Below are 228842 nucleotides of genomic sequence, written 5' to 3' on the forward strand. Positions count from 1 at the left end.
TTCGAACGAGAGCGGGTCACGCCCCTCGGAACTGTCGAACACGGTACCGTCGTCCAGCGTGCCTTTGTAATGAAGATGCAGTGTATCGCCCTGTTTAGCTTGGGTCATGGGTCATGTCCTTTCTGGGAGAGTGGGTTTGCCGGCGCTGCCGTGGCGCACCGCGTGCTTGCTCGTCTGCTGCCCAGGCTAACAACTGAGCCAAGAGATGCAAACCCGGCTTGCCTATTCCTGCTATTCCTGCCGGCGAATCTGCGGCCACCCTCCAAATTCGGCGATGCGATCCCTGGTATGTATTTGTACTGTCTGGGGAAGAAGGCCTGTCTTGGGAAGGAGATTCTCCGCAAACGTCAGCATCACTGAAAAATCCAGGCTAGGTCGCTGCGACGCTTGTGTGGATCAGATCCGACCTGTGCCAGTCGACTGTTCACAAGGTTTCCCAGCGGTTCATCTTTGAAGGAAGAAAGACCGACATCCTCGTATCCATGAAGAGCAAGGAAAGTGGTTACGTCTTTGCCATTGCTGGAAAGAGGATAATACATCCGTTCCGACGTGATGTGGCCACGACGTTCGTGCGGCACCGAAAAGAAATCGAAAACAGGTTTTCCGCTATTCATGCATTGAAGGTAGTTTCCACGAATTCTTTGGTAGAATTCCGGCTTTACGGCTTCGCTCAGGAACTGACCCTTGATGTTTTGTCCGGCGGCTTCTCTGTTTCGTGTTCCAATCAGTTTGTACTGGAATCGGTCTTCGCCACCATCAATCACGTGTGCAACCAAGTTGACCAGGGGCAAGAGCGCGGGAAAGTCGGTAGGGTCCATGGCCGCCTTCAGCGGTATGGTGTTCGAGTTATCGTCGTACCCCAGCTTAGTACGAATTTGCAGATATCGAGGATGAAGTTGAACGTCACCAGGTGCCAGCGCCGGTCCGAGGCCGGCAGATAAATCGAACCATGTCATGGCGTAGGATATCACATCTCTAATATGGTTTACATATCAATCGTCAGGCCGGGATAGCCGGTCCGATGGCGCGAGTCCCCGGGCTTGCTGGATGCCCGACGCGGTGGGGACATCGGTGCGGGTTTGGCCCTCAGCAATTGCGGCCCCGGACCTTGGACCTGTTTCCGAGAGACTAGTACGGCAGGTCCGGATGATCGATCCAGTTATACTGCGCCAGGCCGCCGTCAACCGGCAGTATGACGCCTGTGACATAGGGGCTGTGGGTATCGGACAGCAAGGCGCGGGGGGCGAGGCGGGCGACTCGTCCGGCGTGCCGGTGCGGACCATCGGGGGCCTGGCCTCCGAGGCGCGGATGTCCGCCTTAAAGCCTTTGCCTGGAATGGCGCTGGGCTGGATGCCGCCGGGGCCGGGCGCGCGGGCGTGTTCCCGCACGGCCACGACCGGCCCGCCATGCGACTGCAATGACCGCCGCCGCTTATCTGAGAGTGCTATTTACGATGACAATGTACGAACTGCCGGAAACGGAATGCGGCCGCATCAGTCATTGTTGCCGGCGGGTACAAAGAAGACCAAGACTTTGGCGCATCGTCACACCTCCTCCTGCGCCTGCTGCTGCGCCAGAAACGCGGACCGCGCCTGCTTAAGTTTCTGCAGTTGTTCATACATCGGGTCGTTCTGCAGGGCTGCCTGGTTGACGGTGACTTGCGGCGCCGGGGTGGCGTTGAACTCCGACTGCGTCATGGCGGTGGAGGCCATCGCGACTTTGCCCCCCAACTGCCTGGCGATTTCTTCCGCCCGGGCCAGGGCCGCAGCCGGGCCTTGCTGCCCCGCCGACTTTCGGTCCGCAGCCTCGAGTGCCGGGCGAATTTTGCCGCCCATGGCGTTGGAGGATTGCACACCGCCGAAATTGTCGATTGTCGCAACGGTCTTGCCGCCGACCACCACCCTGGCGTAGGGCCGATATCCTGGATGGGACGAAACGCCGGAATAGTCCGCGTGGCGCGCTTTCAGGAAACCCTCCTGGCCGCTCACAAAGTCTCGGAAAGCCTCTTCCGACCCCTCGGCCACGCTGTATCTTTTTAACTTACTGGTATCGATGACCCGCACCCGCGGGTCGCTCAATGAAATACCGGACTGAATATTGGACATGGTACCCCCCATGATTCGTTAGAATTACGACACCATGCTGAATTGCAACTTTGGGGCCAGTCCTGCTCGCCTTATGCCGGTCCTCGACCGGGTTCACTCCAATTCGTCGGGCCGATCGATCCAGTTGTATTGGGCGAGGCCGCCGTCCACCGGCAGGATGACGCCGGTGACGTAGGGGCTGTGCGTATCGGACAGCAGGGTCAGGGTCGAGGCAGCCAAGTCTTCCGGCGTGCCGGTGCGGCCCATGGGGATCTTTTCCTCAAAGGCACGGACGTTGGCCTTGAAGCCGCCGCCCGGAATGGCGCCCGGCGCGACGCCGTTGACGCGGATGCCGTCCGGGCCCAGCGCGCGGGCGAGTTCCCGCACCACCATCATCTGCCCCGCCTTGGACGCGCTGTAATGGGGAAGGTTTCGCGGGGAATAGGAATGCAGCGAGGTCATGTAGACCATCCGGCCCTTGATATTCGCCGCGCGCATGTCTTTCGCGATTTCACGGCCCAGGAAGAAGCCGCTGCGCAAATTGGTGTTCACCATGGCGTCCCATTCGTCCTCGGTGACGGTCAGGACATTCTGGCTTTCCAACCGGCGGGGCGAGGCGCAATGCACGAAGATGGAGAAGGGCCCGTAAACCGCTTTCGCCTCAGCCAGCATGGTTTTCCAACCGTCCAGATCAGCGAGGCTGCCGTGCACGAATTCGGCCGTGCCGCCCGCGGCGCGGATTTCGGCGAGAATCGAATTGGCTTCTTCTTCGCCCCTACCGTTCAGCACCGTGCGCGCGCCGGCCGCCGCCAATGCCTTGCCGACCGCGCGGCCAATCCCTGTTGTCGCCCCGGTCACGAAAGCTATGTCGCCGGAAAAATCGATTCCCGTCATGATGAGTCTCTCCCTAACCCTTTGTTGTTTGCTTGAGGGATTACAGCATCGAAGGGTGGAACAGGGGAAGGGCTGCCCGCGTCAAGGAAGCTTGCACGCTTGGTGGCAAGCGATCAGAGCGGCTTGTCGTCCTCGTCGTCGTTCAGCGCGCGCCAGGCGGCGCCGTCCAGGTCGGAATATTGGCCGGACTTCAGCGACCAGAGAAAAGCTGCCAGACCAAGGGCGCCGAGGAACAAGGCGGTCGGGATCAGGAACAGTAGAACGTTCATAGTGTCGCTACCCCATGTTTGCCGTGGCGGGCGTTGCCCGAGGCACGCCGGGCCCCCCTGCGGGTGAGCCAAGCGCCTATCGAAGAAAATGGGGTCGATGCCGCCTCGTTCAAGCGGAGCGCGTTCAGGATGACGACGATCGACGAGCCGGACATGGCGAGCGCCGCGACAAGCGGCGACGCATAGCCAAGCACGGCGAGTGGAATGGCGATGATGTTGTAGAGCACGGCCAAAGCGAAGTTCTGGCGGATCAGCGCCTGAGCCCTGTGCGCGACGGTGACCGCGCTGGTGACCGCATCGAGCCCTTCATGCAGGAAGACCAGACCTGCCGCCTGTCGGCCGATATCGGCGGCCTTGGACGGCACCATGGAGACATCGGCGGCGGCGAGGGATGGCGTATCGTTCAAACCGTCACCCACCATCAGCACCTTGTGGCCCATCGACTGCAGCGCTTGGACTCGCGCGATCTTATCGGCCGGGCGTAAATCGCCGCGCCAGTCGGTCATGCCGAGTGCTTGGGCGGCCTGCGCCACGGTTTCGCCATTGTCGCCCGAGAGGATTTCGCAGGCGATATCCTGCTGTTCCAGCGCCGAGATTGTTTCAGAGGCATTGGCGCGCATCCGGTCTTCGAACCGGAACAGGTCAAGCACGTCATCCCCGCGGCGCAGTTCGACGCCATTGCCGCCGGCCGCGGAACGGCCCAGGAAATAACGCTCCCCGTCCAGCGTACCTTCAATGCCTTCGCCGGGGATTTCCCGAACATCCGTCAGGCCGACAACCGGGCGGATGTTGTTTTCGCCCGCTGCCTGGGCCAGGGCTTGGGAATAGGGATGGCGGCTGTTGGTGCCGAGCGCGGCGGCGATGCCAAGAACACGGGACCCGTGCTTCCCGGCGTCCTGAAGGCGGGGCATGCCGACGGTCAGCGTGCCGGTCTTGTCAAAAACCACATGGTCGACTTGGGCCAGTTTCTCCAAGGCAGTGCCGTCGCGCAGCATGATTCCTTTGCGGAACAGGCGCGAGGCCGCGACGACCTGAACGATCGGCACCGCGAGGCCCAGCGCGCAGGGGCAGGTGATGATCAGCACCGCGATGGCGGAGAAGAGCGACTGCCGCCAATCGCCGGTTACCCAGATCCAACCGAGGAAGGTGAACAGGGCGGCCAGATGGACGACCGGTGCGTAGACGGCGGCTGCGCGGTCCGCCAATTTGCGATAGGCTGGCGCCCCGCCTTCTGCGGCGTCCAGCATGCGCAGCATTTCCGACAGGAAGGAATCCTTGGCGGCTTTCGCGGCTTCGACGACCAGCGGCCCGGTCAGGTTCAGCATGCCCGCCGACAGGGTCGTGCCTTCCTGCGCGGTGATGGGAACGCTTTCGCCCGTCGCGATGGCGGCATCGATATCGCTTTTGCCTTCCCGAACGGTGGCGTCCACGGGAATACGGTCCCCGGCGGCGATATGAAGGCACATGCCGGCCTCGACCTCATCCAGGGGATGCCAATGCCGGCTACCGTCTTCGCCGATCACGGTTGCCCCGTCGGGCGTGATCCGCGCCAGCCCGGCGACGGCGTCCCGCGCGCGTTCGCGCATCATATGGTCCAGCGTACGGCCAATCAGCAGGAAGAAAAGCAGGGTTACCGAGGCATCGAAATAGGCATGGGCTCCGTGGTTCCAGGTTTCGAAGATGCTCATGCCTGTCGCCAGCAGAATGGCCAGTGAAATAGGCACATCCATGTTCAGGCTGCGTGCCGCCAGGGCCCGCAAGGCCGGGCGAAAGAAGACGCGGCCGGCATAGCCGACGGTCGGGATCGCGATGAGTGCGGAGATCCAATGGAACAGATCACGTGTTGCGGCGTCCGCCCCGGACCAAACGGAAACGGAAAGCAGCATGATATTCCCGGCCGCGAAACCGGCGACGGCTAGGGCGCGGAACAGCGATTTGCGGGTGTCGTCAACGACGATGGCGTCCGGGCTGATCAGGTTCGGCTCATACCCCACCCGGCGCAACGCCGCGAAAACAGGCACGGCGTCTATATCGTCTTCTTTCCAGTGGAAAACGACACGCTTGGTCGACAGATTGACGCGCGGTTCTTCCAATTCCCGCAGGGCGCTTAACGCGCCTTCCACCTTGCGGATGCAACCGCCGCAATGGATGTCCGGCACGGCCAGGACGGTGCGTATCCGACCGTCGTCGAGTTTCTGCGAGGAATGCAGAACCGCGTCTCGCGAGGGAACGTCCGTCGATGCGGCAGCATTGACCGTGGTTCCACCGGCACAGCAGCTCATCAGGTCGCTCCCTTTTCCTGGATCGTGCTGCGATAGCGCACTTTCCATTCCGTTCCATCCTTCGCCAGGGCCCGGATTTCCAGGTTCCATTCGCCGGGCGGTAAATCGTTCGATGCCTGATAGGGACCGCCGACGACCTTGGCGAGTTCGATGACCCGGTCCTGGAATTCGGCCGCGGGGTGCCCGGCATGGATGGTTACGGAGTCCAAAGGCACAAGCCGGCCGTCACGGTCCTTCAATGTGAAGATGATCTGCTGGCCGTTTAACGAGAATTCGTGCTGCCAGCCGAGCGCCTTCTGGGCCTCCGCCCGGTCCAGGTCCTCGTTGAAGTGCTGGCTGGCGACGTAGCTGTTCTTCACGACAAGGCCTGTCCAGGAGTCGGTGGCGTAAAAGGCCAAAGTCAGATTCACGGCGACGATCACGCCAAAGAACAGCACCATCCAAAGCAGGACGTGTCGGCCAGTGACCTCACGCGGCATCATTTCGATTCTCCCGCTTCAAAGACAGCATCATAACTGTCCCGTTCCGATCCGTTAATGTCTTGGACGACGAAGCGGAACGGCGTCTTTTGCTCGGTCAGGGTTTTCGGGTCCATGGAAAGGAAAACTTTAACCGTTTCCAATTGGTCGGGTTCGGCCGGCAGCAGGACTGCGTCTTCCGGATTGTCCTTGATGTCGGGAATGATCAGCCGTGCGCCGGGCAGACCTTCGATGGTCAATTGGATCAGTCGCGGTTCCGGCATCATATTCAGAATCTTGACCGTATAACCGTTGCGGATCGATCCGTCGGACAAGGTCACGAAAAGCGGGTTCCGATCATGCAGGACGTTCAGGTCCAACCGCTCCCGCGTCAGCAGCACGCCCAGCATGGCAAAGCCGATGGCAGCCCATGCGCAGATATAGATCATGGTCCGGACGCGGATGATCGAGCGCCAATTCGTGTGGGTGAGTGTATCGATAAGCTTGCCCGCGGAATTGCGGATACGGTCGGGTTCAATCTCCCCATTGGCGTTGACGGCCTTGGCCATATTGGCGTTGTAGTCGTTCAATGTGGCATAGGAAATCAGACCCTTTTCCAGGCCCAGCTTGCTCATTACGCCGTCGCAGGCATCAATGCACAGCGCGCAGGTGATGCATTCCAACTGTTGGCCGTCGCGAATGTCGATCCCCATCGGGCAGACGGCGACGCAGGCATTGCAGTCGATGCAATCCCCCGTGCTTTTTCCCGCCGCTTCCAATTTCTTCTGGTGACGCGAGCGCGGCTCACCGCGCCAATCGTTATAGGTGACGGTCAGGGAATGCTCGTCCAGCATCGCGCCCTGAATGCGCGGCCAGGGACACATATAGGTGCAGACCTGTTCCCGCATCAGACCGCCCAGCGTGTAGGTGGTAAAGGTCAGCACGGCGACGGTCGCATAGGCAACGCCGGCCGCGTTGCCGGTGAACAGGTCGACCGCCAGTTTGGGGGCGTCGGCAAAATAGAAGATCCAGGCGCCGCCGGTCGACGCGGCGATCAACAGCCAGATCGTGTGTTTCGAGACGCGTTTGACGGCTTTCTCAGCGCTCATCGGGGCCTTGTCCAGGCGGATCCGCTTGTTGCGGTCGCCCTCGATCGCGCGTTCGACGACCAGGAACAAATCGACCCAGACGGTTTGCGGACATGTATAGCCGCACCACGCGCGGCCGACAGAAGAGGTGACCAGGAACAAGCCGATCCCGGCCATGATCAGCAAGCCGGCCACATAGTAGAATTCCTGCGGCCAGATCTCGATGAAAAAGAAATAGAAACGGCGGTGGTAGAGGTCGATCAGAACCGCCTGATCCGGGGCGAACTCACCCCGATCCCAGCGGATCCACGGCGTTAGGTAATAGATGCCGAGGGTGACCACCATGATGACCCATTTAAGGGAGCGGAAACGGCCTTCGGCGCGTTTCGGGTGGATTTTCTTGCGGGCCGCATAGAGCGGCTCCTGACGATCGCGCCGGTTGACGGCTTCGACGTCGAAACTCTCCAAGCTCTTGGGATCAGCACTTTGGGCGTCGGAAACGGATGGACTTTCACTCACGGTTTGGAACCTTTCTTATCAAAAAAAACACCCCATTCCGTACCCAAATTATGTGCCCCCGGCCTTGCGCCCTAAGGCCTTCGGCGGGGGCACGTGATCGTCGAATACGTTCTTTGCGAACGACGCGTCACTTATTGTTTTAGGCGTTTTGTTCTTCGCCTTTGTTATTCGCCGCCACCCAGGGAGTGGACGAAGACAGCGAGCTGTTTGACGGTGACATCGCCCAGACGCTCACCCCATGCCGGCATGACACCGTGTTGGGGGGCGCTGATCTGGGCCGCGATTTCGGCCACCGTGTCACCATACAGCCAGACGGCGTCGGTCAGGTTCGGCGCACCGAGGTCGCGCATTCCCTTGCCGGCTTCGCCATGGCAACTCACACAGTTATCCGCATAAACCGTCGCCCCGGCCTCTGCCAATGCGGCATCGTGTTCCAGGTTGGCGAGTTTGCCGACGAAATTGGCGGCTGCCCGGACGTCGCTGCCGGAAAGGATTTGATCCCGTCCGAAGGCCGGCATTTCCGAGAAACGCGTATCTTCGTCACCGTTATAGCGAATGCCGTGGGTGATGGTCTGATGGATTTCCTCCACCGTACCGCCCCAAAGCCACACGTCGTCGTTCAGGTTCGGATAGCCCGGCGACCCTTGTGCGCCCGACCCATGGCACTGCGAACAATAGACCTTGAAGGCCGACGCGCCGCCCGAAACCGCGAAACGGTGGAGGCTGTCGTTCTTCGCGATGTCTTCCACATTCGTGGCGTCGATCTGTGCTATCAGGCCCGCCCGGCCTTCTTCGGCCGCGGCGACTTCCTGGTGCAGTTCGGCGCGGCTGGAATAGCCGCTAATACCCTGCGTGGCGGAGTTGATGAGCGGAATGGCCGGGTAATAGATGCAGTACCCAATCGCATAGGCAATGCAGGCATAGAACACCCAGAGCCACCAACGCGGCAGCGGATTGTCGAGTTCCCGGATGCCGTCCCACTCGTGACCGGTGGTATCGACGCCGCTCAATTCGTCTTTATGAGGTGCAGTCATCTTACTTGTCTTCCTTCAAAGGGATGTTCGCGGCATCGTCCGCGGCTTTCTTGCCGCCGGGACGAAACGTGTAGGCGATCACGCCCACGAAGAGCACGAAGAGGTACACAAGACCCCAACTGTCTGCTGCGTGTCTTACGGTTTCGTAATCCATAACTACGCCCTCCTTATCGGAAGTTGGCTTCGGCGTCGTAGGCCGTGAAATCGACCAGAGTGCCGAGCATTTGCAGATACGCCACCAGCGCGTCCATTTCGGTCAAACGGCTTGGATCGCCATCGAAATCGCCGAGCTTGAGTTTCGGATAACGGGCCTCCACGCCTTCCCAATCCGCGTCGGGGTCGGCTTGTGCGGCCAAGTCGGCGGCCGCGTTTTCGATCATCTCGTCGGAATACGGGACGCCGAGCGTGGCGTTCGTCGACAAGTGTTTGGCGACCAGACTGCCATCCAGCTCGTTATGCTTCAGGAAGCCGTAGGACGGCATGACCGATTCCGGCACCACCGACTGCGGGTTGATCAGGTGTTGGACGTGCCATTCGTTGGAATAGCGGTCGCCCACCCGCGCCAGATCCGGCCCGGTACGCTTTGAACCCCACTGGAACGGACGGTCGTACATCGACTCCGCCGCCAGCGAATAAGGTCCGTACCGTTCCACTTCGTCCCGGAAGGGGCGGATCATCTGACTGTGGCAGACGTAGCACCCCTCGCGGATATAAATGCGCCGGCCCAGCAACTCCAAGGGAGAGTAGGGACGCATGCCCTTCACCTTCTCGATCGTATTGTCGAGATAGAAAAGCGGGACGATTTCGACGAGACCGCCGATCGAGACGACCAGCAGCGACAAGACGAGAAGAAGCGTCGCGTTGGTCTCGATGACTTTATGCTTGGAAAGGAACGACATGACGCTTCCTCCTATTCCGCGGGAGCTGCGTGGGCGGTGACGAGGGGTGCCTCATCCCGGACGCGGCCACGGATCGTTTGAACCAGATTGTATGCCATCACCAACGCACCGATCAGGTAGAGCAGCCCGCCCAACGTCCGGATGACGAAGTAGGGGTGCATTGCCTGGACCGACTCGGCGAAGGAATAGACGAGGAAGCCTTCAGCGTCGTATTCGCGCCACATCAGACCTTGCGTGATGCCGGAAACCCACATCACGGCGGCGTAGACCACGATGCCCAGGGTCGCCAACCACAGATGCCAGTTGACCAGCCGCAGTGAGTAAAGCTGCTTGCGGCCCCACAGACGCGGCACCAGGAAGTAGATCGCCCCGAAGGTGATCATGCCGACCCAGCCCAACGCACCTGAATGCACGTGGCCGATGGTCCAGTCCGTGTAGTGGCTGAGCGAGTTGACCGCCTTGATCGACATCATCGGACCTTCGAAGGTCGACATGCCGTAGAAGGCGACCGCGATGACCATCATGCGGATGATCGGGTCCGTGCGCAGCTTGTCCCAAGCGCCGGAAAGCGTCATCAGCCCGTTGATCATGCCACCCCAGGAGGGCATCCACAGCATGATCGAGAAGACCATGCCCAGCGTCTGCGCCCAATCCGGCAGCGCCGTGTAGTGCAGGTGATGGGGACCGGCCCAGATGTATAGGAAGATCAGGGCCCAGAAGTGGATGATAGAAAGGCGATAGGAATAAACCGGGCGTTCGGCCTGTTTCGGCATGAAATAATACATCATGCCCAGGAAGCCGGCGGTCAGGAAGAAGCCGACCGCGTTATGGCCGTACCACCATTGCGTCAGGGCGTCCTGCACGCCGGCGAAGGCGGAGTAGCTGACGGATCCCAGGAACGAGACGGGCAGGGACAGGTTATTCACCACATGCAACATCGCGATGGTCACGATGAAGGCCAGGTAGAACCAGTTGGCGACATAGATATGCGGCTCTTTCCGCTTCAAAATCGTGCCCAGGAAGACGATCAGGTAGACGACCCAGACGATGGTCAGCCACAGATCGACATACCATTCCGGTTCCGCATATTCCTTGGACTGGGTGACGCCCAACAGATAACCGGTGGCGGCCAAAACGATGAACAGCTGATAGCCCCAGAACACGAACCAGGCCGCGTCACCGCCGAACAGGCGGGCCCGACAGGTTCGTTGCACGACATAGAAGCTGGTGCATAGCAGGGCATTACCGCCGAACGCGAAAATCACTGCCGAGGTATGCAGCGGGCGGACGCGTCCGAAGTTCAAATAGGGCTCGAAGTTTAGCGCCGGAAACGCCAATTGCGACGCGATCACAACGCCCACCAGGAAGCCGACGATTCCCCAGAATACTGTGGCGACGACGCCGTAGCGTATCGGGCCGTCCATATATCCTACTTCCCCGGTCGAATCGACCGTGCGCGACTGTCCGCGCGACAGAAGAAAGAATGCCGTGAGTACCAGAACCAGCAGCAAAACCCAGGAATGGGCGCGGAAAAGCGCGTCAGCGCCTTGTGCCGCCCCTATCAAGGCGACCACTGCCGCTATCGCCAAAGCGATGACCTGCAATGTTAGTTTCATGTTTTATATCCCCGAGACCTCGTAAAAGGGCGCATTCCGTCACCTCTCGGTGTGTCGGAACGCCGTTTCACTGTTTGACCAACAGTAGTTGGCGGCAAAATCCGCCTATGTAAGGCCGCTTCTTAATGCTTCCCACCCGCGCCGGCTTTGATTTCGATCAAAACAGGACAGGGAACACGCGACTACAGTGACTTACCTTAAATGATTTGATCGAAAACGAATATACCGATGGGCGAAATGTCACACAGCCGCTGGGGCGGAAACGGAATAGGAATGTCTGTCGAAAACGGAAAAATCACGGCGCACGGCTTTCCGATGCAGACCCCGTCCTTGTTGGAGGGGCAGGAGATACTTGCGGTCGTTGAAAGCCATCAGTCGCGGCAGCGGGCGATCTGTCGGGAATTGGAAACGGTGGCCGATTCCTTGCCTATGGATGTCGATCCGTCGCTTTGCATGCGGCTTGCCCGAACGTTGGTCCCTACGCTGCGATCGGCGCATGACTACAAGAAGGAATACCTCTGTGATTTGGCGCGCCGGGTTTTGAACGACCTCAGCAATATCGACGCAATTCTGGAACGGCTTTGCGCCGAGTACTACGAAACGGAATTGCTGGCGGAGGAAGTCGCGGAAGAGTTGTCCCAATGGGGCATTTGCGCGGATCACAAAAGCGCCGAAGCGATGGGCTATATGTTACGTGGATTCTTCGTTAGTCTGACGCGGCACGTGGACTTCGAATGCATCGTCCTGATCGAGCCGATCAAAACTCGCCTGTCTCGTCTCGAAGACGCTGTATATCCGGAACCGTGACGTGGCGGCTCTGCTCCAGTTCAATGATGCCTTCTTTTCGAAGCTTGGTGAACTGGCGGCTGACCGTTTCGATGGTCATGCCCAGGAAATCTGCGATGTCCGCGCGGGTGAGCGGCAGATCGAAGGTGATAGGAAGATTATCTTCCAGGTCCCGTTCAGGGTCGATTTGCGCCGCGATCATATAAAGGAAACTGGCGACCTTTTCGGAGGCCGTCTTTCGGCCCAGCGTCAGCATCCATTGGCGCGCTTCGTCCAACTCTTTCAACGTTTGCCGCAACAGCCGTTGTTCGACGCCGGGCGTTTCCTTCATCATCGCGTCCAGCTTCGAGCGCGGAAACGCGCAGAGTTTGACGGCGGTTGCCGCTTCCGCGGTGATCGAGGATGTTTCCTGGAACGGACGGCCAAGGAAATCCGGTGCGAATTGAAGCCCGACAATCTGTTGGCGACCGTCCGGCATCATTTTGCTCAGCTTCACGACGCCGCCCATGATGTTGGCGAAGGATTCCGCAGCCTCCGTCTCGCCCACAAGTTCGGTCCCGGCCGGAACCGTTTTCTTCGTGGTATGCTGGCTGAGATACTTTAATTCCTTGCCGCTCAACGCGCCGCAAATACCATTATGGCGCGCCTCACAGCTTCGGCACAGCTCAGGAATGTCAGTGTCGTTTGAAGTGTCACTCATGAATATGTCCGTCAAGCTCCTGCCGCACTTATAAGGTCTCGGGCGGCTTATTGCACTGCCTCAATTTAGCGCAGACCGTCGTATCTCACGCCCGGCCTGCAAGGCCAATCCGTTCACATCCCTTTTTCGGACGACAACGGATTGTCGCGACGCAGCTCATCAAGGCTGCCGAAGGGTGCGCATAGACCCCAGGTAGAACTTACCTATGGCCTTGAAAAAGAAAACAGATTAGCTTGACTGCCGAGATGGTGAATAAGCGATCGCAAATATTGGATCGTAGGTGTCTTGTCGGAAGTTGGGGCGGAAGACTTGGAGCGACCAATGACAATTTCGGTTAAGCCCCGTGCATACTTGGTCTCAGCTCTGCTGCTGGCCGTTCCCTTGGTATCCTGCCAGTCCACATCGCCGCGGAAACCGCCGACGGAAACCCAGGCGGTGACGACTGACCCGGCACCGGCAACGCCGGATTCCGCCGATGCCCCTGAAAAAACGCCGAAAACGGTGCAACAGGCTGCTGTGGAAGAAACAGAGCCCCCTGTCGCGCAATCGAACACAACCCAGCCGGTGACCCGGGTGAATCCGGAATCAGAGCTCATTTTCCTGGATTTTGCCGGTTTCGACGAGGATCTGTCCCGCGAGATGGCCGCCGACAAATCGATGATCGCGGTGGATGTTCCCGCAGCCTTCAGCCTGAACGACGTGCCGGAGCGTCTGGATCGATGGTTTTCCAAGGTGAAGGAAAGCGGCGGGGACGTGCAGGCGCGCGAGAAATTGAGTGAGGATGAGCGGCAAACGCGCGGCATCGTTGGTGTTTTGCTGGATATCGCCGTTTCGGCCTTCAAGGCGCACGAAGCAGAAGAAATGTTGCGTCCGGCACAGGACTACAACGTCCTGGTCGAATACAACAAAGATACCGGCAAGGCCGATCGGGTCCTGTTCTATCGGCGATAGGTCGGGTGCAATGAGTACTCCAAGATGGTGGTAAGACTTCCTTCCCTGAATTGGTTCGCGGCAGTTTCGGCAGCCGGGCTTATTCTCGCGGCCGGCGTTATCCTGCCCGCCGTTGCGCAATCGGCGGCCGATCAGCCCGGAACCGGATTGTTGCGGGAAGATCCGGTGCAGTACGAACGGTTTCGATCGGTACCGGCCTATCGCGATTATCTGCCGGACAGAGTCGATCTTTCAGACATGTTTCCGGAAGCCGGCAACCAAGGCACGCAGGGATCCTGCACCGCATGGTCGGTATCATATGGGTTGCGCGGTTTTTACCGGAATGTCGAAACGCAGTCCCGCCCGGCACGCGGTTTAAGCCCCGGCTTTGTCTACAATCAATTGAAGACCGACAGAAGCGACTGTGCGGAGCCGATCCGGATTTCCGATGCACTGAAGTTCCTGGAAAAACGCGGAACCGTGCCGTTCGATCAATTTCCTTATCGCGAGAATGCCTGTTCCGATTTGCCTGATCCGGCGCTGCAATCACTGGCGCAACAGAACCGTATCGATGGTTGGCGGCGGCTTGAGCACGACAGGTTGGACGATATCAAAGGCCAACTGGCCAGCGGCAATCCTGTGGTGATCGGCATGCTGGTCGACGAGTCGTTGGTCGACCTCAAACAAGGTGAGGTCTATGACCAACAAGTCGCCGGCGCGCCGGACTTCGTTCATGCCATGGTCCTGGTCGGGTATGATGAGGAAAAGCGCGCCTTTCGGGCATTCAACAGTTGGGGACGGGAATGGGCCGACCAAGGCCTGGGCTGGCTGAGTTATCGGTCGATTTTCTCCGATCTAGACTCTGCCTTCGTAGCCGAGGTGGCGGATTTTTCCGACGCAAAATTGGCCGCCGCGCGGGAGGTCGTCGCGGCCGCCAATGCCGCGGCAGTCAATGAACCGGCCCAGCAGACCATATCCCCGCCCGCGGTCGAGCCGGCAGCGACCGAACCGACCGTCGGTCAGAACACCAGCGAACCGAACATGGTACAGGGCTTGGCGCAGAAACCGGCCGTGACCAGCGGGCAATGGAAAGCCGACTTGGCGGTTGTTGCCGGCGGTTTCGAATGCGCCAATCTTTCCATGGAAATCAAGGATGGGGCGCTTCGAACCCTGAACGGCTATGTCGCGGTGGAGGAGGACTTGGCGCAACTGGGCCGGGTTCTGGCGAGCCATGCGGAAACACAGCAAGCGGCGCTGAAGGTTCGGGTCCGTCCCTGGCCGCAATGCGAGGCACTGAACACCTTCGCGCGGACCTTCGCGCGCCCCCAGGGATTGGCCATTGAAACGGTTGCCGTCGATCAAACAAAGACGTCGACGTTCAAACAAGACGACTATCTGGGTATCCGTGTCACGACCCCGGATTTTCCCGCCTATTTGTACGTCACCTATCTGCAGTCCGGCGGCGACGCGGTTCACCTGGTCGGGTGGCAGAAGGGTGATAAACAATATCCGGCCGGGACGGACGCCTTTTTCGGTTTGGATGAAAAAGCAGCCCGATTCCGCGTTTCCCCGCCGTTCGGGCGGGAAATGGTGATCGTCGTCGCATCCCGCGAGCCGCTTTTCGATCAAGGATATGATATTGTCGAGGAAGATCGGGCTTATTTGACGCGGTTTCGTCAACGGATGCTGGATATCGGCAAAGGAACCATAAAGGGCCGGTTTGCCGCGGGGGCCGCGTATCTGACGACGAAACCCGTGGAATGACCGTGTGAAGCGGCGGCAAGTCGAGACCGTCCGAAACGGTCTGCGACGCCAGGAGGAAATATCGGATGAAAGTCTTAGAAACACGGCGGAATCCCATTCAGCAAAGGCTTGGGCCAGCTTTCGTGGTGGCGGCATTTGTGTTGTTGATCTTTTGGTCCCCTGCGCAGGCGCAGGGCGTCGTGCAGGACCCAAGCGTGGAGGACCTGATCCGACAATTGAAGCCGGCGGAAGGTCAGGCAAAGCCGGTATTCCGCAGCCTGGGCGCCGCGACGCGCGGCATCCAAGTCGAACTGCCCGGCGGTTCCGGTGACAGCGCGGACCAACCAGCGGCGCCGACCGTGAATCTCAGCATCGAATTCGACTTCAATTCCCATACGCTGACGCCGAAAGGGAAACAGGCGCTGTCCACTTTGGGCGAGGCGCTCGTGTCGAATGAACTGGAGGAATTCCACTTCCTGGTTGCAGGGCATACCGACGCGGTCGGCGGCGACGACTACAATATGATCCTGTCTGAATTGCGGGCCCGCAGCGTCCGCGATTTCCTGGTTGGAACCTATGGAATCAAGTCGGACAGACTGGTCGCGCAAGGCTATGGGGAAACACGGCTGCTCAAACCCGATCAGCCGGATGCGGGCGAAAACAGGCGGGTGCAGATTACCAATCTGGGGGCCGAGGATTGATCACCCCCGCATTGTGCGCCTGGGTGAGGACGTTTACTGCGGTCGTGCTTCTCTGTCTGCTGGCTTCCTGCAACACGACCGGAAAACCGTCCGCACAATCAGGGCCGGCGCCTAAGACGGCGGCGGCCGCGGATGTGGCCACGTCCGACAATGTGAGGCTCGACAATGTGACGCCGGAAGAGACAACAGAGCCGGGGAACGGGCCCGAGGAACTGATCTACGACCCGGATAGCCTGACTTTCGATATCAGCCTTTCCGCCGCGCTGCGGGCGGCCGACAATGTTTTGTTCCTGCGAACTCCGGCGAATGTGAACCTGAACGAGATACCCGACGATTTGGACAAGTGGCTGTCCCGCATTCGTGACAATGGCGGAACCGTCAAAGCGGCGCCCTTACCGCCCGGCGGCAGGCCGAACCGGTCGTTGCTGGGAATCCTGATCGACGTTGTGCTGTTCTTTGTCGGACTGGCGAAGGATGAAATCATCTTTTCAGCCGTCGATGACTTCGACGCCGTGATGTATTTCGATAAGCCGACCGGTGATGTGAAATGGATCGTCTTCACCAGAAGCCGATAGGCGCAAAACGGTCTAGTTTTTTCGCACCCAGGTGCCGTCGTCGTTCTGTACGAATTCGCCCGGCAGGCTCTTGTCGATGAATTTTTTTCCGGCGACGAGTTCTACGGTTTTCAATGGCGCGTTGTGACGGCTGGCGATGGCGTTGAATTCCAGCAGCCGGTCTTCGTTAGCCTGTTGGACGATCTCGGCGATGTCGGATGGTGCGTCCGGCCGAACCAGGGCGAGGTAACCGTCAGAGCGTTCGCCGATCCAACCGGCCCGTTTCGCAAGTGGGATAGCCGGTTCGGCCGCCAGCCCATCGACATCCCGTTCGACTTTCAGGTTCACTTCCTGGGTGATGTTGATATCGACCTTCAGGTGGATCGGCTTGTCGGGGGCTTCCACCTTCACGGTGGGCGTGCAGCCGCCGATACCCAGCGCCAAGGCTGTCGAGACAAACCCGATGTATAGGTATCGTTTCATTCATCCCCCATTCGGCCTTGCGGTCATTCTATTTGTCCAAACCGGCGCATGCGCTCCAGAATTTGGCTCGGCACTTGGTATGTCGCCAGCCCGTCATTCATGATCGCGCCTAGTGGACCGTTTACGTTCACATCCAGAACCACCGGATATCCGTCCAGATAATCCGGATTGGCCCCTTCAACATGCAGGCCGATACCCACACCGCCGCTCAAACCGCCGTCGATGTCGATCCGCAAATTCGAATATTGCAGGTTAGAGAGCACGTCGTCCACTGCGGTGGGCTCTTCTCCCTCTTCCAGAGATCTCTTGTACCGCAGAATGCCAGGACCGCGCGTCTCCAAATAGCCTTGCCGGACGGCGGGGCCTTCGACGGTGAAGTGGATCGGAAGTGTCCCGTCCAGGATGCCCTCGCCGGTGATGCCTTTGTCAGGCACCAATTCGGTCAATTTTTCCAGTCTTGCGCCTTTTACCGAAAGGTCGAGCGACTCCAACGGGGTGTCAGGCGCGATCTGGAAGGGGGCTATGGAAACCGTGCCGCCAGCCCAATTAAAGCTGAGTTTTTCCAAGTTGAAGCGGGATGTATCGCTTATGTCGAAAAGCGCGATCCCGTCGGTCAGGGGAAACCCCAAATCCAGAACCCCGACGGACAAAGCCTGATCCGGAGCGGTGGCGAAAGGATAGAAGGACGCGACGTCGATATTGGCGTTGACGGCCCGAGCGGACACTTGCTCCCCGGCGAATTCCATGCCGTCAAGCAGCAGCTGCCCAATCTGACTTTGTATACCGTCGCTGCCCGCGCAGACCTTTCCGGTCAGCCCCAATTGGCCGAACGACACCTCGCCCTGCAAGGGGATTGGTCCCGACCCCGGTAAGACGGCGGAACCGCGCCGGATCAACAGGTCCGCGTTGCCGCATCCTTCACCGCCTTCCCAACTGGCCGATGCCGCACCCAGCAATTGACCAGCGGGTCGGGAGACAACGCCCTGTAAAATGCTGGTGACATCGGAGAATTTGTTCACGCCCAGACCGAATACGAAGGGGTGGAGCCGAAACGTCGCATCGCCTTTTCGCGTGGACAGTCTGTGTTCCGCATCCCACTCCAATATCAACGGCGTGTTACGAGGGATGACCTTGCCCGACGCCACCAACCTATCCTGCTTGGACGCGGTCGATTTAACTGTCAGTTCCAGTGGAGCGAAGAGGCGTGGCTTGCGCAAATCCGACACCGTCGCCGCAAGCGTGACGCCAAGTTCCTTGCCGGCGTTTTCGCCGGCGGCGGCAAGCCGAAATTCGTCGATGCGCAGCAGGGAGGACGGCAGAGTAACAGCGCCCAACGATATATCGGAGGTGACACCGACCGTTCCATCCGGTGAGAGGTGGGCATGCAAGACGGCTTCGTTGTTCTTGCCGTTCAGGCGTGCCCGCCAACCGTCTTTGCCTGTCATAACAATGTCGCGGCCCAGCATCGACAACCGAGCATTCATCGATGCCGTGGCCAAGTCGCCGGCCGGGCCCGTTGTTATGGTCAGGAAGTCGCCACCGTCTTCCCGCAGGCAAAGGCGCATGGTTCGCATGTCGATTTGGAAATCGCCGCTGAGAAGTTTCGGAACCAGAAATTCAGCGCAATCCCGAATGCGCAGGGTCAGCCTGTCCGGCGCAATTTGCCAGGACAGTGGAATGCTGACCTTTCCAGATGGAATGTAAAGGGTGTCGCGGTTACCGCCAGACAGCGCCGCCGTCAGATCCGCCAATCCGGATCCACCCGACTCGGTGGCGCTGGCGGTCGCGTCGAGTGTCACGTCGGTCAGGGTGACGTCATCGATCACGGCGCTGTCCATCGATAGGCTCAGGGCGTCGGCCGTCAGATCGAAAATGCCGGCCCGTGGGTCCAGGATCACCGATGCCGAAAGCGCAGTATCCAGGGCGGGCAAGGCACCGCCTTCCAGTCGGACGGCGCCATCAAACCGGCTTTTCTGCAGAATTTGGCCTGGGTCTAGGATCAGCAAGGGCGTCGCATCCGTTTGCGATATTGAGACGAGCAAGGGGGTCACCGGTCCCGGTTGGCCCAGCGGGCCCAGCATTGTCAGCCAATCTTCCGCATCGATGGGGGACAGGGAAGCCTGTATGCCTTTCGGCACCTGGACCGCGATACGGCCATCCCCTGTTCGTTCCAAGCTTATCGCTGCCTTCATATCCGCGCGGCCCGGCAGGGCAGGGGATTCTATTTCGCTTCCCTCCAATTCGATGGCTAGGGACGGGAAGCCCTTGGCGAGGGCAAGCAGCCCATCCACACCGGCCAGCGATTGCAGGTTTCCAACGCGATCGTCGAGAGACACGTGAAGCCTGGCGGCACCATGGGTCAGGGGCACAGGCAGTAACCCGGACGGGAACAGCGCCGCGTCCGATGCCGACAGTGAAACATCGATGGCGATCGGTTGCGCGGCAAGCGGTTCGGCGAGCGAGGCGGCAATATCCAGGCTGGCTTTCAGCCCATGTTTCTCGTCCGCGGCAAGAAGACTGGCCGTCATGCGGTTCTGGCGGATCGAAACGGTCATGTTTCCCGAGGTCGCAAGACCGAAAGGAAGGGACACTTTCGATACCCGGAGGTCGCCGACTGCTTGCAGCGCGGATAAATCGTCCAGCGGTGTTTCCAGGGAAAGGTTGCCGTCCTGCGCCGTGACTTCGTAGCCTTGGACCGCCGCACGGCCGTTTGCCAGTTGCATCCCAGCGGTCAGTTTGCCGTCCCCGGAAACCGTTGCTTCGACGTCCGCTGTCAGGCTGAGTTCCGGGCTTGCTACGGAAATCCGTCCTGGGCCGATATCAAGGCCGCCCGATGGGTTGCGCTGAACCGTTCCATTGATCGTGATGGCGGCTATGGTGCCGGCGTCCTTCACCAACACGACCCGTGCATTGCCAAGGGTGAGTTTTCGGAAAGGCCAGTTTAAGGAGCCGATCGCGATTTCCTCGTCCGTCTCTTCCGTTGCACCGTAGACGAATGGGTCCAGTTCCCCGAAGGAAAGGCCCTGATCGCGCTGAATGACGGTCAATTCAAGATCGTCCACGGCAATTTCGCCGACTTCACCGTCGATCAATTCCCGCCAGGTGAACACGGCTGAAATGCGGGGTATCTTCAATGCGCCTTCACGGCCGATTCGGATGCCTTCCAAGGTGACCGTTTCCAGCGACAGATCGCGGAGTTCGAAGTCGACTTCGGGTAGGCCGTTTTCGCGCAATACCTTTTGGGCCCAATCGACGACGACACCCGGACCCTGCCATGCCAGATAGCCAGCACAAACGGCCAGCACGAAGATCAAGGTCAGGAAGCCCCGAAAAAGGAACTTGCGGCCACCCCTGGCCGGCTTTTCGGAACGGGTCAGAATTTACCGGCCTTCCCCAACCCTTCCAGCAAGCGATCGACATCCGCTGTCAGTGCAAGCAGCATGGCTTGGTTGGGGCATCCGTTTTCTGACATCCAGGCCGCCGTATGCATGCGTGTCGGCAGGGTGGCCGGAACCCGCAGCAAGGTCAGGTCCACGGCCGGACCGCTGCTAATGGCCAGGTTATAGGATTGACCGTTCCGTCGCGGCAGATCCACCGGCCAGTTGAGCACGGTATCGCCACGGTTCCACTTTACGGCGGCTTCGCCTTCCGGTGAGGTGAACAGGACCCTGTCGTCCCGGTCGGTCGAGTCACGCCAAAGGCTCAGATTGTCCGGGTCGTCGAAACAATAATTGCCGCCTTCGGCGGGAACATAGTCCCATGGCGCCGGTGTCGCCGTTCCGAAGGTCCGGTAGGTCCGGATGGCGGTTCCGACCCGGTTGGACTTGAACAGCGCTGCCATCTTTTGGACCAGAGCCGCCTCACCCTCATCGGTTGGCGACTCCACGATGCCTTGGAAGGGACCGACGACCTCGATCTTCTCGCCCGCCTCGTTGACCAATGTGACACGTGTCTCAGCCCCCAGGAACAGGCCGGCCTCCGCCTCCAGCACATCGCCCCGGCGCAGGTCGCTGTCCCCCGCGACATCCAGGACGACAAGGGTGTTCGCCGCCGCAATGCCGGCGGGCATGGCCATTATCGATACCAGAAGTGCCGCCAGAATGGATTGCCGCATCGCTCTGTCCCCTGTCCTGTATCGTCTGCCGCGTTCTTGTTTTATCGGCGGGTTATCGGTTGCGCGCCGGAATTTGCGGAACAGTGTACTCCAGTAGAACGAAATACGGAATTCTCCCTGCGAGGCTTGCGCCACGCGGAAGACTAGCCATATGACAAAACACATAGTAAAATGCATATGTGTATATAGAAAATGGCAGGGGTGGATCCATGTACTCTCGGCGACAGTTTTTCAATTTGGCCGGCGCGGCGGCTTTGGCGGCGCCGATGGCGGGTTTGAGTACGGTAAAAAAGGCGGCCGCTGTGGAACTCTCCGACGACGGTCTGCACATCCAGGATTGGTTCATCGACAGTTTTCTGGACCTTTCTGAAGACCATGCAACGGCCGCTGCGGAAGGCCGGCATTTCGCGGTGATCATCGAACAGCGTGGTTGCCCTTATTGCCGGAAAACTCATGAGATCAATTTCGCGCATCCGAAGGTGCGGGACTATATCCCGGCGAATTTCGACGTGCTCCAGCTCAACCTACATGGCAGCAGACTGGTGACGGATTTCGACGGGGAAGAGTTGGAGGAACGGGATATCGCCCGAAAGTGGCTGGTGAATTTTACGCCAACGATCGTCTTCTTCCCAATGAGTGCGGAAGCGGTTGCAGGCAAGTCCGGCCGCGACGCGGAGGCGGCGCGTCTGCCCGGGTACTTCCGCCCCTTCACCTTCATGCAGATGTTCAAATACGTGCAGGAAGAGAAATTCGCTGACAGCACATTCCAGCGGTACCTTGCCGATCGCGTGGCCGAGATGGAGGCGCAAGGCCTCGATCCCGCTGCATGGTAGGGACTGCCGGACCGCTGTTCATTTTATTGGAGATGTAATGCATATCGATTTCACGGATTGGTCGATGGGACTGATCGGCGGCCTTTTCATCGGGGCTGCGAGCGCCTTGTTTCTATTGGGGCTGGGCCGCGTCGCGGGGATCAGCGGAATCACCGGCGATCTGTTGATGGGCAATAAGAACGGTAGGTTTCTGGAAAACCTGGCCTTTGTCGCCGGGATCGTCCTGTGCCCGCTGATCTATGCGCAGGTCGTGGCGGCGCCGGTCATTCAGATCACGGAGTCCTTGCCGTATCTGATCGTCGGCGGGTTGCTGGTCGGTTTCGGAACGCGCCTGGGCAATGGCTGCACCAGCGGTCACGGTGTCTGCGGCTTGTCGCGCCTTTCGGTCCGGTCCTTCATTGCGACCGGCACTTTCATGGTCGTGGCGGCCTTGGTCGTCGCTTTCCTCAAGACGCGGTTGGGATAAGGCCATGCGGATTGTCATTGCCTTGATCAGCGGCTTGCTGTTCGGCCTGGGCCTCGTCGTATCGAATATGATCAACCCGGACCGGGTGCTTGCCTTCCTGGACGTCGCCGGCGGCAGTTGGGACCCGACCCTTGCCTTCGTGATGGGTGGCGCGCTGATACCGATGGCGCTTGCCTGGATCTGGTCCCGGCGGCAAGCCTATCCCTTCGCTGGCAGTGCATTCCCGGAACCTCCGCGTTTCGGTCCGGATCTTCGGCTTGTGGCCGGGGCGGCCATGTTCGGCGCGGGTTGGGGATTGGTCGGGTTTTGTCCAGGGCCGGCCCTGTCCGCGTTGACCCTGGGCGGGACGCCGGTGCTGATCTTCGTCGCTGCGATGATCGCGGGGATGGTTCTGCACCTGCTTCTGATGCTGATGACGCATCGCCGCTAGGGAACAGGCGGGTCCTTTCCTACTGAACCGTGTCGGACACCAATCCCAGCAGGTGCTCCAACGGTGCGTGATCGTCGGTCAGGATCATGGGGGAGGCCAAGTCTTGCGCTTGCACCGGGTGGGGTGCCCAGCCTTCGATCGAGGCCCTTTCCGCGCCGAACAGAACTTCCGGCCGGTTTGCCGCCGCGATGACGAATGTGTGGCGGTTCGGCCCGGCGCTGGGCTGGTCGTCGCGCCATACGACGACCGAGGGGAATACATCCGACAGGGTCGCCAGAACCGCGTGTAACGCCGTGGGGTCCGGCATTCGATCGACCAGGTTTAAAAGGTAAATGCCCTGCGGCCGCAATTTGCTTGAAACAAGCGTGGCGAATTCGCGCGTGACCAGATGGAACGGCGCGGCGACATCTTTGAAGGCATCGCCGACAACGAGGTCGAAGGCCGCATTTGCCTGTTGGGTCAGCGCCAGACGTGCATCCTGGTGCAGGACTTCCATTTCCGCCGTGTCGACCCAAAAGAAGTCCTGCGCGACTTTCGTCACTGTGGGGTCGATTTCCGCCACCACGATCCGGCCACGGCCCAGCCAGGCCCGCGGCAGCGTATAGGCACCGCCGCCGACGAAGAAGGCCGCCCCGCCTTCGGGCTTCAGAATGCGGGCCGCGGCGTCCATCTGGGCCGCATAGGGGCTCAAGATCGCTGTCGGATTACCTTCCATATTCACACCATGGACAAGATGGTCCAGAACCATGCCGCGGATGCTGCTGCTGGCGACATTCGGCCCATCAAAGCCGATAACCCGGATACAGAAGGTGGGTGATTCCTCGTCACAGACGCTTTGCCAATGCCTGTCAGCGCCGAAACCCATGGCGATGATGACAGCGGCGGCTGCGATGCCGCCAAAGCGCTGCCAGGTAAGCACTAGCCACAGGGCGGCGAGAGCGCCAAGCACGCCTGCCGCGGCGATGGTTGATTGCGCACTGCCAAGATAGGGGATCAAAAGGAAGCCGGACCCGGCCGAACCGGCAATTGCACCCGCCGAGCCCGCCGCATATATCGCGCCCAGGGCACGTCCTTCGCGGCCCGGTGTCATGGTCACGACCGCCGTTGCGATGATCGGCGAGGCTACCCCGCCCAGGAAGGCAGGCAGGAAGAACAGGCCGAGCGACATCAAGATCACGCCGGTCATGGCATTGTCGGTATTCGACAGGATCGACGCCGCCAGTGGTTTAACCAGCAACAGGATCGAGATTGTGGCGAAGGCGGCTGCGAACAGGACCATGCCCAATCTGCGGAGGTCCGAATTCAAACGCCCGCGCGACAGATAGCCGCCGGTCCAGTTCCCGACGGTCAAACCGGCCAGCACGGTCGAGATGATCGCCGTCCAGGTATAGACGGACATCCCGACATAAGGGGCGAGCAAGCGTCCTGCGAGGATCTCCAACACCAGCACTGCGGCGGAAGACAGGAAAGCCGTCAGGACAAGAAGCGCCCGCGTCACCGAGCGATCCGCCGGGGAATGTCGATCATGCCCGTCATTCGATTATTCAAACTCCATCTCGACATAAACGAATCCGGCGTTCTTGGTCGCCAGCTCTTCATAGGTGTCCAAATGCTCGTAAGGACTTTGATCGACATAATAGGCATCGTCCAGCGTTCCCCCATTATCCAAGTGTTCGCGGATCTTGCCGCGCAGATAGACCAGATAGTCGTGGGTATAGCGGCGGACCTGGTCCATATTCGTCGGATGTCCGTGACCGGGGATGACATAGGTCGCGTTTAATTTCTCGAACTCGTTCTCCCAGGTGTCTATCCAAGCGCCGGTTTCGGTGTCGTCGAAGATTGGCAGCATCCGCTCGTGGAAGGCCATGTCGCCGGCGATGACCAGCCCCTGTTCCGGTAGCCAGACCGAGATATCGCCGGAACTGTGGGCCGGCCCCAGATGCAAAACCTCGATATGGAACCGGCCCATGTCGATGACATATTTGTCGTCGAAGGTTTCGGTCGGGGGGACGACCTCCGTGCCTTCGGCCAATTCTTCGTTATAGCCCTTCATGCGTTCCAGGATTTCGTATCCATGGGCGGTGAATTCCTCCGCCGCATCCGAATGCGCCAGGATCGGCACGCCTTGCTTGGCCCAATAGGAATTGCCCAGCATGGCGTGGCCTTGGCCGTTCTCGTTGATGACAAGGCGGACCGGTTCGTCTGTCACCTTTTTGATTTCATCGTGCAGGGCTTCGGCCAGCAGGGCACAGGCCCCACCGTTGATGACGATCACGCCTTCACCGGTGACGATGAACGTGAGGTTGTTGTTGTGCCCCGCATTCGCCTTGCCGGGAGGGGCCGTCGCCCCGATGGCGGAAAATACATGGGGAATGAACTCCACCGGTTTCGAATACAGGACGGAACCCGGATACATGTCGGGGATATCCTGGCTTGCCCAAGCGGCGCTGGATGCGACCAGTGTGAAAGCGGCGAACAAGGCCGCTTTGACGGGACGAAACGGAGCAAAATAGTCGAAGGGAGGCATTGAAAAACTCCAGGTCTGTAGAAAAACACCGGGGCCGATAACAAAGTCGGGCGCTGCTGGAACAGGGGATGGAAGGTGGGTCAGCCGAACATGTCCGCAGTTATCCCGGAATACCAACCGACGGCTTCCTTGGCGTTGTCCGCGCGCAGGGTACCGCTCTCGCCGGTCTTGCTGATGAAACCATCTATCTTCGCGATTTTTTCTTCGGTGGCCTGATAGCTTGCCCCGACCTTCACCGCATCGCTTGGGGCGAGGAGGCTCCAGCACGTATTTGCGAAACGGGGCGGGAAGGCCCGCGAGTCGATCAATGCGTGACGGATTGCCATGGCGCAGGCCTTGGCTTGGCTATTGGCGGAAAAGCCCGATTTCGGCATGTCGCCGGCGATTGTGCTGTCGCCGACCAGATGGATGTCGGCCACCAGCTTCGATTCCATGGTTGCCGGGACAATGGGGCACCAGCCGGTAACATCCGCAAGGCCGGTATCGCGTGCGATCTTGCCGGCCGTCTGCGGCGGTATCACGTTTACGACGTCGCCCTTGAATTCCTCGTCGGGTGTCTTGACTGACATGCTGGCCGTATGGACCGCGTTGACACCGCCGGAGAGCATTTCCCGCGGCAGCCATTCGATCATCCCATCGTAGTAGCGGCCCCAGGCTTCCTGGAACAAAGCCATCTTGGAAAATTTGCCCTTAGGGTCGAGGATCAGGATTTTCGACTTTGGCTTATTGTTCTTCAGGTAATGTGCGACCATCGAGATCCGCTCGTATGGCCCCGGCGGACATCGATATGGGTTCGGTGGCGCGACCATGATGAAAAGGCCGCCATCCTTCATCGCATGCAACTGGTCATGTAGCAGAACGGTCTGCGGGCCCGCCTTATAAGCGTGCGGCATTATCTGCGTGGCGTCGGGGCCATAGCCGTCGATTTCGCCATATTTGAAATCGATGCCCGGCGCCAGGATCAACCGGTCGTAGGGCAGCTTCGCGCCATCCGCCAGCGTCAGGGTCTTTTCGTCGGGGTCGATGCCGGTCGCCATCTGATGGACGATGTTGATGCCGATATCCGCGAGGCCGCTATAGGAATGGGTGATGGATTCGAAATTCCGGAATCCGCCGATATACCAGTTGCTGAAAAAGCAGGTTGTATAGGCCTTGTTCGGCTCGACCAAAGTAACGTCGATGGCGCCTTTAGAGTCCTTGGCGATGTAGTGCGCGGCAGTCGCACCGCCGGGGCCGCCGCCGACCACGACGACCTTCGGCTTAGCGGCGCGCGCTATGCTCAGGGGCAGGGCGGCGGCCGCCACACCGACCCCCGCGTTTTTCAAGATTTTTCGCCGGTTGATCGGTTTATTCATTCTTTCCTCCCAATCGGTATTATTTGGCCAGCGACCTGAAATAGGCGGCTAGTGCCTCCATATCCTTTTCCGTCAGCCGTTTGACGATGGTCCTCATTGTGGGATTTTCTCGATCCGTGCCGAGATAGGCCTTCAATGCGTCGACGAAATGCTGCTCGTCCCAGCCGACAATGGCGGGAATGCCCTCAAACTCTCCATCGGCGCGATGGCATGTCGTGCATTCTGATGCCAGATAGGCCCCGTATTCCAGGTCCGCCGCGCATGCGGGCCGGTCCAACGGCGATATAGCCGGAACGATGAATGCCAGGACGACTGCCGATAGGGGCAATCCGACACGGGTACGCTGTGCCGATACATTCAGCACATTTTGGGTTTCCATCCCTGAATCCGACTTCTTTGTTTTTCTAGTCGTTTCTATTCAATATCACACATGGCGATATTTCTATATAAAAAACTGCATTTCGCACGCCGCGGATCGGCCGAGTCAGGCGCGGGCGGAAAGTGTCCATCCATGGATCAGGATATGCAGGCCGAGCGCGGCACCCAGCCACATGGAGAAAAGCGCCAGAAAAGATGGAACGGCCAGGGTCGATACGCCGGTCAGTCCCTGGCCGATGGAGCACCCCATGGAAAGCACACCGCCAAAACCCATCAGGATGGCGCCGGCGATATGACGCCGCATCTCTCTTGGTTCGTCGAAACCTTCCAGTCTGACTTCGTTTTTCTGTCGGGCGGCAAGGAAACTTCCCCCGAAAACGCCGAGCAACATGCCGACGCCGAACGAGATCGTCGCGCCGGTAAAGGTCATGAAATAAATAAGGGTAGAGGAAGCGGCTGCGACGAAACTCAATGACTCCGTCGGCTGGGGTTCGAACTCGTCGGCGCCGATATAGCCTGTCGCAAACCATCCGGCCACGACGAGAAGGCCGACCATGACGGAACCGAAGAGGGCCCGTCGGTTGGTACGGAATTCCGTATCCTTCAGACACCAAATGGCAAGCGCCGCTGTCATGAGCAAGGAGACGGGCATCGCCAGGGCATCGGGTTCAAGGTCGAACGCCAAGGCCAATAGCCCATGCACCGTGGCCGTCGCCCCCGCCGGCAGGGAAAAGGAAAGCGGCTCAATCAAAGTTTGCCGGGGGATGGCAAGAAAGCCTCGGATCGTCATGTATCCGACGATCGCGATAATGCCGACGGTCATCAGCCCGCGCAGATCGCCGCTGCCGGCGCGCAGGGCGGACCCGAACCCGCACGTGCCGACCGCCGCCATGCCCACACCGAAGATTAAACCGCCCAGGATGGGGCCAAGGATCGCGACACGGGGCAGCATGTGTACGGTATTCGAAAGGTCGACTAGGTCGTATTGGACCAGAAGGAATGTGCCCAGAATGGCAACGGCGATTGCGAACACCCACATTCGCATTTGGACCCAATGCTCGCCGTAGACGGCCGTTTCGACCGCACTCAATGTGCAGAAACGCGTAATACGGCCGATATAACCGAAGATCAGACCGATAATTGCCCCAATGGAAGCGACGATGCTTTGGATGGGGACGTCTTCAAACATCGGGGTCTACTATGACGTTTCTCGGCACAGCCCGGCCGGTTCGCAATACAATCGATACAATGTCTGAATGATCTCCCGGACAGCGGGATCGGCGATGGAATAATAGATCGCTTTGCCTTCCCGGCGTGTCGAAACCAGGTCATCCGCGCGCAGCCGGGTCAACAATTGGGAAACGGCGGGTTGTTTTAAGGAAAGCAGGCGTTCCAGTTCGGTGACGGCCTTTTCGCCGTCGGCCAAGAGGCACATCACCAAAAGCCGATGCTCGTGGCCCAGGGCTTTCAGGACATTCGCCGCGTGCCGCGCCTTGTCGACCATGTCGTCCTTGAACTCCAGGACCTCTTCCTCAGATGGGAGCGCCATCACTCATCCTTTCAGATCTCCAAACAATGCATGCGTTGACAATGGAGTCGCGGGCTCGAAAATTGCCGTATGCTTGCCTAAAACTCAAGGTCCACGGCGATTGCCTCGATTCCGGCTTCCGCGCAGGCATGATCCATTTCGCCCCCGGGCGCACCTGAAACGCCGACGGCACCGACGAGCGTGCCGGCGGCTTCGACGGGAATGCCCCCACCGATGGCCGCGACGTCCGAAATATAACGGATGCCGGAAAGACCTTCTCCCGCCTGGGTCAGTGCTGAGAACGCTAATGTGTCCGTGCGGAAACTGGCGGCGGTCCATGCTTTGCGGCGCGACGTTTCCAAAGTGTGCGGCCCGGCGTATCGGTCACGCAGCACGACTTGCGGCAATCCGAAACGGTCGGTGACCGTCACACTCACCTGGAAGCCGCGTTCGCGGCAATCGTCCATCGTCGCCTGCGCCAGGGCAAGCGCGGTTTCCGGTTTCATCATCTGATACGATACCAGTGCGCCGTCGTCCTGGGCGTTCGCGCCAAGGGGAAAGGCGGCGACTAGGAAGGCAAGCAAGTGGCATGTTCGTTTCATCATTTTCCCAACCTGATCATGTTTTACATGTTCGAAGGATTATTGTTCCGCTCGCGCCTTTTCGATGAGCTCGCCCAACAATCCCCAAAAGAATTCTTCACCGGGATAGCCACGAATGCGGCCGACTTCTTCCCCGTCGACCATCATCACGAAGGTCGGCGTGAAACGCGGCCAACGGATGTCTTTTAGATCCGCCGGGTGGGCGTCGTTCAATTGGACGCGGCGCAAGGGGGCGAATTTTCCTTCCTGCGTGATCGCATAGGCGTCGCCGACTTCCTCGTTCCAGGCTTCGCACCATTCGCAGAACGGTCTTTCAAACATCACCAGTTCGATGTCGGCCGCACGGGAAAGGGCCGGCCAGCAGGTGATAAAGACGGCGGCGCATAGCGCCGCCAGCCGGGTTGAACTCAGAAAAAATGTCGCAAGGTTCATCATCGGGCTATATTACATTCAAACAATGCTATAAGTACATTCGTAATGTGTGTCGGGCGCTACCGACGCGAAAAAGCAAGCGCGGCAAGACGCTTGCGCCGTAAGCAAAGGGTGGAAATGGAATGGACGTCACGGTTTTCGGCGCCTTTATAGGTGGATTGCTATCCTTCGTCTCACCCTGCGTATTGCCGCTGGTGCCGCCCTATCTCTGCTATGTCGCGGGGATCACCCATGATGAATTGAGTGCCGCCGAACCTTCGGTCCAACGACGGGTCGTTCTTTCGTCGGTAGCCTTTGTCATGGGGTTCGCGGTCGTCTTCGTTTCGCTGGGGGCGATCGCGACCTCGTTCGGGCAATTGATCACCGAAAGCGCCGGCATCCTGACCAAGGTCGCGGGCGTCATGATCATTCTGTTCGGTCTTCACTTCATGGGCTGGCTGCGGATACCGTTCCTGTATCGGGAAGCGCGGTTCAATATGGAAAACCGTGGCGGGCTGCTTGGCGCATTTTTGCTCGGCCTTGCTTTCGCTTTCGGATGGACCCCGTGTGTCGGCCCGATCCTGGCGGCGATTCTCTTCATGGCCGGCGGTGAGGAGTCGGTTACCCGGGGGATTATGCTTCTTGGCGCCTATGCGATGGGAATCGGTATTCCATTCATTCTGGCGGCCTCATTCGCGTCCCGGTTCCTGATCGTTTCCTCCGGTCTGCGGAAAAACATGAAAGTGATCGAACGCGTATCGGGCGTATTCCTGATCGCCACCGGCCTGCTGTTCGTTACCGGCGGCATCGACGATGTCGGCTTCTGGCTGCTGGAGCTGTTTCCCTTCCTTGGTGAAATTGGCTGATCAAGACGCACTGATATCGTCATACGCGTCTCGACCATGAAAACGGCAAAACAGATAGAAAAATTCATATATGTCCATTGATAAGACTAAAGTCTTGCGTTACCGTGTTGCTTGAATGGGGCGCGCAAGCTGGCCGAGACAAACATCGGTGAAGCGTCAAAGACCCCTGGGAAAAGTGCTTCGGCCTTACTGGCGGGGGCTCAGTGGAGGAAAATATGATGTTCAAACCGGGTATTTGGTCCGGCGCACTATTGGGTGCGGTTCTGACCGCCGGCGTGGCGGTTGCCGCTGGTCCGGCCGACTATGAAATCGTCGATGGCGGCATTCCCAAAGCATTGACTGCTCAGCCGGGTAACGCGGAAAACGGCCGCGAGGTCGCCATCAACCGGAAGCTTGGCAATTGCCTAGCCTGTCATGCCGTTACGAAACTTTCTGACCAACCTTACCACGGCGAAATCGGCCCGCCCCTGGATGGCGCGGCGACGCGGTGGAGCGAGGCTGAACTCCGTCTGATCGTCGTCAACTCGAAGAAGGTCTTCGAAGGCACGATGATGCCGGGGTTCCACACCACGGAAGGTCTCAACCGCGTGGCGGAAAAGTTTGAGGGCAAGACCATACTGTCTGCCCAGGATGTTGAGGACGTTGTCGCTTTCTTGATGACGCTCAATGAAGAGTAATTGGAGGAAAGAATGACTGTCCTGAACAAACGGGAATTCCTGATTGTCGCGACGGGCGCTGCGGCGGCCGCAATCGCGGGCCTTCCCAGTATCGCGTTGGGTGCTGAAAAAGCCGAGATGCGTGTCGCTGAATTTCTTGGCGGCGCGACGGCGTCCGAGGGCGGTTTGAGCCTGGAAATGCCGGAAATCGCGGAGAACGGAAACACGGTTCCGTTGACGGTTCGTGTCGATGGCGAAGCAACCGCTGACCGTTACGCGGAAAGCGTCCTGATCCTCGCTGACGGCAACCCTGAACCGGGTGTGGCGACCTTCCATTTCACACCGCTCAGCGGAACTCAGGAAGCGTCGACCCGCATGCGTTTGGCCAAAACCCAGAACGTCATCGCGGTCGCCAAAATGAACGACGGTTCGTTCATGCGTACCGATAATCTGGTCAAGGTCACCATCGGCGGCTGCGGCGGTTAATCGCGCGCCCGATCAAGGAGATAGAGAATGTCTAAGCCTCGTGTAAAAATTCCGAAATCCGCCGCTGCCGGTGAGATCATTACGATCAAGACGCTGATCACCCACAAAATGGAATCGGGTCAGCGCAAGGACAAGCAGGGCAATCCCATCCCGCGGATGATCATCAATTCCTTCGAATGCACGTTCAATGGCGAGCGCGTTTTCGGTTGCGATATGGAACCGGCCATTTCCGCCAATCCGTATTTGCAGTTCACCGCGCGCGTGCCGGAATCGGGTGAATTCGAATTCGTCTGGAAAGACGACGAAGGTTCTGTCTTCAGCACCAAGAAGAAGATCAAGGTCGCGTAAGGCAGAAATGCCGCGCAGTCCGAAAAACGCGCATAAAACGATAAAAAGCGCGATTGGGAGGAAACGATGATGTTTGATGTAAGCATTGGGAAACTGGGCCGTTGGGCCACAGCGGCCGTTCTTCTGGGCGGTCTGGCAGCCCAACCGGCCTTGGCGGGGGATATGAAAACCTATCCCGCGCCGGAAGGTCATCCGCTGAGTGAAATTATCTCCGGCTATGAATTCCGGACTCCGGAAACGCAGGCGCTTCAGGATGATGATTTCGAAAACCCTGCCTTCCTGTGGGTCGATCAAGGTGAGGAACTTTGGAACACGGCCGACGGAACAGCAGGCAAGGCCTGTGCGGATTGCCATGGCAACGCATCAGAATCCATGAAGATGGTCGGTGCGACCTTCCCGAAATGGGATGCCAAGAACAACCGGCCGGTCAATATCGAGCTTCAGATCAATCAGTGCCGTACCGAACAAATGGGCGCTGATGCTTGGAAGTATGAATCTTCCGAAATGATCGGGATGACATCCTTCGTCCGCACCCAATCCCGCGGTGAACCGGTCAATGTCGATTTCAGCGAAGGCGACATGGAGGCCTGGAAGGCGAAGGGCAAGGACCTGTACTACACGCGGTTCGGTCAGTTGGACCTGGCCTGTTCCAATTGCCATGAGGACAATTACGGCAACCAGATCCGCTCGGATTTATTGAGCCAGGGGCAGTCCAACGGCTTCCCGACCTATCGCTTGAAATGGCAGGGCGTCGGCACGCTTCATCGCCGATTCAAGGGCTGCATGGATCAGGTTCGGGCAAAACCCTACAAGCGCGGTTCCGACGAGTTCCTCGCCTTGGAAGTTTACTTGGCCTATCGCGGTGTCGGCCTGCCGGTCGAGGCACCGGCCCTGCGTAACTAAGGTTTGAGTTCTCGCTTCCGCCCGGTCCTGCGGGTCGGGCGGAAGCTACATTGTCCGAAGTAAGTGATGTTTAGACGCTGGCCTGGTCGCGGCCAACGAAGGGGATAGGAATGTTTTCACGTCGTGAATTCCTGCAAGTGAGCGCTGCTGCCGGTGCGCTGCTGGGCGGAACCAGCCTGCTTCGTCCGGCCGCCGCACAGCAATCGATCACGCAGGACGATCTGTTGGCCTTTGATCCGGTCGGCAATGTGACCCTATTGCATGTGACCGATATTCACGCCCAATTGGTGCCGGTCTATTTCCGCGAGCCATCGGTCAACCTTGGTGTCGGCGAGGTTGCCGGCCTGCCGCCGCATATCACCGGCAAGGAATTCCTTTCCACGTTCGATCTCACGCCCGGGTCCTACAAGGCCTATTCCATGGCCAGCACGGATTTCCTCGCGCTGGCGAAGGAATACGGACGGATCGGCGGCATGGACCGCATGGCGACCCTGGTGAACGCGATCCGTGCGGAAAGGCCGACCCAGACCCTGTTCCTCGATGGGGGGGATACCTGGCAGGGCAGTTATACCTCTCTGCAGACGCAGGGTGAGGACATGGTCCGCGTTATGAACGCAATGAAGACCGACGCGATGACGGCGCATTGGGAGTTCACCTATGGGACCGAGCGTGTCGAAGAACTGATCGACCAGATGGACTTCCCCTTCCTGGCGGCGAATGTCCGGGATACCGATTGGGAAGAACCCGTCTTTGAATCGACCTCCTATTTCGAGCGCGGCGGTGTGAAGGTTGCGGTGATCGGCCAAGCCTTCCCCTACACACCGATCGCCAATCCGCGCTACATGATACCAAGCTGGAGCTTCGGCATCCGCGAGAAGGAACTGCAGGAACGCGTCGATGAGGCGCGCGCGGAAGGGGCTGGGCTGGTCGTCCTGCTGTCCCATAACGGCTTCGACGTGGACCGCAAGCTTGCCTCCAACGTGACCGGCCTCGACGTCGTGCTCACCGGTCACACGCATGATGCCGTGCCCGAGGCGATCAAGGTCGGCAAAACCTTGCTGATCGCGTCCGGCAGCCATGGCAAGTTCCTCTCCCGCCTGGACCTCGATATCCGGGATGGGGAAGTGAAGGATTTCCGCTATCGATTGATCCCCGTCTTGTCCGATGTCATTGCGCCGGACCCGGAAATGGCAGCCGTGATCAAGGATGTCCGCGCGCCTTATGAGGCTGATGTGAACCGGGTGCTCGGGAAGACCGAAAGTCTTCTCTACCGGCGCGGCAATTTCAACGGCACGTTCGACGATCTGATCTGTGATGCGCTGCTAAGCGAGCGGGATGCGCAAATCGCGCTGTCCCCTGGATTCCGTTGGGGGGCGACCCTGTTGCCGGGCCAGGACATTACGGTGGACGACGTCTACAACATGACGGCGATCACCTATCCGAACGCCTATCGCAACGAGATGACCGGGCAGATGTTGAAGGACATTCTGGAAGACGTTGCCGACAATCTCTTCAATCCGGATCCCTATTACCAGCAAGGCGGCGACATGGTTCGCGTCGGTGGTATGGGATACCGGATCGATCCGACCAAGGCGATTGGGTCCCGTATTTCCGACATGACCTTGCTGTCCAGCGGTGCGCCGATCGACCCGTCGGCGTCCTACGTTGTCGCCGGCTGGGCGAGTGTCAATGAAGGCACCGAAGGGCCGCCGATCTACGATGTGGTCAGCGACTATATCGAGAAGGCCGGCACGGTCGCGGTCAAACAAAACGATAGCGTGAAGATCGTCGGGATTTGATCCCCTCGCACGACGATCCGACTGGACTTGGAGTGAAGTATGAAGAAAGAGCCTAGGGATATCCGGCCCGCAGACGGGCAATCCGATAACGGACGCCGGCGGTTTCTGAAAGGCGGCCTGGCGGCTTTGGGCGGTGTCGCGGCGACCTCTGTCGCAGCCCGTGCCGCGACACCGGCCCCCGAAATTACGGAGGTTCAGGAATGGAACCAGTTCCTGGGTGACGGTGTCGCCGCGCGGCCCTATGGCATGCCGTCCCAGTTCGAGAAGCATGTGGTGCGCCGGGACGTCGAATGGTTGACGGCCTCACGGGAATCCTCGGTCAATTTCACACCGCTGCATGACCTGGATGGAATCATCACGCCGAACGGGTTGTGTTTCGAACGCCATCACGGCGGCATCGCGGAAATTCCGCCGGAAAAACACCGCCTGATGATCAATGGGCTGGTCGACCGCGAGCTGGTTTTCACGATGGACGACCTGAAGCGGTTCCCACGGGTCAACCGGATCTTCTTCCTGGAATGCGCGGCCAATTCCGGCATGGAATGGCGCGGCGCCCAGTTGAACGGGTGCCAGTTCACCCATGGCATGGTCCATTGCGTGCAATATACCGGTGTGCTGCTGAAGACCGTGCTGGAAGAATGCGGCGTGAAAACCAACGCCAAATGGCTGATGCCGGAAGGGGCGGATGCCAGCGGGATGAACCGGTCCGTGCCGCTTGAAAAGGCGCTCGACGATTGCATGCTTGCCTTCTCCATGAATGGTGAGGCTCTGCGTCCCGAACAGGGCTATCCCCTGCGACTGGTCGTTCCCGGTTGGGAAGGCAATATGTGGGTCAAATGGCTGCGCCGGATCGAAGTCGGTGACCAGCCCTGGCACACGCGCGAGGAAACCTCGAAATACACAGACCTGCTGGAAAACGGCAAATCCCGCCGCTTCACCTGGGTGATGGATGCCAAATCGGTCGTGACGAACCCTAGCCCGCAGGCACCCCTCCGGTTCAAGGGGCCGAACGTCCTGTCCGGCTTGGCCTGGTCCGGCCGCGGTGCAATCAAGCGCGTCGACGTCACGCTGGACGGCGGCAAGAACTGGGTAACCGCCGATATCCAGGGACCCGTCCTGCCGAAATCCCTGACCCGCTTCTACGTCAATTTCGAGTGGGACGGGAAGCCGCTGCTGATCCAGTCGCGGGCAATCGACGACACCGGCTATGTCCAGCCGACCAAGAACGAGCTGCGCGCCGCGCGGGGCACGAATTCGATTTATCACAACAATGGTATTCAGACTTGGCATGTGCGTGAGAATGGTGAGGTTGAGAATGTCGAAGTATCGTAATCTTCTGCTCGGTTTCGCCATTGCCGGGACACTTTGCGGCACAACCGCGCAGGCGGAGCCCCTTGGCCTTGGCCGCGAGGCGCTGCCGGAAGAGGTTGCCGCCTGGAACACCGATATCCGTCCCGACGGTCAAGGCTTGCCGGAAGGGTCCGGCAGCGTCCTGCAAGGGGAGGAAGTCTTCGCCGATCAATGCGCCGTCTGCCACGGTGATTTCGCGGAAGGCGTCGATCGCTGGCCGGTGCTTGCCGGCGGCCATGGTACGCTGAAGTCCCGGAATCCGGTGAAGACCATCGGGTCTTACTGGCCGTATCTGTCCACCGCCTACGACTATATCGAACGCGCGATGCCTTTCGGGAACGCTCGCAGCCTGAGTTCGGATGAGATTTATGGCATCGTCGCCTATCTGCTTTATATGAACGATCTGGTCGATGACGAGTTTGTCTTGAGCAAGGAAAACTTCACGGAAATTCATTTGCCGAATGAGGCGAATTTCGTCGCCGATGATCGGCCCGATACCCCGACCATGGCGCAGGCCGAACCCTGCATGACGAACTGCAAGGAAAGCGTGGAAATCACGGCCCGGGCTCAGGTCATCGATGTGACGCCTGAAGACGCCGGCATTCCCGAAGGTGGGGAAGACGCTGCCGAAGGAGGGTACGATCAGGCCGCCGCGGAAACGGCCGATCCCGAAAGCGCCGCTGAATCCGCAACAGGGGACGACCAGGTTGCGTCCGCTGCACCGGCGCTGGACGCCGGTTTGGTCGAGGAAGGCCAAGGGATCTTCAAGAAGAAATGCGGTTCCTGCCACAGTGCGGACGAAGGCAAGCACAAGATCGGCCCCAGCCTGCATGCGGTCTATGGACAAACGGCTGCGTCGGTCGATGGGTTCACCAAATATTCGAAGGATATGAAATCCGCCGAACTGATGTGGGATGCGGAAACCTTGGATCAGTTCCTGACCAAGCCGAAATCCCTGGTCAAGCGGACCAGGATGTCATTCGTCGGTCTGAAGAAGGATGGCGATCGCGCCGCGGTGATAGAATATTTGAAGAGCCTGACGCCGACCAACTGACCTGTCCTAAATTGTTTTGGTTCGGCTGGTTGACGGCAAACGCGCACAAAATGGAGTTGCGTCATGTCTGAAACATGCCTGAAAGCTGCCGGACACGGTTCCCCACTGCTAAACCGGTACCGGTTCCCTGAACTGGTATCGGTTCTTTGTTTCTTCGTTTTCTTGGCCTTGGTGGCCTTCCCCGTCGCGGCGCAGGACGCGAAGTACTATCCCTATGATGGCGCATTCGCGGATGCGGCCTTCGAGGTGGAGTCGGCGATCGTCGATCGCGGCCTGGTCGTCGATTATACCAGCCATGTCGGCGAAATGCTGAAGAGAACGAAGGAGGATGTAGGCGGTTCGAAGACAATCTTCGAGAATGCGGACATTTTTCTGTTCTGCTCGGCGGTTCTGTCGCGGGAAATGATGGAGGCCGATCCGGCCAATATCGTCCATTGCCCCTATAAAATGATGGTGACGGAAAGTGGCGACGGCAGCGGCAAGGTTCAGGTCGGCTACCCTGTGATGCCCGATGGGCCGATGAAAAAGGTTGAAGCCCTGCTCGACGAAATTGCGCGAAGCGTGACCGGCAACTGATGACCCACAAGGGCCCCCTTTTGGTGTAGGGGAGTGGTATGGATCTACTCCCTTAGAGGGGTGAGGTATCAAATTACCCCATCGTTATATTCGGAAGTTTGAACCTTTCTGTGGCGTGACGCCGCAGGGTGGGGCGGGAAACTGACAATTTCCATATTGTTGGTGTTAAAAACAATTTCTAAGGCTGGAAACTCCCCGCTTGGTGGATATCATGCGCGGCAATAAGAATGCTTAAGGCAGCGTCGAACCTCTATAACGGAATCGACGCGTCGCCGGGTTTTGGGGAGAGGGAATTATGGCGGAAACCGACGATACGCGCGCCGCGATGGGGGAAAAGACCCGCCGTCGCGTGCTTGGGGATGCCCATGTGGACCGTGCGTCGGGGAATGCCACCCCGTTCGATACGCCTTTCCAGGACTTCATCACACAGGGCGCTTGGGGGTCGGTCTGGTCGCGGGATCAGTTCACGTTCCGGGAGCGGAGCATCGTGACCATCGCCTTGCTGGCGGCCTTGGGGCATGACGAGGAATTGGCCATGCACATTCGGGCGACGGCAAATACCGGCGCAACGCCTGAAGACATCCGTGAAGCTTTGCTGCATGTCGCGGTCTATGCGGGCGTGCCGGCCGCGAATTCCGCAATCAAGATCGCCAAGGCCACCTTGGCGGAGATGGACAAATAGGGCCATCCATATTCATGACGCCGTACCGGCGCCAAACTGGCGGCTGGGGGCACAGGGAGGAAAGAGATGAGCGACTTCTCCGAATTCAGCGAACGGGATTGGCCCAGTCATCCGAAATACATCGATGAAGGCTATAAATCGACGACCTTCCGCGGTCCGACGAAACCATTGATTCCGTTGCAGCAAACCCTGTCTGAGGTGACCGGACCGGTTTACGGCCAAGACTCGGTCAGTGCGTTGGACAGTGACCTTACGATGAACGGGCGAAAGAACGGTGAACCGTTGGGTGAGCGGATGATCGTCACCGGCAAGGTTTTGGACGAATTCGGCCGCCCGGTGCCGAATACGCTGGTCGAAATTTGGCAGGCGAATTCGGCCGGCCGATATGTCGACCTGATGGACAAGCACGATGCGCCGCTGGACCCGAATTTCTATGGCGGCGGGCGCGCCGTAACAGACAGCGACGGGAACTATCGGTTCAAGACAATCCGACCCGGCGCCTACCCCTGGGGCAACCACCCTAATGCGTGGCGCCCGGCCCATATTCATTTCTCGCTGTTCGGGGCAGGGATCGCCAGCCGCTTGGTCACCCAGATGTACTTCCCGGGCGACCCACTGATTCCGCTCGATCCGATCGCCCAGGCGACCCCCAGTGTCGACCGCCTTGTTGCGGGTTTCTCGCTGGATGTGACCGAACCGGAATATGCATTGGGCTATGTTTTCGACATTGTTCTGCGCGGTCCGAAACAGACCCCGATGGAGGATTGATTCATGGCGAGCGACGAAAAGAAATTGCCGCAGACACCGTCCCAGACAGTCGGTCCTTTCTTCTCCTACGGGTTGGCGTCGGAACAGTACGGGTTTTCCGAACTGTCCAGTATTGCCGGGCGCGAGATAGCGGAAGAGGATGAGCCGGGTGAGCACATCAAGCTTGTCGGTATCATCTATGACGGTCAGGGCGCCCCGGTCTCGGACGCGTTGGTGGAAGTCTGGCAGGCGGATTCCCAGGGCCGTTTCGCGCACCCGACCGACGGGCGCCAGAAAAACACGCCTTTCACAGGCTTCGGCCGCTGCGGTACCCGCACGGATCCGAAGAACCGGTTCACCTTCGCCACGGTGAAGCCGGGGGCGGTAGGTGACGGGGAAGCGCCGCATATCAACTTGATCATCTTCATGCGCGGGCTGCTGTCCCATGCCTATACGCGGGTCTACTTCTCGGACGAGGAAACGGCGAATGCTGCGGACCCAGTTCTGCAATCCGTGCCGGCGGACCGCCGGGATACCCTGATCGCCACGCGCGAGGAATCTTCCGCGGGTGTCGTTTATCGCTTCGATATTCATATGCAGGGCGACCAGGAAACCGTATTCTTCGACGTATGATGCCTCAGCCAAGGCATTGGTTTCAGAGGGCGTTCCGATCCATATGCGACGGTATGACGAGGGGATAGCTGTATGACGGTTTCGGCATTCGACCATCCCTGGTTTTCCGGCTTGTTCGGTGACGACACGGTTGCCGCGCTGTTTTCCGCCGATCGCACGGCTCACAGCTTTTTGCGGTTCGAACGCGCGCTGACCAAGGCCTTGGGCGATCACGGTGTGGTCGATAAGGCCGTTGCCGATGGTGTTCTAAACATGTTGGCCGGGTTCGCACCGGATATGGACGGTATCGCAGCCGGGATGGCCCGGGACGGCGTCCCTGGGCCGGCTTTCGTCAAACAGTTGAAACAGGCCGTCGGCGATGACCTGGCGGCAGGCGTTCACGTCGGGGCGACCAGCCAGGACCTGTCCGATACGGCCTTGGTCGAGACCCTCGGCGCCGTGAACAAGATTTTGAGTGAACGTCTGCGCGAGGCCGTTTCGGCGCTTGAGGAATTGGAAGCACGTTTCGGCACCGCCACCCTGATGGGACGAACGCGGATGCAAGCCGCACAACCGATTACGGTGGGCCATCGGGTGTCGACGTGGCGAGCGCCGTTGATCCGGCACCTTCAACGATTGGAAGATATCAACCCGGGCCTGCTGGTTCTGCAATTCAGCGGCGCCGTCGGAACGGGTGGAGCCTTGGGCGACAAACATGCCGATGTCGCCCGGCAAATGGCCGCCGAACTTGGCTTGGCCTATGCGCCGGACTGCTGGCATACGACCCGTGATGCGATAGCCGACTATGCGAACTGGCTGTCCCTCGTCACCGGCAGCCTCGGCAAGATGGGTCAGGACATTTGCCTGATGGCCCAGCAAGGGCTGGACGAAGCCGTGCTCGGCGGGGGCGGTGGATCTTCCGCGATGCCGCACAAGCGGAACCCGGTAAAGGCCGAAGCCCTGGTGACCCTAGCGCGCTTTAACGCCGTCCAAGTCGGCGGCATGCATCAGGCCTTGGTCCATGAACAGGAACGATCCGGCGCCGCCTGGTCCCTGGAATGGTTGATCCTGCCGCAGATGACCGTCGCGGCGGCCGCTTCGCTCTCCACCGGCATTGCACTGTTGAAGAGTATAGAGCGGCTTGGCGATTCGTGATTGCACGCCTTAAACTGCCCGCCGAGTACAGATGACCGCGTGCTGCTTGACGCAGCTGCGCCGATTTTTTTTGGGAGTACCGAGCCATGATGAGCCAGGAGCAGAACGACCTAATCACCCGGATCGGCCCGGGTCGCGCGGCTGGCGACGTGCTGCGCCGCTATTGGATGCCTGCGGCGCTGACGAAGGAATTGGAAGCGAACCGTCCGGTCATTCCCGTTCGCTTGCTGGGCGAAAACCTGGCGCTGTTTCGGGATGGGGACAGCGGCAAGCTTGGCCTTGTCGCGCGGAACTGTCCGCATCGCGGCGCCGATATGTGTTATGGGCGGGTTGAGAATGGCGGTATCCGCTGCGTGTTCCACGGCTGGCTGTATGGTGCCGACGGTCAATGCCTGGAACAGCCGGGCGAACCGGCGGATTCCACCATGCATGAGCGCCTAAAGATCAAGTCCTATCCGGTCGTAGAGAAGAACGGCATCGTCTGGGCCTATATGGGACCGGGCGAGGCACCGCCATTCCCGGCCTTCGACTGTTTCGTCGCGCCGGACAGCCATGTATTCGCCTTCAAGGGGCTATGGGAATGCAATTGGCTGCAGGCGCTGGAAGTCGGTATCGACCCTGTCCACGCGTCGTTCCTGCACCGTTTCCTGGAGGATGAGGACACAAAGGACAGCTACGGCAAGCAGTTCCGCAGTGCGGCTGCCGACACGAATGTGCCGCTGACTCAGTTGCTTCGGGAGAATCCTGCGCCGGAATTGAAGGTCGAGGAAACCGAATACGGTTTGCGCATCATCGCCTTGCGCGACTTGCCGGACGGCAGGCGGCACGTCCGTGTCACCAACCAGGTGTTTCCCTGTGCGATCCATATTCCGATGTCGAACGAAATGACGATCACCCAGTGGCATGTGCCGATCGACGATGAGACCTGCTATTGGTACGCGATGTTTACAAGTTTCGGGGAGCCGGTCGACAAACAGAAGATGTGGGACCAGCGCGTCAAGGAACACACCTTGCCGGACTACCGACCGAAACGGAACAAGAGCAACGAATACGGTTTCGATCCGGTCGAACAGGCAAACACGACCTATACCGGCATGGGCATGGATATCAACGTGCATGACCAATGGGCCTGTGAATCCATGGGGCCGATCCAGGACCGCACGGACGAACATTTGGCAACGAGCGACGCGGCCATTGTCCGCTATCGCCGAATGCTGCGTTCCGCCATCAAGAAATTGGCTGACAACGAGGGCGGCTTGCCGATGGATGTCACGGCCGAACAAGCCGCGCAGATCACCGGCCCGGTAGCGCTGGACGCGATCGGTCCTCAGCAGGATTGGGAAAGTGTCTGGTTGGACCGTGATGCGGCCCGCCGTGAAGCCAGTCCCTGGAAAGCGGCATCTTGATCATTGACGGCGGCACAGTGCCGGTCCCTGTCTGAGAGCGAGGATAGTATGGCTTCCGATCCCGAGGAAATGGCCGGGTTTGTCGAACGGTACGGCTTGCGGAGCGGGGACGCCCAAAAGTCGGCAGAAGAGGTTGCTGCGCGGGTAAACGCTGATGGGTTGGAGGTCGTGCGCATCTCCTTCGTCGATCAGCACGGCATTTTGCGCGGTAAGACGATTACCGCCGACGGTCTGGGCTCCGCCTTCAAGAACGGCATCACCATGCCGTCCTCGCTGCTGCTGAAGGATACGTCGAACGCAACCGTCTTTCCGGTCTGGAGCGGGGATGCCGGCTTCGGCGCCGGACGGATGACCGGGGCGGAAGACATCGTGATGGTCCCCGATCCGACGACGTTCAAGGTTTTGCCCTGGTCCGCGCATACGGGTTGGATGCTGGCGGATCTTTACCATGCCGACGGCGCACCTGTTGCGATTTCCACGCGCGGCATTTTAAAGGATGCGGTCCAACGGCTCGACTCTGCCGGTTACCGGTTCACCGCGGGTCTTGAGCTCTAGTTTCATGTTCTTCGGGTAACCAATCCCCGGCTGGACCATTCCGATGGCGGCATGCCTGCTTCGGCGCCGGAGACGCAGTTGCTGACCCATGGCTTCCGCTATCTGTCGGAAGATTCCTACGATGTGTTGGAGGAGGTCTTCGATGACCTGCGGCGGACCGCCCAGGCCCTTGGCCTGCCGATGCGGTCGATGGAAGTGGAGTTCGGTCCCAGCCAATGCGAGATCACGCTGCAGCCTGCCGACGGCATTGGCCAAGCGGATAATGCAATCCTGTTTCGGTCCATGACGAAGCAGGTTTGCCGGCGCAAGGGGCTGCACGCGACTTTCATGTGCCGCCCGCGTTTCGACGGTGCGATGGCAAGCGGTTGGCATCTGCATCAATCGCTGACGGATAAGAAGACCGGCGCCAACCTTTTCATTCCCAAGGGTCGGCAATCTCTCGCTCCGCTCTGCGGGAACTGGATCGCGGGCCTGCTTACCCATGCGGAGGAGAGCTGCATCCTAACCACACCGACGGTCAATGGGTACAAACGTTATCGGCCCTTCGTGATGGCGCCGGACCGCATCCAATGGGGACACGATAACCGGGGCGCTATGCTGCGCGCGCTGGCCGATCCCGGCAATCCGGCGAGCCGGGTGGAAAACCGCGTCGGGGAACCAGCGGCAAACCCGTACCTATATCTGGCGTCGCAGATCCTCGGCGGGTTGGACGGTATTGCAAAGGGGATGGAACCGCCTGCGCCGGTGGAAACGCCCTATGAAAGCGATGCGGCCGTATTGCCGCGCAGCATGCGGGAAGCGTTGGATGCCTTCGAGGTGGGCGGTTTTTACCGGCAATGTCTCGGCGAAAGCTTTGTGAACTACATCAAGACACTGAAGATGGCTGAGTGGAACCGCTACCATATGGCGGTCAGCGAATGGGAAGAACGGGAATACTTCTCGGTCTTCTAATCCGACTGGTACACTGCGTAAAGAAAAGCCCGCCCCAGCAATATGTGAGGCGGGCTTTGTCTTTCACGGACAATGTAACGTCAGGCGCTTCGGGTTCGCCAGCTTTCCACATAGTTCTCCCGCGCGTCCTTGGAATAGGGAACCGGGGATACCTTTACGCGGATTTCGGTTTGCTTGTGGCGTTCCACGGTCGTCTTGGCCGTGCCGCCATCCGGCTCGCCCCAAACCAGGGTCAGGATATCGCCGGTATTGATGTCCTCATCGACGACGCCCAAGGACAGCATGGACCGTTCGTTGAAACTATAGCCGCTGAACATCGAAAGCCCGACGGTTTTGCCGCCCATCTGCACCGCGTCGTAGGAGGAAGACGCATAGTTGGACAGCGGCAGGTCGATGGTTTTGAAATTCTCACCCGGGGCAGCGAACATCGACTGCATCACCTTGCCCACGTCTTCCGCGTTCCATTCGAAGGTAACCTTCCGGCGATGCGGTTTATCGGCCAATTTCTCAAGCGCTTCGCGGCCGATGAAATCATGGTCGAACTTCACGAAGGGGCCGTAGCCCAAGTCCCACGGGGTGAGGTAATAGTCTTCGATACTATCGGCGATGTAGCTGCCGCCGATGGAACAGGTCGCCTCATAGCCGGCTGCCGGCAACCATTCGCGATAGGCTTTCTGGCCTTCGCCGGTATAGACGGCGGGAAGCGGTGAGGGAATCCAGCCTGATTCCAGGGTGTTGGTGGCATAGGCACGGGACCCCACCTGCGTCAGGCCCAGGTCCTTTCCGGCTTCCAGCAGGGCGTCGCGGATCTCGTCGCCTTCCTCGTATGGTCCCCAGATTTCCAGGCCCGGCACGCCGGACATGCCGTGGCGCAGGGCACGGACCTTTCGGCCCGCGATGGTGATCTCGCCCATATTGAAGAATTTGATATTCGGCACCGGGCCGCCGTTCACGCGTTCCAGAATTTCCGGCGCGTTGGGTCCTTGGACCTGATAGCGGTAGCGCTTGCGCATCACGGGCTTGCCGCCGGGGCGGGCGGGTGAACGATCGTCGCGTTCCGTTGTGACCGACTTGCCTGAGGTCTGGGCATGGAATTCGACCCAGTTGATGGTTGGCGCGCGACCGACAAGCAGGAATTGCTGCTCGGCCAAACGGAATATGATCACGTCGCCGATGACATAGCCGTCATGGGTGCAGGGAACGAACTGTTTCGCCTTGTTCACATCGAAATTGGCGAAACTGTTGATCGCCAATCCTTGCAGGAAGTCGAAGGCGTCGGGACCTTCAACCATGATTTCCGCCATGTGATGCGACTGATCGAACAGCACGGCGGTTTCACGCCATGCCCTTTGCTCGTCGCGCCAATTGGTGAATTCCGGTGGCACGACCGGATACACATAGGCTCCGACCTGCGAGTTGCGTAGTAGGGTGACGATATCGTCGGAAGCATCCAATACGTCTTGAAGTGTCTTTGCGCCCATCTCTCATTCCTCCCTCGGTCCGGACAGATGTCCCGCCGACTGTTTCCCTAGGGTTTATTTTTGCGGGTGCCTGTCGCGGCACCCTTGGGTCAAAAATTGTATACAATGAGAAGGAAAGGCAAGGCCGAAAATCACCCTTGGTGGGCCTTTTCATAAAGGGCGGCGGTGATTCCGCGGCGGTGCGGTGCGTTGTCGACGAAAAATCGTCGTGAAATCAGAAAGGTGATGACAATGTATTGCGGAAATATAAGAGCTTATATTGTAGTTGAGAGGCGTTTTAGTGTTTCGTCTTTCACGCCAAGTGTATACAGTGTTGGGCAAATAAAGAAACAATGAACGACATGTACAGGGCGGATGAGCAGGCAGTCTGAAAAATCACTTTCGCAAACATTGCGGGCGGCGCTTGGCGTCCGCGACCTTCTGTATTCCGGCACTTTTCGTCCCGGCGAACGCCTTTCCGAAATCGCACTGTCAGACAGATTGGGGCTTTCCCGAACGCCGATCCGCGCCGCCCTGGCGCGATTGGAACAAGAAGGGCTGGTCGAAGTCATTCCATCGGGCGGCTATGCGGTTCGGACCTTCAGCGAGGCGGACATCATCGATGCGATCGAATTGCGCGGCGTCCTGGAAGGGACGGCGGCGCGCTTGGCGGCTGAACGCGGAATTTCCGACGATTATCTGAATGCCATCTCGAACACGCTGCGGGAGTTGGACGAGATTGTCGCGCCGCCGGTCGCAGAGTTGGATTTCGAACGCTACCACGAATGCAACGCGGTTTTTCACGACCAACTTCGGAACTTGTCGGGAAGCACGATCATCCGTCAGGAAATAGAACGGGTAACCAACATGCCCTTCGCGGATCCAAGCGCTTTTCTGAAAGCGCAGGTGGATTTTCCCGAATTCAGGGCGTCGCTTCAGGTCGGGCAGGAACACCACCGCGCCATCATCGATGCCGTGGCCAAACGCGAAGGGGCGCGGGCTGAGGCCTTGGCGCGGGAGCATGCGCGCCTTGCAAAACGAAATCTGGATTACGTGATGAAAAATCAAATCCTGAAAGACAGTGTGCCGGGGCTTTTCCTGGTCGCGGTCTAGCAAGAAGGAAACACGTAAAAAAACAGATAAGCGCGTGTTGGATACCCAATGATTTATCCGTATGCGTAGGTAAGTTTGTAGAACAAACAAACAAAATACAGGACGAGGAGGAACACCATGTTGAAGCGAATTCTGAAGGCGGGCTGCGTGGCGGCGGCGCTGATCGGTGCGGCGGGTGCTGTGCAGGCACAAGACGTGACGCTCAAACTGCACCAATTGCTGCCGGAACGCGCAACCATCCCGGCGAAATTCCTGATTCCCTGGGCCGCGAAGGTCGAGAAGGAATCGGGCGGCCGCATCAAAATCGAGCATTACCCGTCGATGCAGCTTGGCGGCAAACCTCCGGAACTGGTGCAGCAGGTCACTGATGGCGTCGTCGATATGATCTGGACCGTAATGGGCTATACGCCGGGCCGGTTCCCGCGTGCCGAGGCGTTCGAACTTCCTTTCATGGTCACGAATGGCGAACAGACCTCCCGGGCTTTCTATGAATACTTTGACAAGCACATGCAGAATGATTTTCCGGGGATGAAGGTGATCGCCGTCCATACCCATGGTCCGGGATTGCTGCACACCAAGGATCCGGTGAACAGTCTGGAAGATATCAAGGGTATGAAACTGCGCGGACCGACCCGTGTGATCACGCAGATGCTGGACAGCTTTGGCGCCGTGCCGGTGGGGATGCCGGTTCCGGCCGTTCCGGAAGCGGTTTCCAAGGGGGTCATCGACGGGGCCGTCATTCCGTGGGAGATCACGCTGCCCTTGAAGATGGCGGAACTGGTCGGCAACCACACGGAATTCTCCGGTGACAGGGGATTGTATTCGGCGACCTTCCTGTTTGCGATGAACCAGGCCAGCTATGACGCCCTTCCGGATGACCTGAAAAAGGTCATCGACGACAACTCCGGCATCGAAGCGGCTGCCTGGGCCGGACGCGCGATGGACGGGGGCGATGTGGTCGGCCGCAAGAAGGCTGCCGAGAAGGGCAACAACATCATCGTCCTGGATGAAGCTGAAACCAATCGCTGGAAGGAAGCCGCTGCCCCGGTCGTCGACAACTGGGTCGCCGAAATGAAGGACAAGGGCATCGACGGGCAAGCGCTTGTCGACGATGCGCAGGCGTTGCTGAAAAAGAACTCCATGTAACGAACCGCGAGCAGGGATTTGATCCCTGTATCGTTCGGTATGTATTTCATTCGAACCGCATTACCATGCGGTTCGAATGATCTTTCTCAGGGTGCGTTGGCGAGGAGTGTTTCCGCGATGACCTATGCCAATCCGGTCTCCAGGGCGCTGCGATCTTTCTGTCGTGCCGTTGCCTTGTTGGGCGGCGTGTTACTGCTTGCCGTCATTGCTGTCGTGGTGGCGAGTGTTTCCGGCCGCAGCCTGGTGTGGATCGGATTGGGGCCGATACCGGGGGATTTCGAATTGGTCGAGGCCGGCGGGGCTTTGGCGATATTCTGTTTTCTTCCCTGGTGCCAATTGCAGAAGGGCCACGTCTCCGTCGACATTCTGGAAGGCTGGTTCGGCAAACGCTTCGATGCCGGGCTGGACACGATCTACAATCTTATCATGACCGGGCTGACAGGCCTGATCGCTTGGCGGCTGTGGGCGGGTATGCTCGACAAGATGACCTATGGGGAAACCACATTCATCCTGCAGTTTCCGGTGTGGTGGGGCTATGCGGTGTGCCTTCCCTTCGCCGTCTTGTCGGTGATCGCCTGCTTCTGGACGGCGGTGGAAAGTGCCGGTTTCGTCCGGGCAGAGCCGGCCGCCCGCGCATGACCGGGACGGATTTTGTATTATGACGAAGCTTGAAATCGCGATTTGGTCCTTTCCCGTCCTGTTGCTGTTGATCGGCCTTCGCATGCCGATCGGTTTGGCCATGCTGACAATCGGTGTTGCCGGGTCTGCATTGGTCAACGGGTCCTGGATCCAGGTCTTGTCCCAGTTGAAATCTGTTCCTTACGACACGTTTTCCAATTATTCGCTGGGCATCATTCCGCTCTTCCTGCTGATGGGCCAGTTCGCGACCCATGGCGGGCTGTCGAAAGCCTTGTTCGAGGCAGCGGAATCCTGGCTTGGCCACCGCAAGGGCGGGGTGGCCATGGCGGCGGTCGGCGCCTGCGGCGGGTTCGGCGCCGTCTGCGGGTCGTCACTGGCGACCGCGGCGACGATGGCGCAGGTGGCCCTGCCGGAACTACGGCGTTTCGGCTATTCCGGCGCGCTATCGACCGGCGCCTTGGCGGCGGGCGGTACGCTGGGCATCCTAATTCCGCCATCGGTCGTGCTTGTCATCTACGCGCTGTTGGCGGAACAGAACATCGCCAAGCTTTTCGTTGCCGCCGTGGTTCCCGGCATTCTGGCGGCGTTGGGCTATATGCTTGCGATATCCGTCTATGTCCGGCTGAAACCCGACAGCGCGGGGACGCGCGACCCGGCGCGCTATTCGGAACGCTTTGCCGCCCTGTGGCGGATTTGGCCGGTTCTGCTGGTCTTCCTGCTTGTCGTCGGCGGAATCTATGGCGGTTTTTTTACACCTACCGAAGGGGCTGCCTTCGGCGCGGCTGGGACCGGTTTAATCGCGCTGGTGAATGGCGGCCTGACCAAGGCAAAGTTGATCCAGTCCTTGGTACAGACCGCGAGCGCCAGTGCGATGATTTTCTTCATCGTTCTCGGCGCGGCTGTTTTCAATACCTTCCTTGCATTCGCCCAACTGCCGCAGGAAGCGGTTCAATGGGTGACCAGCCAGGGCTTCGCGCCCTACACGGTCCTGGTCGCCATCTTGGTGCTGTATCTCATCCTCGGCTGTTTCATGGATTCCCTGTCGATGATCTTGCTGACGGTGCCGATCTTCTTCCCGATCGTGGTGGAACTGGATTTCGGCTTGGCGCCGGAGGCCTTCGGCCTGTGGTTCGGCATCCTTGTGCTGATCGTCGTCGAGGTCGGCTTGATCACCCCGCCGGTCGGGATGAACCTGTTCGTGATCAATTCAATGGCGGACGGCGTACCGATGTCCAAGACATATGCGGGGGCGGTGCCGTTCCTGGTCAGCGATTTGGCGCGCGTCGTCGTCTTGGTCTTGTTCCCTTCCATCACCTTGTGGTTGGTGGGGCTGTAATCCGTCTTCAGCCACTCGACCCTTCGGCGATTTCCTTCACACCCGTATAGTCGATCTTGCCGGTTCCCAGCAGCGGCACGGAAGCGACGGTGCGGATATCCTTGGGCACCATCAGTTCGGAAATGCCTTCCTTCTTGGCATGGTCCAAAAGCGACTGACGGTCCGCATCCGGATTGTCGGTCACGAGCACCAATTGCTCGCCCTTCCGGGCATCGGGAATGCTGACGACAGCATGGTTGTAGTCTGGCCAGATGGTGGCGGCATGGTTTTCGACGGCGCTGAGGCTCACCATCTCACCGGCGATTTTCGCGAAGCGTTTGGCCCGCCCGCGAATGGTGATGAAACCGTGGGCGTCGATCGTCACGATGTCACCGGTATCATAACGTTGATCCTCGACAGGTTCCAAAACGCCGGGGTTTTCATGGCGCAGATAGCCCAGCATCACGTTTGGGCCTGAGACGATAAGTTTGCCGCCTTCTTCGATGCCGGGAACCTTCTCCAAGGTGCAGGCCAGTCCCGGGACTGGCCGGCCTACGCTGCCGGCCTGGAAATGCATCGGGGTGTTCACGGCGATCACCGGGGCAGTCTCCGTGGCGCCGTATCCTTCCAGGATCCGCAGGCCGAATTTATCCATCCAGACTCGCCGCGTTTCTTCCTTGACCCGTTCCGCACCGGCGAAGACGTATCGGACGGCATAGAAGTCATAAGGATGTCCGACACGGGCATAACCGCTTAGGAACGTATCCGTGCCGAACAGGATGGTCGCGTTGGTATCATAGGCCAGGGGCGGCACGATCCTATAGTGCAGGGGGGAGGGATAAAGGAAAGTCTTGATCCCTGATAAAATTGGCAAAAGCGTACCGCCGGTCAGGCCGAAGGAATGGAACATCGGCAAGGCATTGAAGACAATGTCGGTCGGGTTGAAATCGACCCGCGCAGCCAGTTGGTTGCGGTTGGCGAGCAGGTTTTCGTGGCTTAACACCACCCCTTTCGGTGTTCCCTCAGATCCCGAGGTGAACAGAATCACGGCGGGGTCGCCGGGGCGAATGCGCTGGCGGGCATGAAGCAGGCCGGCAAAAGGCCGCGTCATCAGGGCCGCCAGCTTGCTGACCATGCCGACCTTGCCGCGGATGTCTTCCAGATAGACGATGGAAGCTTTTTCCGCCAAGGCGCCAACCGTTTCTTCCAGTTTCGCGGCTTCGATGAAGCGTCGGGATGTCAGGACGGTTTGGATTCCTGCTGTTTCGATCGCGGCGACCATATTTTTGGATCCGGTGGAAAAGTTCAGCTTGGCGGGAACGCGCCCATACGCCTGCAGGGCGAAAAAGGTCGTCACGGCCCCCAGTGAATTCGGCAGCATGACGCCGACATTTTCCGCCTTTTTGGTAAAGCGGCACAGTTTTCTACCCAATACCGTCGATCCCAGGATTAGACGGGCATAGGACATCGGTTTGCGTTCTATATCTTCCGCAACAGGTTGTCCGCCGCCGTGTACGCCCTTCGCCTCCAGCATCGCGGCATAGAGGGTCTGACTGCGATCCGTCGTCTCGAAAATCATTTCGCTCATCAGGTCGTAGAGCTTCACGCCGGCCATACGGCGCCGCTCCCGACCCTTGATGTCTTCCGCGATTTCGAAGCGACGCGGTTTCAGGAAGGTGATGGTGATCTTCGGGAACCAGCGCAGGCGGATCTTGCCGCGCAGGCGGGAGAAGGGCGTGTATTGCGCACCGTCGATGCGAACGGGGACGATCATCGCATCCGCCTTGTCGGCGATCATGCCGGGTCCCTCGTAGACTTTCATCAAGGCGCCGGTGACGGTGATCCGCCCTTCTGGGAAAATGACGCAGTGGCGGTCTTCCTGCACCGCCTTGATCAATCCCTTGGTGGCCATCGGATTGGTCGAGTCCATGGGGTAGGCGTCGATCAGGGCGAGGAACGGTTTGACCCACCAAGCCTGCGCGATATGGGTGTTGATGGCGAACATCGGTTTTACCGGCAGGTACACGGCCAGCAGAACCGCGTCCAAGAAAGAGACGTGGTTAACCACGATGACCGCGCGCGGTCCGGCTTCGCGATAGTTTTCCCGGCCGGTCACTTCGATCCGATAGCAGATCTTCAGGATCGTTTTCAGCACTACCTTCACCATTTCGTCCGGCAATAGGCCAAAGACATATACGGTTACAATTGCATTGCTGATTGCCAGGACCAGGATGATGCCCGGCAGGCTCGTCCCCACGGCGAGAAGGGCGGTGGCGATTAAGGCGCCAGTCACGATGAAAAGCGCGTTGACGATGTTATTTGCGGCGATGGTGCGGGACCGGTGCGCGGCTTCGCTGCGAGTCTGCAAGATGGCGTAAAGCGGCACAATAAACAGTCCGCCGAAGATCGAAACGGCAAACAAGTCACCCAGGATGCGCCAGTTCTCAGGCGCGGAGAGAAAAGCGCCCGCGCTGATCAGATCGCCGCCGGCAAAGACGCGATCATGACAAGCGAAATACAGATCCAGAATGAAAAGTGTCATGCCGACGGCGCCGAAGGGAACGTATTTCGCCGTGACTTCGCCTTTCAGCAGCTTGTTACAAGCCAGGGATCCGACCGCGATGCCGATTGTGAAGAGTATAAGGAAAAGGGTGACGACAGATTGGTCGCCGCCGATGACGCTTTGGGCGAATGCCGGGAATTGGGAGATGAAGGTCGCGCCCAGCAGCCAGAACCAGGAAATCCCCAGGATTGATAGTTTGATTGCCCGCGATTGCCTGACATGACCGATGATATTAGCGGTTTCTCGAAGCAGGTTCGGATCGATCCGCAGGTCCGGTGTGCGGGACGGGGCTGTGGGGACCAGGAAACTACCGGCAAAGCCAATCGCGGCAACTCCGACTGTCGCTCCAGAAATCCAATAAGGGCCGTTATCGGCCAAAATGATCAGGCCGCCGGCGATCGTACCGATCAGGATGGCAAGGAAGGTGCCGGCCTCGATCAGCGAATTCGCCCCGATCAATTCATTCTCGGCCAGGTGGTCGGGCAGAATGCTGTATTTGACCGGGCCGAAGAAGGCGGATTGTGTTCCCATCAGGAACAAGACACCCAGCATCACGGCGACATTCCCGGTCACCAGACCATAGGCGCCGACAACCATGGCTAGGACCTCGGCACCTTTGGTCCAGCAGATCAGTGTCGCCTTGTCCATTTTATCGGCCAATTGCCCGCCCAAGGCGGAGAACACCACGAAAGGCAGAATGAACAGGGCCGCGGCGGCGCTGGCCAGGACTTTGCCGTCAAACCCCAAATCGTTGCCCAAACGATACACCATCAGGATCAGCAAGGCGTTCTTGAACAGGTTATCGTTCAACGCACCCAGTACCTGAACACAGAAGACTGGCAGGAAGCGACGCGTGGCGAGCAGATGGAACTGTGTGTGGTTCATCTTTGTCCGTCCGGTTCGTTTGGATGTCATTGTCGCGCGCGGCTTTGAATACCGGCGATAAAGGTCGTCACCAGGAACGAGGCGAGATCTTCGACGTCATCTTCTGAAACGAGTTGCAACTTGCCGTCATTCGATAGGGAGGTGATCCCATGCAGACCGGCCCAGAGCACGCTTGCGGCCCGGGCCGTCTCGTCCATTTGTGTATCGGCGTAGAGCGGGGCAATCGCGACCCGGAGTATCTCCATCAATCGTTCGATCTTCCGGACATACCATGAAGGCACAGTCATGGTGGTCGGGATGGCATAGTCGAACAGCGCGTACCACAAACCCGGATGGTCGTTGAGATAGTCGAGATAACTGCCGAGCAGCGCCTTGCAGTCGGATTCCGGGTCGCCGCTCTGCTCAAGCGCCGAAACCTTGTCGAACAAGTCGTCGAGGGTGCTGCCGTTCAAATGCACGATCAGATCGTCGAGATTGTCGAAAAGGTTGTACAGCGTGCCGGGGGAATATCCGATGACATCGGCGACATTGCGCGCGGTCAGCGCCTTGATGCCGTCCGACTCCACGATCTGCCGCGCCGCGCCGATCGCCAAGGCGTAGAGTTCTTCCCGGTTGTGATCAGACCGCCGTGCCATATTCCCATTCCCGATGCCGTGCCGTGTTCGAACTGTCCCATGTCATTTAATTGAACAATGTTCATTTTTCAAGAGCAGTAACACCGGGCGGGTTTCGGAACGACGTTTTTACCCGTTACGCCGGGCGGGGAAAGCCATCCAGGGCGTGTAGTCCGCGAAGCTTTCAAGGTATTGGGCGTTGCATTGGCGTTGCCATTCCGTGCCGGGTACCACGCCGGCGGCGCAGCGATAACGCTGTCTAAAACCGTCGGTGACCTCGTTTTCCTCAATGGCGACCGCGGCCATGCCGGTGACGGTGCCGCCCTGACGTTCGACCAGTTGTATGGCGCCTTCCATTGTGCCGCCGGTTTCGACCCATTGGTCGGCTAGCAATACGCGGGTGCCGGGGGCAAAGGCCGGTTTGCGCATTTCCATGTTCTGGGTGCGGCCGGAATAGTTGGTGAAGCTCACAGCGTCGGTCTCGACACACAGCTTGCCCGCCTTCCTGATCGGCAGAAAGCCAACGTCCAACCGGGCCGCAAGCGCACTCCCCAGCACGAAACCCATAGCATCCAAACCCCCGACGACGTCACAGTCGACGCCGTCCAGATCGGCGACAAGGTCGTCCAAAAGGTCGTGGAAAGCAGCGCCGTTAATGTAGATCGACGTGGGATCGAGCCAGGCGAACTTCTCGCCTTTTGTGTTGGGTGCCATCAGTTTCAAGTACCATCGGTCGTCCCGCGGGCCCTTATCCGCCGGGACTTCGGCTTTTGGAAAATCAGTCATCCAGCCCATACTCCATTTCTTCGGTGCGACGCATCAGCTTGGCGAGGCGCGCGGCGTCGATGTTATAGAAATCTCCCTCCCGGTTGATGCCGGTCGCGACCAGCAGACAGTCGACGTCTTTGTAGCGGTCGACGTTTTCGGGCGTTATCCCGGAAGCGAGGGCCAAGGCATGATCGCCCGCTCCGCGCCGGAAATCCGCGATCTTGCTCAGGTCCGCCTCATGCCCGGTGGCTATTCCGGATGTGGTGACGACATCCATGAACCCGGCCGCGATCTGGGCCGATTTCTCATAATCCGCCGGGTCGACGGGGCGTTGCTTCTTGAAAGCCGTGCCGCCGAAATAAAGGCCCGACCAGCCGCTATTGCGTCGTGTGCCGGCGATTTCCTGGGCCTCATTCTGCAAGGCGGTCCGTTCGTCGATCCGGGCGTCGTCGGCCCAATAGGCGTCGACCCGGCAGCCATCGGATTCCAATTCGCCCAGAATCGGAAACGCATCCGCGCCGGTGACCGCCAGGAAATTCACCCCCAGCCAAAGATCGGGAAAAGCCTTTCGGACAGCACGGATGATCGGCAGAAAGGGCGGAATGCCGAAATCGTGGTTGATCAGAAATATGCCGTGGACGCCTTCCGACCGGGCAAGCCGGACGTTCCGGTCGACCTGTTCGAAATCCACGACATGGATCACCGGCGTGACCACCGGCCCAGGACAAGCGAAGAGCGTGTGAAACTGTTTTCTGTTCATGGGAAGCGAGCGTAGCCGTGGTCCTTTCGGATGGAAAGCGGATAAGGACCGCTGCACGGGGCTGGGTACCGCTTGATTGCGTCCCAGGACGAAAAAGCAATTTTCGCCCTTCGAATCGACGCGAGACAACTTTTCATCCCGGGGATTCCTCGCCTACACTGTCGGGCAATAAGTACCGGCAAAAAAGCGCTGGGCAAATAAGCCTGCTGTTCGCAGGCTCACGGGTGGGCGCTCAACAATGAAAAAGTCTCGAACGAGGAGAGAGTCGGTACATGTCCAAGAAAGAAAACAGGGGTAGGTCGCAGCAGCCTTCACGGCGTCAGGTCCTGAAATATTCCGCCGCCGCGGCGCTGGCGACCCCATTCATCAGCCGCGCCTGGGCCAATACGGTCGAAATCAACATGCTGGCCTGGTACGGCCATGGCGAGCCCGACATGGTCGGCGCCTTCGAAGAAGCCAATAACGTCAAATTCAAGCCGAAATACTATGCCGGCGGCGACAACATGCTGGGTCTGATCGCGCAGTCGCCTCCCGGTACCTATGACATCATTCTGTCGGACGGCGAGTTCGTCCAGCAGCTGAATGCGGCGGGTTATATCGAGCCCTTGGATGCCGGCGATTATCCCTTCGATGACATGCTGTACGAGGACTTTACGAAGTTCCCGGGCCACTGGGATGGCGACACGCTGTATTCCATGATGCTCCGTTTCGGGCATCTGGGCGTTTCCTACAACAAGAACGCCATCTCCGAAGAAGAAGCGATGAGCTATTCCTGCTTCTGGAAGCCGGAAATCAAAGGCAAGGTCGGTCATTTCGATTGGCACCTGCCGTCGCTCGGCATGATGAGCCTTTACAACGGCAACGGTGCGGGCCTTTGGGACCTGGACGACGCTAAATGGGAAAAAGTTCAGGAAACCACACTCAGCCTGCGCCCGCAGGTCGGCGGATTCTTCGATTACGGCGGCACCTTCAACTCCCTGAAGAATGGGGAAATGCAAGCCATGGTCGGTATCGGCGATTGGATCACCGGCGTTCTGGAGAAAGACGGCGCGCCTGTGGCTTCCGTCGTGCCCAAGGAAGGCGGCATTCAGTGGACGGAATCCTATTGCATCGGCAAGGGCACCGAGAAGGCCGATATCGTTAAGAAGTTCATCCAGTACATGCTGTCGCCGGAAGGCCAGGTTAAGTCCGCGCAGATGGCGGCTTATCCCGGCTTCTGCATCACCAAGGGTGGCCGTGCGCTGTTGAACGAGGTCGATCCCAAGGAAGCCAAGCGCACCGGTCAGGTCGACGGTATGGCGAACGACCCGATCACCTTGATCAAGGAAGGGCGTATCCACTATCGGGATATTCCGGTCCAGCAGAGCCTGGAGGACTGGAACGATTTCTGGTCCGAGTACAAGAACGCCTAAGCCACACGGCGTTTGACCGGATAGGCATTGGCAATGGTCGGCCGGGTTGCGGGTTCTTGATGGGCCCGGTCCCGGCCGTCCGCCGCCAACTTGTGGGGGAGTTCCTTGGGTACAAAGGAAACCGAAAAAAAGAAGCGCGGGTTCGAAACCTTCGCCGTCGTTTGGCGCGTGCCGCTGATCGCCTGGCAGACGGTCTTCTTCCTGGGGCCGCTTCTTTTCATGGTCGCGATGTCGTTCTTCGTGGTGAAGAACTATCGCATGCGCGAAGCGTTCGAATTCGTGAGCTGGGCCAAGATGCTGGGTCGGCACACGTTCTGGGACGCCTATGGCTATACATTGCTTCTGGCGGTGTGTTCGACCGTCATCGTCAGCCTTATCGCTTTTCCCGCCGCCTATGCGTTGGCCTTCAAGACATCGGCTACGGTCCGGCGTTGGGCGATCTTCCTGCTAGTCGTGCCGTTCTTCACCAGTTACCTGGTGCGAATCTTTTCCTGGTATGTGGTGCTCGCCGAATCGGGGCCGGTGAATTCGGTTCTGGGATTCTTCGGACTTGGCCCCTTCACCATGTTGAACACCATGTTCGGCACGATGGTCGGGTATGCGACCTTGACCCTGCCCTTGGTCGTGATTCTGCAGACGGTGTCGCTCGCCAATATCGACAACCGGTTTATTGAGGCAGCTCACAACCTGGGTTGCGGCGCTTTCCGGACGATCCATGCCGTGATCGTGCCGATGGCGAAGACGGGTTTGGTCATCGCGGCTTTGTTCTGTTTCATCCTCAGCTTCGGGGATTTCGTCAGCCCGTATTATTTGGGTGGGTCTAAACCGCCGACACTGGCGATCTTGATCATCGACACCACCAAATCCGGACAGCAATGGCCGCGTGCGGCGGTGGTCGCGGTGATGATGATGCTGACGCTGTTCACCGTCGCGTTCTCGTCGATCTGGTATGCGTATCGGAAGAGGGGTAGCCGATGAGTGGTCGCGACGCCCTGACGACTTGGGTCCTGCGTTTTTACGTGGTGCTGGTTTTCGGCTTTATTTTCATGCCGATCGTGGCCAGCGTCATATTCTCTTTCAACTCGCAGCGTTTTCCGACCGTGCCGTTGGGATCGTTCACGACCGAATGGTACACGGCGATCCTGAATGATCCGGATATCTGGGAAGCTGCGCGGACCAGCATTCTGGTCTCGCTCAGCACCTCGGTTCTGGCGACCTTCATAGGGTTCTGCACCGCATACACCGATTACCGGTTCAAGTTCCGGTACAAATACGGCTTCCTGGCGCTTGCCCTTCTGCCGCCGACGATACCGTTGATCATCATGGCGCTGGCGATGCTGGCTTGGTTCGCGAAGATTGGGATATCGGGGCAAGTCTGGTCGATCATTGCGGCTCATACGGTGCTGACCATCCCCTTTGCGATGGCGATCATCCGGCTGCGTCTGAACGAAATGGACGAAAGCCTCGAAGCGGCGGCGTGGAACTTGGGCGCCAGCGAATGGCGCGCGGTCAAGGAAGTCATCATACCCTTTGCAAAGCCGGCGATCATTTCATCCATGTGCCTGACCGCTGCCGTGTCCTTCGACGAATTCGCGGTGGCTTGGTTCGTCTCAGGACTGAACAAGACGATCCCGGTCGTCATCCTTGAAATCGTGACCGGTAATATCGATCCGCAAGTGAACGCCATCGGCAGCTTTGTCTTCCTGGTTTCCATGACCCTGGTTGTCCTGGCTCAAATACTGTTCATGACAAAGGGCAAACGGAGGACCGTAACGCCATGACCAATTCCCCTGCGAGCCAACCCATCGTGGAATTCGTGGATGTGGTAAAACGGTTCGGCGACTTCGAAGCCGTCAAGGGCATCGACCTTGAAATCATGCCGGGTGAGTTCATCGCGATCATGGGATCGTCCGGCTGCGGCAAGACCACGACCCTGCGTATGCTGGCCGGCCTGGAAGCCCCGACCGAAGGAGAAATCCGCCTGGACGGGCAGGTGATGAACGACGTGAAGCCGCATGACCGGGATACGCCGATGGTCTGGCAATCGCTCGCCCTTTTTCCCTTCTTGAACGTGAGGGAGAATGTCGAATTCGGCCTCAAGATGCGCGGTGTCGGTCCGGATGAGCGAAAGGATCGCGCCATGCGCTGGCTGGAGCGGATGGAAATCGAGCAATTCGCGGAACGCAGTGTGGACCAATTGTCCGGCGGGCAGCGGCAGCGCGTGGCGCTGGCCCGCGCCCTGGTGACGGAACCGAAAGTGCTGCTGCTGGATGAGCCCTTGTCAGCGCTCGACGCGCATCTGGTGATCCGCATGCAGCAGGTTCTGACCAAATTGCAGCGGGATCTGGGCATCACCTTCGTCTATGTCACGCATTCCCAATCGGAAGCCTTCGCAATGGCGGACCGGGTGGTGATCATGGGCGACGGCAAGATTGCGCAGGTGGGCAAGCCGCGGGACATCTACCGGGCGCCAGCCAATCGTTTCGTTGCTGAATTCGTCGGGCGCAACAATATCCTGACCGGGACGGTGACGGAGCTGGCCGGATCGACCGTGGCGATTGCAACCCCCGCCGGGACTTTTACCGTCAGCGCGGAGGGCGCTGCCTTGCCGGCGGTCGGCGCGACGGCATCCTTCGTGATTGCCGCCGATCTCGTCCATTTTTCACCGGATCCTATGGCTGAGGAAAACAGTGTCGAATGCAGTTTGATCTCGGAAGAATTTGTCGGGTCGGTCATGACGCTGTTTCTGGAGAGCAAGGATGGGACTGAATTCAAGGTGCAGACCCAGGAACGGGTCTTGGCGAATATCGATTTGAAGGCAACGGGCCGCTTCCATCTGGGATGGTCCGCGGCGAGCGCCCATTTGCTAGGTGAGTAAGGGAGGATAAAGACATGACCACGCTATCCGAAACTGACGCGAAATTCCTGCGGATCGCCTATGAAGAGGCCCTGGCCGGTTTCAATGAAGGCGGCTGCCCCATTGGATCGTCGCTTGCCGAAGGCGACCGCCTGATCGCGCAAGGCCGGAACCAGCGTGTGCAACAGGGTGATCCGATCGCGCATGGGGAGATGGATTGCCTGCGCAAGGCGGGGCGGCAAAAGTCCTACCGCAAGATGACGCTCTATACCTCGCTCAGCCCCTGCATGATGTGCACCGGTACGATCATACAGTTCGGCATTCCGCGCGTCGTGATCGGGGAGGCGGAGACCTTCCCCGGCAATCCTGATTTCCTGCGGGAAAGGGGCGTCGAAGTAATTATTGCCGATGACGACGATTGCAAGGCGCTGATGGCCCGTTTCATCCAAGAAAAGCCCGAATTGTGGGCTGAGGACATCGCGGAAGACTGACGATTGTTGACCACCACTCAATGGTGCAATTACCCCTAAACTGTACGTTAGTATAGTTGCCAATTTTCGCCGCGCTGGCGATCATCGGTTACGTGCCCGAATACCGTCACTCAAAGAAAACGGGGCGCGGATGGGAGGAAACAATGTCAATCTGCAAATGGATCGCCGCGGGTACGCTCGCGGTCGTTTTGTCGTCCGGTACCGCCCTTGCCCAGGGCAATCTGGACAAGCTCAGTTCGTTTCAAACAACCGGCGTCACCGAGTTCACCTACGTGGAACAAGGCGGCGCCAAGGCGGAAGCGATCCGTAAGACGCTGGCGGGGATCAACCTGCCCGACGGCTTCTCGATCGATCTCTACGCCATCGTGCCGGATGCGCGGCACATGGCGGTCGGTCCGCAAGGGATCGTAACCTTCGTTGGGACGCGCAAGACCGAGGTTTGGTCGGTGACGGATCGCGACAAGGACCGCGCTGCCGATGAAGTGAAGAACTTTGCCCCATCGCTTGCCAAGGCCATTCCGAACGGGCCCTGCTTCTCGAAGGACGGGTTCCTCTACATCGCCGAACAGAACCGCGTTCTGGTCTTCCCGGCGGCGGAGTTTTTCTATGAAAGTCCGGACGTGGCGGCCTTCAACGTGATCCCGCAGGGAGAATTGGTTCCGCCGGAAGAGGAAAGCTACAACCACACCGCCCGCGTCTGTAAGCTCGGTCCGGACGGCAAGCTCTATATCTCGTTGGGGCAGCCCTTCAATGTCGCGCCGGCTGAAAAGCTCGACAAGTATAAGAAATGGGGCATCGGCGGGATTATCCGTGTGAACACGGACGGGTCCGACCGTGAGGTCTATACCTATGGTGTGCGGAATTCCGTCGGTCATGACTTCGATCCGGAGACCGGCGATCTGTGGTTTACGGACAACCAGGTCGACGGCATGGGCGACGATATTCCCCCCGGCGAATTGAACCATCAGACCGCGATGGGGCAGCATTTCGGCCATCCCTGGTTCGGCGGCGGGGATACCCGTACGAACGAATATGCCGGTGAGGACGTGCCGGTGGAGGTGGTGATGCCCGCCGTCGCGACCGAGGCGCATGCGGCCGATTTGGGCATGCACTTCTATACGGGCAAGATGTTTCCCGCGAAGTACAAGAACGCGATCTTCTCCGCCCAACATGGTTCATGGAACCGGACGGATCCGATCGGTGCGCGGGTGATGGTGACGTTTATTGACGCAGAAGGGAACGCGACGATGGAACCCTTCGCCGACGGATGGATCGATGAGAACGGCGAGTATCTCGGTCGGCCGGTTGATGTCACCCAACTTCGGGACGGCTCCATTCTCGTCTCCGACGATCTTGCGGGTGCGATCTACCGCATCAGTTATTCGGCGCAGTAAACTCCTGGTGCCAATTGGGGCGGTGGGGTCTCTCCACCGCCCGTTTTTTCATGGATGACGCTGATGATGGGACGTTTTATTTCCAAAACGGGTTTTATGGTGCCGATCCTGGCGATTCTCGTGGCCGTTTCGGCCACGCCGTCGAATGTACTGGCAGCTGACGCGGCCGCCGGCAAAGTGAAAGCCAAAAAATGCCGGAATTGCCATGGGATCGATGGGGTGGCGAAGATACCCATCGCGCCGCATATCGCGGGAGAGAGCGAGGTCTACCTTCAGGTTCAACTGAAGGCGTTTCGGACCGGCAAGCGCAAGCACGAGATTATGTCGGTGATCGCCAAGGACCTTAGCGACGCGGATATCGCCGATCTTGCCGCTTGGTACAGCAGCATCAAATTCACGATCGAAATGCCTACCGACTGAGCGGAAGGACTGCCCCTAGCTGGCTGAGCCGGGTTTGATCGGGAAGGTTTTCCCGAACTCACCGCCATCGGTGTCGGTTGCCTCGACGGCGAAGGAGGTCGCGCCGTTGTCGTCGTAGGAGAAGCGGAATGTCGGGTCCTCGCTGATCGAGATCCCGCCGCTCATATGGATGAGCTGTTCATCACCCAGGAAGACCGACATCTCGTTCACGAAGAATGCCGGAATGAAAAGCTGCGTGACCTGATTGCGCTGCAGGCCTGAATAGTTCGGGTGGCGGATCATGATTTGCGCCTGGCGGCGGCCGTCGATCTTCGGTGCGACCGTAGTAGCGGAAGCGGTTTCTGCGACGACGTCGAAAACCTTCATCCGCATCTTGCCGGCGGAGTCCAAGGCGGATGCCATGTCCTTCAGCGCGGGCGCGGAACAACCACCGGCCCCTTTCACGTAACGGCCGACCATCCAAAGCTTTCCGTCCGCCGTTTCTGCGATGGCGCGGATATTCGAATACTGGTTCACCCGGACACGGGTTTCCAGGTCGATGGTGCCCATGGAGGGGCCGAATTCAAATTCCGCGACAACGGGAGCGGGGTTCTCGTCGACGATCAAGGTGAGTTTTGCAATCCGCGCGGTCGAGGCGCCGGACTGGATCAACCTCACCGGTACAACGGCGGCGTCATGTGCCCGGTACGGGGCGTCCATGTCGAACAGGGCCGATCCGTCCAGGATCGGTGTGTCGCCGAAGACGTCGTATTTCAATTCCGCCCAGGTTTCGCCGTTATTAAGTGGGTTCTTTATGTCTGGTTCAGCAGCGTTCACCCGGTCGATCCCGACCATTGGGCCCGCCGCAACCGCCAAACCCAGCCCCAAGGCCAATGCCGCGGCATATAGTTTTCGGATCATGGGTCGCTCCACCCTATGCAACCTCGGTCATCCCTCGGGAGTTGGTTCCCTGCCTGGTTATGGCGGGAATGTCCCAGGTCGCGTTGCCGTTTTTTACATTAGTAAAGCAGCTTAAGGTACACGCCATTATACGGAAATACTACATTGGCATCACGTTCCCGCGTGTATGATGGCTTGTGAAGGTTGGGCCATCGCGCACGAAAAGACGCTCCGTCCCGAGCAAAACGACGCAGCGAGGATCGACAATGTTTGAAATATTCCTGACCATGTGCCTGCAAGACCAACCGGATCTGTGTGCTGAGCGCTTGATTCCGGTCGCGGCGGAGACACGGGAAATCTGCGAGGCGGAAGCGCCGGCAAGGCTGATCGATTGGCGGAAGGGCTTTCCTTCGGCCATAGTCTCGGATTGGCATTGCGGTGACGGTGCCGTCGCGGACGCACTGAAGGTCACGGAAGTCGCGGCGGGTGTCTTCGTGCATCAGGGCCGCTATGAAACGCCCACACCCGGCAATGCCGGGGACCTCGCGAATGTCGGTTTCATCATCGGGGAGGACGCGGTCGCGGTCATCGACGCTGGCGGGTCGCGCGCGGTCGGGGAGCGCCTCTACGCGGCCGTGCGTCAGCAGACAGATCTTCCGATCGAATGGTTGATCCTGACCCATATGCACCCCGATCATGTCATGGGGGCCGGTGTGTTCCAGGAGGCCGGCGCGAAAATCCTTGGACATCCAAAATTGTCGGATGCGCTCACAAATCGTCGGCTGGTCTATCTGGAAAACTACGCTGCCTTATTGGGTGACAGAACCTTCCTTGGTACAAAGATGGTCGGACCCGGCGCGGACAGCGATGAGGTGGATGAAATCGACCTGGGTCGACGGCGATTGATGCTCAAGGCCTTCCCGACCGCGCATACGGATAACGACCTGACCGTATTCGACACCAGCACCGGAACCTTGTTCACGGGCGATCTGGTCTTTTCGGTCCATACCCCGGCCTTGGACGGGTCGATTCTGGGCTGGCTTTCGGTGTTGCGGGAGCTGTCCGACTTCGAAGCGAAACGCATCGTGCCCGGGCATGGCCCCAACTTTCTTCCCTGGCCCGATGGCGGTGAGGATACGTGGAACTACCTTACCACCCTCGCCGAAGAGACACGGCAGGCCATAGCCGAAGGCGAGAGCATGCGAACCGCAATCGAGCATTTGGGAGAATCGATGCGGGGCAAGTGGGAACTGTTCGACGAGTATAACCCGCGAAACGCCACGGCCGCTTACCAGGAGTTGGAATGGGAATGACCCATGTCATCACGCCTATGGCAGGCGCTGTTGTATCGAACGGGCCAGCGTAAACGCGCGCTTTTCCAATATGACCGGGGTTTCGCAGACATAGGTTAGGGATTGGGCTCGGTCCTTGAAAATCCGGGAGTCCCAGGTGATCTGGTCCTGCAATTCCTCTATCCGGTCGTAGTCCGGCTCCGTCGCTTCGCTCAGTTCCTGTAAAGTATCGCGGCGCGTATCGATCCGGTCGGCAAGCTCGTCCTGCTTATGGGCATAGCGGGCGATGCCGGCAATGATTTCCGTCCGCTCCTTATCGATCAAGGTGAAGATCCCGGCGAACAATGTTGTCAGACGGTCGGCCTTGTCTTTGCCGATGTCGTCGCGCTCGGCGAAATTAGCGATCATCTCGTCGGTCTTTTCCAACGGCGTCCGTCGCAGCGACAAAACGGATGCGAGACGGTGGATTTCATCATTGTCCCGCCAAGACTTCTGCAAGGCGTCGTCGATGACCGGCCCGGCCCACATTTGTCCAATCGACAGATGCGGCACCTTGCGCTGGATACAGGGCCAGTCCGGGTCGGAAAAATCGGCCGCCTGCGCCGTGCTTGCTGCCATCGCGGTTGCCAGCCCCATCGCCAAGAGTGCCGGCGCAAAGAGTGCCGAAAACGGGGAGCACATGGTTCGACGTCTCATTTTTCCAATCCGTTTTATCGTCAATTCAGGGCGTGAAGCGTTAACGCGGCGAAACCCGATAGGTCAATTCACTGGCGTCAGCATGCGAGTCCGCCTCGGCGGCGGCGACGAGTTCCGCATGAAACGGTGATTTGGAGCAGACCGGGTCGGTAGCGTAGGGATCGTTGGCAATTGCCATCGCCTGGCAGCGGCAACCGCCAAAATCCTTGCCGCGCCGGTCGCAGGAACGGCAGGGTTCCTGCATCCAATCGAATCCGCGGAAGGCGTTGAACGCGTCGCCGTCGTACCAGATGTCGCGCAGGGACTTCTCGGGGAACCGATCGAAATTGAGCCCCTTGATCGTCTGCGCCGCATGGCAGGGCAAAACCGTGCCGTCGGGTGTGATATTCAGCCCGGTGGACCCCCAGCCGCCCATGCAGGGTTTCGGATATTTTGCATGGTGGTCCGCCGGCACATAATCGATGACCAACTCGCCTTTCAGTCTTTCACGCGCTTCGTTGACGATTTCCCGCGCGCGCAGTGCCTGGTCTTGTGTCGGCATCAACGCAGCGCGGTTGGCGGCGGCCCAGCCGTGAAATTGCACGGTGGCGACTTCGATCCGCCGGGCGCCAAGCTGCTGTGCAAGCGCGATGGTTTCTTCCAAACGATCCATGTTACGGCGGTGGACGACGGCATTCAGGGTCAGCGGAATGCCTTGTTTCTCGACCCAGCCGGCCACGGCCATCTTGCGGTCAAAACCGCCTTTGTAGCCGCCGATCTCGTCGGCCGATTCCGCGGTAACGCCTTGCAGCGACAGTTGAACATGGTCCAGGCCCCGCTCGTCGAGTGCAGCCAAGCGCTTTTCCGTCAAGCCGATGCCGGAGGTGATCAGGTTGGTGTAAAGGTCTGCGTCCCGCGCGGCGGTGATCAGTTCTTCCAAATCGCGCCGGGATGCTGGTTCCCCGCCCGATAAATGGATCTGCAGCACACCGATCGCCGCGGCCTGTTTAAAGGCCTCGGCCCATTCTTCCGTTTTCAGTTCCGATTTGATGGCGGTCATTTCCAGCGGGTTGGAACAATAGGGGCAGGCCAGCGGACAGCGGTGGGTCAATTCCGCAAGCATCGCCATTGGCGGCTTGACGGAAGGGGCCGGAATCGTCCCGGGTGCAGCGGTTGTTTCGTTTTCGGCTACCATTGTCATCTTAGTTCAACCATGCGCCGTTCGATGAGCGACATCAGAAATGCTCCGGCGTCCTTCTTTATCTGATCGACCGGGGCATTGTATTTGGCCGCAAGGCCCCCGGCGATTTCATTCAATGTTCTGGTTCCGTCGACCTCCGCCAATATAGCGGCCCCGATCGGGTCTAACTTCACCGCGCGTTCCGGCGCCAACAGGACCCATATGTCGCGAACGGAATCGAACTTGGTCCTCACCCCACGGGGGAGGAATGGTGTATCGGCCTCGGTTATCGCGGTCAGGGTCACGCCGCTTTCTCCAACTGGCCCTCGCCCGGCTGCCAGGCCCCCGGGGGGATGCGCGCGGGCGCTACATAGGCGGAATGCAGGGCATCCAGTTGCGACCACAACACGTCCGTCTTGAAGGTAAGTGCCGCCGCGCAAGCATCCTGTTTTTCCGCGGTGTCGGCATGGTCCAGAACCCAAGCCAGCCCGAAGGCGACATCCTTGGGGGCTTCCTTCAGCCTGTTCTGGAAATAGGCAGTGGAATTGTCGTCTGCGAAATCGTAATGCGCGAGCAGACCAGCGATCCGTTCGGAATGGATTTTCGGCGCGAACAATTCCGTCAGGGAGGAAGCGACAGCTTCCAGCAGCGTCTTGTCCCGTACGAAGCGGACATAAGCGTCGACCGCAAACCGTGTTCCGGCCAGCACACCCCGCGTTGAGGCGACATATTCGGGATCCAAGTTTACGGCTTCGGCCAGCCGCAACCAGCGGGAAATCCCACCTTCGTTCTCGGCGGTGCCGTCATGATCCTCGATGCGCGACCGCCAGGCGCGGCGCAGGGCCGGGTCTTCGACGCGCGACATGAATGCCGCGTCCTTCATCGGGATGCGAGACTGATAGTAGTACCTGTTGATGACCCAGGCCTGGACTTGATCCATCGTGCAACCGCCGGAATGCAGCAATCCGTGAAACGGGTGCTTGTCGTGATAGCGTTCGTCGCCGATACGGCGCAGGCGTGCTTCAAAATCGGCGCGCGAGGCGGGCTCTCTCATAACTGATACTCCATGCCGTCTTGGGCGACGGACCAACCGGCGGCTTCGATCTGCGCCCGCTCGTCCGAAGCGGGGTCGAGCGCCGGGTTCGTGTTGTTGATGTGAATGAAGACCTTGCGGGCGATATCCAAATCCTTCAACGCGGCCATGGAACCGTTTTCGCCGTTCATGGACATATGTCCCATGCGGGCCCCGGTCTTTTGGCCGACGCCGGTCCGGATCATTTCCTCGTTTTCCCAGACCGTGCCGTCGAATAGCAGCAGTTCCGACCCGCGGACGCGGTCCGCGATCTTTTCGGTCAGTTTGGCGCATCCAGGGATGTAGAAAGCGGTCTTGCCGCCGGCCGATAGTTCTACCCCGACCGTCTGCTCGCCTTCCAGGTCCGTCACGACGGTCTCGCCCTCAAGATACAAGGGCACCTTGCCGGGCACAGCGAACAGCGTGGCCGTCAGACCGGTGGCCAATTCGAAAGGCGTATCCAGGACGACCGGGCACCGCGGGACCAAGGTAGCGTCCACGGCCGTGAAGATCGGGTTGTCGGCAATGACGCTGTGGATCTCTGCGGTCGCGAACAGCTGGAATGGTTGCTTCTCGCGCAGGGTCAACAGACCGGCGACATGGTCGATGTCGCCATTCGTGACCAAGACGCTTTTTATCGGCGAAATTCGCGGGCCGGTCGGGTGTAGCGGTGGCGCTGCCGCCAACTGGGTGCGAATATCGGGCGAGGCGTTGAGGATCGCCCAATCGGACCCGTTCGCCGAAACGGCGATGGATGACTGGGATTGAGGCGTCAACTCGCCACTGCGCGCGCGAACGCAAAGCGGGCAACCGCAATTCCACTGGGGAAAGCCGCCGCCCGCTGCCGCGCCAAGTACTAGAATGCGGAGCTGAGTCATACCGGCCCCGCTTTCTCAGACACTCGGGGTAATGACTAGAACAGGTCGCCCTGATCGTCGGCCGGGAAATACATGTTGATTTCCATGCCGCAGGTCACTTCTTCGATCTTCGGAGCAGTCCAGGCCATAATTCCCTCCATTTGCTCTAATTAGTTTAGAAACATTCTGAACGCTCAATAGGCGTACGACCTGGGTGCTCACCAAGTCAAATTCAATTTCCTAATAAGTTTTTAAGAACCGGCGTGTATTTGTTTGGTACCGACCTTTACGGAAGTGTCGGTTCGTGCATAATTGTGCAGTGCGACAATAAGGAATTCTGCGGTGCAGCAATTCGTTATATTTCAAGGGTATATTATAGTAGTTACCCGATTTCTACCGGCAATTATGGCGGTGGTTTTGGTTGCATCCTCTACGGGCTTCGCGGCGGACCGGGTCGTTCAGAATGCTGCTTTTCCCGTGCGCTTCTATGACCCAAAAGTACAAGAGCATGAAGAACCGTTCCCCGGATATGCGGATCGGTGTGGCTATGAGATCTTCCTGAAGTACACGCGCCATGTCTCGATTGCGGAAACCGCCGCGGATGGCGCGAAGGTCATTCTCATTGATCCGTTGCTGACCAAGCGCGGAAACGAATTCCACAAGGCTTTCCTGATTGCGCATGAATGCGCCCATCACGTTTTGGGTCATACGTCGGAAGACGGATTACGCCGTCGATGGTCGTCACGTCGGTCGGTCACCGACCAGGAATTGAGCGCCGATTGCTGGGCCGCGGAAGCCTTGTCCAGGGCCGGCCTGTCGGATTTCACCACCTTGATGTCCAAACAGATGAGCCAGTCGGGCCTGTTTTCTCCTGGTGGGGGCTATCCGGCTGGAATCCAGCGCGCGACGATCATCCGGAAATGCGCTGAGTCGGGCGAGAGGCAGTATCTCGCGCGCACTGAATAATCGTCGGCCTGCAAAAAGAACTGGTCGGGAAAATCCGGCAGTTTCCTTACCGAAAACCAAGGCTCCGCGAAGTTTTAGACTAAAGTCCTATCCTGCGCCCAATGCGGTTTGAGTATATTCCGCGAACCGCCCATGATAAGGGCTGGACCGCATTTTGCGGATAACTTGCAGGGAGGTATGCATGCGGACGCGCGCAGCTGTGGCTTTTCAGGCGGGAAAGCCATTAGAAGTCATCGATGTCAATTTGGAAGGACCGAAGGCCGGTGAAGTGCTGGTTGAGGTCAAGGCGACCGGTATTTGCCACACGGATGAATTCACGCTGTCGGGTGCCGACCCGGAAGGTGCCTTCCCGGCGATTCTGGGGCATGAAGGGGCGGGGGTCGTCGTGGATGTCGGGCCCGGCGTTAAGACGCTGAAGAAGGGCGACCACGTCATTCCGCTTTATACGCCGGAATGCCGTGAATGCGACTATTGCCTCAATCCCAAGACCAATCTCTGCCAAGCCATCCGGTCGACGCAGGGACAGGGCGTGATGCCAGATGGAACCTCGCGTTTCTCGACGCTCGATGGCGATTCGATCCTGCATTACATGGGATGTTCCACATTCTCGAACTACACGGTGCTGCCGGAGATCGCGCTGGCCAAGGTCCGTGAGGACGCGCCTTTCGACAAGATTTGCTACATCGGTTGCGGTGTAACGACGGGTATCGGCGCGGTGATCAACACGGCCAAGGTGGAAGCCGGTTCGAATTGTGTCGTTTTCGGTCTGGGCGGCATTGGCCTGAACGTCATCCAAGGCCTTTCACGGATTGCCCAAGCCGACATCATCGTCGGCGTCGACGTCAATCCGGCGAAAAAGGAAATGGCCGAAAAATTCGGCATGACGCATTTCGTCAACCCGAACGAAGTCGAAGGCGACCTGGTCGCTCATCTGGTGGATATCACCAAGGGCGGCGCGGATTATTCCTTCGACGCGACGGGAAATACGAATGTTATGCGGACTGCGTTGGAGTGCGCACATAAGGGCTGGGGCGAGTCGATCATCATCGGTGTCGCGGCAGCCGGCGCGGAAATCTCAACACGACCGTTCCAACTGGTTACCGGACGATCCTGGCGCGGCACGGCCTTCGGCGGTGCGCGTGGCCGGACCGACGTTCCGAAGATTGTCGACTGGTACATGGACGGGAAGATCGAAATCGATCCGATGATCACCCACACCATGCCGCTTGACGACATCAACAAAGGCTTCGACCTGATGCATGCAGGCGAATCCATTCGCGCGGTCGTGACGTATTGATCCTGCCGGGCGGCTGTCCGGTTTCCGGCAGCCGCCCAAACTTGAATATGTGGAGTGGATAGGATGGCACAGGTCACCCGAAGCGTTTCGGTCAAAGCAACGCCTGAATCCGTTTGGTCGGTAATCGGGGGGTTTCAAGCTCTGCCGGATTGGCATCCCGCGGCGGAAGGGTCCGCCAAGGAAATGGTTGATGGTGTTGAGCACCGCCGGCTCAGCCTCGCCGGTGGTGGTGAAATCCTGGAAAAGGCGCTTGGGTCGGACGGCATGTCCTACGGCTACGAGATCGTCGAGTCGCCACTTCCTGTGAAGAATTACCGGTCGATCTTGAGTGTTGTCGGGACGAACGACGGTGCGGTGGTCGTCTGGTCGTCCACTTTCGATCCTTTGGCGGATACCGCGTCCGGTGTGGTCGCCGGTATCTATGAAGCCGGATTAGGGACGCTGACCAGCCGGTTCGGCAGTTGATCTAGAGACGCTTCCTGTATCGGCAGAGCGTTCTACGCTTTTGGTTTTTGACAAGTTTTTCTGATTGTTTAGGGGGTACAGCCGATGGAGACGATCTCTGAGAATGCCAGTTTTGGCGGGGTACAGGGCGTCTATAAACACAAGTCGGCCAGTTGCGCCTGCGATATGACCTTTGCGGTCTATCTGCCGCCGCAAGCCAAGAAGGGCCCCGTTCCGTGCCTTTGGTATCTGTCGGGTCTGACTTGCACGCATGAGAATGCGATGACCAAGGCAGGCTTGCAGGAACATGCGGCGCGGCGCGGCATAGCGGTCGTCTTCCCCGATACGTCCCCCCGCGGGGACGACGTTGCTGATGATGAGGCGTATGATCTCGGCAAGGGGGCAGGCTTTTACGTCAATGCGACCCAGGACCCTTGGGCGCCGAATTTCAAGATGTACGACTATATCAAGACGGAACTCAGAGATCTGGTGCAGTCGGAATTTCCGGTGCTCGAAGGGCGTCACGGCGTTACCGGTCATTCGATGGGCGGACATGGCGCGATCACACTCGCGCTCGGGAATCCGGGCTTGTTCGCATCGCTTTCCGCTTTCGCGCCGATTGCCAATCCAACGGCCTCTGACTGGGGCCGCAAACAATTGACGGCCTATCTCGGCACTGACGAAAGCAAATGGAAGACTCACGATTCCACTTTGCTGGTTGGGTCGCATGGATGGGAAGGCGGCATTCTTGTGGACCAGGGCGCGTCGGATCAGTTCCTGGACCTTTTGAAGCCGGAGGCATTGGCGAATGCCTTGGCAGAATCACGGACCGCATCGGTGTTCCGAATGCAGCCCGGTTACGATCACAGCTATTTCTTTGTCGCCAGTTTTGGGCGGGATCATGTGGACTGGCATGCCGATCGTTTGACGGCCTAGACCACTTTTTACCGCCCGAATAGGGGCGGGAGCGCATCAGAAAAATTCATGCGGCCTTCTGCCCGGTTTGTGTAGTGAATACTAAAAACCATACAAAAAGGGAGGTTATTATGAGTGGTGTACATATTCATCCTAGCGTGGACGGGGGGCTGAAGCCGGCCTCACCGGGTTTCTCCGGCGGCACGCTGAGCTGCAAGTGCTCAACCGATCCGGTGAAGGTTTCCGTGGGGTCGCAATGTGCTCACAACCATGTTTGCGGATGCACGAAATGCTGGAAACCGGACGGCGCTGTCTTCTCGCAGATCGCTGTGGTCCCGCGGGACCAGGTTTCCGTTGTTGCGAACGGCCAAAAGTTGCAGGTGGTCGATCCGTCGGCGGCAATCCAACGGCATGCCTGCAAGGAATGCGGGGCCCATATGTATGGGCGAATCGAAAACGAGGGCCATCCTTTCTATGGCTTGGACTTCATCCATACGGAACTTTCGGACGACGCCGGTTGGGCACCACCCGAATTCGCGGCTTTCGTCTCTTCAATCATCGAGGCGGGAACGGATCCAGGGCAGATGGATGGAATCAGGGCACGTTTGAAGGAACTAGGGCTGCAGCCCTATGACTGCCTCTCTCCGCCCTTGATGGACGCGATTGCAACGCATGTCGCCAAGGCGAGCGGCGCGCTGCCGTCGTGATGTAGGCGACGAGCTGCTTATGCCGGATAGTTGCGGGCACATGTGCCGGCGGACGACATGTCCGGCGCGTGTGCTCCTTCCGGTTGAAAGAAGATTTGTCGGGCAAGGCCGGGCGGCTCTGATGTGCGGTGTTTTGATACGCCGGCATGCCCAATCCGTCGCTTCGCAGACGGCAACCGCAGGAAGCGGAATTCAGTATACTACTTTCGGCTCATCAATGCCTATTCCGCTTGACCCTAAATGGTTCCAGCGGATTTTATTAAGAACCAAATAAAAGCGGAGGACGGTGTACGTCCCAAGCAAGAGAAACTCGGGGGTGCGTGTTGCGCCAACGGGTTTGCCGGTCCGGTGAAGGGTCAAAACGGCGCGAAGCTTGTCCGGTAATCGGTGTAACCGACGGGAGGAATCCAATGAGAAAAATCCTTTTGGGCGCGGCTGCGGCCTTGCTCGCCAGTACCGGGATGTCCATGGCGAATGACAGCGTCATGTCCGGTACGAAAAACCCAAATGGTTGGGTTATTCAGACGGGAGACTATGCGAATACCCGGCATTCGACGCTTTCGCAGATCAATAGGGACAATGTCGGCGATCTACAGGTTGCCTGGTCGTTCTCGACCGGCGTTCTGCGCGGGCATGAAGGCTCGCCGCTCGTTGTCGGCGATACGATGTATGTCCATACGCCGTTCCCGAACATCGTCTATGCGCTGGACTTGAACAATTACGGCGCCATCAAGTGGAAATACGAGCCGAAGCAGGATCCGGACGTTATTCCGGTGATGTGCTGTGACACGGTCAACCGTGGTCTCGCCTTCGCCAACGGCATGGTCTTCCTGCATCAGGCGGATACCACGGTCGTCGCGCTCGACGCGAAATCCGGTCAGGTACGGTGGTCTGTCGTTAACGGCGATCCGTCCAAGGGTGAAACCAATACGGCGACCGTCCTTCCGGTGAAGGATAAGGTCATCGTCGGTATCTCCGGCGGTGAGTTTGGCGTGCAATCCCACGTCACGGCCTACAACATCGAAACCGGCGAGCGTGTCTGGCGTGCCTATTCCATGGGGCCGGACGATCAGATCCTGATGGATCCGAAGAAGACCACGCATCTCGGCAAACCGGTCGGCAAGGACTCAGGTCTGAACACCTGGGAAGGCGACCAGTGGAAGATCGGTGGCGGTGCCACTTGGGGCTGGTATTCCTACGATCCGGATGCCGACCTGTTCTATTATGGCACGGGTAACCCGTCGACCTGGAACCCGGCACAACGCCCGGGCGACAACCGGTGGTCCATGACGATCATGGCGCGTGACCCCGATGACGGGATGGCGAAGTGGGTCTATCAGATGACCCCGCATGATGAATGGGACTATGACGGCATCAATGAAATGATCCTCACGGATCAGGAAATTGACGGCAAGATGCGTAAACTTCTGACCCATTTTGACCGTAACGGCTTCGGCTATACGCTGGACCGCATTACCGGCGAACTGCTGGTCGCTGAAAAGTACGACCCGGCCGTGAACTGGGCGACCCATGTCGAAATGGACAAAAGCTCTGATCAGTATGGTCGTCCGCAGGTCGTTTCAAAATATTCGACCGAACAGAACGGCGAAGACGTCAACACGACGGGTGTCTGCCCTGCCGCGTTGGGGACGAAGGATCAGCAGCCGGCGGCCTACAGCCCGCGCACCGAACTGTTCTATGTGCCGACGAACCATGTCTGCATGGACTATGAACCGTTCCGTGTCAGCTATACGGCTGGTCAGCCCTATGTCGGTGCAACTCTGTCGATGTACCCGGCCCCGAACTCGCATGGCGGTATGGGTAACTTCATCGCCTGGGACGGCAAGAAGGGTGAAATCGTCTGGTCGATCCCGGAACAGTTCTCGGTCTGGTCCGGTGCTCTCTCGACCGATGGCGATGTCGTCTTCTACGGCACGCTGGAAGGTTTCCTGAAAGCGGTCGACGCCAAGACGGGTGAAGAGCTTTACAAGTTCAAAACCCCGTCAGGTATCATCGGCAACGTCATGACATATGCCCATGATGGCAAACAGTATGTCGCCGTGTTGTCCGGTGTCGGCGGTTGGGCCGGGATCGGTCTGGCAGCTGGTTTGACCAACCCGAACGACGGGCTTGGTGCGGTCGGTGGCTATGCCGCGCTGAGCAACTATACCGCTCTCGGTGGTCAGTTGACGGTGTTCAAGCTTCCTGACTAAGGTCGCGCTACCGTCATACTAATTGCTAACAGCAACGGGACCGGCGCGGAGTGTAAACTCCGCGCCGGACTCGTTATAAGAAGAAAAAACAGTGCCAATAATGTTCAGGATGAGGGAACGATCATAATGTCATTCAGCTTTTTTCGGTTCGGGGTAGCCGCCGCATTCCTACTTGCCACATTGGGGGCAGCCCATGCGGACAACATCACAGTCGCATATGAGGATGGTGGGAAATACTTTACCGAAGACGATATCCCAACCTTTCAGATTGATGAGGATGGCACGGTGGACTGGCCGACCTATTCCGGTTTTCGCCGTTACCACTCCGAATGCCATGTATGCCATGGTCCCGAAGGGGAAGGGTCGAGCTATGCACCGGCGTTGAAGAAATCAGCCATCGAAATGGACTATTACGCGTTCGTCGATGTTGTCGTTAACGGCCGGAAGAAAGTCGATGCCTCGCACAATTCTGTTATGCCGGCATTCGGCGATAACCCGAACGTGATGTGTTACCTCAACGATATCTATGTCTACCTCAAGGCCCGCGGTATGGACGCAGTTGCGCGTGGACGCCCGCGCAAAAAAGAGCCGAAAAGCGATCAGATCAGAGAAGAAGAGAATGCTTGCCTTGGTTTTTAGGCAGGTGTCGCCGGCGCTGAAGGGGACAATTCTGGCTGTGGCAATGCTGGCCGGCACGGCAATGCCGGCCGGCGCCCAGACGACGGACCTCGTTTCAAAAAGCCATTTCAGGGTTTGCGCGGATCCAGCGAACACGCCGTTTTCCAGCAAGGACCTCTCTGGTTTTGAAAACAAGATCGCGGATGTTTTTGCGGCCGATCTGGGGTTGCCGATACAGTATGAGTGGTTCCCGATGGCGATCGGATTCGTCCGCAAAACGCTGCGGGACAACCGCTGCGATGTGATCATCGGATTTGCTCAAGGCCATGAATTGGTCTTGAACACCAACCATTACTACACATCCGCCTATGTGATGGTGACGAAGCCCGGAAGCGCGATAGAGGGTGTCGACCATCTGGCCGACGACAGGCTGAAAGGCCTGACCTTGGGGATCGTGGCGGGAAGCCCACCAGCGACGCATATGGCCAGGAACGGCTTGATCGGCAAGGCCAAGCCCTACCGTTTGATGGTCGACCGGCGCGTAGAATCCCCAACCGAGCAGATGATCGCCGACCTGCAGGCGGGAGAGATCGATGCCGCCATCCTATGGGGGCCGATCGGTGGCTATTACGGAAAACAGGCCGGACTGACAGTTACCCCGTTGCTGAAAGAGCAGGGGGCACCGCGATTGTTCTACCGGATCACCATGGGTGTGAGGCAAGGCGAATTGGTGTGGAAACGAAAACTGAATTCGCTGATACGTAAACACCAGGGCGAAATCGACGCGATCCTGACGGAGTATGGCGTGCCCTTGGTCGACGATATGGGAGAGGGCCTCAAACCCTTGCAGGAATGATACGCCTCCGCGTTGGTGTTCTGTTAGCCGCACTGTTCGTTTGCGGCGCCGCCCAGGCTGAGCAACCCGCTGAGCCGGACGGTTTCCGCATGGACAGCTATCGCGCTCCCGTCCCGGTCAGCCTTGAAGGGGCTATCGTTCTTGACGATGCCGGCGCGCGGGCGCTTTGGCAGGAAGGATCGGCCAAATTCGTCGATGTGCTGCCCCGCCCGCCGAAACCGAAAAACCTTCCTGAAGGAACCATCTGGCGGGATAAACCGCGGCATAGCATTCCCGGTGCGACATGGTTGGTGAATGTGGGCTATGGCGCGATCGCGGAAGAAACCGACAGATACTTCCGGGATGGGCTTGCCGCCGTGACTGGGAACGACAAGGCCCATCCGGTGGTCTTCTTTTGCCTGGCGGAGTGCTGGATGTCTTGGAACGCGGCAAAGCGTGCCTTGGGCTATGGGTATACATCCGTCTATTGGTACCCGAATGGAACCGATGGATGGACGGCGCAGGCATGGGCGACGGAGCAGCTTGAACCGCGCCCATGACGGGCTTTGCACGCAAATAGTCGCCGTTAATTTCCAATGAAAAGGCCGAAAGCCCGGGGACCGTCGCCAACCTCGATTTCGCGGGTCACGGCGAGCGTTTCGACGTCGATGACAGATATCGAGTTGGAAAACCAATTGGCTACGATGACGGAACGTCCATCCCGGGACAGGTCGATGCCCTCCGGATACTCACCGACGTCGATCCGGCCGATTGGTGCCAGTGTTGCCAGGTCGAAAACCGTCACGGTGTCCGCATATTGGTCGGTGACGAACCCTTTGCCGTCGGCCAGAGCGACCGCATAGGGCCGCTCCCCGGTAGGGACTTGTCCGATGGCCGTGGACGTGGCGATGTCTATGACCGTAACTGTGTTCGACCCGACATCCGCGGTGTAGGCGTGACGGCCGGCCGGGTCGATGGTGATGCCGAAGGGGCGGATTCCAACCGGAACCCGCGACAGGACAGCCAACGTAGCCGCATCGGCAATCGTGACCTGATTGCTGTCGCGGTCGGCGCTCAGCACCTTGGTGCCGTCCGGCGTCACGGCGATCCCGGACGGTGAATCGCCTGTGGAAATTTCCCCAACGACACCGGCATGCGGGTCAACAGCCCATAGCCGCGCGCCGTACCAATCGGCGACATAAATCGGGCTGCCAGAAGGATGTACGGCGATGCCCAGCGGGCCTCCAGGAAGTTTAATCCGGGTCGAGACTTCCCGGCCTTCGCCGTCCAGGACGGAAACAGTCTTGCTGTCGGGGCTGACCACGTAGACGGTCTGTGGGGGACCTCCCCAATGCAGACCGATGGCAACACCCGCGGGTTTTCCACCAATCGCCGTGGTGCGCAGGACCTTCCCGGTGTCGAGGTCGACGACGGAAAGGTCCTCGCTGGATTGGTTGGTGATAAACGCCGTATCGGCAAGGACGGAACTTGAGAAAAGGGAAACCGCCGCGGCTGCAAAGGCGGCGGCGCGCCCCCAGGCGTTGCGGCGCACGACGTCAGCCGTCAATTACCCGCCCCGAACCGTTCCCGCAGGGCCTGCATCCCGGCTTCGTAGACGCCGGTCACCGCTGCGACGGCTGCCTCGTCATTCAATTCCGGCGGCGGGTCGTTATTCGGGTAGCCGCGATAGAAGGCGCCACGCCATTCGATCTCCGACCCGCTTCCGGACGGCCGAACGGTCAAATGGGACGAATAGTTGGTCACAGGCAGCGTTTCGACCTTCACATCCGTAATCCGGTAGGAATAGCTGCGCTTTTCGGCAGAATATTTGTAGAGCACCTCGGCGATCGTCGGACCGCCTTCCTGGCCGAGGGTGAGGACGCGGGTCGCGTCGATATTGTTCCCGTTTTCACCGGTCGAGGAATGCACGGCGGGATGCCAGCTCATGTCCTGGAAATTGCCGATCGCCGCCCAGACTTCGTCCGGTGAGGCTGCGACGGTCGTTTTGACGGTGACTTTCTGTCTGGTCGGACCATGCGCCGATGCGGGCTGAACCAGCAGCGCCAGTGACAGTGCAAGAATGGTTAGAAGTGAAAACCTCATATGTTCCTCCCTAGGTTTTGTTTTTGCTGTGGTTCCTCCGTATTTACGGCAGGTGGTTCCGGTTCGATCGAGGCAACCCGGGCACACGAAATCGAGCCCGGATAAGCTGGACGAATATCATCATCATCGGTCTATCGTGGGTCGTGGCGATGTTGGCGGCAAGTTGGATTAAGGTCCTATTGCATCGGTAAATCGAATGTTGGTCTTATTAAGTCCTTATGTGGAAAAACCCCTGGCACGCTGCTTGACCTGCGCATGACCCTTAGATGAAATCAAAACTAGGGAGCGAAAAAATGCGTGGGACAGCAAAGACTATAATTTGCGCCTTCGCACTAGGGGCTGTTGCATTTGTATCAGCTTCGGTGCGACCAGCATTGTCGGCGGATACGTTGACGGTTAAGGCCGCCGTTATTCGTGTCGATGTTGAAAAACCGCTGCCGATTTCGCGCCTGGACTTGCCGCCCGACGATTTGGGTTTCGTGGGCGGAAAGCTCGCCACTGCGGATAACCAGACCACCGGGCGTTTCACAGGACAGGAATTCGAAACCGTCGATTTGGCGGTCGGACCCGACCAAGCGGTTGCCGAAGTGCAGCGCCTTGTTGGGGAAGGGGTGTACTATATCGTCATGGCGGCCGAGGCAGAGACGCTTCTTGCGGTTGCCGACGCCGTTGGCGACAGTGCTGTTGTCGTCAACGCCCAGGCCATGGACGATCGCCTTCGCAACGACAGTTGCCGTTCCAATATTCTGCATGTGGCCCCAAGCCGGGCGATGCTGACAGATGCCCTTGCGCAATTCCTGATGTGGAAGAAATGGCGGGAATGGGCATTAATCCACGGTTCGCATCCGGAAGACCTTCTGTTGGCGGACGCCTATCGCAGGGCGGCGAAAAAGTTTGGCGCGAAAATCGTCGAGGAACGGGTCTTCGAAGACACCGGTGGCGCGCGCAGGACGGATTCCGGTCACGTCTTGGTGCAGAAGCAGATGCCCGTCTTCACGCAACGCATGGACGACTACGATGTTCTCGTTGCCGCGGACGAGGCGGATGTCTTCGCCGCCTATCTGCCTTACCAGACATGGGACCCGCGGCCGGTCGCGGGGTCGGCTGGGCTGCGTCCGACGACGTTTCACCCGGCGCATGAAGCCTGGGGCGCGACCCAGTTCCAGCGCCGCTTCGAAAAGGAGTCCAACCGGTATGCCCGGCCGCTCGACTATCAGGTCTGGCTGGCCTTGCGGGTGTTGGGTGAAGTCGTGACGCGCACGAATTCATACGACCCCGGCACAATGAAGGACTATCTGCTCGGCCCGAATTTCGAATTGGCTGCCTTCAAGGGCGTGAAAGTAACCTTCCGTCCGTGGAACGGTCAGTTGCGGCAACCGGTATTGCTGGTCGGCGACAAGGTTCTGGTCTCCGTCTCACCGCAGAAGGAATACCTCCATAAAGTCTCGCGGCTGGATACGCTCGGGTTCGATGAACCGGAATCGACCTGTGTGCGGTAAAAATATGGGCACGTTGCCCAAGGGAAGGAAGTGCAAGTGATGATCCGATCGACCTGTGCGGCCATGATTGCCTTCGGCGCCTTGGCCTATGCCCATACGGCCGGCGCCTATACGGTCTATGTCACGAACGAAAAGGGAAATACGATCTCCGTCCTGGATAGTGAAACTTGGGAAGTGACCAAGACCATTCCCGGCGGCCAACGGCCCCGCGGCATTACCGTCAGTCACGACGGCAAGGAACTCTACGTTTGCGCTTCCGATGACGATACGGTCAGGGTTTTCGACACCGCGACCTTGAAGCAGACACATACTCTGCCGTCCGGACCGGACCCGGAATTGTTCATTCTGCACCCTTCGGGAAACCCGCTATATATCGCGAATGAAGACGACAACATCGTCACCGTCGTCGATGTCGAGAAGCACACTATGATTGCCGAAGTGCCGGTCGGGGTCGAGCCGGAGGGCATGGGCATTTCGCCGGACGGCAAGGTCGTTGTGAACACGTCGGAAACGACGAACATGGCGCACTTCATCAACACAGATACCTATGAAATCTTCCAGAACGTCCTGGTCGATCAACGGCCCCGCTTCGCCCAGTTCACGGCCGATGGGGCCAAGCTTTATGTAAGTGCTGAAATCGGCGGCACGGTTTCGGTGATCGATCCGGCAGCCGGGACGATCACGAAGAAGATCAGTTTTCAGGTGCCGGGAATGGCGCCCGAGGCATTGCAGCCGGTCGGCGTCCGGGTGACCGGTGACGGGAAAAAGGTGTTCGTGGCCTTGGGGCCGGCGAACCGTGTCGCGGTAATCGATGGCGATACGGATGAAGTAGTTGAATACCTGTTGGTCGGCCAACGCGTTTGGCAGATGGCCTTCACGCCGGATGAGAAATTCCTGATCACGACAAACGGCAATTCGAACGACGTTTCGATCATCGATGTCGAGTCCGTCAAAGTCATCAAGTCGGTACAGGTTGGGGAACAGCCTTGGGGCGTTGCCGTGTCCCCGAACTGATGTCCTGGCGTAAACAACATTCCGCCAAGCGCTGTCGGTGCTGGGGGTAGGGAGGTGAAGACAATGCGTATTCTTTTCATGATCGGGCTGCTCGTGCTGTCTTTTGCGATGCCGGCACAATCGGCGCCGTTATGTGACAAGTTTGGTTTCGCGGGACTGCTGGCCAAGTGTAATCGGGAGACATTGCCGCCGATCACGCTGGCCTCAGGCAAGCCGCTTGCGGAAAAGCCCCTGCACCTTCAGTCCGGCGCCTATTACAAGATCGATATCGTCAGCGACGGATCGGCGGAGCTCGCCATCGCGGGACCGGAATTTTTCCGGGCTGTCTGGGTCAACGAGGTCGTGATCAATGATTTGGAAATCCGGCCACTTGGTCTGGATAGTTTCGAATTCGACGACGAAGGGGTGATCCATATGTCCTTCATCGCGATTAAGCCCGGCCGGTATGAGTTAAAGATTCCTGGGAGCACCGGGGAATCCCAACGTGTCGAGATTTCCATCCAGTAGGACCTTTGGTCAGGTTCCGCGAAATTCATGTTTGCGAACGCGTTATCGAATAGGGGAGTGCCATGAAAGGGTTGCGGGCTTTGTGTCTGACCGGAAGTCTGTTGTTGGTTGCAGGCAGTCCGGTTTGGGCATCTGATGACCTCACCGAGGAAGAGATCGAACGCATCAACGCCGTTCTGGGCGAGATGCAGTGTGAGATGGATGACGATGATATCGAGAAGGAAGACGATGGGTTTGATTTGGATGACGTGCTCTGTGCCGAAGGTCAATTCGACATCAAACTCGATACCGACTTTGCCGTGGTCGAGAAACGCGCCGAATAACGCGCTGGCACGGTGATGGCGACGGACGCAAACAACCTTCCTCCCTTGGCGCTGGATGTCGAAGGCGTCAGTCATTCCTATGGCTCGTTGAAAGCGCTGGATGAGGTCTCGTTGCGTGTCCCCGAAGGGGTGTTCGCCGCCTTGTTGGGCATAAACGGCGCTGGGAAGACGACGCTGTTTTCCTTGATCACACGCCTATATGACAATGTAACCGGTTCGATCAAAGTTTGGGGGCACGATGTGCGCCGCAAGCCGGGTCCTGCACTGGCCGAACTGGGGGTGGTTTTTCAAAGCCGCTCGCTCGATCGGGATTTGAGCGTCTGGCAAAATCTTTCCTATCACGCCGCCTTGCATGGGATGAGCCGATCGGAATCACGGGCGCGGGCGGAAGCGGTCGTGGATCTCGTCCGTCTTGGCGACAAAATGGACAGCCGTGTCGCCGCGCTCTCGGGCGGACAGGCGCGGCGGGCGGAAATCGCCCGCGCCTTGATGCATGGGCCCCGGCTTTTGTTGTTGGACGAGCCGACCGTGGGGCTGGATGTGAAGTCGCGCCTGGAAGTCGTCGAACTGGTCCGGGATCTTGTCTCCAAAGAAGGGGTTGGCGTGCTGTGGGCGACGCATCTGCTTGATGAAATTCGGCCGGCGGACCAGGTGACGGTGCTGCATAAAGGACAGGTGCTGGCGGATGCGCCGGCGGACGAAATTTCAGGTGAAGGAACCTTGTCCGATGCGTTTCTCGCGCTCACGGGACGGGAGGCCGCGGCATGAGCGCCGAAGAACCGAGTACATCCCTGCGTGCCCATCGCCGCCTCGGTTGGGGCGGTCGCGTATCCGCCTTCCGCGGTGTCGTCTGGCGGGAAATGCTGCGCTTCGCCAAGCAGCGCGAACGGTTTGTTTCGGCATTGGTCCGGCCGCTGGTCTGGTTGTTTATTTTTGCTGCCGGGTTCCGGTCGGTGCTGGGGCTTTCGATCACGGAACCCTATGAGACCTATGTGCTCTATGAAGTTTATGTGACCCCGGGACTGTGCGCGATGATCCAATTGTTCAACGGCATGCAATCTTCCCTCAGCATGGTCTATGACCGGGAAACCGGTGCCATGCGGACCTTGCTGGTCAGCCCGTTTCCGCGCTGGTTCCTGCTGTCGTCCAAGCTGATGGCCGGCGTAGCCGTCTCCGTCGTTCAGGTCTACGCCTTCCTGGCCGTTGCCTGGTTCTGGGACGTGGAACCACCGCGCATGGGATACATAATGGTTCTGCCGGCGCTCATCTTATCGGGTATGATGCTGGGGGCGATCGGACTGTTTCTGTCATCGACGATCCGCCAGTTGGAAAATTTCGCCGGGATCATGAATTTCGTGATCTTCCCGATGTTCTTCGCCTCCTCCGCGCTCTACCCACTTTGGCGGATGGCGGAATCCAGTGTGCTGCTACACGACATTTGCGCCCTCAACCCCTTCACCTATGCGGTCGAACTGATCCGCTTCGCCTTGTACGGGCAGTTGAACACTGTGGCGCTGGCCGTTGTCGTTGGGGTGACGATCGTGTTCCTGGGGGCGGCGATCTTCGCCTATGACCCGTCGAAGGGGCTGATTGCGAAGCGGCGCGGCGGTTGATCGCGGGCACGTAGTCCATGTTGGCCCCTACCGAATGACGCGATCCAGGTTCTTCGCCTTGGACAGGGTCGATGATGCCTCTCCGACCAGCTCGTTTAGCCGAGTGCCGGTGACGTCGGCTTCATTGAAATTCGCCCCCGTCACGTCTGTTTGGGTCATACGCGCACCGGACAGGCTGGCGCCCATCAGGTTGGCGTCGACCAAGCTGGTTTCGGTCAGGACCGCGAAATCGAAGACGACCCGGGCAAGGTTGGCCCCTTGGAAATCGGCCCCGGTCAGCGTCGCTTTGGTCAGGTCGCCGCGCATCAGCCCCATGGACTGGTTCTTCATATCGGCGGAAAGGTCTGCGTTCTTGAATGTCGCCCCGGTCAAGTCCGCCCGGGTGAAATTGGCGGGCGCCCGTGCGCCGGTGAAGTCGGTCTGCCTCAAATCCGACCGGATCAACTGAGTCTGGAACAGGTTGGCACCTTTAAGCGAGGCGCCGCGAAGGGTCGCGCTGTGCAGCCAGGCTTGATCGAGTATCGCGCGGTCCAGAATCGCGCCGACAAGCGAGGTTTTGTTCAACCGTGCCGCCCGCAGGATCGCGCCTGTGAAATCCAAACCGGAAAGGTCCAATCCATTCAGACGGGCGCCGGTCAGGTCCGCGGCAACGCCTTTTGCCTTTGCGTCGACCAGGACGGTTTCGACCTCGGCGCGAGTCATTGTCGATTCCGTCATGGCGGGGGATGTCATGTCGACGCCCTGCATGACGCTCTGCGCTGTAGCGGGCGTGGCCATCAATATTGCGGCCAGTGCGATTTTCATCAGTGTTTTCATTGATTTATAATCTGTTTTGGCTTTTTTCCCCAAGTCCAGGCTATCGGGTCGCTTGACGGGGTCAAGTAAGGTTCCCGTGAGCGTTCCCCGCCCCACCCGGTGTCAGGGCCCTTAGGGCGGCGGCCTCTGTCACCGCGTCCCTCCGGGCGCGCGGTGTTGTGATGGGCACGATGGTTTCGATAGCGGCGGGGCGGCCGCCGAGCATCACGACGCGGTCTGCAAGTGTCGCTGCCTCGACCAAATCATGGGTGACGATCAGGGTGGCGATGCGCCGGCCTTCCAGAACTTTCATGGTCAGGCGCCGCATTCGTGCCGCTGTTTCCTCGTCCAGTGAAATGAAGGGTTCGTCCATCAGCAGCGTTGCCGGGTTCGCGGCCAGTGCCCGGGCAAGCGCCAAGCGTCTTTGCTGGCCAAGCGATAGCTGCCCAGGAAAGAACTTCGCCTTGCCTTCCAGCCCGACTTCGTCGAGCAACCGGTCGATCGAGGCGCGTTCCGCCCCGGTCGTAAGCCTGAGGTTGTCCGCGGCGCTGCGCCATGGCATCAGGGTGGGGGATTGGAAAACCATGGCGATCCGGCCTGGATCGGTAACCGCCCCTTCGAAGTCCCTGTCCAACCCGGCGATGATCCGAAGCAACGTGGTTTTTCCGATGCCGGACGGACCGGTCAGGGCGACGATCTCCCCCGCGCCGACGCTCATCTCGATCCAATCCAGGATCTGCGCGCCACCGAATTTTTTGTGTCTTACTTCAACCTGCATTGCGCCACCGGCTTGCGTGCCGCTCCCAAGGTTGAAGGATCAGGTATTCGACAACCAGCATGACGATGATGAAGCTTAGCGCATAAGCCAGGACGGCGCCGACGTCGAATAGCTGAAAATAGGTGTGAATCTGAAAACCCACGCCCGTCGATGCGCCCAGCAGTTCAACGACCAGGACGATCTTCCAGATCAGTGCGATGCCGGCGCGGCCGGCAGAGGCAAAATGCGGTGCCAGTTGCGGGATCACGACATGGGCAAGCCGGGCGGCCGGTGTCATCCGGAAAACCCGCGCCATGTCGTTCAGGCCGGGATCCAGAGTACGCGCCCCTTCGCGCATCATGACCGCGACCATCGGGATTTTGTTGATCGCGACGGCGGTAATGGCGGCTGCCTCCGTCAGGCCGATCCAGATGTAGCAAAGCACGATGGTTACCAGGGCCGGCATATTCAGGAAGAAGACCAGCCAGGGATCGCCCCAGCGGTTGATCCCGCGGTTCCGCCCCATCCACAAACCTATGGCGCAGCCGACGGCCATGGCGATGACGAAGGCGGCCGCGACGCGGGCCAAAGTGGCCCCGACATGGATGAAAAGGGCGCCCGACCGGGCCTCGGCCAAAATGATCTTCCCGACGGTGACCGGTGAGGGGAAGGTGGTTTCGTTGCCGGCCAGGCCGGCCGCAACGTACCAAACGCCGATGAACAGGAAGGGAAACAAAAGGGCCGCGGGGGATATCCGCGAAAAACCCGAAGCGCCGCCCTGGTTATTCGGTTTCGACAAGGTCTACCATCCACCAACGTCTACGAAGACGCCGTCAGGCAAGGTTGTTGCTGTGCCGACCAGCTGTTCGCCGCCGAGTTGGGCCATCAGGTTGAAGAAGCGTGCGGCCGCATCCGGGTCGACAGCCTGACCGTCCGGAATGCCGGCACGGAACCCGGCTTTCAGCTTTTCAAATGCCGCGTCGTCCTCAGCTTTCATGATCGGGCGTAGGCGTTCCCACGCCGTATCGTCTTCTTCCAGGATTTTTTTTGCGGCGCGGGATGCCGCGGCGAAGCCGCGCACGCGATCGGCATGCTCGCGGACGAAATCGCCTTTCATGACATAGCCGAGCAAGGGAATGTCCGGGTCCAGTCCAAGGTCGCGGGCGGCGTCGTTGACGGAAACGAGTGTTCTGAAACCTTTTGCTTCCAGCCGCGCCAGATAGTGCCAGAAATTGACGATCCCGCCGAATTCCCCCGTCAGGGCTTTTTGATGCAAAAGCGGTGGGGCGCCAAAGACCTGTTCGGTGGACGTTTTCAGATCCATGCCGTTCTTCAATGCGTAGGCTTGCAGGATCAGCCAGCTCTTGTCCAAGGGGCCACCGGCAATGGCGATTTTCGAGTGTTTCAGATCGGCAAGGGTCTGCGCCGGTGAATTGCCCGCCACCATCACGCCCCCGACCGATTTGGAATAGGGCAGGAATACGAGATCCGCGCCCGTCGCACGCCGACGGGCCACCCAGATCCAATCGGAAACCAGGATATCGGCCTCCCCACCTTCGAACGCGATCTTGGCGGCGGCGGACCCGGCGAGGGGTTTTACCTCAAGCGTGAAGCCGTTGGCCTTGTCCAATCCGTTGTGCAGGATGGTGTCCAATTCCCAATTGACGGTTCCGAATTTCAAGACCGCAATTCGGATCGGGTCCGGGTCGGCGGCCTGTATTGGGCCGCGTATAGGACTAAAGTACAACATGACGACGACCAAAAGGCCAATCACCAGCCGAATGCGCGCCGGCATGGTTTCCTCCCGTATTTTATTGCTGTGAGTATAGGAAACGGCGGGCTCGCGGGAAATAGAACCATTGGATATGTGATGCCGACCAAGCCGCTTCGGCTGGTTCTGCCCGTTTATGTTATGCTTGCAAGTGCGCCCATGTTTCGGCGTACTTTCAAATAACAATTATACTAAAGAACATAGTGGGAGGAACCGACCGTTGGAACAGTCGTCGGTGACATGCGCGGGCGATCAGATTAAGTCCATTCTCGTGGTGGATGACCATCCCTTGTTCCGGGACGCGTTGGCGACGACGCTGCAAACCGCTTTGCCCCTGCGGACGATCCGAACCGCCAGTACATTAATGGGCGCGTTGGAGCGTTTGTCGAAAGACTTCGAACCGGACGCGATCGTTCTGGACCTCAACCTGCCGGATGTGCAGGGCGTCAGCGGATTGCTGCGTTTGAAGGCGACGGCGCCGCATACGCCGGTGATCGTCGTATCCGCCTTCGGTGAAGATAAGGTAATCGCCGCTGTCATGGCGTCCGGGGCGGCCGGTTTCGTCCGCAAGGATGCATCCCGGCAGATGCTCATCGATGCCTTCAAACGAATATGGGCGGGGGACATATATACGCCGGAAGGCTATACGCCGCCGCAGCGGGAAGACGGCACGGGCGAAGAGGTCGACGAGGCCGCCAAACGGCTTTCCAGCTTGACCGCCCAGCAGCTTCGCATCCTGGAATTGTTGTGCGAAGGAAAGTTGAACAAGCAAATCGCTTACGAACTATCTATCGCCGAAACCACGGTGAAGGCACACGTGACGGCAATTTTGCGTAAATTAGGTGTTCATACACGGACACAAGCAGTTTTGATCGCCAACGAGGCACGGATTCCCCTGGGAGCAGGGGCAGGACGGTCCTAAAATGGCGATCGAGTGACCCCGGCGCGTTAAAATAGTCGAACGAAATCGACAACGGCCGGGTGTAATGGGAGGAAAGTAAGCAGTCGATATGAACGTGCTTTCACGTCTATGGACGATTGCGGCCGAACGGCGCAACGAACTCGTCAGCGGGGTTTCGCGCAAGACCAACGCGGTGGAAGCCGTGGAGGACCTTGCTGCGCAGTTGAAGGATGTTGACGCGGCCGTCGTCCTGATCTTCGCATCACCGCATTTCGATAAAGACAAACTCGCCGATGCGTTAACGCAGAATTTTGGCGCCACACCTGTAATTGGTTGTACCACGGCTGGTGAGATCACACCGCTTGGATACGAGACGGGGACTTTGACCGGGGTTGCGTTCCCCAGGCTTCATTTCCGGTTCTCGTCGCGACTGATTACCAACCTGTCGCGGTTTTCAATCGATGATGGGTTGCGCTTTTGCCGGGAATTCGTTTCGGATTTCGGGGAGACGCCGGGTTGGAACAGTTTGGCGATACTGCTGACCGACGGCATGTGCCGGCAGGAAGAAGCCTTGCTATCGGCAATGGAACCCGGATTGGCGCCGATCCCGATCCTGGGCGGGTCCGCGGGCGATGGCTTGGATTTCAAACAGACTTTCGTCCTTCATGAAGGCAAGTTCCATTCGGACGCCGCGTTGCTTACGCTACTGGCCACAAATTTCCGGTTTACCGAATTGCGGTTCGATCACTTCTTGCCGACCGAACAGCGCATGGTGGTGACCGATGCCGATCCGGGACGCCGTTTGGTGCGGGAAATCAATGCCGAACCGGCCGCCGTGGAGTATGCGCGCGCGGTCGGCTGTTCGGTGGATGAGCTTTCCCCCTTCGTCTTTGCCACGCGGCCGACCCTGGTGCGGGTCGGCGGCAAGTATCATGTTAGGGCGATCCAAAAGGTCGAACCGGACGATGGATTGAGCTTTCTATGCGCAATCGATGAGGGATTGGTGATGACGGTCGGCCAGGCGCAGGACATCGTCGCGCATCTAGACCGCGAATTCACGGGCTTGAAAGCGAAACACGGTCAGCCGACTTTGGTATTGGGTTTCGACTGCATGCTACGTCGGTTGGAATCTGAATTGCTAAAGAAGTACAATGCCGTATCGGAACTATTGCGGCAGAATCGTGTGATAGGTTTTTCAACTTATGGGGAGCAGTATCACGGAATGCATGTTAATCAGACTTTCGTGGGGGTGGCTTTTTTCGATCCGGAGAATGAAGAAGAAACCGGCGGAGAACGCGAGAAGTAAGGGCAGGCAGTCATGGTCTCGGTTTCAGATCCTCCTATGGAGCAGATCCGCAAACTCCGTAAGATCAATGACGCCTTGATGGCGCGGGTCGAACGGTCGACGGATATTTCCGGTTCGGCCTTTGCGTTGTTCCAGACGGCGATTTCACTGGAGAACGAGGTTCGGACGCGGACACACGATTTGCAGACCGCGTTGAGCGAGTTGAGCGAGTCGAACACCCGCCTGGAACAAGCACATTCGGAGGCGGTTCGTGCCCGCCGTAATCTGGCGGATGCGATTGAGGCGGTTCAAGAAGGCTTCGGCCTGTTCGATTCCGACGACAGTATGGTGTTGTGCAACCAGCGTTTCCGGATGCTGTGCCCGGACGTATCCGAACATATGAAGCCGGGCTTGAGCTTCAACCAATATGTCCGCCTTGTTTCCGAAAGCTCGGAACTGGACTTGGCGCAAGGTAAGACGTCGGAAGATTGGCTGAAATTTCGTGTCGGCATGCATGGTAAGCCGCATGCGACCTTTACCGTGGCCCTGAAAGGGGACCGTTGGATTCAGGTGTCGGAACGTCACACGGCGAACGGGGCGACGGCGATCCTGCAAACCGATGTGACCGACATGGTCCGGCGCGAGCGGCGCGAGCGTGACAAAATCCTGGATCGGCATGCCCGCCTGGCCCGCGCGACCTTGGACCATATGAGCCAAGGGGTCTGTACCTTCGACGACGACATGCGCCTTGCGGATTACAACACGCGGTTCCGGGCGCTGTTGAATTTGTCCTATGACATTGTGAAGCCGGGCACCAGTTTGCGGCGGATTGTCGACGCGCTTTATTCCGGTGGGACGATGCATTCGGACCTGACGCCGGCCGGCCTTTGGCGTTGGGTTGCCCGCCGACAACCGCGCCCGCCTATTCATGCGGAATACCGCCGTATCGATGGAATGATCATCGATATCCGGATGCGGGATATGCCGGGCGGCGGATTTGTCGCCAGTTTCACCGATGTCACCGCCGAACGGAAAGCGGTGGAAGCGCTTCATAAGGCGAACGAAAACTTGGAGCTGCGCGTTGCGGAACGAACCGCCGCGCTGACCGAGGCGAATGAAGCGCTGACGCGTGAGAATACAGAGCGTGAACAGATCGGCGAAGCCCTGCGCGAAGCGAAGGAAGCGGCCGAAGCGGCCAATATGTCGAAGACGCGCTTCCTGGCCGCGGCGAGCCACGATTTGTTGCAGCCAATGAACGCGGCAAAACTCTTCATTTCGACATTGGGGGAGATGGCGCTGGAAGCGCCCCAGGCCGAGGTCCTGAAACGTTTGTCGGGCGCGTTCACCTCTATCGAGACCTTACTGCACGCTCTGCTGGAGATATCGCGGTTGGATGCCGGCGGCGCCGAATTTACGGTAAGCAATTTCCCGGTCTCCAGTTTTCTTGAGCCCTTGGAGCAGGAGTTCAAACCCCTGGCCGCGGCGAAGGGGCTGAAGTTGCGGGTGCGGCCTTCCAAGCTGCATATACGCTCGGATCCCCGGTATTTCCGGCGGATTGCCCAGAACCTCGTCGCCAACGCGGTGACCTACACCCGTACCGGCTCCATCTTGGTGGGCTGCCGTCAACGTGGGGACACGGTTCGCTTTGAAGTGTGGGATACCGGGCCGGGAATGAAGCAGGAGGATCACGAAAGGATCTTCGAGGAATTCCAACGCCTGGATGATACGATCGAGAACCGGGGCATGGGGCTTGGCTTGTCGATCGTGAAGCGGTCGTGCCGGTTGCTCGATCTGCCGCTTGGCCTGCGATCGGAACCGGGGCGTGGGTCTGTGTTTTATGTCGACGCGCCGATCGCCCCGACAATAACGGCTTCCGCGCCGGACATGACGGATGATCTTGCACAGGAACAGTCGGCGGGCATGAACCTGATCGCCGCGGTGGTGGAGAACGAACCGGAAGTCCTCTACGCGATGACCACGACATTGGAAGGCTGGGGCGCCAGTGTCGCCCCGGCACTATCCACGGATGAGGCTTGCGCCGCGATCGCGGAATTGGGCCTGCCGCCTGACATTATCATCGCGGACTATCACCTGAACGGCGATGATACCGGCCTGCGATCGATCAGGGAATTGCGGTCGGCTTGGGGCGCGAATATCCCGGCCGTTTTGGTCACCGCGGACAGAAGCGCCGAATTGGCTGCTACGGCCCGGGAAATGGGCGTCGACGTACTTTCCAAGCCCGTGGAGCCCCGAAAATTGCGATCGCTGATCACGTGGCGCGGCATGGCGACTGTATGACGGAGAAGGTGAAATACGGGTTGAACAGCCTTCGTTTCCGGTTGGTGGCCGGGGCGCTGGTTATCGCACTCGTTGCGGTATTCACGGGCTTGTTGGCGGCTTATGGCGCGGCGGAAACCGTGAACCGGATAAGCCAGTCCGTCGCGGCGCAACACAGGATGGAAATCCTTTCCAGCTTGTCGGCGCGGATCAGTGATTATGCGGTTGTGGGGGTAGAGGCCGATGGGGCCAATGTGCCCGTCGAAGTCCGCAACGCGCGGCTGCAATCACAGGCGGAGTTGGTGGACGAAGCTTTCGAGCGGATGGAAAAGGCGCTGGCCGGCGCGGTCGAAGAATCGCGCTCGATGGGTGAAACGGAACAAATGCGTCGCGCCACGCGCAGTTTGGTTCTGGCACGCATGAAGGCGCAGTATCGGGCCTTGCGCCGGTCGCTGGAGGAAGCGGATTCCGGCAAGCATCTGCGCGCGCATCTTGACAGTTTCGCGACCCAGTTCTCTCCATTGCTGAACGAAGCGATCGCGGATGAGCGGCGTGACCGAGACGCGGCCTCGCGAAGCGTCGAGGAATTGCACGACTTGATGATCTATTTGGCGGTCGGCGCCGGTGTGATCGCCATCGCCTTGGTGATCCTTTTCTATCGGCTTCTGATCAGACCGCTGATCTATCATCTGAACCGGGTGGCGGTGGCGGCCAGCGATATCGGCAGCGGTGACCTGGACATCGACCTGCCTGTGACCCGGCGCGACGAATTGGGCGCCCTGTTCGGTGTCATCAACTCCATGGCCGAGCGCTTGCGGCAGCGCCGGTCAGCCGTCGATAGCGACCGCGCCCAGTTGAACGAGACAATCGCCACGCGGACAGCCGAACTCTCGGAAGCAAATGGCAGGCTGTCCTTGATCGACTCTGAACGACGCCGTTTTTTCGCCGATGTGGGGCATGAACTGCGGACGCCGCTGACGGTTATCCTCGCTGAATCCGAATTGGCGTTGAAGGAAGGCGTAAACCCGGCCGAGGCGGTCGATGCCTTGTCCGTAATACGGTCCCGCGCGGTCCGGCTGAATCGCCGGATAGACGATCTGTTGCGTGTGGCCCGGTCTGAGACCGGGCAGGTCGAGCTGGATTCCAGGCCGTTCGACGTCGCGACGGCGGCGGAGGAGGCGGTCGCGGATATGGCCCCCTTGGCGAAACGGCATGACCTAAAGATCTACACAGCGTTTGAGGCGGCGCCGACAATCGGCGATGCGGATTGGTGCCGGCAAGTGATTTGCGGCCTTATCGAAAACGCCGTGAAGCATTCGCCGAAAGGCGCCGTCATTGAGGTTTCCACGCAAGTGACTGACGGTCAGGTGGAACTCGTCATTCTGGACGAAGGTGAAGGTCTAGTCGAAGGGGACGTGGAGCGCGTGTTCGGCAGGTTCGCTCGGGGCGCGCGTGAGGTGATGGGGTCCGGCTTCGGCGTCGGGCTGGCATTGGCGCGCTGGGTCGTCGATCAGCAATCGGGAAGCATTGAGATCAACAGTCCGGCGCCCCGGCCGCCGAAAGGCGGCACGCTTGGCGGACGCGGCGCGCAAGTCGTTGTCCGCCTGCCAGTTCAATCGGGTGCGCAGGTGGGCGCACAGACAAGAAAGGTGAGCAATGGCTGAGTCCCCGCCACGTGTCCTGATTGTCGAAGATGACGAGGACATCGCGTCTGCTTTGTCACGCGGCCTTGCGCGCGAAGGGTACGACCCCGTTATCGCGTTGGATGTTTCATCCGCAACGGACTTGGCCAACGACGGCTGCGATGCGGCAATTGTCGACGTCATGTTGGGGGAGCACAGCGGCACCGACCTTGTCCGGCAATTGCGCGCGGGCGGCATGAGTGCGCCGATTATTATTTTGAGTGCCCTTTCGGGGGTCGACGAGCGGACAAACGGGTTGGATGCCGGCGCCGACGACTATGTCGCCAAGCCGTTCGAGTTCTCGGAACTTGTCGCGCGGCTGAAGGTACAGGAACGGCGGCGGCTTGCTGAAGCGACTGAAGTTCTGACCGTGTCCGGTTTGAAATACGACGTAGAAACACGCGCTGTGGAAGGGGATGGCCGCACCATAACGCTGACCGAGCGCGAGGGCGACCTGTTGGCCTATCTGATGCGCCGTGCGGGCCATATCGTCAGCCGGGGCGATATATTCGATTCCCTTTGGCTTGTCGGCGGTGGTTCTTCGGAAAACGTCGTTGATGTCTATATCGGATACCTGAGGCGTAAACTGGCACCTTTGTCGAATTTCGGCATCGATATCAGAACTGTAAGAGGTAGAGGGTTCATGTTGATGGAGAGTTCGGATGATTAAGGGGCTGAAAACCGTTTTGGGTGTTGCCACGGTGCTTCTTCTGCCTGTCGCTGCGGTGGCAGGCCCGGCCAGCGACCGGCTGTTCGCCGAAGGGGTTCTGCAGGCTGTCGAGCCTGGAACGGAGCTTGTCTATGGCCATGTCCGCGAAGGGGCCGAAGAAAACGAGCTTGTTCGTTGGATCGACGATGGAGAAGTGCATGTCACTCTTCAGAAAAGCCAGGACGGGTCCAAAGAAGCGGTTATATCGATGCTGTCGGACGGGAAGGTCCAACGCCGGATGAACCCTTTGCCGGTGTCGATCGGCAATCCGATACTGCTCACCTTTTTGGAATCGAGCCTTCGGGCCATGGCGAATATCACGGGCGGCAGCCCCTTTTATATTCGCAACAGGATGAAGGCCGCTTTGCGCGATACGGGAACGGTCACGCCTGTAAAGGCGATGATCGGTGACAAGACGGTCGATGCCGAACAGATCACCTTTATTCCCTTCCTGCATGATCAGAACCGGCAGCGAATGGGGGAATTCGCGGATCTTGAACTGCGTTTCATCCTGTCAGATCAGGCGCCAGGCGGGTTTATTCTGTTCTCCGCGGAAACCAGGCCAAAGTCGGATGGCGCCGTTACCTTCCGCGAACAAATCACCTACCGCACCGCTATGTTGGGAGAGTGAGTATGTTGAGAAAATTGGCGACCCTGGCGCCGGCCGTCGCCCTCGCATTTACCTTCGTTTTCAGCGTCGCCACAGCCCAGGCCCAGAACGCCTCGCCACTTCCGACCGGGTTCAACGATTATCCGACGGAAACGCGGGCGGATTATGTCTTCGCCTGTATGGTAACGAACGGACAGACGCGCGATATGTTGAGCCGTTGTTCCTGTTCGATCGACGTCATCGCTACAATTCTGCCGTATGATGACTATGTCTCCGCTGAAACCGTCCTGTCGATGCGGCAGTCAGCGGGGGAAAAAATGGCGATTTTCCGGCACGCGCAATTCACCAATACGGTTGTCGCAGATCTGCGGCGCGCCCAGGCGGAGGCGGAGATCCGCTGCTTCTGATCATCTGGGGCTTTCCCGGCAGGCCCGGCCCGGCGCAAGATGGGACCGCAAATTTTTGTTTGAGGTTGGACCATGACAAGCGTCAATGCGGGCGTCCTAATCGGTTTGGATTGGGGCACGACGTCGCTTCGCGCTCATCTGCTCGATTCTGACGGTCAGGTGCTCGACCGGCGCAGTTCGGCGGAAGGGATCCTCGCCGACCAAAAAGGCGGCTTCGCGGAGACGTTCCAGCGTGTCACCGGCGGTTGGTTCGATGTTTTGCCGAGTGTGCCTGTCGTGGCTTCCGGCATGATCACCAGTCGAAACGGTTGGGTTGAGACGCCGTATGTTTCTGTCCCCGCAGGGATTGATGAACTTGCGTCCTCCCTGGTGCCGTTCGATGTGTCGCCTTCCTGCACGATTCATTTCGTTTGCGGCATGGATCAGGACCCGCCCGGCGGCACGCCTGATATCATGCGGGGGGAGGAAACGCAGATTGTTGGCTGCCTTTCCCCTGGTTGCTCTTCCTTGGCGAAGGGCGCCGCAGGTCTGTTCGTCATGCCGGGTACACACAGCAAATGGATCAGCGTTTGTGAGGGAAACCTGGACCGGTTCGATACCTATATGACGGGCGAGGTCTTTGCCGTCTTGAAGGAACATTCGATCCTGGGCCGGTTGATGGAAACGGGGGGCGGCCCCATGACCGGCGGGTTCGAGCGCGGCGTTTCCGCGCGGTTGGATTCCGAAGCGTCACTGCTCAGGCATATTTTCAGCAGCCGGACCCTGGCGCTTTTTGACCGCCTCGAACCGGGCGAAATAGCTGACTATCTGTCTGGCCTTCTGATCGGCGAAGAGGTGCGGTCCGCTATGCGAGACTTTGACGGCAAAGATGACGGGGACTCCTCTGTAACCATTGTCGGCAGCGGTGCGCTGACGGATAGATATCGTGTGGCGCTGGCGCTGGCGGGGATCACCGCGGCGCCAGCACCCGAAGACGCGGCGGCACGGGGACATTTTTCAATCGCTCGACAGGCCGGACTGATCGATGGTTGAGCGGCGGTTTAGAGATATGGGAAGGGACCTCGTCAGATGAATTCATGGGCTGACAATTTTGGCGAACTGCCGTTGATCGCGATCCTGCGAGGCGTTGCGCCCGATGACGTGATTGGCGTCGCCGCGGCGTTGCACGACGCGGGGTTTCGGGTGGTTGAGGTGCCGCTCAATTCACCGGACCCGCTGCGGAGTATTGCCCTCTTGTCGGCCGAATTCGGCGACCGGATGACCATCGGCGGTGGGACGGTGTTGACGGCGGATCAGGTCGACGCTGTCCATGGGGCGGGTGGAAAGCTGATCGTGGCGCCGAACCTGAACGATACTGTTGCAGCACGTTCCATCGCGTTCGATATGATCTATTGTCCCGGCGTTATGACCCCGACGGAGGCGTTCCGGGCGTTGGAGCTGGGCGCGTCGGCGATAAAGCTGTTTCCGGCGGAACTGATCCCACCCATCGGATTGAAGGCGATGAAGGCGGTGCTGCCGAAGACGGTTTGCACCATCCCTGTTGGCGGTATCACGCCGGACACGATGGCCCCCTATTTGAAAGTAGGGGCGTCGGGTTTCGGTTTGGGCTCGGCCCTTTACCGGCCGGGCGATACCGGGGCGGAGGTAGGGCCCAAGGCCCGTGCTTTCGCCGCGCGCTTCCGGGACCTGATGTCGGCGGGGTGATCATCGCCGCCTTTTGTGTCCGTCCTATGTGTGCAGTGGTGAGCCCGCGGACGGTTCCCGCATTTGGTACGGCAAACTGACAGTGAAAGTCGTGCCTTCGCCCAATTGACTGGAAACTTCCATCGTTCCACCCAAGGCCGCCGTCAGTTTCGTGCAGATATAGATACCCAGGCCGGTGCCGCGTTCGTTGCTCGGCGCGGTCGATGTTCCATCGGACAGGAATGGCTCACCGATCTTGTCGACCAGTTCCTGAGGCATCCCGGCACCGTTGTCGATGACGGATACTGCTATTCGGCCGTCTTTCGGCGCGTGCCATTCGACGGTGACGGACCCTGTCGGGTCTGTATGTTTGCAGGAATTGGAAATCAGATTGTTCAGGATTTGGATCAACGACCGGCGATCCATGTAGACATCTTGTGGGCATTCGTCGGACACGACGAGATCGATGGCCACATTCTTTTCCAGCGCGATCGGCGCGAAACCTTCAATAATCTCCCTCGAACATTCGACTAGGTCGAAGACCTGCGGACGCAGGGTGAACTTGCCACTGTCCAGTCTGGCGGTGTCCAGGATGTCGTCGACGATAGACAGCAACAACGACCCGCTTTTGTGGATGTTCTGCAGATAACCACGGTATTTATCGTTTTCCAGTGGGCCGCCCACTTCACTCAGGATCATGTCCGAGAACCCCATGATCGCATTCAAAGGCGTCCGCAGGTCATGGCTGATATTGGCCAGGAATTCCGATTTCGAGTGAACGGCTTCCTCAGCCGCTTCCTTTGCTGCGCGGAGTTCCTCTTCGTTTTTCTTAATTTCGGTCACGTCGATTTGGATGCTGACGAAACCACCAGCTCCGAACGGGCGGTCGCTTGTCTTGATCCATCGTCCGTCTTTCAAGCGAACGATGAACGAGCCCTCCAGTCTCTGCCGAAATTCCGCCTTGCGGCGGAGATAGTCGTCATCGTCCCCGAATTCGTCTCCAACGACCACATTGCCGCGTTCCACGTCGATACGGCCCAATTCCGCGAAATGAACGCCAGGGCGCGCTTCTTGTTCCGAATAGCCGTACAATTCTCTGAAACTGCGGTTGCAGGCGACGAGCAGACCGTCCTTGTCATAGATGACGATCGCTTCGGAACTGTTGTCGAAAGCCTCGGCATAGGCTTGTCTTTGACTGGTATCTTCCAGTTGTCGGCGCAAAGCTGCGTTCTCTGCGCGGGCCGCTTCCAGGTCCGCCTTCAGACGAGTCACTTCGCTCATGCTTGAGTTGCCGACGTTATCCGTCGCCTTGCCGGAAGAAAGGGCGCGGACGCTGTCATCCATGTGACCATACCCCTTCTTTCCCTAACCCGCACGACGCATGCTTGTATTCACTTGAAACATTAGATTACCAGCAATGATATAATAGGGTTTGGGACGAATTGTCGATGCCCATGGACGATCGTATGATGAAAACCATGCCGAACGGCATTTCGGTCCGCGCAACAGCGGTTTGACGATCGTCAGGCGGGCGGGGCAAAGTCCCTCAACGAAAAAAATATTTGATATTTGGGAGGATCAAGATGAGCGCCAACCCCTATACCGGCGTCTGGCCGGTAGCACCGACACCATTCAGCGAATCCGGCGCGGTTGATTATGACGGCATGCGTCGTGTCATTGATTGCATGGTCGATCAGGGGGTCGACGGGATTTGCATTCTGGCCAATTTCTCAGAACAGTTTCTGTTGTCGGACGAGGAACGCGCCTCGCTGACAAGGGTTTGCCTGGAACAGGCCGATGGCCGAGTCCCGGTGATCGTCACAGCCTCCCATTTTTCGACCGCTATCGTCGAAGCGCGCGCGCGGGAAGCGGCCGCGATGGGCGCGGCCATGATCATGCTGATGCCACCCTATCACGGCGCGTTGCTGCGCGCTGATGAGGAAGGGATTTACGAGCATTTCAAGATGGCGGCGGAAGCCGGCGGCATCCCGATCATGGTTCAGGATGCGCCGCTGTCCGGTGTCACGCTCTCCATACCGTTTCTGGTCCGACTGGCGCGGGAGATCGAGCAGGTCAAATTGTTCAAAATCGAAACGCCGCAGGCGGCCGCCAAGTTGCGGGCATTGATCGCGGCCGGCGGCGACGCCATTGAGGGGCCTTTCGACGGTGAGGAAGCGATTAATTTGATCCCGGACTTGGATGCGGGGGCGACCGGTTCGATGACGTCTGCGACCCTTCCGGACCTCATCCGTCCTGCAGTTATTGCGCACCTTGCCGGGCGCAGGGATGAAGCGAAGGAAATCTATGCCAGGCTGCTTCCGTTGATCAATTTTGAGAACCGGCAATGCGGCTGGCGGTCCTGCAAGACGGTCATGAAGGAAGGCGGCGTGATTGCGTCGGACCATGTCCGACACCCGACGCGGCCCATGCATCCCGATACGCGTGACCAACTGCTTGAACTGGCCCGGGAGGTCGACCCATTGGCCCTACGTTGGGGGAAGTAAATCGATGATCGAAGCTTTCGGGACCTTGGATGACGGCCGGACGGTCGACCGCGTGTGCCTTGCAGCGCACGGGTTGGTCGCCAATGTCCTGACCTGGGGGGCGGTTGTGCAGGACCTTAGACTGGCCAACGTGCCGTATGCCTTGGTTCTGGGCTTTCCCGATTTCAAGCATTATCCGAAGCATTCGCCTAGTTTCGGGTCGATCGTCGGCCGGGTGGCCAATAGAATCAGAAACGGCCATGCACGGATCGATGGGCAATCGTATCAATTCGACCGGAACGTCTTGGGTCGGCATACGCTCCATGGCGGGTCGGAGGGGACCGGCAAGCAGTTGTGGCGGATTGCTGCGGCCGGCGATGATTTTGCGACGCTGACTTTGACACTTCCCGATGGACATATGGGCTTTCCCGGCGCGATGGATGTGACGGCTACCTATCGTATCCTTCCGGGACCCGCCTTGGAGATCGCCATCGACGCTGAATCCGACGCGCCGACATTGTGCAACTTTGCCCACCATAGCTACTTCAATCTTGATGGCGCTGGCGATGGGCGCAGTCAGGAGTTCCAGGTCCACGCCGATCATTTCCTGGAGATCGATGAGGATCTTGTTCCGACAGGCCGCATTGTGCCGGTCGATGGAACACAATTCGATTTTCGCTCCACCCGCCCGATCCTGTTGGGGGATGCGCAATATGACCATAACCTTTGCCTGTCGCGGCAGCGCTGTGCCTGCAGGCCGGTGGCGACGCTCAAGGGGGCGAAGACAGGCGTAGAAATGGTCATTGAGACCACCGAACCGGGCCTGCAACTCTATGACGGCGTCAATATTCCGGCGCGGACGCAAGATCTGCCGGGATTAAACGGCAAACCCTATGCCGCGCATGCCGGCATCGCATTGGAACCACAGGCTTGGCCGGACGCACCGAACCAGGATTGGGTCGATCAGGTCAGCCTGGTTCCGGGGGACACTTATAGCCAAGTGACCCGGTTCGTTTTCGGATAAGCCGGCCACGCTACCCCGCACCATCCACATTCCGCTTCTTGGTCTGGTCTCTAATTTGGCCCGGGTTCAGCAGGAATTCGCTGAATTGTGGTGCGTCGCAATATAAGAGCGGCTTTGAGTAAAGACTCTTCTGCCGCGTGAAATGGAAACATCCTTATACATAATTAGATCTGATAGCAGGGATGTAACAATCTCGCGCGATTTTGGAAAAGTCGAGTATGCGGTGCAGCATGATGTTGTTGCGTTGCAACAAATATTGCGCTTAACTCATATCATCGTACGCAAAACCGTACGAGGGTCAGACGGGGATTCAGAAAGGACAATCGAATGTTGAAGGGAAAGGCAGCCATTATCACCGGTTCCACCAGTGGGATTGGGTTGGGCATTGCCGAAGCATTTGCCGAAGCGGGCTGCGACGTCATGTTGAACGGATTTGGTGATGCGGCCGAAATTGAAACGACCCGTTCCGAGCTTGAGGCCAAGACGGGTGTAAAAGTTCTGTATAACGGCGCGGATATGTCCAAGCCCGAGAGTGTCGCCGGCATGGTCAAGGAAGCGGAAAGTGCTTTCGGCAAGGTCGACATCTTGGTCAACAACGCGGGTATCCAATTCGTGTCGCCGATCGACGAGTTCCCGGAAGGAAAGTACGACGCGATCATCGCGATTAACATGTCGTCCAACTGGCATGCCATTAAGGCAGCGCTGCCGGGCATGAAAAAGCGCAATTGGGGCCGGATCATCAATGTGGCCTCCGCCCACGGGCTGGTGGCGTCGCCGTTTAAGAGTGCCTATGTCATGTCGAAGCACGGCGCGGTTGGGCTTACCAAGACGGTGGCGATGGAAGTTGCGGAAACGAACATCACCTGCAACGCGATTTGCCCGGGTTATGTGCGCACGCCGCTGGTCGAAGGCCAGATCGACGATCAGGCCAAGGCCCATGGCATGAGCCGCGACGAAGTCATCCGAGACGTCCTGCTGGCGTCGCAGCCGAACAAGCGTTTCGTCGAAACCGATGAGTTGGGGGCGCTGGCGGTTTTCCTGTGTTCCGACGGCGCCAAGTCCATCACCGGGGTTTCGATCCCCGTCGATGGCGGCTGGACGGCGCATTAAGACATGATGATGGACATGGACACCAGTGATGAGGCCTTAGGCCCAAGCGACTTACCTCCGACGGCTGACACCGCACCACCGGTGTCCACGTCCAAGAAATCAGCGGCCGTGAAAGCGAAAACGGCAAAAGCCAAAACAGCAAAAGCCAAAACGGCGAAAGCTAAAACTCCGAAAGCCAAGGCAGCCAAATCCAAGTCTGCGAAGGCGGCAAACTTGAAATCGGCCAAGGCCGGGAAGGCAGGCGCTGCAATGGAAACACCTGTTGCGCCTGCGGCGGAGGCCGTCACGGCCCAAGCCCCGGTGGTCACCGAACCGGAACAGCCGGCGACCCACGACAAGCACGGTCGGTTCCACGAAAAGCGCCTGTTCGACCCGCATGGTAAAAAGGTCATCAACCTCGCCTTCCAGGGCGGTGGTGCGCATGGGGCTTTTACCTGGGGTGTCGTGGATCGGCTTTTGGAAGAACCGGCCTTCGAGATCGAGGGGATCACCGGGACCAGTGCCGGGGCCATGAATGCCACGGTTCTTGCCTATGGCCATGCCAAGGGCGGCAATGAAGGCGCGCGCGAAGCCTTGGATAACTTCTGGCACGGTGTGGCGGAAGCGGCCCGGTACAGCCCCTACAAGCCCTCATTCCTCGACAAGATGAAAGGCAACTGGTCGCTCGACAATTCGCCGGGTTATCAGATCATGGACATGATCGGGCGGATGTTCTCGCCCTATGACCTCAATCCCGGCGGCGACAACCCGTTGCGGGAAATCTTGAACAAGCATGTCGATTTCGAATACCTGCGGGAAAATTCGAAAGTCAAAGTGTTCCTCAACGCGGTCAATGTGCGGACGGGGAAGCTGAAGCAGTTCACGAACGACATCATGTCGGTCGACGCCGTCCTGGCCTCTGGCTGTTTGCCGTTCATGTTCCACGCGGTCGAGATCGATGGCGAGCATTATTGGGATGGCGGATATGCCGGAAATCCGGCGCTGTATCCGTTGATCTATTACTGCACCAGTCCCGACATCATGCTGGTTCAGATCAACCCGCTCGAACGCAAGGAATTGCCGCGGTCGGCGCGGCAGATCCTCGATCGCGTCAACGAGATCAGTTTCAATTCCTCCCTGATGCGTGAAATGCGGGCGATCAAATTTGTCTCCGACCTGATCGACCAGGGCAATCTCAGTGAGGAGGAATATGTGAAACTGCACATTCACATGATCTCCAGCGGCGAACTGCAGGAGTTCGGCGCCTCCTCGAAATTGAATGCGGAGCTGGGGTTCCTGCTGACATTGAAACGCCTCGGCCGCGAAACGGCGGAACAGTGGCTCAATGAAAACTGGGACAAGGTCAACCACGAGTCCACCTGCGACTTGGGAACTTTCATGTAACGGGATGGGCCACAGGTCCCGGACCGAACGCAAGATACAGGATCAACGGCCAAGAAACCGGAGGGCACTGCCGTGAACCGTGACGAAATTCTGAAAAAACCGTCTATGCCGATTGCCGGTCCGAGTTATCCCAAAGGACCGTACCGTTTCGTAAACCGCGAATACATGATCATCGTCTATGAAAGCGACCCGGAAGCCGTGCGGCACGCGGTGCCGGAACCGCTGGAGCCGGAGGAAGGCAATCTGGTCTTCTACGAGTGGATCAAAATGCCCGACAGTTCGGGCTTCGGCGACTATACCGAATCCGGCATCGTCATCCCGTGCAGATATCAGGGCGAACCGATCAATTTCACCGCTCAGATGTATCTGGACGACGACCCGCCAATTGCCGCCGGACGCGAGATTTGGGGTTTCCCAAAAAAATGGGCGCATCCGAAGATGGAAGTCGTCGAAGACACCCTGACCGGAACCCTGGATTATGCCGGGCAGCGCGTTGCCACGGGGACTATGGCCTATAAGCATGAAAGTCTGGCCCGCACGCCTGAAAAGACGATCCAGGCACTTGGCAAGACCCAGTGCAATCTGAAGCTTATCCCCGGTCCGGATGGCGAACCCGCGATCTGCCAGCTCATCGCCTACAATCTCACAGAAGTGTCGGTGAAGGGAAGCTGGACGGGTGATGCGCGCCTGCACCTCATTCCGCATGTCAATGCGCCGGTGGCGGATCTACCCGTGCGCAAAGTGGTTGGTGGCCGACATTTTGTGGCCGACCTGACGCTTCCTTACGGCCGTGTCCTTTACGACTATCTGGCCTGACGATTCCGCGGTTTGATCTTGTGAAAGGCTGCGTCGGCTTTCGGCGCAGCCTTTTTTGTCATGTATTTCGCGCGTTCGGCTGGACATTCGTTTGATATGACCGATGTTGAATCGGCGTGTAAGGCCCTATGTCCTTATGTATAACTGGGGCGATTTCGGGACGTTTGGGGGATCCGGCAAGCGGACCCGCAGGTAACCCAACGGTTGGGGCGCGTTTCGCACCCAGACCCGCTACAATGACGCAAGAGCTTTGAGATATAGCCTGTCTTTCCTGATTTCCACCATCATTGTCGTTGTTCTGGCGATGGGCCTGCACGGGCCTTCCCAGGCGCAGGAAAGCGGGACTCAGTCGCAACCGGGGCTGTCCTATGCCGTAACCGTTGACGGATTGGATGCGCTCGACTCTGCGATCGGCGACCAGATCCGAGAGGTGGGCCTGTCCTACCAATTGCAGGAAACGCCACCACCGACGCAGGCGGGCCTGCGCCGCCGGGCGGACCAGGATGTCGAACGTTTCACAGATACGCTGCATTCCCATGGCTATTATGACGCCACCGTGGAAGCGGAAATCCTCCCCGCCGAGGCAGGCGGGCCGGTTACCTTGGCATTCAAGATAGCGCCGGGAACGGTTTATCGTTTGGGTGAGGTCGCGATCCTTCGGTCGGACGTGCCCCAAGGGGCCGTGGCAGACGCCAGCCTGCTCGACTATCTGAACCTTGTTCCAGGCGCCCCCGCGACCGCGGATTCCATAATCGACGCGGAAGGCCTGCTGACGCGGCAATACAAGCTGTACAGCTTTCCCTTCGCGGCGGTGACGGACAGGCGCACGGTGATCGACCGGGAAACAAAGTCGATGACTGTCCACTACACGGTTCGGACCGGTGCGCCCGCCCGGTTCGGCAACATACGTGTCGAGGGTCTTCGCGATGTAAGTGAAGACTTTGTCCTGGCCTATGTGCCGTGGACTCGCGGCGCGGTCTACAATGTCCAACTGATTGAGGAATATCAGCGCAAACTCGCCAGGACGGGTTTGTTCGACTCGGTCACCGTTGCTCCCGACCGGTCGGATACCGCCATACAAGGCGGCTCGGAAGTCCTATCGGTGCCCATCACCATCACCATTTTGGAAAGGGATCACCGATCCATCGGTTTCGGCGCTACCTATTCGACGGAAGAGGGGCCTGGTGCACATGCGTTTTGGGAACACCGGAACCTGTTCGGTAACGGCGAGAACCTTCGCATTTCGACGGAAGCCTCTGACATAGAGCGCGCGCTGACTGGTAGTTTCGAGAAACCGTTGTTCCGGCGGACAGATCAGTCGCTGGTCGCCGAAGGTTCGATCAAGGATGTCACGACCGATGCTTTCGACGAAACCCGTGCGTCCAGCTTTGTAGGTGTGGAACGACAACTGACGCAATCCTGGAGTGTTACCGCCGGGCCGACACTGGAATTGATTTCACAGAACACAGACGAAACGGGCGAAGACGATTTGATTCTGGTCGGGTTTCGAACAGGCTTCAAATTCGACAATACCGATAACTTTCTCGATCCAACACGCGGAAGCCGGATTCAGGTCGATGTATCCCCTTTCCACGATTTCGGCGGATTCAACGAAAGCTTCCTAAGCTCCAGCTTGCATACCTCCCACTACCTGTCGGTAGATGATGACGGGGATTACGTGATAGCTGGGCGCACGCGGGTCGGCACCATCGTCGGCGCCGAGCGGGCAAGGGTTCCCGCCGCCAACCTGTTCTTCGCCGGCGGCGGCGGTTCGGTCCGCGCATTTGGGTTCCAACGGCTGGGCCCATTGGATGGGGACCTCGATCCAATCGGCGGTCGGTCCGTGGTCGAACTCGGCCTGGAATTCCGTGCAAGGATCACGGAAAGCTTCGGCATCGTGCCCTTCTTCGAAGGCGGCAACGTGTATGAAGAAGAACTTCCGGAATTCGGCGAGTTGGACCTGCAATGGGGCGCGGGGCTGGGCTTCCGCTACTATACGGCCATCGGTCCTGTCCGCTTGGATATCGCGGTGCCGATCGACAAGCGTGAGAATATCGACGACGACTATCAGTTCTATGTCAGCCTGGGGCAGGCGTTCTAGATGAGCGATACCCCGCAATCGACGCCTGGGTTGTCACCGAGACGGCGCCGCGCCTGGAAGCGATGGGTCTTGCCGCCGCTTGCCGTGGTGCTTGTCCTAACGGCGGCGGTCTTTTTCCTGACCGCAACCGGACCCGGTTTGCGTTTGGTCCTGCAAATTGCCGAAGGACCGGTCTCCGAAATCATCGACGGCGAATTTTCGATCGAGGATTTGTCGGGATCGTTGTGGTCCGAGGTTCGGATCGGGCGGCTCTCGATGTCGATGCCGGATGGATTTGCGCTGGACAGCCGGAACATACGCTTCGCTTGGCGGCCGAGTGCTTTGTTTGGCGGCCGATTGGATGTGGAGGCTGTCGGGGCCGAGCAGCTGTCGGTTTCTCTGCCGGATACAGTGGCCCCGGTTGAGCCGGATGAAGAGGATACGGGCACCTTTGCCATCCCGCGCCTTCCGATACGGGTCATCGTGCGGCAATTGGACTTTCCGTCGGTCGCGATCGCCATGCCGGATGGGGCCCAATACCAGGCGTCGATCTTAGGCAATGTGGCCACAAGTGAGAGCGACGAGATCCAAGCGAAAATGGACGTAGCGGCGAACCGTGACGGAAAACCGGTAGACCGTGTCACACTTCAGGCGGCGGTGACGCCGGGTGACGCGCCGGTTCTGTCCTTGGTGCTGTCGGCTGAGATACCGACAGACGGCGTTCTCTACGCCGTCCTAGACCTACCTGTGGATTTGCGGCGCCCGCTCTCCGCTTCCGTGTCTGGCAACGGCTTGCTGACCGATTGGGCCGGTGAGGTGAAGACGGCGGCGCAGGGGCTCATCGCTCTCAATGGCAAGATCGGGCTGGGCCTCACTGATGCGGGTGTTCATGTTTCCTTCGATGGCGCGGTTGATTTCGAAGCGCCTGATCTATTTGGGCTGCCGCTCGGTCTGGCGGGGCGTTACGCAATTGCGGTGCCCGACCTGTCTATCCTGGACGATGTCCTGGCCGTTTCCGACGTTCAAGTCACCAAGGAAGGTCTGGCTTCCGTCTCAGCCACCGCGCGGATGAAGTTGGATGCGACCGATTTGTCGGCCGACGGGAGAATTTCCCTCGATCCGGCGGCTGCGGCGTTGGCCGGTCTGCCCATCGCCTTTGAAACGGCACAAATCGACTTCCAGGCTTCCGCCGCGCTTCCTAAAATTCAAGCCGATGTACAAATCGCAGCGAAACAAATCGATGCGTTCGGCAATGTTGTGCGGGCGCTGGACAGCACGCTGTCCGCCAGCGGCGCGCTCGATCAAGAAATCATCCTCAATGCCGGGGTGACGGCGGACCAGGTTGCGTGGAGTGACGATGCCTTGCGATCGCTGCTCGGCGAAACGGTTTCGGTCACCGCACGGGCCGGGATTGATCCTTCCTTCCAGGCCGCCGACGGGATTGAGGTGACGGTCGATCCCCTCGGTGCAACGCTTCGGACGGCCCTGAAGGTCGATGGGGCAACTTTGATCGCCGATACCGTTCAAGCGGATCTAGTCGACTTGGCGCGGCTGAAGCCGATTTTGGGCATGCCCATTGCCGGGTCGGCCTCGGTGCTGCTGTCTGGGTTGACCGTGTCGGAAGACGGTACGATTTCCACGGTCTTCGAGGTTGGTGCTAAAGGCTTGTCGATCATCGACGATCAGGTCACGGGTCTTGTCGGGGCTTCCCCGAGTGCAAAGGGCGACATGTTATTGTCCGATGCTGACGGCCTGGTCCTTACGCTGCACGACGTTCGCGCCCGCGCGGGCGCGGTGACCGGTGTTGTCATCCTTACTCCCGATTTCGGGGAATTGTCCGGGTCGGTAAACGCCAAGGCGATCGCATCGGCGCTTCCCGCCGACATTGGGTTGAGCGTGCAAGGGGATGTAATCGAACTGGCGGCGCGCTTTGCCGGCCCGACCACCCAGCCCGATTTGGACGCGGTGGTTACGCCGTTCGCGGCGGCTGTCTCGGGTAAGGAAATGCAGATGCAGGCCTTGGAGGCGCAGTTGCGGTGGCGGGACGACGCACCGTTCGTGACCTTCCAAGGCGCCGGGGCGGCCATGGGGCTCAATGCCTCAGTCGAAGGTGGCGCGGCTATCCGGCCGGACGGCCTGAATGTGCCGGGTGTCTCTGTTACGGGCGAGGGCTGGAGTGCTTGGGCTGCGGTAAACCTGCCGAACTTTGCATTGCCCGCGGACGGATCGGCCCGGGTCGTTGTTTCTGATGCCGCGCCTTTCACGGCGCTCGCCGGGCTAAATGCCCTGGCGGGCAGGGCAAACTTGGATGTGGAATTCGCGGCAGCAGAGCAGGGAAGCGGTCAGGCGGTTACGGCTAAGATTACGGCCGACCAAATCGCCGTGACGACGGATGCCGCGACATCGCCTATAAAAGTGGGAAGCGTGGATGTAACGGCGGATATCGGCGATGCCTTGGCCCTGCGCGACATAGACGCTTCCGTCGCGATCGAGAATGTTGTCGGTGATGGCTTCCATTTAACGGAAATCGTTGCAGTGCTGCAGGGCACGGGTGAGGCGGTCGATGGCGATGTGACCGTTGCCGGCGTCAACCCGACGCCGGTGGACCTCGCCACGCACGTATCGGGGCGAATACAGCAAGACGGCCAGGGTGAAATTCATCTGACGGGGTTCCGGCTCAGCTACGACGGTTTGGAACAATTGGCGTCCGGTAAGGCCGATGCTTCCTTCGGACCCGACGGTGCGCTTTCCGCCGCTGTGGATTTGGCAATATTGTCCGGTGCACTGACGGCCGGTTACGAGCGTTCCGAGGGCGCTGCATCAATGTCATTGAATGCCGCGAATATCCCGGTTGGACCGCTGGCGGAACTTCAAGGCCAAATGGGTGTTGAGGGCTTTTTCAATGCCAAGGCTGATCTGCGGCAGGAAAACGGTCCCGCCAATGGTGGTTTCTCCATTTCCGCCACAGGACTCCGGACCAAGGATTTGGATAAGGATGTCAGTGTCGGGGTGATGCTCAGCGGTGATGTTGGGGATGAACGCGTTCTTGTGCAGGCGAAGACGGCCGGGACGGGCCTGGACAAGATCGATATTCGCGGAGAATTACCAGTGACTGTTTCCCTCGTGGAACCTGGTGCAGCTGTGAATTCGGATGGTCCGCTGGATGGGATCGTAAAGGCTGAAGTTCCATTGCGGGAGATATGGCCGTATCTGCCTTTGCCGGAACATCGGGTCGCCGGACTGCTTGTTGTGGATGCGCGGCTGGGCGGAACACTGACCAATCCCGCGGTCGAAGGCGACGCGGCATTACGGGATGTGGACTATGAGCACCTGGTGTACGGGACGTTTATCAGGAACATCCAGGGGCGTGTGCGCTTCGCCGGTGAAAACTTCGCGCTCGAAAGTCTGAGCGGTCAGGACGACTACGGCGGCAGCTTCAACATCAGCGGCCAAGGTAGTCTCGCCGGCGGCACACCCAGCTTTGATATCGCAACGAAATTAAACACGCTTCGCGTGGTAAACAGTGACGCCGTGAAGGCCGACGTCGATGCGGACATCAACACGCGGCAACAAGCGGATGGCATGCTTGTCGAAGGCAAGGCGGTAATCCGCCGGGCGGAAGTGGACTTGGGCGTCGCGCTGCCGCCCAGCATTTCAACATTGGATGTAGAGGACGGAAGCGAGGCTACAGCCGAGTCCAAAGAGGAAGCCGAGCCATCCAAAATTGCTTTGGATATCATCGTCGACGCGCCGGGTCAGATCTTCGTCCGTGGCCGTGGTCTTGAGTCCGAGTGGGAAGGCAATGTGAAGGTTACGGGTACGGCCAAGCAGCCGATCGTCTCCGGCGGGCTCGCCGCACGTCGCGGCCGGATCGACGTCATCGGCAAAGGCTTTACCCTCGACGATTCCAAAATCCAATTCTTCGGCGGGGAGACGATCGATCCCATGCTGGATATTCGCGGCGTTCATGAAGGTGACGAGATCACCGTCATTGCCTTGTTGGAAGGGCCTGCGAGCAAGCCGGAAATCACACTACAATCGCAACCTCCATTGCCGGAGGACGAGGTGCTGAGCCGGTTACTGTTCGGCAAGACGGCATCCAGCCTGGGCCCACTTGAAGCCGCGCAACTCGCCGCCTCGGCTTCGGAATTGGCGGGCGGGGGATCTGGCGTCGATGTGCTGGGAACGATACGCAACTTTGTGGGCGTGGACGTTCTGGAAGTGGATACATCGGGCGATACTGCCGCGGTGAAGGCGGGAACCTATGTGGCCGATGGCGTCTTTGTCGGCGCCAAACAAGGGGCTGCGCCAGGATCCAGCAGCGTGACCGTTGAAGTCGAGGTGACGCCGAATATCTCTGTGACGACCGAATCCGGCCAGACCAGTTCGAACGCCGGCGTAAACTTCAAATGGGACTATTAACCGCTGTTCGAACGCGGCCGGAAATATGCGTGCGACAAAGGACGCGCGATTGCGGTTTGAACCGCGGTTGGGCTTTCGGGTATCGTGCGCCTTACAACACACTCCAATCGGCATTTACACCTTTACGAAAGGGAACGGCTTAATGGCTAGCGACTCACTTCACGCCCCCCGGGAACGCCTGTCCAAGGATACCATTCATCTGCATCATGCGATCGTCTCGTTGATGGAAGAGTTGGAGGCCGTGGATTGGTATCGCCAGCGCTCGGACGATTGTGACGATCCGGCGCTAAAGGAAATTCTGCTGCACAACATGCGCGAAGAAATGGAACATGCGGCGATGGTTCTGGAATGGATCCGCCGTAACAACTCGGATTTCGAGGGTTTCCTGAAAGAGTTTCTGTTCACTGACGGCGATATTGGCCACCACTAGGCCCGTCTAAGTATTGTGCGGGCGCCGCGAACGCGATTTAGGGCGCCCGCACCTTTATTTGACGCGCGCTAGCGTCAGTCGGAAAAAACTCGTTCCGTCGCGGGCGAATTCGATCGTCAGATCCCCGTTCATGGCGCGCATGATCGCTCGACTGATCGGCAGGCCCAAGCCGGCGCCTTGGTCCCGGTCGGCCCTGGACCCGCGGGCGAACTTCTCGAAAATCATTGAGGATTCAGCGCGCGTAACGCCGCCGCCATTGTCGATGATATCGATCCAGATCTTGTCGTTCTTGACGGTTGAGACGATGCGGATCGTCGGGGTCGTCGCGCTGTTGTACTTGACGGCGTTGGACAGAAGATTAATCAGCACCTGACGCAGTCGGTCGTCATTGGCGCGGATCAGTGTCCCTTGCGGAACCGGTGCGACCCTGACCCCAACACCGTTGTTCCGGGTCATGCCGGAGACCGCATCGATCGCGCCGCCGACTGCCGCGTTCACCTCGATCTTTTCCAAATCCAGGCTGACCGTCCCGGCTTCCAGACGGCTCATATCCAACAACTCATCCAGTAGCCTGGTCAGGCGCAGGCTTTCGGTCTGAATGATCGTAACGAATCTGTCGCGGTCTTCCTGCGAGACGTCTTCGTTGCTGACAAGGATGTCCGAGAAAGACCGTATGGACGTCATCGGCGTCCGCAATTCGTGGCTGACCTGACTGAGGAATTCGTCCTTCTGCGCATCCAGCGCCTTCAGTCTTTCGTTGGCGTTTCGCAGTTGTTGGGCCGCATGTTCCAGTTCCGCCGATTTTTCGGCCAACTGACGGGACGTTTCGATCAATTCCTGGGTTTCGTCGGCGATGTCGATCAACTCGGTGATGCCGACAGATTCCTGCCCCGCAATTCGCGTCACCATGGCATGAGCGGAAGCGGCCCCGATAGAGCCGGCCAATTCCCGTTCCAACCGGGCGATCACCTCGTCGGTGGCGTGCGGCAGTCCTGCATCCGTCCCTTGTCCGGCCGCCATCTCGTCGAACAGGCGGCGGGCGGGTTCAGTGCCCAGGATGCGTTGAGCAAGGACGAAAAGGTCCTCGGAATCTGCGGTTCCAACTGTGGTGCGGGATGGGCCGCCACCGGAAGACCGGTAGACGTCGACGAAGAGGGCGCTTTGCAGCCGCTCCAATGCATTCGGGCGCGTCACGCTGGAAACCAACACGAAACTGAGTGCGTTCATCCCGACACTCCAAAAGACCGCATGAACCAGCGGATCCATGCCCGCCAGACCGAACAAGGCTTGGGGACGGAGCAGTTCAATTCCGAACGGGCCGGTTTTGATCGTCGCTTCGGATAGCAGCAAATCGCCACCAAAACTCGGCAGGAAGAAGGTGTAGGCCCATAAGGCAAAACCGATCATCAGGCCGACAAGCGCTCCTTTCCGCGTCGCGCCGCGCCAGAAGATGCCGCCGATCAAACTGGGCATGAACTGGGCCACGCCGACGAAGGCGATAAGGCCGATGGCAGCGAGCGCGTCGGAACCGCCGCTGCCCCGGAAATAGAGGAATCCAAGCCCAAGGATCGCGGCGATACTGAACCGGCGGGACACCAGCAACAGATTCCGGACATCGCCGCTGACCGCGTGATCTCCCGGCAGCAGCCGCAAGGCGACCGGCATGACGATATGGTTGGAGACCATGGTGGAAACCGCGATGGCCGCGACGATGACCATGGAGGTCGCAGAGGAAAACCCGCCGAGGAATGCGAACAATGCTAGTTCATGCCGATGTTCCGCCAGCGGGATGGTCAGGACGTAGAGGTCCGGGTTCGCTCCCACGGGCATGACCTTCGCACCGACGATCGCGATCGGCATGATGAAGAGGGTCATCCCGAACAGGTATAGCGGAAACAGCCATGACGCCGTCGTCAGATGACTTTCCTTGATATTTTCCACCACGGTAACTTGGAACTGACGCGGCAGGCAGATGACGGCGGTGGCAGACAGAAATGTAATCGCAACCCAACGCGTTCCGAACACGCCGTCCTGTCCCAGTATGGCTTCCGGCGGCACATCGGCGAAGATGTCGCCGAAACCGTCGGATACGCCATAGACCGCGAAGATGCCAACAGCGATCAGCGCCAACAATTTCACGATCGCTTCCAATGCAATGGCCGAAACGACGCCGTGATGCCGCTCGTTGGCGTCCAGGTTGCGGGTTCCGAACAGAATGGTGAACAACGCCATGCCGGCGGCGACCCAGAAAGCGGTGGTAATCTCATCCACCTCGCCCGCGATGACCTGATAACTTCGCGTCACGGACTGAAGTTGCAGCGCGATATAGGGGGTGGTCGCGATCACGGCGATAACGGTCACCAAGACAGCCAGGCTGGGGCTTTTTCCATAACGCGATGAAATCAAATCGGCGATGGAGGTAACACGGTGCGCGCGTCCGATGCGCACAAGCTTCCTCAGCAGCCACCACCATCCAACGAAAACCAGGGTGGGACCCAGATAGATCGTGATGAACTCCAACCCGTTTCGCGCCGCCGATCCGACCGCGCCATAGAACGTCCACGACGTGCAATAGACCGAAATCGACAAGGTGTAGACCACGGGTGACTGAAGCCACCGCATCGGGTTGGTTCGGGTTCGGCGGTCGACAATGAAGGCGACGGCAAAAAGAAGGGCGACATAACCCAGGCAGGCGAAGAGTAGGATGTCGGTGGAAAGCATCAGCCGTCCTGGTCCGACGACGTGTCGGATTGCGAGCGGTAGTCCATCCGACCCAGCGGCTTCGCCAAAATGGCCGCGCCTATGATCAGCGCAAACCACACCGAAAAAATATAAAAGATCAGGATGGGTATCCCGAAGACGGTACTATCCAGTAGGAAGATGCTTGCTACTGGTGGCATTAACAGCACCGCGCCGACAATCAGCAGGACCAGAGACCGGTCCCGTGTTTCTCGCCGTGAAAGCTGAAGGTCGGCCCTATCTCTCACAGCATTCCGTTCCCGTCAGGCGGATCCCTGTGCGGCAAGCCGTTCTACGGCGGCAACCAGTTCGGCATTGGCAAAGGGTTTGGTGATGAAAAGGTCCGCGCCGCATTCCAGGGCCGTTTCACGGTCCTCCCGCTGACCTTTCGCGGTCAGCATCAGCACAGGCAGGGATTCTGCACGTTGGTCGGCGCGAAGACGCCTAAGTATCTCGTAGCCGTCCAGTTCCGGGAGCATGACATCGAGAATGAGGACATCGGGCACATTCGCCAGAACGGATTCCAGCGCTTGCCGTCCATCCGATTCGACCCCCACTTCGAACCCGGCTCTTTCCAGAAGAAATGTCAGCGATTCGACGATGTTGGGTTCGTCCTCCGCCAACAGGACCCGCTTTGTCATTCCCGAATATCCTCCCGAACTTCGGCCTTATTTTGTTTTTTTGGCCTTCCCTAATTATCGGCACTTTTGGCCGCGCTGCAATCCACGATATTTACGGGTCGATCCACGGACGTCTTTTACGTCTAAGCCGCCAAGGGGTCTTCCACGCGATGAAGGCAGTTCCGGCGCGGGCACAAGCGGCAACTGGGGCCGACTTCCTCTACCGGGGCGTTCGTCTCCGCGGCATAGACCGTGCGTTGGGCATCCGCCTCGCTGGTGGCGAGCATGTCGGTCACATAATGGCGCGGTTTCCCGAATCCTGTCGGGCCGGTATTTCGGGCACGGGCAACAAATACGAACCGCGCGCCGGACGGAAATAAGGCGCGCTGGCGGATGACCGTTTCCGGCGATTGCTGTGCGCGATATAGCACCCATAGCGGACAGGCGGCGGCGTAGCGCGGAATAGCAAGGCCTGGCAGACCGAGCATTTCGATGATCGTGCCGGCTGCGTTGGCGCGGAAATACCCGAAGCGCGGCACATTTTCGGTGCGCGGCAATGCGGTCAACCGGTGGCATACCGCGTTGATTCCGGTCGAAAACACCTCCGACAGCGCTTCGATGTCGTACCGCAACTCGTCGGAATATTCCTGGAATGCCTTCATCGGCATGAGGATGGCGCCGACCGCGTAATCCATAAGGGCCTGTGTTGCCCGGGTCCGGGCGGCGGCGGTTTCTACTTCGCGGTGGCTGCCGATCAAGTCCTTGATCAGGCCGCTCAAATGCTCGCGGGTCAATTCCAATGCCTTGGCGTGCCGGGACACGGGGTGGGGGCTGGTCAAATGCGGCGCGAGTTTTTCGGCAAACTCCTCAAGCTCCGCGAAGTGGTTTTCGCGCGCCGTGAACAAGGCTTCCACCTCGTCGATCGGCGTCAGGATTCGGTTCTCCTCCTCCGCCTTGTCCAGGTAGACAGCCAAGGCTTCCCCGATATCCGACAGGACCCGACTTTCCTCGGAGATAATGTGATGAAACCGTTCTTTCCGTTCTTCGGGGGCGTCCGGGTAGTCGGTCAAGATTTCCGCGGCGGACCGGATGGACGCAATCCGGGTCAGCATCCGGTGGACAGCTTCGTTCAGGAATGGATCGTTGGACAGACGTTCAGAGAGCGTTTGGGCGCGGGCCGACGCTTCGTGTTCCGATCGGGCCAGGGCCGCCATCGACCTGGCCCAGCCGGGGAAGCGCCCGATCAATTCGCTTGTCCGGTGGCTTTCGATATTCATGCCCTGCAGTGACGGCAGGTGGGCGATTTCCACCAAGGTCTCGTGCAACCGGTGTTCGGACGCGCCGTCCAAATCCTCGATAGCGAGGTTCAAGCGTTCCGCGATATTGCGCAGCAGCGTCCCTGCGATGGGGCGTTTGTTCCACTCGATCAGGTTCAGATAGGAGGCGGAAATGCCGATGCGGCGCGCCAATTCTGCCTGCGTGATCCCGATTTCACGTCGACGCTGCCGAATTCGTGTGCCGACGATGGTATCGACCATCTTCAGGTTTTCCTTATTTGATATGGGTTTATCCGAATTGCACAGTCAATGATTTACAGATTTGTGCGGTTGCACAATAAATAATTTACAAAAAAATCGTTATAGGTCAACTATTTATTGTAAATTTTACATAGCGGGCGCAGTGTGCGGGCGGGTGGTTGAGCACCCGAGCCGGATGCGGACCGCTAAGAACGGATCCCGTCTTCGGCAAGAAGTACGGGGAAACGCACAAAGGGAGATCCTTTAGATGAGCAAATTTGAAATTAACCGCCGTGGGCTGCTGAAAAGTACGGCAGCCGCTGGCGCAGGGTTGGCTCTGCCGACCATGTTCACCAGCAGTGCTTGGTCAGCCGGATATTTGAATGAGCCGAAAGGCAGCACCGTCACGTTCGGTTTCAACGTTCCGCAGACCGGCGCCTATGCCGATGAAGGCGCGGACGAATTACGCGCTTACGAATTGGCCGTTGAACACATCAACGGTGAAGGCGATGGCGGCATGCTGAACACGTTCTCGTCGAAGGCGCTGCAAGGAAACGGCGTCAATGGCAAGAAGGTCGTGTTCGTTACCGGTGATACGCAGACCAAATCCGACGCCGCCCGCGCCAGCGCGAAGCGGATGATTGAAAAGGACGGCGCCATCATGATCACCGGCGGTTCGTCCTCCGGTGTTGCGATCGCTGTCCAGGGCCTGTGCCAGGACGCCGGCGTCATCTTCATGGCCGGTCTGACCCACTCCAACGACACGACCGGTAAAGACAAGCGCGCCAACGGTTTCCGTCACTTCTTCAACACCGAAATGTCGGGTGCTGCACTCGCGCCGGTGCTGAAGAACAACTACGGTTCTGATCGCGTGGCCTATCACCTGACCGCCGATTACACCTGGGGTTGGTCGCAGGAAGGTTCGATCAAGAAGTATACCGAAGCTCTTGGCTGGAAGACCGCTGCCGCGGTTCGCACGCCGCTTGGCGCCGGTGACTTCTCGCAGTACATCACGCCGGTTCTTAACTCCGGCGCCGACGTGCTGGTCTTGAACCATTACGGCCGTGACATGGTCAACTCGTTGACTCAGGCCGTTCAGTTCGGTCTGCGCGACAAGCAGGTCAATGGGAAAGACTTCGCGATCGTCGTTCCGCTCTATAGCCGCCTGATGGCTCAGGGTGCGGGCGAAAACGTCAAAGGCATCTTCGGGTCCACCAACTGGCACTGGTCGCTGCAGGATGAGGGCTCCAAAGCCTTCGTGAAGTCCTTCGGTCAGAAATACGGCTTCCCGCCCAGCCAGGCTGCGCACACCTGCTATAGCCAGGCGATCCTGTATGCCGATGCGTGCCAGCGTGCGGGCACCTTTATGCCGTCCGGCGTGGGTGCGGCCCTGGAAGGCTTCGAATTCGACGGCCTGGGCAACGGTCCGACCGAATATCGTGCGGCCGACCACCAGTGCTTCAAGGATGTCTTGGTCGTGAAGGGTAAAGAAAACCCGAGCTCCAAGTTCGACGTTCTCGAAGTCGTCGAAGTTACGCCGCGTGCTCAGGTCGAGTATCCGGCCGACATGCTGGGTGGTGAATTGGGCCCGTATAACAACGGCGCCTAAACTTTCCGCCTTGTTGACGATGGTCGTCCCCACTGCCTTGGGGGCGGCCATCCTTTCCTGGGGAGGTCTTAACCCATGGACGCGATCCTGCTGCAAATTTTGAACGGCCTGGACAAAGGCGGCGCCTACGCCCTCATTGCCCTGGGTCTTACGATCATCTTCGGCACGCTCGGCGTGGTGAACTTCGCGCATGGCGCCTTGTTCATGCTGGGTGCTTTTTGTGCCGTTTCGGTGAAAGCCGTCCTGAGTCTCGAAAGGGTCGTGGAAGACCCGAACCAACTCACCGCCTGGGGCACGCCGATGGAAATTCGGACCCCATTCGTGGAAGTCTGGTTCGGCGATTTCGGGGCTACGATTTTGGACTATTCCGTTCCGGTCTCCATCCTGATCGCCATACCGGTAATGCTTTTGATCGGCATCGCGATGGAACGTGGCCTGGTGCGCTTTTTCTATAAGCGGGCGCACGCGGATCAGATCCTGGTGACCTTCGGGCTGGCGATCGTATTGCAGGAAATCGTCAAGGCACAGTTCGGGGCCAACCCTATTCCGCAGCCGGCGCCGGAAGCCGCCAGCGGGATGATTGATTTCGGTATCATGGTGGGGATCGATGCAGGCAACGTTGTCTATCCGGCGTGGCGGCTGATCTATTTCGTGTTCTCCGCCGTCGTCATTGGCGCCGTCTTCGCATTCCTACAGTTCACGACCTTCGGCATGGTCGTCAGGGCCGGCATGGCCGACCGCGAGACGGTCGGGTTGCTCGGTATCGATATTGACCGGCGATTTACCATCGTTTTCGGAATTGCCGCGATCGTCGCCGGACTTGCCGGCGCCATGTATACGCCGATCCTAAGCCCTGACTATCACATGGGCATGGACTTCCTGGTGCTCAGTTTCGTGGTTGTCGTTGTCGGCGGCATGGGCTCGCTGACCGGCGCGGTCTCCGCAGGCTTCCTGCTCGGGATTCTGCAAAGCTTCGCGTCCATGAACGAAGTGAAGGACATCCTTCCGGGCATCGACCAGATCATTATCTATCTCATCGCCGTCGTCATCCTGTTGGTGCGTCCGCGCGGTTTGATGGGTCGAAAAGGCGTGATGGAGCACTAAGTCATGAAAATGTTCTCAATGGACAAGAAGGACATCCTTCTTTTTCTCTGCTTCTCCGTCGCCGTGCTTACGGGGCCGATTATTCTGGAGCCGTTCGGCGCCGGATATCCCGACTTGCTGCAAAAGTTCGCGATATTCGGAATCTTCGCATTGGGATTCAACATCCTGTTCGGCTTGACGGGTTATCTGTCCTTCGGTCATGCGGCGTTCCTGGGCATGGGATCCTATACCGCGGTCTGGACGTTTAAACTGCTCAGCATGAACCCGATCCCCGCGATTGTCTTCGCGACCGTCATGGGCGGACTGTTCGCAGCGTTGATCGGTTTCATTTCGCTACGGCGGTCGGGGATCTACTTCTCGATCCTGACGCTGGCCTTCGCGCAGATGAGCTATAATCTGGCTTATTCGGTGCTGACGCCGATCACGAACGGTGAAACGGGGCTGCAATTGAACCAAGCCGACCCGCGCGTCCTCGACGTCATGTTCGGGCGCGATTACGGCGCGGTGCTGCCGTCATCCGACTTCTTCGGATTGGATATGACGGGGTATCCGGGGTTCTACTTCTGCGGCATTGTCCTGATCATCTGCTTCTTCATTGCCATGCGGATATTCCGGTCCCCGTTCGGCATGATGCTGCGCGCGATCAAGTCGAACCAGAACCGGATGAACTATACCGGCTTCAATACGCGACCCTACACGCTGGCGGCTTTCGTTATCTCCGGCATGTATGCCGGTCTGGCCGGCGGCCTCATGGCCGTCACCGACCCGCTTGCCGGGGCAGAGCGCATGCAGTGGACCGCATCCGGTGAAGTGGTTCTGATGACCATCTTGGGCGGGGCTGGGACCCTGTTGGGGCCGGTTATCGGGGCAGGTGCCATCAAGTATTTCGAGAATATCTTCTCGGCCTTCAACGAAGGCATCCTGATGGGCATCTATGACTTCCTGCCGGAAACGTTGCAGCACATCATGGTGAGTGTTTCCGGTCTGTTTGTCGGTGAAGGGTGGCATCTGACGCTGGGGGCGTTGTTCATGCTCATCGTCATCTTCCTGCCTGGCGGGCTGATGGAAGGCTTCAACCGGATCAAGACCTTGGTGACGAACCGCACAGGTGGCGGAAGCGACGGGGCGGCTACGCCCGCGGCCGCGGAATAGGGGGAGGGCGTTATGGCTATTCTATCGGTCGAAAACGTAAACAAGCGCTTTGGCGGTCTCAAAGCGTTGGACAACGTCAACCTTCAAATCGACGCGGGAACGGTTCACGCCATCATCGGACCGAACGGCGCCGGGAAGTCGACCTTGCTCAACTGCTTCGTCGGCCGACTGGAACCGGACACCGGATCCGTGATGTTCGACGGCAGTTCTCTGCTGGGTATTCAACCGCATCAGATCAATCAGCTTGGCGTCAGCCGGGTTTTCCAGACGCCGGAAATTTTCGGCAATCTTTCCCTGCTTGAGAATGTCATGATCCCGGCATTCGCCAAGCGGGATGGGTCATTCACGATGAATGCCTGGATGTCGGTGTCGAGTGAATCCGACTTGCGGGACATGGCAATGGATATGCTGGCCGATGTGGGCCTGGAGGCCAAATCGGCGGACATTGCAGGGCAGTTGTCGCGTGGCGACAAACGGCGCCTGGAACTTGCCATGTGCCTGGTCCAACAACCGAAGCTGCTCCTGTTGGATGAACCGACGGCTGGTATGGCGCGGGCCGATACAAACAATACCATCGATCTGATGAAACGGATTGCGGAACGCGGCGTTACCATGGTGGTTATCGAGCACGACATGCATGTCGTGTTCTCGCTGGCCGACAAAATCAGCGTCCTGGCGCAGGGCACCGTCATCGTTGAAGACTTGCCGGAAAACATCAAAGGCGATCCCAGGGTGCAGGAAGCATATCTGGGCGGCGCTCATCTTTAAGCGCGCTTAGATAGGTGGAGACGAAAATGGAAACAGAATCGAAACCCCGCAGCCTCATCAATGAAGAGGCGTATACGGGACGCGCGCCCAGCAAGAAGCCGGTTTATTCTCAAGGTGGGCAGGCGGCCTATTTTTCCTGCTGGGACATTCACGCCTATTATGGTGAGAGCTATATTGTCCAAGGGGTCAGCTTCGATATCCGCGAAGGTGAAATTGTGGCGCTTTTGGGCCGGAACGGGGCGGGGAAGACTTCTACGCTTCGGGCCATTGCCCGGGTCGACGACCCTGCCTTGAAGCATGGTGAAATCTGGCTGGACCATAAACCACTGCATGAAATGCGCGCGCATCAAGCGGCGCAGATCGGCATCGGCCTGGTGCCGGAAGATCGCCGAATCATTCAGGGGCTTACCGTCGAGGAAAACCTGAAGCTGGCGCAGATCGCACCGCCGATCGGTTGGTCGATCGAACGGATCTACGAGCTGTTCCCGCGTTTGGGCGAACGACGCATGCAGGAGGGCACGACCCTGTCTGGTGGGGAGCAGCAGATGCTCGCCATCGGCCGCACCTTGGCCCGTGACGTCAAACTGCTTCTGCTGGATGAACCCTATGAAGGGTTGGCCCCTGTCATTGTCCAGGAAATCGAACGGACTTTGGAGCAGATCAAGAATCTCGGCATGACCACAATCATTGTGGAACAGAATGCGATCGCGGCGCTGCATCTCGCAGACCGAGCCATCATTCTGGACATGGGGCAGGTCGTGTTCGACGGTAAGGCGCAGGAGGTCCTGGATAACGCCGACCTTCGGCAGCAATATTTGGCGATCTGACCTGGTCATGATCTAGCCAGGCACGGAGTGCCCGCGGATGAATGATAAACAGCCGCCGCGCCGCGAAACAATCGCGCTCAACACGAAGCTTGAAGAAGACTTCGTTGCGCCGTTGACCGCGATGCGCGGCGCGCTGGAGATCCTTCGGGATTATCCGGAACTGGCAGAGGAAGAGAGGGTCCGTTTCGCTGAAAAAGCCTTGCGCGGATGCGCCCGGCTCGAGGCGAGCGTTCGCCATCTGGGCGATGTGCTTTACGCTGACAAGGACGCGGCAACCAGGGCCAAGCCGACACCGTCCGAACATGCCAAGCGCGTGAAGTTGAATTACGACGACAGATTGATCGATCTGGACCTGAGCGGCATTCAATTTTCCAGCCCTGAGATGGTCAACGAGTTCTTCGATACGGTCGACCAGATCATCGAGGATACGGGGACCGATTGGTTCTTCGTCGTGAACTACGCCTGTCGCATCTGGCCGGAAGCCTGGATCGCTTTCGCCCATCGCGCGAAGAAGATCAATGTCTCATTCTCGCTGGGAACCGTCCGCTATGTCGACGTGTCCGACAACGATCCTTGGGCGCGGGCTGCGGCCGACGATCCAACGATCCATTCGTCGCGCGACGACGCCTTGGCCGAAATCTCGGCGATGCGTTCGGGTCGATCCCGCTAGCTTCCTACCCGGCAGTCCCCTGATTTTTGGGTGTCCTTCCCAACCTTTCGTGTGAAAATGCGCTTGGCCGGTCCGTCACCGACCGCCTTCAAAAATAAGTGTCGCACATAAAGCCGGGGAGGATCGGATGCCGCATTCAACATATATGCCCGAACGGATGGGAAGCGCTACCGTAACCCCCGCCGGGCGGTTCGAAGCGGGATCGTTCCAGGAATTCACGGTCACCTATACGGCAGGCTATTTCGGGATTGACGATACTGGGTCGATCAAGGTCGTCCACCGGTTCGCATCCGATATGGGGCGTCCGCAATTCGATGACCCTGCCGCCCCCAATTACACGACGGTGGAAGCGACGAACGGGGCGATCCTGCATGTCGAATACGACATGAAGCGGAACATCCGGCCCTGGGACAAGACGCTCTATATCAAAGTGGTGCGGGGGTTTCTGCGCGAAGGCGACCAAATCATCATCCGCTTCGGCGACCGCCGCCAGGGCAGTCCCGGTATCCGGCTTCAGACCTTCTGCGAAGAAACCTTCGAATTCCGGGTGCTGGTAGATGCCATCGCGACCTACAATTATGTGGAATTGCCCGAACAGCCGATCATTGAGATCGTTCCGGGCCCGCCGTCGCGCTATAAGGCGATCCTGCCGACATTGCGGCGTACGAACGACCCCTTCCGGCTGTGCCTGAAGGGCGAAGACCGTTGGGGCAATCCATCCGATCTGTGCGAAGGGAACTTCCGCCTGTGCGCCAATATGCCGGTCGACGGTTTGCCGGCGGAGGTGACGTTCGAGTTGGGTAAGTTCGGCCACATCCTCGAAGGGCTGCGGGTTTCGGAAAGCGGCGATTTGACGGTGGAGCTGCTGGATACGGAGGGGGCTGTCCACGCCACCAGCAATCCCTGCCGGTTCACCGGCGACGCGGGTTTGTTGCCCTATTGGGGGGACCTTCACGGCCAGTCGGAAGAGACCATCGGTACGAATTCGGCGCGCGACTTCTATGAATTCGCCCGCGACAAGGCTTTCCTGGATATCTGCGTCCATCAAGGCAATGATTTCCAGATCACGGAACCCTTTTGGCAATGGCTGAACGAGTTGTCCAAGGAGTTTACCGAGGATGATCGGTTCATCGTTTTCCCAGGCTGGGAATGGTCTGGGAATACGGGGCTGGGCGGCGACCGCAACGTCCTGCATATGCAGGAAGGCCGGCAGATTCACCGGTCGTCCCATGCGCTTGTTGATGACCTGTCGGATGTGGAGACGGACGCTACTTCCGCCGCCGACCTGTTCGATGCATTGAAGGGGGAAGATTGCACCGTCTTCGCCCATATCGGCGGACGATACGCGGATATCAAAATTGCCCATGACGAGCGGTTCGAACGGTCGGTGGAGGTCCATTCCGCCTGGGGTACTTTCGAATGGCTGATGGACGATGCGCTGGAGCAAGGCTATCGCGTTGGGATCATGTCCAACTCAGACGGCCATAAGGGGCGACCGGGTGCGTCCCATCCGGGGGCGACGAAATTCGGCGCCTATGGCGGTTTGACCTGTGTTCTGGCGCCCAGCTTCACGCGGGCCGGGATCATGGATGGCCTGAAACGACGGCACCACTACGGCACCACCGGAAGCCGGGTAATTCTGGATACGCGGGTCGATTTCGAATCCGAAGCGACCCTTTATGAAGACAATCCGGATTTGGGCGATACGCCGCAGCATTCGGTAACCAGCGCCATGATGGGCGACATACTGCGATCATCGGACCGGGAGGTTACTTTCCGCATCGATGTGCATGGCGCGTCACCGATCGAGCGGATCGACATTCGAAACGGTTTGGAAACGGTAGAGATTTTCCGGCCCTATGCCGAGGCTGACCTGGGGCGGCGCATCCGGGTCCTTTGGGAAGGGTCCGAATACCGGGGGCGTGGGCGGGAGACGATCTGGGACGGCTTCGCGGAGCTGACTGGGAATACTTTCGATGCCCTCTCGCCGATCAACCGTTACAATCTCGACAAGCGTTTCGACCAAACCGGCCCGGGTCGGTTGGAATGGACGGCGCTCACGACCGGCGGCTTCGGCGGTTTCGATGCGGTATTGACCGATCCCACATCCGGTATGCTCAAGATCGATACGGACCTCGTGAAGCAGGAAATCGCTGTCGCGGATATCGGGCGGGACGAAATGATTTTCGCCAATGGCGGGATCGACCGCCGTATCCGTATCTTCCGGATGCCTGACGAAAACCCGCATTGTTCAGCCGTGATCGAACGCCGTATCGAGCTGAAAGACGACCGGGACAACGCACTCTATGTACGCGTCACGCACGAAGACGGACATTTCACGTGGTCGAGCCCGGTCTACATTTTCCGGTAAGAACCGTCCCGGAAAAGAGTTGGGTCGACGCGGCGCTGGAGGACAGCTTCGACGACGCGCTCGCGATGGAAATCGACGACTTGCCTGCCCGCGTGGTCATCCCTGACCGTGAACGAAAAGTTCCGCCGGAGGAGCTTTTCGTGAAGGCAGGTTACCAAGGGCTCAGCCGGGTCTTGATGGATTGGAGGGGTCGGGGGGCGCTGTCGTGCCGGATGATTCCGGCGCGTGCATGGCCGGTGTCGCTACCTTGCCCAGATGCGGTTCTTCCACGCCAGCCGATTTCAGCAACAGATGGTCGATGGTGACACAGGCGGTCATGTCGCCGGTGACGTTCACCACGGTCCGGCACATGTCCAGCAGCCGGTCGACACCGAGGATAATGGCGATGCCCGATGGCGGAATGCCGACACTGGTCAGGATGGTCGCCAGGACCACGATGCCGACACCCGGCGTGCCGGGTGACCCGATCGCCGCGCCGGTCGCCATGGCGGTGACGAGCAGGATGCCGGATACACCCAGTTCGATCCCGAAGACCTGGGCCAGGAACAGGGTGGCTACCCCCTGATACAAGGCGGTGCCCCCCATATTGATCGTTGTCCCCAGCGGTATGACAAACCGGGCAACAGCGGGGCGCACGCCTAACTTTTCTTCAGTGGTCGACAAGGACAGCGGCATGACCGACGCGGAACTGGATGTCGAGAAGGCGAGCAGCATTACATCCTTTGTCGCGCCGAGAAAACGGCGTGGCGTTCGTCCTGCTAAGAACCAAGCGATCGCCAGATAGGATAGCAGCAGCAGTAACAAGCCGATAAGCACGGTCGCGACATAGACGCTTGTACCGATCAATGCGGATAGGCCGACACGGGAGGTGATATGGGCAAGCAACCCGAACACCGCCAACGGCGCGAACCGCATGACCCAGCCGACGATCACCATGCAGGCCGCCTGAACAGACGCCAAAAGGTCAAGCAGGGGTTTGCGTTGGTCGCCCGGTGTCATGGTCAAGGCGACGCCGATGATCGCGGCCGCGATGACAATCTGTAACATGTTGCCGCTGACGAAAGTGCTCAAAGGATCCTTTGGGAACAGGCCGACGATGATATCCGGTATCTCGTTTACCTTCGGCGCATCGACGGGGGCGGCCCCGGCGAGGGCCGCAGCCTCAGCGGCGTCGGTCTGCATAGCGTTCTGCATGGCGACACCGTCCAGATACTTGCCAGGCTGGATCACGGTCGCGACGAGTATTCCGATTCCAACGGCCAAGACCGTGGTCGTCAGGAAGAAGATCACGGTCCGGGAGCCGAGCACGCCCAGGCCTTCACCGCCTTCACCAGCCGCGATGCCGCGGATCACTGACGCGACGACCAAGGGAACGACCACGAATTGGATGGAGATCAGGAAAAGGCGGCCGGGCAGCGAAATCCAATTCCCCGCCAGCCCTGAGATTTCCGCACTCACATAACCGCTTGTCGGGCCGATCAGAATGCCGACAGCGACGCCCAGGAACATTCCGACCAGGACCTGCAACCAAAGGCGTTGCCGGATTAAGGTCCCCAGATGTGCCGTCAATTGGGGGAGGGAGCGGCAGGTTTCGGCCATTGTTACTCTGTCTTCCTGGTTGAGGTTTCAATAGTTGAGATCCGGGCGAATTTCGTCCGGATAAAATCACATCGGGTCGTCTTTTTTCAACCGACCATCCCCCGGTGAAGGGGGGGCGCCGACGACGGAGGAGATTGGTGCGGGTACGGCGGAAGGAATACCATCTTCCGGCTCCGCTTCCCTGTTCGCGCCTTCTTCCAACGCAAGGCCTTCGACCGTGCCGGTCTGCAGCATCTTTTCCGCCTTGCCGATCTGGTCGATGATCCGGCGCGTATGGCTCAAGGCATCAAGGATCGGATCGATCGACATGATGTCGGCTTTGCGCGCGGCGGCTGTTTCCAACAACGTTGCCTTCGCGTCTTCATATGCGGCCAGGAAGTCCAGTTGTTGCTGCTGTTCCAAACCCTCTCCCGGCAAAGGTGTATCGATATTCCTACGTTCTTTTGTCGTCTCAAGAAACCTGAGTGCATTATACATCGCATGCTCGACCGCCGACCGGGCTTCCACGCCGTGAATGCGCCAAAGCCGCATGCGAAGATTAGCGACATGGGGGGCCAAGCTAGCGGCTTCCTCCAAGTAGCGCGCAACCCGAAGGGCATGTGGAAGCCCCTCCGCAACGGACCTGGGGAGTACTTCCATCTGTATGGATGTCGCGAATGCCGCGATCTTTTCACAAAGGGCCAATATGGCCGTGGATTCCGCTTCGACTTTACGTTCTTGCGGATTATTGCCAAGGGCGTGGCGGCACAGGGTGGATGTCAGTTCCAGCAGCCTGGTCAATTCGCGGTGCAATGCCGCCACAGCAAAGACAGGCGTCGACAGGACATAGTCGTCCAAATGCTGGGGCCGGCTCATATCCTCTTCGGACGACCTGAACCTTTTGTCCAACAGGTCGGCCAAGCGCCCGGTCAGCGGGATCATCAACAGGACGCCCAGGATATTGAAAAAGCTATGAAACAAGGCCAGCAGCACGGCCGGTTGATTGCCGAGCCCCGCCCAGTCACCGGCTGCCTCCAACCCGATGAGAAGAAGTGGCAATATCGCGATCGCGACCAGCGCCGTCACGAGGTTGAATACCACATGACCGACGGCGACACGTTTCGCCGATGGCGCGGCGCCAATCACGGCGATCAGCGCAGTTGCGGTGGTGCCGATATTCGCGCCAATGACCGCAGCGGCGGCGATGTCCAAACCGACCATCGATTGCGAAGCTGCCGTTATGATAACAGCGATCGCCGCGCTTGAGGACTGGGTCAATACGGTGATGGCGGTTCCAACAACCATTGCGATGGCAAGGCCTGTAAACCCTTCCGGCGTCGTGAACATGCCGGTGCCGAAATCCGTTGTCATGCCGGAAAGCGCATCTTTCAGAATGCCGAGGCCCAGAAAGAAAAGGGCGAATCCGGCAAGCGCGTCGCCCAGTCCCTTGCCGCGTTTGCCTGGGCTGAGCAGTCGGGTGGCGACACCGACCGCAAGGATCGGCAGGGCAAGCGGCTCAATCTTGAAGCCGATACCGACAAGGCTGACGATCCAGCCTGTCATCGTGGTGCCGACATTCGCGCCATAGATCACGCCCAATGCGTGACGCATGGTCAATGCACCGGCATTCACGAAACCGATGGTGGCCAAGGTGACGGCACTGGAAGACTGAACGATTGCCGTTAACAAGGCACCGCTCAAAACGCCGCGAATGATGGAGGATGTCCAACCATGCAGCAGGCGTTTCAGGCTTTCCCCGCCGAACACCTTCAAGCCATCGGTCATCATGCCCATTGCCAAAAGGAAAAGGGCCAATCCACCGGCAGCGCTCAGGACGACTTCCATTTGCTCCTCGAAGAAGGACTGCGAAGTGACAGCAAACTAGCACAATCGTCAGCGAGCGATTTGATCTTGGACAAAGGGGAGGGCGCGGATTGGCCCGTGGAGGATGGGTCACTGACCGGCTCTATTGGTCGGCGCGTATATCGGCCAGGACAAATCTATACGTCAGGCGATCCGTATTGTTGGGCCCTACAATCTAGGCCGGGACCGCGACGAATTTTGAGCGGTCGCTTAAAGGGCGTCCTCTCCCTGCTCGCCGGTCCTGATCCGAACGGTGTTTGCGAGTTCCATGACGAAAATCTTTCCATCGCCAATCTTACCGGTTTCCGCGGTTGTCTGAATTGCTTCCACCGTCGCGTCCAGTTGGGCGTCGGATACGGCAACCTCGATCTTGGCCTTGGGCACGAAATGGACTTGATATTCAGTACCGCGATAGATCTCAGCCTGGCCACGTTGCCGCCCATATCCCTTCACTTCTGATACGGTCATCCCGTTCACACCGATATTCGAAAGAGCGTCCCGAACCGCGTCGAGTTTGTGCGGTTTCAGCACTGCGACAATGTATTTCATGGGAACCTTCCTTCAATTCTTTATCCGTCGGGGTGAAATGCACATTCACCTTGGACGGCCAAGACGTCCAGCCCGCAAACCCGCGTGTCATGCTCCCAAACCTGTCTAGGGTACCGCTTTTTTGCAAAGGAAGTAAGCGAGAAGGCCAATTATTGCCAATTGGAACAGAGACTTATTTCCGTGATCCCGGGTCGGTTTCGCGGCGGCACGGTTCTACGAGTCCTACTCAGACTAGATCGCTTGACAGCGGGGGTGCCAAAAGGCAATTACCTTCATGCAAGTGCGACTGATTTGCAGTTGCGTAAATTGCTAAGCCAGCTTCCCCTCCTCGGGCGGTAGCCAGCCAAGCGCGGGTCCGGAATTCCGGAACATCGTCATGAATTGGCTGGAGCGAGAAATGAGAGTCTTTGGGGGTAAAAGTTGGACGTGCCGTGGCGTGGCGGCAGCAACGTTTTTGGGGGCATCGAATTTGGCGGTCGCCGGTGCAACGGCGCAAGGTGTCGAAATCGTGCAGGCGACGACATTGGATTCTATAACGGTAACAGGAACGCGCACCGAAAAGGCCGCGATCGAAGTGCCGGCAGCGATCACAGTCGTCGACCGAGAATCCATCGAAGCAAGCCAAGCCAAAAGCCTGGATGATATCCTTGAGACGGTTCCCGGCCTGGAAATGGGTGGTGGTCCTCGCGACTCCGCCGAACAGCCGAATATTCGGGGGTTTTCGGGTGAACGGGTTGTCATGCGTGTCGACGGCGTTCGGAAGAACTTCGAAGCGGGTCACCGTGGCCGCGTCTTCATGGAGCCCAGCCTGTTGAAGCAGGTGGATGTTCTCCGTGGACCAAGTTCCACCTTGTATGGCAGTGGTGCCATCGGCGGCGTGGTGTCAATCGAAACGGTCGATGCGGCCGACCTTCTCAAGCCTGGTCAGACCATCGGCGCCATGGTGAGGACTGGTTTCCACACCAGTAATTCACAACGGTTTGTCACGACGACAGGTTATGGCGCGCCTACGGAAAACACCGATGTGTTGGTTAGCGTGACCCGGTCGTCGGCAGGTAACTACACCGACGGCAGTGGCGATGATGTTCCGGGGTCGGGTGATAGCATTCTTTCCGGCCTTGCAAAGGGCAGTGTCGTTGTCGGTGGCCACGGTCTGGAGGCGACCCTTAACAGCTTCAAGGACGATCACATCATCCCGACCGCGGCGAATACGGATTCTGAGGCATTTGCAGATCGCGTGACAAACGAGAAGTCGGCGGCACTGACATATACGTATGAAGGAACGGGAAACTGGCTGGATGCGCGTGCTACCACCTATTACTCCCGGACGGATATTCGCGAGATCAGGCTATCCGATGGACGTCACCAGACGACCGAATTGGACACCGTCGGTGTGGACGCGGCCAATACCAGTCGTTTCACCTTGTCCGATTGGGCGAACCTCAATTTCACGGCCGGTTTGGAGGCTTTCCAGGACCGCCAGGTAGGTACAACCGACGGCACCGTGCGGCAGGAATTCCCGACAGCGGAACGCAATACACAGGGGTACTTTTTCCAGGCTGAATTTGTGCTTTACGACGACCTCACCATCACGCCGGCGGCCCGCTACGACTACTATAACCTCACGACAATCGGCCAACCGGAAAACGAAGAAGGCGAGTTCTCGAAACAGATCGCCGTATCGTACCGTGTAACGCCATGGCTGACTGCATTCGGATCCTACGCGGAGGCCTTTCGTGCGCCGTCGCTGACTGAGCTGTTCGTTGGGGGAACGCATTTCGCCTTCAACAATTTCGTCGCAAATCCCGACCTTCGACCAGAGTTTGCGCGGAATAAGGAAATAGGTCTTGCAACGTCATTTGACGACGTTTTGTCGGAAGGCGATGCGTTGCGCATGAAGGGTTCAATCTTCCGAAACGATGTGGATGACCTGATCGAGCTTCAGGTCGTCGGCGGCGCATTCGGGACCAGTACGAATGTGAACGTTACCGAAGCGCGTATCGAGGGCATAGAGCTGGAGGCCGGATACGAGTCCGACACGTTTTTCGGGGCGGGGAGTTATGCCCGTTTGCGGGGCGACGACCTCGCCCAAGGCGATCCAATCAGTGACATTCCTGAAGACAAAGCCACGGCAACGATCGGCTACAAATGGCCCCAACTTGGTGTGAGGGCGGGGTGGCGGACCATCTACTACGCCGGCCAGGAACGTGTTCCCGCGGCGACGGAAGCGGTGAGTGGCGAGAAATTTATCCACGATGTTTTCGTCTCTTGGATCCCTAAGGACAAGGACCTGGAAGGTCTTCGGGTCGATTTCGCGGTCGATAACATAATGGACAAGGACTATCAGCGGTTCCTATCCGAGCTGCGGGAAGCAGGCCGCAACGCAAAGCTATCAATTAGCTACAAGTTCTGAGGATAGACGATTTTATGGGCGAGTTTGCCAACAAATGTGGAGATGTGGAGCCGACCCCTCGGAAGGAGTCCGAGAGGTCGGTCACGGTCATCTCAAGTGCGGACCTGCTGGGCGGCCGCCCGGAGGTGATGATTGAACACAACGGTGATTTGTATCGGCTGCGTCACACGCGGCAGGGCAAGTTGATCCTGACGAAATAGAAGGGTTGGCCGTACGAAGGCCGCTGATCCTGGGAAGGCAAGAAAAATGACGGTAGAGACGAACGAGGTAGAGATGATCGACAAAGGTGCGGCCGATTTGGCGCAACGCGTTGAAGACCTGAAAGCGCTAAACCCGGGGCTGCGCGCCAGGGATGTGGCGGCAGAACTGGGGGTCAGTGAATGCGCCTTGCTGTCAATTCGGTGCGGCGACGGCGTGGTGCGTTTGGATGGTGACTTCAAAGCTTTGATCAAGGGAATGCCCGCGGTGGGACGCGTGATGGTATTGACGCGCAACGAGCACGTTGTCCATGAACGGCATGGTGAATTTGGAAAAATCGGATTCAATAGTCATGTCGGGATTGTCTTGAACGAGACGGTCGACCTTCGCATTTTCATCAATCACTGGGCTTTCGGATTCTGTGTGAATGAGGTGGCGCGAAGCGGCACACGTACAAGCCTGCAGTTTTTCGACCGTGCCGGTGTTGCCGTTCACAAAATCTACCTTGTCGATGCAAGCAACCGGTCTGCCTTTGATGATCTGGTTGCTTTGTTCGTGAGCGAGGATCAATTGCCTAGGGTGCCGGATGTTACCCCATACCCGGAAAAAAAGGCGGATACGGCAGATGAAAAGATTGACCGCGGCGCCATGCTGGAAGAATGGAGCGAACTGAAGGATCCGCATGACTTCCGGAAAGTGTTGTCGAACCACGGGGTCGGGCGGCACCAAGCGATGCGGCTCGCGGAAGGACGTTTTACGGAGCGTGCCCCGCTATCGGCCATGTCTGACGTTCTTCTTCTCGCCGCAAGCCGGAAAATTCCCATCATGGTCTTCGTCGCCAATCGGGGGTGCATCCAGATCCATACCGGCCTGGTCGAAAACATCAAAAAGATGGGCGATTGGCTGAATGTGCTGGACCCCGACTTCAATCTTCATTTGCGGGAAGACCGAATTGTCGATGCCTTTATCGTCCGGAAACCGTCGGACGACGGAACGATCACTTCCCTGGAGGTCTATGACGCGGACAATGAATTGATCGTGACGGTGTTCGGCTTGCGTAAGCCGGGCAATCAAGAGCTCGAGGCATGGCGGACCCTTACCGCTGAAGTCGCCGGCACGATGTCGGCAGCCTGATTTCCACCGGTTACCATTTGAAGGGAGCGTACAATGTTGACCACTCGCTTTCAGCGTCGTCAGGTCCTCGCCGGAATGGCCGCGACAGCGTTCATGATGCCCGGCGTGGCGACCGGTTCTCAGCAACACAGGATCGTTTCCGTCGGCGGTTCGGTTACGGAAACGATCTACTTCCTGGACCGAGGCCTTCTTCTTGTCGGCTCGGACACGACATCGAGTTATCCGGAGGCTGCAAAGAACCTGCCGAAGGTCGGCTATATGCGCAATTTGTCGGTGGAGGGGGTGCTGTCCCTGGAACCGACAATGGTGCTGCTGGAGGAAGGCGCCGGTCCGCCGGTCGCGCTGGACAGTCTATCATCGATCGGTGTGCGCATTGAAAAAGTCGACGAGGCCCGGTCCATTGCGGATGTCGTCACCAAGATCCGGCGAATTGCCGGTCTGGTCGACGCGGAAGGTGAGGGGGATGAATTGGCGCGGACCGTTGCCGCCCGGGCCAAGGCCATCGGCGAGGCGGTTGCGGTGGTCGACACCCGCCCAACCGTGTTGTTTCTTCTGGACGTGAAAGACGGCGCCTTGATGACCGCCGGTAAAAACACTTCGGTCGAGTCCATTGTCGACCTTGCCGGGGGACGACTGGTCTTCGATGAATTCGAGGGTTTCAAACCCGTGACTGCCGAGGCGGTTCAGCAGGCCGATCCGGACGTTATCCTCCTAATGCAGCATGTCGGCCATCGCCTGGGTGGGGAAGAGGCTGTCGCCCGACTGCCGGTGATGGCGCATCTTCGGGCCGCCCAGGAAGGCAGGGTCATTGCCATGGACGGGCTTTTGCTTTTGGGGTTCGGGCCACGGACCCCGGACGCCGTCCAAACCCTGGCGCGCCTCATCCATGGTGCGGCCGCAGTGCCGAACATCCTCGAGCCCCTACGGGCAGGATGAGTATTGCTGAAACATTGCCGGTTCGGATTGGGTTAACCAAGCGGACGTTGGTCCTTGGCGCATTGTTTACTGGGACGATTCTGGCAGGCTTGGTTGCGCTTTCCTTCGGCGCTTATCCGGTCAACGTTGTTGCGGCCCTGCAATCGCTTTTGACGGATGATGTGGACCGGGCGGGGCTTGTCATAGCGCAAGTTCGTTTGCCACGCGTCGTCTTCGGCTTGCTGGTCGGCGCGGCGCTTGGCGGAAGCGGTGCTGCCTTGCAGGTCATGTTCCGCAACCCATTGGCCGACCCGGGATTGATCGGCATCTCCTCCGGTGCCGCCTTTGGCGCGGTTTCGGCGATTGTGGTCGGGGGAACCCTGGCGCCCAGTTTCATGGTGTGGGCCAGCTATTACGCGGTTCCGGCAATGGCATTCGTCGGTGCGGCAGGCGCCACGTTGTTGATCGTATCGATCGGGCAGACGAACGGCAGGGTCGACGTCGCCCTGATGCTGCTTGCCGGTATTGCGATAAACGCAATCGCACAATCGGGTGTCGGGGCCATGATGTTCCTCGCGGATGATCAGCAATTGCGAACGCTTACCTTTTGGACGTTGGGAAGTCTCGCCATCGCCGGCTGGGATGCGTTGCCGGCCATCGCGGTGGCGGTTCTGGTGCCTGTAGGTCTGCTCGCCGTGAACGGCGTGTCACTCAACCGGTTGCTGTTGGGGGATGTCGAAGCGGCGCATTTGGGCGTTGACGTCCGCAAGCTGAAAAGACTCGTCGTTCTATCGGTCGCCCTCTCGGTGGGGACGGCGGTTTCCTTTGCCGGTGCGATCGGTTTCGTCGGTCTTGTCGTGCCGCATTTGGTGAGATTGTTGGCCGGGCCGGACAATCGGATTGTCTTGCCGGGGTCTATAATGGGCGGCGCCATCGTCATGGTCATGGCGGACTTGGTTGCGAGAACTGTGGCGATTCCGGAAGACGTTCCAATCGGCCTGGTCCTGGGGGCTGTCGGCGGCCCCTTCTTTCTATGGCTTCTGGTTGCCAGGAAATGGCGGGTCCTATGACGATCACGCTTAAGCAGGTATGCGTCAGCCTTGCTGGTCGACAGGTTCTGCACGGTATCGATCTTATGATCCATCCGGGGCAGGTGACGGCCCTTGTCGGCCCAAACGGAGCTGGAAAGTCGACCCTGCTTGGCGTGCTGGCCGGCGATGTTTCGCCGGACAAGGGGCAGGTCACGTTTCATGGCCGCGAAATACGCACGATCGCCCCGAAGGAACGCGCTATGATGCGGACCGTCATGCGACAATCCTTCGACATGTCCTTCGCTTTTCTTGTCCGCGACATCGTCGAAATGGGGGTACTGGACCGTATCGCCGAGCGGGACAAACCGGCCTTGGTCGACCGTGCACTCCGGGAAACGGGCATGACGGCATTCCGGGATCGGCAGGTGACGAGATTGTCGGGAGGCGAACGGCAGCGCGTTTCCTTTGCCCGGGCTGTCGCGCAAATCCGCTCCTCGGATCATCTGGACTGTGCGCGCTATCTATTCCTGGACGAACCGACCGCCAGCTTGGATATGGCCCACCAGGCCTTGATCCTGAATCAAGCGCGGTCCTTTGCGGAACAGGGGCTTGGTGTTGTCGTCGTTCTTCATGACCTCAATCTCGCTTCGGCCGTCGCGGACCGGATCTTGTTGCTGGGCGACGGTCATTTGGCGATGGATGGCCGGCCGGCGGAAGTCGTCCGTGAAGACGTTCTGACAAGAACCTTCGCAGCCCCGGTTTCGGTGTTCGAGAACGGCTCGGCGCGCCATGTAGCCGTTCGGCTTGGTCACGAAGGCGGTAAAGCCCTCTCCTGATCCATATGCTTGGCGTCGAGAGGCGGGAAAATCAGGCGGCTTCCGGAAAACAAAGCGTGACGGTCGTTCCCTTACCAAGAACGCTGTCGATCTTTAGGTCACCGTGATGTAGCTCCATGAGCTTCTTCGAAAGAGAAAGACCCAGACCGGTACCTTTTTGGGCGGTCTCCAGGTTGTTTTGACCCTGACCGAAAGGCTGCATGACTTTTGCGAGTTCGTTGGGCGCTATGCCGGGGCCGCTGTCGCGGACCACGATAAAGGTTTCCCCGGCTTCGTCCTTTCGCGCGGTGACCACAACTTTCCCGCCGTTGTTCGAATATTTGACCGCGTTGTGGATCAGGTTGACCATGATCTGCCGAAATGCCTGAAGGTCCGCATGCAGTTGCGCGCAGTTGCCGGGGATTTCGATCGAGATGATTTCGTCGTTTGTTGCGTGCTCGGGACCCGCCATGCGTGAACATTCCTGAATCACATCGGCAAGCGGAAAGAGTGTCGGGTTCAGTTCGTATTTCCCGGCCTCGACTTTGGAAATGTCCAGAACATCGTTCACAATTTCAAGCAAGTGATCGCCAGCCTGTTTAATCAACCCTGCATATTCGAGATATCGGTTATCGACGTTCCCGCCGAAAACACGCAATTTGATGATCTCTGAATAGCCCAGGATTGCGTTTAACGGGGTGCGGAACTCATGGCTCATATGCGCCAGGAATTGTGATTTGGAATCACTGGCTTGTATCAACCGGTCTCTGCTTTCTTCAATTGCCAGCTTTTGCACGTGAAGGCGCAGGCGGCTTCGCCAAAGCAGATAGGCGAAGATCGCCCCGGTTATGGCGAGGCCACCGGTTGATGCGATAAGAAGCCTTGTTGATTGTATCACCTCCAGCCGCCGTTTTTCCCGGTACTGCTGGGCCAACTGGACAATGCGCCCGACAAGGTAGTTCATGTCCTTGACGAATCCTTGAAGACGGCTGTGGATACCCATTGGCAAGGGGGTGTTTTTCATTGCCGCTACGTCGAACAAATCCGCTTCGGATTGTACCTGGCGGGAAATCGTCGCAAGCAGGGAGAGTTCTTCCTCAGTCAGAATCTCGGTGTAGGGCGGGCGTTTTGGCAGGCTCTGGAGGCGCTGATAGACGATATCGTATTGCAGCATCGCGTCCCGAGCGGCGCCGGGCACTGTTCCTTCTTCATGGGCGCGAAGTTCTGCCAACAGAAGATTGAAGTGCATGCGCAGTTGGATCGCCGCCAAGCCGCTGGAATCGTAATTCTTTATTGAGACCTGCTTTAACGTGGTCAGCGAATACACGATCGATGCCGCGCTTAAAGTCAGAAAGAGCGCGGTCAGGATGCTGAAAATCAGTGACAGGTGTCTGTTTATCACAATGCCGTCGCTTCGCGCAGTCGTGGGTATAAGGATGCGTTTACTGTATATTGAGGCTACTTAGTTGCCAGACGCTTCTTGTGCTGAATTTTTCTTCGACCAATTCTGGATATTGATCCAGCGGATATATGATCCAAGTGGGCCCTTTGTTCCTGATGCCCATTTCTTTCCCATTCCACACCATCGCCAAAAGTACCGGGTAGTCCAGCATGTCCCGCGTCGGTATTTCCACTGTGTAACCGTCCAGGGCGGTTGCGACAATCACTTGACCTTGAGCGCCGACGGCTTTCAGCAAGGCTGCCAATCGGGGCCCCTGAAAGTCTTGCGGAGTTTCTTCGAAGGGCGTCGTCGTTGTAAGTGTTTCCATGCCGAGGGCTGTCAGCATCTGCCGGTCGAAATGCGCTTCGTCACCGACATTCGTCTCGCTGATATTGCCGCCTACCACGAGGATCACCTCGCCGGTCGGAGCCTCCATTTCGGCATGCGCATCGCACGGCAAACCAGACAGTGCCGTCAACCAAAAAGCAGAAAGCGCAACCGCGAATATAAGCGGTCTTGTATTTGAAAATAATGACATTTTTGTTTCCAATACTGAATATAACACCGGCATGTATGCCAGATTCGTACCGTACCTTATTCAACCCGATGCCGGTTAAGGAATTGATAACGTCGGGCCGTTTTCGGAGGCTCGGTGAAAAGTGCTGTTTCCACAGCAGGTGTTTCCAATCCCGGCCGCGTTCGCCTAGGATCGACACAGAAACACACCCGCCATATCGGCATTTCCCGCGAGTATTTGAAAATGACCCATCAGTTTCCCCGTATACCGGTTATCGGTTATTGCGATCCCCTGTCCGTCCGCGCCGGCGGGACCGTCTCTTTTAAGGTTTCCGCTTCCGGTGAAGGGGATTTTTCAGCCCGTTTGATGCGGTCGATTTGCGCGGATCCGAACCCGGCTGGGCCCGGCATCGTCGAGGAGGAGGTCGAGGCCTCGATCAACGCTGATTATCCGGCCCGCCGGCAGGGCTTTAACCCGGGTTCGTACGGGATTGTCCAAACGGGTCCCGCGATTCCCGATGATGTGACGTTTACGGCGAAAATCTGGCCGACGCTTCCCGGCGCCGGAGAACAAGTGATCATGAGCCTCAGCGGGGTTGATCTGTTCCTGGATGAAAAAGGGGCGTTGGCGGGGCGGGCCGGCGACACCGTGGTGACGACCGGGCGCAAGCTGTCGCCCAGGAAATGGTATCTGGCGCGGCTTTCTTACGACTGTTCGACCGGAAAGCTGAGTGTCGAGGAAACACCGAAGGACCTATGGGGCGAACCCGCCCTGGGTGAAGGCAATGCGAAGGGGTTCGAACCACAGTTGGGCGGAGCGATGCTGATCGCCGCTGCCTTGCGCGATGGGCATGCGGATCGGCATTTCGATGGGAAGATCGAAGCGCCCACCGTTTATGCCGCCGACAGCGCGGATTCCCGCAAATTGGCAGCGCGTTGGGATTTCGCAAAAGCGACCTCATCCCTCCGGATCGAAGATGTTGGGCCGCATGGACTGCATGGGCGCCTGGTCAATCATCCGGCGCGTGCCATGACCGGTTATGACTGGGACGGGTCGGAAATGAATTGGCGCCATAAGCCGGAACATTACGGCGCCATCCATTTCCATCGCGATGACATTTACGATTTCGGCTGGGAAACGGATATCGAATGGACCGTGCCCGACGATTTGCCGTCAGGCATTTATGTCTTGCGGATCACCCAAGGCGAATACGAAGACGCCATTCCGTTCTTCGTCTGCCCGCCGAAAGGCAAACGAAGCGCGGACCTCTGTGTTCTGGTTTCGACTTTCACCTATACGATTTACGGCAACCATTCACGGCCCGACTTCAAGCCGGAATGGAAGGAAAAGTTCAGCCGTTGGAACGGTTATCCTTGGAATCCGGCGGAATACGAGGAATTGGGCTGCTCCACATACAACTTCCACAAGGATGGGTCGGGCGTTTGCCATTGCTCTCACTTGCGGCCGCTTCTCAATACGCGGCCCGGCTATATCACGATGGGCTATGGCGATAGTTCCGGCCTGCGTCATTTCCAGGCGGACAGCCATCTGATCTGGTGGCTGCATGAAAAGGGCATCCCCTTTGACATCGTCACTGACCGGGAATTGCACGACGAAGGCGTCGATGCGGTGAAAGGCTATAAAGCGGTCACGACCGGCAGCCATCCCGAATACCACACACCGAAAACGCTCGACGCCTTGCTCGATTACCGGAATGGCGGCGGCAAGTTCATGTATCTCGGCGGGAATGGATTTTATTGGCGCGTCGCCGTCCATCCGGAGGAAGAGGGCATCATTGAAATCCGCCGCGCGGAAGGTGGCATCCGGGCTTGGGCTGCGGAGCCGGGCGAATATTTCATGGCGTTCGACGGCGGCTATGGCGGCCTTTGGCGCCGCAACGGTCGTCCGCCCCAGCATTTGGCCGGTGTCGGCTTCACAAGCCAAGGCCAATTCGAGGGGACCTACTACCGTCGAACCGAAGACAGCCGGTCTGCGGACATGGCCTGGGTCTTCGAAGGAGTTGAGGGCGATATCCTGGGTGATTTCGGATTTTCCGGTGGTGGTGCGGCCGGCTATGAGTTGGACCGTGTTGACGTTCGCTTGGGATCACCGGAGAATGTTCGAATCCTCGCCATTTCGGAAAACCACCCGGATTCTTTCGTCCTGGTGCCGGAAGAACTGCTGACCCACATAACGACATGGGCGAACCAACCCATGGAAGAACTGATCCGTGCCGATATGAGCTATTTCGACGTGCCGGGCGGTGGTGCCGTCTTTTCCGTCGGGTCGATCACTTTCTGCGGTTCTCTGCCCTGGAACGGCGGCGACAATAACATCAGCCGCATCATGGAGAACGTTATCCGACGCTTCACGGCCTGAAGCCTATCGGCTTTACGGCATGGCAGCGAACGGGCTTGGATCGTCTAGCGTACTTTGCGCCAGACGATCCAGGCAAAGAGGGCCATGTTGGCGATGAGAATCACTGAAGCGATCGCGGCAATGGGATCGCCGATCTCGATATTGCCATCGTAGATGAGATACAAACCAGCGACCAAGACGACCAGTGCGGCATGGGCGGCGAGCATGTGCAGCTTTGGCAAAAGACCGGCTGTTGCATCCGGCCACAGTTTGTAAACCGCCGCATAGATCGTCATGCCCACCCAACCGAACAGCATCAGATGCGCATGTGTCGGCAATTGGCTGTGGTCATGGCTTGCAGCCATGTGAATACCAAGCGCCATGCCTGCCAAGGCATACAAAACGGATGCGCGAAGGAAGTGGACGGATAGGCCTCTGTTCACGACGGTGCTCCCCTCTAATACGACATTGTTTTATTAGAGAAACGTTATGGGAGTCTTTCTGCGGCGCAAACAGATTTTTGATGCCGCAACAGTTTCGGGACGGGCCGGTCCCTCCGGTCAGTCCGCGAAGTCGATTCTGTCCTGAACCGCCTCAATCCCGGCATTGGCGCAGTTGGCGTCGATATCCCCGCCAGGCGCGCCAGACACGCCGACCGCCCCGACCAGGGATCCAGCAGCGCGGATGGGGATGCCGCCTTCCATAACGATGATGCCGTCCATATGGTTCAACTCCGCGCGGATATCCTCACGGCTATCGCGCATCTCCACCGATGCCACACCGGACATGATCGAAAGCCCCGCCTTGCGGGCGGCTATTTCCAGTGTGTGGCGGCGGGCGAAGGTGTCCCTCTGCGAGGCCATCGTATCGCCCGCCCGGTCCAATACGACCGCGGCGACCTGATACCCCATCTCACGACAGCTTTGCACGGCGCCGCGCGCGATATCGGCGGCGAGGTCAGACCCCATCAAACGGACCTTGATGATGTCCTCGGCGGCGACACTGCTGCCGAGGGCGACTGTCCCGGCCAAGCAAGCGGCCCATGTTGTTTTCTTGATGTTCGACGTTTTCATTGTGATGTTCCTCCTCTCGATTGTTTTTGATTTGTTGGCTTCCTGGTTTTTGCCTTGTGTCTCATGCCATTGCCTTGGCGGGCTGTTTCCGGGATTCCAGGGCGATGGCCAGGCCCGCCCCGATCCACATGCAGAAAAGCGCGACCCAGGCGGTGAGCGACATAACCGACCCGCCGGTGACCCCGGCGCCGACGGCGCACCCGCCGGCCAGCATGCCACCGAAACCCATAAGAACCGCGCCGGCCAGATAGCGCAGCATGCCGGTTTGGGCATCGAAGGCCTGCAGTGCGAATTCGCGTCGGGCCAAAGCGGAAAGAAAAGCCCCTGCGAACACCCCTGGGACCAGTCCCAGGCTGAACTCGAGGGTCATGGCGGGGGATGTGATCAATGCCATCAGCGTATCCGCGGAAGGGCCAGTGAAACTGACGCTGTTGACCGGAACGGGTGTGAAGGAAATGCGGGAAAGGCTTGCTGTGAAGCCCCAGCCCAGGGCGACGGTCGCGCCGAGCGCCGCGGCGAGCAACACGGTCCTGACATCCAGCTTTTCCCGGATGGCAAACCAACCGGCCAGGACCATGGTTAAGATGCCGAGGACGAGACCTGAATGTTCCGGCATGTGCAGCAGCAGGTTCCGAGCGTCCGGACCGATGCTCCATAGCCCGGATAACGCAGTCCGCATCGGTGACAAGACCCCGCTCAAGGCGGCCTGGGCAATGACGGTGACGATCAACCCGGTGACCAGGGCACGCATGTTGCCTGTGCCGGAAAGGACAAGCAGTCGGCTGGCGCAACCGCGGGCCATGATCATGCCAAAGCCGAACATCAGGCCGCCGATGATGGCTCCGGAAAGGGTGCCAACGGTACTGAGCTGCCGTATCTCGGAAGCATCGATCAACCCACCAAGGAAAAGGAGTTGGGCACCCGTCAACGTGGCGCCGAAGACCATCAGCCAAACGACGACCGACCGGCCAGGCTTCATCTTCCAGAATTCGAGACAGGCGCTGCGCAGGCAGAAACGGCTTGATTGGGCGAATGCTCCGAACGCAAGGCCGATTGCAAGTCCACCCAGGCACGCCTTGGCCGAGTCCGATATGACTTCACTTGCCAGCCATTCTTCGAGCATGGAACGCTTCCTCCACCGCAAGGGTGGCCCAACATAACAACGCATTCAAACAAATGCATATGAAAATGTGTTGGGGGGGGAGTTAGTTCGGGCGTTTGGGGGCAAGTAGGCTTGCGGCCATGCACTCAACAGAAAGCGCAACCTGCGCCCTGGTCTGACCGGTCTTGCCCAACACCCGCAGTCCTTCCAGAAATGCCAGCATGGCGCGGGCAATCTCTGCCGAGCCGCCGCCGGTGACACCGGATGCGATATCGGGCGCCTGGGCGATGGCGTTTTCCAACCGCGCCAGCATTGCAGAAAATATCTGGTTTGATTTTGCCGCGATCATCGGGTCGTGCGGTCCCATTTCCATGGTGGTTTCGACCAAAAGGCAGCCACGTTGGCCTGCCTTGCCGTGGGCGCGCGTGGCATGGTGTTTGATCCAAGAGACGATATTCGCCCGTGCGCAGCCGGGTGGCATCATCCTGTCCATGGTGGCCAGTGCCTCCGACCCGTAAAGATCGAGCACTTCGCAGAACAGCGCCTGCTTGTCATGGAACAGTTGGTAAAGACTACCCCGGCGCAGACCGGTGGCCTGTTCTAGAACCGGCAGGGAGGTGCGCTGATAGCCGAGTGACCAGAAGACCTCCAAGGCGCGTGTCAGGGCTTGCTCGCGCGATACGATATTTGGTCTACCAACGGGTCTCATTAATGTTGCCTGCTATTTTCCATACAGGAACCCTACCACGAATTTGGCACCCTTAAGAAAAATTGACAGGTCAGTCAAAAAATAAATAATGACTGAGTAGTCAAAAAATATACTTTGGGTCACATCCGAAATGGGGAGGGAAAACAAGATGAATGGGCTCGACCTTTCCCAAGCATCGCATAGAGCCATTGCCGACAGGCTGGAAAGCGCTCGGCAAAGCATGAAGGCGACCGGTATCGACAGGCCTTTCTTGGCGCTGATGGTCGGGAACCCCATTGCGCAAGTGAAGGCTCCGGCCATGCTGAACCCTCGGTTCGAGGATGAAGGGCTTCCGGTTCGAATGGTCTCGGTTGAATTGCCGGTCGAAGATTTCGGCGGCGTTTATGGCGGTTTACTCACTTTTCCTGATGTCGTTGCCACGGTGATCACGGTTCCTTTCAAGGTGCCGGTTTTGAAATTTTGCCAGTCTCTGGACCGAAGTGCGGAACTGGCGGGTGCGGTCAATTTGATGATGCGCACAAAGGATGGTTCCTGGGTTGGGTCGATGAAGGACGGCGACGGCTTTCTAACCGCGTTGAAAAAGGCGGGCTTCGATCCGATTGGGCGCCGTGCCTATATGGCCGGTGCCGGTGGCGCAGGAAGCGGCATCGCTGTGGCTTTGATCCTTGCCGGTCTGGCCGGGATCGATTTCCACGACCCGAACCAAGAAAAGGCGACGCGTTTGGCTGAGGCGCTGGGTATAACGCGCCTGGCCGAACCGCCGAGCAATCTCAATGGGTACGACTTGCTGATCAATGCGACACCGTTGGGGTTGAAAGAGAACGACCCATTGCCCTTCGATCCCTCGACGGCGCGCCAGTCCGCCTTCCTAGGTGATGTGATCGCGGAGCCGGAACGGACGCGGTTACGTGGCGCGGCGGTGCAACGGGGGCTCAAGAACATTGGCGGCATGGAGATGCTGAAAGGACAGATCGATGCCTTGTATAGAGGCGTGGTCAAGGCAGTGGAAGATAATATGGCGGGAGGTCGATGATGACGTTGGACGGGTTCGAACATTGTATGGTGAAAGCCGGAGAGGTGAACATTCACGCGGTTGTCGGCGGGGAGGGCGCCCCTCTCGTTCTGCTGCACGGCTTCCCGCAAACTTGGTGGGAATGGCGCAAGATGATGCCGATCCTTGCGCAGCATCACAGGGTGGTAGCGATCGATATGCGTGGGGCGGGGCAATCCGACTGCCCGCAAGGGGGATACGACAAGGCGCAGCTTGCCGCCGACACGCATGCGGTCATGGAGGCATTGGGATATCCGACATATGCCGTTTGCGGCCATGACATCGGCGGGATGGTCGGCCTGGCCCAGGCGGCCCTGTTCCGCAATGCGGTCACACATTTCGCCATTCTCGATGTCCCGGTTCCGGGGTGGAGCCGATGGGAAGCGATTTTCTCGGACCCGCGGGTTTGGCATTTCGCTTTCCATATGAAGGCCAATCTGCCGGAACGCCTGCTCTACAACCGCGAGTACGACTACGTCTCTACCTTCATCTTCGACAGGGCCTATGATCATGGGGCGCATGACCCCGCGGATGTGAAAGTGTTCGCCGATGCTTTCGCGCAACCGGGCCGCACACGCGGTGGGCTGGAATGGTACCGTGCCTTCCCGAAGGATCACGCGGATGCGCTGGAATGGAAGAAGAACCCGTTGCAGATGCCGGTTCTGGCGCTTGGCGGGGATTTGCGGTGGGGGCCGGAAATCGTCGCTATGATGCAGGAATTCGCTACTAATGTGACCGGTGGCGGTATCGCGAAATGCAATCACTGGCTACCGGAAGAGCGTCCGGTGGAGACCAGCCAAGCTCTGCTTGAATTCCTCTCGGCTGCGTAGATGCCATAGACAAATAGACTGAATTGTGGGGCATTTTCTGGTACATGCGCCGGAATTGCCCCCAGATGGGGATTTGTTCACGGACCTAATTGGGCGAAAACCGTGCCGCGGCATTCAGGCCGAACGGTTTCGTTAGCAATATTGGGGATCAGATGAACGTCCCGATCAAGGCAGGTGCAGGTATTCTCGATCCAATCGAGTTGCTGATCACCTTGCCGGCATTCGTTTGTATTTGTTTCAAGGGCGATGTCGTCGCCGTGAACAAGCATGCCCGAAAAGCATTTGGGAACCTGCCCCAGGACCAAATCGTCGGGCAGCCCTTCGTCTCATTCCTGTCCAACGATTATCAGGCCTTTGGCGCTGAAATCCTGGACATGGTGAGTGAGGAGACGAATGGATTGCAGGTTAAGCTTGCGCCCGAGTTGAGCGATGTGAGCGATCTGGAGCTTTTTTGCGTGATGGCCGACCGAGTTCCTGAGGGCATGTACGTCCTATACGGTAACGACATCACCGCCAAGATCAGGAACAGCAAGGACCTGCAGCAAGGCGAGGCGCGTTATCGGACAATTCTGTCGGGCAATACGGGAATGACCTGCGAGATCCGGGACGGAATGATCGTGGACATCAACCCTGCCGGTCAAGCTTTGCTCAGGGTGGTTGATTGGCAGGTTTATGAGGGCAAAGGCTTCAGCACGCTTTTCCATGGTGAATACCAGGATCTTATCGCGTCGGAATTGGAAAGTCTTTGCGATGAAACGACTCCGCTGCCGGTACGCATGCTGCGGTCGGACGGAACCGTGTGCGATGTTGAGATGACCGTTGCGTCCCTTGATGGAAAACAGCGCAAACACCTTATGGCGCAGATGCACGACATATCCATCCAGAACACCGCATTGCGTGATTTGCGTTCGGTCAACGATGAATTGACGCAACAATTGGCCCGCGTTCAGGAACAACAAGAAATGCTGCAGGAAGCCAATGTGAAACTGGCGCGCGTCTCGAAATTGGAGGCCGTCGGAACATTTGCTTTCGGAATCGCTCACGAGATGAACAGCCCAATTCAGACACTCTCCTCAAATCTGGATTTTCTCCAGTCCTGCGTTTCCGATATGGGCAATATTGTCGAGCGATACGGCCAAATCGTGCAGGGCGAAACAGATAGTGGCGCGGTGTTGCAAGAATTGCGGTCCGTACAAGAAAACGCGAAGAAACTGAATATAGACTACCTTCTGGACGATGCGCCGAAGGCAATAGAGGAATCCAAACAGGGCGTTTCACATATCTCGTTGGTCGTTAAAGCGATGCGTGACTTCACACGGCGCAATGAAGGCGAAACAACCTTGTTCGACCTCAATACATTCATTGCGGAAGAGGTGGCGACGCTTCGCCGGAACTGTGCGGCTGGTATCGAACTGGGATGCCAGGTTGAGGCCGCCCCCATTCACTTGATGGGGGAAAAAGCGGAATTGGGTCGGGCTTTGAGATACATTATCGACAATGCCGTTTGGGCTATCCGGGATGCCGAGAAGGAGAACGGCTCAATTACCATCTCGGCATGGGCGGATTCCGGCTCGGCGAAAATTGAGATTTCGGATGATGGCGTGGGTATGGAACAGGAGACATTGAATCAAGCATTCGATCCCTTTTTCACGACGCGCGAAGTTGGCCGGGGGATCGGGCAAGGTCTTACCATCGCGCATCACATTGTTAAGGAACGCAATGGCGGTGATATAGAGGTATCCTCCTCAAAAGGCGTTGGGACCGTTGTCTCGATTTCCCTGCCGCTGGCGGATACCGCCGAGTCCGATGACGCGTCAGTCGCGGATGTCGACGTGCCCGATGATTCTTTCGGAGTGGATTCGAAAACCATTCTGGGATTGGCCTAAAGCCTCATAGGGGCAAAATATGCAAAGTTGTCGGGCGTTGGCTGTCAATGGCGAAAACCGAACCTTCTGTCAGCCGTTTTGACCTTGCCCGCCGGCTGCGGCCTTGGCCACGCGTTGTTCGCGATGGAAAATGTAAACGCCGCTCGCCGTGATAATGGCTGCGCCGATGACGGTGTAGCCATCGGGCAGGTTGGAAAAGACGAAATATCCGAACAGGGTTGCCCAAACCAAGCCGGAATAGGCAAACGGCATCAGGGCGGAAGGCGGCGCTGATTGGAACGCTCGGATCAATGTGAAATGACCCAGTGCCCCAAAGGTGCCCATCGCCGCCATGAACCCCCATTCCGTCAAAGACGGTGCGACCCAGACTGCTGGGGCGGCAACGCTGGAGACGACGGCGCCGACAAGCCCGGTATAGAATAGTGTCGTATAGGCGTCGTCCCATTGCCGCAGCACCCGTGTCGTCAACTGGTACAGTGCATTGGTGCAGGCGGCCGCGATGAAATAGAAAGCCGCGATGGGAACCTCGCCCAATCCGGGGCGGACGATGATCAGAGCGCCGACCAGTCCGGCTAGAACCCCTAGAACGCGACGCAGGCCAATGCGCTCTCCCAGAATCGGGACGGACAGGACGGTGATCAGGATAGGGCTCAGAAACATAATGGAGCTCGCCATGGCGAGGTCGATCTTCTGAACGCCGGTAAAGAACAGATAGGTGGTTGTCATCAGCATGGTCGAGCGGAACAACTGAAGACCCGGGCGATTGGTGCGCGCATAGTTGAATACGCGCCCCCGAAGCAGAATTAGAACCACGACCAAGTGAAAAATGAACCGCGCCCAAACCACCTCCATCACCGGAAGGGATTGCGAGAGATGTTTGGCCGACGTGTCGATCAGGACGAAAAACAGCGTCGTCGTCAGCATCAGGAAGATGCCACGTGGTATGTTGTCGTCCTCCGGCAATGCCGGGCGGGAAATTGGAAACGCCATTTAACTGCCACCATTACAGACGATGATGGCCGGACATCCGGTGCATCGTGGGTTGTCGGAAAACCGATTGGGCTGCTTGGAAGACGAAGCGCGTCGAAAATCTGTAGCGCCGTTGGCAATCAAAGTAAATTGGCGTCGGCATGTCCGCCAGGGGACCGCGCGTGCGCTAGCCGCCGGGCCATTGCCGTAATGACAGCGCGGATGCGATGTCACTCGTCGCCGGGCACACCGTAGGAAGGGGCCTCTCGCGGATCGAGGGCGCGTTGGACATAGGCCTCCAACTGCGGCTTGTAGACCTCCCAGGCCATGGCGACAGCCTCGATCGGGCAGTCTTCAGTCCAGTCGCAGCGCAGATCGGCAACCGGCCAACTGACCTTATCGACAAGCTTCATCCCGGCGGAGTGGACGGGGCCTGCCTCGCCACCGGCTGCCAGCCCGGCGCGCATCGCCGTGAGCAACCGGTCGCCCAGATGGCCCGACGATGCCAGGAAGGTGTCGACGATGGCCTGCGGCACGTCGTCATTGGCCAACATATTGCCGCCTGACGCGACATTCTCCGCATTGGCCTGGGTCCAGATTCCAAGCGAGTTGGGACCGGAATGGATCGCCGTTCGGCCCATCATGTCGACGGCAAGAACCTGGCGGTATTCGATGAACTTGCCGCGCTGCTGGATTTCAGAGATCGCCTGTTGCGCGGATTTTCCCGCTTCCATCGAATCCAGGGCCATGGGCCCAAGGGTCGGATCGGTGACGTTTTGGGATGCGACGGCGCCGACACCGGCTCGGGCGTAGGAACACCGTGCAGCGACGGCAGGGGAGGAGGAAGAAATCGCGACACCGAACATGCCGGTTTCCACGCAACGGGCGACGAGGGAGAAGGTCATTGTGTTCTAGATCCTAGTCCGGGATGACGGCGGTGGCGTCGATTTCGACCAGCCATTCGGGGCGGGCCAACGCCTGGACTACCAATCCCGTCGAAACGGGATGAACGCCTTTGATGTATTCGCCCATGGTCCGATACACGGCTTCACGATGGCGGACATCGGTGATGTAAACCACGACCTTTACCAAGTGTTCCATGCGGCCGCCCGCCTCCTCGATCAACTGCCGAATATTCTGCATGACCTTATGGGTCTGCTCGACCGGGTCATGGCTTTCGATATTCACCGCATCGTCCAGGTTTTGAGGGCATTGCCCGCGCATCCAAACGGTCTTGCCGCCGGACGTGACGACGGCCTGGCACAGGTCGTTGTCTAGGTTCTGCTCCGGATAGGTGTCCTGGGTGTTGAAGGTGCGAATGCGGGTATGGACCATCTTGGTCTCCGTCTGGTCGGATTTGAAATCATGCTCACGTGGCGGGGATACTATTCCACATCTGGGTGCTGGAGCTAAAGAACGGAGTTGTTCATCATGGATTAGGAAAAAACTAATCAATGAGTATCGAGTTCGTATTTTTCTTCTTTTGCTCTATGCTCTAGGTTATCCGTCATTCCCGCTGTTGATCTTTGATTGCGAGAGAGGGCTCCGAGATGCCGATCGAAAAAGTGGACACCGTGGTTGTGGGCGGTGGTCAGGCCGGCTTGGCCATGAGCGAGCATTTGAGCGCTTGCGGCATTTCCCATGTCGTCCTGGAGCGGCATCGCATCGCCGAACGATGGCGGTCGGAGCGATGGGATTCGCTGGTCGCCAACGGTCCCGCCTGGCACGATCGGTTCCCCGGAATGGAGTTCGCCGATATCGACCCGGACGCCTTCGCACCGAAAGAAATGGTCGCGGATTACCTTGCCGCCTATGCGGAAAAGATCAACGCCCCGATCCGGACGGGCGTTGCTGTGACAAGCGTGGAACGCATCCAAGGCAGCGTCCAATTCCGCGTCGAAACCTCGGACGGGGTGATCGAAGCCAACAACGTCGTGGCCGCGACGGGACCCTTTCAGAAGCCCGTTATTCCGCCGATCGTCCCTGAAACCGCGGGTGTGTCGCAGATCCATTCAAGCGCCTACCGCAATCCGGACCAGTTGCCGGACGGTGGGGTGCTGGTGGTTGGTGCCGGGTCGTCCGGCGTGCAGATCGCCGATGAACTCAACCGCGCCGGTAGGACGGTCTATCTATCGGCCGGACCGCATGACCGCCCGCCGCGCAGTTATCGCGGCCGCGACTATGTCTGGTGGCTTGGTGTGCTGGGGCTGTGGGACCTGGAAGTGCCGAAAGCCGGCAGTGAACATGTCACCATCGCCGTCAGCGGCGCGCGCGGCGGCCACACGGTCGATTTCCGGAACCTTGTTGATCAGGGGATCAATCTGGTCGGCATGACGGAAGCATACAACGATGGTGTTCTGACTTTCGCAAACGACCTCGCGGGGAATATCGCCTATGGCGACCGCAACTACCTCTCGGTCCTGGACGAGGCGGATGCTTATGTTGAGCGCTACGGCCTCGACCTGCCGGAGGAACCGGACGCGCGAGTGATCGGCCCCGACCCTGATTGTTTCACCAATCCCATCCTGGAATTGAAATTGGCGGAGGCCGGCATCACGACAATTCTGTGGGCGACCGGTTTTGCGCTCGATTTCGGTTGGCTGAAGGCGGATGTCTTTGACGAGAAGGGAAAGCCGAAGCATCAGCGCGGGGTGTCGGTGGATCCGGGTATCTACTTCCTGGGCCTGCCCTGGCTGCAGAAACGGGGATCGTCCTTCATCTACGGGGTTTGGCACGACGCCAAATACTTGGCGGACCACATCTTCAAACAGGGTAGCTATACCGTCTACGATGACTATGCGCGGCATAAGTCCGGCGGTGCGTAGGATAACTGATAGCTTGTAGGGAGCCGCCGATAACCATGGCGCTCAAGTTCACGCTTCGCCAACTGGAGTATTTCGTGGCGGTCGGAGAAGTCGGCAGCATCGCCGCGGCGGCTGAGCGCGTGAACGTATCCTCCCCATCCCTGTCGACGGCAATCTCCCAGCTTGAGGCCGCCTTCGGTGTTCAGCTCTTCGTGCGCCAGCATGCTCAAGGCTTGTCTCTCACACCGGGTGGGCGGCGTTTCTTCATGGCGGCGAAGGCCGTTCTGGAAAGCGGGGCGGCGCTTCACGACATCGCCAGCGAAATCTCGGAGCAGGTGCGCGGACCGATCCATGTGGGATGCCTCGTCACTGTTGCGCCTTTCGTCCTCCCGGAAATCCGGAAAGGGTTCGCGGATGCAAACCCGGAAGTGGAATTCCGCCAGCAGGAGGCGCACCAGGGCGACTTGATCCATATGTTGCGTCGCGCCGACATCGACGTTGCGCTGACTTACGATTTGGAAATCCCCCAGGACGTGGCGTTCGAGCCGCTGTTGACCCTGGCGCCGCACGCCCTGGTCCATCCGGACCATCCGGTCGCCGGGAAGAAATCCGTCAGTCTGAAAGCCTTGGCACCCTTGCCCTTCATCCTGCTCGACCTGCCGTTCAGCAGCGACTACTTCATGTCGCTGTTTCAGGCCGAAGGGCTGCGGCCGGACATCCGGGAACGCACGGGCCATGTTTCGATGTTGCGTTCGATGGTGGCGAACGGATTCGGCTACGGCTTGTTGAACGTGCCCAGTATGAATGCCGACGCACCTGACGGGAAACCGCTTTGCTATGTACCGATACGGGGGAATGTCAGATCCGTGAAGCTCGGCCTTGCAACGATGGCGTCCGATAGGACGTCGCGGGTCCTTAAAGCCTTTGCGGAGCATTGCCGCGCCCAAATTTCGGTAAAATCCGCCCCGGGCATGGCGCTGCTTTGAGGTTCTAGGCGGACAGCCGGTCCACCAGCGCGCCCAGCATGGTGTCGCATTTCATCATCTGTTCGATGGTGATGAATTCATCGGGCTTGTGGCCCTGGGCCATGGAACCGGGACCGCAGACCACTGTGGGGATACCGACCTGCGTGCTGAACAAACCGCCTTCCGTCCCGAAGGCAAGTTTGGTCGTGCTGTTCGCCCCGGTCAGCGATTGGACGAAACGGACGACCTCTGCCTCCAAGGGGGTGTCCAAGCCGGGATAACTGTTGACGATGTCGATCCCGATGCCGGCATCCTCGCCAAAAGGCCTGGCGATTTCGACGGCTGTTGCTTCGATCCGTTCGAAGATGGCGTTTGGATCATCGGATTGGATATTGCGGACTTCGAAATCGACCGTGCATTCGTTGGGCACGATGTTCAGGGCCGTGCCGCCCGCGATGATGCCGGGATGGATAGTGGTATAGGGGATGTCATAGGCATCGTCGCGCGTGGCCGACGTTGCGATTTCAGCCTGCATTTCCTGCAACATTCCGATAAAAGCCGCGGCCACCTGGATTGCGTTGACGCCGGTTGGGGCCAGGGCGGAATGGACCGATTTTCCGGTGCAGATCGCGCGCGCGGCCGTCTTCCCCTTGTGTCCGTTTGCGACGACCAGTTCGGTGGGCTCGCCAACAATGCACATCGCGGGCTTGATCGGCGCGGCTTCAAGCATGTCGAGCAGGCGTCGAACGCCGACACATCCGATTTCCTCGTCGTAGGAAAAGGCGAGATGCAACGGTTTGGATAACGGCCGTTTTGACGCGGCGATGGCGGCGTGGATGGCGCAGGCCACGAAGCCCTTCATATCGGTCGTGCCGCGTCCATAAAGGCGGCTGTCGCGTTCCGTCATCGCGAAAGGGTCGACGGTCCAGGCCTGACCGGTGACCGGTACCACATCCGTATGGCCGGATAACATGACGCCGCCCTTATCATCGGGGCCGACGGTGGCATAGAGGTTCGCACAATGGCCGGCCGGATCTTCGACCAGCGTGCTTTCAATGCCGGCCTCGTCCAGCAAGCCCCGGATATAGTCGATCAGTGCCCTGTTCGGCGTCCGGCTCACCGTGTCGAAGGCGATCAGCTTGTCCAAAATCTCGATACTGCTCGGCATGACGGGTCCTTTGCGGTTACAGTCCCATCCCTATCCCATCCGCGCGCCGCCTCCAATTCGCTTTTCTTGATCCCAGGGAACGGGTTTGTTTAGCCCTAGACCGTTTGTCACAAAATGAATCGTCGTTCATTATTCTGCCTGTCTATTAGCTGAGAAGGGGCGATTATGAGCAGCGCATCGATTTCCAAGGGAGCCGCCGGCACCGCCCCGACTTCAAACATGCATTTTGACGCGATCGTTATCGGTGCCGGTTTCACCGGCCTCTATCAGCTTCACTTGCTGCGCGGCAGACTGGGCTTGAAGGTCAAGGTTCTGGAACGCGGCGACGGCGTTGGGGGGACGTGGTACTGGAACCGTTATCCCGGCGCGCGCTGTGATTCCGAAAGCCATTCCTATTGTTACTATTTCGATGATGAGATCCTGCAGGAATGGGAGTGGTCCGAGCGCTATCCGCAACAGCCGGAAATCGTCCGGTATCTGAATTTCGTCGCCGACAAGCTGGAGCTGAAGCGGGATATTGAATTCGGCGCGAACGTGACCGCGGCGCGTTATGACGAAGCGGCCAACCTTTGGCATGTGGAAACGGAAGCGGGCGAAGTCTTCACCGCGAAATATTTCATTACTGGTGTCGGCTGTCTTTCCTCGGCGAACGTGCCGAACATTCCGGGCCGCGATAGCTTCAAGGGTGACTGGTACCATACCGGTCAATGGCCGCATGAGGGTGTCGATTTTACCGGCAAGCGGGTCGGTCAGATCGGCACGGGATCGACGGGTATTCAGGCTGTGCCGGTGATCGCGGAAACGGCGGAACATCTGACCGTCTTCCAGCGCACCGCGAACTATAGCATCCCCGCCCAGAACGGCCCCCTTTCCGACGAATTCAAGAAATGGGCGAAGCAGAACACTGATGAGATCCGCCGCAAGATGCACGCCTCCACAAACGGCCATCCGTTCCTGTTCGAGGACCGCGATGCCGCCGATGTGACCGATGCTGAACGGCAGGCGATCTATGAGAAGGCTTGGGAGGTTGGCGGACTTCGCTTCCGTGCTGTGTTCCGGGACCTGCTGATCGACAAGGCGGCGAACGATACGGCAGCAGAATTTCTGAAGGGCAAAATCCGTGAGATCGTGAAGGATCCGCAAAAGGCAGAGATCTTGGCCACCATCGATCATCCCTTCGCGACCAAACGGCCGCCCATCGATACCGGCTATTTCGAGGCCTATAACCGCGACAATGTGAGTATCGTCGATTTGCGGAAGACGCCGATTGTTGAGATCACCGAAAAGGGCGTCCGGACGGCGGATCAGGAATACGAACTGGACATCATCGTCTTCGCGACCGGTTTCGACGCGATGACGGGATCGCTGCTGAAACTCGGGATCGTCGGTCGGGGTGGTGTGCCGCTCTCTAAGGCATGGGAAGCCGGGCCACGGACATATCTGGGGCTGCAGGTCGCGGGCTTCCCGAACATGTTCACCATCACCGGGCCCGGTAGTCCTTCCGTCCTGTCCAACATGCCGGTTGCGATTGAGCAGCATGTTGAATGGGTCGCCGACTGCATCGAGCATATGGAAAAGAACGGTATCGACCGGATCGAACCGACCGAGGAGGCTGTGGCGGGCTGGGTCGACCATGTGAACGACGCGGCCAACGCCACCCTGCTGCCGCAAGCGGGCCATTCCTGGTATCTCGGCGCGAACGTGCCGGGTAAGCCGCGTGTCTTCATGCCCTATGCGGGCGGTATGGCGCGGTTCCGGAAGATTTGTGACGAGGTCGCGGCGGATGGCTATCGCGGCTTCGCGTTCTCAAACGACGGTGTGCCACAAAGCGGCCTGCACGCCGCGCAATAATCAAGAAAAAGCGAAAAGATATGACAGGGATTGGACGTTTGGACGGCCGTGTGGCTGTCGTCACGGGGGGCGCCAGCGGAATCGGCGCGGCATGCGCGCGTCTTTTGGCGGCGCGGGGTGCGCATGTCGTTGTGGCGGATATGAACGAACCGGGCGCCATGGCAATTGCCACGGAACTTGGCGGGACCGGTTATGCCATCGATGTTCGCGATGCGGCGGCGGTGGACGCCCTGGCTGAGAAGAGCGAGCGGGAGGTCGGCCCAACCGATATTCTGGTTACTTCAGCCGGTGTTGTGCAGGCGCCCTTGGCGCCGGAAGATCTGCCGCTGGATGTCTATGACAACATTATCGCGGTGAACCTGCGCGGAACCTATCTGACCGCAAAGGCCTTTGGCGCTTTTATGGTGAACCGTCGGCGCGGGTCTATCGTGACGATCAGCTCTGTCACCGCCGAACGTTCGGTTCCCCTGCATGCCTATGCGCCAACCAAGGCGGCCGTGACGAATCTGACCGCCGGCCTCGCCGCCGAGTGGGGCCGTGCCGGCATTCGGGTGAACACGGTAGAGCCCGGATACACAAGAACGCCAGCCCTGCAGGATCAGATCGATAGGGGCAACCGCGACCCGTCGCTGTTGGAAGCAAATTCGACCCTGGGCCGGATGGTGGAGCCGGAAGAAATTGCCAAGGCGGTTGCTTTCCTGGCTTCCGACGAAGCCTCCGCCATCACGGGAATTGCGTTGCCGGTGGATGCGGGGTTTTTCTGTGCTGGGTCATGGCATCCCTATGGCGGCGTGCGGCCCCGGTAAGGCGGTCAGGCAAAAAGCCCCTTCGTGAGAACCTTCATATAGGCTTTGATGACATGGCCGGGGACCGGTCCGGCATGGCCGTTTTCATCCCGTGCGTAGCGCATCGCGATGTAGGACCGGGCCGCCAACAGCATATAGATCACCGTTTCCAGCTCATCCGCGTCGAAGCCTTCTATCTCGCCGCGCACAACCGCGCGGTTAAGAGCGTTTCGGTATCCTTCGACCAGGACACGGAAATGTTCCGCATGCGCTTTGGGGGCGAAGACTTCCGCTTCGTATAAAATTCGGTAGAAGCCCGGATGTTGGTCGAGATAAGCGAAGAACGCTTCCAGCCGCGCTTCCTCCCGCGCCGGACCGACGAGGTCACGCGGCAGGGATACCGCGATATGGTCCAGCATTCCGCGGCCCATATAAGGCAGCAGTTTGTCGAGGATGTCCTGCCGTGAGTCGAAATAATTGTAGAACGTTCCCTGCGCGACACCGGCCAGCTGGGTGATTTTCGCGATCGAGGCTTCGGCATACCCGTCCCGTCCCACGACCTCGGCCGCTGCTTCGAGAAGAAGCGTATATGTCTGCTTCGCCTTTTCCTCGCGGGACATCCGTTTGGGGGGAAGGGGAATAACGGCTTCGGGTCTGCTCATGACGCAAAGTCGTAAATGACGGTCGGCGGCCTGGGGCCGTTTTCTTGGCGGATATCGCCGACAGTTTGGTTGGGATCCGTCCGGTGTTTTTTCCCTCTAAAGGCCATGAAGCCGCCCCGTCGCGTTATTCATTGTTCTTCGGCCCAGTTTGTTGTTGAGCAGCGCCGAAGGCAAGTGTGATGCCCGGCGCTTTTGCCATGCGCTTTTGCCATGCGCTTTTGCTCCGCGCCTATGCTCGGGCGCAAACCTCTCCGACAGGTATGCTTGGGAATCCTTGACTGCTGCTTCTCTTTTTGATATTGAATTCAGAATTCAGAATGCAATATTCCCGTGAGAAAGCCATATGAGCATCATTCGTTCCGTGCCGAATTTGACGGATCAGGTTTATCAATTGGTTGTCGATGAGATTTGCGACGGCATTTTGCCTGCGGGTTCCCATTTGGTGCAGGAGCGGCTCGCGGAACGGTTCGGTGTTTCCCGTCAGCCGGTTCAGCAGGCCATCGCCTTGCTAAAAGCGGACGGTTTGATTGAAGAGATCGGAAAGCGCGGAATGCAAGTTGCCGCCCTCGACCTCGCCATGATGCGCGCACATTACCAGCTCCGCGGGACGTTGGATGCCTTGGCCGCGCAACTGGCGGCAAAGCGCGCAGCGGCCGATCCGAACTTGGCGGCGGAAATCGATGTACGGGGGCGAGAAATAATCCGCCGCGGATTCAAGGCCGTCCATAGCGGCAGCGTTCCAAACCAGATTCAGGAAGAAGCGGCCTTTCATTTCTTTGTTTATGAGATCTCCGGCAATCCGCTTATGACGAAAAGCGCGGAGCCGCATTGGCGCTATCTGCGCAGGGCGATCGGCGACAGGTTGCGTGAAACACCGCAGCCCGAATCCATATGGAAGCAGCATGAAGAGATTCTTGATGCCGTGATTTCCGGACAGCCCGGCTTGGCTGAGAAGCGCGCGTTGGAACATGTGCGTTTGGCGACGGAGATGCTGGTGGAGACATTTTCGCCGGCCTGAGATTTCGACCTTTGTTGACGATGCCGGGTCGAATCCCATCGCCGGCAACCGAATAAGTGAAACCAAGAAAACCCGAAGGGGAGACCGCCATGCTTGACCTTGGAAACCGGATTTCCGTCTATCAGCCCGAACAGGAAGGACTGAAGTTCCCGGAAGAACCCAAACTGAACTCGAACGAGGAAATCCGGCTTGACCGTAAGAAACGCCTCGTTGCCGCGTGCCGGGCCTTCGCCCAGCAGAAATTCGACTATGGCTTCGCCGGTCATTTGACCATCCGCGATCCGGAACATCCGGAACTGTATTGGACAAACCCGATGGCCGTGCATTTCGATCAGGTCAAGTTGTCGAACCTGATCCTGGTAGATCACAAGGGCAAGGTCATCGAAGGTGATTATGCGGTGAACCAGGCGGGCTTCGTTCTGCACGGCGCCGTGCATGAAGAGCATCCGGAGATTCTGGCGATGTGCCATGCGCATACCTTGTATGGCACGGCCTTTGCCTCGCTTGGCCGACCGCTGGATCCGATTAGCCAGGACGCCTGCGCCTTTTATGAAGACCATGTGGTGATCGAAGAAAAGGCGGGCGCGGTCGCCGTGGAAACCGATGCCGGGCCGCAGGTCGCCAAGGCCTTTAAGGGCGTCAAGGCGGCCATCCATCAGAACCATGGTCTGTTGACCGCAAGCCGGCACAGCATCGACTCTGCGGCCTTCTGGTTCATGGCGTTGGAACGTTGTTGCCAACAGCAGCTGATGATCGAACAGACAGGTATCAAGCCGACCTTCGTGCCGGAAGAATCGGCCCGCTACAGCCGCGAGCATGTCGGCAGTGACTACATCGGCTGGCTTCATTTTCAACCGATCTACGATCAATTGTCCGAAACCCAACCCGACATGTTTCATTGAGTGACGAAGGGGTAGGCCCACCGTTCAGTAGAATGGAAACTCAGCGGTCGACCTTTATGTTGTTAATAAGTAATATCTAAAGGAGACGTTTGAAGATAGGAAGCTGAAGTCGGTAAGCCATGACGGATACGCAACCGAACGAGTCTGGTATGCGTGTTTGGAAGTCTGTCGGAGAATGGACCTACACGCATTGCGACCCTGACATGAATCCAAAAGGCCTGGAAAATTTCTCCGGGCTTATTTCGTTGTGGCAGGAAAAACGCCAAGGCCGACGGGTTCCGGCATGGCGGGACTTCGACTTCTACGACTTCAAGGGGTGGCATGGTTACATCTCGGTCTACGATGTCAGCTATGATCCATTCGACTGGGTGCTGCGTCTGTCTGGAACGAAGGTCGACGAACTGTTTGAAAGGCATCTGACGGGCATGACACGACAAGAACGGAATGAGGTAGCAATCGATTACGATAGCGTGGCCGAGTTCTGCGAAATTTCGTGCACGGAGCTGATGCTTGCCCATACGAGGGGGCCATTGAACGTCAAGGACAAGGAATTCAAATGGGTTGAATTGCTTGAACTGCCATGTTCGGACGGCGGTCCCAGGGCGACCCATACGATCGAGGCTGTGGTGCGACTGGCCAGGGACGAGCAAACGCATTGGCTGTAGGGCAATGAAACCTCGTTCATCTGCGTTTGGACCGTCGAATGATAATACATGAATGAATATAGCGCGGCTGTATGGTGCCTGGTCGGAGGCGTCGTTCGGAAAATGATCGATTTCTTCTTTTCTCGTATTATAACCAGCGGCAAATAGGCATTGTTCGGCTGAAATGGTGCGCAGCCAAGGTGCAAGTGATCCGAACCGCAGGCCGGAACAAAAAGCTTTTCAGAATGGGCGCGGATACGACGGCAACGGCCAAACCGCCGCAGTTGGTGCCTCTCCCATCACTCTTCCTTCCGTTAGGACAGATCCATGAAGTTTCGCTTTCCCATCGTCATTATCGATGAAGACTTCCGCTCCGAAAATTCTTCGGGATTGGGCATTCGCGCCGTCGCACAGGCCATCGAGAATGAAGATTTCGAAGTGCTCGGGGTAACAAGTTACGGCGATCTATCGCAATTCGCCCAACAGCAGTCCCGGGCGAGCGCCTTCGTTCTGTCCATTGATGACGAAGAATTCACCCCCGGCCCGGACCTCGACCCGGCGGTGCTCAACCTGCGCAATTTCATTGAGGAAGTGCGATGGAAGAATGCCGATGTGCCCATCTATATTTATGGTGAGACCAAGACCAGCCGTCATATTCCCAATGACATCCTGCGCGAATTGCACGGCTTCATTCATATGTTCGAAGACACCCCCGAATTCGTGGCGCGCCATCTTGTCCGCGAGGCCAAAAGCTATCTTGAGGGCATCCAGCCGCCGTTCTTCAAGGCGCTGCTGGACTATGCCGAGGACGGTTCCTATTCCTGGCATTGCCCTGGACACTCGGGCGGTGTGGCGTTTTTGAAAAGTCCGATTGGCCAGATGTATCACCAGTTCTACGGTGAGAACATGCTGCGGGCCGATGTCTGCAACGCGGTGGAGGAACTGGGTCAACTGCTGGACCATAACGGGGCCATCGGCGCATCGGAACGCAATGCCGCGCGCATCTTCAATGCCGACCATTGCTATTTCGTGACCAATGGCACGTCGACCTCGAACAAGATGGTCTGGCATCATACGGTGGCGCCCGGCGATGTGGTCGTCGTGGACCGCAATTGCCACAAATCGATCCTGCATTCGATCATCATGACCGGCGCGATTCCGGTCTTCCTGAAACCGACGCGGAACCACCACGGCATCATCGGCCCGATCCCGCAGTCCGAGTTCGATGTCGACGCGATCAAGGCCAAGATCCGGGCCAATCCGCTGCTTGACGGTGTGGACGCGGACGCGGTCAAACCGCGGATCATGACGCTGACGCAATCCACCTACGACGGTGTTCTTTACAATACGGAAACCATCAAAGGCATGCTCGACGGCTATGTCGACAATCTGCATTTCGACGAAGCCTGGCTGCCGCATGCCGCCTTCCATCCGTTCTACGGCACCTACCATTCGATGGGTCGCAAGCGGGAACGGACCAAGCATTCGGTCACATATGCCACGCAATCCGTTCACAAGCTGTTGGCAGGGATCAGTCAGGCGAGCCACGTGCTGGTCCAGGACTCGCAAGGGACCAAGTTGGATCGACATCTCTTCAACGAAGCCTATCTGATGCATACCAGCACCAGCCCGCAATACAGCATCATCGCCAGTTGCGATGTCGCCGCCGCCATGATGGAGCCGCCGGGCGGCACCGCGCTGGTGGAAGAGAGCATTGCCGAGGCGCTCAATTTCCGCCGCGCGATGCGCAAGGTCGATGAGGAGTTCGGCGCGGACGACTGGTGGTTCCAGGTCTGGGGGCCTGATGACCTCGGCGAAGAAGGCATCGGTCGTACCGCCGATTGGGTGCTGAAGAAAACAGACGCCGATGGCGTTCAGGCGTCTGACGGCGAAGATGCGTGGCATGGTTTCGGCGATATGGCGCCGGGCTTCAACATGCTGGACCCGATCAAGGCGACGATCGTCACGCCTGGCCTGAACCTCGATGGGCGGTTCGACGATTGGGGCATTCCCGCCTCCATCGTCACCAAGTATTTGGCCGAGCATGGCGTCGTGGTGGAGAAAACAGGGCTTTATAGTTTTTTCATCATGTTCACGATCGGCATCACCAAGGGCCGATGGAATACCTTGCTGACTGCGCTGCAACAGTTCAAGGACGACTACGCCAAGAACCAGCCGATGTGGCGCAGCATGCCCGAATTCTGCGCCAAGCAGCCGCGTTACGAAGGGATGGGGTTGCGCGACTTATGCCAACATGTCCACGCGCTTTATTCCAAATATGGCGTGGCGGTTTTGTCCACCGATATGTATTTGAGCGACCTGACCCCCGCCATGACACCCAGCGAGGCCTTTTCCCAGATCGCGCGGCGGACGACGCAGCGCGTCCCGATCGATGCGCTCGAGGGGCGCATCACAACCAGCCTCGTCACACCCTATCCGCCAGGAATTCCGCTGTTGATTCCGGGAGAGGTGTTCAATCGAAAAATTGTGGAATACCTGAAATTTAACCGCGAATTCGCCCGCGAATGTCCAGGGTTCGAAACCGATATCCATGGTCTTGTGCAGGAAGTCGGCGAAGACGGGAAGATGCACTATTTCGCCGACTGCGTGGCGGAATGACTCGACGGCTAGATGCCCAGCTTGTCGCGTAGGGCATACCACCAGGAACCCATCACGGAATAGGGGACGCGGAACATCCGTCCGCCCGGGAAAGGGAACCACGGCACCTTCTCGAAGACGTCGAACCGTGACCGGTCGCCGTCGATCGCTTCCGATAATATCCGACCGAATGTGTGGGAGCCGGTGACGCCGTGGCCGCTATAGCCATGCGCGAAATAGGTGTTGGCGCTGATTCTGCCCATCTGTGGGACGCGACTGAAGGACAGCGCGAAGTTTCCACTCCAGGCGTACTCGACCTTGGTGTTTTTCAGTTGCGGAAACACCTTGCCCATATTGGGCAGTAATTTGGCTTTGATATCGCTGGGGTCGGTGCCGCCATAGACCAACCCACCGCCGAACAGCATCCGTTTGTCGGCCGATAGGCGGTAGTAATCGAGAATGTAGCGCACATCCTCGATACAGATATCCGTGGGCAACAGGGCATGTGCCAAGTCCGCACCCAGCGGTTCGGTTGCGATTATTTGCGTGGAAACCGGCATGACCCGGGACGCTAGCGTCGGCACCACATGACCCAAATAAGCATTGCCGCAAAGCACAAGCGTGTTGCAGGTGATCGACCCGCCGGCGGTGGTGACGATAGGTTTTGCTGCCGCCGCGTCGACATTGACCGCGGCCGTTTGTTCGTAGATCACGCCGCCCAGTCGCTCGAACGCTGCGGCCTCTCCTAGTGCAAGGTTCAGCGGATGCATGTGACCGCCGGAATGGTCTATGACGCCGCCGATATAGGCATCCGAATTGACATGCGCGCGCAGCTGCCCCTTATCGAGCAGTTCCTGGTTGGTGATCCCATAGCCCGCCCACAGGTTCAGCCGGTCTTCCAACTCGCGCATATGCGCAGCTGTATAGGCGGCGAAGATGTTTCCATTCTTCAGGTCGCATTGAATGTCATAGGTCTTGATACGCTCACGAATGATTTCGCCGCCTTCTTGCACCAATCCAGCGACGAAATTGGCGGTATCCGCGCCATAGCGCTTCTTGATTGTCTGCAGGCTGGCATTCAGGCCATTGACGATCTGGCCGCCATTGCGGCCCGACGCGCCCCAGCCGACACGGGCCGCTTCAATGATTGTTACTTTGTATCCCTTCTCAACCAGATGAAGGCCTGTCGAAAGACCGCTATACCCTGCGCCGACGATCAGGATATCCGTCGTGATATCGCCTTCCAATGGGGGGCGATCCGGTGAAGGGTTGGCGCTTGCGGCGTAGTAACTGTCGGTATGGACGGCAACACCGGCAGCGGTGTTCACCTGGGTGCTCATCACACGACCTCTAGATAGGTGTCGTATTCGAAATCGGTCACTTGGCGCGCGAAGCGTTTCAGTTCCTGCATTTTGCTTTCGACAAGCATCGTTTGAAGGCGTTTCGAATAGACCCGTTGCACGTAGCCGCCGCGCCGGAAGGCTTCGATGGCGGTCGCCCAGTCGAGCGGCAGGTGATCCAGCTTCATATTGTAAGCGTCGCCGCTGATCGGTCGGGTCGGTTCCATTCCATCCTCGATGCCGACCAGGGCCCCACCGAGAATGCTGGCCACGACCAGATAGGGGTTCGCATCCGCGCCGGCGACGCGGTGCTCGATGCGGCGCGCTTTCGGGTTTCCGCCGGGTATTCGAATGGCGGCGGTGCGGTTTTCATATCCCCAGGCAATGCTCGTTGGCGCATGGGCGCCGGGCAAAAGCCGGCGGTATGAGTTTTCATGCGGTGCAAAGGTCAGCGTGTTTTCTTGCATCGTTGCCAACAGACCGGCGACCGCATTAAGCATGATGGGTGAGCCTTCTTCGCCTCCATTGTCGAAGAGGTTGCGGCCGCGCTCATCCTCAAGTGAGAAATGGACGTGGAAACCGCTGCCGGACCGTTCGCCATAGGGTTTGGCCATGAAGGTCGCGGCAAGGCCGTGCTTGCGGGCAATGCCTCTGACCAGCCGTTTGAACAAGACAGCGTCGTCGGCGGCTTTTAGCGCATCGGCGACATGCACCATGTTTATTTCGAATTGTCCGGCGCCGTTCTCTGAAATGGCGGCATCGGCCGGGATGTCCTGTTCGGCGCAGGCATCGTAGACATCGTCCAGAAATTCGTCGAAATGCTGTAATTCGTCGAGCGACAATGCGCCGTCGGACCCAAGCCGTTTGTCGGTGATCGGCGAGCAGGGCGGCTGCGGTTGCGTGCCGCTGGGATCATAAAGATAGAATTCCAGTTCGGTGGCGACCACAGGGGTGAGGCCGCGTTCCTTGTACTTGTCCACGACATTGGAAAGCGCCCGGCGCGGGTCGCCGGCGAAAGGCGTTCCATTCTCTTCCAGCATCCAAAGCATGGCCAGGGCGGACGGCCGGTTTGTCCAGTTGATCAGCACGATCGGCCGGCCGGTGAAATCGCAAATCCCGTCAGAGTCCCCGGTTTCGAAAACCAACTCGCTGCCCTCGACATCCTCACCCCAGATATCGACGCTCAAGATCGACAGCGGCATGCGCAGGCCGCCACCAAGAATTTTCGCCGCTTGCTCGACCGGCAGGCGCTTGCCGCGCATCGTGCCGTTCAGATCGCAGACACAGGCGAAAACCGTTTCAATTTCAGGGCGTTCCAGCAGCCAACTGTTTAGATTATCTAGGGACACTTTTTCACCTCAGAAAGGGCACTTGAAATCCCAAGCGCATCGACGGACTACGGCTTCAATTCCACCTTATGTCAATCGCAATTGAGGGCAGGGAAGGGGCTAGGGCTTGGACCGGCGACCGGCCAGGAAGGTAACGCCTGACGGGCCGGCGCATTCACTGTGAACGCACCCCGCCGCCAGTTTGAATTCGTCACCTGCGCCATAAATTGTCGTCTCGCCGTCGACCGTGACGTGGAATTCCCCGGATGTGACAAGGCCCCAGGCATCGAAGTCATGCGTGTGATCGTCGAGCCCTTCGGAAGGACCGAGTTTCCGGGCGACGGTCACATATCCTTGCGATGTAACACGGTCTTCAAAGGCAGCGGTATCGATGTTCGTCATATTGATGTCTCCCTTGATGTGGATGTCCAACACATCGGACCGATGGTTTCTATGCTGCCCTAATCTTCGATCACCGTTGGCAGAATTGGATCGATCACTCCGCCGTCGTGCGGTGACAGCATCGCCAGGATATGCGTGATTTTGTCTCTCGACCCCAGAGGCAGGCAAATCCTGGAATAGACGACCCAATCATTTTTGTGCCGTTCCGGAAGCACGCTGTAGATGGGGCGGGCATGCTCCATCACAGCACCGTAGAGCCGCATCGCGAATCCGGCGCGCTCATCATCCCAATTGCTGACGCATCTCTTGTGTAAGTCTCTATCCTTGCCCAGCAAAGTCCGAGTCGTGAAAACCACATATCGGAAGTCGCGGCCGCCGCCGATGGGCTCTAGAAGGTGTAGATACCCAATCCAAGGGAACAGTTCTTCCGGGACAAGATCTTTTCGTTCCGGCATGGTGCGATCGGCCTTGAGTGTTTTCCAGAACTGAAGAAGAGCACGCTCATTCTCCGTGAGTTTTTCCTTCACGACCGCCATCACATGTTCCACCAAATCTTAAAATATTATCAGCCGGAGTCTGAAGGTATATTCGAAAAACCTTAACATAAGATGCCCCTCACTGACAGCCGTCAGGTTTTGTGATTTTGCATTAATCGGTTCCGGCCGCGTCTTGTCGCCTGACCGAAATAGATCTCGTTTTCGAGCGCCTTAGTGGGTGAAACCCGTGCGTCTCAGGGGTCGACTACTGTGGGGTGAATCGGATCTCTATAGTCGCCTTTCACGGGCGTCAGCATCGATATGATATGTGTAACTGTGTCCTCCGTACCCAGGGGCAGGCAAAGTCTGGAATGGACAACCCAGTCATCTTCGTGCCGCTCAGGCGTGGAGTTGTAGACGGGGCGCGCATGATCGACGACGGCCCGGTAGAGGCGCATTGCATGGACGACACGTTCGTCGCCCCAATCGCTGACGAATTTTCCGGTCATATCTCTGTCTCTGCCGACCAGTGTCCGCGTCGTAAAGATCACGTATCGGAAATCGCGACCGCCGTCGATCGGCGCCAGCAGGTGAAGATATCCCAACCAAGGGAATAGATCCTCTGGTGTGATGTCGGATCGTTCCGGCATGGTTCGACCGGCGCGGCGCTTGTCCCAGAGTTGGAGGAGGGTAAGTTCACTTTCCGTGAGCCATTCCTTTGCGCTAGGCATCCTGAATCCCAAAAAAATCTCACCACATTGGCCGGAGTGTATGAGCCGGAGTGTTAACGTCTCATTATATTAGACTATCACGGCTTTTTGCGGTTCGGCTATTCCATCTGAGCAGAGCGTGAACGCGTGTTTGCAATGCGTGAAATACGGCTTTTCGAACAAAGGTATCCCAAGGGGCAACAATTCAGTGAAGCCAGCGGCAACAGCCCTGAGCTTTGATTTGAACGGCACAGGGTTCCAGCACTGCCTGTGGCAGGACGGGTTTGACACGCATGGCGCGCGTGATCGCGCAGCTCGTGCCCTTGGCTTAATCGACCTTCAATTCAGAGACCTGAGCCAGTGATGCGTACTGGGAAAGCCTATCAAGGCCCGATCACCGTGGCGATTTCTATCCTGTGGTGGCAGGCGGTGTGGGACGAAGATCGTTCGGCGTTAGCGGAATATTTGAGCGGGAAGCCAGGTCGCGATTGCAGGGAACGCGCCCAGCAACGCCAGTGCAATCAACTGAATTGCGACGAAGGGAACAATACCGCGATAGATTTCCATGGTCTTCACGGATGCCGGGGCGACGCCGCGCAGATAGAACAGCGCAAAGCCAAACGGCGGCGTTAGGAAGCTCGTTTGCAGGTTCATCGCGATCAAGACCCCAAGCCAGACCGGGTCGAGTCCCATAGACAGCAATACCGGCGCGACCAACGGGACGACGATGAGTGTGATCTCGACAAATTCGAGGAAAAATCCCAACACGAACATGACGAGCATGACAATCAGCACTGCGCCGACAACACCGCCCGGCAGGTCCGCCAAGACCGCGTGGACCATATCGTCGCCGTGCAGGCCCACGAAGACCAGCGAGAACAGCTGCGCGCCGATGACGATGGCGAAGACAACAGACGAGATCTCCATCGTACTGCGGACGACCGAACCGAGCACGCCAACGGCATTGGCGCGCCGCAGCCCGACCACGATGCCCCAAATCAGGACCAACGTCAGGAGGCACGCAAGGCCGATGGCAATGAGATTCTGAGCCTCAATGTCATCGCGCGCGACCCGCAGGTCGAATTTCTGCGTCAGCAGGAGAAGAAAAAAGAGGCTTACGGTCGCTGCGTAAATCGGCCATGGGCTCTGCTTGGAAAGCCGCAGTCCGGCGAGCATGGTGGCGCCGATGGCGCCCACTGCTGCGCTTTCGGTGGGGGTCGCGACCCCGGCCAGGATAGATCCAAGCACGGCCACGATCAGCAGAACAGGCGGCACCAACGCACTTAGAAGCGTTTGCCAGACGGGCGGTGCCCCATCAGCCTTCAATTCCTCCATCGGCACCGGCGGGGACGCCTTAGGATATAGGATCGCGATCGCGACTTGATAGGTGATGTAAAGCCCAACCAGCATGAGACCCGGCAGCAGGGCGCCCGCGAAAAGCTCGCCCACCGAGACCGTATCGGGGGCGAAGATACCTCGGTCCAACTGCGATTTGGCATAGGCCGAGGCCATGACATCGCCGAGCAGTACGAGGACAATCGACGGCGGAATGATCTGACCGAGCGTGCCGGCCGCACAGATCGCACCGGTTGCGAGCTTGGGGTCGTAGCCCCGACGCAACATTGTCGGCAGAGACAGAAGTCCCATCGTGACCACGGTGGCGCCGACGATACCGGTAGACGCGGCCAGTAGCGCACCAACCACAGTTACCGAGATGCCGAGCCCGCCCCGAAGCGAGCCAAACAAGCGGCCCATGCTCTCCAACAGAGACTCCGCCACCTTCGAGCGCTCCAACATCACGCCCATAAAGACGAAGAGCGGCACAGCGAGCAGGATCTCGTTGGTCATCGTGCCGTAGATGCGCTGGGGGATCCCGGTGAGATAAGAGATATCGAACGCGCCCAGCAATGTCGCCAGCAGAGCGAAACCCAAGCCGGTGCCGCCGATCGCGAAGGCAACCGGATAGCCGCAAAGCAACACCCCTACGAGCGTCACAAACATCAACAGTGCGAGAATTTCCGTCGTCAAGGTTACCACCGCTTAGACCTCCACTCGGTCCGCGGCTTCATCGTCCCGGTATGGCAGGGGCGGAAGTTCCAGGCCGCGCAGGAACGCCAAAGACCGGATGACGGTCGACAGCCCCTGCAACAACATCATGACTGCGAATACGAGAATTACTGATTTCAACAGGAACACGCCAGGAATACCGCTGGTTTCCCGGGATCCCTCGAGAACGGCCCATGAGCGAGCCACATAAGGAAAAGACGCCCACACGATGAGACTCATCACCGGGAACAGAAGGAACAGCGCGCCGAGTAAATTTACCGTGGCCTTGGTGCGCGGCGATCTGTTCGAATAGAAGATATCGACCCGCACATGCCCGTCCTTGAGAAGAGTGTAGCTGGCGCCCAGCATGAAGACGAGCGCATGCTGGTAGATGATGGCTTCCTGCAACCAAATTTCGCCCGTGCCGAACACATAGCGCATGACCACGACGAGAAATTGCAGCAGCACCATCGTCAGTGCGAGCCAGGAAACGGCGCGACCGATCCGATAGCTTACAAGGTCGATCAACCGCGAGAGGGCGAGCAAAATAGTCAACGTACGAATGTTCCGGATAAAAAGCTGCGAGGCCCGATGAAATCGGACCTCGCAGTTGGATTAAAGGGAGCGGGCGTTGAGGTAGCCCTGAACGGAAATTCCGGTCCAGGCCGCCGCCTGCTCTCGGAAGGCGCTCCAGTGGTCGTAGACCTTCTTCGTCAGCGGATCCGCAGCGCCTGCGGTCGCAACGACGTCCGCAGCGGCCTCACGCATCAGCGCTGTAACCTCATCCGGCATGCGTTTCAGTTGGACCTTGTGCTGGTTGATGAGCTGATCAAGCGCGCGGACGTTGTTGACGTCGAACTCGGTCGTGAGCAAGTCGTTCTCGTAGCGCGTTGCCGCCTCGATAATCGACTTTTCCCAATCGGACATATCGTTCCAGACGTCGAGATTGATGCCGCAGGAAGCGACGGTCGCCGGCTCGTGGATACCGGGCCAGTAGTAGTATTTCGCGACCTGATAAAACCCGAGCGTCAGGTCGTTCCAGGGACCGACGAACTCGGTAGCGTCGATCGTGCCCGATTGCAGCGCTTGGAAAATTTCACCGGCCGGCAACGTGACGGCGGTCGCGCCCAATTGGCTGATGACCTCGCCGCCAAGGCCGGGCATACGCATGGTGAGGCCCTTGAAGTCGTCAGGACCGTTGATTTCCTTGTTGAACCAACCTGCCATCTGGACACCGGTGTTGGATGCCGCGAATGATTTGACGTTGAATTGAGCGCCAACCTCGTCCCACAATTCTTGCCCACCCGACAGAAGCCAAGCGTTGGTTTCGGTACCGGTAAGGCCGAAAGGCACGGTCGAGAAGAAGTTCAATGCCTTCGACTTGCCTTGAAAGTAATAATCGGCGGCGTGATACATCTCACATGCCCCGCCTCCGGCGGCGTCATAGCACTCGAAGGCCGGCACAAGCTCGCCGGCGCCATAGACACGCACGGTGATCTTGCCTTCCGACCATTTCGCGATGTTCTGGGCCATGCGCTCGGCGCTGGTTCCTTGGCCGGGAAGGTTCTTTGGCCAGGAAGTGGCCATCCGAAGGTGGCGTGTGCCCTGACTGATGGCGGGCGTGGGTAAGACTGAGGCGGCAGCAGCGGCGACAGCGACGGTTTTTAAAGCCTGACGGCGATCCATTTTGTTTCCTCTCTGATGTTCCGCGCTTCTGTTGTCGAGCGCTTTGGCAAAACCATATGGTACCTCGTTCAAACGAACAATTGTCATCAGTTCAGGTCAGTTTTGCTTCGCGCTAGGGGTAAGGCTATATCGCGTTAAGCAATTTAAGACTGTCGATAGCACTATATGTCAAATTTGCGGTTCTTAAGGTGCCTGTTGTGGACCTGTTTCAATCTGTGACGGCAATATTGGAAAGTCGACAGGGCTCGGTTGGCTCCAGGGCGACCGAACGAAATTGAGGAGAGAAAGGCGGCGGATCAGGGATTTGAACCACACGCAAACAGAGAGAAACAGAATGCGCCATTTTTGAAGCGTCGGGTCCGATGTTAAACCCGGAAATCAGCTTTGATGTTCAGCGGCGAAAACGCTCTAGAAACTGAAGATGTCGCCGATATTTTCTATGACAGCAATCAGGAACAGCGCGCCCAGCACCAGCAACATCATCCACCACACGAATTGGAAAACAATTGCTGCCGCACTAAGGCTTGCGCCGTAGACCGCGTAGCGCCAGTTCTCCCGCCTCACGCCAGACAGCAGAGACAGGACAAGACCGATGGCTCCCATCATTGGGGCCGCTACCGCCAGATAGGTCCAGATGGGGGTGTGTTCCACGATCGGCTGTGGTTTCCATAAACCGAGCAATGTCCACCAGGCGGACCGTTTGATCTCCCCGGCAATTTCGCCGATCTGCGACGCGGCGGAGGGCTGCGGCTCCAGTGCCGGGCCGACGATCTGCAGGAATACGAGCATGAGTGCGGAGGCACCGATAAGCACCGCCCAGAACCCGGTCTTCCGAAACGGGCTCGGTCCTTGGCGGGACGCAAATTCAGGCCAAATTTCCATGTGCCATATTCTCTAGTTCAGCATTTCATGGAAAAGATGCCCTTTGTCCAGGCGTTGGGACGAGTGAAATCGGGCGGAAGTTTTAGAAAATTCGAGATAATTCCCGATCCGGCTCTTTACCTCCGGACGCGTTCATAGATCACCTGGTAGACCACGAGGTGAAGGAAAGTCTTGTCGGGCATTGGCATCGGTCGATAACCCGCGACCACTTTGAGGGCCGACAAAGCGGATTTCGGGTATTCCACGCTTCCTGATGGCCAGAGGTCCAGGGCCACCACGGTTTGATCGTTCTTGACCGCGGTTTTGCGTTCGATTCCTCTATCGGATGCCACAAGTGCTGGCATGTCCTTGAATTCCTGACTACAGGCGAGGACGGTGTCTTGGATCTTCGTTGCGCGAACCTCCAAACCAGCTGTGTCGACAGGCTTCTTTTCCTCGATAACGATGTCGCATTGATAGCCGAGGAAGGGTTTTTCCTGGGGTTCTGCTAAGTTTGTGATCGGCGGTTTTTCAGGCACTCTGTATCGGCAGGACCGCGCATCGGGAAATAGATGTTGGGGCGCTTCCCCGTTCGGAAGGCCGAACGCTGAGGCGATCCTGTCTGCCTTCTTCTTGGAATTCTTTATGCCGCGGTTATCCAGGTGGTAGTAATACTCATCCAGGGTGAAATGGACCGCCATAACAATGTCACGCCATTTGCGGCAGTCCACGGAAGGGGCTTGGGCGAAGGCATTTGTCGGCAGGAAAGCTGCTAAAACCAGCAAAGTGAATATGCTGCGGTGATCCATTGAGAAACTCTGGAAATATGACATCCGAAGTGTTCAGCATATCCATATGCGTAAAAATGAAAAAGTCTTAGCATCATTGATCCCAAGGTCCGGGACCCGCGAAATAGATGAACGCCTAAGCATCTGGACTGGCCTCCTCTACCTAGCCGGTAAAGCTGACCATTGAACCCACCATTGTGCGCTCGTCGGCGTCGATCACCTCAAAGCCGAGACATTCTTTAACGGCTCTGCCCTCAGTGCAGAATCGGAAAGCAGAACCTTCGCCCCCTCTTCATAGAAGCGCTGTTCCCGAAACCGTGGGCAATGGAAGAGAGGGCGGCTAAACCGGAAATTGGGGCCGCATTCGCGGCGTAGGAAACGCTTTCGTTCCGGGGGACGATAGGTCTCATCGACCGGCATATCGCGTGCGATCGCGTCGGAGTGCCGACCGAATTTCTTCATGGCGATCGGTCCATGCAGGGTGATATCACGTCAGCGGTCTTCGAATGCAGCACCGCATAGCGCGAAACAGGAGAGTATAGAGAGGAAAATGGTGGCGGATCAGGGATTTGAACCCCGGACACAAGGATTATGATTCCTCTGCTCTAACCACTGAGCTAATCCGCCACAGCCCTGACATGCGGGCATCGCCGTGAGGCGAGGCGTTTACCTAATGGGGGGGAGCGCGGCTGTCAATATGCGAAAAGCAGGGTTTTGCTCGTCCGCGCAAGGGATCGTCGCAATGTTTCGGGGGCGGTGTTGGGATCGGCGCAGGCCCTTGCCGAATGACCCATTCCGGGCCTATGCCAATACCCAACCGGCCCGGCGTGTAACGGAACCGGTGTCACAAGAGACGGGTGGACTCTCCGCATGCATCCTTTTGTTACCGTCATCGACTGGGTCGCGGTCGCCGTCTTCGCGATTTCCGGCGCTCTCGTCGCCAGTCGTAAGGAAATGGACATCGTGGGTTTTGGCCTGATCGCCTGCATGACAGGCATCGGCGGCGGCACTTTGCGGGACGTATTGCTGGACCGCCCTGTTTTCTGGACCGTCGATCCGACGCCGATGGTGATCTGCCTGGTGAGCGCGCTGCTCGTCTTCTTCACCGCCCATATCGTCGACCGACGCTATCCCTATCTGTTATGGGCGGATGCGGTCGGGGTGGCGATCTATGGCGTGATGGGGGCCGAACTCGCGCGGTTGGAAGGGGCGGGCATGCTTGTTTCCGTCGTCATGGGCGTGATGACCGCGACCTTCGGCGGTTTGATCCGCGACGTGGTCTGCAACGAAACGCCGCTGATCCTGCGCAAGGAGGTCTATGTCACGTGTGCCGCCCTGGCGGCCGCCACGCATGTTGGGCTGAGCGCGATTGGTGTGCCGGCCGTCTATGCGGCAGGGGCAGGAATCGCCCTGGGCTTCGGGCTCAGGGCGCTTGGAATATGGAAAGGGCTTTCCTTGCCGGCCTATAAGTCGAGGCCTGGCCGGGAGTATTGACCGCCTATGCGGCAGCGACCGCCGCGTCCTGCCGCTGAATCCAGCCGCCGCCCAGCACCGTTTCGCCCTCATAGAAGACGCAGGCCTGGCCGGCCGAGACGCCGTATTCCGGTTCCGCGAAACGAACGATGACGTCTCCCACCGCGTCGGCACGGACGGTGGCGGGGACGGGGGCCATGGTGTTCCTGATTTTCACCATCACCGGGCGGGGCGTATCGGAGAGCTTTTCCGGCCCCAGCCAGTTCAAGGTGGCCAGGCGAATTTCATCGACCGCCAGCGCATCGTGCGGGCCGACCAACACCCGGTTCGTGGCCGGGTCGATCCGAACAACATAGAGCGGATCGTTGTCGCCCGCTGCGCTGCCGTCCTTGTTGCGGCCGCCGATGCCCAGGCCCCGGCGCTGGCCGATCGTATAGTTCACGACCCCGTCGTGCCGGCCCAGTACGGTTCCGTCCAGATGGACGATATCGCCGGGCTTGCCGGCATCCGGCCGGAACTTGGTGACGACGCTGGCATAGGACCCGTTCGGGACGAAGCAGATATCCTGGCTGTCCGGCTTGTCGGCGACCGGCAAGCCGAAGCGTTCGGCCAAGCGCCGGGTTTCCGTTTTGTCGTTACCGCCGAGAGGAAAGCGCAGGAAGTCGAGCTGTTCCTGCGTGGTGGCAAACAGGAAATAGCTTTGATCCTTGGATGCATCGACGGCGGCCATCAGCCGGGCGCGCCCGTCGACCGCTTCGCGCCGAACATAGTGGCCCGTCGCCAGTGCTTCGGCGCCTAGGTCCCGGGCGGTGCCCAGCAGGTCGCGAAACTTTACGGTCTGATTGCAGCGGACGCAGGGGATCGGCGTTTCGCCACGGGTATAGGCGTCGACGAAATCGTCGATCACGCTTTCCCGGAATTTGCTTTCATAATCCAGAACGTAGTGGGGAATGCCGATCTCCGCGGCGACATTGCGGGCGTCGTGAATATCCTGCCCGGCGCAGCAGGCCCCTTTGCGTTCAACCGCCGCGCCATGGTCGTAAAGCTGCAGCGTGACGCCAACCACGTCGTATCCCCGCTCTTTCAGCAAGGCGGCGGTGACGGACGAATCCACACCGCCCGACATCGCGACGACGATGCGGGTATCTTCGGGGCGCTTATCGAAACCAAGGTCATTCATGGCGCGGAATATAGGCTTTCGCGGCCCAATCGCAATATGGCACTGAAATTCCGGTCAGGAACCGTCCGGGCGGTTTAATTCTGGATGTACCCCAGTTCCCGCAACAGCGGGCCGTTATCGACGCAGAAATCCTCAATTGCCCGAACAAGGCCGTCATATTCCGGATGCCCCATGGGAAGGGACAGGGTCATCATACAGCGGGTCGCCATGTACTGTCCGCGCTCCAGCATTTCCATATAGAACAGGCGCTTGATTTGCGGGTCCAATGTCTTGACGTCTTGCGGCCGTTTGACCGGCGCATCGGTGAAATGGACGCACATCAGGGAACCCAAGCCCGTCGCCTGCGCCTTCATGCCGACGCGCTTGAAGCAGACATTAATGCGTCGGCGCAGGTCGTCGCCGGCGGCGTTCAGGGTTTTCGCCACTTTGCAGGTATAGACCTGGGTCAGCCCGGTCAGGCCCGCCGCCATGGTCAGGACGTTGTTGTTGAACGTGCCGGCGTGCAGATAACCGCCGGGGCGGGAGGGATCGAAATGTGCCATGATGTCCCGACGGCCGCCGAAAGCGCCGAAGGTCAACCCGCCGCCGAGATATTTGCCCAGCGCGGTGAGGTCGGGGATGACGCCGGTCGCTTTCTGCAAGCCGCCTTCGGAAAGGCGGGAGGTGATGACTTCGTCGAAGATCAGAAGCGCGCCGACGGCTTCAGTCTCTTTTCGGATTGCTTCCAGGAACTCCTGGTCGGCGGGGATGCAGCCGCCGCTGCCCATCATCGGTTCCAGGGTGACGGCCGCCAGATCCTTGCCAACCCGGCGGATAGCGGCCACGGCGCCTTCGGTGTCGTTATAGTCCAGCAGTTCGACATCGTAGGGGGCGTTCAGTTTGCCATGTTCCCCATCCATCAGCAGGAAGCCGCCGTGATAGCCGCCTCGGAAAGCGAGGAATTTCTCCCGGCCGGTGACAGCCCGGGCAACCGCGAAGGTCATCAGGTTCGCTTCCGAACCGGAATTGCAGAAACGGATCAGATCGATGCCGGGAAAGCGCTGGACCAGTTCCTGGGCCAGTCCCGCTTCGTAGCGGTTCGGCGCACCCAAGACCGTGCCGCGTTCCATCGCGGTGACGACTGCTTCGCGGATGGTCTGATTGGTATGGCCGTAGAGGCCCGCTGAATATTCACCCAGAAAATCGACATAGCGGTGGCCGTCCAGGTCCTCCAGCATGCAGCCGTCCGCCAAGGTCATGGTCAGCGGGGCCGGATCGAAATGCAGGACGGACCGTGTGTTCCCGCCGGGCATCCATTGCCGGGCGGCTTTGTGGCGTTCCATGCTGCGCGGATTGCGCGCGACAAACCGCGCTTCGGCCTCGGCCAATGCCTGGTCGAGGGTGAGATTTCTTGGGGTGTGGTTGGTCATTACCATGCCGGAGGTTATTGGTTCTGTGAGATCGTTCCAGCCAGCCTATCGTCTGCCCGGACCAGTGTCTACGTACCGCTCGCAGCCCCTCCGAAAGCGCGCGGTAAACCTGAACAACTAATCCTTACGATTGGGACTATCAGCCCCGTTTATAAGGGGAATGGTCATCCAGATACTCCATCACATGGGAAACCTCGTCCCGTTCCGCCACCAAAAACCGCTCAACCGCGTCGCGGAAGCCCGGATCGACGATGTGATGCGCGGAATAGGTCCGAACCGGCAGATATCCGCGCTGAACCTTGTGTTCACCCTGCGTGCCTGCCTCGACGCGGGCCAAGCGGCGTTCGATGGCGAAATCGATCGCCTGGTAGTAACAGGCCTCGAAATGCAGGAAGGGATAGCGCCCGTCGGATCCCCAATTCCGCCCGAACAGGCATTCCGTCCCGATCAGGTTCAGGGCGCCGGCGACGGGTACGTCCCGGTCATAGACCAGGACAAGCATGACCCGGTCCCGCATTCTCTCCTGCAGCAGCCGGAAGAACTGGCGCGTCAGGTATGGGTGGCCCCATTTCCGGTCATAGGTCTGCTGGTAGAACAGATAGAAGGCGTCCCAATGGCTGTGTGTCAGGTCGTCGCCGGTCAGACGTTCGATGCGCAAGCCGCTATCGGTCGCTTTCTGTCGTTCTTTGCGGATGTTCTTGCGCTTCCGGCTGCTCAATGTGTCCAGGAAGTCGTCGAAACTGGCATAGCCCTGATTGTGCCAATGGTATTGTTGCCCATGGCGGATTAGGAATCCCGCATCCTCCAGCGCGTCGGCATCGGTCTCCGTGGCGAAATTCACATGCAGCGACGATACGCCGTGCTGCCGCGTGACCTCCATCAGTCCCGCGATCAACGCGCTGCGCGTTCCAATTTCGTCTCCCCCCGGCCGTACCATCAGGCGGGGGCCGGTGACCGGTGTGAACGGAACCGCGGACAGAAGCTTCGGATAGTATTGGCCGCCTGCGCGTTCATAAGCATGGGCCCAGCCGTAGTCGAAGACATACTCACCCTGACTGTTGCCCTTCAGGTAAAGCGGCACGGCGCCGATCAGACGGCCGGCGTCGTTCTGGATGATCAAATGCTGCGGCAGCCAGCCCTCGTCGGCGCAGGCCGACCGGCTTTCTTCAAGCGAATAGAGGAAGTCATGGCTGACGAACGGGTTTTCCGGCCCGGCACAGGCATCCCATTCATCCCGCGCGACCGTGCCCAGGTCGCTTACGATATCGATGCGGACTGCTTCGTTGCCGTCTGGCATGGTGTCTCCTTGCTTCTAGAAGACATGCGTCGACGATGGCATTGGATCAAGACCTTGTTGCGCCGCGGGGAAAGATTCCAGGCGGGCGCCGCCTTGACCGGCCGGAGGATTTCATGACTCTGCCCGGCAAACGGCTGTTTGTTGTGGTGGAGGGTGCCGGATATGGGGAAGGCTGAAGAGTTCGATGTCATCGTTATCGGGGGCGGGCATAACGGTCTGACCTGTGCCGGCTATCTTGCGCGCGGCGGGCTGAAGGTGAAGGTCGTCGAGCGGCGCGACGTTATCGGCGGCGCCGCCCTGACGGAAGAGTTCCATCCCGGGTTCCGCAATTCCGTCTTTTCCTATCTGGTCAGCCTGCTGTCGCCCAAGGTGATCGCGGATCTTGAACTGTCGCGCTATGGGCTGGAAATCATGGACCGCACATCTGGCAGTTTTTCCGTGCTGGAAGGCGATCATCTATGGCTGCCGCGGGACGGTGCGAAGGCGCGCGCGGAGGTCGCGCGGTTCTCCAAGGCCGATGCGGACGTGCTTCCCGAGTTTGAGGACCGGATCGCCCATGTGGCGGAGGCGCTGCGCGCCGTGGCGGAAGATGCCCCACCCGATTTCGGCGGCGGATGGCCGGACCTGTTGCGGCTGGTTTCTCTCGGCAACCGCGTCCGGAAACTCGGGCCCCAAGGGCAGGCGGATCTGGCGGACCTTATGAGCATGTCCGTCGGCCACTACCTGGAACGTTGGTTCGAGAGCGACCCGATCAAGGGGATTTTCGGTTTCGAAGGGGTCATCGGGAATTTTGCGGGGCCGTATCAGGCCGGATCAGCCTATGTGTTGCTGCATCACGCCTTCGGTCAGGTGAACGGCCGCACCGGTGCCTGGGGCCACGCCAAGGGCGGTATGGGTGCGATTACGCAGGCCCTGGCCGCGTCGGCAAAGGCAGCGGGCGTTGATATAGAGACCGAAGCACCGGTCAAGGAAGTGATCGTCGAGAAGGGCAAGGCGGTCGGCGTTGCGCTGGAAGACGGGCGCGTGTTTCGCGGGCGCGGGGTTGCGTCGAACGTCAATCCGTCATTGTTGTTCGGGCAAATGGTCGACCCGGCCGTCGTGCCAAAAGAATTCAAGCGACGCATGGATACCTGGCGCAGCGAATCCGCGACGTTCCGGATGAACTTGGCGCTCAGCGAAGCGCCGCGCTTCTCCTCCCTGCCGGGCGGGGATGCGGATTTCGCCTATCTGAACGGAACGATCGATATCTGTCCGTCGCTCGACTACATTCAGAACGCCTTTGACGATGCGCGGGCGGGTGGCTGGGCCAAGCGGCCGGTAATCTCCATGTGCCTGCCGACGACGCTCGACGATACCCTGGCACCGGAAGGCTGCCATGTTATGAGCTTGTTCTGTCAGCATTTCCGGCGGCATCTGCCCGATGGCACGTCTTGGGACGACCATCGTGAGGCCGTTGCCGACATGATCATCGATACGGTCGATCACTATGCGCCGAACTTCAAAGCCGCGGTCGTGGGGCGCCAGATCAACTCACCCTTGGATATCGAGCGCAAGCTGAACATGGTGGGCGGCGATATCTTCCACGGCGCTCTGCATCTGGATCAGATATTCTCGATGCGGCCGGCACCGGGTCATTCAGACCATCGTATGCCGGTGCCGGGTTTGTACCTGTGCGGGTCCGGTGCCCATCCGGGCGGCGGCGTGACGGGCCTGCCCGGTCGGAATGCGGCGCTGGAGATCCTGCGCGACATCAAGTGACGCGCAGGATCCGCACCGATCCGTGGGGATAGTTACTCGACCTCGAAGACCGCTTCGACTTCGACGGCGACGTTGAAGGGCAGGGAACCGACGCCAACGGCGAAGCGGGAATGAGCGCCCTTGTCGCCGAAAATTTCACCGACGACATTGCTGGCGCCGTTGATGACCATCGGGTGCTGTTCGAAATCGGCCGGGCAATTGACGAAACCGCCCAATTTCACGACGCGCGTCACCTTGTCCAGGTCGCCGCCCAGCATATCCTTGGCGACGGCGATGGCGTTAAGCGCGCAGACGCGGGCACATTCCTGACCCTGCTCAACGGTGAATTCAGCACCGACCTTGCCCTTGTAGGCAAGCTCGCCGTTAACGAAGGGAACCTGACCGGAAACGAAGATCAGGTTGCCGGTACGTACGCCGGGAACATAGGCGGCGGCGGGTTTCGCCACGGTCGGGATTTCAATGCCGAGTTCTTTGAGACGAGCGTCGATTTGGCCTGCCATAAATTCCTCCTGGGAGTTTTGAGGGTATGTTTATTCCGTGGGGTCTTATTCACTGGGACATTCGGTGGCACCCGGTTTTGCCGTAGTGCCCGTCTGTCCGCGGGCGAAGTATTACCACCGCAAAATGGATGGTCCAACAGCGGAAAGCTTGCCGCATTGTAAATCGCAGGAGTGGGGCGTGTGCGCTACCCGTGCGGCTTCTTTCATTCCCTGGACGTCAGCGGCCTTGTTGTCTTGTTTGTGGAAAGGATGTCATGACCTTTGTTTCAGGCCATGTTGGTCTTCGACGGAGGTTTGCCGTTCGCGGAACGAGCGGGTAATGTTCGCTCAATTGTTCAAATCTGGCCGAATACCCAATCATCTTGCCGGGGCATGGCCGTTTGGGAGTTTGACGTGAGCGACCTAGCCGTCCCGGGTGTATTCAGCTTGCACAGACCAGCCGGTCCAACCGCACCGGTGGTTTTCGACTCGCCGCATAGCGGAACCGTCTTTCCGGCGGACTTCGGATCCATCGTGCCTGAGCGGATCCTGCGCCGGGTGCAGGACAACTTCGTAGACGACCTTTTCTTTGATGTGTTGGAAGTCGGCGCCAGCTTGCTCTGTGCGCATTTTCCCCGCAGCTATATCGATCCAAACAGGGCGCGGGATGACCTGGACAGCAGGCTCTTGTCTGAAGCCTGGCCCGACCCGCTACGGCCGACCGACAAATCCCGCCTGGGTCATGGACTGATTTGGCGCGCCTGTCCGACGGACCGCGCGATGTACGACCGGCGCCTGACCGTGCAGGAAGTGCGGGGTCGCATCGCGACCTACTGGGAACCGTATCATGCGGCGCTGGGTGATGAGATCGATCGCCTCTGGCGGCAATTCGGGCAGGTCTGGCATGTGAATTGTCATTCGATGCCGGCTGGCAGCAGCCCCATCGTCGCGCGGCGCGGTGGATCGCAGCGCGCCGATATCGTGATCGGCGACCGCGACGGCCGGTCATCCGATCCGGAATTCACCTCCTTCGTTCGCGACCGATTGGAACAGCGTGGCTATTCCGTTCGGCTGAACGACCCGTACAAGGGCGCCTATCTTGTCGAAGCCTATGCCGCCCCGGCAGTCGGCCGCAGCAGTATCCAAATGGAAATCAATCGGTCGATCTATATGAATGAAGGCACGCTGGAGAAGTCTGACAATTTCGAAGTGTTGCGGCGTGACCTTGCCGCGGTTGCGGAGGAAATAGCCGGCTTTGCCCTGGACCGAACCATGCCGCAGGCGGCGGAGTGATCGCATGATTGTCATTCACGGATTGAAGAACTGCGACACTTGCAAGAAAGCTCGGAAATGGGCTGAACAGGAAGGGCTGGAGCACAGCTTCCATGATGTTCGCGCGGATGGTTTGACCGCTGAAATGATCGACAAATGGTTGGGGCAAGTGTCCTGGGAACTCTTACTCAACCGCCGCGGCACAACTTGGCGCGGATTGGACGAGGCGGTAAAGGCAAGCGTCGATGCATCCCAGGCGCGTGATTTGATGCTGGAACATCCGGCGCTGATTAAGCGGCCGGTCTTCGACCATGACGGTACGGTCAGTGTCGGCTTTACCGATGCGGTCAAGCAGGGCCTGAAGGGCTAGTGGGCGGGCGGCACGATCATCCGCGACGTCGGTTTGGTTTCGCGTGACGACCGATCAGTTCCGGCGGTTGCTTCCTAACCCATTTCACGAATGTTTGAATGTCCGGATGGGCCAGCAAGGCCTCGGCGCTGGAAAATTCCTTCGCCAAAGTGTCTTCCGAAAAAAGGGAATGGATTTTCTTGTGGCAGATGCGGTGGAGCGTGGACCAGCCGCTGCCGCCTTTGGAACGCGGTATCCAATGATGCCGGTCGATGCTGGGGCCTTCTATCAACGGGCGGCCGCATATCGGGCAAGGGCCTAGAGTTGCGGGCTGGGTGCGGACCGGCATCGGCGAAAGTCCGATGGCGGTGCTACACTTCGATGAAGCTGTCGACGTATGTCTTGTAGGTCTGCCGCTTCGGCTTTTCCCAATCCGCTTCACTCAGATAGGTTATCGAGCTTTTGCCCAGATATGTCCGGGGCAAAACCATGACACGGATGAAACCGGTCATCTTTTCCTTCGACGCCACGCCGGTGACGGAAATCGTGCCCGGTTCGAACCAGGCGTCGTTCGGGCCGAAAACCTGCCGCTCCCCATCGATGTCCAGGGTCAGTTTTCCGCAATGCAAGCAGCGTATGCCGGGGCCGGCATGGGTGTGGTCGTAAATCTGGCAATTCAGCGGAAAGTTCACCGCGTCGCACCTGATCAGGTAGCCATGCGGTTGTTCAAGGGTCACTTCCTCTTGAATTTTCAATTCGCTGGAAACGGCGCCGATCGGTTGACCGCCCGGCTCGTCGCCGTTCCTGAACAATTCGAACCGCCAGATGATGGCGCCGTCCATCGATCCGGTGACCGTGACGGGGTCCTGACTATGGGTTGCCCCGTCGCACAACAGTTCCGTCTGTTGCCCGCTGATCGAGAAACCGCCGAAACGGCAATAAAGGATGCGATGACAGGCGCCGGGATAGGTGGCCGTTTCACCTTGCCCGATCCGATCGTGATACAATCGCAGCGTATGCGTCCCGCCCAAGATCTGCTCCTTGTACTCGTGGAGGATACGACGCCGGGTCGGCGTGTCGCCTCTTCTTTGCCGGTCTTAAATGCCGCCTATGCAAATGTATTTCAGCTCGACCCACTCATCCATCCCGTAATGGGATCCTTCCCGTCCCAATCCGGATTCCTTGACGCCGCCGAAAGGCGCGACTTCGGTGGAGATCAGTCCGCTGTTCACCCCGACCATGCCGTATTCCAGCCCTTCCGAAACGCGCCAAGTGCGGGCGTTGTCGCGGGAGTAGAAATAGGCGGCCAGTCCATATGGGGTGTCGTTCGCCATCCGCACCGCGTCTTTTTCATCCTTGAACCGGATGATGGAGGCGACGGGTCCGAAGATCTCGTCATTGGCGATTTCCATATCCGAATTGACCCCGGTCAGGATCGTCGGCGTGTAGAAGCTGCCACCGAGGGGCGAGGGGTCCCCGCCCAGGGTTGTGGTCGCGCCGGAAGCTTTCGCCGAGGAGACCAGGCTTTCAACCTTGGTAATAGCCTTTTCGTCGATCAGCGGTCCGATGGTCACACCTTCTTCAAGACCGTTGCCCACCTTGAGGGCTGATACCGCCGCACCGAGCTTGTCCAAGTAACGGTCATAAATGTCGTCTTGGACGAAGATACGGTTCGCGCAGACGCATGTCTGTCCGGCATTGCGGAACTTCGAAATCATCGTGCCTTCGATGGCGGCGTCCAAATCCGCATCGTCGAAGACGATGAAAGGCGCATTCCCGCCAAGTTCCAGGCTGACCTTCTTCACGGTGCCCGCTGCCTGTTCCATCAGCGTCTTACCGACCTGTGTGGACCCGGTGAAACCGAGTTTGCGGATCGTCGGATTGGTCGCCAATTCTGTGCCGATTTCGCGTGCATTGTTGCCGGTGACGACCGAAAGGATGCCGGCAGGCACCCCGGCGCGCTCGGCCAGTTCGGCCATTGCGAGCGCCGAGAGCGGCGTCAGCTGAGCCGGTTTCACAACCATCGCACAGCCGCTGGCAAGGGCGGGACCGGCTTTCCGGGTGATCATCGCGGCCGGGAAGTTCCAAGGCGTGATGCCGGCGGTGACGCCGATCGGCTGCTTGATAACCAGAATGCGGTTGTCCGCGCGATGCTGGGGGATGGTGTCGCCGTAGAGCCGTTTGGCTTCCTCGCCAAACCATTCGATGAACGAGGCGGCATAGGCAACCTCACCCTTCGCTTCGGCCAACGGCTTACCCTGTTCCAGGGTCATGATCATGCCAAGATCGTCCTGATGTTCCATCATCAGGTCGAACCATTTGCGCATGATGGCTGCACGTTCCTTACCGGTGCGTGCTGCCCAGGCGGGTTGAGCCTTTTCCGCTGCGGCGATCGCGGCGCGGGTATCGTCCGCCGTGCAGCAGGTGACATCGGCCAAGCGTTCCTGCGTGGCCGGGTTCATGACGGGATAGGTCGCGCCATTGGCGGCGTCGGTCCATTTACCGTTGATATAGGCCTTGGAGCGTAAAAGCGTGGGGTCGTTCAATTGCATTAATCTGTCTCCCTTGGGGCGGGCCCGTTGACCGGGCCCTAAATTGTCAACGCTAAGGTTCGTCCCCTATACAGCGAGGTAGCGCTTTCGGACGGCATCGTCCAGGGCTAGCTCGCTCATGGACCCTTCATACTGTAGTGAGCCACTTTCAATAATGGCAGCCCGGTCTGCAACCTTGGCGGTGAAGACCGTGTTCTGCTCGCATAGCAGTATACCCAACCCTTCCTGTTTAAGGGTTTTCACGACCTGCGCCAGGGCATCGACGATGACAGGCGCCAGCCCCTCGGACGGTTCGTCGAGCAACAGCATTCGAGGGTTGCCCATCAACGTTCTGGCCAACGCCAGCATTTGTTGTTCGCCGCCGCTCAACTGCGCCGCATGCCGGTCCCGCGCGGGCGCCAGGTTCGGGAACAGGTCGAACAGCTTTTTCGGCGTCCATGCATCGGTGCCATCGGCAGGCCTGCGTCCGGCCTCCAGGTTTTCCGAGACCGTCAGGCCGGTGAAGATGCGCCGGTCTTCCGGCACATAACCGATGCCGGTGCGAGCGCGGGCATGGACCGGGCGGTTCGACACCGTGACCCCGTCCATCGAAACGCTGCCGCTTCGCAAGTGAAGCATGCCCATAACGGCCTTCAAGGTCGTCGATTTGCCGGCCCCGTTGCGGCCCAAAAGCGCGACGACCTGGCCCGGTGCGACCGTCAGCGATATGTCCCGGATCGCCAGGGCCTGCCCATAGCCGGCCGAAATATTTTCAATCGTAAGGCCGTTGGCGGCCTGGGGCGAAGTCATGCTTCCTCCCCCAAATACACGGCCTGTACGGCAGGGTCGGCGCGAATTTCATCCGGCGTGTCGAGGGCGAGGACCTGCCCCTTATTCAGGACCAAAATCCTGTCGGCATGATTGAAGACGACGTCCATGTCATGTTCGGTGAACAGAACGCTGATGCCCGATTTGTCGGCAAGCGACCGCACCAGGCGCATCATCTGTTGGCGGCCGTCGGGCGCCATTCCCGCCGTCGGTTCATCCATCAACAACAGCCTTGGCCGGTTGGCGAGTGCGAGGGCAAGTTCCACCCGTTTCAAGTCGCCATAGGAAAGCGCGCGGCATTCCGTGTTCAAGAAGTCCTGGAGGCCGACGGAGGCAGCGAGTTCATCCGCTTCCTCGCCCTTGTATCGGCGGGCGGGAAACAGGAAGGATGCGGTCCTGCCGTCGCGCGACAGCAGCGCCGTCTGCAGTACTTCCCTGACGTTCATCGACTGGAATACCGCGGCGATCTGGAAGGTTCTGCCGATACCGGATCGAAACAGTTTTTGCGGGGTATCGCGGGTGATATCGGTCCCGTCGAACAGGACCGTCCCCATATCGGGTTCGATCTGTCCCCCGATCATGTTGAAGCAAGTAGACTTGCCTGCGCCGTTCGGGCCGATGATGGCCAGCATCTCCGTCCGCGCCACGTCGAAGGAAACATTGTCGACGGCGCTGACGGCGCCGAAGCGTTTGGACAGGCGTTGCACATCCAACAGCGTCATATGCGCCTCCGCATGGCAAAGGCCCGTATCATGGCTGGCAGGCCGGAAAGGCCGGCGGGCGCGAGGGTCGAGACCAGGATGATCACGATGCCCAGCAGCAGACGCCACTGATCGAAACGGGACAGTTGGTCGTGCAACAGGGTGAAGGCGGCGGATCCCAGCACCGGTCCGGCGAGATGGCCGACCCCGCCTAGCAGGACCATTACCAACGCGTCGACCGATCGAGGAATGGCGGCCTCGTCGGGAAAGATGCTGCCTTTGGAAAAGACGAATAACGCGCCGGCCAATCCGGCGGCAGCACCGGCCAGGGCAAAGGCGAGCCATTGCTGGTGCATGACGTCAATGCCGATGGCCTCGGCACGGGCTTTCGCATCGCGTCCCGCGCGCAAGGCGAAACCGAACGGCGCATGCACCGCGCGGCGCAGCAGCAATATCGCGGCAAGGGATAGGGCGAGTGTCAGATAGTAATAGACCATGCGGCTGTCCGCCCAGTCGCTGGGCCACAGACCCAACAGACCGTCATCGCCGCCGGTGAGATCGGTCCATTGTACGCAAAGCGACCAGACGATTTGTGCTACCGCCAATGTCAGCATGGCAAAGTAGATGCCGCTCAAACGGACGCAGAACCAGCCGAACAACAGGGCGGCTGCACCCGCAAGGACCGGCGCCGAGGCCAAGGCGATTTCCATGCCGGGCCCGTCGATCTGTTGAGAGATCAATGCCGCTGCATAGGCGCCGATGGCGAAATAGGCGGCATGGCCAAAACTGACCAGCCCCGCCGGGCCGAGCAGGAAATGGAGAGAGGTGGCGAACAAGGCCGCGACGGCGATATCGGTCGCCAGCACCAGAATGAAATCGTCCTGTGCGAGAGGCAGCAGCAGGGCGCCGATCAGGACAACGGACCAGATTGCTTTTTCCATGGCCCCGGCCGCGGGATAGCCCGCGCCGGGCGTATGGCCGCGTTCCGCGCGTTCCGGCTGCCCGAACAACCCATGGGGACGCAGCAGCAGGACAACCGCCATCACCAGGAACATCAGGACGAGAGTGGCCTGCGGCAACAGGACGACACCGAAAGTATTCGCAAGCCCGATGACGACGGCCGCGACATAGGCGCCGGTCAGGCTGCCCATTCCGCCGACCACGACGACGACGAAGGCAGGCGCAATGACGGTGAGATCCATCATCAAGTCCGCCCCGCCCTTCGGCAATTGCAGCGCCCCGCCGAGGCCGGCCAAGGCGGACCCCAGGAAGAAGACACCGGTGAAAAGGATGCGTTGATCGATGCCCAACGCAGCGGCCATTTCCCGGTCTTCGGTGGCGGCGCGGACCAGGATGCCCCAGCGCGTCTTATTCAGCAGCAACCAGACCAGACCCAAGACGACGGGGCCGGCCGCGATCAGGAAGAAGTCGTAACTGGGGATCTGTGTTCCCAGCAATTCCACAGCGCCGCTTAATCCCGGGGCGCGCTGACCCAACCGGTCTTCCGGTCCCCATACCAGCAAGGTGAGATCTTCGATGATCAAAACCAGCCCAAAGGTGACGAGCAATTGAAACAGCGGCGGCGCTTTGTAGACCGGCTTAAGGACGGTGATTTCGGCCAGGGCTCCTATCATGCCCACGGCAAGCGCGCTTAACAGGATGGATGGCCAGAACCCCAGTCCGGACGCGCCGAACGCCTCGGTCAGCGTATAGGCGATATAGGCCCCCAGCATGTAGAAGGAGCCATGGGCGAAGTTGACGATTTTCGTGACACCGAAAATCAGCGACAGGCCCGCCGCGATGAAGAACAGGACGGACGCGCCGGCGAGCCCGGTTAGAATTTGTCCGGTCAACATGGGGATACCTTGTCCAGCGCGATCATTTGAATGGCGCTGCGAGCCGCGGCGGTCCGGCTGGAACCGGGCCGCCGCGACATGCGGATCAGTTACCCGCCCGCAGGTGTTTCACTTCATCCGGTCCCGGCAGGTGATCGGCGCCGTTTGCGTAGCGCCAGTCGACCATCACACCGTTCCCGTTCTGAACCGCGGTGCGGCCGACGAAGGCACCCATCGTCGATTGATGATCCGACTTCCGGAACGTGATCGGACCGATCGGGGTCGACACCTCGATGCCTTCCGCGGCATCGACCATGGCTTCCGTGTCGGTTGAGCCTGCCTTTTCGATAATAGCGGCGATGGACATGAAGGTGTTGTAACCGACAAGTGACCCGACCTTAGGGGATTCCCCAAATTTTTCGTCATAGGCATTCACGAATGCCTTATGTTCGGGCGTGTTGATCGCATACCAGGGATACCCGGTGACGATCCAGCCATCCGGTGTTTCGTCCTTTAACGGTTCCAGGTATTCCGGTTCGCCGGTCAGCAGACTGACCACCGTGCGGTCTTTGAACAAGCCGCGCAGGCTGCCTTCGCGCACAAATTTGGACAGGTCGCCGCCGAATGTGACGTTATAGATCGCGTCCGGATTGGCGGCTGCCAGGGCTTCGGCTTCGGCGCCGGCGTCAATCTTGAACAGGGCCGGCCATTGCGCGGCAACGAACTTTACATCGGGACGGCGTTCTTTCAGCAGGCGCTGAAAGGCGGCAACGGCGTCCTGGCCGTATTTGTAGTTCGGCGCGATTGTCGCCCAGGTCTTTGCGGGAAGTTTCGCCGCTTCCTCCGCCAACATGGAAGCCTGCATATGCGTGCTCGGCCGCAGGCGGAATGTGTAGCGGTTGCCCTTGCTCCAGACCATTGCGTCGCTCAGCGGCTCGGCGGCCATGAAGAATACCTTTTGCCGTTTGGCGACATCGGCAACCGCAAGCCCGATATGGGAGAAGAAGGTGCCTGCGATCAGGTCGACTTTGTCGCGGCTCAGCAATTCCTCGACGATCCGAACCGCGTCGCCCGGCTTACCGGCATCGTCGCGGGAGATGACCTCCAAGGGTCGTCCGAGCACGCCGCCGGCCGCGTTGATTTCCTCAACGGCCAGTTCCCATCCTTGTTTATAGGGGACGGTGAAGGCGGGTAGGGATGTATAACTGTTGATCTCGCCAATCTTGATGGCGTCGGCCGCGTTCGCGGTTCCATGCATGGATGTCAGGGCCAGGGAGCCCATTGCGAAGGTGGCTATCAGTCCGGCGGCGATCTGGCGTCGAGTCCGTGTCATGCTCTGCCCTTATCTGTATGCCGGCCTCGGCCGGCAAACCTAACGAATGTCTGCACCCTGGGAACCTCAAACCAGTGTACTACGCCGGCAATCATACCGGCCCACTGTCCCGCGGAGTGTGCGGCTCCGACGAGTCCCCCTACGATAGTAAATAACTAAGGCGGCTTGTGCGGCTTCTCAACAGCAGAATTATTGGATTGCCGTAATGTCGGTGACGATACCGTCCCTTTCACAGCCCAGAACATGCATCGTCCCGGTGGCCATGTCGCATTCCAGGGCCAGTCGCGTATCCTTGTTGAGGACGGGCGGCGATAGCCAACCAAAGTTCAAACGGTCGTCGTTCCAACTTTGGACCATATGTGCTGCCCGTTCCGGACTGGTCTTGCCGCGCGCCCTCGCAGGTTCGTCGTACAGCCGCCAGTGATTGGCGGCGACAGCGCTTTCCCGGTCGATGCGGGCTGCGTTTCTCTGCCTTTCGATGGTCAGCGTCTGCCCGGGTTCCATCCCGGCAATCGTGAAGATGACGGGTAGCGCGATCGGCGTATGTGTCAGCTTGTCGACAGCCTCGTCGAAATCCGCGCAGGTCTCGAAGACCATCCGCAGCAGATGAGAAGGGGGAAGGGCCATCGAACGCCCCGTGGCGATCCGAGCCGCAACCCAGTCGAATGGCAGGATTCCCGTCTTTTTCGTCATCGGCGCCTGATTGATCATGATGGCGAAGCGGCCCGGTGCCATGCCGCTGATCGCCCCCAGATAACCGGGCCAGGTCGGATACAGGTTAGGTCCTTTCGGTCCAACCTGGCGGACCAGCACCATGTTTCGGCCGATTTCATCAAAAGGCCAGTCCAGGGTTCTGCGCAGCATGGGGGCCGATCTGCCTTCCGGCGTCGCGGCGCCGGTCGTGCAGCCCCATTCGTAGCAGAAATTCATGAACCACAGGCCCTGCGGGCGGCCCGTCGTAACGGCTCGGACTTCATGCAGGAAAGGGTTCCCGGTCCGTCCGGCCCATTTTTCCGATCTTCTGTCCAGGAACCGCAAAGGAAGAGTTCCCAGATGTCGGCGTCCCGATGCGAGAATTTTGGCGAGGCGTTCGGGCTCCAAATCCGCAAGCACGCCAAGCGGCGCATCGCCGATGTCATGCACAGGGATCTTTGGAAACCCTTGCTGGTTCGATGCAGTCGATGCGCCGGGGGCCGTCGTCATTCGGGTTTGCCCGCCACGATGAATAACCGCAGGAAAGGCAACAGTGTCTTTCCGTTCTCTTGTTTCGGATAGGCGGCGGCGATCCGTTTGCGGTAGGCCTGCTCAAAGCCGGATTTGTCCGGTTCGTCCAAGGCGTCCAGGAATGGCCGCAGCCAGGTGCCTTTGGTCCATTCGGCGACCGGGTTGTCACCCTCCAGCGCTTGGATGTAGTTGGTTTCCCAAATGTCCAGTTCGCCTGCCAAAGGGGCCAGAATGTCGTAATAGACATTTGGCGCATGTGTCGGCGGTGGTTTGATCATCGGTGCCAGCGTCGCTTCCCAGGGGCCGTCCTTCGCCGCCTCGGCGACGCTGATATGGGACGGGCGGCTGAAGTTGCGCGGAATTTGAACGGCCAGAATGCCGCCGGGTTTTAGGTGGGAGAACAATTTCGGGAACAGGTCCTGATGATCCGGCAGCCAATGCAGGGCTGCGTTTGTATAAATCAGGTCGACGGGTTCCGACGGTTCCCATTCGCCGATATCGGCAACCTCGAACCGTGCGTTGGGTGCCGCTTCACCGGCCTTGGCCAGCATCTCTTCGCTGGAATCCAAACCCAGGACATCCGCGTCCGGCCATCGATCGGTCAGGAAGGTCGTGACCGTACCGGGACCGCATCCAAGATCGACAATTTTTTTCTGACCCTTGTCCGGAATTCGGGCAAGCAGATCCAAGGCGGGTCGCAGGCGGTGCCCGGCAAAGGCAAGATACTGATGTGGATCCCAAACCATCGGTCGACCTCTCGCTGTTGCGCGTTTTGGTGCCGGAAATGTGAAGCTTGCGGCGCCGACCTGCAATGTTATTGATGCGGCTGCGGCGGTGCGCCGTCAAATGGATCCCATGCCGAAGTTTGTGAAGGGAAGATAATGAAGCGAACGGAAAACGCCGTCTCACTCGCGCGGGATGCGTTGATCTATCTCTCTCAGGATGCCGACCGGATCGGTCGTTTCCTGGCCGTGACCGGTGTGGGGCCGGTGGAAATTCGCAACCAAGTGGACGATCCGGTGTTTCTAGCGGGCGTCCTCGACTTCATCCTGGCGGATGACGCCATGGTCATGGATTTCGCCGAAAGTGCGTCGATTGAACCTGAGGAACCGGCCCGTGCGCGGCGGCTTCTTCCCGGCGGGGATGTTCTGGAATACTGACGAAACCGGCCGTTTTAGGCGTGTTCAAGTTCGTCTGCCCGACCAGTCGCTTTCAGGTGCACCGTAACCCGGTGCATCGCTTGCTTGGCTTTTTGGCCCAGATCTTCCGCCGTGGCGGGGTCCGATTTTGTTGCCTTTTTCAGCAGCGAATGTGCCCAATCCGATTGGGTCCGTGCGTAGTCTCCATAGTCGATCCATGGCATTTTTGAATTCCTAGCTTTCACTTCTGGGCCTTGCGCGTATTGGGGGAGAAGCGCAAACCCGAACAGTGTTGAAGTCGCGGAAAAGGTGACGCAGTTTCAATAGAGACGCAGTGATTGTGGTCACTGGGTACCGCAATGCGCGACGATGCTTAAATAGCGCTTTTTTCAAATTGAGGGCGGGAAGCGGCGTGAACACCGGGGTTCAGGCAGGCAACTGGCATCGCCGAATTTGGCGGCTGGCCATGCCGATGATCATTTCCAATATTTCGGTGCCCTTGCTCGGCGCGGTGGATACGGCGGTCATGGGGCATTTGCCCGACCCCGCCTATCTCGGCGCGGTCGCTATTGGGGCGCTGATCTTTTCATATGTCTATTGGAGTTTCGGTTTCCTTCGGATGAGCACGACGGGCCTGATAGCGCAGGCCTTCGGCAGTGCTGACGAGGCCGGTATTCAAACCGTTTTGTTCCGTGCCGGCGCCATCGCTTTCGGCCTCGCCGCCGGGATCATCCTGTTGCAGCTACCGATCGCGTTGCTTTCCTTCAGTCTTATCCCCGCCAGTGAGCAGGTAGAGGACTTCGCGCGAACATATTTCTTTATTCGTGTTTGGGGCGCGCCCGCCGCCTTGGGTACTTTTGTGATCCTGGGCTGGTTTCTGGGGCAGGAAGACGCGCGGACGCCGCTTGCCATCCAAGTGTTCACAAACGGTATCAATATCGCGTTGGACCTTTTGTTCGTCGTCGGGTTGGGCTGGGGCGTCGAAGGCGTGGCGGCCGCAACCTTGATCGCGGAATTCGCCGGCTTTGCGTTGGGTGGTGTGTTGGTCCTGCGTCGTCTTGGCGGGATGAGCGGCCGGATCCCCATCGACCGCAGTCATTTCAGTTTCCGTGAATTCAAGACGATGGTGGCTATCAACCGCGACATCTTCATCCGCACTTTCTGCTTGCTGACCGCTTTCGGGATTTTCACAGCACGGGGCGCGCAGATGGGCGACGTGACCCTGGCCGCAAACGCCGTGCTGTACCAATTCCTGACCTTCAGCTCTCACGGGCTTGATGCCTTCGCCCATGCGGCGGAAGCATTGGTCGGGGGCGCGAAAGGACGGCGGGACCGCGCCGGCTTTCACGAAGCCTCAAAGGTTGCCTTGCTTTGGGGCTTGGGCATCGCCGTCGGGGCTACCGCGATATTCTTCGTCGCAGGCCCCTATATCATCGATGGTCTGACCGGCATTCCGGAAGTGCGTAACACCGCGAACACCTATCTGTTCTGGGCGGCGATCATGCCGATCGTCTCGGTTTGGTGCTTTACCTTGGACGGCATATTCATCGGCGCGACGCGGTCGGTGGATTTGCGCAACAGCATGCTCATCACCTTCATCGGATATCTGGCTGCGCTGGCCGTGTTGGAGCAGGCATTCGGCAATCACGGTCTTTGGGCGTCGCTTGTGGTCCTTATGATTTTGCGTGGGGTGACGCTTGGTCTGCGCTATCCGGCTTTGCTGCGCAGCATCGACCGCTGACTTAATCTTCCCGTCGTAGAACCGCGACCGCTTCCAAATGCGATGACCAAGTGAACTGGTCGATCGGCGTGACGCTTTCTATGTGGTATCCGCCATCCGCCAGGATGCGAAGGTCGCGCGCCAGCGTCGCCGGGTTGCAGGAAACAGCCACGACCGTGGGCACGGTGGACGCGGCAATTTCGGTCGCCTGATCGGCCGCACCGGCGCGTGGTGGGTCGAAAACCACAGCATCGTAGGGGGCGAGGTCTGCGGTCGGGATAGGGCTTCGCGCCAAGTCGCGAGCTTCGATGGTGACATTCCCGCCCCCCATGCGTTGGACCGCTGCGAGCAGGGCGCGGTCGATCTCCACGGCGTGGACACTGTGTCCGGCGGCGGCGAGCGGCAGGGAAATGGTGCCGCATCCACAGAACAGGTCGGCGACGCGCCGCGCGCCCTTGGCCGCGGTCAGCGCCCGTTCCACGATCGCTTCTTCGCCATCTTCGCTGGCCTGCAGGAAGGCGGCGGCCGGCGGGGCCAATGTCGCGCCCTTGATCCGCAGGACGAATGGCCGCCGTTCAACCACCGGATCCGCGCCAGACCGGTCCTGCCAAACAAGGCGGGAAAGGTCGTTTTCCTCGGCCCAGTCGGTCAGCAGGTATCGCTCATCCAGCGTAAGGTCCTTGGGCTTTTCAGGGAACAGAACGGCTTCGACGCCCGAAGACCCCTCGGTCAACTGGATGTCGCCGCCCCGTCCCATCGAGGGCAGGTCGTTCAATAACTTCTTAAGCCCCGGCAGCAAGGCGGTCAGCGCGGGGCTCAGGATCAAACAGCCTTCTATCCCCGTTATCCGATTGGTGCCGCGTTCATTGAAGCCGATGACCCAGCCTTTGATCGTCTTGATGCAGGAAAGCCGCGCCCGGCGGCGGGTGCCGGCGGGGACGGAGACGGTTTCCGCGACATCGATGTCCGTGAATCCGCGCTTGGAAAGCGCATCGGCGAGCATTTCGCGTTTGAAAGCCGCGATCAGATCCACGGAGACATGTTGCAGGCTGCACCCTCCGCAGGTTCCGAAATGCGGGCAGGGCGGGTCCGTGCGACCGGCCCCTGAACTGACAAGTTCGGATTGCACGGCGACCTTGCCGTCGCCCCGCGAGGCGGTTTTGAGAACCCGGATCAGGTCGCCCGGGGCCGAAAACGGGATATAGATCGGTCCATCCGGCCCATCCGCGATGCCGTCGCCGCGGGCGCCAAGCCGTGTCACTTCAACCGGGTTTGATTGGTCCATTTTCGTATCCATCAAAGAAACGTTTAAATATTAAGTGAACTAATGTAACTTTTCGTGGGGAATTTCTTATTTACGCTGGTGGTTTGGCTGTTTTTTTACATGGCCATACTTAAGATTTAGCCGCCTTTACTTAGGAATGGACGGCCTGGAACCGATGTCGATCAATACGTTCATTGCCTTCCTTCTATGCATCAGCCTGTTTATCGGGTCGATCGTCATCAGCACGGACAACTATTGGATTTTCGCCAGCGGTTCCAGCTTTGTGATGGTTGTCGGCGGAACCTTGGCCGCCACATTCCTGGGGCAGGAGGCGCGCTATGTCCTGCTCGCTCTGCGTGGAATCTTATCCACTTTCTCGGTCCAGCGCATCGGCCGAAGCATTCTGAACCAGGAAGTCGGCCGAATTATCCGTTGGGGGTATTTGTCCCAGCAAAAGGGCGTTACGGCGTTGGAGCAGGAAGCCCAGAAGGTCAAGGCGGACCCGTTCCTGAGCTTCGGGCTTGAACTTGTCTTGTCGGGATACAAGGCAGACGACATCCGGTCCAACCTGCAATCTGTCGCGAATTCCACCTTCGAACGGAACATGGTGCCGGCCAATATCTGCAAGAACATGGCGAGCACGGCGCCTGCCTTCGGCATGATCGGCACCTTGGTGGGGCTGATCATCATGCTGGATGATATGGGAACGGATCCGACGCAACTGGGCAATGGACTTGCTGTCGCCCTCAATACCACGCTCTACGGCGTCATCATGGCGCGGATGATCTGTCTGCCGGCGGCCAACAAAATGACCCAGCGGCATGAAATCAACCGGTTTCGGCACGAATTGTTGTTGGAAGGACTGGCCCTTTTGGCCGACCGCAAGAACCCGCGCTTTATCCAGGACCGTATGAACAGTTTCCTGGACCCGGCAATCCGTTTCGACATCGACAAGCAACTGCGCGAACGGTAGGAGAAACAACATGCCGCATCGCCGCCGCAGATCGGACGCCGTCCAGGAGAACGAGGATGACTGGCTCGTCACCTATGCGGATGCGATCACGCTGTTGATGGCCTTTTTCGTAATGTTGATCTCGTTCTCGAAAATCGACCTCGTGCGATTCGAAGAGGTCCAGGCTGGCATCAAGGGTACAGTCGGCAAGCAGGAGCAGGAAGAAGCCAAGGAAGTTCTGCCGATCTACAAGATGCACAGCAAGGTCCAGGCAATTGTAGACACCACGTCTGAGCTGCCGCCGGGCGACGTGCAGGTCGGCTTCGACGACGAAGGGATCGTCATCGATTTCGTTGTGGCATCGTTCTTCAAGCCGCAATCGGTGGAAATGACCGATCAGGCAAAATTGATCCTGCGGCAGATCCGCTACGAATTGCAGGATCCGCCCTACAACCTCTATTTCGTTGATGTGGAAGGGCATACGGATGATGTGCCCATCAGCACACCGGAATTTCCGTCGAATTGGGAACTGTCCGCGCTTCAGGCGGCAAGCGTGGTACGATATTTGATTGAAGAAGGGATGGATCCCGAGCGAATGCAAGCGGCGGGCTATGCGGATACACGGCCTAAACTTAAAGCGACCAATGTTGCGGGCGAGGCAATTCCTGAGAACCGGCGTCAGAACCGGCGCATCGCTATTCGGCTTCATCCATGATGAAAGTGGTCCTAAATCCAGCCAATAACGGCGATATTAGCAGAAAACAGGTTGCCTCTGACTCTGTCTGTGACGTGGGTCACTGGTTTTTCCTTGAAAACCAACTATCGGTATCCAAAGGTGTTTTGAGCATTGGGCTATGCTCAACCCGGGGGGGAAGAATGAAAACGAATTCGGTTGATTTGTCGGCATGGCCTTCAAAGTAAAATTCTGGGGCGTTCGCGGGTCGATCGCTTGTCCGTCGCCGCGCCATATCGGCTTTGGCGGCAATACGAGCTGTATCGAAGTTTCGACTGGCGGCGAGCGTATCATCTTCGATGCCGGAACGGGTATCCGGAATCTGGGTGCCTGGTTGCTGCGCAAGGATGTGCACCGCGCCAATATCATGCTGTCCCACACCCATTGGGACCACATCAACGGCTTTCCTTTCTTCACCCCGGCCTTTGTTCCCGGCAAAAGCTTCAACATCATGGCCGGCCATATCCAGGAAGAAGGCGGCGTGCGCAAAGTGCTCGGCGGGCAGATGGCGCAGCCGTTTTTCCCGGTGCCGCTGGAAGCGATGCAGTCCAACCTGTCCTTCGAGGATTTTTCCGCTGGCGACTCGTTCAGCCTGACGCCGGGTGTGGTAATCCGGACAAAACCGTTGAACCATCCGAACGGCGCGACCGGTTATCGGGTGGAGTTCAAGGGCAAGGCGATGTGCTATGTCACCGACCTTGAGCATATCCCAGGACGACCGGATGAAACGGTCCTTGAATTGATCGAGGGCGCCGATCTGGTGATTTACGACAGCACCTATACGGAAGAAGAATTTCCAAGCAAGGTTGGTTGGGGGCATTCGACCTGGGAAGAAGGCGTGCGGCTTTGCAAAATGGCGAATGCCAAGATGCTGGCGATCTTCCATCATGACCCGACCCATGAAGACAAGTTCATGGAAGAGCTTGAGATGCAGGCAAGGGACACATGGTCAGGCGCCGTTGTCGCGCGTGAAAACATGCGGATCAACCTGCTTTAGCCGCCGGCAGGCACTCTCTCTGCTTTTCACCGCATGCAAATCGTTTGCAACGCCCTTACCATAAGCGCCCGAAGCGATTATCCTGTTGTATGACGGCGGGGGTGCCGAATGGCTTTCCGGCCCTGGCCGGGCGGCTGAAGGTCTGGGGCGCTGCGGAATCTCGGCGCTTTGAACCAATACGGGGTGAGGGCTGAATCCATTTGACTGATGACGTGCAGGACGTGACGACCACGCCGGATTTTATGCTGTCTCCGGAAAGGGACCCTTATGGACTGCAGGCGAAGGCCGAAAGGCGTTCGTCCGGGGTGTTCGGCGGGCGGCGTGAAGGCGATCGTGTTATCCGGCGTTTGATCGAACTGGGCATAGCCCTGTCGGCGGAACGGAATACCGATCGCTTGCTGGAGATGATCCTGCTGGAAGCCAAGCAGATCTATAACTCGGATGGCGGCACACTCTATCTGACCACCGAAGACGAGACGGGCCTGGCATTCAAGATCATGCGCAACGATACGCTGCAGGTCGCGCTCGGTGGGACGACGGGCAAGGAAATTCCGTTCCCACCGGTGCCGCTTGTCCGAGAAGATGGGTCCAAGAATACGAACAATGTTGCGTCCAACGTCTGGCATCAGCGCCAAGCCGTGAACATCGTCGATGCCTATGAGGCGGAAGATTACGATTTCAGCGGCACCAAGAAATTCGACGAAAGCACAGGCTATCGGTCAAAATCCTTTCTGACCGTGCCGATGATCAATACGAGCGAGGAGGTCATCGGCGTCCTGCAGCTGATCAACGCGCGGGATGCGACGGGAAAGACGGTCTCTTTCGACCGTAAGCTTCAGCCCTTGATCGAGGCGCTGACCAGTCAGGCTGCCGTGGCGCTTGAAAACTCGATGCTGATCAATGAACAGCGGCGGCTGTGGGATTCGTTGATCGAAATGCTGGCGTCTTCGATCGATGACAAATCGCCCTATACCGGCGGCCATTGCCAGCGCGTGCCGGTGATCACCAAGATGTTGGTCGATGCGGCCTGCAAAAGCACGGAAGGTATCTATTCCGATTTCGATCTGACCGAGGAGGAATGGTACGAACTGCATGTCGCGGCCTGGCTACATGATTGCGGTAAGGTGACGACGCCGGAATATGTGGTCGACAAGGCCTCGAAGCTTGAAACGATCTATAACCGTATCAACGAAATTCGAACCAGGTTCGAGGTGTTGCGCCGGGATGCCGAAATCGAATGCCTCAAGGCGCAACTGGCCGGCAAGGACAAGGCCGAGGCGGAAGCCCAGTTCGATGCGGCATGCACGCGACTGGCTGAAGAATTCAAGTTTGTTGCTCAGGCCAATGTGGGCGGCGAGTTCATGGATGACGACGCCCTGGCCAAATTGAATGAGATTGCGCAGCAGACCTGGATGCGCCATTTCGACAAAACATTGGGATTGAGTCCGGCGGAAGAAACCTTCCTGAAGCACAAGATGCCGTCTACGCCCGGTCTGGAACCTTTGCTGGGCGATCTGCCGGAGCATGAGGTCGGCAAGTATAACCGCGGCGAGTTGTACAATCTCTCCATCCGGCGCGGGACTTTAACCAGCGAGGAACGGGAAACGATTAACGACCATATCGTCGTCACGATCAAAATGCTGGAACAACTGCCCTTCCCGAAGAACATGCGCCGGATACCGGAATATGCGGGCGGACATCATGAGAAGATGGATGGAACAGGCTATCCGCGCGGTTTGACGAAGTCCGAAATGTCGGTGCCGGCACGCGTCATGGCCATCGCCGATATCTTCGAGGCGCTGACCGCCGCCGACCGGCCATACAAAAAGGCGAAGACGATCAGCGAGTCCCTTCGGATCATGAGCTTCATGGTCAAGGATCAGCATATCGACGCGGATCTGTTTGACCTCTTCCTGCGGTCAGGCGTATGGCGGAAATATGCTGACCAATTCCTGGAACCGCAGCAGATCGACGATGTGGATATCGAGGACTATCTTCCGGCACCCGATCTGCTTTCCGCGGTGGATGCCTGAACCCACGGTCAATGAAGCTTTGCCTGCAAAGCGTTTGCAGCGCGCGCAGACATAGGATACGGCAATTCCGTATTCCCTCTTCGATCCGCCACTGGAGCTGAAAAATGACCTATCCCGCCGCTTCGTCGGACCGCCCGGCCGCCTTTTCCGGTGCAAACCGCGTCATCGATCTGCGGAGCGATACCGTGACGCGGCCGTCGCAAGGCATGTATGACGCGATTGCCTCGGCGGCGGTTGGCGATGACGTCTACGGCGACGACCCAACGGTGAACGCGCTGGAGGCAAAGGCGGCGGATTTGATGGGCAAGGAGGCGGCGGTTCTGTTTGCTAGCGGCACGCAGTCGAACCTGGCCGCGGTCATGGCGCATTGCGGGCGGGGTGAGGAATTTATCATTGGAACCGGCTATCACATCGTGACCTACGAAGCGATGGGGACGGCCGTCCTCGGCAGCGTCGCTGCCTATTCGATCCCGACGAACGATGTCGGGGAAATACCGCTGGACGCGATCAAGGGGGCGGTGAAATTGCCGGATCCGCATTTCCCGGTGACGCGCCTACTATCGCTGGAGAACACTCATAACGGCATGCCGCTTTCCATGGACTATATGGCCAAGGCGACCGCCGTTGTACGGGAAGCGGGCCTGAACACCCATCTGGATGGGGCCAGGGTGATGAATGCCGCTGTTGCCCTGGGCGTCCAGCCCGCAGAAGTTGGGGCCTATTTCGACACCGTATCCGTATGCCTGTCCAAGGGTTTGGGATCGCCGGTCGGGTCGGTTCTGGTCGGGTCGGCGGATTTGATCGCCAAAGCGCGCAGGATCCGGAAAATGCTCGGCGGCGCGATGCGGCAGGCTGGCGTCATTGCGGCCTGCGGTCTTTATGCATTGGAAAACAATATCGACCGTTTGGCTGAAGACCATCTGCATGCCTCACAATTGGCGGACGGCCTTGCGGGTTTGAATGTCGACGGGCTCGATGTGGTGGCGTGTAACACGAACATGGTCTTTGTCGATTTGTCCGATGCCTTGGTGGCGCGTTTGCCGTCGGCCTTGCTGGAACGCGGCGTGCAGATTTCCGGTCGCAGCAGCAGGATCCGGCTGGTCGCGCATTTGGACGTCAGTGCCGATGATGTCGACAAGGTGGTGTCGGCCTTCGGGGATGCGTGCTCCGCCTGACCCCGGCGCTCCGTCTTATTCGTGAAGGACTTCGATCGCATTTACCAGTTGCGGCGCGATTTCCACGATCCGGCTGATTGTTTGCCGGTTGATGATGCGCCGGCAATCGGTTGCCAGCCGTTCCGGTAGGCGGCCCAACTCGTCCGATCGGGCGATCAGCCAGATGCGCCGCGACAAGGCAGGGAAGGGCATTTGGTGCACGTCGATATAGGGGGCGAACCGTTCGGCATCCAACATGTTCAACGGTGAGGTCAAAGCCCAGCCGCCCGATTGCACGACCGATGCATAGACCGACCGTGACGCGTCGAAGGCGAAGCGCCGAGGTGGGGTAAACCGAACCCGCCGCAAATGCTGCGTGATCTGGTGGCCGGCATGGGTTTCTTCAGAAAACTGCACACAGGGCAAAGCGGAGAGCTGGGGCAGGATTTCTTGGTCCGGATCGATGACGCCCTTTGCGCAGATCATAAAGTAATTTTCACGCAGAAGCGGCGTCACCCAATACGCGCTGGTGTCGTCCGGCAGGATCGCGGCAATCGCAATGTCGGACCGACGGCTGACCAGTTCCTGGACCATTACGTCGGACCGGCCTGAGGACGCGCTGACGAAACAGTTGCGGAACTGAGCCTGCAGCCGGGATACAAGCGCCGGCGTCAGGGAAACGTCGAAATCGTCAATGATTGACAAGTTGAGCTTCGGCAGGGCCGTCAGGTTCAGTTCGGCCAATTCCGTCTGTGCTTCCGCGACGGTTTCCAGAATTTTATGCGCGTGCCTGCGCAGCACCTGCCCGGCCGGCGTCAAGGTGATCGGACGCCCGCGTCGGTCGAACAGTTTCGCGCCGACTGCCTGTTCCAACGCAGTGATTTGCTGACTGACGCTCGACGGGCTGCTTCCGATCCGTTCCGCCGCGCCGCCGATGGTACGGGTTTCCTCGACCGCAACGAAGGTTTTCAAACCCCGCAACGTGAGGTCCGTGCCGGTCTTCGCTTCAGATCCGGTTGAGCGTATGGAATTGTCCGTCATGCGTTATCGGCCCGCGCGGAAAAGGGACGCGCCCGTTCGGATGGCGCGGGTCCCTGCGTTGTCGCTGCTTCAACAAAGCGGGTCATTTCAGGATGCTCAGCAAATAATTGTGATAGTGCTTATATACACGGAAAAACCGGGTCCCACACAAGTGGGCCCGGTTGTCGCACCGCAACATCGTCTGCACGAACAATCGTGGGGATTGCCGCTTAGCGGCCGTTCTTTTCTCGCCACGTGGCAAAGTCGGCCAAGGTTTGCTCATTGGTCGGCGGGTAGAGGCCGATGATGGATTGCCCTGCCATGACCTGTTCCGTCACGAAGTCTTCGAACGCCGTCATTTCATGGGCCTCATTGGCAATCTCGTCGGCAATATTGGCGGGAATCACGACAACACCTTCACCGTCACCGACGACGATGTCGCCCGGGAAGACAGGAACGCCGCCGCAGCCGATTGGAAGATTGAAATCGATGGCCTGATGCAGCGTCAGGTTCGTCGGTGAGGACGGGCGCTGCTGATAGGCCGGAATTTCCAACGTGCCGATTGTCGGGCTGTCTCGGAACCCACCATCCGTTACGATGCCGGCGCCCCCGCGTTTCATCAGGCGGCGGATCAAGATGTCCCCGGCGGATGCTGCCCGTGCATCCTGCCTGCTGTCGATGACCATGACATGGCCTTCGGGGCATTGCTCGATAGCGGCCCTTTGCGGGTGTTCCGGGTTTTGGAAAACCGTGATCGGGTTCAAGTCCTCACGCGCGGGAATGTAGCGCAGGGTGAAGGCCGGCCCAACCATGTTCCGCTCTTTCGCGGCTATCGGCCGAACGTTCTGGATGAAGACATTGCGCAGACCGCGTTTGAACAACGCCGTGGTCAGTGTCGCACAGGAGACCGCGGAGAGTTTTTCTCGGGTTTCTGGATTCATTGATTGTTCCCCGTTTTCCCGATGGTTCGGGATGTTGTTTTAGCTAGAAAATGTCAGGTTCCGGAACCGGTTCTCCGAACCCTGTTTCCAGGAAATCGAAGTCGCAGCCTTCATCCGCTTGTTTTACGTGTTTCGCGAAAGCATGGCCATAACCACGTCCGTAATACGGTTTCGGCACGACCCAGGCGGCTCGGCGGCGGGCCAACTCGTCCTCGTCCACCAGCATGTCGATTGACCGGTTCGGGACGTCGACCCGAATGATGTCGCCTGTCTTCAAAAACGCCAGCGGACCGCCGATATGGGATTCCGGTGCCACATGCAGGATACAGGCGCCATAGCTCGTACCGCTCATCCGCGCATCGGACAGGCGCAGCATGTCGCGAATGCCTTTCTTAACCAGCTTTGTCGGGATGGGCAGCATCCCCCATTCCGGCATTCCCGGGCCACCCTGCGGGCCGGCATTGCGCAGACAGAGGATGTCGTTCTCGGTCACATCCAGATCCGGGTCGTCCACGGCTTTTTTCATTTCCGGGTAGCTGTCGAAAACGATGGCCCGTCCTTCATGGACCAAAAGATGTTCGGCACAGGCGGATGGTTTGATGACGCATCCGTTGGGCGCAAGATTCCCCCTTAGCACCGCCAAGGCGCCTTCATGATAAACCGGGTTGGTGATCGGTCGGATGACATCGTCGTTGATGACCTCGGCCCCATCGATCCCTTCGCCCAGCGTGACGCCCGCAACCGTCTTCGCCGTCAGGTCCAGCTTGTCGCCGAGGGAGGCCATCAGCGCCCGTATCCCGCCGGCATAATAGAAGTCCTCCATAAGGTATTTGTCGCCGCTGGGGCGGACGTTCGCCAGGACCGGCGTCGTGCGTCCCAATGCGTCGAGTTGGTCGAGAGTGAAATCGACACCGGCTCGGCGCGCCATGGCGACCAGATGGATAACCGCGTTGGTGGAACATCCCATGGTCATCGCGACGACGGCGGCGTTTCGTACGGCGGCGGGGGTCAGGATTTCGGACGGAACCAGGTCTTCCCAAACCATTTCGACGGCTCGGCGTCCGGTCTGCGTCGACATCCGGATATGGTTGACGTCGGCCGCGGGAATAGAACTGGCGCCCGGCAGGGTAAGGCCCAAAGCCTCCGCAATGGCTGTCATTGTCGATGCGGTTCCCATTGTCATGCAATGGCCGTAGGAACGCGCGATCCCACCTTCGATGCCGACCCATTCCTTGTCTGAGATATTCCCGGCACGTCTTTCGTCCCAGTACTTCCAGGCGTCGGAGCCGGACCCCAGATACTCGCCCTTGTAGTTTCCGCGCAACATCGGCCCTGCCGGCAGGTAGATGCTGGGCAGGCCGGCGCTGATCGCCCCCAGAACAAGGCCCGGGGTGGTCTTGTCACAACCGCCCATCAGGACCGCCGCGTCGACAGGGTGCGACCGCAACAGTTCTTCTGTCTCCATCGCCAGCATATTGCGATAGAGCATCGTGGTCGGTTTCACGAAACTTTCAGATAGGGAAAGGGCGGGCAATTCCAGCGGGAAACCACCGGCTTGAAGCACGCCGCGCTTAACATCGTCCACACGATGCTTAAAATGGGCATGACAGGGCTGTGCGTCCGACCAGGTATTGATGATCGCGATAACCGGACGGCCAGTCCAATCTTCCGGGTCGTATCCCATCTGCATCATGCGGGACCGGTGCCCGAATGACCTTAGATCGTCGGGCGCAAACCACCGCGCGCTGCGGAGCGTTTCTTTGGTCTTTGCCATGCCTTCCTTCTTCCTCCCAAGTCGGTCGTTGCCGGTTTTCCCAGCTTCGGTGCTCACCCCGCCAATCGTTACCGATTCCAATAACATGGCCAGAGTTGAATCGTTGTTATGATATTAATATATTAGTTTTAACTTCGCAAATCCATGTGTATGTTGTCCCTTATGGATTGCTGGATGGGCCAGCGTGAATCCAAAAAAGTTTTGGTGAGATGAGAATGAATGCCAGTGGAAAACGATGGATGGGGGACAAAAGAACACCCCTTGCGGACCAAGTCTATGCGGACTTGCGTAAACGCATCGTTTCTTTGGAACTTCCGCCGAACAGTAGTTTGTCGCGGCAGGAATTGTCGGCCTATTACGGGGTAAGCCAGACGCCGTTGCGCGACGCGATCCAGCGCTTGGAAGCCGAAGGTCTTTTGGACATCTTTCCGCAATCGAAGACGGTGGTGACGCTGATCGACGATAGTCTGGTGCGTGAATGCCAATTCCTGCGAACGGCGCTGGAGACGGAGATCGTCGCCCTGCTTGCCGCGGACCCGGACAAAAGCAAGATCGATGCTGCACAGGAAAGTCTGGCGCGGATGGAATGGGTTCTGGCCCGTGATAGGGAGCTGGAGGAGTTCGATCGGCTCGACAAGCAATTCCATCGCGGCCTTTTTATCGCGGCGGACAAACAGGGTCTGCATGATCTTGTGGAATCGCGCAGCGGCCCGTTGGACCGCCTTCGCCGGCTTCATCTTCATGCGCAGGGCGAACGGAAGCCCGAGCGCGTGATTGCCGATCATACGAAGATCATCGACATGATCCGGGAGTCGCGTGTGGAAGACGCTAAGGAGGCGATGCGGGCCCATCTTGCCGGCACCTTGGCGCGGCTGGAAACCTTGACGGAATTGTTTCCGGATCATTTCCCGATAACCGCCGAATAGTCTTCCCGGGCGTCTGGGCGCGCCCCGAACAGCGTTACGGCGCTGCCGTTTTCCGATGTGTCGGCGACGGTCAAATGGCCACCTTCGCCACCGGTTTCATCTGCCTTCGATGTCAGGAAAATACGGGTGAGGTCCGCCCCCCCGAAAACGGGCTTGGTCGGTGCCGGCATGGGAGTGGCGTATTCAGCCAGATGGGTACCGTCCGGATCCAACTTATGCACGGCGGCGCCGCCAACACCGGCGATCCAGTAGTTTCCGTCCGCATCTAAAGTGGCGCCGTCCGGCCGTCCGCTGTGATCGTGCATTGGAAAGAAATCGTGACGTTCCCCGACCGACCCGTCGTCCAGATCGATCGGATGCCACCACACGGTTTGAATTGAGGGGTGCGAGTCCGAAACATAGAGTCGTCCGCGTTCCGCATCGACGGCCAGTCCGTTGGGTGTGATGAAGCCGGACATGACCTCGGTGACCGTGAAATCCGGCGTAATCCGGAACAGCGTTCCAATCGGCTTGGTGTTGTCGACATCCATGATCGCGGCCCAAAGAGTGCCGTTCCGGTCGACGGTGGAATCGTTGAACCGAACACCGTTCCGTCCAAGGTCCACGACACAGGTGAAAGCACCGCTATCGCAATTCAACAGGAATAGGCCCGTTTCCATGCCGACAACGATCTGACCTGTTGCCGAAACCGCGACGCAGCCGGCGAATTCGGGGGCCGGCCATACCCGTGTCGCGCCGGTTTCCGCATCGGTCTTGAACACTTTGCTGCCGTCTATATCGACCCACCAGACGGCGTTGGCGGATGCATCCCATACCGGGCTTTCGCCCAGCATGGCGCGGGCGTCGGACAGCCGACGGAATTGCAGGGTGGACGACGGGGCGTTGGGCGGCATGGTCATATCAGTGGATCGGGTCAATCGGTCGGGTCACATCAATTGGTTGGGCAGGAACAGGACCAGGTCCGGTATAAGGGCCAGGGCCGCGATCAATCCTACCATCGCGGCGATATAGGGCCACGACCATTTAACGAACTCGCCGAAACTGCATTTCAAGATGCCGCAGACGGTATACATGATGACCCCGACCGGGGGCGTGTTACCGCCAAGCGAAACCAGGATGATCATCACCACGCCCATATGCACCGGATCGAAGCCGACATGGACGAGGGACGGAAGGACCAGTGGCGTCACCAACAGGACGTTGACGGTTGCTTCCATCACCGTGCCCGCGATGAAGACCAGGGCCAGCACGACGAACAGCGTCAGGTATTTTTCGCCCGGCAGACTTGCCAGAAAACCGGTGATGGCACTGGGCGCTTGTTCCACCGTCAGGGCATGGCCTAGCACGGCCGCCATTACGATGATCAACATGACCATGCCGATGTCGAAAACGGATTCACGCATGGCGCCGATCAGCCCGTCCCAGGTCAATTCCCGGTAGACGAATAGGCCGATTACCAGGGCATAGACCACAACGATGGCGCCGGCTTCCGTCGCGGTGAAGAACCCGAACCGGAACCCGATCAAAAGGAAGACCGGGAACATCAGCGCCCACAGGCATTCGATGAAGCTTTTCCCCAATTCCCGCAGCGTCGGTTTCTCCGGCAGGTCCGGTTCGTATCCTTTATGGCGCGCGATGATCGAGGTGACGAAAATCAGAACCACGGTCATCAGGATTCCTGGGACGACACCGCCAAGGAGTAGTCGGCCGATGGAAACCTCGCTGATGAAACCGAACAGGATCAACCCGATGCTGGGCGGAATGGTGGAGGTGATGACCGAGGAAAACGCGATGACGGACGCCGTGAACCCCTTATCGTAGCCGCGCTTGTACATCGCGTCGCCCAGCAGGCGGGATTCCATGGCGGCATCGGCAACGGCGGACCCCGAAATACCGCCCATCAAGGCGCTGAGAACAATGGAAACCTGGGCCAATCCCCCGACCATCCAGCCGGTCAGCAGACGGGCGAAACGCAGCAGGCGGTCGGTGATGCCGACATTGTTCATCAGGTTGCCGGCAAGAATGAAGAAAGGCACGGCAAGCAGCGGGAAGGACTGCGTCGCACCATACATGCGCTGCATGGCGACGGTCATCGGCATATAGTCGGCGAAAAGAAACAGCGGCAGCGTCGACAGGCCCAGCGCGAAGGCCACGGGAATACCGATGGCGAGACCGATGAAGAAGAGGGCGGCGATGGTTCCGATCATTACATTACATCCAATACGTCCGGTTCGACGGTACCTTTGTGACGGATATGGTCGATGATTTGCTCCACCGCTGTAATCAGCATCAACCCGTACGCGATGGGCAGGGCCGCGCCGGCATAGGAAGAGGGGACGCCCGTCATCGGCAAGGGACGCGGGTTAAACACCTTTGCCAGGATCACGCCGTAATAGACCAGCACGACCAGCAGCGCGGCGATGATGAGTTTGATGGCGAGGTCGAGCAAAAACCGGGGCGTTTCCGGCAAAAGGCCGATTAAGGCGTTTATCCGGAAGTGACCGGAACGCTGAAGGGTGAGGTCCGCCGACAGCATAGCGAGCCAGACGAACAGCGCCTGCGCCACTTCATCAGACCAGATGACCGGATGCCCGCCATACCGTCCGATCGTGCCTGCCAGGACGATGGCGACGATCACGCCCAATAGGGTGATGGCCGTATAGAGTTCGATGCGCCGCAAGAGCGCCAAGGCTTTTCTCACAATTCGTCCCCCCCGAAGAAGACTTGTAAAAGGCATGAAAACATTGCCGAAGAACGGTCTTAGAGAAACGGCCGCTCCGGTCCAGTCTACCATGAGACCGGCCGGAACGGCCGTTCTTGCGCCTGCCTCGTTGAACAGGAGGTTTGTTTTTAGTTGCCGAGCGTTTTCTGCACTTCGGCGACAAGGTCGGTCAGTTCCAGCTTGTCCCAAACCGGTTTGACGGCGTCGCGGAACGGCGCGATGTCGATGGCCGTGACTTCGACGCCGGTAGCGCGGATGTCGTTGAAGATCTTTTCGGCGCCGTCGACGTTGGATTTCAGCGCGCTTGCGCCCCAACGCTTGGATTCTTCGGTGACGATGGCCTGCAGATCGGCCGGCAAGGATTTCAACCAGGCGTCGGATACCAGCATGCCGCTCATCAGGAAGATGTGCTTGGTCAGGGTGACGTTCTTGATCACTTCATACAGTTTCGCCCCCCAGATCGCCGAGGGTTGGGCTTCCGCGCCGTCGATCACCCCGGTCTGCAGGGAAGGATAGACCTCTGCCCAGGGAAGCGGTGTCGCGACCGCGCCCATGGCGTTGATCGTCTCGACCCACAAGGGCTGTCCGATGGTGCGGACACGAACGCCGTTCAGATCGGCCGGTTTCGTGATCGGCTTTTTGGTCAGCATGTGGCGCGCGCCCTGGTACCAATTGAACGACAAAAGGGTCAGGCCGCTCTTTTCCTTCAGTTTCTCGTTCCAGGAAGCAAAGGTGTCGGACTCGACGAATTCAGCGAGTTCGCTGACGTCAGAGAATGCATAGGGTGCGACGAGGACGTTGAATTCAGGCACGAAGACGGAAACCCGCGATGCTTCGACGAATGTCCCGACATTGGCGCCGGCTGCGGCCTGATCCATCATGTCCTGCGTATCGCCCAGTTGAGAACTGGGAAACAGTTGGACTTCGATCCGGCCGCCGGATTTTTCCTCAACCGATTTCTTGAACCCTTCCGCCGCGATCTGCAGCGGGTCGGTCGGTGATAGGACGGAGCCCAATTTCAAGGTGAAGTCCGCCGCCATTGTTTGTGTCGACAGCGTGGCGAGCAGAAGTGCTGTCCCCAAGGCCAGCGATTTACCGAATTTCATTAGTTCCTCCCATTGGTGGACCCGATCCCTTATGGCCGCGCACAAGCGCGACGACGGTGTTATGCCGGGTTGTTACACTAATATATTAAAATAACAATTGCGCGGACGTCAATGCACATCGTGGATTTGGGGCGGATTTCTGGGGATAGGGCGCAGTTCACGCACCGCCGGCAAATCGTTGCACGCGGGAACTACTAAAGGATGACCTTCCCGCGGGCGGGAAGCCGGGGGGAGGCCGGGGGAGGCCGGGGGGAGCGCATTGGGACCGGCCTGACTGGAATCAAAGGACCGGGTGGAAAACGGAAAGTCGGCTTACGCGTCGCCTTCCGGGTCCAAGGGATCGCGTGTTGCCCGCTCACCCGGTTTGTATACGGCCAGCACGATTGCGACCGCTGAAACCGCAATGCCCAGGATGATGAATTGGAACGACACGAAATGCCTGACATGCATCTGGTTCGCGCCAAGCACGGCGAGGGCGGCAATAATGGCGAGGGCCAGGATCCAATAAACAGGACGGCCGATGAAGAGGGTTGAGAGTTTCATCGTGCGGTCTCCGGCATCGAACGTTGACGGGTATATGTGAAGAAAACGATCCCGGCGGCGCCGAGTACGGGAAGAATGAAGCCCGGAACCCCCGGTATGACGTCTTCCAACGGCGGCATCAGCGCCATCAGCGACAAGACGGTGAGGATGGCCCTGGTAATGGGGGGGACGCGGCCCCTGAACCAGCCTTCCAGCACGACGGACAGGCCCCACAGGCTTATGAAGGCCAGGATGCCGGAAAGGATTGTCAGCCAAACCGGACCTTCGAAAAGCAGGGCAGGGTTATAGACGAAGGCGAAGGGAACCAGATATTTGGCGATGCCGATCCGGGCGGATTCCACGGCGGTTTCCATCGGCCTCGATCCGGCGATGGCGGCGGCTGCGAAGGATGCCAACGCAACCGGCGGCGTAATCGTCGACACGACGCCGAAATAGAAGGCGAACATATGGGCCGCCATCGGTGCCACATCCATTTGGATCAGGGAGGGAACGATCAACGCCGCGACGGTGATATAGACCGCCGTCGTCGTCATTCCCATGCCCAGGATGATGGCGGCGATACCGGTCAAGGTCAGAAGGATGAACAGATTGCCGTCGGCGATGCCGATGACTTCGTTAGTAAACTTCAGCCCCAAACCGGAAACGAAGATGGACCCGATGATGATACCGGCGCAGCCGCAGGCAACCGTAACCGGCATCGCCGCGCGAACGCCCGATTCCAGGGCGGCCAGCAGATCGACCGGGCTCAACCGGGTCAGCGGGTCACGGAAGCTGAGCGCAACCAGGGCGACGATGGCCCAGAAGGCGGACATCATCGGCGAATAACCCATGCCCAGCAGCGCGAGCAGGACACCCAGTGTAAGCAACTGATGCCAGCCGTGCTTCAGTACGTGCCAGACCTTGGGCAGGGTACGGCGGTCGAGGCGTTTGATGCCGTCCTTTTCCGCTTCGATATCGACCATGAAATAGATGGTCGCGAAATACAGCAGCGTCGGGATGATCGCGGCGATGATGACGGTGAAATAACTGACCCGCATGAATTCCGCGATGATGAAGGCGGCGGCCCCCATGATCGGCGGCGTGATCTGCCCGCCGGAAGAGGCACAGGCTTCGACCGCGCCAGCGAATTTCGACCGGTATCCGAGTTTTTTCATCAATGGGATGGTGAAAGACCCGGTGGTCACCACATTGGCTACGGCGGAACCGGAAACCGTGCCCAGGAAGGCGCTGGCCACGACGGAGGCCTTGGCGGGGCCGCCGGTCCGGTGCCCGGTCAATGCGATGGCCAGGTCGATGAACATGCGCCCCGCGCCCGTCCGGATCAGGACAGCGCCGAAGATGATGAACAGCACGATATAGGTCGCGGCAACCGAAATCGGGATGCCGAAGATGCCTTCCGACCGGATAAAGACGATATCCATGTATTTCTTGAACGAGGTCGGCGGCCCATAGAGGAACCCGAAGAAGTAATTGGCGTAAAGCGTATGGGCGACGAAGAACAGGGTCACCAGCACCATCGGGATGCCGACCGCGCGCCGTGTCGTTTCCATGACCAATGCGATAAGCAAGGCACCGACCCATAGGTCGGAGGTGATAAGCGCGCCTTCCCGCTGATTGAAGGCATCCAGGTCGTAAAGCGTGTAGACCTGCACGCCCAGGATCGCCAAGACCATCAGCAGGTCCAAAGCGAACAATCCCCATTGCAGCGACGTTGTCGGGCGGACCGACCATTTTTCCCGGCCAAGCGGATAGAGCAGGACGGCGAGCACCATCATGCCGGTCAGATGCGTGGACCGGAAGGCGCGTGATTCCGGCGTGCCGAACAGCGCGATGAACAGATGGAAAAGCGCGAGCGAGATGGCGATGGTCGAAACGACGACAGCCAGCCATTTGATCACATCGAATCCACGCCGCATCAGCGCGGTTTCCAAGACCGAGTATTCACGGACCTCGTCGTAGTTGAGTGCTTCCGCGTCTGCTTCAGGGGCTGTGCTGGTGGTATCGGTCATGTCGGATCAAAACTTCGCATCGAAAAAAGGCCTGGTGTGAACCGGGGCCGGGGATATCAGGGGAAAACAGTGTCTTTTGAAGGCGAAAGGTCCCGAGGCGCACTGCCCCGGAACCTTTCACGCGCTTCAAGAAAAAGCCGGGTAGGCTTCTTACTTCACACCTTTTTCGTCATAGAAGCGCTTGGCACCCGGATGCACGTCCAGGGCGGCACCGAGCAGGGCGTTCTCGAGTTTGACGGTCTTCCAGACGTCCTTCACCTGAACCAGATCGTCGTGATGTTCCCACAGGGCCTTGGTGATTTCGTAGACAACGTCATCCGGCACGTCCGCGTTCACGACCATGATGGTGACGGCGCCCAGCGTCGGGACCGTTTTGCCTTCAAGCGACTTGTACTGCTCACCCGAAAGGTCGACCTGGATGTAACCGGGATTTTCCTTGCGGATACCGTCCAGAACCTCTTTGTCGACCGGCAGGAAGCGGATGCCGGGGCTGAATTCCAGATCCAGGAAGGTTGCCTGCGGGAAGCTGGTCAGTGCGGTATAGGCGTCGATATGGCCGTCCTTCATCAGCGAGACGGAGTCGGAATAACCGACATGGTGAACCGTACCGCCGGCGTTCTTCACATCGTCTACCGAATAGCCGTATTTGCTGAAGATCAGCTGGGCGGCGGCATAGCCGGACCAGGTGAGCTTGCCCGGGCTAAGGTTCTTGTCCTTCAGGTCGCCGTAGCCCTGGATATCCGAGTCCTTCGGAACCGCGGTCTGGATGGCGGCGGGGTAGAGCGTCGCCAGGTGGCGAATGTTCGGGTTCGCTGCCTTGAAGACCGGGGCGTTGCCCTTCAGACCGTCATAGGCGGTGTGGCCATAGGTCCAGCCGATTTCGGCTTCCTTGTTGTTGACGTCCAGCACGTTGCCGACGCCGCCGCCGGGACCGTTGGAAACGGCCAGTCCGTCGATGTCGTTGAAGATTTCCGCCATCTTGGCGCCCAGCGGGTACCAGCTGCCGCCGGACGGGCCGGAAGCAATGCGGATGAATTCGTCCGCCTGGGCGGCGACGTTGCCGGCCAGCACCAGCGGTGCGGACAGCATGAGAGCATGAATGAACTTCTTCATTTGGTTCCCTCCCTTGGGATGTCTGAGTTGTTCGGATCTTTTTCGGCTATCCGCTTATTATGGAGCCTTGTTCCGAAGCGGCCGGCCCTTTGATCGAGAGTATGAAGTGGACGGCCGGGATGTCAAATTAATGAACGGCGATTCACCGGGAACAGCACTGTTGTCCAAGGCGCCAAAACCGGGTGCCGGTCCGGGTATCCTTATTCGTTCGCGCCGGACATGTGGCGCGCGGCGATATAGCCGAACGTTACCGCCGGGCCGAGCGTGATGCCGCCGCCTGGATAGTTTCCGCCCATGATGCTGGCGGCGTCGTTCCCGGCGGCATAAAGACCGGCGATCGGCTTCCCCGAATCGTCCAGAACCTGGGCGTTCTCGTTGCAGCGCAGCCCGGCATATGTGCCCAGGTCACCCATCACGAGTTTCACCGCGTAGTAAGGACCGGTTTCAATCGGGGCGACGCAGGGGTTTGGTTTGTGTTCCGGGTCCCCCAAGGAACGATTGTAAGCGGTCGTGCCGCGGCCGAATTCCGGGTCTTCGCCCTGCCGGGCCGGGCCGTTGAAGCCCTCGACCGTTTTGGCCAATTGGGCAGGGTCGACGCCGATCTGTTCGCCCAGTTCGGCCAGCGTCTTGCCGCGGAACAGATAGCCTTTCTTGATGTGATGCTCGTAAGGCACCGGCGCGGGCTTCACATAGCCAAGCCCGTATTTGCGCAGGGTTCGATGATCGCAAATGAAGAAGGCGCAGATTTCCCCACCTTCCTCGTTGCAGCGTTTGGTCATCGATTGGCCGAAATCGTGATAACTGTTCGACTCGTTGCAGAACCGTTTACCGGATCGCGTGACGGCGATGACGCCCGGTTTCGACCGATCCACGAAATGCGGAAACGTGCCCAATGTGCCGTCCGGGCGCACGGGGCGGGAAATCGGAACCCAGGCTGCGGAATTGGGAAGGGTATCGTCCACCGTCGCGCCGACATCCTCACCCAGCCGCAAGCCGTCGCCGGTATTGCCCGGGGGCGCGGGGGAGGCATGTTCGTGCCCACTTTGTGCGTGCGGAAACAATTCTTTCCGGCGGACGGGGTCCTGCGGGAAACCGCCCGCGGCCAGTACGACGCCCTTGGCGGCATGGACTTCGACCGTGCCTTTCACGGTGTGCAGCACGGCGCCGGAAATCCGGCCGTCATCGCCCTTGATCAATTGCTTCACCGGCGCGCGGGTCCAGATTTCGCCGCCTTTGTCGAAGAGGGATTTCGCCAGCCGTGCCACCAGCGCGTTACCGTTCATCAACCGCATGGATCGGCCGTGGAAAAGTAGGTCCCGTCCGAATTTCAGGAGAAGTTTGGCGACGAAAAAGGCCGAGATGGGCGACCGCGTGACATTGAAGAAATGCAGCAGTTCCTTGCCCGTGCCAATCATCATGCCGACGAAGGTTATTTCCGCCAGTGGCGGCCGCAGGCGTTTGATCTCCGGGCCCAATTCACGCCCGTCAAAGGGGCGCGCGACAATTGAGCGGCCGGCGTCCATGCCGCCAGGCGCGGTCGGGTGATAATCGGCGAAGGTGGGGCCCAGGTCGAATTGCAGACTGGTCTTTTGTTCGAAGAAATCGACCGCCTTCGGCCCAGCTTCCAGGAAGGCCTGCACGCGGGCTTCGTCATAATGCGCGCCCGTCTCGTGTTTCAAATACTCGGTGGCTTTTTCTCGGCTGTCGTCGATGCCCGCGCGCACAGCAGGCGCGTTGCAGGGAATCCACATCCATCCCCCGGACCGCGCGGATGTGCCGCCGTAGACCGGTTCCTTCTCGACGACGAGAACCTTCAAACCGCGATGAGCAGCGCAGACGGCGGAAGCCAGGCCGCCCGCGCCGGAGCCCACCACAAGAACGTCGCAGTCGTAAGAAGTGGCCGCCATCGCTGTTTCCATCCCGATTTCTTGCTTCGTGCGCTGCCCGCGTGGGGCACGAATGCTGATTTGTTGACCGCAGTGCAGCACATGGGGAATAGGGCGTGCAAGGCGGTCGAGACGGTCCCGGTCACAACACGGTTGCCGCCGGCAACCCGTGCCCTCAGTCTATAACTGGCGGAAAACGGAGGGTAGGGGCATGGCGAAGATCGGTTTGGTGATTTTCGACGGGTTTACGGACATAGACCTTTTCCTGCATTGGGATTTGCTGAACCGGCCCGTCACAATGTTTCCGGACATGGTGTCCCGGGAATGGTCGGTGAAAATCCTGGGCACGGCACCAATGCACCTCTCCGCCGCTGGGTTGGAGACGAAAACGCATGGCCGTGTGGCGGAGGCCCGCAACTGTGATGCGGTCATCCATACCAGCGGCCCGTTGACCCGAAACTTGATGAAGGATGAGGGCTACTTGGAAACGCTGGCGCTGGATCCGGAACGGCAATTGGTCGGCTCGCAATGTTCGGGCGCGTTGATTCTGGCGGCGAGCGGTTTGCTGGCGGGCCGCACGGCAACAACCTATCCGACGGCGGTCGGCCATCTGCGCGAATTGGGGGCGGTTCCGGTGGAAGAGCCTTTCGTGCTGCATGACGCAGACAATATCGCGACCGCCGCCGGTTGCCTGGCCGGTGTCGACCTTTCGCGTTGGATTCTCGACCGTTTGATCAATGCGGAGGCTGCGGAAAGATGTGTCGCTTCCGCAAGTGCAATTGGGGGCGGTCTGTCATTTTCTAAAGCGTAAGATACCCCCCATCCACCGGCAGTAGGGCGCCGGTGACGTAGCTGGCGGCGTCGGAGGCGAGGAAGAGGATCGGGCCGACCAATTCTTCGGGCTCGCCGACGCGGCCCATCGGGGTATGCGCCAGGAACCGGGCGATGGCGTCGGGATTGTCGCGGGTCGCCTGGGTCATCGGCGTGGCAATCACACCGGGTAGCAGCGCGTTCACACGCACCCCCTTGGGGGCCAATTCGGCGGCCAATGCCTTGGTGAATTGGCCGACTGCGCCCTTGCTGGCGGCATAGGCCGTCAGGCCCGGCCCCGATGTGACCGACATGATCGATCCCAGATTGACGATGCTGCCCTTCGTTTCGATCAACTGCTCCAGAAAGGCGCGCGCCATATGCCGTGTGCCGTCCACGTTTACGGCGAAGACTTTTGCCCAATCGTCGGGATGCGCCGCTTCATCGATCGGCGTGCGGTGGATGACACCTGCATTGTTCACCAACAGTTTGGCTGGTCCCAACGCGGCACACGCGGCTTTGGCGAAGCCCTGCGCGGCATCGGCATCCGTAACGTCCAAGCGCTGCGCGAAGGCTTTCCCGCCGGCCGATACAATGTCCTGCGCCACGGCGGCGACCGCCGCTTCGTTGATATCCGCCAGGGCGACGGCCGCGCCGGATTCAGCCAAACCCCGCGCGATAGCGGCCCCATTGCCTTGCCCCGCGCCGGTCACAATAGCGACCGACGACCCTATACCAACCATGTTCCTCTCCCCGGCATTTCGCTCTGGCTTCGCATACCCTTAATGGGAGCGTTGTCGGCAGACTATCCGTGCCCGCAAGGGATGTCAGGTATCTGCGTGGCGCGCGATATCTCTACGAAAATCAGGGTTTGGCGCGGAAACAAAGGGGCTGACAGAAAAATACCGCAGGTTTCATCATAACTTCATTGAAAAGTTTACAATTAATTAGAAGATTCGTACTTTAGAATAATCGCTGCACTTTGGCGCGCTGTAACGATTGGGACAAAAAAGCAGAACAACAATCGACAGTCGGACACGGTTTGGGGAAGCACGCCGCAGCCGACTAGGAGGAAATGCAATGGTGGGGCGCATCGGGGGACTGGACCGGATCAAGGGCCGACTATTCTTGGCATTCGGCACCGTGACTGTCTTGACGATCGCGGCGGGCGTCGTCGCATTGAAGGGTTTCGATACAGTTGAAAGCAGTTTTTCGTCGGTCACGGAACGCTCTATACCGACGATGGAAACGGCGCTGGAATTGGCGCGGGGAAGCGCGGAACTTTCCGCTGCTGCGCCCAGCCTGTCGACGGCGACCAGCATCGAGGACAGCGACAATATCCAAGCGGAACTCAAGGGCAGGCTATCCCGCATTACTGAATTGATCGGGCGGCTCGCTGCGCTGTCGGGGAACGGGGGCGGACAAGATCAGCTGACCGGGTTGGTCGACCGTTTCGGCACTGTGATCAGCACCCTGCACGACGAGGTGAATGCCGGGCTTGCCGCAGAGTCGAAGTTGCGCGACGCCACAATCGGTGTGGCGCAAGTCCACAATACTTTGCTTGAGAAGATCGCCCCCATCCTCGCCGCTGCTCAGGCGGAGGTTGGCAAAGGGTCGGCGGGACTCAGTCTCGGCGGTGTGCAGGCGGTCAACAAATTGACGGGCGAAGACCTGCCGCGGTTGACTGCGCTGTATGAACTTCAGTCCGGTATTGGCCAAGCGATCACAATGGTCGCCACGGGGGCGCCGGACGATAATCGGACGGCGATTTCCGAGGCGTTGGCGGCATCCGTCGCGAAACTGACGAAAAAGCATGAATATCCGGACCTTGCCGCTTCGGTCGAAGGCTTCGTCGCGACGATGGGCGCGGGCAACCTTGTCGCCCTGCTCGATCGGGAAGGGCCGATGCGGGCACAGATTGAAGAGCAGCGCGCGGCATTGGCCAAGGAACTTGCAGACGCCATGCAGCAATTCATGATCGATAATTCGGTACGCGGTTCGACGCTGGTCAATACGTTGGTGAAGGAGGTCGGGACGCTGCTTAAGATCGAGGCCAATGCGAACCGCGCGGCCGGGCTGCTCAGCACCACTGCCAACCTGAATGACGCAGGGCAGATCGCGGAGTTGGAAGAAGCTTTGCTGCTGGCCATACGACAAACCTTGTTCGAGATCGGCGAATTGCAGAACAAGGAATTCGCTGAGGAACTCAAAGCCGTCGCCGAGACGTTCAACGGCCTTGCGGAAGGGGAGGGCGGCATCGTTCAGATGCGCCAATCCTACCTTGCTGCAAAAGACCGGGCCGCGGCGGCGCTGGGAGAGGCTCGCGAGGTTTCGGCGGCCTTCTCGGCGGCCGTAAACGATATTGTCGAAGGCGCCAGGGCCGAGGTTCGATCCGGCAATGAAGCGATTGCTGACGCTTTCGATAACAGCAAGAGCCTGTTGACGGTCATCGTCGCGGTCAGCGTTCTGGTGGCGCTTGCCATCGCATGGCTGTATGTCGGGCGGAATGTCGGCCGCAGGTTGGATGAACTTACCAAGGCGACGCGGGCCGTCGCCGATGGCGATCTCGACACCGAGATCAATTTCACCGGTAAGGATGAAATCGCCGAAATGGGCGAGGCGCTGTTGGTCTTCAAGGACGGATTGGCAAATGCGCGGCTGGCCGATGAACGCGCCGCGAAGGAGCGTGAGGAAGCCGAGCGGAAACGCCGGACCGAGATGCACAAGATGGCCGATGAATTCGATGCAGGCGTGGGCGGCGTCGTCCGTGCCTTGGCTTCGGCATCGTCGGACCTTCAGGTTGCGTCCGAGAAAATGACCGGTGCGGCGGAAAATACCAGTCAGCAATCGGCCATCGTTGCCTCGGCCGCCGGCGATGCGTCGAATAACGTGAATACGGTGCGGTCCGCCTCGGAAGAACTGACCGCGTCGATCCTTGAGATCAGCCAACAGGTCCAACAGTCTTCGCAGATTGCCGCGCAGGCGGTGCAGGACGCCAGCGACACCGATAACCGGATCCAAAATCTGGCGCGGGCCGCCGACAAGATTGGCGAAGTGGTCGCGTTGATCACCGATATCGCCGAGCAGACGAACCTGCTCGCTCTGAACGCTACCATCGAAGCGGCCCGCGCGGGGGATGCCGGCAAGGGCTTCGCGGTCGTGGCCTCGGAAGTGAAGAGCCTCGCGACGCAAACGGCGAAGGCAACGGAAGAGATCAGCGGCCAGATTCAAAACATCCAATCCGCGACACGGGATTCCGTGCAGGCCATACAAAAGATCAGCGAGACGATCGGCCGGATCGACTCGATCGGGTCCACGATTGCTTCGGCGATCGAGGAGCAAGGGGCCGCGACGCAGGAAATTTCCCGCAACGTGGACGAGGCGGCGCAGGGGACCGGGCAGGTTTCCGCCAGTATCGACAATGTGACCTCGGCTGCATCGGAAACCGGGCAGGCGGCGGAGCAGATCCGAACCTCGTCGCAGGAGTTGTCCAAACAGTCCGACGTTTTGCGCGCGGAAATGAACAAGTTCCTCGAGCAGGTCCGCGCCGGTTAGGTGGGATCTGTGCAGGCGTCCGCAAGCCCTATCCCGTCATGCTTATGTGAAGCCTTTAAGCGGTAAGGGATAAGCAGATTAGGAAAAATGGCGGAGAGACCGGGACTCGAACCCGGGGACCGCTTTAAGACGGTCACGGATTAGCAATCCGCTGCATTACCACTCTGCCATCTCTCCAAGCCATGACACCGTCCGCCGGGTTGGGCGGGGTGTCGAGCGGTAAGCCGCGTGCTTAAGGGTGACGGCGGGTGATGTCAATCCGATTCCGGTCCGATTTCAGGGGCTGAATCCCGGCATGCCCGGATGCCGTCCCCGGCGATGCAAAAAATACGGTCCAAAGGACGCACCGGCCGTTCTTTGCCCCCTGCCTTCAATCACCGTACATCGCATTACGTCGCCGGCGCGACGGAAGCGGTGCAGGCCGCGTCGGATAATTCCGTGCCGGCATATCCGGCGCCTTGAGGGACCAACCGAAGGACCAGGCCGGGCGCATCCGGCGCCTGGATGGAAAGGCCCTTATCCGTCGCTATAGTCGCGAACCGCTGCACATTCGCCCACATCCAGACTTCCGTGCTGCTGACGACGCCGAAATACTGAACTTGGGCGTCGTCGGTCATTTCAAACGCGGTTCCGTCCTGGGCTAAGTCGAAATCTCCCACCGGAAGACCGCAATCGGCCGCGGCTGCCACGCTGACCTTGCCCGGCAGTTGGATCGGCGCGTCGATTGTGCCCAACTGTTCGTGGGCGAATTGCGTGATATGGACATTCAGGATCTGCGCGATGTGGAGCGGCAGTGTCGTTGTCGTGCCGTCCGGATTGTGTTGCGTATGCTGGGCCAGCGATAGCTGCTGGTTCTGCTGCGCCGGGGGCGCGTTCCGGAATGCGCCGAGGATGGTCGCGCGTTGAAGTTCGATTGCGATCAAAGCGTCCCATGCCGACATGAACTCCTGGGCGTAGTCGTCTGCGGGCAAAGCCTGCTCCCGCACCGTGTTGCGCATCTCATCGCTGACGCTTTTCAACTCGCCCTGCATATAGGCGAAATCCTCGCCCAGAATGGCCCTAAGGCGGTCCAGATACAGGCCCTTTGTCATAATGGACGGATCGTTGATCTGGACGCGGACCGGCTTTTCATCCTGCGCGGCGGCAGAGTGAATGGCCGGGGGGGCGAATTGGGTGGCGCTCAAGACGGAGACCACCGCCAGGAGCTTGAATACTGAGCGGAAATGCAAGGGAAAGACCTTTCAAACTGTCAAATCGCGAATGGCGTGGTTTTGCGTTCGGTATAGTCCACAGGATATCTGGGCCCGCTTGGCCGGCAAAGCAAATCCCGGGGAAGATCGTGGGCCGAGTGGAGCGTTGAACCCCTTCCTCTCCGGCCCTTGCCACCCTTGCGGGGCTTGCTAAGTATCGGCTGGGCTTCTATGTCCCTGGCCCGACGCATTGGCGGAGACTGGAATTCAGCATGACCATGACCGTGGACGAACTTGTCGAGAGTTTCGAGTTCTTCGATGATTGGGAAGATCGCTACGCCTATGTCATCGACCTCGGCAAAAAACTGCCGCCGATGCCCGAGTCCGAGATGGTCGAGGAAAACAAGGTGCGCGGCTGCATGAGCCAGGTTTGGCTGGTCTGCGAAAAGGACGTGGCCGCCGCCCCCCCTGTTCTGCGGTTCCGCGCCAATTCCGATGCCTTCATCGTGAAGGGCCTTATCGCCATCCTGCTGGAACTTTATGACGGGCAAACGCCCGCGTTCATTCTGGAAACCGACGCGCTCGACGTAATGGGCCGTATCGGCCTGGACCAGCATTTGAGCCCGAACCGCCGTAACGGTTTGGTTGCGATGGTGGAGCGTATCAAGAAAATCGCGGCTGAAGCCAACTAGGCCTGAAAATCATTTTTGTTTGAGTTTTCCGGTCCCCGGTTTGCTGCCGAAATGATGCCTTGGCCGGGTTGTTTTGCATGTTTGGTTGTTTCCTTTTCGTTAACGAATGCTGTTTAGCGTACCTCTCCTGACGGTGCGATCGCGCCGTTTTCAAAGAACGTCGGTTCCGGGAAAAGAGGCACTCAGACGGGTGCACGACCGAGGCGGAACAATTCCTAGGGGGGAACGATGTCTGACGACGAACAGGTCCACGAGACCGAAGATCAAAACGAAAATGACGGTGCCTCCGGCAAGCGTAAAGGCGTCGGTATTGCAGCGAAACTCATGGGGGCCTTTGCCGTCTGCACACTGCTGACGGTGGTGGTGTCCGGCCTTGCCTGGTTCAATGTGGGCCGGATTGGCGGCCTGTTCGAACAGACGGTCGGCGAAAGCGTCCCCAAGATCGTAAATTCCGCCGAACTTGTTGTCGGCGCGAACCGGGTGGCGGCGGGCATGCCGGACTTGGCCTTTGCGGGTAATGACGAACACCGTCAGGCGGCCTATTCGGCGCTCGATACCGGCATTCAAAATCTTCAAGCGGGGGTAGCTGAGATCGGCGCGACGACGCTTGAACAGAGTGTCGCGGAACTTCGTGCCCTCCTTACCACGGTGGATGCCGGGGTGCGCGCGCGGTTCGGGGTCGAAGAGCGCATCGCCGAGAAGGTGGCCCTCATAAAGGCCTTGTCCGAGAAAGGATTGTCGGTCATTCCGCCGCTGGTCACCAAGGCCAATGTCGATGTGATTTCAGCGACGGATACCATGTACGACATGGCCGACGAGCAAGGCGCGAACGCTGATGTTGAAGAAATCATCGATGCGGGACAAAGCCTTATCATGCAGCGGTTGCAGCCGCTTCGGGCCTCTCTGGACCTTCAGTCGAGCCTCACTCAGTCCGTCAGCATTCTGAACCGCGCGGTGAACGAGACAACCGAGGAAGAGGTCGTCGCCAGCGCCAACGAATACCTGGCTGTGCTGGGCAAACTGACGGCCGTTCTGGTTAAATTTGACGAAAGCCCGCAGGCGCCGGCCTTGAAGGAAGTGCTCGACGGGCTTATCGCACTTGGCGACACGACGGACGGTCTGTTTGCCGTGGTCGTGGAAAAAATAAGACTGAAGCAGGAAGCGGACGCGCTACTGACCAAGCAGGAAGCGTTGCTGAAAGGCCTTCTAACCGAAGCGGACGGGATCGTGACCGCGGCTCGGCAAAGCGCCGCGCAGGATGGCGAAACGGCCCTCGTAACCGTTGAAAACACCAAGATGCTCAGCATTGCGCTTGGCATCGTTGCGGTTGTGGTCGCGGCGGCCATAGCCTGGTTCTTCGTCCATGCGAACCTGGTCCGGCGCTTGACCGCGATGGTCGCTTCGATGCGCAAAATAGCGGATGGCGACCTAGACACCGATATCCCAGCGGGTGGCACCGACGAAATCGGGACGATCGGGGAGACCCTGGAAGTCTTCCGGGAAAACTCTCGCGAGGTTTTGCGGGCATCTGAACAAAGACAGGTCGAGCGTGACCGGGCAGCGGCGGAACGCAAGACGGCGATGAACGATTTGGCGAATAATTTTGACCAAACCGTCAGCGGTATCGTTCAACGGGTCGGCGAAATGTCGTCCATCGTTCGCGGCGCGGCAGAGGGCATGAACGCCTCGGCCGGGACTTCGAAGCAGGAATCGACAGAAGCGGCCAGCCTGTCGAGCCAGATGAACGACACGATGCAGACCGTGTCTTCCGCGACTGAGGAAATGGCCGCATCCATCGGCGAAATCAGTCAACAGGTTAGTAAATCGGTGGAAATCGCCGGCCGTGCGGTGGCCGAGGTCAATAGTACGGACCGGCAAATCTCTGAACTGTCGACGGCGGCGGACGAGATCGGCAGTATCCTGGGCATCATTTCCGACATTGCCGAGCAGACCAACCTGCTTGCCTTGAACGCCACGATCGAAGCGGCGCGGGCCGGTGACGCGGGCAAGGGGTTTGCTGTGGTCGCAAATGAAGTGAAAAGCCTGGCCAGTCAGACAGTCAAGGCGACGGACCAGATTGCGGAACAGATCGCGACCATGCAGGCATCGACGAAAGGGGCGGTACAGGCCGTCTCGGGCATCGGTGAGATCGTGGCCGAAATCGACAGCATTTCCAGTGCGATCGCTGGGGCGGTCGAGGAGCAGGGCGCGGTCACACAGGAAATTGCCCGCAGCGTTTCTGAAAGCTTCCAGTCCTCCACCCAGATGTCCGAAAGCGTGAACCGTGTCGCCGAAGCCTCGGAATCGGCGGGACAACAGGCCGGTCAGTTGCTCGAAAATGCAGCGGAGATGACCGAGCTTTCAGGCGCTTTGAACCAGGAAATCGACCGTTTCGTGTCTTCCGTTCGGGCTTGATCGGCTGATTCTACCGAGCATTTGCGCGCGGGTTTTCCGGATACGTCCGGTAGACCTGCGCGCTTTGCATTTTCACATGGGCCCTTTCGCCCTATATGGTATGGGACACGCAAAATTTTGTAAGGGCGGCTAGGTCGCCCGCATTTAAGGGATGGAGAGCAGGTCATGACCGCTGAAGCCGCCGGAACCCAGCAGGATGCGCCTGAGGCGCGGCACATGAACCTAGAGCCGGTCGTGGCCAAGCTTACACGGCTGTTCGGCGACCGCGCCACCACGGCGGCGTCGGTGCGGGATCATCACGGCCATGGTGAGGGGTATTTCCCGACCCGCGCCCCGGATATGGTCATCTTTCCGCACACGACCGAAGAAGTGTCCGATGCGGTCAAGGTCTGCGCGCTGCATAACGTGCCGATCGTTCCCTTCGGCACGGGCACGTCGCTGGAAGGTCATGTTGCAGCGGTCGAAGGCGGTGTCTGCATCGACCTCTCCCAGATGAACTCGGTGGTCGAAGTGAACGACGAAGATCTGGACTGTAGGGTCCAAGCCGGGGTCACGCGCAAGCAGTTGAACGAACACCTTCGCGACACGGGACTGTTCTTTCCGATCGATCCGGGGGCCGATGCGTCGATCGGCGGTATGGCTTCAACACGGGCTTCGGGCACCAATGCCGTTCGTTACGGGACGATGCGTGAAAACGTGATGGGGTTAACCGTGGTTACGGCCGATGGACGCATCATCAAAACCGGCGGGCGTGCGCGGAAGTCTTCCGCCGGGTACGACCTGACGCGGATATTCGTCGGGGCCGAGGGCACGCTGGGGATCATCACCGAAGTTCAATTGCGGCTCTATGGCATACCCGAGGCGATCACCAGCGCGGTCTGCCAATATCCGGATATGGAATCCGCGGTGAATACCGTGATCATGACCATTCAGTTGGGCATTCCGGTCGCGCGTATCGAATTTCTGGACGATGTGCAGATGCAAGCCTGCATCGATTATTCGAAGCTGGAAGGCTACGAAGGGAAGCCTACCTTGTTCTTCGAATTCCACGGCACGGAGGCAGGCGCCGCGGAGCAGGCGGAACAGGTGAAGGCTATTTCCGACGATCTGGGCGGAAGCGCTTTCCAATGGACCGCCAAGGCCGAAGACCGGACACATCTGTGGCAGGCGCGGCACGATGCCTATTACGCCGCCTTGGCGCTGGCGCCGGGCAAGAAAGGGATCGCGACGGATGCCTGCGTACCGATCTCCCGACTTGCCGAGGCTATCCTGGACACGAAGAAAGATATTGAAGAATCCGGCCTCGTCGCGCCGATCGTCGGTCATGTCGGCGATGGCAATTTCCATCTCGTCCTGCTTTATGATGAGGGCGACAAGGAAGAATTGGGCCGCTGCAAGGCATTGATCGAACGGATGAACCACCGTGCCATCGCCATGGGGGGCACCTGCACCGGCGAGCACGGCATCGGCATGGGCAAAAAGCATTTCCTGGTTGCCGAGCATGGCGATGCGGTCAGCTATATGCGGCAGGTGAAGAAGGCTTTCGACCCGGAAAACATTATGAATCCGGGGAAGATGGTCAGTCTCTAACCGGTTTCAGGCTGATTTTCGCTACGCGGTTTCAGGCGGACCGTCCGCGGGCCTGTCATCGCGTTTCTTGCCGTCCAAAAGGCCGTCCTCGCGGGACTTTCGCGCTGCACTCTGTTCTTTTTCAAGTTTGGAAAGACCGAACAGGATGCGGTTGTCATCAGCCTGTTTTTCCCGTTTTTCCCGCACCTTGCGCTTCCGGTGATTGCGCAGGTTCACTACTGTTCCCATGGTTGGGCCTGTATCTCTTGCAGTTCTTTCGTGGCCAGTGGACATGGTTTAGAGCATGTTCCGGCCCATGAGAACCGTTTGTATCATGGATGAATCTTCGTTTGGTGATGAAACCGCGTTTGGGCATAGAGATACGGATTTGACGGGAATGGTTGGATCGGCATGAAGTGGCTGGGTATCGTCGCAGGGGTGGTTCTGGCGGGCATTGTCGGCGCTGCCGTCCTGTTGCCGCGATTGATCGACTGGCAATCGTATCGGCCGGAAATCGCCGCGATCGCGGAAGAGGCAATCGGCTTTCCCGTTGTGATCGACGGCAACATTCAGGCGGAATTGTTTCCGACACCGCAGCTGACCGCAGGGGGTATACGCGTCCTTGATCGGGCCGGCGCGGACGACCTTGCCACCGTGCGTTGGGCAGAGGCGCGGTTCAAATTCTCCGATCTGCTGCGCGGCACCGTTACCTTGACCAGCTTGGCCTTGGTCGAACCGGTCGTTTCCCTGTCGGGTGATCTGTTGGGCCATTTGCGTGCCGCGCCGGTGAAGGGCGATGACGGCCGGTCCGAGGGGGCCTCCCTGGGCGGTCCGCAGCGGCGGGAGGCGCAACAGATCGAAATCCGGAATGGCACCTTCACCATGGCGCGGTCCGACCCGGACGCTGCTGCATTCCTGATCGAGCGTGTTTCAGGCACAGTTGAAAATGCCGCTGTCGGGAGCCGTATGACGGTTTCATTGTCCGGCCGCGTTCAGGGCCGGGACCTGGATTTGGAGATGCGTGTGGCGCCACCGCAGCAAGCGGCGTCAGCGCCGATCGCCTTCACGCTTACCGACAAGGCGAATGCGTCATTGCTTCGTGTTGTCGGCGAATGGTCGATGAAAGACGGGAAAGTCGGACTGGCGGGCGGGTTTTCGGTGAATGGCGGCGACATGGCCTCAATTGCCGCTCTGACCGGGATGTCTCTGCCGCCAAAAATCGCCGCTTCCGGCGGCGACTTTCGGGTCGACGGAAACTTCGCCCTCGACGGGGCCGCCTCTACACTGCAGGTGACCGATCTGTCCGCAAATACGGATGCGTTAAGCATTACAGGCGAGGCGTCCGCCCAGTGGTCGGGACGCCCGAAATTGGACTTCGCCTTGCGTGCCGGCCGGCTCGACCTGGATGGGTTCGTCAGCCCGGGCGGAGATGCAGAGGGCACAGGCGCCGCGCCGACGGGCGCTGATGGGCCAGCGAATGCGTCGCCCGACCCGTCCGCCACCCCATCCGCCTCCCCATTCGCCTCCCCATCCGCCTCCCCGGGGGCGCCGGACCTGATGGCGTGGATCGGGACGCTGCCCGCCGATGTTTCGCTGGACCTGTCCGTGGCGGGTGCGCGGTTCCGCGATACGATCGTACGGCGGATCACCGTGCGCGGAACGGTGGACCGCGGGACAGTAACCTTGGAAGAACTTAGTGCGCAGCTTCCGGGGGGCACCGACCTGTCGATCGCCGGCTTCGGGGATATGACCGGGCCTGAACCATTGCTGGAGGGGAATGCGACCCTTCGGGCAGACGATCTGCGTCGCTTGTTGAACTGGGCCGGCCTGCCCATCCCCAATGTGTCGGCGGACCGCCTGCGCCGGTTCTCGATGGTCAGTGGCATCAGTCTGCGGCCGCGCCGGCTGGATATCATCGATGCCGCCGTCGAACTGGACGGGGTGACGGCCAGCGCCGCGGCGGCGGTTGCGTTGCGCCGGCGGCCGGGATTGGGCCTGCGGGTGTCGATCGATCATATCAACCTGGATGCCTATCGTTCGGTCTATGCGCCGCCCGATTCGGAAGGGGCGGCACCCGGCGCCGACAATCCACCGGGACAGACGGGTGATGCGGCGGAGGCGGTGGACGGGGCGGGGACAGTGGAGGGCCCCAGCCTATGGTCGCGGTTCGATGCGTCTCTCGATTTGCGTATCGGGCGCGCCGTCGCCCTGGAAGTGCCGTTCAACGATGTCGTCGGCAATCTGGTTTTGAAGGACGGCGTCGTGACCATCAATGAAATCACATTCCGGGATGCCGCTGGCGTATCGGGTCAATTTGGCGGCCAATTGTCGGTTGTCGGCGATGCGGACTCGACCTTCCTTGCCTTCGAGGGGCAGTCGGCGGATATGGGCCAAGTCGTTGCGTTGTTGGAAGGGCCGGATTTCGTGGCCGGAATTTTGCGGTCCATCGGGCCGACGGCGCTGAATATATCCTATCGGCCGGCTTCAGACGACGCGCCATTGGTGTTCCAGGCAAACGGGGACGATGGCGCGCTGTCCTTTGGCGCGGCGTTGTCCCGCGGTGAAGCCGGCGAACCGGCCTTGGATATCTTGTCGGGCGATATGAAAGCCTATGGCTTGGAGCTTTCGGGGCTGGCTGGGCGTTTGACCTTCCCGGCAGAGGCCTATCAGTTGGAAAAACTCTCTGGCACTTTGAACGGCGGCACCCTTAATTTGAGCGGCAGCCTGCGCCGCCGCGCAGACGGGCTGCAACAGTTGCTGATAACCGGGGCGCTGGATGGTCTTGAGGTCGACCGGCATCTTGCCGACCTGGACGGTCCAATCGGCCTGAAGGGCTCGATCTCGATCCGTGGCCAGGGGGAGTCTACCGGAAGCGACTGGCGCGCGATGGCTGCCCTCAATAGCGGGTGGTTCGATATGGAAGGTGCGTTGGCGATCGATGTCGGGCCGTCCCGATCCAGTATCGTTACCGTCCGTCAAGTCAGCGACGTTCGGGAAGCCTTGCGCGAACGGTTTTCCGAGCCTGCCTCCATCGAGGGCGCGTTGGTCTTGGAAAACGGGGCCCTGATTGCGCGGGATTTGGCCCTGCGTGGGAATACGGGCGGTGTCCTGGAGCTGTCCGGACGTCTCGGTCTGACCGACCTTAACCTGTCCGCTGAATTGGTTCTTCGGAAAGCTGAGAACGCGCCGCAATTTGCGCGTCTATTAGCGGAGGGACCGGCCAAAGCCCCTAATTTGAGGCTCGAAGGGGCCGTTCCTTCCAAGAACTAGGGCAAATTTTGATTAAGTCTGGTGGCCGTGGCGGGGATACCAGGCCGAAGTCACCGGGCGGGCCAATGCCCGGCCCGGTGAACCAATCAAGCGACCAGCGAAGCGGTCAGAACGTAGGTGCGGATGGCGCTGGACAGGTTGCCCGTGCGCTTGCTGTCGATTTCGGAAACGAGTTGGTTCACCGAAAGGCTACGGTTGGCGGCCAGATCGCGAAGTCTTTCCCAGAAGATGTTCTCCAGGGAGACGCTGGTGCGATGGCCCGCAATCACGACCGAGCGCTTCTTAATTTCAGAAGGATCAACAGAGGTGTCCGTGGAGACGGTGTCTTCAACGGGCGCAAATTCATGAACAATACCGTGCATAGTTTTCTTCCAATTCTTGTTTAAAAGTGGCCAATCCACGAGGCGACTTTTAATGCGACTCCACAACAAGTGACGTCAGTCGGCTCGCGTTAACTTGTTGGCATCGTTGTACCGCTGATTGGTTAACGAATGGTGAGTAAAGTCGCATTTTCGAGGCCTAGAAGTGGCACTCAGAACCGACTATGTTAACCACTGTTGACAAAACATCGTTATTGCTAACGCGGCTGATCCGGTTCCATGAAATCGACCATGGCGGCTATCGTTGCAGCCAAGTTTTCCTCCTTGGTGTATCCCGACTTTACCCTGGGGGCTAGGTCGTGATTTCCGTCCGGGAGCCAGCAAAACTGCACATGGGAAGGCAGGGCGTAGTTTTCAATCTCTGCCCTGGTACCGAAAGGGTCGCGGTCCCCCTGACAGACAAGCACAGGGCATGAAATTTCGGGAAAGTGATCGGTACGTGTCTTCTCAGGCTTGCCTGGCGGATGGAACGGATACCCCAAGCACAGAACGGCCTGGAACAATGGTTTTTCAACGGCTTGCGCCGCCAGCAGGGTGGCCATCCGCCCCCCCATCGATTTCCCACCGATATAAATAGAAGCACCCTTGGGCGCGGTCTCCGAAATCTGTTGGATCACTTTTTGGAAATGATCCAACAGGACGGGCTGTCGATCCGGCGGACGTTTCTTACCACCGTGACGACGCCCGGCCATGTACGGAAACTCGAACCGGACACAGCGGATGGCAGCCGTGGCGACGCCATCGGCAACGGCATTCATAAAAGGGGAATCCATCGGCGCGCCTGCGCCATGCGCCAGAATCAATACGGTGGAACTCTGTACGGGGCCTGTCGATAGAAAATCCATGGGTGGTGTGTACTCTGTCACTTGCCGTCTCTTGCCGTTGTTTGTGGATCGTCGCCGGTTGCGGTAAAATTGTACGTTCCGTAAATGCTCCGTTAACCTTTGTCTGTGAATATGATCGAGATGCCAATGGGGTATCTCAGATAATAACCATGGCTGCCGTGACCGAAATTGGCGTCTCGGTTTCCATGAAAGCGTTCGAAGCGAGGAATTAGAATGTCCAATTTGGTTGTCGCCGAAAGCACCGAATTGACCATGATCGACGAAGAGCAGCTGGTCACCATGATGGTCGATAATCAGTTGTTTGGTATTCCGATCTTGAAGGTCCAGGACATCGTTGAGCCGTCTCAGATCACGCCGGTGCCCTGTGCGCCCAGCGCGATCGCGGGGGTATTGAACTTGCGCGGACGTATCGTCACGGTCATCGACCTGCGTGAACTTCTCGGCGCGAAGGAAGAAGATGCCCGCCGTCAGATGAGTGTGACGATCGAGCACAAGGGCGACCTCTATACCCTTCTTGTCGATTCGATCGGCGATGTCCGCTCGCTGCCTAAGCGTGATTTCGACAAGCCGCCGGCGACGCTGGACGAGAATATGCGGCGCCTTTGTTCCGGGGTATTCCGGTTGGAAGACAATCTTCTCGTCGTGCTGGACGTCAGCCGGATCCTCGATGAAGAGACAATCATGAAGACGCCCCGCCGCACGCGCCGGCGCCGTGTGTTGAAAGCTGCGTCCGGTGGTAAGAAAAGCGCCAGCACGGACGAGGATGGCCCGGCAGCCGCCGAGGCCAAAGCGATTGAAGACAAACAGGACGGATCCGCACCGCGCGGCGATGCGAAAAGTGGGGTGACCTCCGCCCGCAGTTCGGCCCCTGCCAACGACACGGATACCAAGAAGCGGGAGACGAAACAGGCTAGTGCATCCAAGTCGGACAGCGCCCCGAAACCGGCGAACGCCCCAAAACCAGCTAGTGCAGGGCCGAAGCAGGCGGGCGACGCCTTGGTCGACCGGTTGGGCGGCGAAGCCAAAGTCGAGGCCTATGCAAGTTCGCTGTTCGACCTGGTGATGGCGGACCCGATTCTGAATCATTTCGCTGAAGGTCAGGATACATGGGCGATTGCCTCGGCATTCAAATCCTACAGCCTGGCAGCGACAGGCGGTAAATCCTCGGACAGTGTCGAGGATTTGAAAGTGGTGCTTCAACTCCTCGCCCGAGAAGAAGGATTGGATGACGATCACTTCATTGCGGTCGCAAAGCACGCCAATGAAGTCCTGTCCAAGGATCGTGCCCCTGCACCGGCCGTGCACGATGTGCTGGAATTGATCGACAGCCTCAGGAACGAAACCGTCACGCATTAATCTCATCGTGGGCCGGGCCGGCCAGTGCCGGGAAAAAACGCTGGCTGGCAATAGTTCGTCCGAAATATTACTCGGCCGGCGCTCTGCAGCTTTACGTTGACGCGGGATGCCTATTTACATCAGATGAATCTGATACTCTGATGGTGCCGTGATCCAGTAGAGGGTTTGGCGCAGGCATGGAATACCTCCCTGAATTCAAATCGGTACAAACCGGAAAATCCGCGGTCGACGATAAAACGACGGCCGCGTTCCCATATGGGCCCTTGGGGCGTGGGGTTTGTCGGTATGCCGCCTTTTACTGCCTTTCCGTCACTGTTCTGACGTCCGTCATTTGGTTCGTGGCGAGAGACCTGACCGCAGCGGTTTGGTGCGCGTTGGGTGTTTCCCTGATTCTCACCGCGGCTGCCGTGTTGTTATTGGGGAATAGAAAATTCTGGCCGAAACATGACGACGTAGGCGACCGCCTTACGCCTGAGGAGGCTTTGGTCGCATACGATTTGCTCTCCACGTTGATCGATTCGATGCCGGCCAACTTCTTGGTCAAGGACAAGGAGCACAGATATATCCTGGTCAATAAGACGATGGGGGATTGGTTCGGCTGGGACCCGGCGGATGTTCTTGGCAAGCGCTTCGACGAAATTTCATGGAACAGGGATTACAGCGCTGAATTTCCGAAAATCGAGGAGGAAGACGAGCGTGTCCTGAAGACGGGCGAATCCACCGAACGGTTCTTTGAAATCGAAGGCCCGTATGGAAACTGGATCAAGCTGTTGTCGCGGCGTTTTGCGATCCGGTCCGCCGAAGGAGAAATCGTCGGTATCGCTGTCATCAACGTCGATATGACGGAACTTGAGGCAACCCGGGATGAATTCGAGGCGCTTCGGCGTGAAAGAGACCGACAGGCGTTCATTTTCAAGAACTTCTTCGAAGCACTCCCCTTTCCGGCGGCCATGAAAGATATGGACGGTCGCTTCTTGAGCGTGAATTCGCAGCTCTACAAATGGCCACCCTTCTCCGGAACCAATATCATCGGGCGTCGTCTCGACGAGGTCATGGAATATGAAGCTGCGAAAGACTCCATAGAACTCGACGCGCAAGTTCTCCGCACGAGGGAGCCAGGGGAAATCGAACGCGATGTACCCTATGTTGGCGAGACAACTCGAAGCGTGCGGATTCTTCGATTCCCGATTTTGGACGATGATGGCGAATTGTTTGGCCTGGGCTTGTTTAATATCGACGTGACGGATCAACGTGCAGCCGAGCGTTTGCTAAAAGACACCAATGTGGAACTGGAGCGATTGGTCAGCGACCGCACGTCCGAATTGGAAAATGCGAATGCCGAGCTGACGCGAACGCTGGATGAATTGAAGGCAACGACCGACCTGCTGATTGAATCGGACCGGATGGCCTCGCTTGGGTCCATGGTCGCCGGCATGGCACATGAAATAAACACGCCGATCGGTGTAGGGGTTACGGCTGCCAGCCTGGTTCGGGACAAGGTCGATCAATTGCAGAAAGACTTTGGGGCAGGGACGCTGACGCGGGACGGCATGACCGAATCCATGTCGGTCATTGACGAAGCGTCGGACGTGATGTTGCGCAATATGGCGCGCGCGGATGGCCTGATACGAAGCCTGAAACAGGTCGCCGTCGATCAAACCAATCTGGAAACACGCGATGTGCAGTTAGAGCACTATATTCGCGACGTTGAATTGAGTGTCGCCCCTGTATTACGAAAATCAGGTATTTCTATTGAAATCGACTGCCGGGCCGATCTAACCCTGTGTCTTCAACCGGGTCCTTTGGCTCAGGTTATGACAAATATCCTGATGAATTGCGTCCATCACGCCTATCCGGAAGGCGAGGGTGGCCGGATAAAGATCACGACGGTGCTTTCCGATGACGGTGTCGAAATCCGCTTTCGGGATTTCGGCGTCGGGATGGATCAGGAAACCGCCGGTCAGGCCTTCGTGCCATTTTTTACCACGCGGCGGAACAAGGGCGGGACAGGACTGGGGCTGTCGATCGTCTACAACGTGGTGCGGTCGGTTCTGGGCGGCGATATCGCCTGTGAGAGCGTGAAAGGCAAAGGGACCCTCTTCATCGTCACCTTGCCGGCAAACTGCGTGGTCAATCAGACTGCATAAATTTTCAGGAAACGGTCGACGCCTTTCTCCGCAATCTCTTTGATTTCCTTCTGGCTTGGCGTGTCCTGAAGCCCGATCAGAAGCTTCAAATGGATCGGGTCTTTCACCATGGCGAGGAAGTGCCAGGCAGCCTGGTTAGGGTCGTCAATGTCAAGCGTTCCCAATTCGTGCTGACGGGCAAGATAGACCGACAATTGTTCCGTTAATTTTTTGGGCCCCTTTTCAAAAAATTCCCGGCCCAATTGCGGGAAACGGCTCGCTTCCCCGATGATGATGCGGAACAGGGCCACATCCGTCTGATCGGAGATCAAGGTCAGGAAACGGCAACCCAGCACCTGCAACATCTCGGCCATTTCCGGATCGGGGCCGGTCGCCGTTTCGGCCTTTGCCATCATCACGTCGATCTGTTCCTGGATGGCCGCGCCAAGTACGCTGCACATCTGGGACATGATGCTGTCGAACAGCGCTTCCTTGCATTCGAAATGGCTATAGACCGTTCGTTTGGACACACCGGCGCGTTCGGCGACGGCGTCCATGCTGGTCGGACCGAAACCGGTTTCCAGGAATAGCTGCTTCGCCGCGTCGATAATGGCCAAGTGCTTTTCTTGGGAGCGGGGCGGCAGATCGTTGAATTCAGTTGCAAACATAAATGTATCCTACACCAACTCGGCTGACCGCATCAGTAGCCATAGCACCGGGATTGGGCAAATCGGCATTTCCTTTCCGTCATAACATTGGTCGGCAAACGGCGGCCCAACGGCCGCTGTT

217 protein-coding genes and 2 tRNA genes (2 of these 219 cut by a window edge) are annotated in these 228842 nt (G+C 58.9%); 113 read left to right on the top strand and 106 right to left on the bottom strand.

Annotated features, from left to right (window positions below; translation table 11 throughout):
- From EOI86_RS02230 to ccoN, 12 genes are all read right to left on the bottom strand, one after another.
- Positions 1–108, bottom strand: the start of a protein-coding gene (locus EOI86_RS02230) for an FKBP-type peptidyl-prolyl cis-trans isomerase (protein WP_127763513.1). It extends 321 nt beyond the left edge of the window; the window shows 108 of its 429 coding nt (coding positions 1–108); the start codon lies at positions 106–108; the stop codon falls past the left edge of the window.
- A gap of 245 nt (positions 109–353) precedes the next feature.
- Positions 354–956 (bottom strand): PAS domain-containing protein, encoded by a 603-nt coding sequence (locus EOI86_RS02235; RefSeq protein WP_127763514.1) that lies wholly within the window; start codon positions 954–956, stop codon positions 354–356.
- A gap of 588 nt (positions 957–1544) precedes the next feature.
- Entirely contained in the window at positions 1545–2105 is a 561-nt protein-coding gene (locus EOI86_RS02240; RefSeq protein ID WP_127763515.1) for a hypothetical protein, read from the bottom strand.
- 93 nt (positions 2106–2198) lie between these two features.
- Entirely contained in the window at positions 2199–2978 is a 780-nt protein-coding gene (locus EOI86_RS02245; RefSeq protein ID WP_127763516.1) for an SDR family NAD(P)-dependent oxidoreductase, read from the bottom strand.
- A 113-nt stretch (positions 2979–3091) separates the two neighbouring features.
- Positions 3092–3247: a cbb3-type cytochrome oxidase assembly protein CcoS gene (gene ccoS / locus EOI86_RS02250; RefSeq protein ID WP_127763517.1), complete on the bottom strand. Its 156-nt coding sequence runs from the start codon at positions 3245–3247 to the stop codon at positions 3092–3094.
- Positions 3244–5529, bottom strand: a complete 2286-nt coding sequence (locus tag EOI86_RS02255) for a heavy metal translocating P-type ATPase (protein WP_127763518.1) — start codon at positions 5527–5529, stop codon at positions 3244–3246. The genes ccoS and EOI86_RS02255 overlap by 4 nt, the downstream gene beginning before the upstream one ends.
- On the bottom strand, positions 5529–6011 hold the full coding sequence (locus tag EOI86_RS02260; protein WP_127763519.1) for a FixH family protein: 483 nt from the start codon (positions 6009–6011) through the stop codon (positions 5529–5531). Before EOI86_RS02260 ends, EOI86_RS02255 begins: the two co-directional genes overlap by 1 nt.
- Positions 6008–7594 carry a cytochrome c oxidase accessory protein CcoG gene (gene ccoG, locus EOI86_RS02265; protein WP_205032021.1) on the bottom strand — a complete coding sequence of 529 codons (1587 nt, stop codon included), beginning with the start codon at positions 7592–7594 and terminating at the stop codon, positions 6008–6010. Before ccoG ends, EOI86_RS02260 begins: the two co-directional genes overlap by 4 nt.
- 164 nt (positions 7595–7758) lie before the next feature.
- Positions 7759–8628: a cytochrome-c oxidase, cbb3-type subunit III gene (gene ccoP / locus EOI86_RS02270; protein ID WP_127763520.1), complete on the bottom strand. Its 870-nt coding sequence runs from the start codon at positions 8626–8628 to the stop codon at positions 7759–7761.
- 1 nt (position 8629) lies between these two features.
- On the bottom strand, positions 8630–8782 hold the full coding sequence (locus EOI86_RS02275) for a cbb3-type cytochrome oxidase subunit 3 (protein ID WP_127763521.1): 153 nt from the start codon (positions 8780–8782) through the stop codon (positions 8630–8632).
- A gap of 13 nt (positions 8783–8795) precedes the next feature.
- On the bottom strand, positions 8796–9527 hold the full coding sequence (ccoO, locus tag EOI86_RS02280; RefSeq protein ID WP_127763522.1) for a cytochrome-c oxidase, cbb3-type subunit II: 732 nt from the start codon (positions 9525–9527) through the stop codon (positions 8796–8798).
- Positions 9528–9538: 11 nt separating this feature from the next.
- A complete protein-coding gene (gene ccoN, locus EOI86_RS02285; protein WP_240035614.1) occupies positions 9539–10951 on the bottom strand; it encodes a cytochrome-c oxidase, cbb3-type subunit I in 1413 nt (470 codons plus the stop codon).
- Positions 10952–11416: 465 nt separating this feature from the next.
- Here ccoN and EOI86_RS02290 point away from each other — a divergent pair, with 465 nt between their 5' ends.
- Positions 11417–11950, top strand: a complete 534-nt coding sequence (locus EOI86_RS02290) for a hypothetical protein (RefSeq protein WP_127763524.1) — start codon at positions 11417–11419, stop codon at positions 11948–11950.
- Here the strand turns inward: EOI86_RS02290 and EOI86_RS02295 are convergent.
- The gene (locus EOI86_RS02295; RefSeq protein WP_127763525.1) at positions 11901–12629 is read right to left on the bottom strand and encodes a Crp/Fnr family transcriptional regulator; all 729 of its coding nucleotides are present in this window, start codon (positions 12627–12629) and stop codon (positions 11901–11903) included. The two genes, EOI86_RS02290 and EOI86_RS02295, sit on opposite strands and share 50 nt — an antisense overlap.
- Before the next feature lie 321 nt (positions 12630–12950).
- Between EOI86_RS02295 and EOI86_RS02300 the strand changes: the two genes are divergently transcribed.
- The 4 genes from EOI86_RS02300 (at position 12951) to EOI86_RS02315 (ending at position 16578) form a co-directional block, all read left to right on the top strand.
- Positions 12951–13580: a hypothetical protein gene (locus tag EOI86_RS02300; RefSeq protein WP_127763526.1), complete on the top strand. Its 630-nt coding sequence runs from the start codon at positions 12951–12953 to the stop codon at positions 13578–13580.
- 24 nt (positions 13581–13604) lie between these two features.
- Positions 13605–15323, top strand: coding sequence for a C1 family peptidase (locus EOI86_RS02305; protein WP_127763527.1), 1719 nt, complete (start codon positions 13605–13607; stop codon positions 15321–15323).
- Positions 15324–15388: 65 nt separating this feature from the next.
- Positions 15389–16003: an OmpA family protein gene (locus tag EOI86_RS02310; protein WP_127763528.1), complete on the top strand. Its 615-nt coding sequence runs from the start codon at positions 15389–15391 to the stop codon at positions 16001–16003.
- The gene (locus EOI86_RS02315; protein ID WP_127763529.1) at positions 16000–16578 is read left to right on the top strand and encodes a hypothetical protein; all 579 of its coding nucleotides are present in this window, start codon (positions 16000–16002) and stop codon (positions 16576–16578) included. Before EOI86_RS02310 ends, EOI86_RS02315 begins: the two co-directional genes overlap by 4 nt.
- A gap of 12 nt (positions 16579–16590) precedes the next feature.
- Here EOI86_RS02315 and EOI86_RS02320 read toward each other — a convergent pair whose 3' ends face one another.
- The 3 genes from EOI86_RS02320 to EOI86_RS02330 all read right to left on the bottom strand — a co-directional run bounded on the left by EOI86_RS02320 (position 16591) and on the right by EOI86_RS02330 (position 21154).
- Complete coding sequence (locus tag EOI86_RS02320) at positions 16591–17040, bottom strand: YnbE family lipoprotein (protein ID WP_127763530.1); 450 nt, start codon at positions 17038–17040, stop codon at positions 16591–16593.
- A gap of 23 nt (positions 17041–17063) precedes the next feature.
- A complete protein-coding gene (locus tag EOI86_RS02325) occupies positions 17064–20345 on the bottom strand; it encodes an intermembrane phospholipid transport protein YdbH family protein (RefSeq protein ID WP_240035615.1) in 3282 nt (1093 codons plus the stop codon).
- A 68-nt stretch (positions 20346–20413) separates the two neighbouring features.
- Positions 20414–21154, bottom strand: a complete 741-nt coding sequence (locus EOI86_RS02330) for a hypothetical protein (RefSeq protein WP_127763532.1) — start codon at positions 21152–21154, stop codon at positions 20414–20416.
- 209 nt (positions 21155–21363) lie between these two features.
- On the opposite strand from EOI86_RS02330, the gene EOI86_RS02335 reads away from it, so the two are divergent.
- From EOI86_RS02335 to EOI86_RS02345, 3 genes are read left to right on the top strand one after another with little or no spacing between them, the layout of a single operon-like run.
- Entirely contained in the window at positions 21364–21987 is a 624-nt protein-coding gene (locus EOI86_RS02335; RefSeq protein WP_127763533.1) for a thioredoxin family protein, read from the top strand.
- 37 nt (positions 21988–22024) lie between these two features.
- A complete protein-coding gene (locus EOI86_RS02340) occupies positions 22025–22453 on the top strand; it encodes a YeeE/YedE family protein (RefSeq protein ID WP_127763534.1) in 429 nt (142 codons plus the stop codon).
- Between the two features lie 4 nt (positions 22454–22457).
- Positions 22458–22883 (top strand): YeeE/YedE family protein, encoded by a 426-nt coding sequence (locus EOI86_RS02345; RefSeq protein ID WP_127763535.1) that lies wholly within the window; start codon positions 22458–22460, stop codon positions 22881–22883.
- Positions 22884–22902: 19 nt separating this feature from the next.
- Here the strand turns inward: EOI86_RS02345 and EOI86_RS02350 are convergent, their stop codons facing one another.
- From EOI86_RS02350 to EOI86_RS02385, 8 genes are all read right to left on the bottom strand, one after another.
- Positions 22903–24381 (bottom strand): fused MFS/spermidine synthase, encoded by a 1479-nt coding sequence (locus EOI86_RS02350; RefSeq protein WP_127763536.1) that lies wholly within the window; start codon positions 24379–24381, stop codon positions 22903–22905.
- A gap of 42 nt (positions 24382–24423) precedes the next feature.
- Positions 24424–25410, bottom strand: a complete 987-nt coding sequence (locus EOI86_RS02355; protein ID WP_127763537.1) for an MBL fold metallo-hydrolase — start codon at positions 25408–25410, stop codon at positions 24424–24426.
- An 80-nt stretch (positions 25411–25490) separates the two neighbouring features.
- Entirely contained in the window at positions 25491–26765 is a 1275-nt protein-coding gene (locus EOI86_RS02360) for an NAD(P)/FAD-dependent oxidoreductase (RefSeq protein WP_127763538.1), read from the bottom strand.
- A gap of 19 nt (positions 26766–26784) precedes the next feature.
- Positions 26785–27144, bottom strand: coding sequence for a c-type cytochrome (locus EOI86_RS02365; protein WP_127763539.1), 360 nt, complete (start codon positions 27142–27144; stop codon positions 26785–26787).
- A 105-nt stretch (positions 27145–27249) separates the two neighbouring features.
- Positions 27250–28332, bottom strand: coding sequence for a YeeE/YedE family protein (locus EOI86_RS02370; RefSeq protein ID WP_127763540.1), 1083 nt, complete (start codon positions 28330–28332; stop codon positions 27250–27252).
- A 9-nt stretch (positions 28333–28341) separates the two neighbouring features.
- A complete protein-coding gene (locus EOI86_RS02375; RefSeq protein WP_127763541.1) occupies positions 28342–28692 on the bottom strand; it encodes an ArsR/SmtB family transcription factor in 351 nt (116 codons plus the stop codon).
- A gap of 77 nt (positions 28693–28769) precedes the next feature.
- A complete protein-coding gene (locus EOI86_RS02380) occupies positions 28770–29276 on the bottom strand; it encodes a GlcG/HbpS family heme-binding protein (RefSeq protein WP_127763542.1) in 507 nt (168 codons plus the stop codon).
- 36 nt (positions 29277–29312) lie between these two features.
- Positions 29313–29708 (bottom strand): thioredoxin domain-containing protein, encoded by a 396-nt coding sequence (locus tag EOI86_RS02385; RefSeq protein WP_240035554.1) that lies wholly within the window; start codon positions 29706–29708, stop codon positions 29313–29315.
- Positions 29709–29827: 119 nt separating this feature from the next.
- Here EOI86_RS02385 and EOI86_RS02390 point away from each other — a divergent pair, with 119 nt between their 5' ends.
- The 16 genes from EOI86_RS02390 to EOI86_RS24665 all read left to right on the top strand — a co-directional run bounded on the left by EOI86_RS02390 (position 29828) and on the right by EOI86_RS24665 (position 43830).
- Positions 29828–30550 carry a cytochrome c biogenesis CcdA family protein gene (locus EOI86_RS02390; protein WP_127763543.1) on the top strand — a complete coding sequence of 241 codons (723 nt, stop codon included), beginning with the start codon at positions 29828–29830 and terminating at the stop codon, positions 30548–30550.
- A gap of 215 nt (positions 30551–30765) precedes the next feature.
- Complete coding sequence (gene soxX / locus EOI86_RS02395) at positions 30766–31227, top strand: sulfur oxidation c-type cytochrome SoxX (RefSeq protein WP_205032022.1); 462 nt, start codon at positions 30766–30768, stop codon at positions 31225–31227.
- Between the two features lie 12 nt (positions 31228–31239).
- On the top strand, positions 31240–31692 hold the full coding sequence (soxY, locus tag EOI86_RS02400; RefSeq protein ID WP_127763544.1) for a thiosulfate oxidation carrier protein SoxY: 453 nt from the start codon (positions 31240–31242) through the stop codon (positions 31690–31692).
- Between the two features lie 27 nt (positions 31693–31719).
- Complete coding sequence (soxZ, locus tag EOI86_RS02405; protein WP_127763545.1) at positions 31720–32040, top strand: thiosulfate oxidation carrier complex protein SoxZ; 321 nt, start codon at positions 31720–31722, stop codon at positions 32038–32040.
- A 66-nt stretch (positions 32041–32106) separates the two neighbouring features.
- Positions 32107–32943: a sulfur oxidation c-type cytochrome SoxA gene (gene soxA, locus EOI86_RS02410; RefSeq protein WP_205032023.1), complete on the top strand. Its 837-nt coding sequence runs from the start codon at positions 32107–32109 to the stop codon at positions 32941–32943.
- A 110-nt stretch (positions 32944–33053) separates the two neighbouring features.
- The gene (soxB, locus tag EOI86_RS02415) at positions 33054–34742 is read left to right on the top strand and encodes a thiosulfohydrolase SoxB (RefSeq protein WP_127763546.1); all 1689 of its coding nucleotides are present in this window, start codon (positions 33054–33056) and stop codon (positions 34740–34742) included.
- Positions 34743–34781: 39 nt separating this feature from the next.
- Positions 34782–36074 (top strand): sulfite dehydrogenase, encoded by a 1293-nt coding sequence (soxC, locus tag EOI86_RS02420; RefSeq protein ID WP_127763547.1) that lies wholly within the window; start codon positions 34782–34784, stop codon positions 36072–36074.
- Positions 36058–37146 carry a c-type cytochrome gene (locus EOI86_RS02425; protein WP_127763548.1) on the top strand — a complete coding sequence of 363 codons (1089 nt, stop codon included), beginning with the start codon at positions 36058–36060 and terminating at the stop codon, positions 37144–37146. The genes soxC and EOI86_RS02425 overlap by 17 nt, the downstream gene beginning before the upstream one ends.
- Positions 37147–37209: 63 nt before the next feature.
- Positions 37210–37722, top strand: a complete 513-nt coding sequence (locus EOI86_RS02430; protein ID WP_127763549.1) for a DUF302 domain-containing protein — start codon at positions 37210–37212, stop codon at positions 37720–37722.
- Between the two features lie 295 nt (positions 37723–38017).
- Positions 38018–38404, top strand: coding sequence for a 4-carboxymuconolactone decarboxylase (gene pcaC / locus EOI86_RS02435; protein WP_127763550.1), 387 nt, complete (start codon positions 38018–38020; stop codon positions 38402–38404).
- Positions 38405–38470: 66 nt separating this feature from the next.
- Entirely contained in the window at positions 38471–39172 is a 702-nt protein-coding gene (gene pcaH / locus EOI86_RS02440; RefSeq protein WP_127763551.1) for a protocatechuate 3,4-dioxygenase subunit beta, read from the top strand.
- A 3-nt stretch (positions 39173–39175) separates the two neighbouring features.
- The gene (gene pcaG / locus EOI86_RS02445; RefSeq protein ID WP_127763552.1) at positions 39176–39784 is read left to right on the top strand and encodes a protocatechuate 3,4-dioxygenase subunit alpha; all 609 of its coding nucleotides are present in this window, start codon (positions 39176–39178) and stop codon (positions 39782–39784) included.
- A 72-nt stretch (positions 39785–39856) separates the two neighbouring features.
- On the top strand, positions 39857–40918 hold the full coding sequence (locus EOI86_RS02450) for a 3-carboxy-cis,cis-muconate cycloisomerase (RefSeq protein WP_127763553.1): 1062 nt from the start codon (positions 39857–39859) through the stop codon (positions 40916–40918).
- Between the two features lie 86 nt (positions 40919–41004).
- Positions 41005–42324: an aromatic ring-hydroxylating dioxygenase subunit alpha gene (locus tag EOI86_RS02455; RefSeq protein ID WP_127763554.1), complete on the top strand. Its 1320-nt coding sequence runs from the start codon at positions 41005–41007 to the stop codon at positions 42322–42324.
- Positions 42325–42372: 48 nt separating this feature from the next.
- The gene (locus EOI86_RS24660) at positions 42373–42879 is read left to right on the top strand and encodes a type I glutamate--ammonia ligase (RefSeq protein ID WP_205032025.1); all 507 of its coding nucleotides are present in this window, start codon (positions 42373–42375) and stop codon (positions 42877–42879) included.
- Positions 42880–42930: 51 nt separating this feature from the next.
- Positions 42931–43830 carry a type I glutamate--ammonia ligase gene (locus tag EOI86_RS24665; RefSeq protein ID WP_205032026.1) on the top strand — a complete coding sequence of 300 codons (900 nt, stop codon included), beginning with the start codon at positions 42931–42933 and terminating at the stop codon, positions 43828–43830.
- Between the two features lie 80 nt (positions 43831–43910).
- Here EOI86_RS24665 and ligM read toward each other — a convergent pair whose 3' ends face one another.
- Positions 43911–45311, bottom strand: coding sequence for a vanillate/3-O-methylgallate O-demethylase (ligM, locus tag EOI86_RS02465; RefSeq protein WP_127763555.1), 1401 nt, complete (start codon positions 45309–45311; stop codon positions 43911–43913).
- Between the two features lie 354 nt (positions 45312–45665).
- Here ligM and EOI86_RS02470 point away from each other — a divergent pair, with 354 nt between their 5' ends.
- The 4 genes from EOI86_RS02470 (at position 45666) to EOI86_RS02485 (ending at position 49524) form a co-directional block, all read left to right on the top strand.
- Positions 45666–46403, top strand: coding sequence for a GntR family transcriptional regulator (locus tag EOI86_RS02470; RefSeq protein ID WP_127763556.1), 738 nt, complete (start codon positions 45666–45668; stop codon positions 46401–46403).
- Between the two features lie 117 nt (positions 46404–46520).
- Positions 46521–47549 carry a TRAP transporter substrate-binding protein gene (locus EOI86_RS02475; protein ID WP_127763557.1) on the top strand — a complete coding sequence of 343 codons (1029 nt, stop codon included), beginning with the start codon at positions 46521–46523 and terminating at the stop codon, positions 47547–47549.
- 117 nt (positions 47550–47666) lie between these two features.
- Positions 47667–48188: a TRAP transporter small permease gene (locus EOI86_RS02480; RefSeq protein ID WP_127763558.1), complete on the top strand. Its 522-nt coding sequence runs from the start codon at positions 47667–47669 to the stop codon at positions 48186–48188.
- Between the two features lie 19 nt (positions 48189–48207).
- Positions 48208–49524 carry a TRAP transporter large permease gene (locus EOI86_RS02485; RefSeq protein ID WP_127763559.1) on the top strand — a complete coding sequence of 439 codons (1317 nt, stop codon included), beginning with the start codon at positions 48208–48210 and terminating at the stop codon, positions 49522–49524.
- A 7-nt stretch (positions 49525–49531) separates the two neighbouring features.
- Here EOI86_RS02485 and EOI86_RS02490 read toward each other — a convergent pair whose 3' ends face one another.
- The 4 genes from EOI86_RS02490 to EOI86_RS02505 form a co-directional block, all read right to left on the bottom strand.
- Positions 49532–52951: an acyl-[ACP]--phospholipid O-acyltransferase gene (locus EOI86_RS02490; RefSeq protein ID WP_193555764.1), complete on the bottom strand. Its 3420-nt coding sequence runs from the start codon at positions 52949–52951 to the stop codon at positions 49532–49534.
- A gap of 26 nt (positions 52952–52977) precedes the next feature.
- Complete coding sequence (locus tag EOI86_RS02495) at positions 52978–53586, bottom strand: TetR/AcrR family transcriptional regulator (protein WP_127763560.1); 609 nt, start codon at positions 53584–53586, stop codon at positions 52978–52980.
- A gap of 108 nt (positions 53587–53694) precedes the next feature.
- Complete coding sequence (locus EOI86_RS02500; protein ID WP_127763561.1) at positions 53695–54351, bottom strand: phosphoribosyltransferase family protein; 657 nt, start codon at positions 54349–54351, stop codon at positions 53695–53697.
- Positions 54344–55093 (bottom strand): BtpA/SgcQ family protein, encoded by a 750-nt coding sequence (locus tag EOI86_RS02505; RefSeq protein ID WP_127763562.1) that lies wholly within the window; start codon positions 55091–55093, stop codon positions 54344–54346. The genes EOI86_RS02500 and EOI86_RS02505 overlap by 8 nt, the downstream gene beginning before the upstream one ends.
- Positions 55094–55365: 272 nt before the next feature.
- On the opposite strand from EOI86_RS02505, the gene EOI86_RS02510 reads away from it, so the two are divergent.
- The 7 genes from EOI86_RS02510 to EOI86_RS02540 all read left to right on the top strand — a co-directional run bounded on the left by EOI86_RS02510 (position 55366) and on the right by EOI86_RS02540 (position 61667).
- Entirely contained in the window at positions 55366–56505 is a 1140-nt protein-coding gene (locus tag EOI86_RS02510; protein ID WP_127763563.1) for a polyamine ABC transporter substrate-binding protein, read from the top strand.
- A gap of 105 nt (positions 56506–56610) precedes the next feature.
- On the top strand, positions 56611–57483 hold the full coding sequence (locus tag EOI86_RS02515; protein WP_205032027.1) for an ABC transporter permease: 873 nt from the start codon (positions 56611–56613) through the stop codon (positions 57481–57483).
- Positions 57480–58286 (top strand): ABC transporter permease, encoded by an 807-nt coding sequence (locus EOI86_RS02520; protein WP_127763564.1) that lies wholly within the window; start codon positions 57480–57482, stop codon positions 58284–58286. Before EOI86_RS02515 ends, EOI86_RS02520 begins: the two co-directional genes overlap by 4 nt.
- The gene (locus EOI86_RS02525; RefSeq protein WP_127763565.1) at positions 58283–59383 is read left to right on the top strand and encodes an ABC transporter ATP-binding protein; all 1101 of its coding nucleotides are present in this window, start codon (positions 58283–58285) and stop codon (positions 59381–59383) included. The genes EOI86_RS02520 and EOI86_RS02525 overlap by 4 nt, the downstream gene beginning before the upstream one ends.
- Positions 59384–59397: 14 nt before the next feature.
- A complete protein-coding gene (locus EOI86_RS02530; RefSeq protein WP_127763566.1) occupies positions 59398–59853 on the top strand; it encodes a nucleoside deaminase in 456 nt (151 codons plus the stop codon).
- Between the two features lie 143 nt (positions 59854–59996).
- A complete protein-coding gene (locus tag EOI86_RS02535) occupies positions 59997–61247 on the top strand; it encodes a PQQ-dependent sugar dehydrogenase (RefSeq protein ID WP_127763567.1) in 1251 nt (416 codons plus the stop codon).
- 63 nt (positions 61248–61310) lie between these two features.
- The gene (locus EOI86_RS02540) at positions 61311–61667 is read left to right on the top strand and encodes a c-type cytochrome (RefSeq protein ID WP_205032028.1); all 357 of its coding nucleotides are present in this window, start codon (positions 61311–61313) and stop codon (positions 61665–61667) included.
- 15 nt (positions 61668–61682) lie between these two features.
- On the opposite strand, the gene EOI86_RS02545 is transcribed toward EOI86_RS02540, so the two are convergent.
- On the bottom strand, positions 61683–62567 hold the full coding sequence (locus tag EOI86_RS02545) for a quinoprotein dehydrogenase-associated SoxYZ-like carrier (protein ID WP_127763568.1): 885 nt from the start codon (positions 62565–62567) through the stop codon (positions 61683–61685).
- Between the two features lie 245 nt (positions 62568–62812).
- Between EOI86_RS02545 and EOI86_RS02550 the strand changes: the two genes are divergently transcribed.
- Positions 62813–63859, top strand: coding sequence for a quinoprotein relay system zinc metallohydrolase 2 (locus EOI86_RS02550; RefSeq protein WP_127763569.1), 1047 nt, complete (start codon positions 62813–62815; stop codon positions 63857–63859).
- A gap of 15 nt (positions 63860–63874) precedes the next feature.
- Here the strand turns inward: EOI86_RS02550 and EOI86_RS02555 are convergent, their stop codons facing one another.
- Genes EOI86_RS02555 through pqqA form a run of 6 tightly spaced genes read right to left on the bottom strand, consistent with a single transcriptional unit; the run spans position 63875 to position 67771 of the window.
- Positions 63875–64534 carry a hypothetical protein gene (locus EOI86_RS02555; protein WP_205032029.1) on the bottom strand — a complete coding sequence of 220 codons (660 nt, stop codon included), beginning with the start codon at positions 64532–64534 and terminating at the stop codon, positions 63875–63877.
- A gap of 40 nt (positions 64535–64574) precedes the next feature.
- Positions 64575–65714, bottom strand: coding sequence for a pyrroloquinoline quinone biosynthesis protein PqqE (gene pqqE, locus EOI86_RS02560; RefSeq protein WP_127763570.1), 1140 nt, complete (start codon positions 65712–65714; stop codon positions 64575–64577).
- Positions 65711–65998, bottom strand: a complete 288-nt coding sequence (gene pqqD / locus EOI86_RS02565; RefSeq protein WP_240035555.1) for a pyrroloquinoline quinone biosynthesis peptide chaperone PqqD — start codon at positions 65996–65998, stop codon at positions 65711–65713. Before pqqD ends, pqqE begins: the two co-directional genes overlap by 4 nt.
- A complete protein-coding gene (gene pqqC, locus EOI86_RS02570; RefSeq protein WP_127763571.1) occupies positions 65995–66747 on the bottom strand; it encodes a pyrroloquinoline-quinone synthase PqqC in 753 nt (250 codons plus the stop codon). The genes pqqD and pqqC overlap by 4 nt, the downstream gene beginning before the upstream one ends.
- Positions 66744–67643: a pyrroloquinoline quinone biosynthesis protein PqqB gene (pqqB, locus tag EOI86_RS02575; protein WP_127763572.1), complete on the bottom strand. Its 900-nt coding sequence runs from the start codon at positions 67641–67643 to the stop codon at positions 66744–66746. The genes pqqC and pqqB overlap by 4 nt, the downstream gene beginning before the upstream one ends.
- Before the next feature lie 35 nt (positions 67644–67678).
- Positions 67679–67771: a pyrroloquinoline quinone precursor peptide PqqA gene (pqqA, locus tag EOI86_RS02580; RefSeq protein WP_127763573.1), complete on the bottom strand. Its 93-nt coding sequence runs from the start codon at positions 67769–67771 to the stop codon at positions 67679–67681.
- 268 nt (positions 67772–68039) lie between these two features.
- Here pqqA and EOI86_RS02585 point away from each other — a divergent pair, with 268 nt between their 5' ends.
- The 9 genes from EOI86_RS02585 to EOI86_RS02625 all read left to right on the top strand — a co-directional run bounded on the left by EOI86_RS02585 (position 68040) and on the right by EOI86_RS02625 (position 76177).
- Positions 68040–68588 (top strand): ImmA/IrrE family metallo-endopeptidase, encoded by a 549-nt coding sequence (locus EOI86_RS02585; protein WP_127763574.1) that lies wholly within the window; start codon positions 68040–68042, stop codon positions 68586–68588.
- A 181-nt stretch (positions 68589–68769) separates the two neighbouring features.
- Complete coding sequence (locus tag EOI86_RS02590; RefSeq protein ID WP_127763575.1) at positions 68770–69885, top strand: S-(hydroxymethyl)glutathione dehydrogenase/class III alcohol dehydrogenase; 1116 nt, start codon at positions 68770–68772, stop codon at positions 69883–69885.
- Between the two features lie 63 nt (positions 69886–69948).
- Positions 69949–70350, top strand: coding sequence for an SRPBCC family protein (locus tag EOI86_RS02595; protein ID WP_127763576.1), 402 nt, complete (start codon positions 69949–69951; stop codon positions 70348–70350).
- A gap of 84 nt (positions 70351–70434) precedes the next feature.
- Complete coding sequence (gene fghA, locus EOI86_RS02600; protein WP_127763577.1) at positions 70435–71265, top strand: S-formylglutathione hydrolase; 831 nt, start codon at positions 70435–70437, stop codon at positions 71263–71265.
- A gap of 110 nt (positions 71266–71375) precedes the next feature.
- Positions 71376–71951: an S-(hydroxymethyl)glutathione synthase gene (gfa, locus tag EOI86_RS02605; RefSeq protein WP_127763578.1), complete on the top strand. Its 576-nt coding sequence runs from the start codon at positions 71376–71378 to the stop codon at positions 71949–71951.
- 410 nt (positions 71952–72361) lie between these two features.
- Positions 72362–74164: a lanthanide-dependent methanol dehydrogenase XoxF5 gene (gene xoxF5, locus EOI86_RS02610; protein WP_127763579.1), complete on the top strand. Its 1803-nt coding sequence runs from the start codon at positions 72362–72364 to the stop codon at positions 74162–74164.
- 126 nt (positions 74165–74290) lie between these two features.
- Positions 74291–74803: a c-type cytochrome, methanol metabolism-related gene (locus EOI86_RS02615; protein ID WP_127763580.1), complete on the top strand. Its 513-nt coding sequence runs from the start codon at positions 74291–74293 to the stop codon at positions 74801–74803.
- Positions 74784–75638, top strand: a complete 855-nt coding sequence (locus tag EOI86_RS02620) for a substrate-binding domain-containing protein (protein WP_127763581.1) — start codon at positions 74784–74786, stop codon at positions 75636–75638. The genes EOI86_RS02615 and EOI86_RS02620 overlap by 20 nt, the downstream gene beginning before the upstream one ends.
- Positions 75635–76177 (top strand): PQQ-dependent catabolism-associated CXXCW motif protein, encoded by a 543-nt coding sequence (locus EOI86_RS02625; RefSeq protein ID WP_127763582.1) that lies wholly within the window; start codon positions 75635–75637, stop codon positions 76175–76177. The genes EOI86_RS02620 and EOI86_RS02625 overlap by 4 nt, the downstream gene beginning before the upstream one ends.
- A 26-nt stretch (positions 76178–76203) precedes the next feature.
- Here EOI86_RS02625 and EOI86_RS02630 read toward each other — a convergent pair whose 3' ends face one another.
- Both EOI86_RS02630 and EOI86_RS02635 read right to left on the bottom strand, forming a co-directional pair.
- Positions 76204–77184, bottom strand: coding sequence for a YVTN family beta-propeller repeat protein (locus tag EOI86_RS02630; RefSeq protein WP_205032030.1), 981 nt, complete (start codon positions 77182–77184; stop codon positions 76204–76206).
- Positions 77181–77720 carry an SRPBCC family protein gene (locus EOI86_RS02635; RefSeq protein WP_127763583.1) on the bottom strand — a complete coding sequence of 180 codons (540 nt, stop codon included), beginning with the start codon at positions 77718–77720 and terminating at the stop codon, positions 77181–77183. Before EOI86_RS02635 ends, EOI86_RS02630 begins: the two co-directional genes overlap by 4 nt.
- 389 nt (positions 77721–78109) lie before the next feature.
- Here EOI86_RS02635 and EOI86_RS02640 point away from each other — a divergent pair, with 389 nt between their 5' ends.
- The 6 genes from EOI86_RS02640 to EOI86_RS02665 all read left to right on the top strand — a co-directional run bounded on the left by EOI86_RS02640 (position 78110) and on the right by EOI86_RS02665 (position 82676).
- Positions 78110–79219: an ABC transporter substrate-binding protein gene (locus EOI86_RS02640; RefSeq protein ID WP_205032031.1), complete on the top strand. Its 1110-nt coding sequence runs from the start codon at positions 78110–78112 to the stop codon at positions 79217–79219.
- 39 nt (positions 79220–79258) lie between these two features.
- A complete protein-coding gene (locus EOI86_RS02645) occupies positions 79259–80233 on the top strand; it encodes a YVTN family beta-propeller repeat protein (protein ID WP_193555779.1) in 975 nt (324 codons plus the stop codon).
- A 63-nt stretch (positions 80234–80296) separates the two neighbouring features.
- Positions 80297–80740: a hypothetical protein gene (locus EOI86_RS02650; RefSeq protein WP_127763585.1), complete on the top strand. Its 444-nt coding sequence runs from the start codon at positions 80297–80299 to the stop codon at positions 80738–80740.
- Between the two features lie 62 nt (positions 80741–80802).
- Positions 80803–81063, top strand: a complete 261-nt coding sequence (locus tag EOI86_RS02655) for a PepSY domain-containing protein (RefSeq protein WP_127763586.1) — start codon at positions 80803–80805, stop codon at positions 81061–81063.
- A 15-nt stretch (positions 81064–81078) separates the two neighbouring features.
- On the top strand, positions 81079–81831 hold the full coding sequence (locus EOI86_RS02660) for an ABC transporter ATP-binding protein (protein WP_127763587.1): 753 nt from the start codon (positions 81079–81081) through the stop codon (positions 81829–81831).
- The gene (locus EOI86_RS02665; RefSeq protein ID WP_127763588.1) at positions 81828–82676 is read left to right on the top strand and encodes an ABC transporter permease; all 849 of its coding nucleotides are present in this window, start codon (positions 81828–81830) and stop codon (positions 82674–82676) included. The genes EOI86_RS02660 and EOI86_RS02665 overlap by 4 nt, the downstream gene beginning before the upstream one ends.
- 27 nt (positions 82677–82703) lie before the next feature.
- Here the strand turns inward: EOI86_RS02665 and EOI86_RS02670 are convergent, their stop codons facing one another.
- The 4 genes from EOI86_RS02670 to EOI86_RS02685 all read right to left on the bottom strand — a co-directional run bounded on the left by EOI86_RS02670 (position 82704) and on the right by EOI86_RS02685 (position 86023).
- Positions 82704–83480: a pentapeptide repeat-containing protein gene (locus EOI86_RS02670; RefSeq protein ID WP_205032032.1), complete on the bottom strand. Its 777-nt coding sequence runs from the start codon at positions 83478–83480 to the stop codon at positions 82704–82706.
- A 73-nt stretch (positions 83481–83553) separates the two neighbouring features.
- The gene (locus tag EOI86_RS02675) at positions 83554–84249 is read right to left on the bottom strand and encodes an ABC transporter ATP-binding protein (protein ID WP_127763590.1); all 696 of its coding nucleotides are present in this window, start codon (positions 84247–84249) and stop codon (positions 83554–83556) included.
- Positions 84239–85027 (bottom strand): ABC transporter permease, encoded by a 789-nt coding sequence (locus EOI86_RS02680; RefSeq protein ID WP_240035556.1) that lies wholly within the window; start codon positions 85025–85027, stop codon positions 84239–84241. The genes EOI86_RS02675 and EOI86_RS02680 overlap by 11 nt, the downstream gene beginning before the upstream one ends.
- A 3-nt stretch (positions 85028–85030) precedes the next feature.
- Positions 85031–86023: an ABC transporter substrate-binding protein gene (locus EOI86_RS02685; protein WP_127763591.1), complete on the bottom strand. Its 993-nt coding sequence runs from the start codon at positions 86021–86023 to the stop codon at positions 85031–85033.
- Positions 86024–86219: 196 nt separating this feature from the next.
- Between EOI86_RS02685 and EOI86_RS02690 the strand changes: the two genes are divergently transcribed.
- The 9 genes from EOI86_RS02690 to EOI86_RS02730 all read left to right on the top strand — a co-directional run bounded on the left by EOI86_RS02690 (position 86220) and on the right by EOI86_RS02730 (position 95574).
- Positions 86220–86921 carry a response regulator gene (locus tag EOI86_RS02690; protein WP_240035557.1) on the top strand — a complete coding sequence of 234 codons (702 nt, stop codon included), beginning with the start codon at positions 86220–86222 and terminating at the stop codon, positions 86919–86921.
- 88 nt (positions 86922–87009) lie between these two features.
- Positions 87010–88206 carry an FIST N-terminal domain-containing protein gene (locus EOI86_RS02695; RefSeq protein ID WP_127763593.1) on the top strand — a complete coding sequence of 399 codons (1197 nt, stop codon included), beginning with the start codon at positions 87010–87012 and terminating at the stop codon, positions 88204–88206.
- 36 nt (positions 88207–88242) lie between these two features.
- Positions 88243–90483 (top strand): hybrid sensor histidine kinase/response regulator, encoded by a 2241-nt coding sequence (locus EOI86_RS02700; RefSeq protein WP_161973657.1) that lies wholly within the window; start codon positions 88243–88245, stop codon positions 90481–90483.
- On the top strand, positions 90480–92126 hold the full coding sequence (locus tag EOI86_RS02705; RefSeq protein ID WP_127763595.1) for a sensor histidine kinase: 1647 nt from the start codon (positions 90480–90482) through the stop codon (positions 92124–92126). Before EOI86_RS02700 ends, EOI86_RS02705 begins: the two co-directional genes overlap by 4 nt.
- A complete protein-coding gene (locus tag EOI86_RS02710; RefSeq protein ID WP_127763596.1) occupies positions 92119–92814 on the top strand; it encodes a response regulator transcription factor in 696 nt (231 codons plus the stop codon). The genes EOI86_RS02705 and EOI86_RS02710 overlap by 8 nt, the downstream gene beginning before the upstream one ends.
- The gene (locus EOI86_RS02715; RefSeq protein WP_127763597.1) at positions 92807–93484 is read left to right on the top strand and encodes a hypothetical protein; all 678 of its coding nucleotides are present in this window, start codon (positions 92807–92809) and stop codon (positions 93482–93484) included. The genes EOI86_RS02710 and EOI86_RS02715 overlap by 8 nt, the downstream gene beginning before the upstream one ends.
- A 2-nt stretch (positions 93485–93486) precedes the next feature.
- A complete protein-coding gene (locus EOI86_RS02720; protein WP_127763598.1) occupies positions 93487–93870 on the top strand; it encodes a hypothetical protein in 384 nt (127 codons plus the stop codon).
- A 72-nt stretch (positions 93871–93942) separates the two neighbouring features.
- Entirely contained in the window at positions 93943–94902 is a 960-nt protein-coding gene (locus EOI86_RS02725; protein ID WP_127763599.1) for a 2-dehydro-3-deoxygalactonokinase, read from the top strand.
- 36 nt (positions 94903–94938) lie between these two features.
- On the top strand, positions 94939–95574 hold the full coding sequence (locus tag EOI86_RS02730) for a 2-dehydro-3-deoxy-6-phosphogalactonate aldolase (RefSeq protein ID WP_127763600.1): 636 nt from the start codon (positions 94939–94941) through the stop codon (positions 95572–95574).
- A gap of 24 nt (positions 95575–95598) precedes the next feature.
- Here EOI86_RS02730 and EOI86_RS02735 read toward each other — a convergent pair whose 3' ends face one another.
- Complete coding sequence (locus tag EOI86_RS02735) at positions 95599–96897, bottom strand: sensor histidine kinase (protein WP_127763601.1); 1299 nt, start codon at positions 96895–96897, stop codon at positions 95599–95601.
- A gap of 239 nt (positions 96898–97136) precedes the next feature.
- On the opposite strand from EOI86_RS02735, the gene EOI86_RS02740 reads away from it, so the two are divergent.
- From EOI86_RS02740 to EOI86_RS02780, 8 genes are all read left to right on the top strand, one after another.
- Positions 97137–98057, top strand: coding sequence for a dihydrodipicolinate synthase family protein (locus EOI86_RS02740; protein WP_127763602.1), 921 nt, complete (start codon positions 97137–97139; stop codon positions 98055–98057).
- Positions 98058–98061: 4 nt separating this feature from the next.
- A complete protein-coding gene (locus EOI86_RS02745; protein WP_127763603.1) occupies positions 98062–99060 on the top strand; it encodes an aldose epimerase family protein in 999 nt (332 codons plus the stop codon).
- 327 nt (positions 99061–99387) lie between these two features.
- Positions 99388–100170, top strand: a complete 783-nt coding sequence (locus tag EOI86_RS02750) for a 3-hydroxybutyrate dehydrogenase (protein WP_127763604.1) — start codon at positions 99388–99390, stop codon at positions 100168–100170.
- A gap of 249 nt (positions 100171–100419) precedes the next feature.
- Complete coding sequence (locus EOI86_RS02760; protein WP_127763606.1) at positions 100420–101553, top strand: patatin-like phospholipase family protein; 1134 nt, start codon at positions 100420–100422, stop codon at positions 101551–101553.
- Between the two features lie 72 nt (positions 101554–101625).
- Positions 101626–102369 carry an acetoacetate decarboxylase gene (locus tag EOI86_RS02765; RefSeq protein ID WP_127763607.1) on the top strand — a complete coding sequence of 248 codons (744 nt, stop codon included), beginning with the start codon at positions 101626–101628 and terminating at the stop codon, positions 102367–102369.
- A gap of 250 nt (positions 102370–102619) precedes the next feature.
- Entirely contained in the window at positions 102620–104470 is a 1851-nt protein-coding gene (locus EOI86_RS02770) for an autotransporter assembly complex protein TamA (RefSeq protein WP_127763608.1), read from the top strand.
- Positions 104471–108871, top strand: coding sequence for a translocation/assembly module TamB domain-containing protein (locus tag EOI86_RS02775; RefSeq protein WP_127763609.1), 4401 nt, complete (start codon positions 104471–104473; stop codon positions 108869–108871).
- 142 nt (positions 108872–109013) lie between these two features.
- Positions 109014–109301 (top strand): ferritin family protein, encoded by a 288-nt coding sequence (locus tag EOI86_RS02780; RefSeq protein WP_127763610.1) that lies wholly within the window; start codon positions 109014–109016, stop codon positions 109299–109301.
- Positions 109302–109355: 54 nt separating this feature from the next.
- Here the strand turns inward: EOI86_RS02780 and EOI86_RS02785 are convergent, their stop codons facing one another.
- The 4 genes from EOI86_RS02785 to EOI86_RS02800 all read right to left on the bottom strand — a co-directional run bounded on the left by EOI86_RS02785 (position 109356) and on the right by EOI86_RS02800 (position 114198).
- A complete protein-coding gene (locus EOI86_RS02785; protein WP_127763611.1) occupies positions 109356–112022 on the bottom strand; it encodes an ATP-binding protein in 2667 nt (888 codons plus the stop codon).
- Positions 112022–112288: a hypothetical protein gene (locus EOI86_RS02790; protein ID WP_127763612.1), complete on the bottom strand. Its 267-nt coding sequence runs from the start codon at positions 112286–112288 to the stop codon at positions 112022–112024. The genes EOI86_RS02785 and EOI86_RS02790 overlap by 1 nt, the downstream gene beginning before the upstream one ends.
- A 15-nt stretch (positions 112289–112303) precedes the next feature.
- The gene (locus tag EOI86_RS02795) at positions 112304–112681 is read right to left on the bottom strand and encodes a response regulator transcription factor (protein WP_127763613.1); all 378 of its coding nucleotides are present in this window, start codon (positions 112679–112681) and stop codon (positions 112304–112306) included.
- Between the two features lie 122 nt (positions 112682–112803).
- A complete protein-coding gene (locus tag EOI86_RS02800; protein WP_127763614.1) occupies positions 112804–114198 on the bottom strand; it encodes a helix-turn-helix domain-containing protein in 1395 nt (464 codons plus the stop codon).
- A 247-nt stretch (positions 114199–114445) separates the two neighbouring features.
- On the opposite strand from EOI86_RS02800, the gene EOI86_RS02805 reads away from it, so the two are divergent.
- From EOI86_RS02805 to EOI86_RS02835, 7 genes are all read left to right on the top strand, one after another.
- The gene (locus EOI86_RS02805) at positions 114446–115786 is read left to right on the top strand and encodes a substrate-binding protein (protein WP_127763615.1); all 1341 of its coding nucleotides are present in this window, start codon (positions 114446–114448) and stop codon (positions 115784–115786) included.
- A gap of 75 nt (positions 115787–115861) precedes the next feature.
- Positions 115862–116890 carry a branched-chain amino acid ABC transporter permease gene (locus EOI86_RS02810; protein WP_127763616.1) on the top strand — a complete coding sequence of 343 codons (1029 nt, stop codon included), beginning with the start codon at positions 115862–115864 and terminating at the stop codon, positions 116888–116890.
- 3 nt (positions 116891–116893) lie between these two features.
- Positions 116894–118042 (top strand): branched-chain amino acid ABC transporter permease, encoded by a 1149-nt coding sequence (locus EOI86_RS02815; RefSeq protein ID WP_240035558.1) that lies wholly within the window; start codon positions 116894–116896, stop codon positions 118040–118042.
- Positions 118043–118054: 12 nt separating this feature from the next.
- A complete protein-coding gene (locus tag EOI86_RS02820; protein WP_127763617.1) occupies positions 118055–118810 on the top strand; it encodes an ABC transporter ATP-binding protein in 756 nt (251 codons plus the stop codon).
- 26 nt (positions 118811–118836) lie between these two features.
- Positions 118837–119637, top strand: coding sequence for an ABC transporter ATP-binding protein (locus tag EOI86_RS02825; RefSeq protein WP_127763618.1), 801 nt, complete (start codon positions 118837–118839; stop codon positions 119635–119637).
- A gap of 37 nt (positions 119638–119674) precedes the next feature.
- Positions 119675–120307, top strand: coding sequence for a hypothetical protein (locus EOI86_RS02830; RefSeq protein ID WP_127763619.1), 633 nt, complete (start codon positions 119675–119677; stop codon positions 120305–120307).
- Between the two features lie 127 nt (positions 120308–120434).
- Positions 120435–122678: a DUF3604 domain-containing protein gene (locus EOI86_RS02835; protein ID WP_127763620.1), complete on the top strand. Its 2244-nt coding sequence runs from the start codon at positions 120435–120437 to the stop codon at positions 122676–122678.
- A gap of 162 nt (positions 122679–122840) precedes the next feature.
- On the opposite strand, the gene EOI86_RS02840 is transcribed toward EOI86_RS02835, so the two are convergent.
- The 3 genes from EOI86_RS02840 to EOI86_RS02850 form a co-directional block, all read right to left on the bottom strand.
- Entirely contained in the window at positions 122841–124277 is a 1437-nt protein-coding gene (locus EOI86_RS02840) for a dicarboxylate/amino acid:cation symporter (RefSeq protein WP_127763621.1), read from the bottom strand.
- Positions 124278–124343: 66 nt separating this feature from the next.
- Positions 124344–126101: a Na/Pi cotransporter family protein gene (locus EOI86_RS02845; RefSeq protein WP_127763622.1), complete on the bottom strand. Its 1758-nt coding sequence runs from the start codon at positions 126099–126101 to the stop codon at positions 124344–124346.
- A gap of 228 nt (positions 126102–126329) precedes the next feature.
- A complete protein-coding gene (locus tag EOI86_RS02850) occupies positions 126330–126668 on the bottom strand; it encodes a P-II family nitrogen regulator (protein ID WP_127763623.1) in 339 nt (112 codons plus the stop codon).
- Between the two features lie 436 nt (positions 126669–127104).
- Here EOI86_RS02850 and EOI86_RS02855 point away from each other — a divergent pair, with 436 nt between their 5' ends.
- The 6 genes from EOI86_RS02855 to EOI86_RS02880 are packed head-to-tail and all read left to right on the top strand — an operon-like array spanning position 127105 to position 133195.
- A complete protein-coding gene (locus tag EOI86_RS02855) occupies positions 127105–129081 on the top strand; it encodes a TonB-dependent hemoglobin/transferrin/lactoferrin family receptor (RefSeq protein WP_161973658.1) in 1977 nt (658 codons plus the stop codon).
- A 44-nt stretch (positions 129082–129125) separates the two neighbouring features.
- On the top strand, positions 129126–129281 hold the full coding sequence (hemP, locus tag EOI86_RS02860) for a hemin uptake protein HemP (protein WP_240035559.1): 156 nt from the start codon (positions 129126–129128) through the stop codon (positions 129279–129281).
- 46 nt (positions 129282–129327) lie between these two features.
- Entirely contained in the window at positions 129328–130413 is a 1086-nt protein-coding gene (locus EOI86_RS02865; protein WP_127763626.1) for a hemin-degrading factor, read from the top strand.
- A gap of 33 nt (positions 130414–130446) precedes the next feature.
- Positions 130447–131349 (top strand): heme/hemin ABC transporter substrate-binding protein, encoded by a 903-nt coding sequence (locus tag EOI86_RS02870; RefSeq protein WP_127763627.1) that lies wholly within the window; start codon positions 130447–130449, stop codon positions 131347–131349.
- Positions 131346–132398: a FecCD family ABC transporter permease gene (locus EOI86_RS02875; RefSeq protein ID WP_127763628.1), complete on the top strand. Its 1053-nt coding sequence runs from the start codon at positions 131346–131348 to the stop codon at positions 132396–132398. The genes EOI86_RS02870 and EOI86_RS02875 overlap by 4 nt, the downstream gene beginning before the upstream one ends.
- Positions 132395–133195, top strand: coding sequence for a heme ABC transporter ATP-binding protein (locus tag EOI86_RS02880; protein ID WP_161973659.1), 801 nt, complete (start codon positions 132395–132397; stop codon positions 133193–133195). Before EOI86_RS02875 ends, EOI86_RS02880 begins: the two co-directional genes overlap by 4 nt.
- Positions 133196–133226: 31 nt before the next feature.
- Here EOI86_RS02880 and EOI86_RS02885 read toward each other — a convergent pair whose 3' ends face one another.
- Positions 133227–134576, bottom strand: a complete 1350-nt coding sequence (locus EOI86_RS02885) for a sensor histidine kinase (RefSeq protein WP_127763630.1) — start codon at positions 134574–134576, stop codon at positions 133227–133229.
- 40 nt (positions 134577–134616) lie between these two features.
- Complete coding sequence (locus EOI86_RS02890; protein WP_161973660.1) at positions 134617–135153, bottom strand: putative pterin-binding protein; 537 nt, start codon at positions 135151–135153, stop codon at positions 134617–134619.
- A gap of 114 nt (positions 135154–135267) precedes the next feature.
- Between EOI86_RS02890 and EOI86_RS02895 the strand changes: the two genes are divergently transcribed.
- Positions 135268–137511, top strand: a complete 2244-nt coding sequence (locus EOI86_RS02895; protein ID WP_205032033.1) for a N,N-dimethylformamidase beta subunit family domain-containing protein — start codon at positions 135268–135270, stop codon at positions 137509–137511.
- 44 nt (positions 137512–137555) lie between these two features.
- Here EOI86_RS02895 and EOI86_RS02900 read toward each other — a convergent pair whose 3' ends face one another.
- From EOI86_RS02900 to EOI86_RS02915, 4 genes are all read right to left on the bottom strand, one after another.
- Entirely contained in the window at positions 137556–137933 is a 378-nt protein-coding gene (locus EOI86_RS02900; protein WP_127763632.1) for a hypothetical protein, read from the bottom strand.
- A 117-nt stretch (positions 137934–138050) separates the two neighbouring features.
- Positions 138051–138563, bottom strand: coding sequence for a GlcG/HbpS family heme-binding protein (locus EOI86_RS02905; protein WP_127763633.1), 513 nt, complete (start codon positions 138561–138563; stop codon positions 138051–138053).
- 61 nt (positions 138564–138624) lie between these two features.
- The gene (locus tag EOI86_RS02910; RefSeq protein ID WP_127763634.1) at positions 138625–139686 is read right to left on the bottom strand and encodes a YeeE/YedE family protein; all 1062 of its coding nucleotides are present in this window, start codon (positions 139684–139686) and stop codon (positions 138625–138627) included.
- A gap of 82 nt (positions 139687–139768) precedes the next feature.
- Complete coding sequence (locus tag EOI86_RS02915) at positions 139769–140374, bottom strand: TetR/AcrR family transcriptional regulator (protein WP_127763635.1); 606 nt, start codon at positions 140372–140374, stop codon at positions 139769–139771.
- 148 nt (positions 140375–140522) lie between these two features.
- Between EOI86_RS02915 and EOI86_RS02920 the strand changes: the two genes are divergently transcribed.
- From EOI86_RS02920 to EOI86_RS02930, 3 genes are all read left to right on the top strand, one after another.
- A complete protein-coding gene (locus tag EOI86_RS02920; RefSeq protein WP_161973661.1) occupies positions 140523–141407 on the top strand; it encodes a shikimate dehydrogenase family protein in 885 nt (294 codons plus the stop codon).
- Entirely contained in the window at positions 141404–142255 is an 852-nt protein-coding gene (locus tag EOI86_RS02925; protein ID WP_205032034.1) for an alpha/beta fold hydrolase, read from the top strand. Before EOI86_RS02920 ends, EOI86_RS02925 begins: the two co-directional genes overlap by 4 nt.
- Positions 142256–142407: 152 nt before the next feature.
- On the top strand, positions 142408–144141 hold the full coding sequence (locus EOI86_RS02930; protein ID WP_127763637.1) for a PAS domain-containing sensor histidine kinase: 1734 nt from the start codon (positions 142408–142410) through the stop codon (positions 144139–144141).
- A 69-nt stretch (positions 144142–144210) separates the two neighbouring features.
- Here the strand turns inward: EOI86_RS02930 and EOI86_RS02935 are convergent, their stop codons facing one another.
- From EOI86_RS02935 to EOI86_RS02945, 3 genes are all read right to left on the bottom strand, one after another.
- Complete coding sequence (locus EOI86_RS02935; RefSeq protein WP_127763638.1) at positions 144211–145131, bottom strand: DMT family transporter; 921 nt, start codon at positions 145129–145131, stop codon at positions 144211–144213.
- Positions 145132–145340: 209 nt separating this feature from the next.
- Positions 145341–146015, bottom strand: coding sequence for a DUF1028 domain-containing protein (locus tag EOI86_RS02940; protein ID WP_127763639.1), 675 nt, complete (start codon positions 146013–146015; stop codon positions 145341–145343).
- 13 nt (positions 146016–146028) lie between these two features.
- A complete protein-coding gene (locus tag EOI86_RS02945; RefSeq protein ID WP_127763640.1) occupies positions 146029–146445 on the bottom strand; it encodes a RidA family protein in 417 nt (138 codons plus the stop codon).
- Between the two features lie 215 nt (positions 146446–146660).
- On the opposite strand from EOI86_RS02945, the gene EOI86_RS02950 reads away from it, so the two are divergent.
- A complete protein-coding gene (locus tag EOI86_RS02950; protein ID WP_127763641.1) occupies positions 146661–147935 on the top strand; it encodes a flavin-containing monooxygenase in 1275 nt (424 codons plus the stop codon).
- A 35-nt stretch (positions 147936–147970) separates the two neighbouring features.
- A complete protein-coding gene (locus tag EOI86_RS02955) occupies positions 147971–148900 on the top strand; it encodes a LysR substrate-binding domain-containing protein (protein WP_127763642.1) in 930 nt (309 codons plus the stop codon).
- Between the two features lie 4 nt (positions 148901–148904).
- On the opposite strand, the gene argE is transcribed toward EOI86_RS02955, so the two are convergent.
- Complete coding sequence (argE, locus tag EOI86_RS02960; RefSeq protein WP_127763643.1) at positions 148905–150047, bottom strand: acetylornithine deacetylase; 1143 nt, start codon at positions 150045–150047, stop codon at positions 148905–148907.
- Between the two features lie 165 nt (positions 150048–150212).
- Here argE and EOI86_RS02965 point away from each other — a divergent pair, with 165 nt between their 5' ends.
- A complete protein-coding gene (locus EOI86_RS02965) occupies positions 150213–151898 on the top strand; it encodes a flavin-containing monooxygenase (RefSeq protein WP_127763644.1) in 1686 nt (561 codons plus the stop codon).
- Positions 151899–151918: 20 nt separating this feature from the next.
- Entirely contained in the window at positions 151919–152704 is a 786-nt protein-coding gene (locus EOI86_RS02970; protein ID WP_127763645.1) for an SDR family NAD(P)-dependent oxidoreductase, read from the top strand.
- Positions 152705–152709: 5 nt separating this feature from the next.
- Here EOI86_RS02970 and EOI86_RS02975 read toward each other — a convergent pair whose 3' ends face one another.
- Positions 152710–153345, bottom strand: a complete 636-nt coding sequence (locus EOI86_RS02975) for a TetR/AcrR family transcriptional regulator (protein ID WP_205032035.1) — start codon at positions 153343–153345, stop codon at positions 152710–152712.
- 343 nt (positions 153346–153688) lie between these two features.
- Here EOI86_RS02975 and EOI86_RS02980 point away from each other — a divergent pair, with 343 nt between their 5' ends.
- The 4 genes from EOI86_RS02980 to EOI86_RS02995 all read left to right on the top strand — a co-directional run bounded on the left by EOI86_RS02980 (position 153689) and on the right by EOI86_RS02995 (position 158528).
- Positions 153689–154363 (top strand): GntR family transcriptional regulator, encoded by a 675-nt coding sequence (locus EOI86_RS02980; protein ID WP_127763646.1) that lies wholly within the window; start codon positions 153689–153691, stop codon positions 154361–154363.
- 89 nt (positions 154364–154452) lie between these two features.
- A complete protein-coding gene (locus EOI86_RS02985; RefSeq protein ID WP_127763647.1) occupies positions 154453–155265 on the top strand; it encodes a class II aldolase/adducin family protein in 813 nt (270 codons plus the stop codon).
- A gap of 119 nt (positions 155266–155384) precedes the next feature.
- Positions 155385–155930 (top strand): PAS domain-containing protein, encoded by a 546-nt coding sequence (locus EOI86_RS02990; protein ID WP_127763648.1) that lies wholly within the window; start codon positions 155385–155387, stop codon positions 155928–155930.
- Between the two features lie 306 nt (positions 155931–156236).
- Positions 156237–158528 (top strand): arginine/lysine/ornithine decarboxylase, encoded by a 2292-nt coding sequence (locus tag EOI86_RS02995; protein ID WP_127763649.1) that lies wholly within the window; start codon positions 156237–156239, stop codon positions 158526–158528.
- A gap of 8 nt (positions 158529–158536) precedes the next feature.
- Here the strand turns inward: EOI86_RS02995 and EOI86_RS03000 are convergent, their stop codons facing one another.
- From EOI86_RS03000 to EOI86_RS03050, 11 genes are all read right to left on the bottom strand, one after another.
- On the bottom strand, positions 158537–159847 hold the full coding sequence (locus EOI86_RS03000; RefSeq protein WP_127763650.1) for an NAD(P)/FAD-dependent oxidoreductase: 1311 nt from the start codon (positions 159845–159847) through the stop codon (positions 158537–158539).
- Positions 159847–161196 (bottom strand): glutamine synthetase family protein, encoded by a 1350-nt coding sequence (locus EOI86_RS03005; protein ID WP_127763651.1) that lies wholly within the window; start codon positions 161194–161196, stop codon positions 159847–159849. Before EOI86_RS03005 ends, EOI86_RS03000 begins: the two co-directional genes overlap by 1 nt.
- 99 nt (positions 161197–161295) lie before the next feature.
- Positions 161296–161577: a cupin domain-containing protein gene (locus EOI86_RS03010; protein ID WP_127763652.1), complete on the bottom strand. Its 282-nt coding sequence runs from the start codon at positions 161575–161577 to the stop codon at positions 161296–161298.
- Between the two features lie 59 nt (positions 161578–161636).
- Entirely contained in the window at positions 161637–162113 is a 477-nt protein-coding gene (locus EOI86_RS03015; protein ID WP_127763653.1) for a PAS domain-containing protein, read from the bottom strand.
- 194 nt (positions 162114–162307) lie between these two features.
- Positions 162308–162784: a PAS domain-containing protein gene (locus EOI86_RS03020; RefSeq protein WP_127763654.1), complete on the bottom strand. Its 477-nt coding sequence runs from the start codon at positions 162782–162784 to the stop codon at positions 162308–162310.
- Between the two features lie 432 nt (positions 162785–163216).
- Positions 163217–164764: a TRAP transporter large permease gene (locus tag EOI86_RS03025; RefSeq protein ID WP_127765097.1), complete on the bottom strand. Its 1548-nt coding sequence runs from the start codon at positions 164762–164764 to the stop codon at positions 163217–163219.
- A gap of 39 nt (positions 164765–164803) precedes the next feature.
- Positions 164804–165364 carry a TRAP transporter small permease subunit gene (locus EOI86_RS03030; RefSeq protein WP_240035560.1) on the bottom strand — a complete coding sequence of 187 codons (561 nt, stop codon included), beginning with the start codon at positions 165362–165364 and terminating at the stop codon, positions 164804–164806.
- 60 nt (positions 165365–165424) lie between these two features.
- Positions 165425–166495 (bottom strand): TRAP transporter substrate-binding protein, encoded by a 1071-nt coding sequence (locus EOI86_RS03035; RefSeq protein ID WP_127763655.1) that lies wholly within the window; start codon positions 166493–166495, stop codon positions 165425–165427.
- Between the two features lie 408 nt (positions 166496–166903).
- A complete protein-coding gene (locus EOI86_RS03040) occupies positions 166904–167377 on the bottom strand; it encodes a hypothetical protein (protein WP_127763656.1) in 474 nt (157 codons plus the stop codon).
- A 116-nt stretch (positions 167378–167493) separates the two neighbouring features.
- Positions 167494–168165 (bottom strand): hypothetical protein, encoded by a 672-nt coding sequence (locus tag EOI86_RS03045; protein WP_127763657.1) that lies wholly within the window; start codon positions 168163–168165, stop codon positions 167494–167496.
- Positions 168166–168695: 530 nt separating this feature from the next.
- Positions 168696–168771: transfer RNA gene (locus EOI86_RS03050), tRNA-Met, on the bottom strand.
- Between the two features lie 243 nt (positions 168772–169014).
- On the opposite strand from EOI86_RS03050, the gene EOI86_RS03055 reads away from it, so the two are divergent.
- Positions 169015–169638 (top strand): trimeric intracellular cation channel family protein, encoded by a 624-nt coding sequence (locus EOI86_RS03055; RefSeq protein ID WP_127763658.1) that lies wholly within the window; start codon positions 169015–169017, stop codon positions 169636–169638.
- Between the two features lie 4 nt (positions 169639–169642).
- On the opposite strand, the gene mnmA is transcribed toward EOI86_RS03055, so the two are convergent.
- From mnmA to EOI86_RS03070, 3 genes are all read right to left on the bottom strand, one after another.
- Positions 169643–170797 (bottom strand): tRNA 2-thiouridine(34) synthase MnmA, encoded by a 1155-nt coding sequence (mnmA, locus tag EOI86_RS03060; protein WP_127763659.1) that lies wholly within the window; start codon positions 170795–170797, stop codon positions 169643–169645.
- Positions 170798–170871: 74 nt separating this feature from the next.
- On the bottom strand, positions 170872–172206 hold the full coding sequence (locus tag EOI86_RS03065) for an aspartate aminotransferase family protein (protein WP_205032036.1): 1335 nt from the start codon (positions 172204–172206) through the stop codon (positions 170872–170874).
- Positions 172207–172345: 139 nt separating this feature from the next.
- Positions 172346–173503, bottom strand: a complete 1158-nt coding sequence (locus tag EOI86_RS03070; protein WP_127763661.1) for a GNAT family N-acetyltransferase — start codon at positions 173501–173503, stop codon at positions 172346–172348.
- Between the two features lie 162 nt (positions 173504–173665).
- On the opposite strand from EOI86_RS03070, the gene EOI86_RS03075 reads away from it, so the two are divergent.
- A complete protein-coding gene (locus EOI86_RS03075; RefSeq protein WP_127763662.1) occupies positions 173666–175261 on the top strand; it encodes a phytoene desaturase family protein in 1596 nt (531 codons plus the stop codon).
- A gap of 32 nt (positions 175262–175293) precedes the next feature.
- Here EOI86_RS03075 and EOI86_RS03080 read toward each other — a convergent pair whose 3' ends face one another.
- Positions 175294–175761 (bottom strand): RidA family protein, encoded by a 468-nt coding sequence (locus tag EOI86_RS03080; protein WP_127763663.1) that lies wholly within the window; start codon positions 175759–175761, stop codon positions 175294–175296.
- A 393-nt stretch (positions 175762–176154) separates the two neighbouring features.
- On the opposite strand from EOI86_RS03080, the gene EOI86_RS03085 reads away from it, so the two are divergent.
- Together EOI86_RS03085 and EOI86_RS03090 are read left to right on the top strand one after the other, a co-directional pair.
- A complete protein-coding gene (locus EOI86_RS03085) occupies positions 176155–177033 on the top strand; it encodes an N-formylglutamate amidohydrolase (RefSeq protein ID WP_161973662.1) in 879 nt (292 codons plus the stop codon).
- 4 nt (positions 177034–177037) lie between these two features.
- Positions 177038–177382, top strand: coding sequence for an ArsC family reductase (locus EOI86_RS03090; protein ID WP_127763665.1), 345 nt, complete (start codon positions 177038–177040; stop codon positions 177380–177382).
- Between the two features lie 16 nt (positions 177383–177398).
- On the opposite strand, the gene EOI86_RS03095 is transcribed toward EOI86_RS03090, so the two are convergent.
- The 9 genes from EOI86_RS03095 to EOI86_RS03135 all read right to left on the bottom strand — a co-directional run bounded on the left by EOI86_RS03095 (position 177399) and on the right by EOI86_RS03135 (position 186559).
- Complete coding sequence (locus EOI86_RS03095; RefSeq protein WP_127763666.1) at positions 177399–177710, bottom strand: HNH endonuclease signature motif containing protein; 312 nt, start codon at positions 177708–177710, stop codon at positions 177399–177401.
- Between the two features lie 22 nt (positions 177711–177732).
- Complete coding sequence (locus EOI86_RS03100) at positions 177733–178392, bottom strand: hypothetical protein (RefSeq protein WP_127763667.1); 660 nt, start codon at positions 178390–178392, stop codon at positions 177733–177735.
- A gap of 66 nt (positions 178393–178458) precedes the next feature.
- Entirely contained in the window at positions 178459–179913 is a 1455-nt protein-coding gene (locus EOI86_RS03105; RefSeq protein ID WP_127763668.1) for an NAD-dependent succinate-semialdehyde dehydrogenase, read from the bottom strand.
- A 66-nt stretch (positions 179914–179979) separates the two neighbouring features.
- A complete protein-coding gene (locus EOI86_RS03110; protein ID WP_127763669.1) occupies positions 179980–180702 on the bottom strand; it encodes an ABC transporter ATP-binding protein in 723 nt (240 codons plus the stop codon).
- A complete protein-coding gene (locus EOI86_RS03115) occupies positions 180699–181442 on the bottom strand; it encodes an ABC transporter ATP-binding protein (RefSeq protein WP_127763670.1) in 744 nt (247 codons plus the stop codon). Before EOI86_RS03115 ends, EOI86_RS03110 begins: the two co-directional genes overlap by 4 nt.
- Entirely contained in the window at positions 181439–183277 is a 1839-nt protein-coding gene (locus tag EOI86_RS03120; RefSeq protein ID WP_127763671.1) for an ABC transporter permease, read from the bottom strand. Before EOI86_RS03120 ends, EOI86_RS03115 begins: the two co-directional genes overlap by 4 nt.
- A gap of 85 nt (positions 183278–183362) precedes the next feature.
- On the bottom strand, positions 183363–184589 hold the full coding sequence (locus EOI86_RS03125; protein ID WP_193555765.1) for an ABC transporter substrate-binding protein: 1227 nt from the start codon (positions 184587–184589) through the stop codon (positions 183363–183365).
- 189 nt (positions 184590–184778) lie between these two features.
- Positions 184779–185792 carry a carcinine hydrolase/isopenicillin-N N-acyltransferase family protein gene (locus EOI86_RS03130; RefSeq protein ID WP_127763672.1) on the bottom strand — a complete coding sequence of 338 codons (1014 nt, stop codon included), beginning with the start codon at positions 185790–185792 and terminating at the stop codon, positions 184779–184781.
- On the bottom strand, positions 185789–186559 hold the full coding sequence (locus EOI86_RS03135; RefSeq protein WP_127763673.1) for a methyltransferase domain-containing protein: 771 nt from the start codon (positions 186557–186559) through the stop codon (positions 185789–185791). The genes EOI86_RS03130 and EOI86_RS03135 overlap by 4 nt, the downstream gene beginning before the upstream one ends.
- Before the next feature lie 135 nt (positions 186560–186694).
- Between EOI86_RS03135 and EOI86_RS03140 the strand changes: the two genes are divergently transcribed.
- Positions 186695–186973 (top strand): DUF3572 domain-containing protein, encoded by a 279-nt coding sequence (locus EOI86_RS03140; protein ID WP_127763674.1) that lies wholly within the window; start codon positions 186695–186697, stop codon positions 186971–186973.
- A gap of 14 nt (positions 186974–186987) precedes the next feature.
- Here the strand turns inward: EOI86_RS03140 and EOI86_RS03145 are convergent, their stop codons facing one another.
- Positions 186988–187176, bottom strand: a complete 189-nt coding sequence (locus EOI86_RS03145) for a hypothetical protein (RefSeq protein WP_127763675.1) — start codon at positions 187174–187176, stop codon at positions 186988–186990.
- A gap of 188 nt (positions 187177–187364) precedes the next feature.
- Between EOI86_RS03145 and EOI86_RS03150 the strand changes: the two genes are divergently transcribed.
- Positions 187365–188693 (top strand): MATE family efflux transporter, encoded by a 1329-nt coding sequence (locus EOI86_RS03150; RefSeq protein WP_240035561.1) that lies wholly within the window; start codon positions 187365–187367, stop codon positions 188691–188693.
- A gap of 1 nt (position 188694) precedes the next feature.
- Here EOI86_RS03150 and EOI86_RS03155 read toward each other — a convergent pair whose 3' ends face one another.
- Positions 188695–189957 (bottom strand): class I SAM-dependent RNA methyltransferase, encoded by a 1263-nt coding sequence (locus tag EOI86_RS03155; protein ID WP_161973663.1) that lies wholly within the window; start codon positions 189955–189957, stop codon positions 188695–188697.
- A 154-nt stretch (positions 189958–190111) separates the two neighbouring features.
- On the opposite strand from EOI86_RS03155, the gene EOI86_RS03160 reads away from it, so the two are divergent.
- The 5 genes from EOI86_RS03160 to ltaE all read left to right on the top strand — a co-directional run bounded on the left by EOI86_RS03160 (position 190112) and on the right by ltaE (position 195826).
- Entirely contained in the window at positions 190112–190909 is a 798-nt protein-coding gene (locus tag EOI86_RS03160) for a motility protein A (protein WP_127763677.1), read from the top strand.
- Between the two features lie 10 nt (positions 190910–190919).
- Complete coding sequence (locus EOI86_RS03165; protein ID WP_127763678.1) at positions 190920–191603, top strand: OmpA/MotB family protein; 684 nt, start codon at positions 190920–190922, stop codon at positions 191601–191603.
- Between the two features lie 190 nt (positions 191604–191793).
- Positions 191794–192618 (top strand): MBL fold metallo-hydrolase, encoded by an 825-nt coding sequence (locus tag EOI86_RS03170; RefSeq protein ID WP_127763679.1) that lies wholly within the window; start codon positions 191794–191796, stop codon positions 192616–192618.
- A gap of 200 nt (positions 192619–192818) precedes the next feature.
- A complete protein-coding gene (locus EOI86_RS03175; protein ID WP_240035562.1) occupies positions 192819–194651 on the top strand; it encodes an HD family phosphohydrolase in 1833 nt (610 codons plus the stop codon).
- Between the two features lie 104 nt (positions 194652–194755).
- Entirely contained in the window at positions 194756–195826 is a 1071-nt protein-coding gene (gene ltaE, locus EOI86_RS03180) for a low-specificity L-threonine aldolase (RefSeq protein ID WP_127763680.1), read from the top strand.
- Between the two features lie 15 nt (positions 195827–195841).
- Here ltaE and EOI86_RS03185 read toward each other — a convergent pair whose 3' ends face one another.
- The 3 genes from EOI86_RS03185 to araD form a co-directional block, all read right to left on the bottom strand.
- Complete coding sequence (locus EOI86_RS03185) at positions 195842–196846, bottom strand: LysR family transcriptional regulator (RefSeq protein WP_127763681.1); 1005 nt, start codon at positions 196844–196846, stop codon at positions 195842–195844.
- Between the two features lie 209 nt (positions 196847–197055).
- Entirely contained in the window at positions 197056–197766 is a 711-nt protein-coding gene (locus EOI86_RS03190; RefSeq protein WP_127763682.1) for a ribonuclease activity regulator RraA, read from the bottom strand.
- A 43-nt stretch (positions 197767–197809) separates the two neighbouring features.
- The gene (gene araD / locus EOI86_RS03195; protein WP_127763683.1) at positions 197810–199540 is read right to left on the bottom strand and encodes an L-arabinonate dehydratase; all 1731 of its coding nucleotides are present in this window, start codon (positions 199538–199540) and stop codon (positions 197810–197812) included.
- 239 nt (positions 199541–199779) lie between these two features.
- On the opposite strand from araD, the gene EOI86_RS03200 reads away from it, so the two are divergent.
- Positions 199780–200466 (top strand): GntR family transcriptional regulator, encoded by a 687-nt coding sequence (locus EOI86_RS03200; RefSeq protein ID WP_161973664.1) that lies wholly within the window; start codon positions 199780–199782, stop codon positions 200464–200466.
- Here the strand turns inward: EOI86_RS03200 and EOI86_RS03205 are convergent.
- From EOI86_RS03205 to EOI86_RS03240, 8 genes are all read right to left on the bottom strand, one after another.
- Entirely contained in the window at positions 200442–201359 is a 918-nt protein-coding gene (locus EOI86_RS03205; RefSeq protein WP_161973665.1) for an SMP-30/gluconolactonase/LRE family protein, read from the bottom strand. The two genes, EOI86_RS03200 and EOI86_RS03205, sit on opposite strands and share 25 nt — an antisense overlap.
- Before the next feature lie 33 nt (positions 201360–201392).
- On the bottom strand, positions 201393–202673 hold the full coding sequence (locus EOI86_RS03210) for a TRAP transporter large permease (protein WP_127763686.1): 1281 nt from the start codon (positions 202671–202673) through the stop codon (positions 201393–201395).
- On the bottom strand, positions 202673–203167 hold the full coding sequence (locus EOI86_RS03215; RefSeq protein ID WP_161973666.1) for a TRAP transporter small permease: 495 nt from the start codon (positions 203165–203167) through the stop codon (positions 202673–202675). Before EOI86_RS03215 ends, EOI86_RS03210 begins: the two co-directional genes overlap by 1 nt.
- A gap of 149 nt (positions 203168–203316) precedes the next feature.
- Positions 203317–204294, bottom strand: coding sequence for a C4-dicarboxylate TRAP transporter substrate-binding protein (locus tag EOI86_RS03220; RefSeq protein WP_127763688.1), 978 nt, complete (start codon positions 204292–204294; stop codon positions 203317–203319).
- A 312-nt stretch (positions 204295–204606) separates the two neighbouring features.
- Positions 204607–204837, bottom strand: coding sequence for a hypothetical protein (locus EOI86_RS03225; protein ID WP_127763689.1), 231 nt, complete (start codon positions 204835–204837; stop codon positions 204607–204609).
- Positions 204834–206846, bottom strand: a complete 2013-nt coding sequence (locus EOI86_RS03230) for a TRAP transporter permease (RefSeq protein WP_127763690.1) — start codon at positions 206844–206846, stop codon at positions 204834–204836. Before EOI86_RS03230 ends, EOI86_RS03225 begins: the two co-directional genes overlap by 4 nt.
- Before the next feature lie 150 nt (positions 206847–206996).
- Positions 206997–207959, bottom strand: coding sequence for a TAXI family TRAP transporter solute-binding subunit (locus EOI86_RS03235; protein WP_127763691.1), 963 nt, complete (start codon positions 207957–207959; stop codon positions 206997–206999).
- A gap of 200 nt (positions 207960–208159) precedes the next feature.
- On the bottom strand, positions 208160–209866 hold the full coding sequence (locus tag EOI86_RS03240; protein ID WP_127763692.1) for an FAD-dependent oxidoreductase: 1707 nt from the start codon (positions 209864–209866) through the stop codon (positions 208160–208162).
- 190 nt (positions 209867–210056) lie between these two features.
- Between EOI86_RS03240 and EOI86_RS03245 the strand changes: the two genes are divergently transcribed.
- Complete coding sequence (locus EOI86_RS03245; protein WP_127763693.1) at positions 210057–210656, top strand: DJ-1/PfpI family protein; 600 nt, start codon at positions 210057–210059, stop codon at positions 210654–210656.
- Here EOI86_RS03245 and EOI86_RS03250 read toward each other — a convergent pair.
- Positions 210646–211398, bottom strand: coding sequence for an SDR family NAD(P)-dependent oxidoreductase (locus EOI86_RS03250; protein WP_127763694.1), 753 nt, complete (start codon positions 211396–211398; stop codon positions 210646–210648). The two genes, EOI86_RS03245 and EOI86_RS03250, sit on opposite strands and share 11 nt — an antisense overlap.
- A 337-nt stretch (positions 211399–211735) precedes the next feature.
- Here EOI86_RS03250 and EOI86_RS03255 point away from each other — a divergent pair, with 337 nt between their 5' ends.
- Positions 211736–214210: a methyl-accepting chemotaxis protein gene (locus EOI86_RS03255; RefSeq protein WP_127763695.1), complete on the top strand. Its 2475-nt coding sequence runs from the start codon at positions 211736–211738 to the stop codon at positions 214208–214210.
- 88 nt (positions 214211–214298) lie between these two features.
- Here EOI86_RS03255 and EOI86_RS03260 read toward each other — a convergent pair.
- Positions 214299–214387 (bottom strand) — tRNA-Ser (locus EOI86_RS03260).
- A 212-nt stretch (positions 214388–214599) separates the two neighbouring features.
- Positions 214600–215394, bottom strand: a complete 795-nt coding sequence (locus tag EOI86_RS03265; protein ID WP_127763696.1) for a hypothetical protein — start codon at positions 215392–215394, stop codon at positions 214600–214602.
- A 278-nt stretch (positions 215395–215672) separates the two neighbouring features.
- Between EOI86_RS03265 and EOI86_RS03270 the strand changes: the two genes are divergently transcribed.
- The 3 genes from EOI86_RS03270 to EOI86_RS03280 all read left to right on the top strand — a co-directional run bounded on the left by EOI86_RS03270 (position 215673) and on the right by EOI86_RS03280 (position 220097).
- Positions 215673–216092 (top strand): SufE family protein, encoded by a 420-nt coding sequence (locus EOI86_RS03270; RefSeq protein WP_127763697.1) that lies wholly within the window; start codon positions 215673–215675, stop codon positions 216090–216092.
- Between the two features lie 228 nt (positions 216093–216320).
- A complete protein-coding gene (locus EOI86_RS03275) occupies positions 216321–218507 on the top strand; it encodes a methyl-accepting chemotaxis protein (protein WP_127763698.1) in 2187 nt (728 codons plus the stop codon).
- Between the two features lie 216 nt (positions 218508–218723).
- A complete protein-coding gene (locus tag EOI86_RS03280; RefSeq protein ID WP_205032149.1) occupies positions 218724–220097 on the top strand; it encodes an FAD-binding oxidoreductase in 1374 nt (457 codons plus the stop codon).
- A gap of 21 nt (positions 220098–220118) precedes the next feature.
- Here the strand turns inward: EOI86_RS03280 and EOI86_RS03285 are convergent, their stop codons facing one another.
- Positions 220119–220325, bottom strand: coding sequence for a DUF4169 family protein (locus tag EOI86_RS03285; RefSeq protein WP_127763700.1), 207 nt, complete (start codon positions 220323–220325; stop codon positions 220119–220121).
- A gap of 162 nt (positions 220326–220487) precedes the next feature.
- Here EOI86_RS03285 and EOI86_RS03290 point away from each other — a divergent pair, with 162 nt between their 5' ends.
- Complete coding sequence (locus EOI86_RS03290) at positions 220488–223346, top strand: AsmA family protein (RefSeq protein ID WP_127763701.1); 2859 nt, start codon at positions 220488–220490, stop codon at positions 223344–223346.
- A gap of 86 nt (positions 223347–223432) precedes the next feature.
- On the opposite strand, the gene EOI86_RS03295 is transcribed toward EOI86_RS03290, so the two are convergent.
- Together EOI86_RS03295 and EOI86_RS03300 are read right to left on the bottom strand one after the other, a co-directional pair.
- Entirely contained in the window at positions 223433–223708 is a 276-nt protein-coding gene (locus EOI86_RS03295; protein WP_127763702.1) for a ribbon-helix-helix domain-containing protein, read from the bottom strand.
- Positions 223709–223923: 215 nt separating this feature from the next.
- Complete coding sequence (locus tag EOI86_RS03300) at positions 223924–224592, bottom strand: alpha/beta family hydrolase (protein WP_240035563.1); 669 nt, start codon at positions 224590–224592, stop codon at positions 223924–223926.
- 192 nt (positions 224593–224784) lie between these two features.
- On the opposite strand from EOI86_RS03300, the gene EOI86_RS03305 reads away from it, so the two are divergent.
- Complete coding sequence (locus EOI86_RS03305) at positions 224785–225927, top strand: chemotaxis protein CheW (RefSeq protein WP_127763703.1); 1143 nt, start codon at positions 224785–224787, stop codon at positions 225925–225927.
- 176 nt (positions 225928–226103) lie between these two features.
- Positions 226104–228074 carry a PAS domain-containing sensor histidine kinase gene (locus EOI86_RS03310; protein ID WP_127763704.1) on the top strand — a complete coding sequence of 657 codons (1971 nt, stop codon included), beginning with the start codon at positions 226104–226106 and terminating at the stop codon, positions 228072–228074.
- Here the strand turns inward: EOI86_RS03310 and EOI86_RS03315 are convergent.
- Positions 228062–228721, bottom strand: a complete 660-nt coding sequence (locus EOI86_RS03315; RefSeq protein ID WP_127763705.1) for a TetR/AcrR family transcriptional regulator — start codon at positions 228719–228721, stop codon at positions 228062–228064. The genes EOI86_RS03310 and EOI86_RS03315 overlap by 13 nt on opposite strands.
- Positions 228722–228730: 9 nt before the next feature.
- Positions 228731–228842, bottom strand: partial view of a hypothetical protein gene (locus EOI86_RS24460; protein WP_153811688.1) — the 3' portion only. It continues 62 nt past the right edge of the window; the window shows 112 of its 174 coding nt (coding positions 63–174); its start codon lies beyond the right edge, outside the window; the stop codon is at positions 228731–228733.

The organism is Hwanghaeella grinnelliae, from assembly GCF_004005845.1.
Lineage (GTDB): Bacteria > Pseudomonadota > Alphaproteobacteria > UBA8366 > Aestuariispiraceae > Hwanghaeella > Hwanghaeella grinnelliae.

Excerpts from the sequence above, each read along its gene's own strand:
- EOI86_RS02235 (WP_127763514.1), bottom strand. The coding sequence starts at position 956 with ATGACATGGTTCGATTTATCTGCCGGCCTCGGACCGGCGCTGGCACCT.
- EOI86_RS02240 (WP_127763515.1), bottom strand. The coding sequence starts at position 2,105 with ATGTCCAATATTCAGTCCGGTATTTCATTGAGCGACCCGCGGGTGCGG.
- EOI86_RS02245 (WP_127763516.1), bottom strand. The coding sequence starts at position 2,978 with ATGACGGGAATCGATTTTTCCGGCGACATAGCTTTCGTGACCGGGGCG.
- ccoS (WP_127763517.1), bottom strand. The coding sequence starts at position 3,247 with ATGAACGTTCTACTGTTCCTGATCCCGACCGCCTTGTTCCTCGGCGCC.
- EOI86_RS02255 (WP_127763518.1), bottom strand. The coding sequence starts at position 5,529 with ATGAGCTGCTGTGCCGGTGGAACCACGGTCAATGCTGCCGCATCGACG.
- EOI86_RS02260 (WP_127763519.1), bottom strand. The coding sequence starts at position 6,011 with ATGATGCCGCGTGAGGTCACTGGCCGACACGTCCTGCTTTGGATGGTG.
- ccoP (WP_127763520.1), bottom strand. The coding sequence starts at position 8,628 with ATGACTGCACCTCATAAAGACGAATTGAGCGGCGTCGATACCACCGGT.
- EOI86_RS02275 (WP_127763521.1), bottom strand. The coding sequence starts at position 8,782 with ATGGATTACGAAACCGTAAGACACGCAGCAGACAGTTGGGGTCTTGTG.
- ccoO (WP_127763522.1), bottom strand. The coding sequence starts at position 9,527 with ATGTCGTTCCTTTCCAAGCATAAAGTCATCGAGACCAACGCGACGCTT.
- ccoN (WP_240035614.1), bottom strand. The coding sequence starts at position 10,951 with ATGGACGGCCCGATACGCTACGGCGTCGTCGCCACAGTATTCTGGGGA.
- EOI86_RS02290 (WP_127763524.1), top strand. The coding sequence starts at position 11,417 with ATGTCTGTCGAAAACGGAAAAATCACGGCGCACGGCTTTCCGATGCAG.
- EOI86_RS02295 (WP_127763525.1), bottom strand. The coding sequence starts at position 12,629 with ATGAGTGACACTTCAAACGACACTGACATTCCTGAGCTGTGCCGAAGC.
- EOI86_RS02300 (WP_127763526.1), top strand. The coding sequence starts at position 12,951 with ATGACAATTTCGGTTAAGCCCCGTGCATACTTGGTCTCAGCTCTGCTG.
- EOI86_RS02305 (WP_127763527.1), top strand. The coding sequence starts at position 13,605 with ATGGTGGTAAGACTTCCTTCCCTGAATTGGTTCGCGGCAGTTTCGGCA.
- EOI86_RS02310 (WP_127763528.1), top strand. The coding sequence starts at position 15,389 with ATGAAAGTCTTAGAAACACGGCGGAATCCCATTCAGCAAAGGCTTGGG.
- EOI86_RS02320 (WP_127763530.1), bottom strand. The coding sequence starts at position 17,040 with ATGAAACGATACCTATACATCGGGTTTGTCTCGACAGCCTTGGCGCTG.
- EOI86_RS02330 (WP_127763532.1), bottom strand. The coding sequence starts at position 21,154 with ATGCGGCAATCCATTCTGGCGGCACTTCTGGTATCGATAATGGCCATG.
- EOI86_RS02335 (WP_127763533.1), top strand. The coding sequence starts at position 21,364 with ATGTACTCTCGGCGACAGTTTTTCAATTTGGCCGGCGCGGCGGCTTTG.
- EOI86_RS02340 (WP_127763534.1), top strand. The coding sequence starts at position 22,025 with ATGCATATCGATTTCACGGATTGGTCGATGGGACTGATCGGCGGCCTT.
- EOI86_RS02345 (WP_127763535.1), top strand. The coding sequence starts at position 22,458 with ATGCGGATTGTCATTGCCTTGATCAGCGGCTTGCTGTTCGGCCTGGGC.
- EOI86_RS02355 (WP_127763537.1), bottom strand. The coding sequence starts at position 25,410 with ATGCCTCCCTTCGACTATTTTGCTCCGTTTCGTCCCGTCAAAGCGGCC.
- EOI86_RS02360 (WP_127763538.1), bottom strand. The coding sequence starts at position 26,765 with ATGAATAAACCGATCAACCGGCGAAAAATCTTGAAAAACGCGGGGGTC.
- EOI86_RS02365 (WP_127763539.1), bottom strand. The coding sequence starts at position 27,144 with ATGGAAACCCAAAATGTGCTGAATGTATCGGCACAGCGTACCCGTGTC.
- EOI86_RS02370 (WP_127763540.1), bottom strand. The coding sequence starts at position 28,332 with ATGTTTGAAGACGTCCCCATCCAAAGCATCGTCGCTTCCATTGGGGCA.
- EOI86_RS02375 (WP_127763541.1), bottom strand. The coding sequence starts at position 28,692 with ATGGCGCTCCCATCTGAGGAAGAGGTCCTGGAGTTCAAGGACGACATG.
- EOI86_RS02380 (WP_127763542.1), bottom strand. The coding sequence starts at position 29,276 with ATGATGAAACGAACATGCCACTTGCTTGCCTTCCTAGTCGCCGCCTTT.
- EOI86_RS02385 (WP_240035554.1), bottom strand. The coding sequence starts at position 29,708 with ATGATGAACCTTGCGACATTTTTTCTGAGTTCAACCCGGCTGGCGGCG.
- EOI86_RS02390 (WP_127763543.1), top strand. The coding sequence starts at position 29,828 with ATGGACGTCACGGTTTTCGGCGCCTTTATAGGTGGATTGCTATCCTTC.
- soxX (WP_205032022.1), top strand. The coding sequence starts at position 30,766 with ATGATGTTCAAACCGGGTATTTGGTCCGGCGCACTATTGGGTGCGGTT.
- soxY (WP_127763544.1), top strand. The coding sequence starts at position 31,240 with ATGACTGTCCTGAACAAACGGGAATTCCTGATTGTCGCGACGGGCGCT.
- soxZ (WP_127763545.1), top strand. The coding sequence starts at position 31,720 with ATGTCTAAGCCTCGTGTAAAAATTCCGAAATCCGCCGCTGCCGGTGAG.
- soxA (WP_205032023.1), top strand. The coding sequence starts at position 32,107 with ATGATGTTTGATGTAAGCATTGGGAAACTGGGCCGTTGGGCCACAGCG.
- soxB (WP_127763546.1), top strand. The coding sequence starts at position 33,054 with ATGTTTTCACGTCGTGAATTCCTGCAAGTGAGCGCTGCTGCCGGTGCG.
- soxC (WP_127763547.1), top strand. The coding sequence starts at position 34,782 with ATGAAGAAAGAGCCTAGGGATATCCGGCCCGCAGACGGGCAATCCGAT.
- EOI86_RS02425 (WP_127763548.1), top strand. The coding sequence starts at position 36,058 with ATGTCGAAGTATCGTAATCTTCTGCTCGGTTTCGCCATTGCCGGGACA.
- EOI86_RS02430 (WP_127763549.1), top strand. The coding sequence starts at position 37,210 with ATGTCTGAAACATGCCTGAAAGCTGCCGGACACGGTTCCCCACTGCTA.
- pcaC (WP_127763550.1), top strand. The coding sequence starts at position 38,018 with ATGGCGGAAACCGACGATACGCGCGCCGCGATGGGGGAAAAGACCCGC.
- pcaH (WP_127763551.1), top strand. The coding sequence starts at position 38,471 with ATGAGCGACTTCTCCGAATTCAGCGAACGGGATTGGCCCAGTCATCCG.
- pcaG (WP_127763552.1), top strand. The coding sequence starts at position 39,176 with ATGGCGAGCGACGAAAAGAAATTGCCGCAGACACCGTCCCAGACAGTC.
- EOI86_RS02450 (WP_127763553.1), top strand. The coding sequence starts at position 39,857 with ATGACGGTTTCGGCATTCGACCATCCCTGGTTTTCCGGCTTGTTCGGT.
- EOI86_RS02455 (WP_127763554.1), top strand. The coding sequence starts at position 41,005 with ATGATGAGCCAGGAGCAGAACGACCTAATCACCCGGATCGGCCCGGGT.
- EOI86_RS24660 (WP_205032025.1), top strand. The coding sequence starts at position 42,373 with ATGGCTTCCGATCCCGAGGAAATGGCCGGGTTTGTCGAACGGTACGGC.
- EOI86_RS24665 (WP_205032026.1), top strand. The coding sequence starts at position 42,931 with ATGCCTGCTTCGGCGCCGGAGACGCAGTTGCTGACCCATGGCTTCCGC.
- ligM (WP_127763555.1), bottom strand. The coding sequence starts at position 45,311 with ATGGGCGCAAAGACACTTCAAGACGTATTGGATGCTTCCGACGATATC.
- EOI86_RS02470 (WP_127763556.1), top strand. The coding sequence starts at position 45,666 with ATGAGCAGGCAGTCTGAAAAATCACTTTCGCAAACATTGCGGGCGGCG.
- EOI86_RS02475 (WP_127763557.1), top strand. The coding sequence starts at position 46,521 with ATGTTGAAGCGAATTCTGAAGGCGGGCTGCGTGGCGGCGGCGCTGATC.
- EOI86_RS02480 (WP_127763558.1), top strand. The coding sequence starts at position 47,667 with ATGACCTATGCCAATCCGGTCTCCAGGGCGCTGCGATCTTTCTGTCGT.
- EOI86_RS02485 (WP_127763559.1), top strand. The coding sequence starts at position 48,208 with ATGACGAAGCTTGAAATCGCGATTTGGTCCTTTCCCGTCCTGTTGCTG.
- EOI86_RS02490 (WP_193555764.1), bottom strand. The coding sequence starts at position 52,951 with ATGAACCACACACAGTTCCATCTGCTCGCCACGCGTCGCTTCCTGCCA.
- EOI86_RS02495 (WP_127763560.1), bottom strand. The coding sequence starts at position 53,586 with ATGGCACGGCGGTCTGATCACAACCGGGAAGAACTCTACGCCTTGGCG.
- EOI86_RS02500 (WP_127763561.1), bottom strand. The coding sequence starts at position 54,351 with ATGACTGATTTTCCAAAAGCCGAAGTCCCGGCGGATAAGGGCCCGCGG.
- EOI86_RS02505 (WP_127763562.1), bottom strand. The coding sequence starts at position 55,093 with ATGAACAGAAAACAGTTTCACACGCTCTTCGCTTGTCCTGGGCCGGTG.
- EOI86_RS02510 (WP_127763563.1), top strand. The coding sequence starts at position 55,366 with ATGTCCAAGAAAGAAAACAGGGGTAGGTCGCAGCAGCCTTCACGGCGT.
- EOI86_RS02520 (WP_127763564.1), top strand. The coding sequence starts at position 57,480 with ATGAGTGGTCGCGACGCCCTGACGACTTGGGTCCTGCGTTTTTACGTG.
- EOI86_RS02525 (WP_127763565.1), top strand. The coding sequence starts at position 58,283 with ATGACCAATTCCCCTGCGAGCCAACCCATCGTGGAATTCGTGGATGTG.
- EOI86_RS02530 (WP_127763566.1), top strand. The coding sequence starts at position 59,398 with ATGACCACGCTATCCGAAACTGACGCGAAATTCCTGCGGATCGCCTAT.
- EOI86_RS02535 (WP_127763567.1), top strand. The coding sequence starts at position 59,997 with ATGTCAATCTGCAAATGGATCGCCGCGGGTACGCTCGCGGTCGTTTTG.
- EOI86_RS02540 (WP_205032028.1), top strand. The coding sequence starts at position 61,311 with ATGATGGGACGTTTTATTTCCAAAACGGGTTTTATGGTGCCGATCCTG.
- EOI86_RS02545 (WP_127763568.1), bottom strand. The coding sequence starts at position 62,567 with ATGATCCGAAAACTATATGCCGCGGCATTGGCCTTGGGGCTGGGTTTG.
- EOI86_RS02550 (WP_127763569.1), top strand. The coding sequence starts at position 62,813 with ATGTTTGAAATATTCCTGACCATGTGCCTGCAAGACCAACCGGATCTG.
- EOI86_RS02555 (WP_205032029.1), bottom strand. The coding sequence starts at position 64,534 with ATGAGACGTCGAACCATGTGCTCCCCGTTTTCGGCACTCTTTGCGCCG.
- pqqE (WP_127763570.1), bottom strand. The coding sequence starts at position 65,714 with ATGACAATGGTAGCCGAAAACGAAACAACCGCTGCACCCGGGACGATT.
- pqqC (WP_127763571.1), bottom strand. The coding sequence starts at position 66,747 with ATGAGAGAGCCCGCCTCGCGCGCCGATTTTGAAGCACGCCTGCGCCGT.
- pqqB (WP_127763572.1), bottom strand. The coding sequence starts at position 67,643 with ATGACTCAGCTCCGCATTCTAGTACTTGGCGCGGCAGCGGGCGGCGGC.
- pqqA (WP_127763573.1), bottom strand. The coding sequence starts at position 67,771 with ATGGCCTGGACTGCTCCGAAGATCGAAGAAGTGACCTGCGGCATGGAA.
- EOI86_RS02590 (WP_127763575.1), top strand. The coding sequence starts at position 68,770 with ATGCGGACGCGCGCAGCTGTGGCTTTTCAGGCGGGAAAGCCATTAGAA.
- EOI86_RS02595 (WP_127763576.1), top strand. The coding sequence starts at position 69,949 with ATGGCACAGGTCACCCGAAGCGTTTCGGTCAAAGCAACGCCTGAATCC.
- fghA (WP_127763577.1), top strand. The coding sequence starts at position 70,435 with ATGGAGACGATCTCTGAGAATGCCAGTTTTGGCGGGGTACAGGGCGTC.
- gfa (WP_127763578.1), top strand. The coding sequence starts at position 71,376 with ATGAGTGGTGTACATATTCATCCTAGCGTGGACGGGGGGCTGAAGCCG.
- xoxF5 (WP_127763579.1), top strand. The coding sequence starts at position 72,362 with ATGAGAAAAATCCTTTTGGGCGCGGCTGCGGCCTTGCTCGCCAGTACC.
- EOI86_RS02615 (WP_127763580.1), top strand. The coding sequence starts at position 74,291 with ATGTCATTCAGCTTTTTTCGGTTCGGGGTAGCCGCCGCATTCCTACTT.
- EOI86_RS02620 (WP_127763581.1), top strand. The coding sequence starts at position 74,784 with ATGCTTGCCTTGGTTTTTAGGCAGGTGTCGCCGGCGCTGAAGGGGACA.
- EOI86_RS02625 (WP_127763582.1), top strand. The coding sequence starts at position 75,635 with ATGATACGCCTCCGCGTTGGTGTTCTGTTAGCCGCACTGTTCGTTTGC.
- EOI86_RS02635 (WP_127763583.1), bottom strand. The coding sequence starts at position 77,720 with ATGAGGTTTTCACTTCTAACCATTCTTGCACTGTCACTGGCGCTGCTG.
- EOI86_RS02645 (WP_193555779.1), top strand. The coding sequence starts at position 79,259 with ATGATCCGATCGACCTGTGCGGCCATGATTGCCTTCGGCGCCTTGGCC.
- EOI86_RS02650 (WP_127763585.1), top strand. The coding sequence starts at position 80,297 with ATGCGTATTCTTTTCATGATCGGGCTGCTCGTGCTGTCTTTTGCGATG.
- EOI86_RS02655 (WP_127763586.1), top strand. The coding sequence starts at position 80,803 with ATGAAAGGGTTGCGGGCTTTGTGTCTGACCGGAAGTCTGTTGTTGGTT.
- EOI86_RS02660 (WP_127763587.1), top strand. The coding sequence starts at position 81,079 with ATGGCGACGGACGCAAACAACCTTCCTCCCTTGGCGCTGGATGTCGAA.
- EOI86_RS02665 (WP_127763588.1), top strand. The coding sequence starts at position 81,828 with ATGAGCGCCGAAGAACCGAGTACATCCCTGCGTGCCCATCGCCGCCTC.
- EOI86_RS02670 (WP_205032032.1), bottom strand. The coding sequence starts at position 83,480 with ATGAAAATCGCACTGGCCGCAATATTGATGGCCACGCCCGCTACAGCG.
- EOI86_RS02675 (WP_127763590.1), bottom strand. The coding sequence starts at position 84,249 with ATGCAGGTTGAAGTAAGACACAAAAAATTCGGTGGCGCGCAGATCCTG.
- EOI86_RS02685 (WP_127763591.1), bottom strand. The coding sequence starts at position 86,023 with ATGCCGGCGCGCATTCGGCTGGTGATTGGCCTTTTGGTCGTCGTCATG.
- EOI86_RS02695 (WP_127763593.1), top strand. The coding sequence starts at position 87,010 with ATGAACGTGCTTTCACGTCTATGGACGATTGCGGCCGAACGGCGCAAC.
- EOI86_RS02700 (WP_161973657.1), top strand. The coding sequence starts at position 88,243 with ATGGAGCAGATCCGCAAACTCCGTAAGATCAATGACGCCTTGATGGCG.
- EOI86_RS02705 (WP_127763595.1), top strand. The coding sequence starts at position 90,480 with ATGACGGAGAAGGTGAAATACGGGTTGAACAGCCTTCGTTTCCGGTTG.
- EOI86_RS02710 (WP_127763596.1), top strand. The coding sequence starts at position 92,119 with ATGGCTGAGTCCCCGCCACGTGTCCTGATTGTCGAAGATGACGAGGAC.
- EOI86_RS02715 (WP_127763597.1), top strand. The coding sequence starts at position 92,807 with ATGATTAAGGGGCTGAAAACCGTTTTGGGTGTTGCCACGGTGCTTCTT.
- EOI86_RS02720 (WP_127763598.1), top strand. The coding sequence starts at position 93,487 with ATGTTGAGAAAATTGGCGACCCTGGCGCCGGCCGTCGCCCTCGCATTT.
- EOI86_RS02725 (WP_127763599.1), top strand. The coding sequence starts at position 93,943 with ATGACAAGCGTCAATGCGGGCGTCCTAATCGGTTTGGATTGGGGCACG.
- EOI86_RS02730 (WP_127763600.1), top strand. The coding sequence starts at position 94,939 with ATGAATTCATGGGCTGACAATTTTGGCGAACTGCCGTTGATCGCGATC.
- EOI86_RS02735 (WP_127763601.1), bottom strand. The coding sequence starts at position 96,897 with ATGGATGACAGCGTCCGCGCCCTTTCTTCCGGCAAGGCGACGGATAAC.
- EOI86_RS02740 (WP_127763602.1), top strand. The coding sequence starts at position 97,137 with ATGAGCGCCAACCCCTATACCGGCGTCTGGCCGGTAGCACCGACACCA.
- EOI86_RS02745 (WP_127763603.1), top strand. The coding sequence starts at position 98,062 with ATGATCGAAGCTTTCGGGACCTTGGATGACGGCCGGACGGTCGACCGC.
- EOI86_RS02750 (WP_127763604.1), top strand. The coding sequence starts at position 99,388 with ATGTTGAAGGGAAAGGCAGCCATTATCACCGGTTCCACCAGTGGGATT.
- EOI86_RS02760 (WP_127763606.1), top strand. The coding sequence starts at position 100,420 with ATGGAAACACCTGTTGCGCCTGCGGCGGAGGCCGTCACGGCCCAAGCC.
- EOI86_RS02775 (WP_127763609.1), top strand. The coding sequence starts at position 104,471 with ATGAGCGATACCCCGCAATCGACGCCTGGGTTGTCACCGAGACGGCGC.
- EOI86_RS02780 (WP_127763610.1), top strand. The coding sequence starts at position 109,014 with ATGGCTAGCGACTCACTTCACGCCCCCCGGGAACGCCTGTCCAAGGAT.
- EOI86_RS02785 (WP_127763611.1), bottom strand. The coding sequence starts at position 112,022 with ATGCTTTCCACCGACATCCTACTCTTCGCCTGCCTGGGTTATGTCGCC.
- EOI86_RS02795 (WP_127763613.1), bottom strand. The coding sequence starts at position 112,681 with ATGACAAAGCGGGTCCTGTTGGCGGAGGACGAACCCAACATCGTCGAA.
- EOI86_RS02800 (WP_127763614.1), bottom strand. The coding sequence starts at position 114,198 with ATGGTCGATACCATCGTCGGCACACGAATTCGGCAGCGTCGACGTGAA.
- EOI86_RS02805 (WP_127763615.1), top strand. The coding sequence starts at position 114,446 with ATGAGCAAATTTGAAATTAACCGCCGTGGGCTGCTGAAAAGTACGGCA.
- EOI86_RS02810 (WP_127763616.1), top strand. The coding sequence starts at position 115,862 with ATGGACGCGATCCTGCTGCAAATTTTGAACGGCCTGGACAAAGGCGGC.
- EOI86_RS02815 (WP_240035558.1), top strand. The coding sequence starts at position 116,894 with ATGAAAATGTTCTCAATGGACAAGAAGGACATCCTTCTTTTTCTCTGC.
- EOI86_RS02820 (WP_127763617.1), top strand. The coding sequence starts at position 118,055 with ATGGCTATTCTATCGGTCGAAAACGTAAACAAGCGCTTTGGCGGTCTC.
- EOI86_RS02825 (WP_127763618.1), top strand. The coding sequence starts at position 118,837 with ATGGAAACAGAATCGAAACCCCGCAGCCTCATCAATGAAGAGGCGTAT.
- EOI86_RS02830 (WP_127763619.1), top strand. The coding sequence starts at position 119,675 with ATGAATGATAAACAGCCGCCGCGCCGCGAAACAATCGCGCTCAACACG.
- EOI86_RS02835 (WP_127763620.1), top strand. The coding sequence starts at position 120,435 with ATGCCGCATTCAACATATATGCCCGAACGGATGGGAAGCGCTACCGTA.
- EOI86_RS02840 (WP_127763621.1), bottom strand. The coding sequence starts at position 124,277 with ATGGCCGAAACCTGCCGCTCCCTCCCCCAATTGACGGCACATCTGGGG.
- EOI86_RS02845 (WP_127763622.1), bottom strand. The coding sequence starts at position 126,101 with ATGGAAGTCGTCCTGAGCGCTGCCGGTGGATTGGCCCTTTTCCTTTTG.
- EOI86_RS02850 (WP_127763623.1), bottom strand. The coding sequence starts at position 126,668 with ATGAAATACATTGTCGCAGTGCTGAAACCGCACAAACTCGACGCGGTT.
- EOI86_RS02865 (WP_127763626.1), top strand. The coding sequence starts at position 129,328 with ATGACGGTAGAGACGAACGAGGTAGAGATGATCGACAAAGGTGCGGCC.
- EOI86_RS02870 (WP_127763627.1), top strand. The coding sequence starts at position 130,447 with ATGTTGACCACTCGCTTTCAGCGTCGTCAGGTCCTCGCCGGAATGGCC.
- EOI86_RS02875 (WP_127763628.1), top strand. The coding sequence starts at position 131,346 with ATGAGTATTGCTGAAACATTGCCGGTTCGGATTGGGTTAACCAAGCGG.
- EOI86_RS02880 (WP_161973659.1), top strand. The coding sequence starts at position 132,395 with ATGACGATCACGCTTAAGCAGGTATGCGTCAGCCTTGCTGGTCGACAG.
- EOI86_RS02890 (WP_161973660.1), bottom strand. The coding sequence starts at position 135,153 with ATGTCATTATTTTCAAATACAAGACCGCTTATATTCGCGGTTGCGCTT.
- EOI86_RS02905 (WP_127763633.1), bottom strand. The coding sequence starts at position 138,563 with ATGAAAACGTCGAACATCAAGAAAACAACATGGGCCGCTTGCTTGGCC.
- EOI86_RS02910 (WP_127763634.1), bottom strand. The coding sequence starts at position 139,686 with ATGCTCGAAGAATGGCTGGCAAGTGAAGTCATATCGGACTCGGCCAAG.
- EOI86_RS02915 (WP_127763635.1), bottom strand. The coding sequence starts at position 140,374 with ATGAGACCCGTTGGTAGACCAAATATCGTATCGCGCGAGCAAGCCCTG.
- EOI86_RS02920 (WP_161973661.1), top strand. The coding sequence starts at position 140,523 with ATGAATGGGCTCGACCTTTCCCAAGCATCGCATAGAGCCATTGCCGAC.
- EOI86_RS02925 (WP_205032034.1), top strand. The coding sequence starts at position 141,404 with ATGATGACGTTGGACGGGTTCGAACATTGTATGGTGAAAGCCGGAGAG.
- EOI86_RS02930 (WP_127763637.1), top strand. The coding sequence starts at position 142,408 with ATGAACGTCCCGATCAAGGCAGGTGCAGGTATTCTCGATCCAATCGAG.
- EOI86_RS02935 (WP_127763638.1), bottom strand. The coding sequence starts at position 145,131 with ATGGCGTTTCCAATTTCCCGCCCGGCATTGCCGGAGGACGACAACATA.
- EOI86_RS02940 (WP_127763639.1), bottom strand. The coding sequence starts at position 146,015 with ATGACCTTCTCCCTCGTCGCCCGTTGCGTGGAAACCGGCATGTTCGGT.
- EOI86_RS02945 (WP_127763640.1), bottom strand. The coding sequence starts at position 146,445 with ATGGTCCATACCCGCATTCGCACCTTCAACACCCAGGACACCTATCCG.
- EOI86_RS02950 (WP_127763641.1), top strand. The coding sequence starts at position 146,661 with ATGCCGATCGAAAAAGTGGACACCGTGGTTGTGGGCGGTGGTCAGGCC.
- EOI86_RS02955 (WP_127763642.1), top strand. The coding sequence starts at position 147,971 with ATGGCGCTCAAGTTCACGCTTCGCCAACTGGAGTATTTCGTGGCGGTC.
- argE (WP_127763643.1), bottom strand. The coding sequence starts at position 150,047 with ATGCCGAGCAGTATCGAGATTTTGGACAAGCTGATCGCCTTCGACACG.
- EOI86_RS02965 (WP_127763644.1), top strand. The coding sequence starts at position 150,213 with ATGAGCAGCGCATCGATTTCCAAGGGAGCCGCCGGCACCGCCCCGACT.
- EOI86_RS02970 (WP_127763645.1), top strand. The coding sequence starts at position 151,919 with ATGACAGGGATTGGACGTTTGGACGGCCGTGTGGCTGTCGTCACGGGG.
- EOI86_RS02975 (WP_205032035.1), bottom strand. The coding sequence starts at position 153,345 with ATGAGCAGACCCGAAGCCGTTATTCCCCTTCCCCCCAAACGGATGTCC.
- EOI86_RS02980 (WP_127763646.1), top strand. The coding sequence starts at position 153,689 with ATGAGCATCATTCGTTCCGTGCCGAATTTGACGGATCAGGTTTATCAA.
- EOI86_RS02985 (WP_127763647.1), top strand. The coding sequence starts at position 154,453 with ATGCTTGACCTTGGAAACCGGATTTCCGTCTATCAGCCCGAACAGGAA.
- EOI86_RS02990 (WP_127763648.1), top strand. The coding sequence starts at position 155,385 with ATGACGGATACGCAACCGAACGAGTCTGGTATGCGTGTTTGGAAGTCT.
- EOI86_RS02995 (WP_127763649.1), top strand. The coding sequence starts at position 156,237 with ATGAAGTTTCGCTTTCCCATCGTCATTATCGATGAAGACTTCCGCTCC.
- EOI86_RS03000 (WP_127763650.1), bottom strand. The coding sequence starts at position 159,847 with ATGAGCACCCAGGTGAACACCGCTGCCGGTGTTGCCGTCCATACCGAC.
- EOI86_RS03010 (WP_127763652.1), bottom strand. The coding sequence starts at position 161,577 with ATGACGAACATCGATACCGCTGCCTTTGAAGACCGTGTTACATCGCAA.
- EOI86_RS03015 (WP_127763653.1), bottom strand. The coding sequence starts at position 162,113 with ATGGCGGTCGTGAAGGAAAAACTCACGGAGAATGAGCGTGCTCTTCTT.
- EOI86_RS03020 (WP_127763654.1), bottom strand. The coding sequence starts at position 162,784 with ATGCCTAGCGCAAAGGAATGGCTCACGGAAAGTGAACTTACCCTCCTC.
- EOI86_RS03025 (WP_127765097.1), bottom strand. The coding sequence starts at position 164,764 with ATGTTTGTGACGCTCGTAGGGGTGTTGCTTTGCGGCTATCCGGTTGCC.
- EOI86_RS03035 (WP_127763655.1), bottom strand. The coding sequence starts at position 166,495 with ATGGATCGCCGTCAGGCTTTAAAAACCGTCGCTGTCGCCGCTGCTGCC.
- EOI86_RS03040 (WP_127763656.1), bottom strand. The coding sequence starts at position 167,377 with ATGGAAATTTGGCCTGAATTTGCGTCCCGCCAAGGACCGAGCCCGTTT.
- EOI86_RS03045 (WP_127763657.1), bottom strand. The coding sequence starts at position 168,165 with ATGGATCACCGCAGCATATTCACTTTGCTGGTTTTAGCAGCTTTCCTG.
- EOI86_RS03055 (WP_127763658.1), top strand. The coding sequence starts at position 169,015 with ATGCATCCTTTTGTTACCGTCATCGACTGGGTCGCGGTCGCCGTCTTC.
- mnmA (WP_127763659.1), bottom strand. The coding sequence starts at position 170,797 with ATGAATGACCTTGGTTTCGATAAGCGCCCCGAAGATACCCGCATCGTC.
- EOI86_RS03065 (WP_205032036.1), bottom strand. The coding sequence starts at position 172,206 with ATGACCAACCACACCCCAAGAAATCTCACCCTCGACCAGGCATTGGCC.
- EOI86_RS03070 (WP_127763661.1), bottom strand. The coding sequence starts at position 173,503 with ATGCCAGACGGCAACGAAGCAGTCCGCATCGATATCGTAAGCGACCTG.
- EOI86_RS03075 (WP_127763662.1), top strand. The coding sequence starts at position 173,666 with ATGGGGAAGGCTGAAGAGTTCGATGTCATCGTTATCGGGGGCGGGCAT.
- EOI86_RS03080 (WP_127763663.1), bottom strand. The coding sequence starts at position 175,761 with ATGGCAGGCCAAATCGACGCTCGTCTCAAAGAACTCGGCATTGAAATC.
- EOI86_RS03090 (WP_127763665.1), top strand. The coding sequence starts at position 177,038 with ATGATTGTCATTCACGGATTGAAGAACTGCGACACTTGCAAGAAAGCT.
- EOI86_RS03095 (WP_127763666.1), bottom strand. The coding sequence starts at position 177,710 with ATGCCGGTCCGCACCCAGCCCGCAACTCTAGGCCCTTGCCCGATATGC.
- EOI86_RS03105 (WP_127763668.1), bottom strand. The coding sequence starts at position 179,913 with ATGCAATTGAACGACCCCACGCTTTTACGCTCCAAGGCCTATATCAAC.
- EOI86_RS03110 (WP_127763669.1), bottom strand. The coding sequence starts at position 180,702 with ATGACTTCGCCCCAGGCCGCCAACGGCCTTACGATTGAAAATATTTCG.
- EOI86_RS03115 (WP_127763670.1), bottom strand. The coding sequence starts at position 181,442 with ATGACGCTGTTGGATGTGCAACGCCTGTCCAAACGCTTCGGCGCCGTC.
- EOI86_RS03120 (WP_127763671.1), bottom strand. The coding sequence starts at position 183,277 with ATGTTGACCGGACAAATTCTAACCGGGCTCGCCGGCGCGTCCGTCCTG.
- EOI86_RS03125 (WP_193555765.1), bottom strand. The coding sequence starts at position 184,589 with ATGACACGGACTCGACGCCAGATCGCCGCCGGACTGATAGCCACCTTC.
- EOI86_RS03130 (WP_127763672.1), bottom strand. The coding sequence starts at position 185,792 with ATGACGACGGCCCCCGGCGCATCGACTGCATCGAACCAGCAAGGGTTT.
- EOI86_RS03135 (WP_127763673.1), bottom strand. The coding sequence starts at position 186,559 with ATGGTTTGGGATCCACATCAGTATCTTGCCTTTGCCGGGCACCGCCTG.
- EOI86_RS03140 (WP_127763674.1), top strand. The coding sequence starts at position 186,695 with ATGAAGCGAACGGAAAACGCCGTCTCACTCGCGCGGGATGCGTTGATC.
- EOI86_RS03145 (WP_127763675.1), bottom strand. The coding sequence starts at position 187,176 with ATGCCATGGATCGACTATGGAGACTACGCACGGACCCAATCGGATTGG.
- EOI86_RS03155 (WP_161973663.1), bottom strand. The coding sequence starts at position 189,957 with ATGGACCAATCAAACCCGGTTGAAGTGACACGGCTTGGCGCCCGCGGC.
- EOI86_RS03160 (WP_127763677.1), top strand. The coding sequence starts at position 190,112 with ATGTCGATCAATACGTTCATTGCCTTCCTTCTATGCATCAGCCTGTTT.
- EOI86_RS03165 (WP_127763678.1), top strand. The coding sequence starts at position 190,920 with ATGCCGCATCGCCGCCGCAGATCGGACGCCGTCCAGGAGAACGAGGAT.
- EOI86_RS03170 (WP_127763679.1), top strand. The coding sequence starts at position 191,794 with ATGGCCTTCAAAGTAAAATTCTGGGGCGTTCGCGGGTCGATCGCTTGT.
- ltaE (WP_127763680.1), top strand. The coding sequence starts at position 194,756 with ATGACCTATCCCGCCGCTTCGTCGGACCGCCCGGCCGCCTTTTCCGGT.
- EOI86_RS03185 (WP_127763681.1), bottom strand. The coding sequence starts at position 196,846 with ATGACGGACAATTCCATACGCTCAACCGGATCTGAAGCGAAGACCGGC.
- EOI86_RS03190 (WP_127763682.1), bottom strand. The coding sequence starts at position 197,766 with ATGAATCCAGAAACCCGAGAAAAACTCTCCGCGGTCTCCTGTGCGACA.
- araD (WP_127763683.1), bottom strand. The coding sequence starts at position 199,540 with ATGGCAAAGACCAAAGAAACGCTCCGCAGCGCGCGGTGGTTTGCGCCC.
- EOI86_RS03200 (WP_161973664.1), top strand. The coding sequence starts at position 199,780 with ATGGGGGACAAAAGAACACCCCTTGCGGACCAAGTCTATGCGGACTTG.
- EOI86_RS03205 (WP_161973665.1), bottom strand. The coding sequence starts at position 201,359 with ATGCCGCCCAACGCCCCGTCGTCCACCCTGCAATTCCGTCGGCTGTCC.
- EOI86_RS03210 (WP_127763686.1), bottom strand. The coding sequence starts at position 202,673 with ATGATCGGAACCATCGCCGCCCTCTTCTTCATCGGTCTCGCCATCGGT.
- EOI86_RS03220 (WP_127763688.1), bottom strand. The coding sequence starts at position 204,294 with ATGAAATTCGGTAAATCGCTGGCCTTGGGGACAGCACTTCTGCTCGCC.
- EOI86_RS03225 (WP_127763689.1), bottom strand. The coding sequence starts at position 204,837 with ATGAAACTCTCAACCCTCTTCATCGGCCGTCCTGTTTATTGGATCCTG.
- EOI86_RS03230 (WP_127763690.1), bottom strand. The coding sequence starts at position 206,846 with ATGACCGATACCACCAGCACAGCCCCTGAAGCAGACGCGGAAGCACTC.
- EOI86_RS03235 (WP_127763691.1), bottom strand. The coding sequence starts at position 207,959 with ATGAAGAAGTTCATTCATGCTCTCATGCTGTCCGCACCGCTGGTGCTG.
- EOI86_RS03240 (WP_127763692.1), bottom strand. The coding sequence starts at position 209,866 with ATGGCGGCCACTTCTTACGACTGCGACGTTCTTGTGGTGGGCTCCGGC.
- EOI86_RS03245 (WP_127763693.1), top strand. The coding sequence starts at position 210,057 with ATGGCGAAGATCGGTTTGGTGATTTTCGACGGGTTTACGGACATAGAC.
- EOI86_RS03250 (WP_127763694.1), bottom strand. The coding sequence starts at position 211,398 with ATGGTTGGTATAGGGTCGTCGGTCGCTATTGTGACCGGCGCGGGGCAA.
- EOI86_RS03255 (WP_127763695.1), top strand. The coding sequence starts at position 211,736 with ATGGTGGGGCGCATCGGGGGACTGGACCGGATCAAGGGCCGACTATTC.
- EOI86_RS03270 (WP_127763697.1), top strand. The coding sequence starts at position 215,673 with ATGACCATGACCGTGGACGAACTTGTCGAGAGTTTCGAGTTCTTCGAT.
- EOI86_RS03275 (WP_127763698.1), top strand. The coding sequence starts at position 216,321 with ATGTCTGACGACGAACAGGTCCACGAGACCGAAGATCAAAACGAAAAT.
- EOI86_RS03280 (WP_205032149.1), top strand. The coding sequence starts at position 218,724 with ATGAACCTAGAGCCGGTCGTGGCCAAGCTTACACGGCTGTTCGGCGAC.
- EOI86_RS03285 (WP_127763700.1), bottom strand. The coding sequence starts at position 220,325 with ATGGGAACAGTAGTGAACCTGCGCAATCACCGGAAGCGCAAGGTGCGG.
- EOI86_RS03290 (WP_127763701.1), top strand. The coding sequence starts at position 220,488 with ATGAAGTGGCTGGGTATCGTCGCAGGGGTGGTTCTGGCGGGCATTGTC.
- EOI86_RS03295 (WP_127763702.1), bottom strand. The coding sequence starts at position 223,708 with ATGCACGGTATTGTTCATGAATTTGCGCCCGTTGAAGACACCGTCTCC.
- EOI86_RS03305 (WP_127763703.1), top strand. The coding sequence starts at position 224,785 with ATGTCCAATTTGGTTGTCGCCGAAAGCACCGAATTGACCATGATCGAC.
- EOI86_RS03310 (WP_127763704.1), top strand. The coding sequence starts at position 226,104 with ATGGAATACCTCCCTGAATTCAAATCGGTACAAACCGGAAAATCCGCG.
- EOI86_RS03315 (WP_127763705.1), bottom strand. The coding sequence starts at position 228,721 with ATGTTTGCAACTGAATTCAACGATCTGCCGCCCCGCTCCCAAGAAAAG.